Source organism: Streptomyces sp. KL116D (genome assembly GCF_030766975.1).
GTDB classification, from domain to species: Bacteria; Actinomycetota; Actinomycetes; order Streptomycetales; family Streptomycetaceae; genus Streptomyces; species Streptomyces longispororuber_A.
The window spans coordinates 56661-287346 of sequence record NZ_JASERH010000057.1 but is presented as its reverse complement, the minus strand read 5'-3'; the positions used below and the strand labels follow the sequence as shown (position 1 = coordinate 287346).

General features: G+C 71.2%; 188 protein-coding genes and 53 pseudogenes (3 of these 241 cut by a window edge). 135 read left to right on the top strand and 106 right to left on the bottom strand.

The features are described from left to right. A protein-coding gene (locus tag RBJ77_RS23500) for a molybdopterin-dependent oxidoreductase (RefSeq protein ID WP_372346814.1) crosses the window boundary here: on the bottom strand, positions 1-51 show its start. 501 nt of this gene lie to the left of the window's left edge; 51 of the gene's 552 nt are visible here — the first part of the coding sequence; it begins with the start codon at positions 49-51; its stop codon lies off the left edge, out of view. After that, positions 1-325, bottom strand: partial view of a molybdopterin-dependent oxidoreductase gene (locus RBJ77_RS23495; protein WP_372346813.1) — the 5' portion only. 41 nt of this gene lie to the left of the window's left edge; 325 of the gene's 366 nt are visible here — the first part of the coding sequence; it begins with the start codon at positions 323-325; its stop codon lies off the left edge, out of view. Before RBJ77_RS23495 ends, RBJ77_RS23500 begins: the two co-directional genes overlap by 92 nt. Positions 326-847: 522 nt before the next feature. After that, positions 848-1219 carry a hypothetical protein gene (locus tag RBJ77_RS23490; RefSeq protein WP_372346812.1) on the bottom strand — a complete coding sequence of 124 codons (372 nt, stop codon included), beginning with the start codon at positions 1217-1219 and terminating at the stop codon, positions 848-850. A gap of 692 nt (positions 1220-1911) precedes the next feature. Continuing rightward, entirely contained in the window at positions 1912-3231 is a 1320-nt protein-coding gene (locus RBJ77_RS23485; RefSeq protein ID WP_372346811.1) for a DUF4246 domain-containing protein, read from the bottom strand. A 916-nt stretch (positions 3232-4147) separates the two neighbouring features. Here RBJ77_RS23485 and RBJ77_RS23480 point away from each other — a divergent pair. Beyond that, positions 4148-4597 carry a hypothetical protein gene (locus RBJ77_RS23480; protein ID WP_372346810.1) on the top strand — a complete coding sequence of 150 codons (450 nt, stop codon included), beginning with the start codon at positions 4148-4150 and terminating at the stop codon, positions 4595-4597. Between the two features lie 1269 nt (positions 4598-5866). On the opposite strand, the pseudogene RBJ77_RS23475 reads toward RBJ77_RS23480, so the two are convergent. Next, positions 5867-7073 (bottom strand): annotated as a pseudogene (locus RBJ77_RS23475) (globin domain-containing protein). A gap of 298 nt (positions 7074-7371) precedes the next feature. Next, entirely contained in the window at positions 7372-8064 is a 693-nt protein-coding gene (locus RBJ77_RS23470) for an alpha/beta fold hydrolase (protein ID WP_372346809.1), read from the bottom strand. Positions 8065-9262: 1198 nt separating this feature from the next. Between RBJ77_RS23470 and RBJ77_RS23465 the strand changes: the two genes are divergently transcribed. From RBJ77_RS23465 to RBJ77_RS23450, 4 genes are all read left to right on the top strand, one after another. Further along, positions 9263-9730 (top strand): alpha/beta fold hydrolase, encoded by a 468-nt coding sequence (locus RBJ77_RS23465; RefSeq protein ID WP_372346808.1) that lies wholly within the window; start codon positions 9263-9265, stop codon positions 9728-9730. A gap of 115 nt (positions 9731-9845) precedes the next feature. Then, the gene (locus RBJ77_RS23460; RefSeq protein WP_372346390.1) at positions 9846-9995 is read left to right on the top strand and encodes a hypothetical protein; all 150 of its coding nucleotides are present in this window, start codon (positions 9846-9848) and stop codon (positions 9993-9995) included. Between the two features lie 556 nt (positions 9996-10551). Continuing rightward, entirely contained in the window at positions 10552-11616 is a 1065-nt protein-coding gene (locus RBJ77_RS23455) for an N-acetylmuramoyl-L-alanine amidase (RefSeq protein WP_372346807.1), read from the top strand. 462 nt (positions 11617-12078) lie between these two features. Continuing rightward, positions 12079-12276: a hypothetical protein gene (locus tag RBJ77_RS23450; RefSeq protein WP_372346806.1), complete on the top strand. Its 198-nt coding sequence runs from the start codon at positions 12079-12081 to the stop codon at positions 12274-12276. On the opposite strand, the pseudogene RBJ77_RS23445 reads toward RBJ77_RS23450, so the two are convergent. Beyond that, positions 12255-12826, bottom strand: a pseudogene (locus RBJ77_RS23445) (hypothetical protein). The gene RBJ77_RS23450 and the pseudogene RBJ77_RS23445 overlap by 22 nt on opposite strands. A gap of 1203 nt (positions 12827-14029) precedes the next feature. Next, a complete protein-coding gene (locus tag RBJ77_RS23440) occupies positions 14030-14179 on the bottom strand; it encodes a hypothetical protein (RefSeq protein WP_372346805.1) in 150 nt (49 codons plus the stop codon). A gap of 10 nt (positions 14180-14189) precedes the next feature. Between RBJ77_RS23440 and RBJ77_RS23435 the strand changes: the two genes are divergently transcribed. Beyond that, positions 14190-14405, top strand: a complete 216-nt coding sequence (locus tag RBJ77_RS23435) for a hypothetical protein (RefSeq protein ID WP_372346804.1) — start codon at positions 14190-14192, stop codon at positions 14403-14405. 8 nt (positions 14406-14413) lie between these two features. Here the strand turns inward: RBJ77_RS23435 and RBJ77_RS23430 are convergent. From RBJ77_RS23430 to RBJ77_RS23410, 5 genes and pseudogenes are all read right to left on the bottom strand, one after another. Continuing rightward, positions 14414-15367: pseudogene (locus RBJ77_RS23430) on the bottom strand (sigma-70 family RNA polymerase sigma factor). A gap of 434 nt (positions 15368-15801) precedes the next feature. Then, complete coding sequence (locus RBJ77_RS23425) at positions 15802-15948, bottom strand: hypothetical protein (RefSeq protein ID WP_372346803.1); 147 nt, start codon at positions 15946-15948, stop codon at positions 15802-15804. 508 nt (positions 15949-16456) lie between these two features. Further along, a pseudogene (locus tag RBJ77_RS23420) lies at positions 16457-16882 on the bottom strand (FAD-binding protein); the annotation flags it as partial. Between the two features lies 1 nt (position 16883). Further along, positions 16884-17291, bottom strand: coding sequence for an FAD-binding protein (locus RBJ77_RS23415; protein ID WP_372346802.1), 408 nt, complete (start codon positions 17289-17291; stop codon positions 16884-16886). A gap of 149 nt (positions 17292-17440) precedes the next feature. Beyond that, positions 17441-18079, bottom strand: coding sequence for a class I SAM-dependent methyltransferase (locus RBJ77_RS23410; protein ID WP_372346801.1), 639 nt, complete (start codon positions 18077-18079; stop codon positions 17441-17443). 408 nt (positions 18080-18487) lie between these two features. Here RBJ77_RS23410 and RBJ77_RS23405 point away from each other — a divergent pair. From RBJ77_RS23405 to RBJ77_RS23395, 3 pseudogenes are all read left to right on the top strand, one after another. Next, a pseudogene (locus RBJ77_RS23405) lies at positions 18488-19420 on the top strand (2-hydroxyacid dehydrogenase). Between the two features lie 167 nt (positions 19421-19587). Beyond that, positions 19588-21209 (top strand): annotated as a pseudogene (locus RBJ77_RS23400) (cytochrome bc complex cytochrome b subunit). A gap of 93 nt (positions 21210-21302) precedes the next feature. Beyond that, positions 21303-22181 (top strand): annotated as a pseudogene (locus RBJ77_RS23395) (alpha/beta fold hydrolase). A 711-nt stretch (positions 22182-22892) separates the two neighbouring features. Here RBJ77_RS23395 and RBJ77_RS23390 read toward each other — a convergent pair. From RBJ77_RS23390 to tnpA, 3 pseudogenes are all read right to left on the bottom strand, one after another. Beyond that, positions 22893-23524 (bottom strand): annotated as a pseudogene (locus RBJ77_RS23390) (HD domain-containing protein). Between the two features lie 299 nt (positions 23525-23823). Further along, positions 23824-23889: pseudogene (locus RBJ77_RS23385) on the bottom strand (hypothetical protein); the annotation flags it as partial. A gap of 802 nt (positions 23890-24691) precedes the next feature. Continuing rightward, positions 24692-25084: pseudogene (tnpA, locus tag RBJ77_RS23380) on the bottom strand (IS200/IS605 family transposase); the annotation flags it as partial. Between the two features lie 493 nt (positions 25085-25577). On the opposite strand from tnpA, the gene RBJ77_RS23375 reads away from it, so the two are divergent. Together RBJ77_RS23375 and RBJ77_RS23370 are read left to right on the top strand one after the other, a co-directional pair. Beyond that, positions 25578-25946, top strand: a complete 369-nt coding sequence (locus tag RBJ77_RS23375; RefSeq protein ID WP_372346800.1) for a transposase — start codon at positions 25578-25580, stop codon at positions 25944-25946. Between the two features lie 213 nt (positions 25947-26159). Then, positions 26160-26291, top strand: a complete 132-nt coding sequence (locus RBJ77_RS23370) for a zinc ribbon domain-containing protein (protein ID WP_372346891.1) — start codon at positions 26160-26162, stop codon at positions 26289-26291. Between the two features lie 221 nt (positions 26292-26512). Here RBJ77_RS23370 and RBJ77_RS23365 read toward each other — a convergent pair. The 3 genes and pseudogenes from RBJ77_RS23365 to RBJ77_RS23355 all read right to left on the bottom strand — a co-directional run. Continuing rightward, positions 26513-27718: pseudogene (locus RBJ77_RS23365) on the bottom strand (2-oxo acid dehydrogenase subunit E2); the annotation flags it as partial. A gap of 131 nt (positions 27719-27849) precedes the next feature. Then, positions 27850-30587, bottom strand: a pseudogene (aceE, locus tag RBJ77_RS23360) (pyruvate dehydrogenase (acetyl-transferring), homodimeric type). A gap of 561 nt (positions 30588-31148) precedes the next feature. Then, positions 31149-31388 (bottom strand): NAD-dependent epimerase/dehydratase family protein, encoded by a 240-nt coding sequence (locus RBJ77_RS23355; protein WP_372346799.1) that lies wholly within the window; start codon positions 31386-31388, stop codon positions 31149-31151. Between the two features lie 446 nt (positions 31389-31834). Here RBJ77_RS23355 and RBJ77_RS23350 point away from each other — a divergent pair, with 446 nt between their 5' ends. Beyond that, complete coding sequence (locus tag RBJ77_RS23350; RefSeq protein ID WP_372346890.1) at positions 31835-32206, top strand: cupin domain-containing protein; 372 nt, start codon at positions 31835-31837, stop codon at positions 32204-32206. 53 nt (positions 32207-32259) lie between these two features. Here the strand turns inward: RBJ77_RS23350 and RBJ77_RS23345 are convergent, their stop codons facing one another. Then, the gene (locus RBJ77_RS23345; protein WP_372346798.1) at positions 32260-32730 is read right to left on the bottom strand and encodes a carboxymuconolactone decarboxylase family protein; all 471 of its coding nucleotides are present in this window, start codon (positions 32728-32730) and stop codon (positions 32260-32262) included. Between the two features lie 215 nt (positions 32731-32945). On the opposite strand from RBJ77_RS23345, the pseudogene RBJ77_RS23340 reads away from it, so the two are divergent. Further along, a pseudogene (locus tag RBJ77_RS23340) lies at positions 32946-33736 on the top strand (DUF427 domain-containing protein). Between the two features lie 73 nt (positions 33737-33809). On the opposite strand, the gene RBJ77_RS23335 reads toward RBJ77_RS23340, so the two are convergent. Both RBJ77_RS23335 and RBJ77_RS23330 read right to left on the bottom strand, forming a co-directional pair. Beyond that, on the bottom strand, positions 33810-33974 hold the full coding sequence (locus RBJ77_RS23335; protein ID WP_372346797.1) for a hypothetical protein: 165 nt from the start codon (positions 33972-33974) through the stop codon (positions 33810-33812). Positions 33975-34387: 413 nt separating this feature from the next. Next, a pseudogene (locus tag RBJ77_RS23330) lies at positions 34388-35017 on the bottom strand (dihydrofolate reductase family protein). 261 nt (positions 35018-35278) lie between these two features. Between RBJ77_RS23330 and RBJ77_RS23325 the strand changes: the two are divergent. From RBJ77_RS23325 to RBJ77_RS23310, 4 genes and pseudogenes are all read left to right on the top strand, one after another. Then, a pseudogene (locus RBJ77_RS23325) lies at positions 35279-36226 on the top strand (alpha/beta hydrolase). A gap of 36 nt (positions 36227-36262) precedes the next feature. After that, positions 36263-36904, top strand: coding sequence for an alpha/beta fold hydrolase (locus RBJ77_RS23320; protein ID WP_372346796.1), 642 nt, complete (start codon positions 36263-36265; stop codon positions 36902-36904). Between the two features lie 672 nt (positions 36905-37576). Further along, positions 37577-38782 carry an AAA family ATPase gene (locus RBJ77_RS23315; protein WP_372346795.1) on the top strand — a complete coding sequence of 402 codons (1206 nt, stop codon included), beginning with the start codon at positions 37577-37579 and terminating at the stop codon, positions 38780-38782. A gap of 700 nt (positions 38783-39482) precedes the next feature. Further along, on the top strand, positions 39483-39899 hold the full coding sequence (locus tag RBJ77_RS23310) for a hypothetical protein (protein WP_372346794.1): 417 nt from the start codon (positions 39483-39485) through the stop codon (positions 39897-39899). A 987-nt stretch (positions 39900-40886) separates the two neighbouring features. Here the strand turns inward: RBJ77_RS23310 and RBJ77_RS23305 are convergent. The 4 genes and pseudogenes from RBJ77_RS23305 to RBJ77_RS23290 all read right to left on the bottom strand — a co-directional run. Further along, complete coding sequence (locus RBJ77_RS23305) at positions 40887-41495, bottom strand: hypothetical protein (RefSeq protein ID WP_372346907.1); 609 nt, start codon at positions 41493-41495, stop codon at positions 40887-40889. Positions 41496-41702: 207 nt separating this feature from the next. Continuing rightward, complete coding sequence (locus RBJ77_RS23300; RefSeq protein ID WP_372346906.1) at positions 41703-42056, bottom strand: hypothetical protein; 354 nt, start codon at positions 42054-42056, stop codon at positions 41703-41705. Between the two features lie 481 nt (positions 42057-42537). Then, complete coding sequence (locus RBJ77_RS23295) at positions 42538-42897, bottom strand: hypothetical protein (protein ID WP_372346905.1); 360 nt, start codon at positions 42895-42897, stop codon at positions 42538-42540. A gap of 439 nt (positions 42898-43336) precedes the next feature. Next, positions 43337-43663, bottom strand: a pseudogene (locus tag RBJ77_RS23290) (LuxR family transcriptional regulator); the annotation flags it as partial. A gap of 239 nt (positions 43664-43902) precedes the next feature. On the opposite strand from RBJ77_RS23290, the gene RBJ77_RS23285 reads away from it, so the two are divergent. From RBJ77_RS23285 to RBJ77_RS23265, 5 genes and pseudogenes are all read left to right on the top strand, one after another. Then, positions 43903-44079, top strand: a complete 177-nt coding sequence (locus RBJ77_RS23285) for a hypothetical protein (protein ID WP_372346793.1) — start codon at positions 43903-43905, stop codon at positions 44077-44079. 77 nt (positions 44080-44156) lie between these two features. Next, a pseudogene (locus RBJ77_RS23280) lies at positions 44157-44369 on the top strand (hypothetical protein); the annotation flags it as partial. 61 nt (positions 44370-44430) lie between these two features. Then, positions 44431-44937, top strand: a pseudogene (locus tag RBJ77_RS23275) (aldehyde dehydrogenase family protein); the annotation flags it as partial. A gap of 76 nt (positions 44938-45013) precedes the next feature. Then, positions 45014-45367, top strand: a complete 354-nt coding sequence (locus tag RBJ77_RS23270) for an aldehyde dehydrogenase family protein (protein ID WP_372346889.1) — start codon at positions 45014-45016, stop codon at positions 45365-45367. A 185-nt stretch (positions 45368-45552) separates the two neighbouring features. Next, a pseudogene (locus RBJ77_RS23265) lies at positions 45553-46419 on the top strand (helix-turn-helix transcriptional regulator). A gap of 66 nt (positions 46420-46485) precedes the next feature. Here RBJ77_RS23265 and RBJ77_RS23260 read toward each other — a convergent pair. Continuing rightward, a complete protein-coding gene (locus RBJ77_RS23260; protein WP_372346904.1) occupies positions 46486-46998 on the bottom strand; it encodes a hypothetical protein in 513 nt (170 codons plus the stop codon). An 85-nt stretch (positions 46999-47083) separates the two neighbouring features. Beyond that, positions 47084-47389: a hypothetical protein gene (locus tag RBJ77_RS23255; RefSeq protein ID WP_372346903.1), complete on the bottom strand. Its 306-nt coding sequence runs from the start codon at positions 47387-47389 to the stop codon at positions 47084-47086. 916 nt (positions 47390-48305) lie between these two features. Here RBJ77_RS23255 and RBJ77_RS23250 point away from each other — a divergent pair. Beyond that, positions 48306-48905, top strand: coding sequence for a BREX system ATP-binding domain-containing protein (locus RBJ77_RS23250; protein ID WP_372346792.1), 600 nt, complete (start codon positions 48306-48308; stop codon positions 48903-48905). A gap of 396 nt (positions 48906-49301) precedes the next feature. On the opposite strand, the gene RBJ77_RS23245 is transcribed toward RBJ77_RS23250, so the two are convergent. Both RBJ77_RS23245 and RBJ77_RS23240 read right to left on the bottom strand, forming a co-directional pair. Beyond that, positions 49302-49577, bottom strand: a complete 276-nt coding sequence (locus RBJ77_RS23245; RefSeq protein ID WP_372346791.1) for a hypothetical protein — start codon at positions 49575-49577, stop codon at positions 49302-49304. A 205-nt stretch (positions 49578-49782) separates the two neighbouring features. Further along, on the bottom strand, positions 49783-50022 hold the full coding sequence (locus RBJ77_RS23240; protein WP_372346790.1) for a hypothetical protein: 240 nt from the start codon (positions 50020-50022) through the stop codon (positions 49783-49785). 379 nt (positions 50023-50401) lie between these two features. Here RBJ77_RS23240 and RBJ77_RS23235 point away from each other — a divergent pair, with 379 nt between their 5' ends. From RBJ77_RS23235 to RBJ77_RS23195, 9 genes and pseudogenes are all read left to right on the top strand, one after another. Continuing rightward, complete coding sequence (locus tag RBJ77_RS23235; RefSeq protein WP_372346789.1) at positions 50402-50953, top strand: hypothetical protein; 552 nt, start codon at positions 50402-50404, stop codon at positions 50951-50953. Next, a complete protein-coding gene (locus RBJ77_RS23230) occupies positions 50950-51336 on the top strand; it encodes a helix-turn-helix transcriptional regulator (RefSeq protein WP_372346788.1) in 387 nt (128 codons plus the stop codon). The genes RBJ77_RS23235 and RBJ77_RS23230 overlap by 4 nt, the downstream gene beginning before the upstream one ends. A 381-nt stretch (positions 51337-51717) precedes the next feature. Beyond that, positions 51718-52236, top strand: a complete 519-nt coding sequence (locus tag RBJ77_RS23225; RefSeq protein WP_372346787.1) for a hypothetical protein — start codon at positions 51718-51720, stop codon at positions 52234-52236. A gap of 43 nt (positions 52237-52279) precedes the next feature. After that, positions 52280-52705 (top strand): annotated as a pseudogene (locus RBJ77_RS23220) (SDR family NAD(P)-dependent oxidoreductase); the annotation flags it as partial. Between the two features lie 109 nt (positions 52706-52814). Then, positions 52815-53135: an SDR family NAD(P)-dependent oxidoreductase gene (locus RBJ77_RS23215; RefSeq protein ID WP_372346786.1), complete on the top strand. Its 321-nt coding sequence runs from the start codon at positions 52815-52817 to the stop codon at positions 53133-53135. A gap of 517 nt (positions 53136-53652) precedes the next feature. After that, complete coding sequence (locus RBJ77_RS23210) at positions 53653-54207, top strand: SDR family oxidoreductase (protein WP_372346785.1); 555 nt, start codon at positions 53653-53655, stop codon at positions 54205-54207. Positions 54208-54214: 7 nt separating this feature from the next. Next, positions 54215-54784, top strand: a complete 570-nt coding sequence (locus tag RBJ77_RS23205) for a hypothetical protein (protein WP_372346784.1) — start codon at positions 54215-54217, stop codon at positions 54782-54784. 116 nt (positions 54785-54900) lie between these two features. Continuing rightward, on the top strand, positions 54901-55746 hold the full coding sequence (locus RBJ77_RS23200) for a Dyp-type peroxidase (RefSeq protein ID WP_372346783.1): 846 nt from the start codon (positions 54901-54903) through the stop codon (positions 55744-55746). Between the two features lie 115 nt (positions 55747-55861). After that, positions 55862-57283, top strand: a pseudogene (locus tag RBJ77_RS23195) (sugar porter family MFS transporter). Between the two features lie 96 nt (positions 57284-57379). Here RBJ77_RS23195 and ilvC read toward each other — a convergent pair. Continuing rightward, positions 57380-58376: pseudogene (gene ilvC / locus RBJ77_RS23190) on the bottom strand (ketol-acid reductoisomerase). 317 nt (positions 58377-58693) lie between these two features. Here ilvC and RBJ77_RS23185 point away from each other — a divergent pair. Both RBJ77_RS23185 and RBJ77_RS23180 read left to right on the top strand, forming a co-directional pair. Further along, positions 58694-59490, top strand: a pseudogene (locus RBJ77_RS23185) (ferritin-like protein). 123 nt (positions 59491-59613) lie between these two features. Beyond that, complete coding sequence (locus RBJ77_RS23180) at positions 59614-59925, top strand: hypothetical protein (RefSeq protein ID WP_372346782.1); 312 nt, start codon at positions 59614-59616, stop codon at positions 59923-59925. 3 nt (positions 59926-59928) lie between these two features. Here RBJ77_RS23180 and RBJ77_RS23175 read toward each other — a convergent pair whose 3' ends face one another. Both RBJ77_RS23175 and RBJ77_RS23170 read right to left on the bottom strand, forming a co-directional pair. Then, positions 59929-60522 (bottom strand): low temperature requirement protein A, encoded by a 594-nt coding sequence (locus tag RBJ77_RS23175; RefSeq protein WP_372346781.1) that lies wholly within the window; start codon positions 60520-60522, stop codon positions 59929-59931. 236 nt (positions 60523-60758) lie between these two features. Further along, on the bottom strand, positions 60759-60956 hold the full coding sequence (locus RBJ77_RS23170) for a low temperature requirement protein A (protein ID WP_372346780.1): 198 nt from the start codon (positions 60954-60956) through the stop codon (positions 60759-60761). A gap of 270 nt (positions 60957-61226) precedes the next feature. On the opposite strand from RBJ77_RS23170, the gene RBJ77_RS23165 reads away from it, so the two are divergent. Beyond that, positions 61227-61607, top strand: a complete 381-nt coding sequence (locus RBJ77_RS23165) for a hypothetical protein (protein ID WP_372346779.1) — start codon at positions 61227-61229, stop codon at positions 61605-61607. Positions 61608-61713: 106 nt separating this feature from the next. On the opposite strand, the gene RBJ77_RS23160 is transcribed toward RBJ77_RS23165, so the two are convergent. Then, positions 61714-61941 carry a hypothetical protein gene (locus tag RBJ77_RS23160; RefSeq protein WP_372346778.1) on the bottom strand — a complete coding sequence of 76 codons (228 nt, stop codon included), beginning with the start codon at positions 61939-61941 and terminating at the stop codon, positions 61714-61716. After that, positions 61898-62242 (bottom strand): esterase/lipase family protein, encoded by a 345-nt coding sequence (locus tag RBJ77_RS23155; protein WP_372346777.1) that lies wholly within the window; start codon positions 62240-62242, stop codon positions 61898-61900. The genes RBJ77_RS23160 and RBJ77_RS23155 overlap by 44 nt, the downstream gene beginning before the upstream one ends. A gap of 693 nt (positions 62243-62935) precedes the next feature. On the opposite strand from RBJ77_RS23155, the pseudogene RBJ77_RS23150 reads away from it, so the two are divergent. The 6 genes and pseudogenes from RBJ77_RS23150 to RBJ77_RS23125 all read left to right on the top strand — a co-directional run bounded on the left by RBJ77_RS23150 (position 62936) and on the right by RBJ77_RS23125 (position 68731). Then, positions 62936-64282, top strand: a pseudogene (locus tag RBJ77_RS23150) (ricin-type beta-trefoil lectin domain protein). Positions 64283-64432: 150 nt separating this feature from the next. Then, positions 64433-66551: pseudogene (locus tag RBJ77_RS23145) on the top strand (RICIN domain-containing protein). Between the two features lie 55 nt (positions 66552-66606). Then, the gene (locus tag RBJ77_RS23140) at positions 66607-67089 is read left to right on the top strand and encodes a hypothetical protein (RefSeq protein WP_372346776.1); all 483 of its coding nucleotides are present in this window, start codon (positions 66607-66609) and stop codon (positions 67087-67089) included. Positions 67090-67381: 292 nt separating this feature from the next. Next, a complete protein-coding gene (locus RBJ77_RS23135) occupies positions 67382-67711 on the top strand; it encodes an RICIN domain-containing protein (RefSeq protein WP_372346775.1) in 330 nt (109 codons plus the stop codon). 268 nt (positions 67712-67979) lie between these two features. Beyond that, the gene (locus RBJ77_RS23130) at positions 67980-68570 is read left to right on the top strand and encodes a hypothetical protein (protein WP_372346774.1); all 591 of its coding nucleotides are present in this window, start codon (positions 67980-67982) and stop codon (positions 68568-68570) included. Next, a complete protein-coding gene (locus RBJ77_RS23125; protein WP_372346773.1) occupies positions 68567-68731 on the top strand; it encodes a hypothetical protein in 165 nt (54 codons plus the stop codon). The genes RBJ77_RS23130 and RBJ77_RS23125 overlap by 4 nt, the downstream gene beginning before the upstream one ends. Before the next feature lie 884 nt (positions 68732-69615). Here RBJ77_RS23125 and RBJ77_RS23120 read toward each other — a convergent pair. Next, a complete protein-coding gene (locus RBJ77_RS23120; RefSeq protein ID WP_372346772.1) occupies positions 69616-69768 on the bottom strand; it encodes a hypothetical protein in 153 nt (50 codons plus the stop codon). An 89-nt stretch (positions 69769-69857) separates the two neighbouring features. Here RBJ77_RS23120 and RBJ77_RS23115 point away from each other — a divergent pair, with 89 nt between their 5' ends. Together RBJ77_RS23115 and RBJ77_RS23110 are read left to right on the top strand one after the other, a co-directional pair. Further along, the gene (locus tag RBJ77_RS23115; RefSeq protein WP_372346771.1) at positions 69858-70169 is read left to right on the top strand and encodes a helix-turn-helix domain-containing protein; all 312 of its coding nucleotides are present in this window, start codon (positions 69858-69860) and stop codon (positions 70167-70169) included. Next, entirely contained in the window at positions 70166-70501 is a 336-nt protein-coding gene (locus RBJ77_RS23110; protein ID WP_372346770.1) for a helix-turn-helix domain-containing protein, read from the top strand. Before RBJ77_RS23115 ends, RBJ77_RS23110 begins: the two co-directional genes overlap by 4 nt. Positions 70502-70970: 469 nt before the next feature. Here RBJ77_RS23110 and RBJ77_RS23105 read toward each other — a convergent pair whose 3' ends face one another. Then, on the bottom strand, positions 70971-72101 hold the full coding sequence (locus tag RBJ77_RS23105; RefSeq protein WP_372346769.1) for a polysaccharide deacetylase family protein: 1131 nt from the start codon (positions 72099-72101) through the stop codon (positions 70971-70973). A 281-nt stretch (positions 72102-72382) separates the two neighbouring features. Between RBJ77_RS23105 and RBJ77_RS23100 the strand changes: the two are divergent. The 3 genes and pseudogenes from RBJ77_RS23100 to RBJ77_RS23090 all read left to right on the top strand — a co-directional run bounded on the left by RBJ77_RS23100 (position 72383) and on the right by RBJ77_RS23090 (position 75261). Continuing rightward, positions 72383-72887, top strand: a pseudogene (locus tag RBJ77_RS23100) (SigE family RNA polymerase sigma factor). Positions 72888-73830: 943 nt separating this feature from the next. Further along, positions 73831-74574: a hypothetical protein gene (locus tag RBJ77_RS23095; protein ID WP_372346768.1), complete on the top strand. Its 744-nt coding sequence runs from the start codon at positions 73831-73833 to the stop codon at positions 74572-74574. 522 nt (positions 74575-75096) lie between these two features. Next, positions 75097-75261, top strand: a complete 165-nt coding sequence (locus RBJ77_RS23090; protein ID WP_372346767.1) for a hypothetical protein — start codon at positions 75097-75099, stop codon at positions 75259-75261. Between the two features lie 767 nt (positions 75262-76028). Here RBJ77_RS23090 and RBJ77_RS23085 read toward each other — a convergent pair. From RBJ77_RS23085 to RBJ77_RS23070, 4 genes and pseudogenes are all read right to left on the bottom strand, one after another. Next, positions 76029-76163 carry a hypothetical protein gene (locus RBJ77_RS23085; protein WP_372343682.1) on the bottom strand — a complete coding sequence of 45 codons (135 nt, stop codon included), beginning with the start codon at positions 76161-76163 and terminating at the stop codon, positions 76029-76031. 168 nt (positions 76164-76331) lie between these two features. Then, on the bottom strand, positions 76332-76640 hold the full coding sequence (locus RBJ77_RS23080; RefSeq protein ID WP_372346902.1) for a hypothetical protein: 309 nt from the start codon (positions 76638-76640) through the stop codon (positions 76332-76334). A 142-nt stretch (positions 76641-76782) separates the two neighbouring features. Beyond that, positions 76783-77055: pseudogene (locus RBJ77_RS23075) on the bottom strand (serine hydrolase); the annotation flags it as partial. A gap of 533 nt (positions 77056-77588) precedes the next feature. After that, positions 77589-77973 (bottom strand): annotated as a pseudogene (locus RBJ77_RS23070) (DUF4440 domain-containing protein). A 326-nt stretch (positions 77974-78299) separates the two neighbouring features. Between RBJ77_RS23070 and RBJ77_RS23065 the strand changes: the two are divergent. The 3 genes and pseudogenes from RBJ77_RS23065 to RBJ77_RS23055 all read left to right on the top strand — a co-directional run bounded on the left by RBJ77_RS23065 (position 78300) and on the right by RBJ77_RS23055 (position 79295). Beyond that, positions 78300-78470 (top strand): hypothetical protein, encoded by a 171-nt coding sequence (locus tag RBJ77_RS23065; protein WP_372346766.1) that lies wholly within the window; start codon positions 78300-78302, stop codon positions 78468-78470. Between the two features lie 184 nt (positions 78471-78654). Continuing rightward, positions 78655-78780 (top strand): annotated as a pseudogene (locus tag RBJ77_RS23060) (hypothetical protein); the annotation flags it as partial. 254 nt (positions 78781-79034) lie between these two features. Next, the gene (locus RBJ77_RS23055; protein ID WP_372346888.1) at positions 79035-79295 is read left to right on the top strand and encodes a 3-oxoacyl-[acyl-carrier-protein] synthase III C-terminal domain-containing protein; all 261 of its coding nucleotides are present in this window, start codon (positions 79035-79037) and stop codon (positions 79293-79295) included. 10 nt (positions 79296-79305) lie between these two features. On the opposite strand, the gene RBJ77_RS23050 is transcribed toward RBJ77_RS23055, so the two are convergent. Both RBJ77_RS23050 and RBJ77_RS23045 read right to left on the bottom strand, forming a co-directional pair. Continuing rightward, a complete protein-coding gene (locus tag RBJ77_RS23050; RefSeq protein WP_372346765.1) occupies positions 79306-79533 on the bottom strand; it encodes a hypothetical protein in 228 nt (75 codons plus the stop codon). Between the two features lie 288 nt (positions 79534-79821). Then, positions 79822-80004, bottom strand: a complete 183-nt coding sequence (locus RBJ77_RS23045; RefSeq protein WP_372346764.1) for a hypothetical protein — start codon at positions 80002-80004, stop codon at positions 79822-79824. 125 nt (positions 80005-80129) lie between these two features. On the opposite strand from RBJ77_RS23045, the gene RBJ77_RS23040 reads away from it, so the two are divergent. The 7 genes from RBJ77_RS23040 (at position 80130) to RBJ77_RS23010 (ending at position 86643) form a co-directional block, all read left to right on the top strand. Then, positions 80130-80657, top strand: coding sequence for a cytochrome P450 (locus RBJ77_RS23040; RefSeq protein ID WP_372346887.1), 528 nt, complete (start codon positions 80130-80132; stop codon positions 80655-80657). Beyond that, a complete protein-coding gene (locus RBJ77_RS23035) occupies positions 80654-80800 on the top strand; it encodes a hypothetical protein (RefSeq protein ID WP_372346763.1) in 147 nt (48 codons plus the stop codon). Before RBJ77_RS23040 ends, RBJ77_RS23035 begins: the two co-directional genes overlap by 4 nt. Positions 80801-81143: 343 nt before the next feature. Then, on the top strand, positions 81144-81449 hold the full coding sequence (locus RBJ77_RS23030; RefSeq protein ID WP_372346762.1) for a hypothetical protein: 306 nt from the start codon (positions 81144-81146) through the stop codon (positions 81447-81449). Next, a complete protein-coding gene (locus RBJ77_RS23025) occupies positions 81446-82060 on the top strand; it encodes a hypothetical protein (protein WP_372346761.1) in 615 nt (204 codons plus the stop codon). Before RBJ77_RS23030 ends, RBJ77_RS23025 begins: the two co-directional genes overlap by 4 nt. Before the next feature lie 1730 nt (positions 82061-83790). After that, on the top strand, positions 83791-84312 hold the full coding sequence (locus RBJ77_RS23020; protein ID WP_372346760.1) for a terpene synthase family protein: 522 nt from the start codon (positions 83791-83793) through the stop codon (positions 84310-84312). Between the two features lie 44 nt (positions 84313-84356). Further along, complete coding sequence (locus tag RBJ77_RS23015) at positions 84357-85706, top strand: cytochrome P450 (RefSeq protein ID WP_372346759.1); 1350 nt, start codon at positions 84357-84359, stop codon at positions 85704-85706. Between the two features lie 49 nt (positions 85707-85755). Continuing rightward, the gene (locus RBJ77_RS23010; protein WP_372346758.1) at positions 85756-86643 is read left to right on the top strand and encodes an alpha/beta fold hydrolase; all 888 of its coding nucleotides are present in this window, start codon (positions 85756-85758) and stop codon (positions 86641-86643) included. A 138-nt stretch (positions 86644-86781) separates the two neighbouring features. Here RBJ77_RS23010 and RBJ77_RS23005 read toward each other — a convergent pair whose 3' ends face one another. After that, the gene (locus RBJ77_RS23005; RefSeq protein WP_372346757.1) at positions 86782-87417 is read right to left on the bottom strand and encodes a hypothetical protein; all 636 of its coding nucleotides are present in this window, start codon (positions 87415-87417) and stop codon (positions 86782-86784) included. Positions 87418-87648: 231 nt separating this feature from the next. Here RBJ77_RS23005 and RBJ77_RS23000 point away from each other — a divergent pair, with 231 nt between their 5' ends. Further along, entirely contained in the window at positions 87649-89082 is a 1434-nt protein-coding gene (locus RBJ77_RS23000; RefSeq protein WP_372346756.1) for a helix-turn-helix domain-containing protein, read from the top strand. Positions 89083-89143: 61 nt separating this feature from the next. On the opposite strand, the gene RBJ77_RS22995 is transcribed toward RBJ77_RS23000, so the two are convergent. The 7 genes from RBJ77_RS22995 to RBJ77_RS22965 all read right to left on the bottom strand — a co-directional run bounded on the left by RBJ77_RS22995 (position 89144) and on the right by RBJ77_RS22965 (position 94984). Continuing rightward, on the bottom strand, positions 89144-89893 hold the full coding sequence (locus RBJ77_RS22995) for an HAD family hydrolase (RefSeq protein ID WP_372346755.1): 750 nt from the start codon (positions 89891-89893) through the stop codon (positions 89144-89146). 64 nt (positions 89894-89957) lie between these two features. Then, positions 89958-91136 carry an acyl-CoA dehydrogenase family protein gene (locus tag RBJ77_RS22990; RefSeq protein ID WP_372346754.1) on the bottom strand — a complete coding sequence of 393 codons (1179 nt, stop codon included), beginning with the start codon at positions 91134-91136 and terminating at the stop codon, positions 89958-89960. Positions 91137-91274: 138 nt separating this feature from the next. Next, positions 91275-92099 carry a helix-turn-helix domain-containing protein gene (locus tag RBJ77_RS22985; protein ID WP_372346753.1) on the bottom strand — a complete coding sequence of 275 codons (825 nt, stop codon included), beginning with the start codon at positions 92097-92099 and terminating at the stop codon, positions 91275-91277. After that, positions 92096-92845 (bottom strand): peptidoglycan-binding protein, encoded by a 750-nt coding sequence (locus RBJ77_RS22980; RefSeq protein ID WP_372346752.1) that lies wholly within the window; start codon positions 92843-92845, stop codon positions 92096-92098. The genes RBJ77_RS22985 and RBJ77_RS22980 overlap by 4 nt, the downstream gene beginning before the upstream one ends. A gap of 390 nt (positions 92846-93235) precedes the next feature. Next, positions 93236-93802: a peptidoglycan-binding protein gene (locus RBJ77_RS22975; RefSeq protein ID WP_372346751.1), complete on the bottom strand. Its 567-nt coding sequence runs from the start codon at positions 93800-93802 to the stop codon at positions 93236-93238. Positions 93803-94086: 284 nt separating this feature from the next. Beyond that, positions 94087-94428 (bottom strand): winged helix-turn-helix transcriptional regulator, encoded by a 342-nt coding sequence (locus tag RBJ77_RS22970; RefSeq protein WP_372346886.1) that lies wholly within the window; start codon positions 94426-94428, stop codon positions 94087-94089. Positions 94429-94609: 181 nt separating this feature from the next. Next, positions 94610-94984 (bottom strand): FKBP-type peptidyl-prolyl cis-trans isomerase, encoded by a 375-nt coding sequence (locus RBJ77_RS22965; RefSeq protein WP_372346750.1) that lies wholly within the window; start codon positions 94982-94984, stop codon positions 94610-94612. Between the two features lie 330 nt (positions 94985-95314). On the opposite strand from RBJ77_RS22965, the gene RBJ77_RS22960 reads away from it, so the two are divergent. The 3 genes from RBJ77_RS22960 to RBJ77_RS22950 all read left to right on the top strand — a co-directional run bounded on the left by RBJ77_RS22960 (position 95315) and on the right by RBJ77_RS22950 (position 98100). Continuing rightward, positions 95315-96436 carry a hypothetical protein gene (locus RBJ77_RS22960; protein ID WP_372346749.1) on the top strand — a complete coding sequence of 374 codons (1122 nt, stop codon included), beginning with the start codon at positions 95315-95317 and terminating at the stop codon, positions 96434-96436. Positions 96437-96524: 88 nt separating this feature from the next. Then, entirely contained in the window at positions 96525-97715 is a 1191-nt protein-coding gene (locus tag RBJ77_RS22955; protein WP_372346748.1) for a HEAT repeat domain-containing protein, read from the top strand. 190 nt (positions 97716-97905) lie between these two features. Continuing rightward, positions 97906-98100: a hypothetical protein gene (locus tag RBJ77_RS22950; protein ID WP_372346747.1), complete on the top strand. Its 195-nt coding sequence runs from the start codon at positions 97906-97908 to the stop codon at positions 98098-98100. A gap of 34 nt (positions 98101-98134) precedes the next feature. Here the strand turns inward: RBJ77_RS22950 and RBJ77_RS22945 are convergent, their stop codons facing one another. Continuing rightward, positions 98135-98551 (bottom strand): DUF1622 domain-containing protein, encoded by a 417-nt coding sequence (locus RBJ77_RS22945; protein ID WP_372346746.1) that lies wholly within the window; start codon positions 98549-98551, stop codon positions 98135-98137. An 84-nt stretch (positions 98552-98635) separates the two neighbouring features. Next, positions 98636-99430 carry an alpha/beta fold hydrolase gene (locus RBJ77_RS22940; protein ID WP_372346745.1) on the bottom strand — a complete coding sequence of 265 codons (795 nt, stop codon included), beginning with the start codon at positions 99428-99430 and terminating at the stop codon, positions 98636-98638. 107 nt (positions 99431-99537) lie between these two features. On the opposite strand from RBJ77_RS22940, the gene RBJ77_RS22935 reads away from it, so the two are divergent. The 3 genes from RBJ77_RS22935 to RBJ77_RS22925 all read left to right on the top strand — a co-directional run bounded on the left by RBJ77_RS22935 (position 99538) and on the right by RBJ77_RS22925 (position 102231). Beyond that, complete coding sequence (locus RBJ77_RS22935) at positions 99538-99756, top strand: hypothetical protein (protein ID WP_372346744.1); 219 nt, start codon at positions 99538-99540, stop codon at positions 99754-99756. Positions 99757-99951: 195 nt separating this feature from the next. After that, on the top strand, positions 99952-100920 hold the full coding sequence (gene sigJ / locus RBJ77_RS22930; RefSeq protein WP_372346743.1) for an RNA polymerase sigma factor SigJ: 969 nt from the start codon (positions 99952-99954) through the stop codon (positions 100918-100920). A 114-nt stretch (positions 100921-101034) separates the two neighbouring features. Further along, positions 101035-102231 (top strand): NAD(P)/FAD-dependent oxidoreductase, encoded by a 1197-nt coding sequence (locus tag RBJ77_RS22925; RefSeq protein WP_372346742.1) that lies wholly within the window; start codon positions 101035-101037, stop codon positions 102229-102231. A 97-nt stretch (positions 102232-102328) separates the two neighbouring features. Here RBJ77_RS22925 and RBJ77_RS22920 read toward each other — a convergent pair whose 3' ends face one another. Next, complete coding sequence (locus RBJ77_RS22920; protein ID WP_372346741.1) at positions 102329-102466, bottom strand: hypothetical protein; 138 nt, start codon at positions 102464-102466, stop codon at positions 102329-102331. Between the two features lie 295 nt (positions 102467-102761). On the opposite strand from RBJ77_RS22920, the gene RBJ77_RS22915 reads away from it, so the two are divergent. The 6 genes from RBJ77_RS22915 to RBJ77_RS22890 all read left to right on the top strand — a co-directional run bounded on the left by RBJ77_RS22915 (position 102762) and on the right by RBJ77_RS22890 (position 108512). Then, the gene (locus RBJ77_RS22915; protein WP_372346740.1) at positions 102762-103808 is read left to right on the top strand and encodes an alpha/beta fold hydrolase; all 1047 of its coding nucleotides are present in this window, start codon (positions 102762-102764) and stop codon (positions 103806-103808) included. Between the two features lie 183 nt (positions 103809-103991). After that, complete coding sequence (locus RBJ77_RS22910; RefSeq protein ID WP_372346739.1) at positions 103992-104876, top strand: Bax inhibitor-1/YccA family protein; 885 nt, start codon at positions 103992-103994, stop codon at positions 104874-104876. 59 nt (positions 104877-104935) lie between these two features. Next, positions 104936-105922: an RNA polymerase sigma factor gene (locus RBJ77_RS22905; protein WP_372346738.1), complete on the top strand. Its 987-nt coding sequence runs from the start codon at positions 104936-104938 to the stop codon at positions 105920-105922. An 88-nt stretch (positions 105923-106010) separates the two neighbouring features. Then, positions 106011-106646, top strand: coding sequence for an HAD-IA family hydrolase (locus RBJ77_RS22900; RefSeq protein WP_372346737.1), 636 nt, complete (start codon positions 106011-106013; stop codon positions 106644-106646). A 161-nt stretch (positions 106647-106807) separates the two neighbouring features. Continuing rightward, complete coding sequence (locus RBJ77_RS22895; RefSeq protein ID WP_372346736.1) at positions 106808-107752, top strand: alpha/beta hydrolase; 945 nt, start codon at positions 106808-106810, stop codon at positions 107750-107752. Between the two features lie 118 nt (positions 107753-107870). After that, positions 107871-108512, top strand: a complete 642-nt coding sequence (locus tag RBJ77_RS22890) for a hypothetical protein (RefSeq protein ID WP_372346735.1) — start codon at positions 107871-107873, stop codon at positions 108510-108512. A gap of 39 nt (positions 108513-108551) precedes the next feature. Here RBJ77_RS22890 and RBJ77_RS22885 read toward each other — a convergent pair whose 3' ends face one another. Beyond that, the gene (locus tag RBJ77_RS22885) at positions 108552-109490 is read right to left on the bottom strand and encodes an alpha/beta fold hydrolase (RefSeq protein ID WP_372346734.1); all 939 of its coding nucleotides are present in this window, start codon (positions 109488-109490) and stop codon (positions 108552-108554) included. Between the two features lie 119 nt (positions 109491-109609). Further along, entirely contained in the window at positions 109610-110620 is a 1011-nt protein-coding gene (locus tag RBJ77_RS22880) for a hypothetical protein (RefSeq protein WP_372346733.1), read from the bottom strand. A gap of 428 nt (positions 110621-111048) precedes the next feature. On the opposite strand from RBJ77_RS22880, the gene RBJ77_RS22875 reads away from it, so the two are divergent. Continuing rightward, complete coding sequence (locus tag RBJ77_RS22875; RefSeq protein WP_372346732.1) at positions 111049-117366, top strand: hypothetical protein; 6318 nt, start codon at positions 111049-111051, stop codon at positions 117364-117366. Positions 117367-117385: 19 nt separating this feature from the next. Here the strand turns inward: RBJ77_RS22875 and RBJ77_RS22870 are convergent, their stop codons facing one another. From RBJ77_RS22870 to RBJ77_RS22855, 4 genes are all read right to left on the bottom strand, one after another. After that, complete coding sequence (locus tag RBJ77_RS22870) at positions 117386-120769, bottom strand: hypothetical protein (RefSeq protein ID WP_372346731.1); 3384 nt, start codon at positions 120767-120769, stop codon at positions 117386-117388. An 81-nt stretch (positions 120770-120850) separates the two neighbouring features. Next, positions 120851-124918: a type VII secretion protein EccCa gene (eccCa, locus tag RBJ77_RS22865; RefSeq protein WP_372346730.1), complete on the bottom strand. Its 4068-nt coding sequence runs from the start codon at positions 124916-124918 to the stop codon at positions 120851-120853. Continuing rightward, positions 124918-125412 carry a WXG100 family type VII secretion target gene (locus RBJ77_RS22860; protein WP_372346729.1) on the bottom strand — a complete coding sequence of 165 codons (495 nt, stop codon included), beginning with the start codon at positions 125410-125412 and terminating at the stop codon, positions 124918-124920. The genes eccCa and RBJ77_RS22860 overlap by 1 nt, the downstream gene beginning before the upstream one ends. Next, positions 125405-125935 carry a WXG100 family type VII secretion target gene (locus tag RBJ77_RS22855; RefSeq protein ID WP_372346728.1) on the bottom strand — a complete coding sequence of 177 codons (531 nt, stop codon included), beginning with the start codon at positions 125933-125935 and terminating at the stop codon, positions 125405-125407. The genes RBJ77_RS22860 and RBJ77_RS22855 overlap by 8 nt, the downstream gene beginning before the upstream one ends. Positions 125936-126092: 157 nt before the next feature. Between RBJ77_RS22855 and RBJ77_RS22850 the strand changes: the two genes are divergently transcribed. Continuing rightward, positions 126093-126770, top strand: a complete 678-nt coding sequence (locus RBJ77_RS22850; RefSeq protein ID WP_372346727.1) for a hypothetical protein — start codon at positions 126093-126095, stop codon at positions 126768-126770. Positions 126771-126820: 50 nt separating this feature from the next. On the opposite strand, the gene RBJ77_RS22845 is transcribed toward RBJ77_RS22850, so the two are convergent. The 4 genes from RBJ77_RS22845 to RBJ77_RS22830 all read right to left on the bottom strand — a co-directional run bounded on the left by RBJ77_RS22845 (position 126821) and on the right by RBJ77_RS22830 (position 132326). Continuing rightward, positions 126821-129637: a right-handed parallel beta-helix repeat-containing protein gene (locus tag RBJ77_RS22845; RefSeq protein WP_372346726.1), complete on the bottom strand. Its 2817-nt coding sequence runs from the start codon at positions 129635-129637 to the stop codon at positions 126821-126823. Beyond that, positions 129634-130992, bottom strand: coding sequence for an EsaB/YukD family protein (locus RBJ77_RS22840; protein ID WP_372346725.1), 1359 nt, complete (start codon positions 130990-130992; stop codon positions 129634-129636). The genes RBJ77_RS22845 and RBJ77_RS22840 overlap by 4 nt, the downstream gene beginning before the upstream one ends. Positions 130993-131055: 63 nt before the next feature. Continuing rightward, complete coding sequence (locus RBJ77_RS22835) at positions 131056-131388, bottom strand: YbaB/EbfC family nucleoid-associated protein (protein ID WP_372346724.1); 333 nt, start codon at positions 131386-131388, stop codon at positions 131056-131058. Next, a complete protein-coding gene (locus RBJ77_RS22830) occupies positions 131388-132326 on the bottom strand; it encodes a ricin-type beta-trefoil lectin domain protein (protein ID WP_372346723.1) in 939 nt (312 codons plus the stop codon). Before RBJ77_RS22830 ends, RBJ77_RS22835 begins: the two co-directional genes overlap by 1 nt. Positions 132327-132516: 190 nt before the next feature. On the opposite strand from RBJ77_RS22830, the gene RBJ77_RS22825 reads away from it, so the two are divergent. Continuing rightward, the gene (locus RBJ77_RS22825) at positions 132517-132849 is read left to right on the top strand and encodes a WXG100 family type VII secretion target (RefSeq protein WP_372346722.1); all 333 of its coding nucleotides are present in this window, start codon (positions 132517-132519) and stop codon (positions 132847-132849) included. A gap of 28 nt (positions 132850-132877) precedes the next feature. After that, a complete protein-coding gene (locus tag RBJ77_RS22820) occupies positions 132878-133204 on the top strand; it encodes a WXG100 family type VII secretion target (RefSeq protein WP_372346721.1) in 327 nt (108 codons plus the stop codon). Positions 133205-133303: 99 nt separating this feature from the next. On the opposite strand, the gene RBJ77_RS22815 is transcribed toward RBJ77_RS22820, so the two are convergent. After that, positions 133304-133780, bottom strand: a complete 477-nt coding sequence (locus tag RBJ77_RS22815; protein WP_372346720.1) for an SsgA family sporulation/cell division regulator — start codon at positions 133778-133780, stop codon at positions 133304-133306. A 191-nt stretch (positions 133781-133971) separates the two neighbouring features. Here RBJ77_RS22815 and RBJ77_RS22810 point away from each other — a divergent pair, with 191 nt between their 5' ends. The 4 genes from RBJ77_RS22810 to RBJ77_RS22795 all read left to right on the top strand — a co-directional run bounded on the left by RBJ77_RS22810 (position 133972) and on the right by RBJ77_RS22795 (position 139182). Next, entirely contained in the window at positions 133972-134889 is a 918-nt protein-coding gene (locus RBJ77_RS22810; protein WP_372346719.1) for a TIGR03619 family F420-dependent LLM class oxidoreductase, read from the top strand. Positions 134890-135160: 271 nt separating this feature from the next. Next, positions 135161-136657: an MDR family MFS transporter gene (locus tag RBJ77_RS22805; RefSeq protein WP_372346718.1), complete on the top strand. Its 1497-nt coding sequence runs from the start codon at positions 135161-135163 to the stop codon at positions 136655-136657. 101 nt (positions 136658-136758) lie between these two features. After that, the gene (locus tag RBJ77_RS22800; RefSeq protein WP_372346717.1) at positions 136759-138174 is read left to right on the top strand and encodes an FAD-binding oxidoreductase; all 1416 of its coding nucleotides are present in this window, start codon (positions 136759-136761) and stop codon (positions 138172-138174) included. A gap of 111 nt (positions 138175-138285) precedes the next feature. After that, positions 138286-139182 carry a Bax inhibitor-1/YccA family protein gene (locus RBJ77_RS22795; RefSeq protein ID WP_372346716.1) on the top strand — a complete coding sequence of 299 codons (897 nt, stop codon included), beginning with the start codon at positions 138286-138288 and terminating at the stop codon, positions 139180-139182. A gap of 28 nt (positions 139183-139210) precedes the next feature. Here the strand turns inward: RBJ77_RS22795 and RBJ77_RS22790 are convergent, their stop codons facing one another. Next, the gene (locus RBJ77_RS22790) at positions 139211-139777 is read right to left on the bottom strand and encodes a TetR/AcrR family transcriptional regulator (RefSeq protein WP_372346715.1); all 567 of its coding nucleotides are present in this window, start codon (positions 139775-139777) and stop codon (positions 139211-139213) included. A gap of 145 nt (positions 139778-139922) precedes the next feature. On the opposite strand from RBJ77_RS22790, the gene RBJ77_RS22785 reads away from it, so the two are divergent. Then, the gene (locus RBJ77_RS22785; RefSeq protein ID WP_372346714.1) at positions 139923-140309 is read left to right on the top strand and encodes a hypothetical protein; all 387 of its coding nucleotides are present in this window, start codon (positions 139923-139925) and stop codon (positions 140307-140309) included. A gap of 143 nt (positions 140310-140452) precedes the next feature. Here the strand turns inward: RBJ77_RS22785 and RBJ77_RS22780 are convergent, their stop codons facing one another. The 4 genes from RBJ77_RS22780 to RBJ77_RS22765 form a co-directional block, all read right to left on the bottom strand. Beyond that, entirely contained in the window at positions 140453-141343 is an 891-nt protein-coding gene (locus RBJ77_RS22780) for a helix-turn-helix domain-containing protein (RefSeq protein WP_372346713.1), read from the bottom strand. Between the two features lie 107 nt (positions 141344-141450). Continuing rightward, positions 141451-142311: an alpha/beta fold hydrolase gene (locus RBJ77_RS22775; protein WP_372346712.1), complete on the bottom strand. Its 861-nt coding sequence runs from the start codon at positions 142309-142311 to the stop codon at positions 141451-141453. A gap of 130 nt (positions 142312-142441) precedes the next feature. Continuing rightward, positions 142442-143197, bottom strand: coding sequence for a creatininase family protein (locus RBJ77_RS22770; protein WP_372346711.1), 756 nt, complete (start codon positions 143195-143197; stop codon positions 142442-142444). A 69-nt stretch (positions 143198-143266) separates the two neighbouring features. Next, positions 143267-144340, bottom strand: a complete 1074-nt coding sequence (locus RBJ77_RS22765; RefSeq protein WP_372346710.1) for an alpha/beta fold hydrolase — start codon at positions 144338-144340, stop codon at positions 143267-143269. A 377-nt stretch (positions 144341-144717) separates the two neighbouring features. Here RBJ77_RS22765 and RBJ77_RS22760 point away from each other — a divergent pair, with 377 nt between their 5' ends. From RBJ77_RS22760 to RBJ77_RS22730, 7 genes are all read left to right on the top strand, one after another. Beyond that, positions 144718-146193 carry a catalase gene (locus tag RBJ77_RS22760; protein WP_372346709.1) on the top strand — a complete coding sequence of 492 codons (1476 nt, stop codon included), beginning with the start codon at positions 144718-144720 and terminating at the stop codon, positions 146191-146193. Positions 146194-146203: 10 nt separating this feature from the next. After that, positions 146204-146593 (top strand): ankyrin repeat domain-containing protein, encoded by a 390-nt coding sequence (locus tag RBJ77_RS22755; protein WP_372346708.1) that lies wholly within the window; start codon positions 146204-146206, stop codon positions 146591-146593. A 16-nt stretch (positions 146594-146609) separates the two neighbouring features. Then, a complete protein-coding gene (locus tag RBJ77_RS22750; protein ID WP_372346707.1) occupies positions 146610-147389 on the top strand; it encodes an SDR family NAD(P)-dependent oxidoreductase in 780 nt (259 codons plus the stop codon). A 151-nt stretch (positions 147390-147540) separates the two neighbouring features. Next, positions 147541-147969, top strand: coding sequence for an organic hydroperoxide resistance protein (locus RBJ77_RS22745; protein ID WP_372346706.1), 429 nt, complete (start codon positions 147541-147543; stop codon positions 147967-147969). 126 nt (positions 147970-148095) lie between these two features. Then, positions 148096-148293, top strand: coding sequence for a hypothetical protein (locus tag RBJ77_RS22740; RefSeq protein WP_372346705.1), 198 nt, complete (start codon positions 148096-148098; stop codon positions 148291-148293). A 130-nt stretch (positions 148294-148423) separates the two neighbouring features. Further along, positions 148424-148870, top strand: coding sequence for a VOC family protein (locus RBJ77_RS22735; RefSeq protein WP_372346704.1), 447 nt, complete (start codon positions 148424-148426; stop codon positions 148868-148870). A gap of 73 nt (positions 148871-148943) precedes the next feature. Beyond that, positions 148944-150380: an NAD(P)/FAD-dependent oxidoreductase gene (locus RBJ77_RS22730; protein ID WP_372346703.1), complete on the top strand. Its 1437-nt coding sequence runs from the start codon at positions 148944-148946 to the stop codon at positions 150378-150380. A 59-nt stretch (positions 150381-150439) separates the two neighbouring features. On the opposite strand, the gene RBJ77_RS22725 is transcribed toward RBJ77_RS22730, so the two are convergent. Together RBJ77_RS22725 and abc-f are read right to left on the bottom strand one after the other, a co-directional pair. Continuing rightward, on the bottom strand, positions 150440-151006 hold the full coding sequence (locus tag RBJ77_RS22725; RefSeq protein ID WP_372346702.1) for a hypothetical protein: 567 nt from the start codon (positions 151004-151006) through the stop codon (positions 150440-150442). 240 nt (positions 151007-151246) lie between these two features. Then, positions 151247-152881, bottom strand: coding sequence for a ribosomal protection-like ABC-F family protein (abc-f, locus tag RBJ77_RS22720; RefSeq protein ID WP_372346701.1), 1635 nt, complete (start codon positions 152879-152881; stop codon positions 151247-151249). Positions 152882-153336: 455 nt separating this feature from the next. On the opposite strand from abc-f, the gene RBJ77_RS22715 reads away from it, so the two are divergent. From RBJ77_RS22715 to RBJ77_RS22700, 4 genes are all read left to right on the top strand, one after another. Then, positions 153337-154062 carry a molybdopterin-dependent oxidoreductase gene (locus RBJ77_RS22715; RefSeq protein ID WP_372346700.1) on the top strand — a complete coding sequence of 242 codons (726 nt, stop codon included), beginning with the start codon at positions 153337-153339 and terminating at the stop codon, positions 154060-154062. After that, positions 154010-154708: a cytochrome b/b6 domain-containing protein gene (locus RBJ77_RS22710; protein ID WP_372346699.1), complete on the top strand. Its 699-nt coding sequence runs from the start codon at positions 154010-154012 to the stop codon at positions 154706-154708. Before RBJ77_RS22715 ends, RBJ77_RS22710 begins: the two co-directional genes overlap by 53 nt. Before the next feature lie 272 nt (positions 154709-154980). Beyond that, the gene (locus RBJ77_RS22705; protein WP_372346698.1) at positions 154981-156621 is read left to right on the top strand and encodes a tannase/feruloyl esterase family alpha/beta hydrolase; all 1641 of its coding nucleotides are present in this window, start codon (positions 154981-154983) and stop codon (positions 156619-156621) included. 43 nt (positions 156622-156664) lie between these two features. Beyond that, complete coding sequence (locus tag RBJ77_RS22700; protein ID WP_372346697.1) at positions 156665-157258, top strand: DUF308 domain-containing protein; 594 nt, start codon at positions 156665-156667, stop codon at positions 157256-157258. Positions 157259-157340: 82 nt separating this feature from the next. Here the strand turns inward: RBJ77_RS22700 and RBJ77_RS22695 are convergent, their stop codons facing one another. Continuing rightward, positions 157341-158603 (bottom strand): cytochrome P450, encoded by a 1263-nt coding sequence (locus RBJ77_RS22695; protein ID WP_372346696.1) that lies wholly within the window; start codon positions 158601-158603, stop codon positions 157341-157343. A 417-nt stretch (positions 158604-159020) separates the two neighbouring features. On the opposite strand from RBJ77_RS22695, the gene RBJ77_RS22690 reads away from it, so the two are divergent. Beyond that, complete coding sequence (locus RBJ77_RS22690; RefSeq protein WP_372346695.1) at positions 159021-160298, top strand: PAS domain-containing protein; 1278 nt, start codon at positions 159021-159023, stop codon at positions 160296-160298. A 110-nt stretch (positions 160299-160408) separates the two neighbouring features. Here RBJ77_RS22690 and RBJ77_RS22685 read toward each other — a convergent pair. Further along, positions 160409-160570: pseudogene (locus tag RBJ77_RS22685) on the bottom strand (Bax inhibitor-1/YccA family protein); the annotation flags it as partial. Between the two features lie 240 nt (positions 160571-160810). Here RBJ77_RS22685 and RBJ77_RS22680 point away from each other — a divergent pair. The 6 genes from RBJ77_RS22680 (at position 160811) to RBJ77_RS22655 (ending at position 169600) form a co-directional block, all read left to right on the top strand. Beyond that, positions 160811-163072, top strand: a complete 2262-nt coding sequence (locus RBJ77_RS22680) for a tetratricopeptide repeat protein (RefSeq protein ID WP_372346694.1) — start codon at positions 160811-160813, stop codon at positions 163070-163072. A gap of 263 nt (positions 163073-163335) precedes the next feature. Beyond that, on the top strand, positions 163336-164154 hold the full coding sequence (locus RBJ77_RS22675; RefSeq protein ID WP_372346693.1) for an oxidoreductase: 819 nt from the start codon (positions 163336-163338) through the stop codon (positions 164152-164154). A 151-nt stretch (positions 164155-164305) separates the two neighbouring features. Continuing rightward, on the top strand, positions 164306-164971 hold the full coding sequence (locus tag RBJ77_RS22670) for a TetR family transcriptional regulator (RefSeq protein WP_372346692.1): 666 nt from the start codon (positions 164306-164308) through the stop codon (positions 164969-164971). A gap of 294 nt (positions 164972-165265) precedes the next feature. Beyond that, a complete protein-coding gene (poxB, locus tag RBJ77_RS22665; protein WP_372346691.1) occupies positions 165266-166999 on the top strand; it encodes a ubiquinone-dependent pyruvate dehydrogenase in 1734 nt (577 codons plus the stop codon). Positions 167000-167238: 239 nt separating this feature from the next. Further along, complete coding sequence (locus RBJ77_RS22660; protein ID WP_372346885.1) at positions 167239-169074, top strand: MFS transporter; 1836 nt, start codon at positions 167239-167241, stop codon at positions 169072-169074. 160 nt (positions 169075-169234) lie between these two features. Then, positions 169235-169600 (top strand): response regulator transcription factor, encoded by a 366-nt coding sequence (locus RBJ77_RS22655; protein WP_372346690.1) that lies wholly within the window; start codon positions 169235-169237, stop codon positions 169598-169600. A gap of 36 nt (positions 169601-169636) precedes the next feature. On the opposite strand, the gene RBJ77_RS22650 is transcribed toward RBJ77_RS22655, so the two are convergent. Then, positions 169637-170296, bottom strand: a complete 660-nt coding sequence (locus RBJ77_RS22650; RefSeq protein WP_372346689.1) for a response regulator — start codon at positions 170294-170296, stop codon at positions 169637-169639. 167 nt (positions 170297-170463) lie between these two features. Continuing rightward, positions 170464-171024: an isochorismatase family cysteine hydrolase gene (locus RBJ77_RS22645; RefSeq protein ID WP_372346688.1), complete on the bottom strand. Its 561-nt coding sequence runs from the start codon at positions 171022-171024 to the stop codon at positions 170464-170466. A 333-nt stretch (positions 171025-171357) separates the two neighbouring features. On the opposite strand from RBJ77_RS22645, the gene RBJ77_RS22640 reads away from it, so the two are divergent. From RBJ77_RS22640 to RBJ77_RS22630, 3 genes are all read left to right on the top strand, one after another. Next, on the top strand, positions 171358-171972 hold the full coding sequence (locus RBJ77_RS22640; RefSeq protein ID WP_372346687.1) for a hypothetical protein: 615 nt from the start codon (positions 171358-171360) through the stop codon (positions 171970-171972). A gap of 58 nt (positions 171973-172030) precedes the next feature. After that, entirely contained in the window at positions 172031-172435 is a 405-nt protein-coding gene (locus RBJ77_RS22635) for an SsgA family sporulation/cell division regulator (protein WP_372346686.1), read from the top strand. 139 nt (positions 172436-172574) lie between these two features. After that, complete coding sequence (locus RBJ77_RS22630) at positions 172575-172817, top strand: WhiB family transcriptional regulator (protein ID WP_372346685.1); 243 nt, start codon at positions 172575-172577, stop codon at positions 172815-172817. A gap of 355 nt (positions 172818-173172) precedes the next feature. On the opposite strand, the pseudogene RBJ77_RS22625 reads toward RBJ77_RS22630, so the two are convergent. The 4 genes and pseudogenes from RBJ77_RS22625 to RBJ77_RS22610 form a co-directional block, all read right to left on the bottom strand. Further along, positions 173173-173828: pseudogene (locus tag RBJ77_RS22625) on the bottom strand (class I SAM-dependent methyltransferase). Positions 173829-173896: 68 nt separating this feature from the next. Then, a complete protein-coding gene (locus RBJ77_RS22620) occupies positions 173897-174133 on the bottom strand; it encodes a hypothetical protein (protein ID WP_372346684.1) in 237 nt (78 codons plus the stop codon). Positions 174134-174780: 647 nt separating this feature from the next. Beyond that, on the bottom strand, positions 174781-174969 hold the full coding sequence (locus RBJ77_RS22615; protein ID WP_372346683.1) for a hypothetical protein: 189 nt from the start codon (positions 174967-174969) through the stop codon (positions 174781-174783). Positions 174970-174979: 10 nt separating this feature from the next. Continuing rightward, the gene (locus tag RBJ77_RS22610; protein WP_372346682.1) at positions 174980-175186 is read right to left on the bottom strand and encodes a hypothetical protein; all 207 of its coding nucleotides are present in this window, start codon (positions 175184-175186) and stop codon (positions 174980-174982) included. A 366-nt stretch (positions 175187-175552) separates the two neighbouring features. On the opposite strand from RBJ77_RS22610, the pseudogene RBJ77_RS22605 reads away from it, so the two are divergent. Both RBJ77_RS22605 and RBJ77_RS22600 read left to right on the top strand, forming a co-directional pair. Beyond that, positions 175553-176313: pseudogene (locus tag RBJ77_RS22605) on the top strand (DUF6879 family protein). 9 nt (positions 176314-176322) lie between these two features. Then, entirely contained in the window at positions 176323-177174 is an 852-nt protein-coding gene (locus RBJ77_RS22600; RefSeq protein WP_372346681.1) for a helix-turn-helix domain-containing protein, read from the top strand. A gap of 180 nt (positions 177175-177354) precedes the next feature. Here the strand turns inward: RBJ77_RS22600 and RBJ77_RS22595 are convergent, their stop codons facing one another. Both RBJ77_RS22595 and RBJ77_RS22590 read right to left on the bottom strand, forming a co-directional pair. Next, positions 177355-177525, bottom strand: a complete 171-nt coding sequence (locus tag RBJ77_RS22595; RefSeq protein WP_372346901.1) for a hypothetical protein — start codon at positions 177523-177525, stop codon at positions 177355-177357. Positions 177526-178291: 766 nt separating this feature from the next. Continuing rightward, positions 178292-178726: pseudogene (locus tag RBJ77_RS22590) on the bottom strand (Rrf2 family transcriptional regulator). A 130-nt stretch (positions 178727-178856) separates the two neighbouring features. On the opposite strand from RBJ77_RS22590, the pseudogene RBJ77_RS22585 reads away from it, so the two are divergent. Next, positions 178857-179574: pseudogene (locus RBJ77_RS22585) on the top strand (SDR family NAD(P)-dependent oxidoreductase). 179 nt (positions 179575-179753) lie between these two features. Here the strand turns inward: RBJ77_RS22585 and RBJ77_RS22580 are convergent. Continuing rightward, positions 179754-179972 (bottom strand): hypothetical protein, encoded by a 219-nt coding sequence (locus RBJ77_RS22580; protein WP_372346680.1) that lies wholly within the window; start codon positions 179970-179972, stop codon positions 179754-179756. Between the two features lie 697 nt (positions 179973-180669). Here RBJ77_RS22580 and RBJ77_RS22575 point away from each other — a divergent pair. Both RBJ77_RS22575 and RBJ77_RS22570 read left to right on the top strand, forming a co-directional pair. After that, positions 180670-181420 (top strand): annotated as a pseudogene (locus tag RBJ77_RS22575) (DUF6879 family protein). Positions 181421-181437: 17 nt separating this feature from the next. After that, positions 181438-182288: pseudogene (locus RBJ77_RS22570) on the top strand (helix-turn-helix domain-containing protein). Positions 182289-182838: 550 nt separating this feature from the next. On the opposite strand, the gene RBJ77_RS22565 reads toward RBJ77_RS22570, so the two are convergent. The 3 genes and pseudogenes from RBJ77_RS22565 to RBJ77_RS22555 all read right to left on the bottom strand — a co-directional run bounded on the left by RBJ77_RS22565 (position 182839) and on the right by RBJ77_RS22555 (position 185418). After that, entirely contained in the window at positions 182839-183414 is a 576-nt protein-coding gene (locus tag RBJ77_RS22565; RefSeq protein WP_372346679.1) for a hypothetical protein, read from the bottom strand. Positions 183415-183771: 357 nt separating this feature from the next. Then, on the bottom strand, positions 183772-184149 hold the full coding sequence (locus tag RBJ77_RS22560) for a hypothetical protein (protein WP_372346678.1): 378 nt from the start codon (positions 184147-184149) through the stop codon (positions 183772-183774). A 455-nt stretch (positions 184150-184604) separates the two neighbouring features. After that, positions 184605-185418 (bottom strand): annotated as a pseudogene (locus tag RBJ77_RS22555) (GNAT family N-acetyltransferase). Positions 185419-185687: 269 nt separating this feature from the next. Between RBJ77_RS22555 and RBJ77_RS22550 the strand changes: the two are divergent. The 3 genes and pseudogenes from RBJ77_RS22550 to RBJ77_RS22540 form a co-directional block, all read left to right on the top strand. Continuing rightward, positions 185688-185828, top strand: a pseudogene (locus tag RBJ77_RS22550) (helix-turn-helix domain-containing protein); the annotation flags it as partial. A gap of 94 nt (positions 185829-185922) precedes the next feature. Continuing rightward, entirely contained in the window at positions 185923-186843 is a 921-nt protein-coding gene (locus RBJ77_RS22545; RefSeq protein WP_372346900.1) for a hypothetical protein, read from the top strand. A 208-nt stretch (positions 186844-187051) separates the two neighbouring features. Further along, positions 187052-187867 (top strand): hypothetical protein, encoded by an 816-nt coding sequence (locus RBJ77_RS22540; protein WP_372346677.1) that lies wholly within the window; start codon positions 187052-187054, stop codon positions 187865-187867. Between the two features lie 1075 nt (positions 187868-188942). On the opposite strand, the gene RBJ77_RS22535 is transcribed toward RBJ77_RS22540, so the two are convergent. Beyond that, on the bottom strand, positions 188943-189077 hold the full coding sequence (locus RBJ77_RS22535) for a hypothetical protein (protein ID WP_372346676.1): 135 nt from the start codon (positions 189075-189077) through the stop codon (positions 188943-188945). 370 nt (positions 189078-189447) lie between these two features. Here RBJ77_RS22535 and RBJ77_RS22530 point away from each other — a divergent pair, with 370 nt between their 5' ends. The 4 genes from RBJ77_RS22530 (at position 189448) to RBJ77_RS22515 (ending at position 192177) form a co-directional block, all read left to right on the top strand. Next, positions 189448-189828, top strand: a complete 381-nt coding sequence (locus RBJ77_RS22530; RefSeq protein ID WP_372346675.1) for an ATP-binding protein — start codon at positions 189448-189450, stop codon at positions 189826-189828. A 177-nt stretch (positions 189829-190005) separates the two neighbouring features. Next, complete coding sequence (locus tag RBJ77_RS22525) at positions 190006-190230, top strand: hypothetical protein (RefSeq protein ID WP_372346674.1); 225 nt, start codon at positions 190006-190008, stop codon at positions 190228-190230. Between the two features lie 226 nt (positions 190231-190456). Then, complete coding sequence (locus RBJ77_RS22520) at positions 190457-191356, top strand: hypothetical protein (protein WP_372346673.1); 900 nt, start codon at positions 190457-190459, stop codon at positions 191354-191356. A gap of 455 nt (positions 191357-191811) precedes the next feature. Then, complete coding sequence (locus RBJ77_RS22515; RefSeq protein ID WP_372346672.1) at positions 191812-192177, top strand: LuxR C-terminal-related transcriptional regulator; 366 nt, start codon at positions 191812-191814, stop codon at positions 192175-192177. 18 nt (positions 192178-192195) lie between these two features. Here RBJ77_RS22515 and RBJ77_RS22510 read toward each other — a convergent pair whose 3' ends face one another. Then, a complete protein-coding gene (locus tag RBJ77_RS22510; RefSeq protein WP_372346671.1) occupies positions 192196-192984 on the bottom strand; it encodes a LuxR C-terminal-related transcriptional regulator in 789 nt (262 codons plus the stop codon). Between the two features lie 823 nt (positions 192985-193807). Next, positions 193808-194824, bottom strand: coding sequence for a hypothetical protein (locus RBJ77_RS22505; protein ID WP_372346670.1), 1017 nt, complete (start codon positions 194822-194824; stop codon positions 193808-193810). 357 nt (positions 194825-195181) lie between these two features. Between RBJ77_RS22505 and RBJ77_RS22500 the strand changes: the two genes are divergently transcribed. Next, positions 195182-196570: a CHASE3 domain-containing protein gene (locus RBJ77_RS22500; RefSeq protein WP_372346669.1), complete on the top strand. Its 1389-nt coding sequence runs from the start codon at positions 195182-195184 to the stop codon at positions 196568-196570. A 59-nt stretch (positions 196571-196629) separates the two neighbouring features. On the opposite strand, the pseudogene RBJ77_RS22495 reads toward RBJ77_RS22500, so the two are convergent. The 4 genes and pseudogenes from RBJ77_RS22495 to RBJ77_RS22480 all read right to left on the bottom strand — a co-directional run bounded on the left by RBJ77_RS22495 (position 196630) and on the right by RBJ77_RS22480 (position 198328). Continuing rightward, positions 196630-196996, bottom strand: a pseudogene (locus RBJ77_RS22495) (winged helix-turn-helix transcriptional regulator). Between the two features lie 123 nt (positions 196997-197119). Further along, positions 197120-197263 (bottom strand): hypothetical protein, encoded by a 144-nt coding sequence (locus tag RBJ77_RS22490; protein ID WP_372346668.1) that lies wholly within the window; start codon positions 197261-197263, stop codon positions 197120-197122. Next, positions 197247-197774, bottom strand: coding sequence for a GPP34 family phosphoprotein (locus RBJ77_RS22485; protein WP_372346667.1), 528 nt, complete (start codon positions 197772-197774; stop codon positions 197247-197249). The genes RBJ77_RS22490 and RBJ77_RS22485 overlap by 17 nt, the downstream gene beginning before the upstream one ends. Before the next feature lie 127 nt (positions 197775-197901). Then, positions 197902-198328, bottom strand: a pseudogene (locus RBJ77_RS22480) (hypothetical protein). Between the two features lie 144 nt (positions 198329-198472). Between RBJ77_RS22480 and RBJ77_RS22475 the strand changes: the two are divergent. The 3 genes and pseudogenes from RBJ77_RS22475 (at position 198473) to RBJ77_RS22465 (ending at position 200840) form a co-directional block, all read left to right on the top strand. After that, positions 198473-199021 carry an ABATE domain-containing protein gene (locus RBJ77_RS22475; RefSeq protein ID WP_372346666.1) on the top strand — a complete coding sequence of 183 codons (549 nt, stop codon included), beginning with the start codon at positions 198473-198475 and terminating at the stop codon, positions 199019-199021. A 496-nt stretch (positions 199022-199517) separates the two neighbouring features. Then, positions 199518-200451 (top strand): annotated as a pseudogene (locus tag RBJ77_RS22470) (SDR family NAD(P)-dependent oxidoreductase). Positions 200452-200498: 47 nt separating this feature from the next. Beyond that, on the top strand, positions 200499-200840 hold the full coding sequence (locus tag RBJ77_RS22465; protein WP_372346665.1) for an alpha/beta hydrolase: 342 nt from the start codon (positions 200499-200501) through the stop codon (positions 200838-200840). 463 nt (positions 200841-201303) lie between these two features. On the opposite strand, the pseudogene RBJ77_RS22460 reads toward RBJ77_RS22465, so the two are convergent. Continuing rightward, positions 201304-202330, bottom strand: a pseudogene (locus tag RBJ77_RS22460) (YdcF family protein). Positions 202331-202379: 49 nt separating this feature from the next. Further along, positions 202380-203239: pseudogene (locus tag RBJ77_RS22455) on the bottom strand (SDR family oxidoreductase). A 14-nt stretch (positions 203240-203253) separates the two neighbouring features. Between RBJ77_RS22455 and RBJ77_RS22450 the strand changes: the two are divergent. The 3 genes and pseudogenes from RBJ77_RS22450 to RBJ77_RS22440 all read left to right on the top strand — a co-directional run. Then, positions 203254-203451 (top strand): annotated as a pseudogene (locus RBJ77_RS22450) (hypothetical protein); the annotation flags it as partial. 262 nt (positions 203452-203713) lie between these two features. Beyond that, positions 203714-204781, top strand: a complete 1068-nt coding sequence (locus RBJ77_RS22445; protein ID WP_372346899.1) for a hypothetical protein — start codon at positions 203714-203716, stop codon at positions 204779-204781. Positions 204782-205427: 646 nt separating this feature from the next. Next, a pseudogene (locus tag RBJ77_RS22440) lies at positions 205428-205762 on the top strand (SDR family oxidoreductase). Positions 205763-205965: 203 nt separating this feature from the next. On the opposite strand, the pseudogene RBJ77_RS22435 reads toward RBJ77_RS22440, so the two are convergent. Continuing rightward, a pseudogene (locus RBJ77_RS22435) lies at positions 205966-206362 on the bottom strand (MarR family winged helix-turn-helix transcriptional regulator). Between the two features lie 470 nt (positions 206363-206832). Between RBJ77_RS22435 and RBJ77_RS22430 the strand changes: the two are divergent. Next, positions 206833-207297 (top strand): MBL fold metallo-hydrolase, encoded by a 465-nt coding sequence (locus tag RBJ77_RS22430; protein WP_372346884.1) that lies wholly within the window; start codon positions 206833-206835, stop codon positions 207295-207297. 354 nt (positions 207298-207651) lie between these two features. Here the strand turns inward: RBJ77_RS22430 and RBJ77_RS22425 are convergent, their stop codons facing one another. Further along, positions 207652-208584: a class I SAM-dependent methyltransferase gene (locus RBJ77_RS22425; protein ID WP_372346664.1), complete on the bottom strand. Its 933-nt coding sequence runs from the start codon at positions 208582-208584 to the stop codon at positions 207652-207654. On the opposite strand from RBJ77_RS22425, the gene RBJ77_RS22420 reads away from it, so the two are divergent. Beyond that, positions 208516-209130 (top strand): LysR substrate-binding domain-containing protein, encoded by a 615-nt coding sequence (locus tag RBJ77_RS22420; RefSeq protein ID WP_372346663.1) that lies wholly within the window; start codon positions 208516-208518, stop codon positions 209128-209130. The two genes, RBJ77_RS22425 and RBJ77_RS22420, sit on opposite strands and share 69 nt — an antisense overlap. Here the strand turns inward: RBJ77_RS22420 and RBJ77_RS22415 are convergent. Then, on the bottom strand, positions 209101-210714 hold the full coding sequence (locus tag RBJ77_RS22415) for an MFS transporter (RefSeq protein WP_372346662.1): 1614 nt from the start codon (positions 210712-210714) through the stop codon (positions 209101-209103). The two genes, RBJ77_RS22420 and RBJ77_RS22415, sit on opposite strands and share 30 nt — an antisense overlap. A gap of 109 nt (positions 210715-210823) precedes the next feature. Between RBJ77_RS22415 and RBJ77_RS22410 the strand changes: the two genes are divergently transcribed. Beyond that, positions 210824-211102: an Rrf2 family transcriptional regulator gene (locus RBJ77_RS22410; RefSeq protein WP_372346661.1), complete on the top strand. Its 279-nt coding sequence runs from the start codon at positions 210824-210826 to the stop codon at positions 211100-211102. Between the two features lie 297 nt (positions 211103-211399). On the opposite strand, the pseudogene RBJ77_RS22405 reads toward RBJ77_RS22410, so the two are convergent. Beyond that, positions 211400-212046 (bottom strand): annotated as a pseudogene (locus RBJ77_RS22405) (TetR/AcrR family transcriptional regulator). Positions 212047-212398: 352 nt separating this feature from the next. Between RBJ77_RS22405 and RBJ77_RS22400 the strand changes: the two are divergent. The 3 genes and pseudogenes from RBJ77_RS22400 to RBJ77_RS22390 all read left to right on the top strand — a co-directional run bounded on the left by RBJ77_RS22400 (position 212399) and on the right by RBJ77_RS22390 (position 213134). Next, on the top strand, positions 212399-212776 hold the full coding sequence (locus tag RBJ77_RS22400) for a hypothetical protein (protein ID WP_372346660.1): 378 nt from the start codon (positions 212399-212401) through the stop codon (positions 212774-212776). Between the two features lie 18 nt (positions 212777-212794). After that, positions 212795-212860: pseudogene (locus RBJ77_RS22395) on the top strand (hypothetical protein); the annotation flags it as partial. 94 nt (positions 212861-212954) lie between these two features. Next, the gene (locus tag RBJ77_RS22390; protein ID WP_372346898.1) at positions 212955-213134 is read left to right on the top strand and encodes a hypothetical protein; all 180 of its coding nucleotides are present in this window, start codon (positions 212955-212957) and stop codon (positions 213132-213134) included. 2206 nt (positions 213135-215340) lie between these two features. Here RBJ77_RS22390 and RBJ77_RS22385 read toward each other — a convergent pair. Further along, positions 215341-216126 (bottom strand): annotated as a pseudogene (locus RBJ77_RS22385) (transposase). A 119-nt stretch (positions 216127-216245) separates the two neighbouring features. Next, positions 216246-216827 (bottom strand): hypothetical protein, encoded by a 582-nt coding sequence (locus tag RBJ77_RS22380; RefSeq protein ID WP_372346659.1) that lies wholly within the window; start codon positions 216825-216827, stop codon positions 216246-216248. A gap of 472 nt (positions 216828-217299) precedes the next feature. On the opposite strand from RBJ77_RS22380, the gene RBJ77_RS22375 reads away from it, so the two are divergent. Next, positions 217300-217860, top strand: coding sequence for a hypothetical protein (locus RBJ77_RS22375; RefSeq protein WP_372346658.1), 561 nt, complete (start codon positions 217300-217302; stop codon positions 217858-217860). 122 nt (positions 217861-217982) lie between these two features. Further along, positions 217983-218668: pseudogene (locus RBJ77_RS22370) on the top strand (transposase family protein). Between the two features lie 153 nt (positions 218669-218821). Here the strand turns inward: RBJ77_RS22370 and RBJ77_RS22365 are convergent. The 3 genes from RBJ77_RS22365 to RBJ77_RS22355 are packed head-to-tail and all read right to left on the bottom strand — an operon-like array spanning position 218822 to position 222894. Next, the gene (locus RBJ77_RS22365; protein ID WP_372346657.1) at positions 218822-219475 is read right to left on the bottom strand and encodes a GNAT family N-acetyltransferase; all 654 of its coding nucleotides are present in this window, start codon (positions 219473-219475) and stop codon (positions 218822-218824) included. Then, positions 219472-220857, bottom strand: coding sequence for a ThiF family adenylyltransferase (locus RBJ77_RS22360; RefSeq protein WP_372346656.1), 1386 nt, complete (start codon positions 220855-220857; stop codon positions 219472-219474). Before RBJ77_RS22360 ends, RBJ77_RS22365 begins: the two co-directional genes overlap by 4 nt. Before the next feature lie 27 nt (positions 220858-220884). Beyond that, a complete protein-coding gene (locus RBJ77_RS22355; RefSeq protein ID WP_372346655.1) occupies positions 220885-222894 on the bottom strand; it encodes a regulator in 2010 nt (669 codons plus the stop codon). Between the two features lie 401 nt (positions 222895-223295). On the opposite strand from RBJ77_RS22355, the gene RBJ77_RS22350 reads away from it, so the two are divergent. The 6 genes and pseudogenes from RBJ77_RS22350 (at position 223296) to RBJ77_RS22325 (ending at position 226855) form a co-directional block, all read left to right on the top strand. Beyond that, the gene (locus tag RBJ77_RS22350; protein ID WP_372346654.1) at positions 223296-223439 is read left to right on the top strand and encodes a hypothetical protein; all 144 of its coding nucleotides are present in this window, start codon (positions 223296-223298) and stop codon (positions 223437-223439) included. A gap of 107 nt (positions 223440-223546) precedes the next feature. Then, positions 223547-223792 carry a hypothetical protein gene (locus RBJ77_RS22345; protein WP_372346653.1) on the top strand — a complete coding sequence of 82 codons (246 nt, stop codon included), beginning with the start codon at positions 223547-223549 and terminating at the stop codon, positions 223790-223792. Beyond that, complete coding sequence (locus RBJ77_RS22340) at positions 223789-224361, top strand: RNA polymerase sigma factor (RefSeq protein ID WP_372346652.1); 573 nt, start codon at positions 223789-223791, stop codon at positions 224359-224361. Before RBJ77_RS22345 ends, RBJ77_RS22340 begins: the two co-directional genes overlap by 4 nt. Then, positions 224358-225434 carry a hypothetical protein gene (locus tag RBJ77_RS22335; protein ID WP_372346651.1) on the top strand — a complete coding sequence of 359 codons (1077 nt, stop codon included), beginning with the start codon at positions 224358-224360 and terminating at the stop codon, positions 225432-225434. The genes RBJ77_RS22340 and RBJ77_RS22335 overlap by 4 nt, the downstream gene beginning before the upstream one ends. A 511-nt stretch (positions 225435-225945) precedes the next feature. Then, a pseudogene (locus tag RBJ77_RS22330) lies at positions 225946-226320 on the top strand (tetratricopeptide repeat protein); the annotation flags it as partial. A 92-nt stretch (positions 226321-226412) separates the two neighbouring features. Continuing rightward, a pseudogene (locus RBJ77_RS22325) lies at positions 226413-226855 on the top strand (NUDIX domain-containing protein). Positions 226856-227326: 471 nt separating this feature from the next. On the opposite strand, the gene RBJ77_RS22320 reads toward RBJ77_RS22325, so the two are convergent. Next, complete coding sequence (locus RBJ77_RS22320; protein WP_372346650.1) at positions 227327-227680, bottom strand: hypothetical protein; 354 nt, start codon at positions 227678-227680, stop codon at positions 227327-227329. A gap of 421 nt (positions 227681-228101) precedes the next feature. Between RBJ77_RS22320 and RBJ77_RS22315 the strand changes: the two genes are divergently transcribed. Both RBJ77_RS22315 and RBJ77_RS22310 read left to right on the top strand, forming a co-directional pair. Next, positions 228102-228464, top strand: a complete 363-nt coding sequence (locus RBJ77_RS22315; protein ID WP_372346649.1) for a hypothetical protein — start codon at positions 228102-228104, stop codon at positions 228462-228464. A gap of 71 nt (positions 228465-228535) precedes the next feature. Beyond that, a complete protein-coding gene (locus tag RBJ77_RS22310) occupies positions 228536-228712 on the top strand; it encodes a hypothetical protein (RefSeq protein ID WP_372346648.1) in 177 nt (58 codons plus the stop codon). A gap of 252 nt (positions 228713-228964) precedes the next feature. Here RBJ77_RS22310 and RBJ77_RS22305 read toward each other — a convergent pair whose 3' ends face one another. After that, on the bottom strand, positions 228965-229168 hold the full coding sequence (locus tag RBJ77_RS22305) for a cold-shock protein (RefSeq protein ID WP_372346647.1): 204 nt from the start codon (positions 229166-229168) through the stop codon (positions 228965-228967). A 1242-nt stretch (positions 229169-230410) separates the two neighbouring features. Between RBJ77_RS22305 and RBJ77_RS22300 the strand changes: the two are divergent. Beyond that, positions 230411-230686 (top strand): annotated as a pseudogene (locus RBJ77_RS22300) (MerR family transcriptional regulator); it runs 16 nt beyond the window's last position.

The following is a 230686-nucleotide window of genomic DNA, read 5'->3' as shown; positions in this document are numbered from 1 at the left end:
CACGATCAGCCGCACCGCTCCGTGATCGGGCGGCAGGGGTTCGCCGTTCATCTCGTACGCGAGGATCACGTCGTCGAGCGCCTTCGCGACGGGCAGCGGGCGTCGCACCCTGCCCCAGGTTCATCCCGTCCGCGGTGACGTAGTCGGCGTCGAGACCGCGCGGCAGCACGTCCACCGCGTCGCGCCGCAGCCCCGCCAGACGCAGCACGTCGGCCAGACGCGCGCCGCGCCACCGGGCCGACCCGATGGCACCGCGTCCAGGCCGTACCGGAGACGCTCTGCCCCTGCTGGCTGGTGAAGTAGCTGCGCCCGTTGCTCCGCGCACTCGACGACGCAGGACCGGGTCACGGCAGGCAGCCGCTTGAGATCGCCGAGGAGAATTCCGCCCACCTCAAGCTTCCGTTCCCACACCTTCAACGCCCAGTCCGCAGCGCTGACTTGAGGGCTGGAGGTGCGATTCCGATCGAAGATAGTGCGAGACGGGGGTGTGGTGCCCGGTCTCCGCGAGGGCCGCGAAGTTCGTCTCCGCGTTCGTGCCCCGCGCCGTGAACCACGCCTCGGGCAGCGGCTTCACGATCCCGGCCGCGGCCGTGGCCGCCGACGCACTCCCGCGCGGCCGCCACCGGCAGCCCGGTCGCCAGCCCAGCGGCGGCGAGCAGCCGCATCACGTCCCGCCGAGCCACCCCATCGGCACGGGCCCGCCCACTCAACCACTGCCGCAGCCGCCGCCGATCGTAGGCCGCCTCGTCAACCACCGCTTCACGTACGTCCGTAGAGATCGTCACGCGGCGAGTGTAGGAAGCCCCACCCTGAGGCCCAGGCCAACTCCGGTACCGCAATGCGGTGTTCACAACATGGGGTGCGGCGCGGGACGTAGCTCGGTTGCCGAGACGAACGTCAGGAACCGTCCGAGTGATACGCGAAGGGCTCCGTCGGGGCAGCGCAAGCACTCGAAGAGGTAGATGCCGCCCATGTCGCCGAGCATCAGTCCCGGTGCGCACTGGATCCGTGAGCGCTCCTCGTAGGGCAGGTCCCAGATGGTGCCCGTGGCGGGGGTGTCCTCGACGGGGAGCCAGGTGCGCCAGCTCTCGCCGTCGAACTCGGCGGAGTTGATGGTGGCGCAGGTGGTCCATGCGCCGGGCGCAGCTCGGAGCACGTGGGCCAGATACGGGTCCTGGGTCCAGGTCGGGTAGCCGCCGACCTTGATGCCCTCCGACACAGAGAGAGGTGCGACCAGTAGGACCAGCCGGTCTCCTCCTCCAGCTCGTCGAACCTGTCCTCCAGCGCTTCCGCGACGTCGTCGAGGGCAGGTCCCAGTTCGGATAGTCGGTGACCCGTTCCGATGCAGGACGCAGGGGAGTTCGGGAGGTAGTCGTCGTGGGTGAGTCGGTCGGGCGGGGCGGGGCCGCCGCCTCGACGTCGATCAGGGAACTGTCCCGCCAGAAGACCTCGGGGCGCGGCACGTAGCCGTGCTCGTGGTCGAACGGACACCACAACACCTGCAGCACGATCCGTTCCGGCAGACGGCAGCTCGGCACGTCGGCGGCGAAGAGCTGGAGGACCGGGACCAGGGGGATCGGCTCTGGTCCCGACGGGAGAGCGCCGTGCGCGGGTGGTCGTCGTCGCAGTGCGGCCACGGCTGCGGACTCGGCCACAGCAGCGGTCCACCGAGTGAGCTCTCCGTATGCCGGGGTCACCGGCGCGCGGATGCAGTCGGACGGCGTCCCGACGGTGAACGCTCACCTCGGGAACAGCGCCTCGACGTCGAGAGGCGTGACGGAGTGGTGCGAGCCATGTGGAGTGCTCCTCGTGGAGGCGGGTGGTAGGGGCGCGGTACGTCTGAAGCTCCGTCACGTCCCTTCCGAGCTTCAGGCGTACGCCACCTCAGTCAGTTCAGTGAGTTCAGTCAGTTCAGCGAGTTCGGTCGAGTGCTCGCAGAGCGAGAACTCCCGCTCGTAGAGCTGCTCGTTGTGCTCGGCGACGAAGAACTTGCGTTCCCGCATGAGCTCCTCGCGGTAGCTCTCGGCCTGGTCGAGCGTCATGGTCGAGCGTGTCGGCCCAGGGCTGCTGCGGGGGCACGTCGGAGGTCGAGACGATCGTCTCCGACGGGTCGACCAGGAAGAACGCGAGGATCTTGCGGTGTCCCGGGCGTGCGGGGTCCGCGAGACGGAACGGGCTGACGCGGTGCTGGAGGACGTTCGGGAACGCCAGGCAGCGGCCGGCGGGCGTCGAGGCGGATCCCAGCGTCTGGTTCAGGGCGTCCTCGTTCTCCAGGCCGTAGACCTCACGCATGCCGTCGTCGTCGTTCTGCTCTGTACTCCGGGTCGTCGAGCGCGGTACAGGGAAGCTCAGCCGGCTCTCGGTGATGTTCTCGCTGTCCCAGTAGTAGATGCCGGTCGAGACGATCCGCTCGTTCAGCATGCCCTCGACGTGCCAGGAACCGCCCGGGTACTCGGGCCGTTCCGGGGTGAGGTGGATCGTGGCGAGTTTGGCGATGACCTGGGGACGGCGGCCGCGCAGATCGATGCGGGCGGAGTCATCGGGCAGCTCGGGCGCGATGAAGGCGGGGGCGTCCGGAACGACGGGGTGGCGGTTCTCCCGCCAGGCGTCGTAGGCCGTCGCCCACGCCTGGACGGCCTCCTCGTGGGCCGCGTCGTCACCGTCGGGCGTCTTGCGCGGGTAGGCCCTGGCTCCGAGTCGTACCAGCCGTAGGGATCGGTCTCGATCCGCAGGGGCCGCGGGTGGCGCAGATCGGTGAGGACGTTCTCCCAGAGGGGAAGCATGCGCGCGAACAGCTCGGGCAGGACGGCGTTCAGGGCGCGGTGCCGCTCGGGTGGACGTTGTTGACGTACGAGCGGAAGGCGACGTCGCCGTCGGCACTGACGTCGACGTCCGTGGAAGCCACTGGAACTTCTCCGAGAACTCGTACTTCGAGTAGCGGTCCGTCGGATTCCGCCAGGCCCGCTCGGGCGCCGTGCTCACCCCGTTCACGAGGCAGAAGAGGGATGGGTGCACCAGGTCCAGCACCTGGCCGTCCGACCCGGGGTGCCAGTCCTTCTCCGCGTCGGGCACCTCTTCCAGCACCCGGACGGCCTCTCGCAGCCGGGAGCGCAACTCCTCGTCGACCACCGTGTCCGACTGCCACACCCCGTCCACGGCGGACACCTCGATGCCGGTCCGGCCGTCCCGCAGCGCGGCGTAGTGCGCGAGTTCGGCGAGGACGTAACGCACCTGGCCTCAGTAAGACCCTGGTCGATCGCTTCCTCGCGTCCACCGGGCGACGATGCCGGCGTCGTCCTTCTTGTCGAACCAGTCGGGCTTCGCACGGATGTGGGCGCTGCACTGCGTCATCTCGCAGTTCCCGCAGCGTCCGGGGCGTCGCGAGCGATATGGAGCGGGAGGCGTGAAGAGGGCAGCGGGAAAGCAGACAGGCCGGTCAACTCGCGTGGTCCCCACAGTCGGGCGTGTGATCGACCGGAAGACTACTGGAGCACGACACGCCGTCCGTACCGGCCGTGCAGAGGCACAGGAACACCGGGCGCAGCAGCAGCGCGCGTGCCGTCGGCCGTGTGCGGGCCCGACGAAAACGGCGGGCCGTCCGGCCGCCCACCGGGCAGGATGCGCCCTGTGCACCATGTCCACCACGTCCTGTGCGGTCTCGCCGGCAACACCGCCCTGCCGGCCGAGTTCGTCGACCGGCTGATCGCCGTCGCGGACGAAGACGTCGCCGCGAACCTCGCCCGCCGCCCCGACCTCAGCCACGCGCAGGCGGTCGCGCTGGCGGCACGCAGCGAGGAAAGCGCGGTGCAACTCGCCCACTTGGGCCGACTGACGGCCGCCGACATCGACCCCGCGACACAGCCGGACGCCGCCCTCGCCCTGCTCGACGAAGGCGCGGGCGACCCGGAGTGGGCGAGGCTCCTCGTCACCGATCAGAGCGTCGAGCGCCGGGAGAAACTGGCAGCCTGCCCCGGACTCCCGGTCGACGTCGTCGACACGCTCGGCGCGGATCCTGACGTACGGGTCGTCGCCGAGCTCGCGCTGTGGACCACCCCGGACCGGGCCGCGGGCCTCGCCCGGCACCCCACGCCGAGGTCCGCCGCGCGCTCGCCGCCAACGAGGCGACGCCTCCGGCGCCGTACTGGCGATGCTGATCACGGGCGACGGACTGCCGCCCGCACAGCGGTGCCTGGTCTGCGACCGCGAGGAGACACCGTTCGTCCACGACCGGAACTGCCCGCGGCTCGACTGCGACTTGCTACCGGGCGCCTCCTGCGACGGCTCCCACGAGTCCACCCTGCACGACCTCCGGCAGGCCGCACTGCGCAACCCGGCCACGCCCACCGCAGCCGTCGTCGGCTTCGCCGATGACCCCTCCGCCCTGCTGCGCTGGGCGCTCGCCGCGCGCACCGACCTGCCCTCACCGGTGTACGCGCGACTCGCCGTGGATCCCACGCCCGGCGTCCGGGCCGACCTCGCCGAGAACCGCCGTCGACGACACCCTGATCCGCGTCTGGCCGGCGACCGTGACTCCGAGGTACGGCGGGACGCTCGCGCACCACCCACACGTACCGCTCGAGCGTCCTCACCGACCTGACCCGCACCACCAGGACCGGTCCCACTCTGCTGCCGCGGATCGCCACCGCATCCTCCACCGAGGTCGAGGAGTTGGCGCGGTCACCGCATCCCGCCCTGCGGATGCTCCTGGCCCAACGGCGCGACCTGCCGCCCGGGATCCGCGACGCGCTCGCCGCCGACCCGGACGCGAAGGTGGTCACGTCCGTCGCCGCGCACCCGCCTGGCCGAAGCGCAGTTGCGGGCGATGGTCGACCGGCACGGGGTCCGTGTCGTCGCCGGGGTGGCGGCCAACCCGGACGCGCCTCCCGCACTGCTGGAGGATCTCGCCCGTCACGATCCCCGGTACGGAAGGCGCTCCGGGCGGTCGCCCGGCATCCCGACGCCACGAGCACGGCGCTGCGTGAGTGCCTGTCCGACGAACAGGCGCGCCCCTGGCCGCCGGCCACCCGGCCCTGGCGCCGCAGCTCATCGAGGAGTTGCTGACGGACGCCGACCGGCAGGTGGTGGAAGCCGCGGCCGCGAACCCGTCACTGCCGCGTGCCGTTATGGCGGGCCTGTCGTCCCGGCGGTAGCCCCGGCCGTGGTCATTCTGTCGCCCGAGCCAGCCACGACCGGCTCGCCCTGCTCATGCGGGCCGCGAGCGGACGAGGCCGATCATGGCGTGGTAGAGCGCCGGGCGCGGCGGAGCCTCCGGCAGCGGGGTGACGGGCGTGTCCGGAGGTGGCGTAGGCACGCAGCATCTGTGCCACGAGGCGACGCGAGGCGGTCGCGGCGGTGGGATGCTGGTGCCGGCCGCTCCGACGACGCCCGCGTTGGCCAGCAGCAGGACGGTCAGGTCGCGGTCGCTGAAGTCCTCGCGCAGGCAACCGGCCTGCTAGGGCGCGGAGATGAGACAGCGCGCCGCGGGCGCCGCGGCGCGTCGGGTCTCCACGGCTCCGGCAGGGGAACGTCATCGTCAGGACCTCGACGAAGGTCGGGTCCGCGGCCTGCAGGGCGCAGACGCACCGGACGTAGTCGGCGAAACCCTGCCAGGGGTCCGGATCGTCGAACAGGCCGTCACCAGGCGGTGATGGGCCTCCACGCGGTCCGTGAACACGGCGTCGATGAGACGTTCCCTGGTGCCGAAGCGACGGAACAGGGTCGCGTTGCCGAGCGCCTGCCTCGCGGGCGACGGCGGTCATGGAGACGCCGAGTCCCTCGCGGGAGACGAGACGGCGGCGGGCCGCCGCCACGATGCGTTCGCGATTGCGCTCGGCGTCGGTCCGCAGCGGCGAGCACACCTTCTCGCTCACTTGCTGAGCCAGAGGTCGGGGCCAGACACACCTCGTAGTGGATGGACCTGGGGCTCAGCCGTGGGCGAGCAGGTCGCCGCGGACGGCCTTCATGAAGGCCAGCGGCCCGCACAGGAACGCCGTGGTGTCGGGCGAGGGAGAGAGGCGGGCGACGTCGGCCCAGCCCTCGTTGACGTGGTCCGCGGCGGCGTCGGGGTGGTCGGTGTCCTGCGTACCAGACGTGCAGCGAGGCACGGGGAGCCGGCCGACCAGCTCGACGAGTTCCAGGCGGTGGGCGTGATCGGCGGGAGCGGTCCGCGTGGACGACGGTCACCGGCCGGTGGGGCGAGGTGGTGGCCAGGTGGTCCAGCATGGCCAGCATGGGGGTGAGGCCGATGCCCGCCGAGGCGAGCGGCAGCGGGCCGTCGCCCTCGGGGAGCAGGAGGTCGCCGAAGGGGAGGGAGACCTGGAGGGTGTCACCGGCCCTGGCGTGGGCGTGCAGCCGGGAGGACACCTCGCCCTCGGGCACCTGGCCGTCGGCGGAGTACTCCCGCTTGACGGTGATGCGCCAGGTCTTGAGGCCGGGGGCCGAGGCGAGGCTGTACTGCCGTATCTGGTGCGCTCCGTCGGGCAGTTCGACCCGTACGCTGACGTACTGGCCGGGACGAACGGCCCGGTCGGCGACCCGTCGGCGCGGCGCAGGACGAGGACACCGTGTCAGGGGTCTCGTCGTGAGCGTTCGGCGACCTCCATCGTCCGCCAGACGTCACCGTCACTCGACCTGGGCCTGCGCGTACAGCCTGGCCTCCATGGCGATGAGGAGCGTTGGCCATCAGCCAGTAGACCTCGTCCCAGGCGGAGGCCACCGCCGGGGTCACCGCGTCGCCGAGGACCTCGGCGACCGCGCCGAGGAGGTGGCGGGCGACCAGCGTGTACTGGTCGGAGGTGATGCCGAGGGAGGCGTGCTTGTTCGCGATGCGGCGAGCACCGCGTCGGGGCGCTCGTCGGGGTGCTCCACGAGCGCGGTCGCGAAGGCGGCGACGGCGCCGGCGAGCGCCTCCTTCTGCGCGCCGCTGGCCTGGTTCGCCCGGTTGAACAAGTCGCGGAGCAGCTCAGGGCCGTTCCTCGAACATGCGGCGGTAGAACAGCTCGGTGATGGTGCGAGGTTGGCTCCACGGCGGGGAGGGTGGTGCGGACGATCTGTGCGGACCGTTCGGACAGCATGCCGACTCCAAACTGGTAACTGAGATGCGTATTTGGCGGTGCGAGTCACCGCCGGTGCATCATCCGTGCTCGCAGTGATTGACCGGACAGCGGCTCACGTTGTGACAACCACGACGCACCTTGTGACGGCTACGACGGCGGCTGCGACGGCGGTTGCGAGGATGGCTGCGACGACGGCTAAGAGGACGGCTAGGAGGACGGCTGCTGACGGCGGGACGCCGTGCTCCTGGAGGAAACCCAGCACCGCGGCGCTGAACAGGGCGGGCCGCTCGACGTCGTCCGAGGTGCCCGGTGTCCTTCAGGACCGACAACGCGGCGGCGGGCATCGACTCGACCGAGGAGGCGGGCCCAGCGGGGACCGCAGATGAAGTCGTCCTCCGGCCAGGACCAGGGTGGAACGGTGACGCGGGACAACTCCGCCCGCACGTCGAACGGAGCGCCCTCGCGGTGCCGCAGGACATCCGCAGCGTCCGGCGGGCGGGGCCGAACTCCCTTCTCGACCCCAGTAGTCGAAGACGTAGGCCGGCATGATCTGCCGCAGGACGGCGGTGGCGCCGTCGTCGTCGAGAGGGCCGAGTGGGGTGGTGAGGGCGGCGGTGTAACCGGCCACCTCAGGATGGGCCTCGACGTTCCGCGCCACGAACCGCTCCATGGCGGCGACCGCCGCCGACCAGAACTGCGCCGTCCGCCACGGGGGAGGTGTCGTACAGGACGAGGAGGCGAGGCGGTCCGGGTGGTCGAGCGCGTACTGCTGGGCGACGAAACCGCCGTGGGAGTGCCCGAGCGAAAGATGCACGCGCGGCTGTCCGAGGTGGTCGACGACGTGGTGCAGGAGCCGGGCGTACGTGGCCACGGTGTAGTCACGGGCGTCCGGCAGCCGCCCGGAACGGCCCGTGCCGACCGGCTCGACGTAGACCATGGTCAGGCGCTTCTCCAGCTCGGGCGTCCGGAGGTACTCCCAGCCGATTCCCGGTCCGCCCGAGTGCGCCACGCACACGGGGCCCGAACCGGCGACGTGGTACCGCTGTTCGACGCGGGCGGTGCCGTGGGGGACGGTGAGCGCATGGTGCCGGGAGACGGCGGTGCTGACGGATGAGGATGAGGTGCTTCACGCCGTCCGATGATCCGTGCGCGACGGCCCGGCTTCAAGCTGAATGTGCCACCGTTGATGACACTGTTACCGATCAGAATCACTTCTCGGAGCAGACAGTGTGTCAATGGCGTACGGACGTGGGGTAGGGTGAATTCAGTGTTTCCGACGCCGAGGCGTACTCCACCTGGAAGGCGTCGGACACATCGGTCGCACCCGCTCCACCGAACCGGGCGGGTGCTGTGGTCCCCGGACGCTCGATCCCCCGCGAACCGGCGTCCGGGGCCACGACTCGTCCTTTGCTGCGGCCCGTCGGTCAGTGACCGCCGGCACGGTAGAGGCCCCGGCCGGTGCGCTGGACCCGGGAAGCGCCGACGAGACGGTCGAGCGTGCTGCGGATGGCGTTGATGCTTCCGCTGTCGTGCGGCGCGGCCCAGTGCGGTCGCCACGTCGCGGGCGCGTACGTCGGTGTCACCGGACTGCGCGAGGTAGGCGAGGATCTGTTCGGTCAACTGGCCGTACGTGCGGTCCGTGTCCGTGTCGGTGTTTCTCTTCGCGCGGGAGGCGTTCTTCGAGCGGGAAGTCCGCTTGCCGGCCTTCGTGACGCGCCTGGTCGGCCGCGGGGCGGCGGGTTCCGCGGCGGGCGCCGGGTCCGCTGCGTCTACCGCGTCCTGCGCGCCCAGCTGAATCCGCCGGGCCCGACATCACGCTTTCCAGGGCGTGCACGGCCCGGCGTACGGTGTCGAGATGGGCGGCGACGGCGGCGAGTTCCTCTCCAGCGCCCGTTTCTGCAGCTCCAGCGCGGTCGAGATCCCCCTGAGACCTTCAGCGGTGCTCCCGATGGTGCGGGCCGAGCGGGCCGAGCGTGCAGTGCGCGATGCCGAAACCATGTCTCCCTCTCATCCCACTCGCACGTGCCGCGGGCAAAGGACGTGTCCACCGATTGTTGCCACTGTCATGGCAAAGCGCAACGGTTGCGTGCGTCCCGGCGAGTCCACCGCCACCCGCTCCGGGGACGGGCCGACGAAACACGATGTGACAAGATGTGTTCCCTCTTTCGCCCGCGAGGCGCAGTCGCCTCTTGAAGAAGGAATCGCTCATGCCTGCCATCCTCATCCACGGCGTTCCTGACAGCCATCACGTATGGGACGGCGTGCGACAGCACCTGACCAGGACCGACGTGGAAGCCTGGGACCTGCCCGGCTTCGGCGCCCCGCGTCCGAACGGTTTCGGCTCCTCCAAGGAGGAGTACGTCGACTGGCTGATCCGACGACTGGAACGGGTGCGGCGAGCCGGTGGACCTGGTCGGCCACGACTGGGGCTGCATCCTCACCCTCCGCGTCGCCTCCTGCGCCCCGACCTGGTCCGCACCTGGGCCGGCGGCAACGGGCCGGTCGACTCCGCATACGTGTGGCACCCGTTGGCCAAGATCTGGCAGGACCAGGTCGAGGGCGACCGCTTCATGCGCGAACTGCGTCCCGAGCCGTTCGCCCAGGACCTGGCGGCCGGCTTCGACGTGCCCATCCGGCTGGCCAAGAGATGGCGAGCCGCGTGGACGAGCCGATGAAGGACTCCGATCCTCAAGCTGTGCCGCTCCGCGGTCACCATGGGAGCGGAGTGGGAACCGGGACTGAAGGCGTGCCGGCGCCCTGCCTGGTCTTCTGGGGAGCGCTTGACCCCGCGTGCAGATCGAGTTCGGACGCAAGCTCGGTGCTTCCCTGCACGCCTCCTCGGTGGTCGAGATGGACTGCAACCACTGGCCGGTGCTCCAGCGTCCCGCGGAGGTCGCCGAGTTGCTGGAAGGCCACTGGAGCGCGCACGCCGCCGACTGACGACCACAGGGACGGTCCCGCATCCGGTGACGGTGACGGTGATCGAGGACCGTCGAGGGACCGTCGAGGGACCGTCGAGGACCGGGGATCGGCACACGTCCGATCCCCCGGCCCCGCGCGCGTCCCTCACCCTTGATCGAACACTGGCCGAAATACCACTGTGTTGACCGAGTGACCCGTCTGATACGTTCAACACGAAACAGTGTGCACTGCCGGGGCCTCGTCGCTCCGGAGACCGCACAACTCCTCCGGCGCAGGCCCTCATGGGCGCATCACCGCCCTGCCGCGCCTCGTGACGAAGACATCATTCGGCTCGTTCAACAGTGGGACTGACATGACAGACAGATCGCCTACTCAGGCATCTCGCCGCAAACACGCCTGCGCCGCAGGCCGGTCGCGCTCGCGGCGCGGCGGCCCTGGTGGTGGCGGGCGCGATAGCCGTCCCGGCGGTGGCCCGCGACGCAGGACGATCCGGCCCAAGAGACAACGCTGCAACAGGAGTTCGCGCAGGCGGCCGACTGAGTACCAGGTCCCTCGGAACGTCACCCTGCTGGCCGTGGCCTACCAGCAGTCGGCCTGGGAGACGCACCAGGGCGGACACAGCACCTCCGGTGGATACGGCCCCATGCACCTGACCGACGTCACCGCCGACATGATGGCCGGCGGGGCGGCGGGCGCGGCCGGCCGGTCCGACGTGAAGAAGCTGGCGGCGGACGACGCGCTGCACACTGCCGCGACCGCGGCCGAACTGACGGGCCGGACGCCCGTGCGCTGCGCGACGACCCCGCGGCGAACATCCGTGGCGGAGCGGCGCTGCTCGCCTCGTACGAGAAGCAGCGCTCCACGGCAGGCTGTCCGACGATCCGGACGACTGGTACGCGGCCGTCGCCCGCTACGCCCAGGCACGCGACCAGCGGGCGCCGCCGCCTACGCGAACCGTGTGTTCACCACGATGAAGAAGGGCACCGCCCGCAGGACGTCCGACGGACAGCGGTCCGGCCGGCCGCCGACCCCGCCCTCGCGCCGGCCGCCGCACAGCGCGGCGAGCCGAAGCTGCCCGCCGCCGCGGCCACGGCCACCGAGTGCCCGCCGACCCTGGCGTGCACGTTCGTTCCCTGCCCACCCGTCGAACGGCCAGGCCGCCGACCGGCCCGCCAACGGCACCGTCATCGACCAGATCGTCCTGCACGACACGGAGGGCTCCTGCGCGTCCGCCATCGCCAACGCCCAGCTCGCGGGCACCGCTTCGGCGCACTACGTGATCCGCTCCGCGGACGGCGCGGTCACACAGATGGTCCCCACGCAGAACCTCGCGTACCACGCGGGCAACTACGTCACCAATATGCACTCGGTCGGCATCGAGCACGAGGGCTTCGCCGCCCAGGGCGCCACCTGGTACACCGAGACCCAGTACCGGGCGACGGCCGACCTGGTGAAGTACCTGGCCGCGCGCTTCGACGTACCGCTCGACCGCCAGCACGTCGTCGGGCACGACAACGTCGTGGGGCCCAACTCCTCGCTCGCGTCCGGGAGTGCACTGGGACCCGGGACCGTTCTGGGACTGGGACCACTTCATGGACCTGCTCGGCGCGCCCGTCGACGGCAGGCACGGCGTCGGTGACATCGGGACCGCCGTGACCATCGCGCCCGGGTTCGCCCACAGCCGGAACACCGTGCGGATCTGCCGAGGACGACCCGAGCGGGGCCACCGAGTGCGCCGACGTGCGGCGGGCGTCGAACTTCGTGTACCTGCGCACCGCGCCCCGGCCGTCCGCGCCGCTCTTCGGCGACCAGGCCCTGCACCCGACGAGCCCGGGACCACCCGGGTCGACGACTGGGCAGCACCGCGCAGGCCGGACAGCGGTTCGTCGTCGCGGACAAGAAGGGCGACTGGACCGCGATCTGGTTCAGCGGCAGCAAGGTGTGGTTCCACAACCCGCACGGTGCGCACACCGTTCCTGCGCCCGACGCGACCGTCGTCGGCCCCGTGGGCGTCAGAACCGGTGAAGGTCTACGGCACCAGCTGCCCGACCCGCCGAGATCCCGGCGGGCCTGTCACCGTCGACGCAGGCGCCCCTGATGCATGTACACCGTGCCGGCGGGCCAGGCCTACGTCACGACGGCGCCGCCCCGGCTGACCACCGACTACTTCCCGTCGGCCGCCACCAAGGTCGTCTTCGGCGGCAAGAGGATGTACACCATCCAGTACGGCCACCGTACGTCCCTGGTCTACGAAACGGACGTGCGGGCGAAGGTGGCTCAGGGCTTGACGGCGCGGTAGAGCCCGCGGCCGGCTCCGCGTGGACGCAAGCGAGGCGCCGACCAGACGGTCGAGGGTGCTGCGGACGGCGTTGATGCTGCCGCTGTCGGTGTCGCGTCCCAGAGCGGACGCGACGTCGCGGGCACGGACTCTCGGCGCCGCCGCGCCTCGCGAAGTACGCCAGGATCTGCTCCGTCAGCTTGCCGTACGTCTTGCCGTCGTCGGCGCCGTCGTCGCTCCGGTCCGCCTTGGCCGGGCGCTCCTTGGCCGCAGCCGAGGGTGCCGCAGTCGTGGGTGCCGCGGCTGCGGCCGACCGCTTGACCGGGGACGGCTTGACCGGGGACGGCGCTGTCACCGGGGCGGGGGAGGCGGAAGCGGCGGGGGCCGGGCCGGATCCGGGCATGAGGGCCTGAAGCGCGTCGAGCGCCAGCTGCACGGAACCGAGGTGGGCGGTGACCGCGGCCAGATTCCCTCTCCAGCGCCTGCTTCTGGATCTCCAGCCGGGCCAGGTCCTCCTGAGACTCTCGGCCGTGCTCTCGATGTTCCGGGCCGTCGGGGTCACGGAGACCATGGGTTCCTCTCGTCCTCAACCCCTTGTCCTGGCGGGACCGCTCGATGTCCTGGCCCGCCACTCCCGGCGCGGCACCGGGGGATGCTGCCGAACATCATATGCAGCGGTCCCACCGGTGCGGGAACAGAGTGGGCGGGCCACGGAGAGCACACCGTTTCTCGCGGGTCGTCAGCGACAGCCCGTGTGTGAGGGGCGAGCCCCGTGTCGCTCCCTTCGCACACCGGTGTCCCGGTGCCACCGGGCCCGGCCACGGACCGCGGCAGCCGTCGGATCTTCTCGGACACCGCGCGGATCCGGGCGTCCACCTCGTCGATCGCCTCTCGAAGCACACTCAGCCGCCCCTCGAGGACGGCGGCCTCCGCGGCGAGCGAGACGGTGACGGCAGCGGTGTCGCGCAGCGATGTCGGTGCGGGCGTGAGTGTCGGCGTCGGCGTCGGTGTGGGCGTCAGTGTCGGTCGGACGGTCGGCGCTGCGTGTCGTCCTCGTGCGCCTCCCCTGAAATGTGTCCCTGCCATGCTCCTCCTTCGTCGCGGCGGCGCCCGGGTCAGAGACCACCGCGCACCGCCGATACCGCGATTGACCGGGTAGCGGCGGCAGCTGTGACAACTCTCGTACGGCTGCTGCGTCGCGGCAGTTCGCGGCAGGGTAACGTTCCGTGCGGAAGGGGAGTCGGTATCGAGCACATCGGTGACACCGTGCCGCTCGCGGAACTGCTCGACGAGCGGCGGCACCTGGTGGAGGTCGCGCGCTGGATGCTGGGCAGCCGGGTCACGGCCGAGCGCGTCACCGACGAGGCGTACCGGGAGTGGTACGGGCTGTCCGACGGCGAGCGGTCACGCATACGGACACCGCGCACCTGGCTGACCCACGTCGTGGGCGGCCTCTCGCTGGCCCGGCTGGCCCCGCTCGGTCCGGACGGTGAGGACCCTGAGGACCGCGGGGCCGCTGACCCGGAGGGTTCCGCGCGCCGCCGGGGACCGTACGGCGACGGACTGGCGGGCGAGGTCAGCGACGTGCTGCTGCGGGCGGTGAACACGTTGTCACCGGCCCAGCGCGCCGCGTTCGTACTCGACGGTGTCCTCGGAGCGCCGGCGACCACGACACCAGGCGGCGCGGTGCGATCCCTGCCGCCCGCGGCCGCCCCGGCCGACCCGGCGGACACGGCCCTGCTGCGGTCTGCGCGCCCGGAGCGGCCGGTCCGCGTCACCGCGTCGGCAGGAGGAGGCCGCGCGGGCCGTACGGCAGGCGTGTGCCGACGGGGACCACGAGGGGCTCGTGGCGCTGCTGGCCGACGACGTCACCGCGTACTTCGACGGCGGCGGCAAGGTCCGTACGCAGACCGGGCCCCGTCACCGGCGCCGCTGTGGCCCGGAGCCTGCTCACCCTGCTCTCCGCCCAGCCGCGCACCACCGTGGACACCTGGCCGGTCAACGGACGCGCCGGCCTGGTCGCCCGCCACGACGAGCGGGTGGCGGCAGTGATCACCCTCGACCTGGTCCAGAACCGCGTCGCCCAGATCTGGGCCGTCCTCAGCGACAAGCTGCGCTCATGGAACAGGCCGGTCACCCAACGCATGTGACGACATGATCAGACGGTGCTGAAGACCACCTCACGCAAGCCCGCACCCGCACCCGAATCCGCACCCGCACCCGCACCTGAGCCCTCGCGGGAGCGGAGGAGCGCGGCCATCTTGTTCGGGCTGAAGACCCACATCACCTGATGGATGCCCCGGCGCGTGGCCGCGACGGTCATGAACGTGGCGGGCCGGCCGTCGCGGTAGAGGACCACTCCGGCGCGGCCGTTGGCCTCGACCGTCTCGACCTCGACCGTCGGCCAGAACCGCGGAAAGGCGGTCGACAGGTTCGCCACACGGGTTCGGCCGATGACCGGAACGCGGGCCGCCCCGCGCCTGCCGTTGCCGTCGGAGAGGCTGACCGCGCGTCCGAGGTGAGCAGCGACTCCAACGAGGCGATGTCCCCGTGCCGGGCGGCGGTGACGAACGCGTCGAGCAGCCTCCGGTGCTCGACGGCGTCGACGCTGTCCCGCTGGTCCTCGGTGAGGTGCTTGCGGGCCCGGCTCACGATCTTGCGCACGTTGACGGGGCTCGAGCCCCAGGATCCGCGCGATGTCCGGATAGGAGTAGTCGAAGGCCTCCCGCAGGACGTAGGCGGCGCGCTCGGTCGGCGGGAGCTTCTCCAGCACCAGGAGCAGGGCGAGTTCCAGCGCTTCCGCCCGTTCGGCACCGGCCTGCGGGTCGTTGCTGGTGTCGATGGGTTCGGGCAGCCACGGACCGATGTCAGGTCTCGCGGCGGACCCGGGCCGACTGGGCCACGTTGAGTGGCCAGTCGGGTGGTGGCGCTCGACAGGAAGGCGGCGGGGCTGACGACGACGGTCTGTCGTCGTGTGCTGCCACCGCAGCCACACCTCCTGGACGACGTCCTCGGCCTCCGCCGCACTGCCCAGCACGCGATAGGCGATGCCGAAGAGACGCGGCCGGAGCTGCACGAAGACGGACACGGCCTCGTGCAGGTCGCCTTCCATGGGGGTCGCCTCTGGATGCATGTCCTTCGGCCTCCGTTTCCTGTTGCCGGGTTCTTGGCGGAGGCGATGCGCGGGCGGGACTGCCCGGGCTCCGGTGCGTGGTCCCGCGGGCACCTCCGTTCAAGAGGCCGCGCACCCGGATGCTTCGTTACAGGTTGTGGGAGAGGCAGTGGGACAGGTTGTGGGTCACACCTTGTGTCATCGTCTACTCGACGGCTTTCCTTCGGTGGAGACCTCGGCCATGAGCGCGGCGATCTCTTCGGGGACGGGGGAATGCTCTCGTGGCTGACACCGGTCGTCGGCGACCAGACGAGGTTGACCCGGAACGCGAGGGTCCGTCTCGGGGAAGTCGCTGCGGTTGTGGCAGCCGCTGCGGGTCTCCCGGCGCCCCAGTGCCGCTTCGAGCGTGGCGCGCGCGGCCAGGGCGGCCGACTTCAGGTCGAAGGCGTGGGCGGGTCCTGGAAGCCGGCGATGTCGGGGTGGACCCCGACGTTCTCCATGCGCTTCTCGATGAGGTCCAGCTCCGCCAGACACCGGCGCGCAGCCCCTGTTCGTCCCGGACGACGCGCGTGCTCCGTCATCGTGTTGCGGATGGCGCGCGCTGCAGGGCGCGGACGTTCTCGGGCCCGTCCGCCGCGAGCAGCTCGTCGACCTCGGCGCGGGCCCTGGCCACGGCGGAGGCGCTGCGCGGCTGTGCCGTGAGCGACGCTCGAGTAGGCGGCGGCGGCCTGACCGGTGATGCGACCGTAGACCAGGAGCTCGATGAGGCTGTGCCGCCGAGGCGGTTGGCGCCGTGCAGTCCGCTGGAGGCCTCGCCGATCGCGTACAGCCGCGCACGTCGGTGCTGTGGTCCTCAGGACGCACCCGGCCCGCCCATCGAGTAGTGGGCCGTGGGCGCGGCACCTCGATGGGATCACGCGTGATGTCGAGCATCTGCAGTTCGAGGAGGGTCTGGCAGACCGAGCCGCTGCATGATCGTCTGGCGGGGAGGTGCGAGCGTCGAGCCAGACACCGCCGCTTTGGGCGATGCCGCGGCCTTCGCTCGATCTCGGTGTACGAGGCCAGCGCCACGCGGTCGCGCGTCGACAGTTCCATGCGCTCGGGGTCGTAGCGGGTCATGTACCGCTCGCCGAGCGCGTTGCGCAGGATGCCGCCCTCGCCGCGGGCGCTGCGCTGACCAGCGTGCCCGCCGCGTTCTCCGGCTCGATGATGCCGGAGGGTGGAGACTGCACCAGTTCCGGGTCGCGCAGCCGGGCGCCGGCCTCGACCGCCAGCCGGAAGAGTCGCCAGGGTGTTCTCGTCGCGGCGCGACGACGTGCGCCGCCAGATGCGCAGGTGTGACCGCCGGCCGCGAGATGACGGCGTCCGCGTGGATGAGTGGCGGGTGCCGTTGTCGAGGTCGAAGCCGTACGCGCCGAACACCGCGCCGTCGTGGGTCAGCAGCCGCGTGATGTACACGCTGTCGAGCAAGGGGATGTCCAGCTGGCTCGCCCGCCGGACGAGCGTGCGCTGGATCTCAGGCCCGTGTAGTCGCCGGCGAAGGCGGTCCGCCGGAACTTGTGGGCGCCGAAGAAGCGCTGGGAGATGCGGCCGTCCTCCTCGCGGGCGAAGGCCATCCCGTACCGCTCAGGTCGTCGATCCCCAGGGCCGCGCCCTGGGTGACGATCTCGGCGGTGCGCGGATCGCCGAGCAGGTAGCTCTCTTGAGCGTGTCGGCGGCGTGCTGCTGCCAGCTGTCCTCGGATCCATCGTGGCCAGCGCCGCGTTGATCCCGCCGGCGGCCAGTGAGTGTGGGTGTCCTCCCTGGCACGTTTGCCGACGGCGATGACGTCGACGCCGGCCTCGGCCAGCTCGATCGACGCCCGCAGGCCGGCTCCGCCGGTGCCGATCACCAGCACCGTGGTGGACAGCCGCTTCTCGGTCATGGCCACGATCACTCCCGTCGCTCTGTGTGGGTAACGGACAAGTGACCAGGGCGGGCGCCGGTTTGTGACACGGGTGTCAGCGCGGTGCACACCGTGGGAGTGCGGGTCTCACACCTTCCGACCGACAGCTCACCGACGGCCCCGGAGCGTCACGGCCAGCAGCTCCGAGTCGTCGCGGCCCGGCAGCGGGACGAATCCGTGCAGGGGCCAGTTCGCCGACGAGCTGGGCGCGCGTCGCGGGCCACATCCAGAACGTCTCGGTGTGCTCCCGCAGCACGTCGTCCGCGGTCCTGACCCAGTAGTCGGCGCGGGTGCGGATGCGGTAGCCGGCGGCCGACATCGTCATGCACTCCGCCGTAGACGTGCGCACCGACCCGCTTGTCCGCCAGCAGGCGCACGACCGTGCGGACCGGAAGCCGGGCCGGCGGCAGCTGCAGGAACAGCGAACCGTCAGGGGTGAGGGCCCTGCCGATCGCGGACCACAACCTCTCGCGTACGGCGGGTGGCAGGCAGCCGATCATGTTGTGACAGACGGCCGCGTCCGCGACCGCGTCCAGCGCCGTCTCGTCCAGGGGGTGCGGGTGCACGGTCACCCGGTCCCGCTGCTCGGCGGGCAGGGTGGCGAGCCGGGTCAGCAGGGACGTGCGCATCGCCCTGGCCGGCTCCACCGCGTGCACGTCGGCCCAGGAATCGGCCAGCGCCAGCATCGTCACCCGCCCGGTACCGGCCCCGATGTCCAGCACGCCGCTGCGGGCCCCGGCGATCTCACGGCCGTACAGGCGGCGCACCCGCGCCTCGTCCTCGTCGGCCTGCGGATGTCGTAGAACTCGGCGGTCACCGCGTAGCGAGTCGGATTCCTGCCGGATGTTCGGCGTTCTGGTCGCTGACAGTGTGCATGTCCCACGTGACAACGTCTGGGCATAGTGTGTGACACGGGGGCGGCAGTCGCGCACCGCTGTCACAGATCGCGGACGGTGCGCGGTCAGTTCTCGGACCCGTTTCCTGGAATCGTCTCCGGACCCGTCCTCGGCCCCTGCCTTTGGACCCGTCTCGGACCGACCGCGTGACCGGACCGGTTCCCCTTCCCGCCGGCGCCGCCGCCGCGCCGGGTCAGTGGCCCCACGGCCGATCACCGACCCACCGGCCGGCCGAGCGCGCCGGCCCCGAAACCGATCGTGAGAGCGGAGTACGTCGTCATGACCGCGCGTTCCCCACAGGTATGGCTGCCCGCACAGTTCGGCCGTCTCGCCGAGCTGCCCCCGGAGCGCTCGACTACGCCCGCTGGGACGGCCGTTCGGCCTTCCCGACGGACCCGGCGGAGTGGAGTTCTACGTGCCGCCCTGACCAGGATCATCGACGTCATCGCCGAACCGCTCGCCCGGATGACACGGCTGCGGGCGGTGCAGGCACTCAGCTCCGGCACCGACGAACTGCGGGCGGCACTCGACCGGCTGCCCCGTGAGGTGACCTTGTGCAACGCGCGCGAGTCCCGCCGCCGGCACGGCGGAGCTGGCCCTGACACTGATCCTCGCCAGCCTGCGGGCATACCGGAGTCGCTGCGCGCCCAGGACCGGGAGGACTGGGACACCCGGACCCACTCGACCCTGTACGAGCGGTCCGTGCTCATCGTCGGCCACGGCGCCGTCGGCTCCGCGCTGGAGGAACTCCTGGCGCCCTTCGGCTGCGTCGTCACCCGCGTCGGGCGCGAGGACAGGGCCGCGCGCCAGGGCCGGTGCACTCCGTCGCGCACCTGCCCCGGTTCGTTGCGGACGCCGACGTGATCGTAGCTGTGCACTCCGCTGACCCCGGCGACCCGGCACCTCTTCGACGCCGGACTCCTGTCCCTGCGTCAAGGACGGCGCCCTGCTCGTCAACGTGACGGGCGCGGTCGTCGGCACCGACGCGCTGCTGAAGGAGGTGCACGGCGGCCGCCTGCGGGCCGCCCTCGACGTCACCGACCCCGAGCCGCTCCCGCCCGGGCATCCGCTCTGGACCACGCCGGGCGTACTGATCACCCCGCACGTCGGCGCCTTCACCCCGATCTGTGGCCCCGTCTCGAAGCGCTCGTGCGACGGCAGTTGGCCCGGTTCGCCGCAGGTGAGGAGCTGGAGAACGTGGTCACACGCTGACGTCGGGCCGCACGACGGTGTCACACTTTGCCGCCTCATCGGTCTCTGACTGGGACAGCTGGTTCATGAATGCACCTGAACAGTGCAGTCAGTACAGACGGTGCAGGCAGCGCGGTTCTGGACGAATCGGCTCCCTGGGTGCGACGCGGAAAGCGAATGGTGACGAGATGGGACAGCGAGCAGCCGGCCGGCCGAGCCGGAGCAGCGCGGCGGGGACAGAGCTCGCCACGTGGGTGGACGGCCGGACGGGCCTGCGGGCTGACCCGCTCCGCGCGCCGCCTCGTCTTCCCCGACCACTGGTCGTTCCTGCTCGGCGAGATCGCCGTCTACAACCTCGTCGTCCTGCTGGTCACGGGTGTCTACCTCGAGCCTCTACTTCCACCGTCCGCCGACCTCGTGGTCTACGACGGCCGGTACGTGCCGCTGCGGGGGCGGTTGGTGTCCCAGGCCTTCGACTCGACCCTGCACTCTCCTTCGACGTCCGCGGCGGCCTGCTCGTCCGCCAGGCCCACCACTGGGCGGCCCTGGTCTTCGTCGCCGCGGTCTTCGCGCACCTGCTGCGGGTGTTCTTCACCGGCGCGTTCCGCAAGCCGCGCGAGCTGAACTGGGTGCTGGGGTTCCTGCTGCCTCGTCCTGGCCATGTTCGCGGGCCTGACCGGCTACGACCTGCCCGGCGACCTGCTGTCGGGAACTGGCCTCCAGGTGGTCAACGGCACGCTCCTGTCGATCCCGGTCGTCGGGACCTACCTGTCGTTCTTCCTCTTCGGCGGCGAGTTCCCGGCGAGGACCTGATCGCCCGCTTCGGCGCCCTGCACACACTGGTCATCCCCGCCCTGATCGTCGCCGTGCTGGTCGGCCGGCTGGCTCTGGCCGTACGGCACCGGCACACGCAGTACCCGGGCCGGGCCGGACCGAGAACAACGTCGTCGGCCTGCCGTTCGCAGTGCTGCGTGCCGTCAAGTCCGCCGGCTACTTCTGCTTCGTGTCCGGCGTGATCTTCTTCATGGCCGCCGTGGCCCAGATCAACCCCGTATGGGACTACGGGCCCTTCCGCCCCGACCAGGTCTCCGCCGGATCCCAGCCGGACTGGTACATGGGCGTCGCGGACGGCCTGCTGCGCGTCATGCCCGGCTGGGAGATCGAGCCTGTGGGGCCACACCCTGGCCCTGGACAACCTCCTGCCCCTGCTGGCCGGAACGCTGCTCTTCCTGGCGATGGGTGCTCTGCCCTTCCTCGAAGCCTGGGTCACGGACGACGACCGTGAGCCACCACCTCCTGGACCGCCCCGCAACCGCCCGGTGCGCACCGCGCTGCTGGGGTGGCCTGGCTCAGCTGTCTACGCGGTGGCGCTCGTCGGCGCCGCCAACGACGTGATCGCCACCCAACTGCACGTCAACGTCAACTCCGTGACCTGGACCGTGCGCATCGGCCTGTTCGTCGCCCCGGTCCTGGCTTCGTGATCACCAAGCGCCTCGCCCTCGCCCTCCAGCGCAGCGACCGCGACAAAGTGCTGCACGGGCGCGAGACCGGCGTCATCAAGCGCCTGCCGCACGGCGAGTACGTCGAGGTCCACGAGCCCCTCGACCAGGCGCGGTTGCACACCCTCACCGCCCACGAGCAGTACCGGCCCCTGGCGGACGGGCCCGACCGGGACCCCGACGGTCCCGCGCCCGCCCGCACCCGCCGCCTGCGCGTCGCGCTCAGCCGCGCCCTGTACGGCCCGGGCACCCGGATCCCCAAGCCCTCGCCGACCGAGCGCAAGGAACTCACCGGCCGGCACCGCCCCTGACCCGCCCGGCGCCGGCCGAGTGGCCGTCCGCCGACACCCCACCCGCTCCCCGCCCGGGAGACGCGGGCCGACCGCCCGAGAGCTGCAACCGACATGGACCGTGCCGCTCGTACCGCGCGCACTGCCCGTACCTCGCGCACCAACCGGACCCGTGCGCGACTCACCGCCCTCGCCACCGCCACAGCATCTTCATGCCGGCCTGCTCGTCTCACCGCGGCCGGTCCGGCCGCCGCCGACAAGGGAGTTGCCGACAAGGGAGCCGCCACCCAGGCGCCAAGCCCACCGTCGTCCTGGTCCACGGCGCGTTCGCCGACTCCACGAGCTGGAACGACGTCATCCGCAAGCTGCGGCACGACCGCTACCCGGTGGTCACCGTCGCCAACCCGCTGCGCTCCCTGACCGGCGACGCCACCTACCTCAAGGAGGTCCTGGCCGGCATCGACGACCCATCGTCCTGGCCGGACACTCGTACGGCGGCTCGGTGATCAGCAACGCCGCCACCGGCAACGAGAACGTCAAGGCGCTGGTCTACCTCGCGGCCTTCCTCCCGGACAAGGGCGAGAGACGCCGTCGACCTGTCGGGCAAGTTCCCCGGCAGCACCCTCGGCGACGCGCTGCGCCGGTGCCGACCACGAACGCCGACGGCTCCCAGGTCAACGACCTCTACATCCAGAGCGACGGTTCCACCACCAGCTCGCGGCGGACGTGCGCAACGAGACGGACCTGATGGCCGTCACCCAGCGCCGTCACCGACGCCGCCCTCGCCGAGGGCGCGGCCGAGCCGGCCTGGAAGACCATCCTCCTGGGTCCTGGTCGCCACGCAGGACCGCAACATCCCGGCCGCCGCCCAGGAGTTCATGGCGAAGCGGGCCCACGCCCACACCTCGAAGGTGAGTCCTCGCACGCGGTGAGCGTCTCCAAGCCCGGAAGGTCACCGAGGTCATCGAGGACGCGGCCCGCGCGGTGCGCTGACACCGCCGCGAGACGGCTCTCGTGCGGACGGCGCGCTCTGCCGCGCGCCCGTCCGCACGGCGCTTCGCGATGTCGCACCCGGCCGGTGCGGCCGGTCGGATGTCCGCGATCCGCTCCACCCACGGCCGGCCCGGCGGACCACCTCCCGCACCGGCCCCGGACGTGCAAGGACCAGCCCATGCGCCACGAACCGCGGATCACACCGATAGGCCCGGCCGACCTCGCCCGCACCGTGGCGCTGCACCACCGCTGCTCACCGCAGACCCTGTGGAGCCGCTACCACCGGGCGATGCCCGACCCCGCCACCTACCTGCCCACCCTGCTGACCCGCCCCGGCTCGGTCCACCTGGCCGTGCAGGACGTGACCGGACGCCACGTCGCCGTAGGACACCTGATGCCGGATCACCGGGCCGCGGAGGCCGCGCTGCTGGTCGAGGACTCTGGCAGGCCGCGGACTCGGCACCCGCCTCCTGCGACGTCTCGCGCGGCACGCGCTCAGCGACGGCCGGGAGACCCTCTACGGTCTCTTCCTGGCCGGCGACGAACGGATCGACGCGATGCTCCGCCACGCGGACGTGCCCGTGCACCGCACGGAGGAAGGCGACACCGTCACCGCCTGGGCAGGGGCCCGCGACCTCGCCGCCCTCCGCACGGAACGGACGAACCGGCCACGGCTGCGGTTCCGTGGCCGGTGTCCGCGCGACGACGCCCCTACTCCGGCCAAGGGCTGTTCCGATGATCTCGACGAAGTCCGCACGGCGGAACGAGGCGTCGAAGTGGCCAGCACGTCATCGTTCATGGTCCCGAACGTGGTGTCGGGGCGGTCGGCCATGCCTCGTCAGAACGCCTTCAGGATGCGGTTCTTGAAGTCGGGACGCGGGTGCGCGGCGACGACGTCGGCCCGCTGCTGCTCGGTGATCTCCGCGAGGTCGAGGCCCAGGACGTCGGTCTCGACACCGAGGCTCACCACCGCGACTCGGGCGCCAGGTGGTGCGGCACTTCCGGGGTGGTGTGCAGGGCGATGGCGAGCCACGCGGTGCGGGCCTCGGCCTCGGTGCGGCCGTGGTCGAGCAGGAAGGTGCGGGCGGCCTCGGCGCCGTCGATCTCGAAGCGACGGTCCTTGGTGGCGTGCGCGGCAGTCAGGCCGAGGTCGTGGAAGAGCCCGCCGACGTAGGCGAGCTCGGGGTCGACATCGAGGCCGCGTGCGGCCGCCCTGAGGATCCCCACAGGTAGACGCGGCGCGAGTGGTGGAAGAGCGTCTCGTCGGCGCGGCGCGGACGAGGTCGGTGGCCTCTCGGACCAACCGGGTGCCGGGAAGGGTGATTCGCGATGATCTCCGGCACGGTGGCCTCCTCGATCGGATGCGGAGCGGACTGGTTCCCAGCCTTCCTCCCGGTCGCGGTCCGGCACCGCCCGTTCTGCCGTGCATCCCACAGATCCGGACCAGGTCGCGTCCGGCGGTGGCGTGCGCGCGGTCAGCGGGCGCCGGCCGCGGCGTCGTCCTCGTCGGAGCGCCGGGTGGTCGCGAACCGGGCCCGGTACCCGCTCGGCGAGACGCCCAGCCGGGCCACGAACGTGCGGCGCATCGACTCGAGCTCCCGAAACCGGCGGCCCGCGCCGTCTCGGCCACCCCGCAGCCGGAGTCGAGCAGCGCCTTCGCATGGTCGATCCGGATCCCCTCGACGAACTTCGCCGGGGTCGTGCCCATCTCCGCGTGGAAGAGCCGCGCCAGATGGCGTGGGCTGACACCGATCAGGGCGGCCAGCGAGCCGGCGGTGTGCGGCAGCGCGAGCTGCGCCGCCACCAGGTCGACCGCCGAGCGCAGCAGCGGGCGGACGGGGAGGACGTACCTCCAAAGGCGCCGAGAACTGCGACCGGCCGCCGGGGCGCTGCATGAACACCACGAGGTTGCGGGCGACGTTCCGTGCCAGCTCGACGCCGTGGTCGTCCTCCACCAGCGCCAGGGCCAGATCGATGCCGGCCGAGACGCCCGCCGAGCGGTGATGACGCCGTCGTCCCCGGCGCAGAGAGCGGCAGGCTGCACCTGGACGTCGCGATAGCTGCGGGCCAGCAGCTCGGCGTGCCGCCAGTGGGTGGTGGCGCGCCGTCCGTCCACAGCACTCCGGCACCGGCCAGGACGAGACGAACCCGTACAGATCGACACCAGCCGGCGCGTTCGGGAGTGCAGGAGGCGGACCGCCTCGGTCAGATCGCCGGGACGTTTGCCTGGCGACCAGCTCGTCCCCACCGGAGACGACCACCGTGTCCGCCTCGGCCACATCCGCCGTCGGCCCGTCGACCGGCAGCCGCAGGCCCACCGAGGTGACGACCGGCCCACCGGACGGCGAGTATAGCTGAGCGCGTAGCGCGCGCCGAACCGTCCCTCTTCTTCGGAGGGAATCCCCGCGCTTCAGGCGGGAGGGAATCCGCGATCCTGAGCCAGGCGGAGCGAAGCGCCGCCGCATCGCTCGTAGTGCTCGCCCAGCGCCCGTGCTCAGCCGGGCCGCTGACTGGTACTCGATGTAGTCCTTGATCACTGTCAGTGGAGCACCGCCGCATGACCCGGCGAAGTAGGACCCGGACCAGAACCGGCCGTGCATGATCGCCCGGTTGACGCGGCCGGTGAACTCCTGCCGTAGGCGGCGCGAGGAGACGCCTATGAGGGAGCTGACCAGGTTCGACAGGGCGACCTTCGGCGGGTAGTGGATCAGCAGGTGCACGTGATCCTCTTCGCCGTTGAACTCGATCAGGTCGGCTTCGAAGTCCTCGGCACGCCTTCCGCATGATCTCTTCGCAGCGGGTCAGCATGGCGTCGTTGAAGACGCCCGTCCGATACTTGCGACGAACACCAAGTGTGCGTGCAGGTTAGCAAACGACTGTGACGCCGCGCCGTACGTGGGGATCTGGTTCCCAGCGTGGTGGCATACCCAATGTTATGATCTTGCTGTCTCGAACCGCGGAAGGGTGAACCAGTGATCCGCGCCTACAAGTTCCTCGCCTGGGCCCACCGTCGGCCAGCAGGGCGCCCTCGCGGCGATGCTGCGCGATCGCTGCACCCTCTACAACGCAGCCTTGCAGGAACGCCGCGACGCCTGCCGGCACGCCTCGAAGACCAGCATCAGAGTACGGGCAGCAGTCCGGAGCGGCTCAAGACATCCGCTTCGGCCGAACCACGCAAGGTGGTCGTTCTCCAGCCAGCAGGCGACCTTGCGCCGCTTGCTGATAAAGCGTTCGCCGCGTTCTTCCGGCGCATCAAGGCCGGGGAGACGCCGGGCTATCCCCGTTTCCGCTCGAACAAGCGGTTCGACACGGTGGACTTCCCCAAGGACGGCGACGGCTGCCGCTGGGACTCCACCCCGCACGACCCCGTCACCCGCGTGCGCCTCGGCGTCGGACATGTCAGCGTGCACCAGCACCGTCCCGTGGCCGGGCACGGTCAAGACGATCAGCGTCAAGCGGGAAGGACGGCGCTGGTACGTCGTCCTCACCGCCAACCAGGCCCGGCCCGAACCGCTTCCCGCGACCGGCGCCGTGATCGGCATCGACATGGGCATAGCCAACTTCCTGACCGACTCCAAGGGCGGAGCCGTGCCCAACCCCCGGCACGGCCGGAAGGCCGCCGCGAAGCTCGAAGCCGCACAACAGGCCCTGTCCCGGTGCAAGCGCGGCAGCAAGCGCCGCCGCAAGGCCGTAGAGACCGTGGCCCGGCTGTCACGGCAAGGTCCGGCGTCAGCGCCTGGACCACGCACACAAGACCGCGAATGAGTACGTACGCGACAACGACTTCATCGCGCACGAAGACCTCAAGATCCGCAACATGAGCAAGGCGCCGGCACCGAAGCCTGACGCCGACCGGCCCGGTGCGTTCCTCCCCAACGGGGCGAGCGCAAGGCCGGACTCAACCGTTCGATAACTGATGCCGGTTGGGTGTTCCTCGCGATCCTCGCGGCCAAGGCGGAAGGCGCCGGGCGAGTGGTGATGGCGGTGGAACCCCGCAACACCTCCCGGCGGTGCCCCGCATGCGGGCACACCGCCAAGGAGAACCGACCCACACAGGAGAAGTTCCACTGCCAAACGTGCGTGGCCACCAGGCGCACGCTGACACGGTAGGGCGCCCTGAACGTTCTACGGGCCGGGCTGGTCCGTCGCGACGCCAAACCGGCGAAGCGAGAAGCCACTCCGTTTACGCGGAGGAGTCACGACTCTGCCTTTCCCGTGCCGCGCGCGCGGTTCCCTCGGTGTGTGCGGCACGGTCGGGCCGCGTTCCCTGCGTCGGTGTCAATCTCCCACAGGCTCGGACGCGAGGCCGCCGTCCTCCTGGGCCCGGCCTCTCACGCCACGGTGTCGGCGTACAGGTCGTCCTCGAACGCCGCCGCCTCCACGATCGCCTTGACCGAGGTCAGATAACGGGCCGCGTCCGCGCCGTCCACCAGCCGGTGGTCGTGCGACAGCGACAGGTGCACCAGGTCCCGGACGGCGATGACCTCGTCGTCACCGTCGCGTACGACCGCGGGCCGCCGGACCGTCGCGCCCACGCCGAGGATCGCGGCCTCTTCGGCGGCACGATGACGGTGTCGAACAGCGCGCCGCGCGAACCGGTGTTGGAGATCGTGAAGGTCGCCCCCGTCACGTCGTCGGGCGTGAGGTGCCTGGTGCGGGCCCGGTCGGCCAGGTCGTGCACGGCCCGCGCGAGCTCGGCGACGGTCAGGTCACCGGCCGACTTGACGACCGGGGTCAGTCAGACCGTCCTCCGTGTCCACCGCGATGCCGATGTTCTCGGTGTCGAAGTAGGTGATGGTCCCGGCGGCCTCGTCGATCCTGGCGTTGATGACCGGATGCGCCCGCAGCGCCTGGGCGGCGGCCTTGATGAAGAACGGCAGCGGAGACAGCTTGATCCCCTCCCGGGCGAGAAGCCGTCCTTCGCCCGGGCGCGCAGCCGCATGAGCCGCGTGACGTCGGCCTCCACGGAGCTGGTCAGCTGCGCCTGCTCCTGCAACGCCTGCTTCAGGTTGTTCCCGATGGCTCTACGGATCCGGGTCATCGGCACGGTCCGCCCGCGCAGCGAGGAGGTCGCGGTGGCGGGGGCCGCGGGTGGGGCGGGAACTGCGGCTGCGGGGAGGGGGTTGGGGCCGGAGTCGGTATCGGGGCTGAGGCCGGGGCCTGGGCTGGGGCGGGATCGGGGCTCGGAGCCGGAGCCGGGAGGCGGTCGCCGCTGGGGAGCTGACGGTGCGGGCGGAGCCGGAGCCGCAGCGGGGGCAGGCGCAGGGGCTGGCGCGGGAGCCGGAGCCGGGGCAGGCGTCGGCGTCAGGGGCCGTCCGGGCCTCGTCCGGTGTGCCGATGACGCCGAGAGCCGCCCCGACCTCGACGGTCTCGTCCTCCGCCGCGGTGATCTCCAGCAGCACACCACCCGCCGGCGCGGAATCTCGGTGTCGACCTTGTCGGTGGAGACCTCCAGCAGGTTCGTCGGCCTCGACGCGCTCGCCGACCTCCTTCAGCCAACGGGTCACGGTGCCTTCGGTGACGGACTCGCCGAGTGCGGCAGGGTCACGGAAACCGTCGCGGTGTCGTCAACTCCTCAACACCGGCGGGCGCGACGCGACGGCCCGCCGGATCTGTCGTTCGTGGTCTGTGTCGTACGGGGCCGGTCGCACCCGGCGCCCGGCGTTCTTCAGCGGCCGAGGCCGTACCGCTCGCGGGCCTGGTCGACGGTCGCCGGGGAGACCTGCCCGGCCCGGGCCAGCCGGGCCAGGGCGGTCACGACGATCGACTCGGCGTCCACCGGAAGTAGCGGCGGACGTCCTCGCGCGTGTCGGACAGCCCGAAGCCGTCGGTGCCCAGGGAGTAGTAGTCCTGCTCGATCCACTGGCTGATCTGGTCCGGCACCTGCCGCATCCAGTCGCTGACCGCCAGCACGGGGCCGGGCGCGCCCGCGAGCGCCCGGGTGACGAACGGCGTGCGCTCCTCGCCGCGCATCGTGGCGTCGTCGGCGTCCATCGCGTCGCGGCGCAGCTCCGTCCAGGACGTCACCGACCACACGTCGGCCCGCACGCCCAGTCGGCGGCGAGGAGTTCCTGCGCGCGCAGCGCCCAGTGGACGGCCGTACCGGAGGACAGCAGCTGCAACCGCGGTCCCGCGGCGCCGGGTTCGGCCGGCCGGGAACCGGTAGATGCCCCGGACGATGCCCTCCTCGATGCCCGGCACCGCGGGCATGGCCGGCTGGTGCTTCGGCTCGTTGTACACGGTCAGGTAGTAGAAGACGTTCTCGAACGCTCGCCGTACATGCGGCGCAGGCCGTCCGGACGATCACGGCGATCTCGTAGGCGAACGCCGGTCGTGGCTGACCGCCGCCGGGTTGGTGGCCGCCAGCAGGTGCGAATGGCCGTCACCGTGCTGCAGGCCCTCGCCCGTCATGGTGGTGCGCCCGGCGGTGCCGCCGACCACGAAGCCGCGGCCCATCTGGTCGCCCAGCGCCCAGAACTGGTCGCCGGTGCGCTGGAATCCGAACATCGCGTAGAAGATGTGGAAGCGGGATCATCGGCTCGCCGTGCGTGGCGTACGAGGTCGCCGCGGCGGTGAACTCGGCCACGGAGCCGGCCTCGGTGATGCCCTCGATGAGGAGCTGCCCGGAGGCGCTCTCCCGGTAGTGGAGGAGCTGGTCCGCGTCGACCGGATCGTAGAGCTGCCCTGCGGCGAGTAGATGCCGGCCGTCGGGAACATCGACTCCATGCCGAAGGTGCGGGCCTCGTCGGGGACGATCGGCACCCAGCGCGCGCCGGTCCGCTCGTCCCGCATCAAGTCCTTGACCAGCCGGACCAGCGCCATCGTGGTGGCCATCTCCTGGTGGCCCGACCCCTTCTCCAGGGCCTCGAAGGGCTGCGCGGGCGGCTCGGGCAGCGGTGCGGCCGTCACCCGGCGCAGCGGGAGTGGGCCGCCCAGCGCGGCCCGTCGCTCGTGCAGGTACCGCACCTCGGGCGAGTCCGCCCCGATGCCAGAACGGACCTGGTCCCCGGCCAGCGCGCTGTCGGGGATGGGCAGTTCCAGGTGTCGCGCAGTTCACGGAACTGCGCCATCAGTGAGCTCTTCATCTGCGGTTGGCGCCAGCGCGACTCGAACGCCGAACCCAGCGTGTGGCCCTTGACCGTCTGGGCGAGGATCACCGTCGGCGCACCCCGGAAGCTCCACCGCGGCCCGGTAGGCGGCGTACACCTTCAACGGCCCGTGTGCCCGCCGCGGGAGCTCTCGAACAGCTCCACCAGCTGCGAAACGTCGCTCAGGGACGCGGCGAGACGCGGACAGGCTGCTCCCGGCGAAGAACTTCTCCCGGATGTACGCGGCGTCCCGCGCGGCCAGCGTCTGCATCTGCGCGTCGGGCACCTCGCCCAGGCGCCGGACCAGGTCGCCCGTGGCGTCCTGCGCGAGCAGCGGGTCCCACGCCTCGCCCCAGAGCGTGCTTTGACCACGTTCCAGCCCGCGCCCCGGAACCGTGCCTCCAGCCCCTGGACGATCTTCGAGTTGAGCGACCGGTCCGTCGAGGCGCTGCAGGTTGCAGTTGACGACGAACGTGAGGTTGTCCAGGCCTCGCGGGAGGCGAGCGCCAGCGCCGCCATCGACTCCGGCTCGTCCATCTCGCCGTCGCCCAGAACGCCCACACCCGTGAGGCGGAGGTGTCCTTGATGCCGCGCGCGAGCAGATAGCGGTTGAAGCGGGCCTGGCAGACGGCGCCGAGCGGACCGAGACCCATGGAGACCGTCGGGAACTCACAGCCACGGCAGCCGCCGGGGTGCGGGTAGGACGGCAGGCCGTGCCCGCCCGCCTCCCGCCGGAAGCCCTCCAACTGCTCGGCGCTCAGGCGTCTTCGAGGAACACCCGCGCGTAGATGCCCGGCGAGGCGTGCCCCTGAGGAAGAGCTGGTCGCCGGAGCCGCGTCGCCGTCTTGCCGCGGAAGAAGTGGTTGAACCCGATCTCGTCACAGCGCGCGCCGCCGACGCGTAGGTGGAGATGCTTGGCCGCCGAGCCCCAGGCGCGCAAACCCCGGGCGACCATCGCGGCGGCGTTCCACCGGTTGAGCGCGGTGATCCTGGACTCCATCTCCGGTCACCGTCGAACGCTGGGCTGCGCGGCCGCCGACGGTGTTGATGTAGTCCGACGACGGCAGCGGGGGCAGCGCCCCGTTTACGCGTCGGCGGACGCGTGCACGCGCCGCATCAGATACGCGGCGCGTTCCGGCCCGGCGGCACACGTTGCGCACGACGCGGCGTCGAGGGAGGCCTGCCATTCGGCGGTCTCCTCCCGGTCACGGTCGGGTAGCTGGTCGAGCTCACTGGTCGCGGGTGTCTCAGTGGGCCGGGACGCGGATCTGCGTTCATGGCAGCCTTTCCTGTCACGGAGCGGGGCGAGTGCCGACAGCCGGCGACACGGTGGGGCGGCGGCCGGAATGACGTGCGAAGGCGGTGGTGTCGCCCGCCGGTTCAGCGGTTCTTGAGCCACTCGGTATTGAAGGTGTGGTGGCCCAGCTGGGCGTGCAGGCCCGGGCAGCAGGGTCCGCTCGCCGAGCACCGACGCCGAAGAAGCCTCCGCGTCGGGGACCACAGGCCCGGACCGGCCGAGCACGGCCAGCAGTTCGCCGGTGCCTCGTCGAGCCGGAGCTCCTCGGGTCCCGCTGGTCTCCAGCACCCCGAAGCGGGGCAGCCCCACCGCGGCGCGGGCGACCGCCGCGGCGACGTCGTCCGTGGCGACCGGGCGTACCAGCAGGGGCGGCACGTGCACGCCGTCGGGCCGGAGTGCCTCCGTCGCGGCCGTCTCGACGGACTCGTGGAACGGAGTGGCGCGCACCAGGGTGTAGGGCACGGTGGCGTGCCGCGCCAGGTCCTCCTGCGCAGCCTTCGCCGCGAAGTACTCGAGCGGACGCGGTCGGCGCCGACCACGGACAGCGCCACGTAGTGCTCGCGGCCGAGCGCGGCGGCGCCGCTAGAGATGGCCCGTCGAGGCGGTGAAGAACCGCGTACTGGCCGTCTGTTCGCGGGACGGGGCGTCGGTCAGGTCCACGATCACCTCGGCGCCGGCCACGGCCCGTGCCAGGCCCTGCCCGGTGCTCACGTCGACCGCGTCGGCGCGGGAGACCGGCACGACCTCCACGCCGTGGTCGCGGAGCCTGGCGACCGTACGGGCACCGATCAGGCCGGTGGCACCTACTACGACGACTCTCATCCGGATCTCTTTCGTCGGGGGCCGATGACCCTGCCGGGGCCGATGGCCCTGCCTGGGCCGATTGCCCTGCCGGGTGCCGGACGTTCCGCCGGGTGTCCGTGACCCTGCCGGGTGTCCGAGGGACGACGGTGGCGGGCGGGCGTCCGCGTACCACCGTGCTCACCACACCTAGACCGTCCGGAGCAGGTTCTTGTGACACCGTGTCGGTCGCGGCCGGCCGTCGTCGCGTGTCACAGATTCCCGGGGCACCCGGTCAGGAGGTTCGAGCGGTCGCCATGGCCGCGACGATCACGTGGCGGCGCGGACGACGTACCGCGCGGACACGGTGCAACCACGGAAGGTGCGACCCAGTGTCGGAGAACTCAGAGCACACCCAGCACGGCCACCACGGGCACGGGCACGGCACGGGCGGCGAGGACGGCCCCAGCTGGACCCGGGCGGCGAAGATGCTCCAGGACGCCTCACCGATCACCGTTCCCGAGGGTGCCTCGGCGATGACCATCCACGTCGGGTGGGAGCCCGGCGACCCCGGCACGCCGCCGCACCGCCACTCAGGACCGGCGTTCGGCTACGTCATCAAGGGCGCCGTCCGCTTCGAACTGGAAGGGGAGCCGGAGCGCGTCGTCGAGGCCGGCGGCACCTTCTGGGAGCCCGGCGGCGACGCCATCCACTACCAGGACGGCAACGCGCTGGACGACGAGCGGACCGAGTTCGTCGTCACGATGATGTGCGCGCCCGGCAAGCCCATGCTGGAGCTCGTCGACGAGGCGGAGCTGAAGGAGCGCGCCCACCTGCGCGCACCGCGGCCGGCCGCCTGACGCGCGGCGCGGGGCCCTGGACGCAGGGCCCCGCTCGTCGGGGCGAGGTCGGCTCAGCCGAACATGCCGGGCTTGTAGCCGCCGGCCGGCTGCTGGTTGATGACGTTGATGCGGTTGTAGGCGTTGATGACCGCGATCAGCGAGATCAGCGCCGCGAGCTGGTCCTCGTCGTAGTGCTTGGCGGCGTTCGCCCAGGCCTCGTCCGAGACACCGGTCGAGCCGTCCGCGATGCGCGTGCCCTGCTCGGTCAGCTCCAGGGCCGCGCGCTCGGGCTCGGTGAAGACCGTCGCCTCGCGCCACACGGCCACCAGGTTCAGCCGCTGCTGCTCCTCGCCCGCGGCGGTGGCGTCCTTGGTGTGCATGTCGGTGCAGAAGCCGCAGCCGTTGATCTGGCTGGCACGGATCTTCACCAGCTCCTGGGTGGCGACCGGCAGGGCCGAGTGCATCGCCGCTCCGGCCGAGTTCAGGTGCTTCATGACCTTGCCGGCCAGGGCGTTGCCGAAGTAATTGATACGAGCTTCCACGGGGGATCTCCTCAAGTGCGGAACGATTACGTTTCACTGACCGGGCACCCGTCGGTTCTGTGACACGACGCACGAGCAGGTCCCGGACTCGGCGCGAGTCCCGGGAGACACCGTGTGAATATTCTGGCCCCGACCACCACATCCGGACGGCCGCACACGTCCGGATAGCCTCAGAGCACACCGTCAGCGAGCACAGCGAATACAAGGTGATCACCATGGCAACCGAAAGTGTTCTGCATCCCAGCCTCATCGTCCCGATCGGGCACGTCGAACCGGTCCCGCGACGCATCCGGGGGACGATCGCCGGCCGGGTCGTCTTCGACACCCGCCGCGCCCTGTACGTGTGGGAGTGGCAGGCCTACCCCCAATTCAGCATCCCCGTCGAGGACTTGGTCGACGGCGAGCTGCACGACGACAAACACATGGAGCAGCTCGGGGCCGGCCCGGCGCACCGGCACACCCTTCAGGTCGGACCGGAGGTCCGCGAAGGGGCGGCGTGGGTCTGGGGCGAGGGCGCCCCGGGTGCGCTGCGTGACACCGTGCGTTTCGAGTGGGAGGCCCTGGACTCCTGGCTGGAGGAGGACGAGCCGGTCTTCGTGCACCCCCGCAGCCCCTACTCCCGCGTCGACGCGCTGCGTTCGAACAGCCGGGTCCGGGTCGAGCTGGACGGAGTCGATAGCTCGCGGAGGCCGACAACTGCGTCAAGCTCTTCGAGACCGGCCTGCCCACCCGCTACTACCTCGACCCCGCGACCATCGACTGGACCCGCCTGCGCCACTCGGACACGGTCACCCGCTGCCCGTACAAGGGGACGACGAGCAGCTACTGGTCCTTCGACAGCGACACCGCCTCCCACGAGGACATCGCCTGGACCTACGACTTCCCGACCACCCACGTGCACCGCATCGCGGGCCTGACCGCGTTCTACAACGAGCACGTCGACCTGTACGTCGACGGCTTCAAGCTGCCCAAACCCGGGGATGCCGACGGCACTTCAGCCGACTAGTGCCGTGACCGCACGGGTGCACCGGGGTGGTGGTCGCGGCGGAACGACCCGGCAGAGGCGTCGGCCACCGCCGCTACCGCGGTGCCCAGGCCACGTGCTTCGGCGGGCCGGCCGGGCGGACGTCGACCAGGTCGAAGCCGTCCTCGTGGCGCACGAGATGCTGGACCCGGCCGAGGCCGGAGTCACGGACGAATCCGACCCACCCGAGCGTGGTCGCGTGGCTGAGAAGCCATCCCACGACGTCCATCGTCACCCGAAGTCGTCCTCGTGGATCCACGTCCGGACGGTCAGGCCCATGCTTCGCCGCCGTCCAGTGTTCGGCCGGTCCGTGGCACGGACCGGCAGGAGACATCGCGCCGTCGAACGAACGGCTCGCCGAGCCACCGTCGAAGAAGGGCTGCCAGGGACCACCCCATGACTCCCAGTCGGTCGACTTCAACTCGGCCGGCATGTCCGCCTGTCCCATGAGCCACCTCAGTCTCCACAAGCACCGGCTCGGGCAGGTCCGGCGGCAGGTCCACCGCCAGGAACAGGTCGTAGTGGTCGCTCACCTCAGGGACCCTAGCCGCCGGCACCGGCGAGGCATCCGCCGAGGCGGACGCCCTCTCGTAGCCGTCGCGGGCTCAACCCGGCAGTGCCCCGGCCCTCGCGTCACTTGCGCCAGAACAGGTGGTGCGTCACGCCGCTCGGGCTGGGCACGACCTCCAGGTGGAACCGGTCGAGCAGGTGCCCGTCGGGGATTCCCAGAGCCGCAGCCCGGACCCGAGCTTCACCGGCGCGACCACCACGTGCATCGTGTCGACGAGGCCGGCGCGTCGAGGAACTGCCGGACGGCGCTGACCGCCGCCGAGCCGGACGTCCTTGCCCTGCGCCGCTTCCCGCGCCTGCGCGAGGACCGTCGCCGGGTCGCCGTCGACGAAGTGGAACGTGGTGTCGGAGAGCGTGAACGACGGACGCGGGTGGTGGGTCAGACGAACACCGGCGTGTGAACGGCGGCTCGTCCCCCCACCAGCCCTGCCACTCGTGGTCCTGCCAGGGCCCGCGCTGGGGCCCGAACTTGTTGCGGCCCATGATCTCGGCACCGATGTTGTGAGAAGTCCCGCGTGAAGTAGCAGTCGTCGAGGCCCCGGCCGCCTCCGCCGTCCGTGCGCTGGGCCAGCTCGCCGTCGCGCCGGCCCAGGACATCAGCGGCGCCGGGTCGACGGCGTGGCCGAACGGACTCTGCAGGCTCTGGTCCTCACCGGCACCGATGCCGTCGCTGGAGAGATCGTGAGCGTTCATGACTTTCAGCAGCTTTGATCGACGGGTTCCCTCGCCTGTTCCTGTCGTGTCGTCGTGCGGCGAGGCGCCGCACATCATGACGTCGAACGGGATGCCGCCGGATCACGACAGCAGCCACGCAACTCCTCTTCCGGGACCGGTCGAGACGGTCCGTCCCATCGTTCCTTTCGCCCGACGCGTCACGCAGTGACGGACATCCCGGTCTCAAGAGGGAAGGACCTACCGAACCAACCGCCCGAAAAGGACCGAGCCGCGAGCGACATCGTTCTCGAGCTCCGCCGCGCAGGACTTCGCCGACGCCACCGCCAAGCCGCCGCCGCTGCTACGAGCTGGGCGTCGAGGGCGCCCGCAAGCTGCTGGACGACGTCCAGTCGGGACCCGTCGAGAAGCCCGACGTGGACGAGAAGTGGATCACCGTCCCCGCGGAGGTCGGCGACGTCCGGGTGCGCATCATCAAGCCGTCGGCAGCACGGGCGTCCTGCCCGTGATCCTGTACGTGCACGGCGGCGGCTGGATCCTCGGGAACGCCGGCACCCACGACCGCCTCGTGCGCGAATCTCGCCGTGGGCGCGAAGGCCGCCCTGGCCTTCGTCGAGTACGACCGCTCCGGAGGCGAAGTACCCGGTCGCCATCGAGCAGGCGTACGCCACCGCCCGCTGGATCACCGCCCGGGGCGGCGACGAGGGACCCTCGACGGCTCTCTGCCTGGTCGTCGCCGGTGACTCCAGTCGGCGGCAACATGAGCGCCGCCCTCACCCACATGGCCAAGCAGCGCGGCGACGTGACCTTCCTGCACCAGTCGCTGTACTACCCCGTCACCGACGCGGGCCAGGACACCGAGAGCTACCGCACCTTCGCCCACGGCCCGCACCTGACCGCGAAGGCCATGGAGTGGTTCTGGAACGCCTACACCACCGACCCGGCCGAGCGGAACCAGGTCACCGCGTCCCCGCTGCGCGCGACCCTGGAGGAACTGGCGGGACTGCCGCCGGCCTTCGTCGCCGTCGACGAGAACGACGTGCTGCGCGACGAGGGCGAGGCCTACGCGCGCAAGCTGATCCAGGCCGGTGTGCCGACCATGAGCGTCCGCTACAACGCCACGCTGCACGACTTCATGATGCTCAACCCGGTCCGCGGGACCCAGGCCTCCACCACGGCGATCGAGCAGGCCGTCCACGTGCTGCGTGCAAGGCCCTCGGCACCGACTGAAGGCCCGCGGCACCGACTGAACGAAAGGCCACTCCCATGAGTGAACAGAAACCGACCGTCGTCCTCGTCCACGGAGCCTTCGCGGACTCCTCCAGCTGGAACGGCGTCATCGAGAAGCTCCAGTCCCACGGCCACCCTCGTGGTGTCCGCGAGCAACCCGCTGCGCGGCCTGAGCAGGACAGCGACTACGTCCGACAGCTCGTGGAGTCCCTGCCAGGACCCGTGGTCCTCGTCGGACACTCCTACGGCGGTTCGGTGATCAGCAACGCCGCGCGCGGACTCGACCGCAGCGGCAGCTCGTCTTCGTCGCCGCCTTCCTGCCCGACGAAGGGGAGAGCGCGGTCGACCTGTCCGGGAAGTTCCCGGGCAGCACCCCCGGGAGACGCTCCGCCCCGTGCTCGATCACCCTCGCCGACGGCGGCCGGGCGCGACCTCTACATAGAGGAGGGCAAGTTCCACCAGCAGTTCGCCGCCGACGTCCCCGAGACGGCGGCGGCGGTCATGGCACGACCACCGCAGCGGCCGCAGTGCGCCGACGCCGCGCTGGCCGAGGGCGCCTCGGCCCCGGCCTGGCGGGACGTTCTCCTGTCCTGGGTCACTCGTGGCGACGGAGGACCGCAACATCCCGGCGCAGGTGCAGATCTTCATCGGCCGAACGCGCGAAGGCCACGGTCGTGACCGTCGACGCCTCCCACGCGGTCGCCGTCTCCCGCGCGCGCGACGTCGCCCGCCTGGTCGACGAGGCGGTACGGGCCACCGCTTGAGCCGCTGTGGCGCCGCGGCGCGGTGCGCGTCACCGCGCCGCCTCGCGGCCCGGCCCCGCTGCGGGCGCCGGGCCGCCGACTTCGGGAGCGCACCAAAAGACGCATCAGAGAGCGTCACCAGGCGCATCAACGAGTTCGGGAGCGCGTCGCGAGCACGGAAGAGCAGGCCGCTCGCGGGGTGGCCGACATAGAGTGCCTACCCGTACCGGGAGGCCCACCTCGGTGCCGCCCGGCTGCGCTGTAGGCCGCTCTTCATCGCGCAGTCGGCGCTGACCCACCGGCAGAAGAGGGACACCGAGACTGGTACCTCGACGAGCAGAAGAGAAGTACGTCGCGGGGATGGTGACGCAGCACATCGCCGACAGCATCATAGCGCGAGGCCGACACGGCCCGGCACCGGCGCTTCCTGCGGTGGCTGCGCCGGATGCTGATCGCCATGGCCGCCCTGACCGTGCTGACCTTCGTGGGCACCGTGTTCCTGGTGATCGCGCGCCCCTGACCGGGAGCCGTGAGGAGCGAGCGATTTCGAGCCACCCGCAGGCACGGTGACCACCAGAGGTATCGTGGCCTGCGGAGGCGGCCAGTGGTGAGGGACGGGGCACGGACCGGGCTCATCGGGCGACGCGCCGAGCGCCCGTCCTCGACGGCGCCTGCTCGCGCAGGCCAGGAGGACGGTCACAGCGGCGTCGTCGTGGTGCGCGGCGAGGCAGGCATCGGGAAGACCGAACTGCTCAACCACCTCGTCGGCCGGGCCGACGGCTTCCGCGTCGTGCGGGCGGCCGGCGTCCAGTCCGAAATGGAACTGTCCTACGCCGGACTGCACCAGCTCTGCGCCCCGCTGCTGTCTCACCTCGACGATCTCCCCGGGCCCCAACGCACCGCCCTGCGAACGGCGTTCGGCATGCGGGCCGGGGACGCGCCCGACCGGTTCCTGGTCGGACTCGCCACGCTCAGCCTGCTCGCCGCCGCCGCCGACGAGCCCCTGCTGTGCGTGGTCGACGACGCGCAGTGGCTGGACCGCGTGTCCTCCCAGACCCTGGAGTTCGTCGCACGCCGCCTGCCCAGCTCGCCGAATCGGTGCTGCTGGTCCTCGGCCGTCCGCGAGTCCGGCCCCCGCGAGACCCTGGCCACCCTGCCCGAACTCTTCGTCCACGGCCTCGACGAACAGGACTCGGCACTCCTCCTCGACTCGGTCGTCACCGGCCCGCTCGACCCGCTGGCACGGGACCGGATCGTCGCCGAGACGCGCGGCAACCCGCTCGCCCTGCTCGAACTGCCGCGCGGCCTGACCGCGATGGAGATGGCGGGCGGCTTCGACGGCCCGGCCGCCCGCCCGCTGGCCGGCCAGATCGAGGCGGGCTATCTGCGCCGCATCCAGGCACTCCCGGCCGAGGCACAACGCCTGCTGCTCGTCGCCGCCCTCGAACCGGTCGGCGACGTCGCGCTACTGCGGCGGGCCGCCGAACGCCTCGGCATTCGGTGGACAGCGCCGTCACGCAGGCCGAGGCATCGGGCCTCTCTGACGCTCGGCACTTCTGTCCGCTTCCGGCACCTGGTCCGCTCGGCGGCGCACTACGCCGCCGACGTCGAGGACGCCGCCGCGTGCACCGGGCGTTGGCGAATCGATCGACGCGGACCTCTGACCCTGGACGCCGGGTGTGGCACTCTGGCGAGCGCGGCGACGGAGCTTCCGACGAGCCGTCGCCGCGAACTCGAAGGATCCGCCGGCCGCGCCCACCGCCGCGGGGGCCTCGCGGCCGCGGCGGCCTTCCTGCACCGGCCAGCGAGCTGACCCCGACGCGGGCCGGCGCGGAGCCAGGACCCTGGCCGCCGCCCAGGCCAAGTACCAGGCGGGCGCCTACGACACCGCGCGCGGACCTGGTCGACGTGGCGGACCTGAACCCGCTCGGCAGAGCGTGGGATCGGCCGGGCGAACCTGCTGCGCGGCCAGATCACGGCTCGCGGCCCGCAGTGCTACGGCGCCGGACTGCCCTCGCTGCTCGAAGCGGCCCGGCGAAGCTCCAGCCGTACGACTCCGAACTGGCCCGCCGGACCTACCGGGACGCCATCTACGCGGCACTGACCGCGGGCCGGCTGGCCTACGGGCGGGGTCCGCGACGCCGCCGAGGCCGTGCTGAGCGATGCCGGCGACCACGCCGACCGCGAGGACCTCCACACTGCTCACCGGCCTGCGTCGCGGATGGTCACCGAGTGGGTACGCCGTGGAGCGCTCCGCTCGTCCTCGACGCCGTGCGGGCGCTTCCGGACGGACCGCCGCACGCCACTGCCGAGACGCCCTGGCTGGCTGCGCTCGTGTGCCGCACGGCCCACAACGTGCGTGGGACTTCGCGCCACCGCGCCTGGTCCGGCTCTCCGCGCCTGGTCGACCTGGCCCGGGAGGACGGAGCGCTCGCCGTGCTGCCCTCCGCCCTCCCGCTGCGGTTGTCGAACCGCGTTCGCAGGGTGATCTGCGGGCCGGCGACTCCCTCCTGGTGGAGGCCGAGGCGATCGGCGAGGCCACCGGCAGCAGCTTCTTCGCCCGCCACGGAGCACTCGTCGTGGAGCCCTTCAAGGGACGGGAGGCGTCGCGAGCAGGCGATCGCGGCCGTCTACTGCACGACGATCTGCTCCAGGCCGAGGCAAGGTCACTCACCGCCGCGTGGGCGGAGGCGGTCCTGATGCAGCGGCCTCGGCCGCTACGAGGAGGCCTTCGGCGCCGCCGAGCGCGGCTGCGAGAACAGGAACTCGGTCTGTCCCTGCAGTCCAGGGTGGAACTCGTCGAGGCGGCCGTCCGTCTCGGCCGGACCGCGCGCGCGACCGAGTCGGTGCGCACCTATCGAGGAGATCGTGCCGGAGTCAGCGGCACGCCCTGCAGGCGCTGGGCACCTCGGCCGCCGTCCGAGCCCTGAGTGGCCGAGGGCGCGGCCGCCGAGACCCTGCACCACCAGGAGGCGATCGATAGCAGCTCGACCTGGCCCGGACCCGCATGGATCAGTGCCAGGGCCCGGCTCCGCTACGGCGAATAAGCGCTGCGCCGTGAGCGGCGCCGCGGATGCGCGAACCCGGCTGGGCGAGGCGTACCCAGGAGATGCTCGGCGACGCGGGAGCTCGAGGCGCCTCGCGGAACGCGCGCGACGGGAACTGCGGGCCGCCGGGGCGAAGGTGCGCGCGCGGACCGCGGCGACGTCGGTCACGTTCACCGCGAAGGAGGCCGGGTCACTCGCGCGGCTGGCTCCGGGACGGGTTCACGAGCGCGGAGATCGCCGCGCTGTCTTGTCCTCAGCCCGCACACGGCGCGAATGGCATCTGCGCAAGGTGTTCGCGAAGCTGGGGATCTCCTCCGCAAGTGAGATCGGCTCCGTGGGACTTGACGCCCCGGCGACCGCGTCTCACGACCCGGCCGCGCTCGGCTCACGCCGACAGCGGTCCGGCGGGAGACGTCCTCGGGCTCCGCCGGCAGCGCGGGCACGGTGACGATCTGATCAGATCGTGCGTCGAGCAGCCGGTGCACGGGACGGCGCCCGGCCGCCGCCGGCAACCGGCCCCCGCTGGGCGTCCAGTTCACCGGTCAGCCCCACGCTGCGATGACGATGCGGCCCTGCCGCCGCCGAACCGCACGGCCACGTCCACGCGGTCGAGCCGCCAGCGCCGCCGGTCCGCCAGCGCCCGCGCGGCGTGGACGTGCGCGATCCGAGCGCGGCCAGGAGCAGCTCTCCGGCGTGGGTCCCGCGTCGGCGCCCGCGGGCTCCGGCTCGTCGGCGGTCAGCACGTGGGTGCCGATCGCGACGGAACAGAGTGAGACCGCTCGCCCTCGGCGACACGGAAAGCGAGGCGCGCGTGATCACGGGTCTTCTCCTCTCGGCCGGGATGCGGGACCGCGACGGAACGTGTCCCCGTCACACAAGACCGTGGTGACACCGGACGTGTGACAGCCGACTCCGCGCGTGTGACGGCCGGCCCCGTGGTGAGCGCCGCGTCCGCCCTGCTCGGCGGCCGCCGGTCACAGCACGGTGTCCAGGGACCGCCGGGAGGTGATGCGAGCTTCGCGTACACCTTCCGCAGGTGCCACTCACGGTGTGCGGGCTCAGGAACAACTGGGCGCCGATCTCGAGTTGGTGTCCCCGTCCCGGGCCAGCCGCGCGATCTGGTGCCTCCTGGGTGGTGAGGGCCTGCCGCCGCGTCGCCGTCGCGCCGGACCACCGTGTCACCGTCGCCCGCAGCTCGCGGACCGTGCGGTCGGCGAAGGCCTCCGCGCCGAACCGGGTGAACAGGGCGTGCGCCGCGTGCAGTTGCTCCCGGGCCTCGCCGCTGCCGGCCTCCCGCCGCAGCCACTCCCCGTACAGCAGGTGCGCCCGGGCCAGCTCCATCGCGACCGTGGTGCGCCCGAGCCGGTCGATCGCCTCGCGGTACCGTTCCTCGGCCTCGGCGCCCTGGCCGAGCAGCGCCCGGGAGCGTGCCTGGACGCCCAGCGCCCAGTCCGTGCCGGCCGCGTCGGTGATCCGCACGAGCCGGTCGAGGGCGGTGCAGGGCCTCGTCGGGGCGGCCGCTGCGCGCGCTCGGCCTCCACCAGCTCGATCGGTCCCCAGCTGGCCGCGACCAGGTCCTGCGGATGCGCGCTCGCCGCACGGGCCGCGTCGGACGCCTCCTCGAACCGGCCGAGTCCGTTGAGGAGCACGGCCTCGGCCCGTCGCGCTATGGCCACGCCGATGCCCTCACCGCGTCGCACGGCGTTCTCCAGGCCCGTCTTGATCAGCGGCAGCCTCGCCCGCGCGTCCCTGCCAGGCGACGAGTGACATGGTGCCGAACGGTGCGAAGCTGCCGCCGACCGCTTCCTGGACGCGGGTGATCTCCGCGACGAGGAGGGCGGCCTCGGCCAGTTCCCCGGCGCAGGTGTGGACGACCACGCGTGAGTTGAGGGCGAGCGGCAGTTCGGCCAGCGCGCCGACCGTGCGGGCGGTCCGTACGTGGCGTGCCGCCAGCTCCGTCCAGCTCTCGTCGTCCCGCATCTCGGCCGCCAGCGCCGAGACGAGCCACGACCAGCGCAGGATCTGCTCCGGGTCGGACACTCGCGGAACAGGCGCAGCACGGTGTGCGCGGCAGGCACCGCGGTGCGGTAGTCGTCGGTGAACCGTGTCGCCAGGGCGTCCAGGAGCACGTCGGCGGTGCGCGTCGTCCCGGTGGGGGCCGATGGGGTCGACGGGGCGCGGCGCGCGGCTGTTGCCACCTCGCGCGCGTCCGCGCCGGAGGCGAGGCGGCCGGCGAACATGGCCGCCGACAGGGCGTCCAGGAAGGTCTCGTGGGCCAGGGCGGTGTCGATCGGCAGCAGACTGCGTGCGGTGCCGAGCAGCAGGGCACCGCTTCGTCCATGCGTCCCGAGGCGAAGGCGATCTGGGCCTGGACGAGGTCGGCGCGGGCGCGGTGGTCCTCGTCGAGGGATCACGCTGCGGGCCAGCGCGAGCGAGTTCGCGGGCCGCGGTGGGCGCACCGCGCGGATCTTCGCCTGGGCCGCGGCGAGGGCCCGGGTCGCCTTGCGCGGCGGGTGGGACGTCAGGACGGCCGCGTGGGCGAGGAAGGCGGCCGCCGCGGCGGTGGCGCGCGCGCCGCCGCCCGCTCCGCCGACGCCTCCAGTTCGGCGGCGATCGCCTCGTCCGGACGTACCGTCGCCCGCGCCAGGTGCCAGGCGCGCCGGTCCGGGTCGACGGCGCGGTCGGTCACCTCCGCCAACACCCGGTGGGCCTCCCGGAGTTCCGCGAGGCCGGCCGAGCGATAGACGGCGGAGCGCAGCAGCGGGTGCCGGAACCGGACGAGTGCGCCGACGACGAGCAGCCCGTCCGCCACCGCCGGGTCGATCGCGTCCGGGCCGATGCCCAGCTGCTCGGCGGCGCGCTTGAGCGAGGGCCACGTCACCGATCGGCTCGGCGGCGGCGACGAGCAGCAGGCGTCGGGTCGAGGCGGGCAGGGCCTGCACCCGCCCGAGGTAGCTGCGCTCGATGCGGCCCGACACCGGGCCGGGACCGCTGCGGCGGAGTCCGTCCGTCGTTCCCATGTCGGGTCGGTCGTGCGGCAGTTCCAGCAGGGCGAGCGGGTTGCCGCGGGCCTCGGCGAGGATGCGGTCGCGGACCTGGGCGTCCATCGGGCCGCCGACCGACACGCTCAGCAGACCGCGGGCGTCGGTGTCGTGGAGGCCGTCGACCGTCAGCTCGGGCAGGCCCGCCAGCTCGTCGCGGCCCCGTCGCTCACGGGTGGCGAACACCGGGCCAGGGGTTCGGCGAGCATCCGCCGCGCCACGAGACGCCAGGGTCTGCGCGGAGACCCGGTCGAGCCACTGCGTGTCGTCCACGAGGCAGAACAACGGCTGCTCGGCGGCCACGTCGGTGAGCAGTCCGAGCACGGCGATGCCGACGAGGAACCGGTCGGGAGGCGGGCCGTCGCTCATCCCGAACGCGGTCGCCAGGGCTTCGCGCTGCGGCGGCGGAAGACGGTCGAGGCGATCGAGGAACGGGGCGCACAGCTGGTGCAGTCCCGCGAACGGCAGCTCCATCTCCGACTCGGCACCCGCCCCGCGTGCGACGCGGTGCCGGGAGACACGGGCCTCCAGATGGTCCAGCAGGGCGGACTTCCCGATCCCCGCGTCGCCCCGCAGGACCAGCGCGGCGCTCCGTCCGGCCTCCACGTCCGCCGCCAGGGCATCGAGAACCTGCCGCTCACGGCGTCGGCCGCGCAGCTGTCTCGGACCGTCCCCGTTGCTCACCTTGCCCCCTGCACGAAAGGGAGCATAACAACGCTCCGGCGGCCGGGACCGCCGTGGTCGGCCGCCGGAGCGACCAGGGAGCGCCACGGATCAGGGGAGTGACGTGGATCATGGGTCGAGAAGGCATGGATGCCGTGCGGCGACGGGTGTTCCCTGGCGGCATGAACGAAGAACACACGGTTCCTTCCGGCCTCCTCGACGAACACACCGTTTCCTCTCCGGCCCCGTCCCACTGGATCGACGGCCGTGCCGTCCGCGGTACCGGACCGCTGATCGACGTCGTGAATCCCGCCGACGCGTCGGTCGTCGCCACGCTCCACGAGGGCACGGCCGAGTGAGGTGGACCTGGCGGTGTCCGCCGCGCTCACCGCGTTCGAGGTGGGCGTCGACGCCGGTGGAGCAGCGGGCGGCCGTCATGCGGCGGTTGGCCGAGGGCCTGGAGAAGCACCACGAGGAACTGGCGGCCACCATCACCCTGGAGATGGGCGCGCCGATCAGCTTCTCCCGGCAGGCGCAGGTCGGCTTCCCGGTCGCCTCGATCCTGGCCGCGGTCGAGGCGGCGAGCAGTTCGAGTGGACGTCCGTGGTGGCGAACTCGCTCGTCGTCCGCGAACCCATCGGCGTGGTGGGCGCGATCACCCTCGTGGAACTTCCCGCTCCAGCAACTCGTGACGCAAGGTCGTCCCCGCGCTGCTCGCGGGCAACACCGTCGTCCTCAAGCCGTCGGAGCTCTCCCCGCTCAGCGCGCGGACGTTCGCCGGCATCGCCACCGAAGCCGGTCTGCCCGACGGTGTGTTCAACGTGGTGCAGGGCACGGGACCGGTCGTCGGCGAGGCACTCGCCCGGCATCCGAAGGTCGACATGATCTCCTTCACCGGATCCACCCGGGCCGGCCGTGCCGTGTCCGTCGCCGCGTCCGGCACCGTCAAGCGGGTCGCTCGAACTGGGCGGCAAGGCCGCCCATCATCATCCTTCCGAGGCCGACCTCGACGCCGCCGTCACCCGCGGCCTGGCTGCTTCGCCTGGGCCAACGCCGGTCAGGCCTGCGGCGCCTACGTACGGATGCTCGTACCCGAAGCGCTCCAGGAGACCGTGGTCGGGAAGCTGCGGGCCGCGGCCGCGGAGTACGTCGTCGGCGACCCCGCCGACGAGGCCACGCGGATCGGCCCGCTCGCCTCGGAGACCCAGCGCCGGCGCGTCGACGACTACATCCGCCGCGGCATCGCCGACGGCGCCACGCTCGTGGTCGGCGGCCCCGGCCGGCCGGCGGGCTCTGGACACCGGCGCCTACGTCAGGCCCACGATCTTCGCCGACGTCGACCCGGCGTCGGTCATCGCCCAGGAGGAGATCTTCGGCCCCGTCCTCGTGGTCATCCCCTACGCCGACGACGACCACGCCGTGGCCATCGCCAACGGCACCGTCTACGGGCCCAACGGCGCGGTGACCGGCGACGAGGAGCACGCCATGGCGATCGCCCGGCGCCTGCGCGTCGGCCAGGTCGACGTCAACGGCGGGCCGCACAACTTCCAGGCGCCCTTCGGCGGCTACAAGCAGTCCGGCAACGGCCGGGAGATGGGCCGCGCCGGTCTTGAGGAGTTCCTGGAGACCAAGGCGATCACCCGGTGAGCCGGCCAGGTACCGTCCCACGGCGCGGACAACCCGCACAAAGCGCACGGAGCGCACGGAGGGGACGACGCGGCCCACGACCGTAGAACACACCGTGTCACGGGAATGCGCCGTCCTGATCACACCGTTCACCTGGGCGACAGATGAGTCAGGACGGCGCACGTGTGCCGGCGGAGAGGACAGCGATGGCGGACCGAGCAGCACTGGCAGCATTCCTCCGCCCGTCGCGAGGCCCTCCAGCCGGAGGACGTCGGCCTTCTCCCGCGGCCGCCGCAGGCGCTACCGGCGGCTGCGCCGCGAGGAGGTCGCGGCGCTGTCCGACCTGTCGGCGGACTACTACGGCCGCCTGGAGCAGCCGCGGGGCCCCCACCCGTCCGGGCAGATGCTCGCCGCGCTGGCCCGCGGTCTGCGCCTGTCACGGGAGTGAACGGACCACCTCTTCCGGCTCGGCGGCCACGCCGTGCCGGGCCGTGAGCAGCTCGGGGACCACGTCGACCCGGGGATGATGCGCATCCTGGACCGGCTGGAGGACACCCCCGCCGTGGTGATGAACCGCCTCGGGGAGACGCTGCGGCAGACTCCGCCCGGCCGTGGCGCTGCTGGGCGACACCACGGCGTACAGCGGACTGGCGCGCAGCGCCCCCTACCGCTGGTTCACCGACCCCGCGGCGCGCCTGATCCGTCCGGAGAGCGAGCACGCGGAGCACAGCCGTCTCCTGGTGGCCGGCCTCCACGACGCCTACACCCGCGACGGCGCGGGCTCGCGGGCCGCCGACCTCGTGGACGCGCTCGTCGAGGAGAGCCCCGAGTTCGCCGGCATCTGGCGGAGCCGCCCCGTCCTGGGCCCGTGTGCGCCCCAAGCGGTTCCTCCACCCCGGCTCGGGACGCTGGACCTGCACTGCCAGACCCTGGTCGACCCCGACCGGTCCCAACGGCTCGTCGTCTTCACCGCCACCCCGGGAACCGAGAGCGACACCAACCTACGGCTGCTGTCCCTGCTGCCCGATCCCGTGTCACAGAACCGGGCCCTGCACGGTCGTGCTAGCGTATGAGCCAGTCCTTCCGCCCCGGTCACCGGCCCGGCTGCGGCGGCCCCGCGTCGGCCGAGACGTCCCGCATCAGCTCGGCGATGTGGGTGGTGGGCGGCACGGGCTCGCGCCGCACCCCGGCGGGCCGGGGACCACACCAGAGTGACCGTCAGATCGGGGTCGACGTCGGGGTGGTCGGAGCGGTGGTGGCTGCCCCGTCTCCGGCGCTCCCGCGCGCACTCCAGCGTCGCGCGGGCGGCGAGCAGCGTGGACCGGAGGTCGTAGGCGTACGCGAGGTCCTGAAGCCGCCGATGTCGATGTGCACCCCGACGCGCGCCGAGCGGGCCTCGACTCGGCGAGCGCGGCGAGTCCGGCGGTGAGCCCGGTCTCGTCGCGCACGACGCCCGCGTGCTCCGTCATCAGGTGCCGCACCGACCGCAGCAGGGCGCGGACGTTCTCCTCGCCGTCGGCGGCCAGCAGACGGGACACGTCCGTCTCCGCGGCCCGCACCGCCGCGGGCGAGCGCTGCTGGACGGCGAGCCCGGCCGAGTACTCCGCCGCGGCCCGGCCCGCGATCCGGCCGTACACGAGAGTTCGGCCCACGCGTTCTCCTCCAGCCGGTGCGCGCCGTGCAGTCCGCCGGCCGCCTCCCCTGATCACGTAGAGCCCGTGGACGTCGGTGCCGTGGTCATCGGGCCGCACTCCGGACGCCGCCCAGGGAGTACTGGGCGGTCGGCGCGCGACCTCGACCGGATCGCGGGTGACGCCGAGCGTCTGCACGTCGAGCAGGGTCCGGTGGACGTGCGGCAGCCGGGTCAGGACGGTCTCTGCGCGGGAGGTGGGACAGGTCGAGCCACACCCCGCCGGCCCGGGTGCCGCGGCCCTCCTTGATCTCGGTGTGGACGGCCGCCGCGACCCTGTCCCCGCCGCAGCGCTCCATGCGCTCGGAGTCGTAGCGCGCCATGAACCGTTCACCGAGGTTGTTGAGCAGCACGGCGTTCCCTCGTCGCGGACCGCGTCGTCGACGAGCAGCCCGGCCGCGTGCTCGGGTCCGACCAGTCCGAGGGGATGGAACTGCACGAGTTCGGGGTCGCGCAGCCGGGCGCCCGCCTCGGTGGCCAGGCGGAAGGCGTCGCCGCCGCTCTCGTCGCGGCGGGACGACGCGCGCCGCCAGATGCGCGTGCCCGCCGGCCGCCAGGATCACGGCGTCGGCGTGCACGCGGTAGCGCGAGCCGTCGGCGAGGCCGAATCCATAGGCACCGAACACCGTTCCGTCGTCGACCAGGAGCCGGGTGACGTACACGCCGGTGAGGACGGGGATGCCGAGCTCGGCGCGCGGGCCCGCAGCGCCCGGTGCACCCCCGGCCCGGTCCGTTCGCCGCGCCCCGCGTCCTGGAAGCCCCGGTCCGCGTGGCGGGCGACGATCTGGGCGGTGCGCGGGTCGGCCAACAGGCAGGCCCTCCCGCAGCGTTTCGGCGGCGTGCCGCTGCCACCCGTCGTCGCCTCCGGCCGATGGCCATGCGCGGGGCCCACGGAACCCGTGACGGCAGAGTGCGCCGTCGTCCGTGCGCTCTGGACACGGCGATGACCGCGACACCGGCCTCCTGCGACCTCGATGGCCGCGCGGAGACCTGATGCACCGGCTCCCACGACGAGAACGGATGTGGCGAGCTGGTGTCCGAGCGAAGACACGGGGGACCTCTGCGGCGGCGGACTGACGAGATCATCGGCACTGGTCGACCGGACAGCAGGCGGTTTTGTGACAGCTCCCGGCGACTTTCCGACGTGGAGACCGTCACATCTCGACAAACACACAGGGTGTGTGCCCTTACGGATATCGTTACAAGCGCCTGTTCCGACCATGTTGTGGGACCCTTTCGTCCCCAGATGTCCCTGAGGAGCCGCCCCGCATGATCGCCAGCCCGCTTCCCGACCTGGTCGGCCGGCAGCGCGAGTGCGCGGCACTCGACGCACTGCTGGCCGGTCTGAGCGAAGGCGGGTCCAGCACCCTGGTGGTCCGCGGCGAGGCCGGCATGGGCAAGTCGGTGCTCCTGGAGTACGCGGCCGCACAGGCGTCACGGGTGAAGGTGACCTGGGCGCACGGCATCGAGGCGGACATGGAGCTGCCCTACGCCAGCCTGCACCAGGTCTGCACACCGTTCCTCGGCGAACTGGAACTGGACGAACTGCCCGAACCCCAACGCGACGCCCTCCGCGTGGCGTTCGGCATCGCCGCCGGAGACCCGCCCGACCGCTTCCTCGTCGGACTCGCCGTACTGACCCTGCTCACCCGCGCCTCCGAGACCCGGCCGGTGCTCGTCCTGGTCGACGACGCCCAGTGGCTGGACCAAGCGTCCCTGCAGACCCTGGAGTTCGTGGCCCGCCGACTGCTCGCCGAGCCGGTCGCCATGGCGTTCGCCGTACGGGACCCCGAGGGCGGCACCGCCCTCAACGGACTGCCGACCCTCCGGCTGGAAGGCCTGACACCACCGCGGCGGGACAGCTCCTGAGTCAGTGGTCGGCGGCCGCCTGGAGAGCTGCGTCCGCGACGCGGTTCGTCACGGAGATGGATTCGGCAACCCGCTCGCCCTGCTCGAGTTCTCCCGCGGCCGCAGCGCCGCCGAACCGGCCTACGGACTCGACTCGTCGGCCAGGCCCGGCGACTACGGGGGCCGGTCGCCGGCGCGCGTCGAACGCGACTTCGCCGGCCGGATCGGCTCCCTCTCCGGCGGCGACCCGCACCCTGCTGCTGATCGCCGCGGCCGAACCGGTCGGCGACGCGCGCCTGCTGGTGCGCGCGGCCGCCCGGCTCGACATCGTGCCCTACGCGGCACCGGCCAAGGCGGCCGGCCTGATCGAGTTCGGGAGTCCGTCAGGTTCCGGCACCCGCTGGTCCGTTCCGCCGTCTACCAGGGAGCCACGCCCGAGGAACGCCGGGCGGTGCACCGGCGCTGGCCGACGTCACGGACCCGGTCCTCGACCCCGACCGGCGCGCCTGGCACGCCGCCCAGGCCACCGACGGGCCGGACGAGGACGTCGCCACCGGCCTCGAACAGGCCGCCGACCGCGCCCGGCAGCGCGGCGGCATCGCCGCCGAGGCGGTGCTGCTGGAGCGCGCGGCCGAGGTGACGCCGGACGCGTGGGCGCGCGGCCGCCGGGCCCTCGCGGCCGCCGAGGCTCACTTCTCGGCCGCGGCGCCCTGACCGCGCCACCGAACTCGCCACGGTGGCCGAACTGTGCCCCCTGAGCACGCTGGACCGGGCCCGCTCTCGCGCGCCTGCGGGCCCGGATCCTCTTCGCCCGCAGCCGCGGCGACGAGGCGGCGCCCCTGCTCCTGGAGGCCGCGGCGCAGTTCACCGCCGCCGGGTCGCCGCTGGCGCGCGAGACCTACCTGGAAGCCATCAGCGCGACCATCTTCGCCGGTCTCGTCCACGGCCCGACCGGAGCCCGCGCGGCGGCGATCGCGGCCCGCGACTCGGGGGCGCCGCCCTCCGGTTCGGAGGCCGCCGACCGCTCCTCGACGGCGTCGCCGCGCTCCTCGCGGACGGGAACGAGGCCGCCCCGGCCTTGCGGGACGCCCTCGACCTGCTCGTGAACGAGGAACTCGGCACCAGGGAAGCCTGTCATGCGCTGGCTGCTGCTCCTGCCGGTCGCGCTGGAGGCGTTCATCCACTACGCCTGGGACCTGCACGCCTGGGACGCGCTGTCGAGCCGCGCCGTGCGCCTGGCCGCGACGTCGGAGCGCTCGGCGCCCTGCCCCGGCCCTCATCTACGCGGGCGGCGTGCACATCCACTACGGGAACTTCGCCGAGGCCGACCGGATGATCGACGAGGCCGACGCGCTCTCCGCCGCGAGCGGGCCACGCCCCCACAAGTACGCGACCCTGGTCCTGGCCGCGTGGCGGGTGCGAGGCGGAGGTCGCCACCGGCATCATCGACGAGGCCAGGCAGCGGGCCGAACAGACCGGCGAGGTCTCCCTGTTGGGCGCCACCGGTACATCCAGGGGTGCCGTTCAACGGCCTGGGGCGCTACGAGGAGGCGCTGGCGGCCTGCCCGTGCGGGCATCGAGCACGACGATTCAACTTCACCGGCCTGTCGCTGGTGGAACACGTCGAGCGCCGCCACCCGGTGCGGCGAACTCGACCAGGCCCGGGCTCGCTGGCCCGGCTGATCGAGCTCACCCGGGCCGCCGAATCCGGCTGGGCCCGCGGCGCCGCCGCCCGCGGCCAGGCGCTCCTCGCCGACGGCGACACGGCCGACCGGCTCTACCGGACCGCGATCGAGGAGCTCGAGCGCGGCGGCGTGGCCGTGGAGGTGGCCCGCACCCACCTGCTGTACGGCGAGTGGCCGCGCCGCAGCCAGCGCCGCTCGTCGGCCCGCAAACACCTGCGTACGGCGCACGAGATGTTCGACGGCATGCGCGCGCACGCCTCGCCGAGCGGGCCCGCCGCGAACTCCTCGCCACCGGCGAGCACGTCAGGGAGCGGGAGGACCGGCCGACCAGCGCCCTCACCCCCAGGAGTTCCAGGTCAGCCGCGCTGGCCGCCGACGGCATGACGAACGCGAAGATCGGCGCGGAGCTGTTCATCAGCCCGCACACCGTGGAGTGGCACCTGCGCAAGGTGTACATGAAGCTCGGCATCAACTCGCGTCGTGCGCCGCCCGGTGCCCTGGGACGCCCCGGCCGACGACCTCCCGACGAGGACACGATGCGAGCGCCTGACGCGGGCGCGGGCCAGGGACCCCGTGGTCCCCCATGGACTCCGTGGTCCCCCACGGACTCTGCGGCCCCACATGGACCCCGTAGCCCACGTGGCCGCCGTGGGAGCCGTGCCGCCGTGGACTCCGCTGCCCGTGGGCACCATGGACTCCGTGGCCCGTGGGCGTCGTGGACTCCATGGCCAGGCCCGTGGCCAGGGCCTTGGCCACGGGATCCCTGACGGGGCCCAGGGTGTTTCCACGGGCGGGGCCCAGCCCACGGACTCCGCCACGAGGTCCTACGACTCCACCACGGGCAGCAAGGGCGCGGGGGAAGGGGTCACGCGGCCAGGGTGGAAGCACGCCCTTGACGGGCGTCCTTCCACGAGCAGGAGCTCCTCATGCCCGCCACCCGCCCCCAGCCCACGACCCGCCCGCAGACCACGACCGGTCCGCGAACCACGAACGGTCCGCAGATCACCACCGAAGCCGCGAACGCCCGGCGGCCGGGTCGGCGACATGGACGCCGCCCTCGACGCCTTCCTGGCCGAGCGGACCCGGCTCTTCCGCATCGCCTACCGCATCTCGGCGATCGCCACCGGAGCAGAGGACGGGTCCAGGAGGTGTGGCAGCGCTGGCAGCTCACCCAGCGTGCGGAGATCGACAACCCGACCGCGTTCCTGGTGACGGCCACGACCCGGCTGGCCATCAACGTCGTGCGCTCCGCGCGCCACCGCCACGAGGTCCCGGTCGAGCCGCAGTTGGCCGACTTCGGCGACCGCGCCGCCCCGGACCCCGTGCTGAGCGTCGAGCGGACCGTGGCGGTCGAGGGCGCCCTGGCCCTGCTCATGGTCACGCCTGACGCCGGACCGGCTGGCCGCCTACGTCCTGCGCAAGGGGTTCGGCTACGCCTACGCGAACTCGCCGCGCTGCTGCGGATCAGCGCCCCGAACGCCCGCGTGGTGGTCCACCGGGCGCAGGCCCGCCTGGAGTCCGCCCGCGAGCACCCGGTCCCTCGCCGAGCCGCACCGCCGCCTCGCCGCCGCGTTCAGGACGGCGGCCCACACCGGCGACCTGAGGCCTGTTGCGGGTGCTCGCCCCCGAAGGACAGATGCGCCGCGGGCCCGTCGCAGGCCGCGTGACGAGCCGTTGACCTTGTCACACTGTTCAACGTTTGACGATCGCGTGAGAACACACCATATTGAGTGTGCGTGCATAGAAGAACGCATCGAAGAACGCTTCGAAGAACGCACCGACAATGTGAGGACCGTGCGATGTCCGCAGACTCTTCCGACCAGACTTCGCGGCCACGCGCCGTCGCGACCGGAGCCGGATCCGGCATCGGCCGGGCCACGGCCGTCGCTCTTCGCCAAGGCCGGAGCGCATGTGCTCGGGGTGGGCCGGCGCGAGGAACCGCTGAAGGAGACCGCCGCGCTGCACCGCGGCATCGACGTCCTGGCGATCGACGTCCGCGGCGACGGAGCGCCCGCCGAGGTGATCGCCACCGCCGTGCAACGGTGGGGCCGCATCGACCACCTGGTCAACAACGCCGGTGCCACAGCGGTGATGAACCTGGCCGAGACCGACGGACCGACGATCACCGGCCTGCTCGCCCTGAACGTCGTCGCGCCGAGCCTCCTCGCCCACGCGGCCCTGCCGCACCTGCAGCGAGACCTCCGGCACGATCATCAACCTCTCCAGCACCTACGGGCACCGGCCCATGGCGGGAGGCGCGCACTACTCGGCCAGCAAGGCCGCCATCGAGCAGATGACGCGCAGCTGGGCGCTGGAACTGGCGGGGGAGGGCATTCGCGTCAACGCCGTCGCCCCCGGCCCCACCCGCACCGACGTCATGCTGCACGCCGGACTCACGCCCGAGGCCGCCAACGACATGTACGCCTACGAGCGCGACCGCATCCCCACCCACCACATCGCGAGCGCCGACGAGGTCGCTCACTGGGTGCTCCGGATGGCCGACCCCGCGGGACGTCACGCGACCGGCCAGGTGATCACTGTCGACGGCGGCCTGGAACTCATCTGACACGCCCGCCCGTCGAGGCCGTTGCCTCGGCCGACGCCTCGGCCGGACCCGCGCCATGACCACAAGGTGTCACACATCAGGTGCCGGCCCGGTCAAACCCCTCAGCCGACCCGAGCGGACGCACCGACACGGTGCGTGAACGCCCGCGAGGCCGGTCGGACGAGGAGGTTGTGGGTCATGAAGGTCGTGGTGTTCGACGACGGCGGACTCATGGGCGTCGAGACGGCCCTGTGGGTCAGGGACCACGGGCACGAGGTGGGCCTGGTCTCGGCGCCCACCGGGCTCGACCCGCTCACCCCGGAACAGGTGGCCGACGCCCTGCACGACTGCGCGGTGGTGATCGACCTCGCCCATCAACCGCCCCCGGCCACCGGCACGTTCCCCCGGCCACCGGCACGTTCCCGACGGGCAACGACCCGCTCCCCATGGGCAACGGCCGGCCCGGGGACGAGGCGGCTCACCTCGACGCGTGGCTCGCCTCCACCGGCAGACTCCTGCGCGCCGCGACCGCCGCCGGGTGCGACACCACGTGTGCCTCTCCGCCGTCGGCGCGGACCGGGTGCGCGGCGACGGCGCCTTCCGGGCACTGCGGGCGCGGGAAGCCATGATCGAGCGCTCGGGCACCCCCTACTCGATCCTCCGCAGCACGCAGTTCTTCGAGGCCGCCGAGGCGATCGCGGACACGGCCACCGAGGACGGGGTCGTCCAGGTGCCGCCGCTGAGAGTGCAGCCGGTGTCCCTGACGGACGTGGCGATGTACCTCGCCCACATCGCCGTGTCCCGGCCGCTCGGCGGCGTCCGTGAGATCGCCGGTCCCGAACAGTTCGGCCTCGACCGGTTCGTGCGCATCGCCCTCGCGACGGACGCCGCCTACCGGCCCGTGCGCACGCACGCCCACAGCCCCTTCTTCGGCGCCCGCCCGCACTCCCGCGGACCTCCTGCCGGGTGCCGGCGCCTTCGTCGCGCAGACCAGCTACCGGGAATGGCTCGCCGGCCGCTCCCGCACCCGAGGTCAGTTCCTGACCCCGAACCACCACCCCTACCCCTACGCCTACGCCTACGCCAGAAGTGAGCCCAGGATGACGATGACGACACTGCCCGTCGAACTGCTCGGCGGGATCCGCGAACTCGCCGCCGTACCGCTGCCATCGGACACGCCCCACCCAGGCGGGCCGCCCCTGCGCCGATACGCGGTGGAACTGCACGTACCGGACGAGCGGCACCAGGAACTGGAGGCCGAACTCCAGGCGGCAGCCACGGCCGACGGCCCGCACCTGCGCGGGAGCGAGGGACGATGGCGCGTCCTGGACGGCTGGAGCAAGGTCGCGGCGGGCCGTCGCCACGAGATCTGCATCTACCGGCTGGAGGTCGAGGAGGTCGGTCTTGCCGACCAGCCGATCCTCGCCCGCACCGCGGAAAGGGTCATGGCCAACTCCCGCGCCCTGGCGGACCTTCTGGCGGAGTTGCACGCGCGCGGGGTGCTGGACGCGAGGAGCGCCTGCGAGCCGTCGAGGCGGCCGCCGCACCGCGCCCCTGACGCGCGAGGAAGCACGCGCCCTGTCCCGAACCGACTGACCTGCCTACTCGCTGCTCGCTACTCCCGAAAGGATGCCCCATGCCCGAAAGGGTCGAGGAACCCGTGCCCCTAGACGATCCTGCGGTCCCCACTGACCAGCGCGGCGATCTTCCTCGTCGTCACGATCGACGAGGGCGGCGAGCACACCGTTCGCGAACTCCTCCCGACATCGGCTCCCTGGAGCGTGCCGTGGGGTTCCGCGCCCACCCCGACGGCCTGCTGAGCTGTGTGACCGGCATCGGGTCCCACGCCTGGGACCGCCTGTCTCGCCGGAGAACGCCCGGCCCGTCTCCACCCCTCTTCAAGGAACCGCGCGGCGCACGCCACCGAGCCGTCGCCACCCCCGGCGACCTGCTGTTCCACATCCGCGCCGCACGCCAGGACCTGTGCTTCGCGCTCGCCACCGAGATCATGAGCCGGCTGCGCGGAGCGGTCACGGTGCGGGACGAGGTGCACGGCTTCCAGTTCTTCGACGAACGCGACCTCCTCGGCTTCGTCGACGGTACGGAGAACCCCACGGGTGCCCGGGCGCAGGCCGCCGTGGTCGTGGGCGAGGAGGATCCCGGTTTCGCGGGCGGCAGTTACGTGGTGGTGCAGAAGTACCTCCACGACCTCGACGCCTGGGAAGCCCTGCCGGTCGAGGCGCAGGAGCGGGTGGTCGGCCGGCGGAAACTCTCCGACGTGGAGCTGGCGGACGACGTGAAACCGCCGGACTCGCACGTCGCGCTCACCACGGTGACGGACGCGGACGGCGCCGAGCGGGAGATCCTCCGCGACAACATGCCGTTCGGGGCCGTGGGCACCGAGGAGTTCGGTACGTACTTCATCGGCTACGCGCGCACTCCCGAGGTCACCGAGACGATGCTGGCGCGCATGTTCCTGGGCACGGACGCGGCGACGCACGACCGGATCCTGGACTTCTCCACCGCGGTCACGGGCTCCTGTTCTTCACGCCGGCCGCGGACTTCCTGGAGGACTCCACCCGACCTGCCCGACTTGCCGGACAGCCAGAGCCAGAGCCAGAGCCAGAGCTAGTCAACGGACGACGCAACAGTGTCACACCAGTCCGGGCCCCACCGGTCTTCAAGGCGAGACATCGCGCCAGTAGACCAGTGGCAACCAGTGGCAACCAGTGGCACAAGGAGTTCACGTGACCAGCACCGCCGAGACACCCCCGTCAGAAGCCCGGGCGGCCCGCCCCGCCCCTCTCGCCCACGTCGTCTCCATCGCGGCAGCGGCGGCGATGGGCGGCTTCCTCTTCGGCTACGACAGTTCCGTCATCAACGGCGCCGTCGAGGCCGTCCGGGACCGCGCTACGACGTCGGTTCGGCGGTGCTGGCCCAGGTCATCGCCATCGCGCTGATCGGCTGTGCGATCGGCGCGGCGACCGCTAGGCCGGATCGCCGACCGTATCGGCCGGATCCGCTGCATGCAGATCGCGGCGGTCCTGTTCACGGTCAGTGCCATCGGCTCGGCGCTGCCGTTCGCGCTGTGGGACCTGGCGATGTGGCGGGTCGTCGGCGGGATCGCCATCGGCATGGCGTCCGTGATCGGCCCGGCCTACATCGCCGAGGTCTCGCCGCCCGCGTACCGGGGCCGTCTTGGCTCCTTCCAGCAGGCCGCGATCGTCATCGGCATCGCGATCTCGCAGCTCGTCAACTGGGGCCTGCTGAACGCCGCGGGCGGCGACCAGCGCGGCAAGCTGATGGGTGTCGAGGCCTGGCAGGTCATGCTCGGCGTCATGGTCATCCCGGCCGTGCTCTACGGCCTGCTGTCCTTCGCGATCCCCGAGTCGCCGCGCTACCTGATCTCCGTCGGCCACCACGACGAGGCCCGCCGCATCCTCCACGAGGTCGAGGGCGACGGGATCGACCTCGACGCCCGCGTCACCGAGATCGAGACGGCCATGCGGGGCGAGCAGAGATCGACCTTCGCTGACCTGCTCGGCGGCAGCTTCTTCTTCAAGCCGATCGTCTGGGTGGGTATCGGCCTGTCGGTCTTCCAGCAGTTCGTCGGCATCAACGTCGCGTTCTACTACTCCTCGACGCTGTGGCAGTCCGTCGGCGTCGACCCGACCGACTCGTTCTTCTACTCGTTCACGACGTCGATCATCAACATCATCGGCACGGTCGTCGCGATGCTCTTCGTCGACCGGGTCGGCCGCAGGCCGCTGGCCCTCATCGGTTCGGTCGGCATGGCCGCAGCCCTGGCGCTGGAGGCATGGGCGTTCTCCGCCCGCTCGGCCGGCGGCGAACTCCCCTCCGGTCAGGGGTGGGTCGCTCTGATCGCCGCCCACGCCTTCGTCCTGTTCTTCGCCCTCTCCTGGGGCGTCATCGTCTGGGTCATGCTCGGCGAGATGTTCCCCAGCCGGATCCGCGCCGCCGCCCTCGGCGTCGCCGCGTCCGCACAGTGGATCGCCAACTGGGCCATCACGGCGAGCTTCCCTTCACTGGCCGACTGGAACCTCTCCGGCACGTACGTGATCTACGCGCTCTTCGCCGCCCTCTCCGTCCCCTTCGTGCTCAAGTTCGTCAAGGAGACGAAGGGCAAGGCGCTCGAAGACATGGGCTGATCCCGGCCGCGTACCACCGCCCGGAACGGGCCGCCGCGGCCGGGCAGGCGCAGCACCGCCCCCGTCCGCGGCGGTCGAGCCCGCCCCGCCCGCGGCCTACGCCTCCTCGTCGACCCAGCTCATGAGCTTGCGCAGCTCGCTGCCCGTGGTCTCCAGGAGCAGTTCGGAATCCTGCTTCTTGTACTCCTGGTACCGCTTCAGACCGCCGTGGTACTCGGCCATCCACTCACGTGCGAAGGTGCCGTCCTGGATCTCGGCGAGCACCTTCCGCATCTCCGCCCGGGTGGCGTCGGTGATGATCCGCGGCCCGGTGACGTAGTCGCCCCACTCGGCCGTCTCCGAGATGGACCAGCGCATCTTCCCCAGGCCGCCCTCGTACATGAGGTCCACGATCAGCTTCAGCTCGTGCAGGCACTCGAAGTACGCGATCTCCGGCTGGTACCCGGCCTCGGTCAGCGTCTCGAAACCGGCCTTCACCAGCGCGGTGACACCGCCCGCGAGGACGGCCTGCTCGCCGAAGAGATCCGTCTCGGTCTCCTCGGTGAACGTCGTCCTGATGACACCGGCGCGGGTGCCGCCGATGCCCTTCGCGTACGACAGCGCCAGCTCGAAGGCCGTGCCGGTCGCATCCTGCTCCACGGCCACGAGACACGGAACGCCGCGCCCCTCCTCGTACTGACGGCGCACCAGATGGCCCGGCCCCTTGGGCGCGACCATGCAGACGTCCACACCGGCCGGCGGCTTGACGAAGCCGAACCGGATGTTGAACCCGTGGCCGAAGAACAACGCGTCGCCGTCCTTCAGGTGCGGGGCGATGTGCTGCTCGTAGATCTCGCCCTGGACCGGGTCCGGCGCGAGGACCATGATGAGGTCGGCTTCGGCGGCGGCCTCGGCCGCCGTCACCACCCGCAGCCCTGCTCCTCGGCCACGGCCCTGGACGCGGAACCTCGTGCAGGCCGATGCGCACGTCGACGCCGGAATCCCGCAGGGACAGCGCGTGCGCGTGCCCCTGGCTGCCGTAGCCGACGACCGCGACCCTGCGGTTCTGGACGAGGGAGAGATCGGCGTCGGAGTCGTAGAACAGCTCAGCCATGAGACACACCTTCCGGAGAAGCAGGAACGAACGTACTGACGCGAACGAGTCAGGCCCGGAACGGCAGTTGGCCACCCGTCACCAGCATCGCGGCGCCCGGATGCCGCGGCACGCCGCCGCCCGACATCGACACCATTGACACTATCTCACGCTCACCACGCGCCTCATCAGTGTGAAATCCGCCAGACAGTGTCACAGATGCCCCGGCTCCCCGGTCAGTGGATTGACCTCAGAGGGCGTGCCCGCTCCGCCGTGACGACGGCGTTCCGCCGGTGGCACCCGCCCCCTGAGCGCACCCCCTACACCGACCAGCCGAAATGAGCTTCGCCGCCATGCCCCACGACCAGTCCACCACGCCCGCCGCCGCCGCGACGACCGGCATCACGACCCTGGAAGACCTGCGCAGGCACCTGCAGTGGGCGATCGAGATCGAGCACTCCACACTGCCGCCGTACCTGACGGCGCTCTACTCCCTCGACCCCGAACGCAACGCGGACGCCGCCCAGTTGATCAGCGGAGTCTTCGTCGAGGAGATGATCCACCTCGCCCTGGTCGCGAACCTGCTGAACGCGGTCGGCGGCCGACCCCGCCTGGACGTACCGCACATGATGCCGCCGCACCCGCGCACCATGCCGCACGCCGACCCCTCCATCGAGCTGTCGCTCCTGCCGTTCGGCAAGGAGGCCCTCGGCATGTTCCTCCGCCTCGAACAGCCCGCGCGCCCCGGAGACCCGGCGGAGGGCGACGACTACGAGACGATCGGGCAGTTCTACGACGCGGTCGAGAAGGGCCTGCGGGACCTGTGCGCCGAACTGGGCGAGGACCAGGTCTTCACCGGTGACCCCGCCCGCCAGGTCGCCGGCGGCCCGTTCGCCCACACGGCGGGCCACCTCGCCCCGTCACCGACCCGGCCACCGCACTCGCCGCGCTGGAGGAGATCGTCGAACAGGGCGAGGGCGCGGCACGCGCGCCGACGTCTGGGACGGCGACAAGGACCTGTTCCACCCCGAGACCAAGGCCGTCTCCCATTACTACCGGTTCCAGGAACTCGCCGTGGGCCGCCGCTTCCAGCCCGGCGACACACCGGAATCCGGCCCCACCGGTGACCCCGTGACCGTGGACCCGGCCGGCATCCGTCCCGTCCGCCCCGACCAGCGGCTTGCGGACCACCCCGAGGGCCACGCGATCCGCACCGCGCAGGAGGCGTTCAACCAGAGCGTACTGCAAGATGCTCCAGATGCTGGAACAGGCCTTCAACGGCAACCCGGCGATGCTCGGCATGTCCGTGGGCACGATGTACGCGGCCAAGGGCCAGGCGCAGGGCCTGATGGCGATGCGGGACGACGACGGCCTGGCGGCCGGCCCCACCTTCGAGTACATCGCCCCGAGGACCGGGTCTAGCGCACACCGCCGACGGCGACCGAGGGCGCTCGGCCGACACGGCGGAGCGCCCTCACCCGTCGACACGTCCGTGCCGCCCGAGGACGACGGAACCCGGCGACGAGCAGCGAGGCGACAACGCCCGTACCCAGCACGGCGAACGGTGTGAACGTCAGGCAGAGGACGGCCAGAGCCGCGGCGGGCGGAAGGACGTCGGCCGCCGTGGACAACTGGGCGGCCCGCCGGTGCAGCAGCCAGCCACACAGGTGACGAAGAGGGCGACGGGCACCGTGTACACCGCCGCGGCCTGGACGTCGGTGAGCGCACGAGCGCCAGGGCCGTGGGTGACGTGGGTGACGTGGGCGACGTTCACCGCGAGCGCCGCGCCGACGGCGGCCGCGGCGGCGAACACGACGTAGTGCCCGTAGCCCACAGCATCGCCGTCCGCTGCGTGCACGCAGACGGACGCGGCGCATCCTGACGCGAAGTACATCCACCACAACGCGAAGACGGTCGGCAGTCCGCCCAGCGCGACGGGCAGGACGGAGCCGAAGTCCTTGTGGGTGTCCAGTGCGGCACCGACGGCGAGACCGGCGGCCATGACGGACTCGCCGAGCACGATCAGCGTGAACAGGCCGTAGCGCTCGGCTATGTGCTGCGGATGCCAGGTGGTGCCCTCGGCCCGCTCAGCCCAGACCGGCACCGCGAGCTCCAGCACGGCGAGCACGGCGAACGTGACCGTCCCACCGCCGACCGGCCCGGCCACCGACCCGCCCACCGGCAGCGCCAGCCGAGCCGAGCCACCCGACCTGCAGCACCAGAGTGCCCTACGGCGTACGCAGCGCGGACCGCCGCCGCTCACGATCCGTACAAGCGGCGCGCAACCACTGACTGACCATGGCCAGCCGCATCACCACGTACACGCGATGAAGGTGAAGTCCCCGTGCTCCAGCGCCTCGGCGGCCCCCGCGGCCATGACCAGGGCGATGATCTGAATCAGCGTCAGCGAGACGGTACGGGACGTCGTCGGTGTCGTAGGCCGAGGCGAACCAGGTGAAGTTCATCCCGACGCCCGCAGATCGCGAAGAACACGAGCGCGTAGCCGAGCAGCCCGTGCCCCGCCCGGCCCGACGCGATCTCGTGCTCGAACGCCGACGACGCCTGCGCGACAGCGGCGACGAAGCAAAGGTCGAAGAACAACTCCAGCGCGCTGGCGGCCCGGTGCTCCTCACCGGCGTGCCGAGGCGCGCATCGGCCGGTACCAGGCGGAGAACGCGTTCGTGGACTGACTCATGACGTCCTGATCTGGAGGGCGGGGAGGGTGGGGAGGGCCGTCGGTTGACGAGCACCGTCCGATGCGGACGAGTGTGCGCGGCGGCCGGGAGCCGTTGTGGCCGTCTCCTACGACCGGCTCGGCGCGGATTTGTGACAGCGCTCCAGCGGGCGAGGGCGTGCGGTGACACTGTTCTCATGCAGATACCTGTCGAGGCCGTAGCCGCCACCGCGCTGATCGAGGTCGTGAGGATCACCGGCCTCCCTGCCGAACGAGGCGCCGCATACCCCGGCGCGACCGCCCACTGGACCGGCGACGAGACGGCCGACGCCCTGGCCCTGATGGGCACGCTGCCCGGCAGCGTGCAGCACCGCTGCGGTTTCTCGCCCGGCTGGGGTATCCGCGCGTACGGGGACTCGCTCGACCAGGCCCTCTTCGAGGCGGCGTTCTGCTTCACCTGCCATGAGGTCCGGATGCGAGGGAGCGGCCGTTCCGTCGTCGCTGACGACGCAGTTCTTCGACGTGGACTCCGCGCCGGCGCAGGCTCTCCTCGCGCTCTTCCGCTCCACGGCGCCTGAGCCGCCACGCCGCCTGCCGGGCAGCAGCGCGACACGCCAGAGTGGGCCCGGCCGTCGAGGCGGCCGGGCCCACCCTGGGAGTTCAGCGGTTCAGCGGTTCCGGCGGTCAGGACGCGACGAACCGCGCGATCTGACCGAGGACGACGGTGTCCGTCAGATACCCGATGTGGGTCTGGCAGAGCACGTTGTTGTTGGTCGCCCCGTCGAGTCCCAGGGTGCTGGTGTACGGGATGATGATGCCGTCGCACGCCGAGTACCAGGTGGCGTACTTGGTGGAGCCGGGCGTCTCGTCACCGGACGAGATCTGCGAGATGAACGAGGAGCCCGGGTACATCTGCTGGCAGGTCGTGTAGATCAGACAGGCGCCGGCGTACGTGGTGCCGTGGTTGGCGCCCGCGATCGAGGCGAGGTGGCTGACGCTGAGTGTTTCCGCCCAGCACCTTCAGGTAGTACTGGCTGACCAGCCCGCCCATCGAGTGGTTGACGATGGCGACCTTGCTCGCGCCGGTCCGTGCCTTCACGGTGTTGACGTAGGAGGCGAGGCCCTGGGCGTTGGTGATGTTGTTGCCGTACGAGTTGTACTCGTAGGCGAAGAGGTTGGAGCTGGACCAGCCGTTGGCGCGGAAGACGCTCATGGCGGTGACCCAGTTGGAGGCGCTGCCGGTGTAGCCGTGGACGAAGACGACCGGCGTGCTGGTGGACAGTGGCTGCGCGGCGGCGGCCGGGCGGTGGTCCGCGTGGAGGTGGCCTGCGCGACGGCGGCCGATGCGGGTCGGCGCCCGCCGTCGTCGTGGTGGAGGAGAAGAAGGCGAACGCGGCGGCGGTGGCCGCGAGTACGCCGAGCAGCCGGCGCGGGTGATGCGGGCGGTGCGAGGGACGGGTGGAGCCCATGGAGCCCTCCTGACGGGGGTGTGCGGGTACCTGGTCCGGATCAGGGTGGGGGCAACGGGCCGAGTGCCATCGGCGAAATCACCGGTGCGCGTAAGTCGTACTGCGACGGCACCCCTCTTAACACGCCTTGAATTAAGTACTGTTGGATCCCCGGGAGGCCCACCGGGCGCTTTGCTGTGTTCAAGTCCTCGTGGCCGTAACCGCGTTGACGGCCATCTTGGTTTCATCTCTTGACGACTTTGGTGCAGACCTTTAGGTTCCCGTTCGCCACAGCTTCATGAATGCACCCGGTGTTCATACCCATGAACATCTGCACCCCCATCAACGGCCTCCCATGAAGGGCTGCGAACCCCCATGTCCCCGATGTCCCCACGCTCCCCATCACCCCAGTCCCCCGCACCCGCTCACGCCTCCACCCGCAGCACCGCCCTGCGCACCTGCTCGCCACCGCCCTGCTCGCGGGATCGACGACCGCGCTCGCCGCGTCCCCCGCCGCCGCGGCCACCGGCACCATCACCGGACTCGGCGGCAGAGTGTCTCGACGTCGCCGCCGCCAGCTCCGCCAGCGGCACGGCCGTCCAGCTCTACGACGTGCAACGGACCGCCGCCCAGCAGTGGACCGTCGGCACCGACGGAACCGTCCGCGCCCTCGGCAAGTGCCGCCTGACGTCACCGGCAATTCGACCGCCAACGGCGCCAGACTCCAGCTGTGGGACTGCGCCGGCAGCGCCAACCAGAAGTGGACCGTCACCGCCGCCCGCGACCTCGTGGGCCAGCAGTCCGGCAGGAGTGCGCCGACGTCACCGGCAACACCTCGAGCGGACGGCACCCGGTCCAGATCTGGACCTGCACCGGCGCGCCAACCAGAAGTGGACCGCGCCCAGCGGCGGCGGCACCACGCGCGGCCGCGCCGATGGCCGTCGCCCCGTACCTCTACAACGGCTGGGGCAGCGGCCCGCCCAACCCGGTCACCGTCATAGAACGCCACCGGCGTCAAGTGGTTCACCCTCGCCTTCGTCCTCAGCAACGGCACCTGCAGCCCCAGTGGGACGGCGGCCGCCCGCTCACCGGCGGCGTCGACCAGCAGACCGTCAACACCGTGCGGGCGAACGGCGGCGACGTCATCCCCTCCTTCGGCGGCTACAGCGGCAACAAGCTGGAGAGCTCCTGCTCCAGCGCCTCCGCGCTCGCCGGCGCGTACCAGAAGGTCATCGACGCCTACGGGCTCAAGGCCATCGACATCGACCTGGAAGCCGGCGCCTACAGCAACGGGACCGTGCAGCAGCGCACGGTCGACGCGCTCAAGACGGTCAAGGCCAACAACCCGGGCATCAAGGTGTACGTCACCATCGGCACCGGCCGGTCGGGACCGGACACGAGCCTGATCAACCGGGCCGCCAACTCCGGTCTCACGGTCGACAGTTGGACCATCATGCCGTTCGACTTCGGCGGTGCGGGACAGAACTATGGGGACGCTGACGACCCGGGCGGCCGAGGACTCAAGAACGCCCTCGAGAACGCGTACGGCTACGGCGACGACCAGGCGTACCGGGACATGGGCATCTCGTCCATGAACGGGATCACCGACGACAACGCAGACCGTCACCGCCGACTTCCAGACGATCCTCGGCTGCGCGCAGCGGCACCACCTCGCGCGCCTGACGTTCTGGTCGGCCAGCCGCGACCGGCCCTGCTCCGGCGCCTGCCCGAACGACGACACCTGCTCGGGTGTGTCGCAGAGCGCCTGGCAGTTCACCGGCATCCTCGCCAAGTACACCGGCTGACGGCCCACCCCACAGGAGACCTCCGTGTTCACATCTGTGTTCACATCCCTGCGCAGACCCGATTCCGGTCCGCGCTCGGACACCGGATACCCAGAGCCCTCACCGCGATCGCGCTCGTGGCGACGACCGCGGCGGGCGTCGAGTTCGCCGATGCAGACACCGGCGAGCGCGCGGCCCAGCGCCGCGGCGCGCGCGCTCCCGACCGGCTCCACCACCGTGATCAGCAAGGGCAGCGGCAAGTGCGTCGACGCCCGCGCGGCGGCGAGCGCCGACGGCACCGCCGTCCAGCGGTACGGCTGCAACGGCAGCAGCGCCCAGAACTGGCGGCTGGTGGCCACCAGCGGGACGGCTACTACCGCGTGAACAGCGCCCTGGACGGCAGTAAGGCGTGGGACGTCACCGACGTGTCGACCGCCGACTCGGCCGCCGTCCAGCTGTGGTCGTACTCCAGCGGCGCCAACCAGCAGTGGCTGCCCGTCGCCGAGGCCGACGGCGCGTACCACTTCGTGAACCGCAACAGCGGCAAGTGCCTGGACGTGCCCGCCGCCTCCACCGCGGACGGCGTGCAGCTCGCGCGAGTACACCTGCAACGGCACCGCAGCGCAGTCGCTTCACGTTCGGCGGCGGCACGACGAGACCCGCACCCGGCACCCCGACTTGGGTCCCAACGTCGCCGTCTTCGACCCGTCGATGTCGTCGTCAGCATCCAGTCCAAGCTGAACTCGGTCTTCGCCCAGCAGGAGACCAACCAGTTCGGCGCGGCCCGCCGAGCCCTGCTGTTCAAGCGGGTACGTACAGCGCCAACGCCAACGTCGGCTTCTACACCCAGGTCGCGGGCCTCGGTCTCTCCCCGGACGACGTGACGATCAACGGCTCCGTGCGCGCGGAGGCCGACTGGTTCCAGGGCAACGCCACGCAGAACTTCTGGCGCTCGGCGGAGAACATGTCGGTCAGCCCGACCGGCGGCACCGACCGTTGGGCCGTCTCGCAGGCCGCCCCGTACCGGCGCATGCACGTGCGCGGCGGCCTCGCGCGCTCGACGGCTGGCGGCTGGTCGCGGCGGCTCATCTCGACGCGCAGGTCGACGGCCAGATCCGCTCACGCTCCAGCAGCAGTTCCTCACCCGCAACTCCCAGATGGGCGGCTGGTCGGGCTCCAGCTGGAACATGGTCTTCGTCGGCGACCAGGGCGCACCGCCCAGTCCTTCCACGTACACGAACGTCGCGAGCACCCCGACGATCCGCGAGAGGCCGTTCCTCTACGTCGACAGGGGCCGGCGCCGCAAGGTGTTCGTGCCCGCCCTGCGCGCCAACGCCACCGGCACGACGTGGGCGGCGAGACCCCGGCGGCATGCGTCGCTCCCGCTCGACCAGTTCTTCATCGTCAGAAGCCCGGCGCCACCGCCGCCGACATGAACGCGGCCCTGGCCTCCGGCAGAACCTCCTGGTCACCGGCGTCTACCACCTCAGCCAGACGCTCGGCATCACCCGACCCCGACACGGTCGTCCTCGGCATGGGCCTCGCCACCCTCGTACCGGACGGCGGGATCACCGCGATCAGCACCGCGGACGTCGACGGCGTCCAACTGGCCGGCCTCCTCATCGACGCGGGCACCGCAGCTCCAGACCCTCGTACGGATCGGCCCGAACGGCGCGTCCGCGAACCACGCGGCCGACCCGATCCAGCTCTCGGACTTCTTCGTCCGCATCGGCGGCGCCACCGTCGGCAAGGCGACCAGGTCGGTCGTGCGTGAACAGCGCGAACACCATCGTCGACCACACCTGGATCTGGCGCGCCGACCACGGCAACGCAGCGGCACCGTCGGCTGGACCACCAACACCGCCGACACCGGCCTCGTCGTCAACGGCGCGAACGTCACGCGTACGGCGCTTCGTCGAGCACTTCCAGAAGGCCCCAGGTCATCTGGAGCGGCGGCGGCGGCCGCACGTACTTCTTCCAGAACGAGATGCCCTACGACCCGCCTAACCAGGCCGCCTGGATGAACGGCGGCGGCAGGGATGCCGCCTACAAGGTCGCCGACTCCGTCACCGGCCACGAAGCGTGGGGACTCGGCAGCTGCTGCTACTTCAGCACCAACTCCAGCGTGGTCGCTCGACCGCGCCTTCGAGGTGCCGAACACCTCCGGCGTCAGGTTCCACGACATGGTCACCGTCTCCCTGGGCGGCACCGGCACCATCAGCCACGTCATCAACAACACGGGAGGCCGTCAACGCACTCCAGCGTCGCCTACCTCACCACCTACCCGTGAGACGACCGGAAGGACGGACACCCCATGTATCGACGCATAGGACGCACGCCTCCTGGTGCTCGCGGCCCTGCTCGGCCTGGCCTGCGCCACCGGCCGCCGCCGCCCACCCGAGCAGCACGGCGGCAGCGGCGGCGGCCCCTTCAAGGTGCTCGGCCTCTACAGCGGCACCTGGGACGCGGCCCACATCGACTTCGAGAAGGAGGCCAGCGACTGGCTGCCCAAGCAGGCGGCCGCGAACGGCTTCACCTACACCGCCAGCGGCGACTGGAACCTCCTCGCCAACGGCGGCGTCAACGCCTACCAGGTCGTCCTCTTCCTCGACGACCTCCCGCAGACCGCCGCCCAACGCACCGGATTCGGCAGTACATGCGCGGCGGCGGCGCCTGGATGGGCTTCCACGTCTCCGCGTTCACGACGGACGCGGCGAGCTGGTCCTGGTACCACAACACCTTCCTGGGCAGCGAGCAGCTTCAAGTCCAACACCTGGGGCCGACATCGGCGACCCTCAGGTCGAGGACCGCACCCACCGTCACGGTGAACCTGCCCGCCACGTTCGCGTCGTCGGTCAGCGAGTGGTACAGCTGGTCCAACGACCTGCGCCAGAACCCCGACATCAAGATCCTCGCGTCACGTGGACCAGCAGCTTCTGGGCACCGACCCCAACCAGTCCTGGTACAGCGGCTGTCACCCCATCCTGTGGACCAACACGAAGTACAAGATGCTGTACGCGAACTTCGGCCACAACGCGATGAACTACGGCACGCCAACACCCGCACGTCCTCGACGTTCGCCAGCGCGCAGCAGAACCGCTTCCTGCTGGACGGCCTCAAATGGCTCGGCGGCGCGGACAGCACCACGCCCCACAGGACGACACCCTCGACGAGACGTCCTGGTACGCGCTGAAGAACGCAGGCAACGGCACCTGCGTCGACGCCCGAGCGGCCGCCACCACGAACGGCACCGCGATCCAGCGGTACACCTGCAACACCACCCAGGCCCAGCGGTTCCGCCTGACCGCGACGGACAGCGGATACCGCCGCATCGCCGTACGCCCGAACCCCCAACAGGTCATCGACGTCACTGACGTATCGACCGCCGACAACGCACCCCTCAGCTCTGGTCCTACGGAGGCGGCCAGAACCAGCAGTGGCTCCCGGTGAAGGGACGACGACCGGCCGCTACCGCTTCACGCGCCCGCCACGGCGGCAAGTGCCTGACGGCGGCCGCGACGGCCACGGCAGCACACAACTCACCCAGCGGACGTGTGATGGCTCGGCTGCGCAGAGCTTCGCGGTGACTGCCGGCTGAGTCGCGATGGGAGTGACCGGCATCTTGTGCGGGCGCCCGATCGGGGCGCCCGCCTTCCTCACGGCGTCCGACGCACCGGCAGGGGCGGTGCGTGGGGATCTGCAGTGGCAGTATGGACAGATGGGTGCATACGACGGCTACACCGGGCGGATCGAAGTCGACGATCACACGATCACGATCCTCCGGCAGGGGATGGCGGCCAAGCTGTCCGGTCAGCGCGTCCCGGCTCGCACGCTGCCCTTGGCGGCCGTCTCGGACGTGGCCTTCAAGGACGCGTCACGCCTGGTCAACAGGGCATCTCAGATTGCCTTCGGTGGCGAGCCCCTGCCGGCGCTGACGGCGACCACGGCGGCGTCCGACCCGAACACCGTCCTGTTCCGGCACAAGCAGCGCAGGGAGCGTTCCGGAGCTGGCCGCGTTCCTGCAGAAGGTGGTCGCCATGAACCGCAGCCAGGGCCTGGACAGCGCCCAGTGTACGCGGCCGCGGACGACCCGCAAACCCACCACGTCGGCAAGCTCGACGCCTACGCGCAGCGCCTCGGGAGAAGAGCGCCACGCTGCAGGCGCAGAACGCGGAGCGGCAGGAGGCAGGGCGGCGAGGACCGGGGCGAGAAGCTGGCCGCGAAGCTCGACCCGAGCGGCGAGCGCCCCGACATCGTGGCGGCCGCCGCGCGCATGAGCAACCACGGCTGGGTGGCGGGCGCGAGTTGAAGAAGCTCGCCGAGCACCTGCACGACGGCGAGGAGGTCCGGCTCATCGCCCAGGGCACGTACGCGGACCGGCAGGGCATCCTCGTCCTCACGGACCTGCGGCTGCTGTTCCTGTTCCACGGTCTGGTCAGTCAGGCCAAGGAGGACTTCCGCTGCGCCTGATCAGCTCGGTGCAGACCAAGAGCGGCATGGTCACGGGCGAGCTGCGGGTGTTCGTGTCCGGGAACAACTTGCGGTGATCAGGGCATCATCAAGAACGACACCTCGCCCCGCTGGCAGACGCCGTCCGTGAGGCATCGCCGCCGCGAGCACGCCCCCTCCGCCCCGGCTGCGACCGCTGCCGCCCCCGGACCCCGGACGTCTTCGCGCAGATCGAGAAGCTGGCCGACCTCCCGCAGGGCGGGCATCCTGGCGACGAGGAGTTCGCGGAGAAGAGCAGGGAACTGCTCGGACGCCTGTGGCCCGCCGAGCCTCACCCACCCTCAGCGCGATCGTCGACAAGGCGGGCGAGGTGGACTCCGCCGGCTGGTTCCTGGCGCTGTAGGCAGCGCCAGGAACCTGGCAGCTGGTCGCGGCAACGAGTGCTGCCCGGTGGTTTCCGATCACTGGATAGCCCGCAGTTCATCGGAGCGCCCGCACGGCGAGGCCGGCAGGCTCGTGCTCAAAGATCGGTGATCGGCCGTACGTAGGTCAAGGACGAGACGGAACTGCTGATTCACCTCTCGGATTGCGCTGACCAGCGCAGAAGGGTCTTCCGGTGAGCGCGGAACCCCGCTTGTCCCAGAGACACGGGTGCGGTTTTCCTGACCGGGCTCGGTCGAGCAGGTGTGAAGTCGGGACACGACTGCGGGAACACGGCCTGTGTGTGGCGTCTGACCTGTGTGAACCGGCCTTTGCGGCTGGTTGGGCGGCCGACTGCGCACAGGGACGTGGTTGCGGATAGTCGCCTTGGGGGGTTCGTCAGAGCGGCCCGGATGCTGCAACATCACTTCACCGTCAGGTGGCGGCAACCACCCGGCGGCGAACGTGCGGTTGCCCGCAGTCCATCAGAACGACAGAGAGTTGAACGTGACCAGTTCCGCTTGCACCGCATGCCCGTCGCGCCCGTTAACCGGCACCGAGGCCAGCATCCTCATCGTGGTCGTCATCGTCGCCGCCGTCCTGGCCGGCGCCGGTCTCCCCCTCGCCAGCATCACCATCCTGCTCATCGAAGCCGGCGCGGTCGGCGCAACTGCTGCTCCGCCTGCGCCGCGCAGCCGGTGCACCCGCCGGCCGCTGACCCACTCCCATGGGGCGCAGCGAGAATCCGATGGCCCAGTGCGGCAAGACGCTGCAGGCCCTCGCGACCTGGCTGCGTGCCGGTCGCGAGGCCGCAGGACTCACGTACGCCGAGCTGGCCGCACGTACCGAGTACAGCCCGGACACACTGTCGCGTGCCGTGTCCGGCCGGAGCGTGCCACGCAATCTGAAGGTCGTGCTCGCCTACGCCGAGGCATGCGGCCTCAGCGGCAAGGAGGCCGAAGGACTGTGGAAGAAGGCGCGGAAGGAAGAGGCGCAGGCGCGCAGTACCCTGACCGGCCACGACGCTCCGGCAGCGTGAACATCCGCGTCGTCAAGGACTTCGCCGAGTTGCACTACGCGATCGTGCACCTCTACCACGACGACGGGAGCCCGCCGCTGCGCAGCCTCGACGCCCGGGTCGACGGTCTGGGGCGCCTGCCGCACAGCACCGTTGCCCGGATCCTGAACGGACGCACCACACCCAGCCGTGAGATGGTCCGCAGCCTTGCCCAGGCCCTCGGCGCGCGCCCGACGGACCTCATCCACTGGGAGAAGGCATGGGACCGGGCCGACGCCGACCAGCGCAGCATCCAGTTGCGTCGGGAGACGGAGAAGAGTCTGCGCCAACGCCTCACACGCACAGCCCCGTGACGCCACGCGATCTGCAGCAGCTGATGGGAGATCTGGAAGCCTCGGCGCGCCGCGAACCCGGGCTCAAGCTGCTGGTCCACATCCCCGACTCCGACGCGCGGATGGAACCCACCGTCCGCATGACCCGCGAGCTTCTCGTCGACCAGGCACAGCGCCGCGGCGAACTGTCCTGCCCTGACTGCGGACGCCCGTCGCTGGGCTACGACGACGCACAAGGCTGGACGGCGAGGCGGTGCGAACAGTGTGCTCCGCCGCCTGCGACGAACGGCGGCACCGTGGCCGAGCCCACCGCACCTCCGGAGCTGCCTCGCCGAACGGACAGCGCTCGCCTCGGGCCAGCCCCACGGTCCTGGCACCCTCACCGTCAAGCCTGCCGCCCCGCCCGCGGCCCCGCAAGCCGAGGCCGCCGGCCCTGCCGTCAGGCCCGGATGTCCCGACCCTGCATCTGCGATTGCCGGCATCCATCAGGTCACCGCAGCAGCCGGACACGACCGCGGTCGGCGCAACTCCGGCTGCGCCAGGCGCTGTTACGCCGACCGGCCCGACCGACTGGTTCGCGCCGCGGGTTGCGCCGGCGCCACGCTTTCGTGTGCGGGAGCCGAGTTGGCCGGCCGCGGACCAGGGCGGGCCGACGCTCCCGCTCATGGGGACGATCCTGCGCACGATCAGAGCTCACGACGAGCGCTCCCGCCCCACTCCGCCCGCACCAGCTCCAGCCCCTCCCCCTATCCCTACTCCTACTCCTACTCCTCCGGACGGTGGCTTCTTCGGCTTGACGACGGGGAGACGCCGGTGCGCGACGTCTCCCGAGGCGCCCCGCAGGACGCAGTGGTTCAGCGCACCGGGAATCCGAAGGAGTAGCCCTGCTGCTTGAGCTGAGCAGCCGGCGCAGGGCCTCGAGCGGTCTGGGTGCGGTCGCCGCCCGCGTCGTGGAAGAGGAGCGTCGGCCCGTTGGGCAGTTCTTCCTGGACGGTGGCGACGATGGCGTCGGTGCCCGGCTGCTCGAAGTCCTTGGTGTCCACGTTCCAGCCGAGCGGCCGCATGCCCCGGGAGGCGGCGAGGTCACGGCTGTAGGGGGTGAGCGGCTCCGCCGAGGGGCCCGGTAGTACATCGGCCGTACGCCCCCGGACGCCTTGGTGATCATGCGTTCGGCGTCGCATGATCTGCCGCGACTGGTAGGACTCGGGCTTCTTGTCCATGGTCGTGTCGTGCGACACGGTGTGTCGCACAACCGGTGCCCGGCCGCGACGACCTTCTTCACGAGGTCGGGGTGGGCCTGAGCCTGCGTGCCCACCATGCAGAACGTGGCCTTCACTCCCGTACTCCGCAGCACGTCCAGGACTTGGGGCGTCCATACGGGGTCGGGGCCGTCGTCGATGGTGATGTTGACGCCGCGTTCACCCGCATCGGAAGCGTGCGCGATGCTCGCCGCGACCCGCTTGACGCCGCGCTGGAGACGGGGGCCTTCTCCCGAGGCGACGACTCGTTCGCGGCACCGGCCTGCGCAGTCCACACCGAGGCGCCCGTGGCGCAGTGTCACGCCGAGCGCCGCCCCGATCAACTTGCCGTACCAGCCGCGCTGCTCGCCGTGCCGTGCCATGTCCGTCCCCTTTTGCGCAGTCCTCGTCGACCTGGTCACCGTGCGACCATCCGTCAGGACGAGAGCTCCGGCTCAGAAGATCCATCCGTTACTGATCACGGACAATTCCGGGAAAGATCGCGGACAAACCGCGGCGCCACCGGCAGCCAGAGATTCGGACCACCAGCGGCGGTTCGTTCGGCCGGCGGCTCGGCTCGCAGAAAGTTCCTCCCACGAGGCAACCTGATGCATTGCCCAGCCAGTTGGCCAAGTATGAGGCAGAAGAGAACGGCGGTTGAGGAATGGGCGGGAGGCGCACGGACGACTTCGAGGCGTTCGTCGACGCCCGCGGCCCCAGGCTGCTGCGGGTCGCCTGGCTGCTGACGGGAGACGCCCATCTCGCCGAGGACCTGCTGCAGACGGTGCTCGCGCGCGTGTGGCCCAAGTGGCACAAGATCGCCGACGGGGAGCCGGAGGCGTACATCCGCAGGCCCTCGTCCACACGCATGCCTCCTGGTGGCGGCGGCGCTGGCGGGGCGAGGTCCCGCACGGCGAACTCCCGGATCGAGCCGCCTCGTTCGGCGCGTGTACGAGGGCGCTGGAACAGGAGGAGGCCCTCGCGGCCGCCGTGCGGTCGTTGCCGGTGCGGCAGCGGTCGGTGGTCGTGCTGCGCTACTTCGAGGACCTCAGTGTCGAGGAGACGGCCAAGGTGCTCGGCTGCGCGCCGGGCACGGTCAAAAGCCAGGCGTCAAGGCGCTGCGCGCGCTGCGGGCGGTGATTGCCGCAGCCAGTGAGGACGTCCGATGAGTGACGCCGCCGGCGACCACGCGGCAGCCACGATCAAGCCGACCAAGAGCGTGCGCTGCGGGAGTTCCTGGGCGCGAGGTGCCGCGGCTGCCCGCATCGGAGGACCGGATGCGGGGCGTACGCGGACGGATCCGGCGCCGTCGCCGCCGCCGTGCGGCCGCCGTGGCAGGAACCACGGCGCTCGTGGGCATCGCCGCCGCCGGCTCCTGCTGCCCGGCGACCCGCCCACCGGCCGTCGTTCGCACCGCCCGCGGCCGCGCCCGCACCGTCTTCCGCACGCCGAACTGGACGGCCTGGCCCTGCGCCTGCCGCCCGGCTGGCACGGGACCGCCACGCGCAAGGACCGCATGTGGGGCAAGGCGGGCCCGGTGGCGTACCTGACCTCACAAGACCTGCCGCAGCCGTTCGCGACCTGCCCGGCGGACGTGAGCGGCCTGCGCCGAACCGGCCGACCGGCGGCGGCAGCGTGCTGGCGGCCGTGTCCCTCGACCGCAGTGTCGCGCTCCACAAGAAGATCCGTACGCCCGCCGGGTTCGACACCAGGATGCTCGGCCCCTGCTGCCGCTCGCTCGGCGCCAAAGCGGGAGCTCTACGGCCTGTTCGCAGTAGGCGGGGCGACGGACGCCCACCCGGCGACGGCGTGGTCTCGCTCTGCACGTACGGCCCGCCACGGCAGAGCGGCCCCACTGGAGAACGCCCTGCGCCAAGCCCTCGCCACGGCCCGCATCACACCGAGCGAGAAGAACGGCTGACGACGCGAGTACCCGTACCCGGGTACGAACGGCAGCCACAGCGCGCACTAGAACGAACAGAACGCGTCACACGTACGACGCGCCCTACACGCGCGACCCGCCCTACACGACGACACGCGCGCCCAAGCACCGCACCCTCCACCCCTGCGACCGACAGCACCGCACTCACGACTCACGGAAGGCACACACCCATGCCGCCGCGCCCCTACCTGGCGGTGCTCGCTCGCCGCCGGCCTGCTCCTGACCGGCTGCTCGGACAGCACTCACCACGCGCGCGCCACCCTCGCGACCAGGCCCAGCACGCCCCGCCCCCAGCCCTGTACGGGCCGAACAAGCAGCAGCCCCAACGGACATACCGGGCCTGGGCCCAGAACCCTTTCTCCCGCATACCTGCCGCGACCCGCCAGGCCATCGTCGTCACGGGAGACGGCGCCGACGCCACCACCGGCACGGCGCAGCGCTACGTCCGCGACGCAACCACCGGCTGGCAACGGCTCGGCACCCCCTGGCCCACCCGCAACGCCCTCAAGGGCTGGACCGCCCACCACGTCCAGGCGACCTGCGCACCCTCCGGCGTCTTCGGTCTCACGGACGCGGGCGGCCACGAACCGAACCCCGGAACGGAGCTCGCCGTACGACACGGGCCCGGCCTTCGTCGCGCACGGCACCAACGCCGAGGGCGAGCCGCTGGGCGACGCCTTCGACTACGTCGTCGCCATCAACTACAACCGCAAGCCCGGCACCACCCCCCTGGACTGGACCCGCCCGCTGGGCATGAACCGCGGCGGCGGCATCTGGTTCCACGTGGACCACGGCGGCCCCACCCAGGGCTGCGTCACTCTCCCAAGCCGCGGATGCGCGAACTGCTGCGCTGGCTGGACAAGGAGAGCCGACCGGTGGTCGTGATGGGGGACAAGACGACCCTCGGACGCTGAGCCTCGACGCGCCCTTCTGCTCTGCCGAGCCGATCCCAGTTCACGAGCCCCGCCGCCGCTTCACCGAAGAGCGCATCATGGCGTACATGTTGAACTACAACCTCGCCGTCCCCGATGTGGATGACGCCGGTGTCCTGGCCGCGTTGGTGGCCGAGGGCGATGGTCTCGACGTCCTGAGTCACGGCAGTTGACGACTGGTCGCTTACCCACACCCGCGACGGGCTGGACGGTCGCCCACCAGGTGGCTCACTCTCGCGTGGTCGGACGCCAATGTACTCAGCGCCCTGCGCACTCCGGATGCGTTCACCGTCGAGCTTGAGCGGGCGGAAGCCGAGGCGGCGGACACGCCGACATGGCCGCAGCGGCGGGCGCGGCGGCCCACACCTCGGTCGGTGCTCCTGGAGGAGTGGCGGACCGGTCGGGCGGAACTCGCGGCGGCGCTGCGCGACACGCCCTGGGACCACGCCTTCCCCTGGTACATGTCGAAGGTGACCCCGGCCCTGATGGTGCTCCCTTCGTCTGATGGAGACCTGGGCACACGGGCAGGACGTCTTCGACGCGGTGGGCGTGACGCACCCGCCGACCGATCGGCTGCGGCACGTGGCGCTGCTGGGAGTGCTGGGACGCGCGCTGTCCTTCGCCGCCGTCGGACCGCCTGAGCCGGCAGCCGCTTCCGCGTCGAGCTGACAGCACCTGACGGACAGACCTGGGTGTAGGGCCCCGAGACGGCCGCCCAACGAGTACAGGGCAGCGCCATGGACTTCTGCCTGTGCGTCACCCGGCGTCGCCCTTGCTCGGGACCGATCTGACGGCGACCGGCGATGACGCGCAGAAGTGGCTGGAGTTGGCGCGCGTCTTCCTCTGAGGTCTGCTGCTGAAGCCGCGTTGGAAGGAACGGGAAGGAACGGTCGGATCGCCTTGGGTGTCGGATCGGAGGGATGTCGTGATTCCAGGGATCGTGTATCAAGTCGCCCTGATTGTCTGTGGTGTCGGGGCCATGGGCTAGGGGTGTGGCGATAGCGCTGATGAACTGGCGTGGTTACCGCAGGAAGGTGACCCGGAGGGTCGAGATTCTGTCGTCGATCAACATGCCGCACGGGACCGAGTACAGGTTTCGCGCGGTTGATGAGAAGGGGCGATTTCGCTACCTCATCGCGGTGGTGAATGGCCTGCGGGCCGCCCGGAGAAGTTCGGCGACCGAACCTTCAGAGTCGGGCAGTTCGTCACCCTTGACTACGACCCGGAGGACCCGCTCTACCTCTACCCTCCGGGTCGGTATCCGCGCATACATTCGTGGGGGATACCGCTCGGCGCGCTGCTCATGGGCGCGACCACCACTGCGCTCGGCATCGTGTCGTTCAGCCAATGACAATGAGCTTGAACTCGGTTTCTCGTAGCAGCTGTTGGCAGGACGTGGGCGTCGCGGAAGTAGCTCAGTGACCAGTAACCAGCAACTACAGCAGCCCCGGAAGGGATCGCAGGTTCTGGAGCAGCCCCTTCGTGGGGACGGTCCCGTTGCAGAACACGAGGTTGCAGTACGGATTGGTGATCGCGTCACTGAGCAGGACGCCGGGATCCAGGTAGTTCATGGGATTCACGTCCAGATCGATGGGGTCGCCGGGATAGCCCGGGGTCGGGGACGTGCGTGTCCTCGACGGCGGCCATCAAGGCCCGGAAGAACGTCCATTGCATCTCGTCGGGTGCCGATCCGAGCAGAACCGGTGGGTCCAGGGACGGGCTGCCGAAGTATCCGGTGGTCACCACCGTCGATGTGCAGGCTGGGGATCATGATCGCGAGCTGGCCGCCGGTGCCGTTCATCTCGTAGGTGATCGGCCGGCGCCGAGGGAACGGCGTGGCGTTGCAGTGTCTGGGCGGCGGGGATGTCCGCTCCGGTGCACGGCTTGCCGCGGTTGGTCCAGAACAGCAGTCCGTAACAGCCGTTGGTGGGGGTCGGTTCGCTGACCGCGGCGACGTACGAGGCGGATACGATCTGCGATCCGTTCCAGCGGCCGTTGTTGCTCATCAGCAGGGCGAGCCGGGCGAGTTGGCGGTGTGTGAGGAACAAGTGGGCGTAGCCGTAGCGTTTCCTGACCGGTCGCGCAGCCAGAAGTAGCTGCCGGGCTTGATACCGATCGGTCGAACAAGTGCTGCTGCTGCGCGAAGGCCACGAGGTCCTGGTCGACGGCGCGCCGCACGACGTAGGCCAGGAGGGCGGGGCCGAGTTGGCTGTACTGGAACGTGGTGCCCGGCTCGTGCACGAACGGCTGGGAGAGCGCCTCCTGCGCGAGATGGGGATCCGTTCCCGTCGTCGCGGCTTCGGACAGGATGGCTTGCCGCAGGCCGCTGGTCTGTGTCAGGAGCTGGCGTACGGTGATCGCGCGGTGCGCGGCGTCACCCCACCCGCGGCCGTGGGGAAGGTAGCGGTCGATGGGATCGTCGAGGTGCAGTTTCCCCTGGTCGACGGCGATGCCCGTCAGCATCGAGACGACCGACTTCGTCACGCTCCAGAGGTTGTTGTGCAGCGACCCGCCGACGGTGTCGAGCGGACCCGTCGCCACGAGGCAGTTGTTGCGGAAGACCTGAACGGATCATGGCGCAGCCGCACGCTCAGCATGGTCAGCGGCGGCCTTCAACTGTGCGGCGTCGAGGTTCTCTTGCGTCGGGTCGGCGGTGGGAAGGAGTCCGACGAGTCCGAGGCCGACGGGGTCCCGCACACTTTCGGTGCGGCGGTGGCCGAGGCCGAGCCGGCGGGCACCACGGCGGCGCCGGCCAGCATCGCGCACGTCAGGGCGATTCGTCCCAACAGTCGTCGCATCCGAACCGCACCCTCACTCATGTCTGCAGGCGGCAACCCCGCTCAGTCGCGGAGCTCGCGGAGCGGCCGAGCGTAAAGCTGTCACGTGAGCATGCATGCAAGGTGGTGGCTGGTGTGGGTTCCGTGCACGGGATATACGGGATGTGGATGTGGCGTCACGGGCGCGCGCCCCTGCTGGGTTGTCCGCTACCAGTGCCCTCACATGCTGTCGGGCGGGATGGGGGTGGCCTGGTGGTGGTACATCCGCCACGTCGCGTCCGCACCTGCTTGCGCCAGAGCGAACTCCGCCGTGCCCGGTCCCCGTCCAGCGTGGTCTCGAAGGTGAGGTGCACCAGTCCGGGCGCCAGCACCACACCCACGAAGTCCGAGGCTCGTAGCGCGACCGCTCTCCGCCGCACCGTCCAGCTCCGGGCAGCGCGGCCAGCATCTCGTCGTACGTCCACCGCCGCCCCGTACGCGCCGACCTCGACGAACTCCGGGTCGAGCAGCTCCCGGGCGAGCGAACGAGACATGCGCACACGGGGTCCATCAGCCGCAGCTCGCCCGCGATCACTTCGCGTACCTCATCCGTCTCCTGGCTCATCCAGGCGATCTTCGCGCAGGTGGCCACGCCCCTCGCAACCGAGTTCCCGCGAACGGCTCGGCTCCCGACCCTCGGCTCCCGATCCGATGCCGGAACGAGCCCGATCGGGCAGGATCGAGCCCGTGGTGACTGCAGACCGGTGGTGCCTGCGGATCGCCGGCCTGCACATCCACTCGCGGGTGAAACCGATATTTCTGCATAACCACCTCCGTTCATGATCGTTCTCCTCTCCGGTGCTTGGCGTCGGCAAACGGCTCGACCGCACGGCGGAGAGGCAGTGAAGTGACGTCGGAACAGGGCGTGCTCCGGCAGGAGTGGTCCGCGCCATGGGCGCTTGTCTGCCGGAGACGGTGGTGACCAACGGCGACCTCGCCGAGAAGCTCGGTGTCTCGCCGGAATGGATCGAGCAGCGCACGGGCATCCGTGAACGCCGGCATGTCTCCGGGGCTGCTCGACAGGGAGCCGCGTGGCCGTCGAGGCCGGCCGTCGGGCGCTGAGCGGATCGCCCGGGGCGGTGCAGAGCGCCGATCCTGGCGGCGAGCAGTACCGATCACCTCGTACCGGCGACAGCGCGTGTGGTGGCGCGAGCGCCTGGGCATCGGCACGGTGGCTGCCCTGGACGTCACTGCCGCCTGCAGCGGCTTCGTCTAGCGCACTTGCTGTCGTCTTGAACGGTTGGCTGTGCAGCGGCGCAGTGGCGAACCGCGTGCTCGTCACCGGCGCGAGGACACCGCCAGCGGCTTCACCGACGCGGCGGATCCGGACACCGCTCCGATCTTCGGTGACGGCGCGGGTGCCGTGGTCCTCGAGGCGGGCCGCCCGACGGCTCGCGCTCGGGAGCGTTCGACCTCGGCAGCGACGGCACCGGCCGGGAGTACCTCCACGTCCCCGCCGGGTGCACGGCAGATCCTCGCACGGGCAGGTGCCACTGTCGCAACAGGCCTACATGCGGATGGAAGGCCGCGAACACGGTGGCCGGCACGCGGTGCGCCGCATGAGCGCCTCGTGCCGCACCGCGTGCGAACTCGCCGGCTGGGACACCGATTCGGTGACCGCGGTCGATCGCTCACCAGGCGAACGCCCGCATCCTCACCGCGCTCGCCCAGCGGCTGGACATGCCGCGCGAGAAGTTCCCTTCCAACATCGCGGAGGTCGGCCACGCACGTCGCCGCCTCCGTCCCCTGCTCCTGGCGCACACCGCGGAGCGCCGGCGGTTCCAGGCGGGTGACCGGCTGATCCTCACGTCACTTCGGAGCCGGCCTCACCTGGGCGTCCACCACATCTTCACTCTGGCCCGAACTCTGAGGCGACCCGACACATGAGCGAACGACTTCACTCACGCTGCTCGCGCAGACATGCGAGCTCGCCCCCGATACGAGTCTCGCCGCAGGACACACTGAGCGAACTGACCTGGACTCCCTCGCGTTGGTCGAACTGTCGGAGCGCCTGCTGACCGACTTCGGCGTCGACATGAGCGATGACGAACTGCGCGGCCTCGACCGCATCGAGACGATCGTGGGCGTGCTCGGTGAGCGCCGGGCGTCGGCGGGCAGCCGACATGAGAATCAGAAATCCCGATCGGGTCCGCGCGAGCCTGCGACTCCCGGGGCACCGATGCTCCGCCCGGGAGACGCCAGCTGCGCCGGACGCCCTCGGGAGCCGGGGCGCTGCGGGCCGGCCAGGCTCCCGGAGCATGGCCGGTCGTCGGCCACCCGCCGGATCTGTTCCGCCGCCCGTTGGCGTTCATGGACTCACTGCCGCCCACGGGGACATCGTGCGGGTACGGATCGGCTTACGCGACGCGTACGTGCTGTGCCACCCCGAACTGGTACGGCGGGTCTCACCGACTCACGGGCCTTCGACCGCGAGGGACCGCTCTACGAAAAGGTCAGGGCCGCTCTCGGCAACGGCCTCGCCTCGTGTCCGCGCGCCGACCACCGAGGGCAGCGCCGGGTGCTCCAGCCCGCCTTCCACCACAAGCGCCTCGAACGGTGCTGCCCAGGTGATGAGCGCCGAGGTGGAGACGCTCACGGACCGGTGGCGCAGCGGACAAGTCGTCGACGCGGTCGACGAGATGTTCCGGCTGACCACCGCGGTCGCGGTACGGACACTGTTCTCCTCCGACTTCCCGCACCCGTCGCGGAAGAACTGCGCGACTGCCTCGACGTCTTCCTGCGCGGCGTGTACACGCGGGTGCTGATGCCCGCCGTGGACGCCGTGCCCTCACCCGGCGACGCCGCTACCGACGATGCTCCTGGTGCGCTGGCGCGCACTGGTCTCCGGAATCATCGCCGAGTACCGGGCGGCCGGAGTCGATCAGGACGACGTCCTGTCCTCTGCTCCTGGCGGCACGCGACGACAACGGCCGGCCGCTCTCCGACCACGAACTGTGCGACCAGGTCGCCCTCCTGGTGCTCGCCGGGGCGGAGACCACGTCCTCGGCCCTGGCCTGGTGCGTGCAGCTGCTCGGGTCCCACCCGGACGTTCTCGGCCGGCTGCAGACCGAGGCCGACACGGTGCTGGGCGGTTCCATCGCCACCTGGGACGACCTGCCGGATCTGACCTTCACACACCGTGTGGTCCAGGAGGTGCTGCGCCTGTATCCGCCGGCCTGGGCCATCACGCGCACCACCGTCGAACCCGTGGAGCTGGCCGGGAGCAGCTCGCCCTGGGCAGCACGGTGATCTGCAGCCCGTACGTCATTCACCGGCGCGACGACTTCTTCCCGGACGCGGCCGCGTTCGATCCCGACCGCTGGCAGAACGGACATCCGCACCGAGAGGCGTACCTGCTCCTTCGGCCTGGGAGCGAACAAGTGCATCGGTGAGGCCTTCGGTCTGGCGGAGGCCACGCTGGCGCTGGCTTCCTGGTGTCCCGCTGGCACCTGCGCCCCCTTCCCACACGGTCGTCCAAGGCCGCGCCGCTGCGGTGTCCTGGCCCCCGGCTCCCTGCCGGTGCTCGTGGACGCCAGGCTGCCCACCCTAGGTCGTGACCGCCAGGTCCACCGCCACCGCGCTTCCGTTCACCACCGCGTTTCCGTCCACCTCTCACCGCCCCGCGAACCCCTCGCCAAGACTCCCCGGAGTACCGCCGTGACCAGCCCCCGGCTGTGACGCGGGCATCCGCCCGAGCATCCCGCAGACCGCGATCGACCGCACCGTCTACTCAGCATGGCCCGCCGTGTCGGCGGCAACGCCATGCACATCGGCGTGGTGCTGACCTTTCCCGGACCGGCGCCGTCCCTGAGTGAGCTCGCCGCGCACGTGGCCGAGCGGTTGCCCCTGGTCGAACTGACCTATCGAGCGGCCGGTACGACCCGGCACCGCCTGGGAGCCGGACCGGGCCTTCTGACCTCGGCCGGCACTCTGCACCGGATCGACGTGGACACGACGGCGGTCACGGCGACCGACGCGATGGTCACGGCGATGCACACCCCGCAGCTCGATCCCGAACGGCCGTTGTGGGACTGTGGTTGATCAGTACCCCCGACGGATGGGGACTGGGCTACCGCTCCCATCACGCCTTCCAGGACGGGCTGGCCGGAATGCGGTCCCTGCGCGCCCTCTTCGGCCCGCCCACCACCATGGTGAGGCAGTGCCTCACGCCGCCGCCCGCCCGGTCCGGCTCCGACCTCGGTCTCGGCGCCGACATGCTGCCGCTGCTGCGCCGGTGGGCCGGTGGTCGCCGTTGGACGGCCCTTGGACGGGCGACGCGTCGCCCACACCGTCGACACCGGACTCGACCGGCTGCGGGCCATCAGCCGCTCCACCGGCGCGTCCTCAACCAGATCTGCCTCGCCGCGCTCGCCTCCGTACTGCGCGACTGGCACCCGGAGGACTGGACAGGACCTGACCGGAGCCTGCGGACGGGCATGGGTGTCAGCCTTCGCCACCCGGGCGCACCCCTCCTCGGGAACTGGGCAGGCGTCACCTACCTCGACCTCCCGCGCGGTGACGCGACTCCGCTGGACCGGCTGGAGAAGCTGCGCGGCCAGCTCACGCCCGCGCGCCTGAGGCAGGTACGCCACCGGCAGCGCTGCCCTACCAACGGCTGCCCTACTGGTGCGCCCAACTGGGCGTGCACCTGACCCTCAACCCCCGGCACGCGCCGCCAGTGCGTGTCCGACGTGCCCTTCCCGGTGCCGCTCACCTTCACGTCGCCGCCGAGGGCGTCTACCCGCTGATGGTCTGGCCGCCGCGGCAGCCTGTTCGCGGCGTGGTCCAGCTAGTCGCGACCGGATGTGCGTCGCCTTCCACACGTACGACACGCTGGCCGGCCACGACACCCTGACCGCCCTGTGGACCCGCGCCGTCGACGACCTCGAGCAAGCTCAGCGGAGCCGTGCCCCACGAGGCGGCGGCACACGGGAGCGGACGCGTCGATGACCACGGCATATCGCGCCCGCGCGCCGCAGGACGCGGCTGGTGCAGCGGCATGGGACTACTCTGTGCCGGGAGGCGAACGGCACCGATCCCCGGTGCCGCCTTCGCCGAGGACACCGAGTTCACCTCTGCCCCTTCGGAGGCAGGAGGCCCGCGCCCGGATCCGCGTCGGCACCGGCCTGGACATCGGCCTGGACCTGACGACGACGAGGCCTTCAGCGCCATGGTGGTCGCGTGCTGGCCCACCTCTTACCCTCCCCGGCCGGGCCGCCTGCCTCAAGGACGCCATGCTCCAGCAGGTCCGAAGGTGCCGGCGGCGCAGCCGCTACCGGCTTCTTCCCCGCGGTGCCGGAGTTCGCCGCCGACACCGACTGCACCGCGGTCGCCCTGTCCGCTCTCCACCGCCACCACGCGCTCGACGGACCGGCAGCGTGCGACCAGGCCCGCGAACTCCTCAGCGGCGCGGCCGCACCTGCCACCGAACCCCACCTCCACCCAGGTGCCGTGATGGTCTACTGGGACGACGGAGCCGAGCCCACGCCGCGGCCCGGGCCGCAAGCAGAGACTGCCGTGGTCAGCGCGAACGTCCTCCACACCGTGTATCTGACCGGCCTTCACAGGACCATCGGGCCAGGACCTCGCGGCAGCCACCCGGGGCCACGTGAGGACCACCTCCGCTCCGGCTCGCCACGAGATAGCGGGACGCGCTACGTACCCCTCCCCAGCAGCCTTCGCACGCTGCCTCCCGCGCCTGCACCGCGGCACCCGCGGCCTCCGCGAGGCTCGTCCGGCGGCTGCGTCAGGCGTGCCGCGAACTCGGGTCGCGGACGACCCGCTCGACCTGCACTGCTGACGATCGCCGCGACCAATCTGGAGCTACCGAGGACGCACGAACGCCGCGAACGCCTCGCAGCCCTGCAACGTGCTGACGGAGCCTGGCCGGCCCGCCCCTACCTCCGCATGGGCCGTCCCCGTGTCACTTCGGCTCCGCCCACCTCACCACGGTTTCGCACTGCGTGCCTGCAGCCCTGCGCCAACGAGGACATCGCGCTGATGAACGACCAAGCCCTCGCCCCGTACCTGGAACACCTTCCCGACCCCACGCGCCGGGCGCTCGCCGTGCCACCTCCTCGACTCGGACCCTGCGGCACTGCCGCTGCACCACAGGTCCGGGAGGGCGGCACGCGCCAGCGGTCGCTTCTTCTACGCGGCCGCACCTTCGCCTCCTTCTGCTGCGCTGCCCGGCGACGCGCGCGCGCGAGAGCTCGCGCCGTCGGCAAGTTCGCGATCTTCTCACTTCGGCGTCGACGACGGTCCAGCGCACGAACTGGAGCGCCTCTGCACCGCCACCTCGACGAGGCAACTGGTGGCCGCCGGCGAACTCGGGGCACTCCATGCCGCCTTGCTCGACGACCTGTCCCGGCAAGGAGTACCGGTGCTCCCCGTCGCCCAGGGAATCGCCGGCCTCTGCGCGGCCACCGCGACCGAGGGGGAGCACGACGCGGCGACCATGTCACCGGGCTCGTTCCACGCCCTGCGCATGACGACCGTCGCCGCCGCCGTCTACATCGACTGCTGGCGCGGCCTGCGCGACCTGTCGATGACCGACGGCCAGGACCTCGTCGACGCGGCCGTGGAAGCGATCTACCTCGGCAACGATCTGGTGTCCCTGGACAAGGAACGACACCCGCACGCCGAAGGCGCCTACACCACCTCCAACTACGTCCTGTACCGCGCCGCCCGTTCCGGCTGCACGCTGGACGAGGCCGTCGACGAGGCCGTGATCCGCTACCGGAAGCTGGCGGACACCCTGGCCCACGCGCCCACGGGCCCGCTCGTGACGGTCCTGCGGGCGATCGTCGGCGGAGACCTGCGTGCCTACCGCGACCTCGCCGCCACGCGATTCCCCGGCGCTGAGCGCATGCTCGACCGCTTGACCGCCCCTGTGCCGTGCTGACGGGCGCAGCTCACCCCCTGCCCCGACACGACTGGAAGACCACGATGACCAGAACCACCGCACAGGCCCCGGGGGCCCTGCCCCTCCTCGGCCACGCCCTGCCCCTGCTGCGCGACCCACTCACCTTCCTGAACCGCCTGCCCGCGCTCGACGACGTCGTACAGATCCAGGTCGGGCCCCAGCGCGCCTATGTGGTGTGCACCGCCGACCTGACCCGCGAAGTCCTCGTCGACGACCGGACCTTCGACAAGGGCGGCCTCCTGTTCGACCGCGCCCGTGAGTCCGTCGGCGACGGACTGGGCACCTGCCCCCACAGCAGGCACCGACGCCAGCGCCGCCTGGTGCAACCCGCCTTCCACGTCAGCCGCATGCCCGGCTACGCCGAGATGATGACCGCCCGCATCACGGCCTTCGCCGACGGCCTCCACAGCGGCCAGGTCATCGACGTGGTGCCCGAACTCACCGCGCTCACGACCCGCATCACAGCCGAGGCGATCTTCACCGACGCGCTGCCCACCGAGGCCATGGGCCACCTGGTAGAAGACCTCTTCACCATCTTCGAAGGCATCTACCGCCGCAGCGTGGTGCCCGCCGTGCTCAACCGCGTCCCCACCCCGGCCAACCGCCGCTACGACCGCGCCCGCACCCGCCTGCGCCGAACCCTCGACCAGGCCATCCAGCACCGCCGGACCGCCCCGTCCCCGCGGGCGGACATCCTCTCGATGCTCCTGGACGTGCGCGGCACCACGGCCGACGGCAGCGCCGACCGCCTCACGGACGAGGAGATCAGCGACCAGATCATCACCATCTTCGCCGCGGGCGCCGACACCACCGCAGGTCTCCTCGCCTGGGCCCTGCACCTGATCGCACAACACCCCAAGACCGCCTACGAACTCCACACAGAAGTCGACACCGTCCTGGCCGGCCGACCGGCAGCCTACGAGCACCTGCCCGCCCTGGAACACACCAGCCGCATCCTGACCGAGACCCTCCGGCTCCGCCCGTCCGGCTGGCTGCTCACCCGCACCACGAGCCGTGACGCGAGCCTTGCCGGGCACGTGATCCCCCGCGGAAGCACCGTCATCGTCAGCCCGTACCTGGTTCACCATCTGCCCGAACACCACCCCGAACCGGACAGTTTCGACCCGAACCGCTGGGCACCCACGGGCACCGGCACCCTCAGCCCGCGCAACGCCTCCCTCCCCTTCAGCGCGGGCGCCCGCAAGTGCATCGGCGACACCTTCGCCCTGACCGAAGCAACCCTGGCTCTCGCAACCCTCACCGCGACATGGCGGTTCGAGCCCGTGCCCGGCACGACGGTCCGCCCGGCCTGTGGCCTGACACTCTCCCTCAAGGGCCTCCGCATGCGGGTACAACCGCGAAGCCCTGCCTAGGAAACGCCTCCACGTCCACGTCCGCGTCCGCGACCGAGGAAGCCGGCGCATGACCTCGCACGTAATGGAGGACGTGCCCGGCCGGATCCTACGATCGGCGCACCGAGCCAAGGGAGTGGAGATGTTCTTCGAGACCGGTGACGGAACCCGCCTGGCGTACGAGGACCACGGTCAGGGCCGGCCCATCGTGTTCACCGCCAGCTGGACCCTGAGCGGGGAGATGTGGGAGTACCAGCTGCCCGCCCTCGTCGAGCACGGGTACCGCTGCATCACGGTGGACCGCCGCGGCCACGGCCGCTCCGACCGGCCGTCGGGCGGGTACGACCTGGACACCGGCGCCGATGACCTCGCCGCTCTCCTGGACCATCTCGACGTGCGGGACGCCGTCCTGGTGGGCCATTCCGCCGGCGGTGCGGAGATCTCCCGCTACCTCGCCCGGCACGGCGAACACCGCGTAGCCGGCGCCGTCTTCGTCTCGACCGTCCTGCCGTTCCTCAAGGCGACGGCCGACAATCCCGACGGCGCCCCGGAGGCGGCCCTGCACGCGACCCTCCGGGCGTTCCGCACCGACCGGCCCCAGTGGTTCGCCCGGCAGGCACAGGTGTGGTTCGCCACCCACCTCAACGACGTGTCCGCCGCGACGATCGACCACACCGTCGCTCAGTGCCTGGCCACCTCACCGTGGGCGGGCGCCGCCCTGTTCGAGTCGATGTTCCACCAGGACCATCGCGAGGACCTGCGCAAGATCTCGGTGCCCGCTCTGGTCGTCCACGGTACGGTCGACTCCTCCGCGCCCGTCGCGTTGACCGGCCGCCGCACGGCCGACCTGATACCCGGCGCGACGTACAAGGAGTACCCCACCGCCAGCCACGGCCTGTTCATGACGCACAAGGAGCAGCTCAACGCCGACCTGTTGGAGTTCGTCGGCAGTTGCTGAGGCAGTGGGCCGTGAGGCCGTGGGGCGCCGTGGGGCCGTGGGGCGCCGTGGCGCCGTGGGGCCGTGGGGCGCCGTGGGGCCGTCCTCCCGACCCCCGTGGCGGGAGGACGGCCCAGCCTCATCGCGGTGACCGCCCGCTCAGTACAGCTTGTTGACGGCCGTGATCGTGGTCTTCTTGAAGGCGGCCACGGGCGCGTCGTCGAAGTCGCCCATCTGTCCCCACTGCACGACGGTGACGGTCTTGTTGTCCCGCCCGACCGACAGCAGAGCGATGTCGGTGGCGCCCCAGGACGTCTCGGTGTGCAGGCCGCGGACGCTAGCGCCCTCCTCGACCGCCAGCTTGCCGTAGTCCCGGCCCTCGGCCTCGACGTCGGGCGAGGACTGCTCGATGCGGTCGGCGCAGGTGCGGATCAGGTCGTCGTAGTGCTTGGCCAGGGCCTTGGCGTGGGCGGCCGTGTCCGTCACGACGGTCAACTGCACGGCGCCGGTGTCCAGGTCGGTCCGGAACTCCCGGTGCCGGTAGTCGTAGTCGAGCACGCCCTCCGTGCTCACGCAGGTCCCGAGCGCCTCCGGGAACCCTTCGGTGACCGGCCCGGCGGTCCACGACGACGTCGGGTGCGGCGGGAGCTGCGACGCCGACAGGAATGTGGGCGTGGCGGCCTTCGACGCCGCGCCGGCGGCCGACGCCGTGAGGACCGTGCCCGCCGCGAGGGCGGCGACGGCGAGTGCGGTGCAGGCGCCCGTCCGGATGCGCAGGGTGGGCAAGTTGGACATGGGTGTTCCCCCAGGGGATGAGTATGTGGACGTGGATGCCGCGGCGAGGCCGGCTGGTCGGTCCGGCCCGCTCGGTGCGGCACCAAGAGCATCAGCGGTCACAGGGGCCGGGCGCAACAACCCACGCCCGATCAGCCGGGGTGGAACCATCCCAGCCCGTCTGACGTGCAGGTATATGGGTGCCTGGGATACCGTCCCGGGCCGGTTGGGTCGTACGAGGGCGGGGGACCGGTGTCGGTACAGGACGGCAGCGTCGGCCATGGCGATGGCGATGGCGACGGCATCGACGCGGTGGCGGAGCTCGCGGCGCTGCTGCGGGAGTTGAAGGAGCGCACGGACCGCAGCTACGGCTCGCTGGCCCGCCGCCTGGGCATGAACACCTCGACGCTGCACCGCTACTGCGCGGGCGACGCGGTACCCCTCGACTTCGCCCCCGTGGAACGCTTCGCGGCGCTGTGCGGGGCGACCTCTGAGCAACGCCTGGAACTGCACCGCCGTTGGCTCCTGGCAGTGGAGGCACGCCGTCGGCCTCGTACGGCGGCAACACCGATTGCGCCCGACGCGGCGGAGCCAGCGGTGGAGGACGCCGAACCGAACGCGGCGCCGAAGACCGACGACGCCCCGATCGCCACCCCGGACACGGCGCCGAAGACCACCGGCCCCGACAGTCCGGTCGTCGACACGCCCCCTGCGCCGCCCGCCGAACCCTCGCCCCCATCCCCTCCCTCGCGTCACCCCTGGTACCGCCGCAGACGTCTCGTACTCGGACTGGCCTCCGCCTGCGCCGTACTCGCGACGCTCGGCGCCTTCTCCGCGCTGCCGGACGCGCGGCGGGCATCAGCCGACGCCCCTGACCGGGTCGCTGGTACGGCCGAGACCGGCACCACGGCGGGCGCCGGGACGTCGGAGCGCCGAGGCGATTCACCCGGCCCCAACGGCACCCCCACCCCCGAGCAGCCTTCCGGCTCCGCCACCCCGAAGAAGAAGCCGGACACCTCCCGCCCGCCCGGCGCGACATCCGCCCCGCCCCGCAGCGAACAGCCCGCCGGGCTGCCGCTCACCTGGTCCGCCAACTCCCAGGCCTGGGAGCTCGGTTGCGCCCACGACTACGTCATCGCCAAGCCCCCGAGCCAGGTCCCGCCTCCTCCCGCCCCGCAGGACGCGGCGCCCTGGGCGGCGACGCAGAGCGCGGTGCACGGCGGTGAGACGCTCGTGCAACTGACCGTGCAGGGGCGCAGCGACACGGCTGTCGTCCTGGAGGCGCTGCGCGTGCGCGTGGTCGGCCGGACGGCGCCGGTCCAGGGCACCGCCTACGCCATGGACATGGGCTGCGGCGGCGCGATCACGCCCCGGTACTTCGCCGTGGACCTGGACAAGGACCGCCCCATCGCGCGCGCAGTAGCCGGGAACGACTCCGGCACACCGATCCCGGCCGTGCGCATGCCCTACCGCGTCTCGGCGAAGGACCCCGAGGTACTGCTGATCACGGCCGGAACCAGCTCGTGCGACTGCCGCTGGTACCTGGAGCTGGACTGGTCCTCCCAGGGCCGCAAGGGCACCGTGCGCATCGACGACGACGGCCGCCCGTTCCGCACCAGCGCCATCAAGGGCCTGCCCCGGTACGTGTACGACACCCTCTCGCGCCGGTGGGGGACCTACAGCTAGGGACGGACGCGGGGGGTCAGGTTGGGGCGAGGCCGGTCAGTGGTTCACCTTGGACGGGCCGTCAGAAGGTGTCCGTGCCGTGAGCACACGGAGGGACAACGTCGCCGATCATGCCGGCGCACGTCCAGAGCCCGCCACCATCGTCACCCAGGGCACCGGACAAGTGCACCGCCGGCCATCCCCGGGCCAGTGCCGGGCGCACGTCCGCGTCCAGGCTGTCGCCAACAACGAGGCACACACTCTGGTCGCGGGTGAGCGCGTCGCTCACTGTCTGGAAGAAGCGCGGATGCGGCTTGGCGTGTCCGACCTCCGAGGAGACGAACACCCTCGCGAAGTGCGCTTCCAGGCCGCTGAGCTTCAGCTTGAGTCGTTGCAGGCGAGAGGCCCCGTTCGTGATCAACCAGACCTCGTGGTCGTGAGCCGTCCGCTCCACGAACCCCGCGGCCCCTGGGAAGGGCCGCACCAACGCCTGTCGATGTCGCACGAACTGCCGCGCGGCATCCTCGCGATCTGCCTCCACGCCCGCGGCCCGCAACACCTTGCCCCAGACCTCCCCGCGGTACCACTGCCCCCACGCAGCCGCCTGAGGCACCGACGCGAGGGCCAGATCCGCCCACAGCGCCTCCCAAGAGCTGATCCCCAGGTCCCTCAGTCGCTCGAAATGCGGACCCGAGCGCCAATGGGACCGGGCGATGTCGAACACGCTCTGCACGATCTCCGGCGGACGCGGCACTCCGACCGCATGCAGTGTGGCCTCTACAGCCGCCCGGGCGGCGCTCAGGTCCGGGAGCAGTGTGTCGTCCAGGTCCACGAGGACGACGAACCTACGTGTCTCCACGCAACCTCCCGGTGATGCCGCGCCGGCGCGGCGATGGTCAGTTCAGGTCGAGGAAGCTCCACCGGCCGTCCGGCTCGGCCCCGCTCAGCCACTTGCCGCAGTTCTGGAGCACGACCGGGCTCGACGTGATGTGCTGCGCGCCCGTGCCGAGGTCGCGCAGGAAGCGGTCGATGGGGCCGCGGCGGATGGCCGCCGACCCGGCCCAGCGGTGGACGGTGCGGCCCACCTCGGTCACGGTCGAGGTCGTGTGGTTCAGGGCGAGTCGGATGAGGGTGTTCTGTTCCGGGGTCGGCAACTCTCCTTCGTCCAGGGTTCGTTCGACGTCCTGCCACACGGCGTTGACCCATGCCCGGGCCGCCCGGAGCTTGGCCTCCGCCGTCGCGTACTCGGCGTGGAACTGGGAGGTGTCGACCGCGGCGCCCCGCGAACCGGTCCGCGCCGCCGCGACACGCTTCAGCTCGTCCAGGAGTCGACGGCCGACGCCGAGGGCCCAGCCGGTGTGTCCGATCGCTGACATGTTGACCAGGCCGAGGCGGTAGACGGCGCCGCCGTTGACCGGGGCGTCCGTCGTCGCCACGTAGGTGTACTCGTGCGGTACGTACACGTCGGTGCAGTGGTAGTCGATGCTGTGGGTCGCGCGCAGCCCGAGCACGTCCCAGTTGCCGTCCAGGGTCACCTGTGACTTCGGCATCGCGAGGACCCGCAACTCCCCGGTGTCCTCGACCTGGATCGCGCTGTGGACGTGGGTGGCGTGCGCCATGCCGGAGGCGAACTGCCACTGGCCGCTGACCCGGTAGCCGCCCGCCACGGGGACGGCCCGGCCGGGGCGTGTGCCGTGTCCGGAGAGCAGTGCGTACGTGCCGTCGGGGACGTCGGGGAACAGTTCGGCCGCCGCGTCCTCGGCAAGGTAGGCCGCGGTGGTCCCGGTCATGAGCTGCAACGCGAACATGGTCCACCCGGCCGCCGCGTCGTGGTAGCTCGCCCGCTCGGCCGTCTCGATCAGCTGCCGCGGCGCGAACTCGAATCCGCCCAGGCTCAGCGGGAGCTCGGCCCGCACTATTCCCGTGTCCAACAGAGCCCGCGCCGTGTCCTCCGGTAACCTCCCCAACTCCTCGGCGGCATCGGCCTGTTCATCGAGCATCCCGCCGAGCGCATCGATCCGCTCCAGCACGCCCGCCAGTTCCGCACTGACGTGCAGTCGGTCCTTGTCCCCCATGCGATTCCTCTCCTCGTGGCCCGTTCCTCGATCGTCCCACGCAGCCGTCCGGCGGCCCGGCCGGCAAGCTCCAACACCGCAGAACCGTAAGCCTGTTGAAGTTGGCGAGCCCCGGCCGACCAGTAGGGCCCGCCTCCTCTACGGTTCACCCACTCGGGCCTCGACACATTCGGGTGCGGCGTCGGGGGAGGCGGGCCGGAAGCAGGCCCGGACGGTGTCGCCGGGGCCGGCCGCGGCCATGCCGGTGTAGACGTAGGTTCTCGTGTCGTCCTGGGTGGTGATGCGGGCGATGTGGGTCGGACCGCCGGCCGTGACCTCTACTCGGTCCCCGATCCGGGTTCCCCAGACCCTGACCCAGCCGGCACCGCACTTCTTGCTGTGCCGCACCTCGACGTGCGCGCCGGTGGTGGTGCGGTGCGTGATGAGGGTGGTGGGGGTGATACCGCAGATCAGGCGCAGTGGATCCTTGCCCTCGCAAGCGGCACCGTGGCACTGCGGGCCGATGGAGTAGGGGGCGGCGGACGACAGGGGTTCGCCGCCTGCCGTGTCCCTGCCCGACAGCAAGAAGAGTGTCAGGGCCACGCTGCCGACGATCACGGTGTACACCGCAGCGAGCGCCATCATGAGCCGGCGCCTCCGGCGGCGGCAGGAGTAGCCCGTGTCCGGCGAAGGTTGCGCCGGATGCGGCCGGGGTTCTTCGACGGCGGGGGCCTGCACGGAGGTGCGCCCGCTCGACTCGGCCTCGGCGATCTCCCACAAGGCCGCCAGCCGTCCTTCAGGCTCGTCCGCGACCCGGCACAGCTCTCGAACGGCCTGCCGGGGAGGGAAGACCTTGCCGTTGAGATAGCGCTCCCACGAGGACCTGCTGTATGTCGTCCGCTCCGCCAGCGCTGTCAGGCTCAGTCCGGTACGGGACCTGACCTCCCGCAGCGCTGAGACCAGGCGCGCATGTTCTGCGCTCACGTGGGGTCGGCCTCCCGCAGGGCCTGCCAGGTGTGCGGGCCGATGACACCGTCCACGACGAGGCCCGCCCGGGTCTGCAGGCGGATGACGGCGCGCTGCGTCTTCGGGCCGAAGACTCCGTCGATGTCGCCGGGTGAGGTGCCCACCCGGCGCAACAGGCATTGGGCTTCCGCCACTTCGGGTCCGACATGTGTGTACGCGAGGATGGTGTTCATGGTGCGGCTCAGCCCGGCGTGCCAGAGGCCGTCGTCGCTCCTCTGCGGCCGACAGGTGTAGACGACCGGTACGAGGGATTCCGACACGGTTGCCGGGGTCGCCACCACGTTCTCCGTGCGCGCACGGGTGAGTTGTGCGCGGGCGTCGGCCAGCCGCACGGCCAGCAGGAGCGACAGGGAGACGGAAAGCACCAGGGCAACTGCTCCCGACATGACCAGGACGCGGGGGTACGTTCCGTACGACCGTCGACTTGTGGCCGTCGGGTCCGTCGGATCCGTCGGCGTCGAAGTGTCACTGCCGTGCGGGCCGGGGGTGATCGTGATGGTGCGCTGCTGCTCCGCCCAGTGCTCGGCGGCGGTTTCGTGCAGCGCCAACAGCCTGACCGGATCGACTCCGCAGATGCGGGCCATGGCCTCGACGGCCTCCTGGGGAGGCAGCGTTCGGCCGTTGAGATAGCGCTGCCACGATCGCGCGCTGTAGCCGGTCTTCGTGGCCAGCTGCAGGGTGCTGAGCCCACTGCGGTCTTTCATGACGCGTAGTCGCACGATCAACCGGTGGACCTGGGGGTGCGACTCCGTGGGCAGTGACTTCCAACGCGACATGTCTCTCCCGTCGAGCGAGGACCTGCGCCTACGGTAGCCACGTGGCGGTCGGCGTCCACGCCGGGTCGGAGAGTGCGACGGCCTCAAGTGCATTCGTTGGGAGGCCAGTTGGAGATGTCGGAGCGTCGGTGAGCAGAACTTTCGGGACCGTGCGCAGAATGCGGGCGCGGTGGACGGGCGGGTCAGACACCGCCGGTCACGGTGTGGGCGGGCACAGCCATGGGTTCACGCGGGCCGGGCGGGGGCGAGTCGCGGGCTGGCGCCGTGAGCCTCGCCCCCGCTGACGGCAGGGCAGTTGTCCGGGCGAGAGCCGGGGAGTCAGACGATGGTGCAGGTGCGGGCGTCGTAGTTGGCCATCCGGTCGTTCCCGTCGGCGTCGGCGAAGTGGTAGACGCCATTGACTCGGGAGATGGCGATGTCCCGGTATCGGCCGTCGTACTTGTCGACGGTTCCGTCGCCGTCCGTGTCCCTGAGCCGGGTGCCCGCCTCGGCCCAAGTGGCCTTGCCCACCACGCCGTCAGCGGCAGCAGGGCCCATGTGCGTGCTCTGCCACGCATAGGTGGCCAGCGTGGTGTTGTGTCCGAAGTAGCCGTCGATCTGGTCCCTGTGGCCGGTGGAGGAATCCGCCCAGAAGACGATCTTCTGCCACAGACAGGTGACGTTGGAGTTCCGGTTGTATCCCCCGAACTCCGCGACGATGCCCTCGTCGTTCCAGTCGTCCTTGAAGGCGGTGCCGCCTCCGTTCATGAACTGGTTGCCGTTGTAGGAGTTGGAGGCCGAGGCAGGGGTCGCCATGGTGGCACTGATGCCCAGGGCGAGGACGACGGCGGTCAGAGGAGTCGCGGCCCGGCGCAGAGTGCGGCGGAATCCATGGGAGGAGGGCATGTGTCTCCGAGTTCCCTTCCGGTTGACGTGCGGTGTGCGGTCCGGCCACAGGGCCGGCTCCGCGACGAGCCTGCGCGCTCGCCGGGTGGCCGGGCCAGAACCGGCGCCCAAGTGGCGGCACAGTGGGACGTCCCATGCGTTGACCTGCTGTGATGCCGCCCGCGAAGTCGTTGAGGTGAGATGCGCGTGCGGGGGTCGATCGGCTCGCCGGGTCCCACGGCCGGCGCCCATGGCGTGGCCGATGAGCCACGGAGCCGCGACCGGGCGGTGGCCTGGAGCAGCGCTCAGCTGCTCCGCGGCGGCTGCTCCGCCGGCTGCAGTCGCTGGGTGATCCGGTGGAACAAGTCCGTCAGCGGCTCGCCGAGATCGTGACCGAACTCGGTGAGCCCGTACGTGACTTGGGGTGGCGTCGTCGGCGCGACCTCCCGCCGGACCAGTCCGTCCTGGACCAGCGCGCGCAGGGTCTGCGTGAGCATCTTCTCGCTGATGCCCCGGATGCTGTCGCGCAACTCGTAGAACCGAAGGTCGTTGCTCCGCAACGAGATCAGCACCCATGTGCCCCACCGGCTGGTCACGTGGTCGACCGCAATGTCGCGGCGTTCCGCTGAGACGCAACTCTGGTTCAACGTCCGGGTGCCCTCGTGCTGCGTCGGCCGCACGGGGGCACCCCGCGGCTGCACGGCTTGCGGTCAGCGCGTACCTGACGACGTGGTCCGGCCGTCGTACCGATCGGTGCCGCCCCCGGCCCGCCCGGCCTCATCGCAGAGTTCCGCGCCAGCCATCGGCCGATAGCCGCGAGCCGTCGCGTCAGCCGACCGACAGCAGGTCGACCACGAAGATCAGGGTCTCGCCCGGCTTGATCGCCGGAGACGGCGAGCGGTCGCCGTAGGCGAGGTGCGGCGGGATGACCAGCTTCCGGCGGCCGCCGACCTTCATGCCCCGTACGCCCATCTCCCAGCCCTTGATGACCTGCCTGCCGCCCACGGTGAAGTCGAGGGCCTGGCCGCGGTTCCACGAGGCGTCGAACTCCTCGCCGGTGGAGTGCGCCACCCCGACGTAGTTGACCGACACCGTGGAGCCCTTGACGGCCTCGTCCCCGTCCCCGACCACCACGTCCTCGATGTGCAGGTAGGGGGACGGCCGGCCCTGGGGGGTGTCGATCGTCGGTCGCTCAAGGGCCATGGCCCGCTCCTCGCTCTCGTCACCGGCCGATCTGGCGTCGGCCGGCTTGTCTGAGCGATCACTCTCCCACGCCGAGCTGCCGCATTCCGCCCTGCCTCGTCGGCCGCACGGGGCGGCGGGGCAGGCACCGCTCTCGTCCAGACCGGGCGGCATGTCGGTTTCTGCATGTTAACTGTCGTTGTAGACAACGATCTTGGGACATAGCGTTCTCGTCGCGGCCCGTCGATCCTGCCGGGCCGCCGAATCCCCGACCGAGGGACATCCCCCCATGTACCTGCTCCCCCCACGGAACAGAGACCTGTACACGAACATGCAACGGAGAAAACGAAGATGGCTACGCGCAGAGGGTTTATCGGCGGCGCTACGGGTGTCGGCGCGGCGACACTGATCGGCTACTCGGCCTCCCCGAGTGCCGCCGCGGACGCCGACGTCGCGGCGGTGACCCAGCGACAGGCCCGCGACTCCATGCTCGCCGTCAACGCCGGCATGCGGTCCAACTACGCCACCCTCAAAGCCGAGTTGATCAAGCACCTCGCCCCGGTGGTCGTCGTGCAGAACGACGCCAAGGGCGGCCGGTTCACCCTGGTGACCAAGAGCGGGCAGGAGTCCGCGAACCCCGTGTCGGAGACGTTCGAACTGGCGAAGTCCATCGCCCACGTCCCGCTCGGCATCTTCTCCGTGATCGCCTCCTACCTGGCCGACAAGATCCCGAACGTGCCGAACGCGGCCCGCATCGACCCGCACGACCTGGTCCTCGTGGCGTTCAACGACGACAGGTCGACCGCCTGGACCGACCCGCTGAAGGCCTACGCCACCACGCTGACCACGGCCCGCAGGAACCTCCCCGCCGCCGGGCTCCCGGCCGCGCTCACCACGTCCTGCACCAACATCCTCACCGCGGCCCTGAAGTTCATCGACACCGCCGTGTCCACCAAGACGTTCGACATGGCCTCCTTCGAGGCCTTCTCCGGCGGCGTCTACCCGGACATCCGCACCAACATGGAGCACGCCTCCCAGGCCCAGATCAGCGGCGTACAGGGGATCATGAAGACCTGGCGCGCCAAGGTCGGCGAGACCGCGTGGGCCGACCTGTACTGCGTGGTCCTGTCGCAGTGGACCACCAGCGTGCTCAACCAGAACACGATCATCATCAAGGACTGCATGAACGCGGCGAAGGTCGCCACCCACCTGATCGACCTGCCGGGCCTGGAGACGCCCGCCGACCCGATCTTCACCGCGCTCGACAACCTCGCGCGGATCGTCCAGGACAACATCGCCGCGGAGATGGTGTTCCCGAAGGACACGGTGGTCGCCGACGCCCTGAAGGGCCAGCAGGACCTCCTCTCCGACGAGATCCTCAACCAGCTCGGCACCACGAACACGGTCACCGCGCTGTCCGCCCCCAGCTACAACTCCCTGACTGCGGAAGGCGTGTGCCCCGTCCCGCACTAGGTGAGCCGCACGTCGCGGAGGCCACGCCCGACCAGTCGGGCGTGGCCTCCGCCAGGTCGTTGTCAGTGGGTGCTGGCATGGTGCGTGCATGACGGACAGTGAGAGCGCGCGCCTGACGCGGATCCTGAGCGGGTTGCCGGCGGCGGCCCGCGACTTGTTGACGGCTACGGACTGGCGGTCTCTGCGGCACGCCTACGGCTCGGGCGAGGACATACCCGTCTCCCTGTGCTCCCTCGTGGACGAGGATCCCGAGGTGCGGTCCGCGGCGTTGGCGGCGTTGGACATGGGCGTGCTGCACCAGGGCACGCTGTACACCGTCACCGCGCCCGCGGCCCTGTTCGTCGCCGCGATCCTCGACCATCCCGTCGGATCCGCCGAGCACGAGGGGCACTTCCCGTGGGACGACGGTCCGGCGCGCAGTCTGCGGGCCGCCCTGCTCGTCTGGCTGGGGCAGGTGGCCGATTCGGCCGGCTACGGGGAGGATCCGGCGCGCGACCGGACCGACTGGCAGTGGGAGCCCTGGCACGACGCGACGCGACGCGAGCACGACCCGGACATGGCCGCCGCACTGCACGCGTGCCGGGAGATACGCCCCACCCTGTACGAAGCCGTCGAGCCGTTCCTCATCTCCTCCGATCCACACGTCCGCGAGGCCGCGCTCGGCGCCGCAGTGCCACTCCTGTTCGCTCCGGAACTCGCCGACCGGGCGCCGCGGGCCGCCGCGCTGGTGCGGTCGCGGCTGCTCGCCGAGACGGGGCGACGGGACCGGGCGAGTGTGGCGCGGGCCCTCTGCGCTTGGGGGGATGACACCTCCGACCTGCTCACCGACCCTGACCCGGCCGTGCGGGTCTGCGCCGCGCTCGGTCCCACCCACACCGACCGGCCACGTGCTCTCGCCGTCCTCCTCGACGCCCTCCGGGACCCGCGGACGACGGACGGCTGGTTCCCCCGGCCGCTGCCCGGGCTCGACGGGTGGTTCCGGTTCACCGTGCTGCGCTCCGCGCTCAACCTGGCCGAAACGTACGAGGAGGTGGCCTCCGTGGCGCTCACCATCGTGACGGCGGGCGACGCCTCGATCGTCGACTTCGAACGCGGCCCGATCCTGCTCAGAGCCTTTGAAGACGGCTACGACCCGGCCCGCCTCACCCCCGCGCAACGCGCCCTGCTGCGGGCTTTCCTGGATACCGACGAGGCGACGGGCGGCATCGCCCGGAACATGTTGTGGTTCCGGGCTGCCGGGCTGCCGGAGAACCGGGAGGGCGTCGCCGCGCTGCTCTGACCTTGCCGGTCATCGCCCGCTCATCACCATTTTGAACGGTGGCGAGTCGGCGGGTTCGGTGTGTGCACTCACACCCGAGCTCACACCCTCGTTCATAGATAACCGTCTTGACAGGTTACGTGGAGAGAGGGAGGCTTAGGTGAGCGGTCCGGGAGACACGCGGACGCGATCCACGAAGTGGAGGACGGTCATGAACAAGGAAGCAGCCATCGACACCGCCGCGGCGGCGCGGCACGCGCGCTTCGGAAAGCTTCCCGAGCGCATTCGTCTCGAAGACACGACCCAAGGCGTTGACACCGGACTGGAAGCCAAGGTCGGCTCCCGGTACAACCCCGAGGGGCAGTGGCAGTACTACTCCTGCCTGGCCCTCGACCTCGGCCTGTGACGACGGGAGGACGGCGTCGTCCACAGACACGTGCTCATGGCAGCAGTCCTTTGGTGTCGTGCGCCGGAGCGGTCTCGCCTCGTTCGATCTCGGCCTTCTCCTGGGCGATCTCCCGTCCGAGGAAGTAGTTCAGCGCGGTCCGGATGGCCGCGATGGCCGCCATCTGGCCGATCTCGGCGAAACTCGGCGCGACCGTCGTGCGCAGCACGTCCCCCGCGAGCTGGAACTCCAGCCCCAGGACCAGGAACCGCCCCAGGCCCAGCCTGATCCGGTTGAAGTCCGCTGCCCGGTCGCGACTGCGCCCGGGCACACCCGCCCGGACGACCTGTGCGAACGCCCACACGGCACCGGTGAAGATGATCAGCGCACCCGCGGACTCGACCAGCCTGACCAGCAGACCGATCACATCGTGCAGGGTCGACTCGGGCAGAGCCTCCGCCAAGGGGGTCATTGGGGGAGGCTCTTCCTCGAACACCCAAGAGGCAAGGGCGAGTTCCCGCCCTCTGCTCGCCCCTGCTCGCCGTCGCGGGCCCGGCTATGCCGAGGCGAGGAAGTCCCGGACCGCTGCGGCGAAGCCGGCGGGATCGTTGGCGTACAGGAAGTGGTCCGTCGCCAGTTCGACGAGACGGGTGCCGGGCCGCCGGGCGGTCATCTGCGCCGCCTGCTCCGCCGGCAGCACCCCGCCTTCGGTCCCGCGGATCAGCAGTGCCGGACACGTGGATCCGGTCCAGTCGGCCCAGTGGTCGCCGTGGACCCGGTCCTCGGACTCGTAGATGTCCTTGGGGTGGAAGTGCAGGCCCCACGTGCCGTCCGGCCGTTCGCGAACGGCGGATGCGAGGAAGGGGGCGAACGGGCCGAGCTGCGCCACGAACTCCTCCCGGCTGGGGCAGGCGCCCTCCGGGAAGTTCAGGACGAACGCCAGCGGATTGCTGCCGTCCAGGCCCAGTTCGGCGCAGCCCTCGCCGTTGACCAGGGCGGTCACGCGCTCGGGGTGGCGGGCGGCGAACTGGTAGGCGTTGATCGCGCCGAGCGAGTGGCCGAGGAGGGCGGCGCGGTCGAGCCCGAGGTGGTCCATGAGGGCTTCCACGTCGGCGACGTAGCCCTCGCGGCTGTAGTCGGCCGCCCGGTCGGAGTCGCCGTGGCCTCGCTGGTCGGGGGCTATGACCCGCCAGTCCGGGGCGAGGCGGGCGGCGAGATCGGCGTAGGACATGCCCTCGGACATGTGCCCGTGCAGGGCGATCAGAGGGCGGCCAGGCCCGCCGAAGTCCACGTAGGACAGGGTGCGGCCGTCGATGGTGAGCGAGGAGCGCTTGGCGCTGTCGGTGTTCATGGATTCATCGTAGACATCATCTATACGGTTGTACAAGACGAGCGTATAAGACGGTCGTATAAATCTTGTAGAGTCGATGCGTGTACGGGGCGACAGGAGGGGGTGCCGTGGCCGGCCGGGGGTGTATGTGTGTGTGCGTCGCGGCGCACCGGGACGAGCCGGGGCTCTGCAAGGGCAAGGTGCGCGTGTTCGTGGTGATGGCCGTGCACGGGTCGAAGCTCGACGAACCCTTCGACGACGAGGACGTGTCGATCCCCATGTGCCGACCGTGCGGCGAGATCGCCGAGCGGCATCCACGCGCGCGGTCGGTCATCGAACTGCCCTGAGGCCCTGAGGCCCTGAAGCCCTGGCGCCCTGGGGAGTCCGAGCCGAACTCGGCTGCCACGAAGCCCCGCAGGTGACTGCTGGGGCTTCGCGTGGGTGGGCCGGTCGTCGGGTCGGCCGCGGCGGCGGCGCGCGGCGGCGAGCTTCGCGAGGAGGTCCCCGAGCGGGGCTTCTCGGCCACCCATTAGGATCCCGGCATGGCCCTGACCTTGAGTGACGTCGACCGGTTCGAGGCGGCGAGGTCCCGTCTCGAGGCCATCGCCTACCGCATGCTCGGCTCGGTGAGCGAGGCGGAGGACGCCGTGCAGGAGACCTATCTGCGCTGGCAGGCCGCCGACGTCGGACGCATCGAGGTGCCCGAGGCCTGGCTGACCAAGGTGCTCACCAACTTCTGCCTCAACCAGCTCACTTCGGCACGGGTGCGCCGAGAGACCTACGTCGGTCAGTGGTTGCCCGAACCGCTGCTCGAAGGCGACCCGATGCTGGGCCCCGCGGAGACGGCCGAGCAGCGGGAGTCCGTGTCGTACGCCGTGCTGGTGCTCCTGGAGCGGCTCTCGCCCAACGAGCGTGCGGTGTACGTGCTGCGCGAGGCGTTCGCGTACTCCCACCGGGAGATCGCCGAGATCCTCGACCTCAGCGAGGCGGCCAGCCAGCAGACGTTCCATCGCGCGAAGAAGCACGTGGCGCAGGGCAGGGCGCAGGCGGCTTCCGGCGGGGCGCGGGCCGGGATCGACGAGGCGGCCGCGCGGCGCGTCGTCGAGGAGTTCCTCGCGGCCGCGACCAGCGGCGAGACCGAGCCGCTGATCAAGCTGCTCACCTCGGACGCCATCGCGGTCGGCGACGGCGGCGGGAAGGTGCCGGCCCGGGCCAGTGCCTTCGAGGGGGCTCTGGCGGTGGCGAAGTTCCTGCGGGGGATGTTCAAGCCGGGCCAGGCCAAGCGCGATCTGGTCGGCGGCTCGCCCGACCTCTACGCCACCACCGCCAACGGCGGCCCCGCGCTCGTCGCGGTGGTCGACGGCCGGGTCTTCGGCATCATGTGCCTGGAGCGGACGCCGGAGGGCATCGTCGCGGTCCGCAGCCAGGTCAACCCGGACAAGCTGGAGCGCGCGACCGCGCGCTGGGCTGCGGGCGATTTCGGTACTCCTGTCGTGTCCGGAGCCCTCTGAACTGTAATGTGACGCAGGTCACACTCCTCTCCTGTCAGGAATCGGCGGGCTGCCCGGTTCAAGGGGCGTGACCGGGCCAGAAGGCGCCGGACCCGCGCAGACAGGAGCAGGACAATGCAGAACCGCATCATCGTCATCGGCGCCGGCTACTCCGGAGCGATCGCGGCGGGCCGGCTCGCCAAGCGGCTGCGCCGCGAGGACGTCGCCATCACCCTCGTCAACGCCGAACCCGACTTCGTCGAGCGGGTCCGGTTGCACCAGCTGGCCGTGGGCCAGGAGCTGACGCCGCGCCCGCTGAGCGAGATGTTCGCGGGCACGGGGGTCGAGCTGAAGCTCGCGACGGTCACGGCGATCGACGTGGACCGCAAGACCGTCGCCGTGCAGGGCGCCGACGGCCCGGCGGAACTGCCGTACGACACCCTCGTCCACGCCCTCGGCAGCACCGGGAACGCGGGCGGCGTCCCGGGCGTCGCCGAGCACGCCCACCAGATCGCGAGCCGCCCCGGCGCGCTCCGGCTGCGCGAGCGCCTGGGCCGGCTGGCCGAGGGCGAGACGGTCCTCGTCGTGGGAGGCGGCCTGACCGGCCTGGAGTTCGCCACGGAGGTGGCCGAGACCCGCCCGGACCTCGACGTCGTCCTCGCCGCACGCGGCGAACTGGGCGACTGGCTCTCCCCGAAGGGCCGCGCGCACCTGCGCAAGGTCCTCGACGGGCTCGGCGTCACCGTGCACGAGCACATGGCGGTGACCGGCGTCGAGGCGGACCGGGTCACGACCGCGGACGGCCGGACCGTCCCGGCTGCCGTCACCGTCTGGACCACCGGCTTCGCGGCCCACCCGCTGAACCGGGCCACCAGCCTCGAACTCGCGGACACCGGCCGGGTCGTGGTCGACGAGACGATGCGCTCGGTCTCCCACCCGGACGTGTACGCGATCGGCGACGCCGGTCACGCCCTGGGCGCAGGCGACAAGCCGCTGCGCATGTCCTGCGCCTCGGGCACGCCCATGGCCTGGCAGGCCGCCGACTCCATCGCGGCCCGGCTGACCGGTGGCAAGCTGCCGACCGCCCACCTGAAGTACTTCAACCAGTGCATCTCGCTCGGCCGCAAGGAGGGACTGATCCAGTTCGTCACCGCCGACGACCGCGCCGTGGACCGCGCGCTGACGGGCCGCTTCGCCGCCCGCTACAAGGAGTTGGTCTGCAAGGGCGCGGCCTGGGGCGTCGCCCACCCGACGATGGGCGTGCCGGTCCGACGGCGCCGGGCGGCGGCCGACCGGGCGGCAGCGCAGGAGACGACGCGGGTGGCGGCCTGAAGCGGCAGGCCAGGGCCCGGTCGTCGGCCACCGGGGCAGCGCTCGTGGGGCTGCCCCGGCCGCGTGGGCAACGGGGCGAGCCGTCGTCCGGACGTCGTCAGCCCCGCCTGCGTCGCACCCAGCCGGCACCGAGGACGACGACGGCGATCACCGACAACAGGATCGCGCCCAGCACGAGTGTCGCCCCGGCGGAAACCGCGAGCATCACCCACCATGAGCCGTCGTCGGATTCCACGGCACCCCTCCCGCACCCCATCCCATCCACTCATCCACTGATCATCCCCGTGCCGAACAGGACGTTGACGAGGGGGAGTTGGTTCTCAGTGCGGGAGCGGTCGCCCGGGAGCGGTAGTCGGGGAGCGGTAGCCGGGGGAGCAGGAGTAGGGGCAGGAGCCGGAAGTCGCTGGTGTCGAGGCGCCCTTCCTTGACACACGTGTGCAACTGGCGGAAGGTAATCACCAGTCTGAAAGGTGATTACCCGTGATGTGTGTTTCTTTGTGCACGCATCCCCGTGGGGCGAGAGGAGCGTTGTGATCAGCAGACGTAGGGTGACGCAGGCCATCACGATGGCGGCGGGCGCGGCGGGGCTCTCCGTGGCGGGCCAGGCCTCGGCCCGGGCGCAGGGTGCGACGCCGGTGTCCTCGGGCGGTGGGTCCGCGACGTGGGAGCGGCGGGGGCTGGGGCCCGTGCGCCACGTGCGTACCGACGTCCTGGACATCGCGTACCACGACGTCGGGCCGGCGCACGGCGTGCCGGTGATCCTCCTGCACGGCTGGCCCTTCAGCCCGGCTGGTTCCTACGCCGAGGTGGCACCGGCCCTCGCCGCGCGCGGATACCGCTGCTACATCCCCTATCTGCGCGGCCACGGGGAGACGTCCTTCCTCCGCGACGACATCTTCCGATCCGGTGAACAGGCCGCCCTGGGTGCCGATGTGATCGCCTTCATGGACGCGCTGCACATCCGCAGGGCGCTCTACGCCGGATACGACTGGGGTGGCCGGGCCGCCGACGTGGCCGCGGCGCTCTGGCCGGACCGCTGCTCGGGCCTGGTGTCCGTGAACGGCTACCTGATCCAGAACCTGGCGGTCGCCGACGAGCCGCTGACGCCCTCGGTCGAGTCCGGTTACTGGTACTTCTTCTACTTCCTCACCGAGCGGGGCCGGAAGGGGCTGACCCGCGACAGGGAGGACCTGGCCCGTGTCGTGTGGCAGCGCAACTCGCCCGAATGGCGTTTCACCGAGGCGGAGTTCGCGCAGGCCGCGCAGTTGTGGACCAACCCCGACTACGTGGACGTCGTGATCCACAGCTACCGCCACCGGATGGGCGCCGCGCCCGGCGCCCCGCGCTACGCGGAACTGGAGCGGCGGCTCCTCGGCCAGCCGAAGATCCCGGTCCCCAGCGTCACGCTGGACGGCAAGGCCGACGGCGTCACACCCTGGACCGATGGCAGCGGCTACGCGGCGCACTTCGCCGGACCCTGGGTGCACCACGTGGTTCCGGGGGCCGGTCACAACCTTCCGCAGGAGCGCCCCGAGGCGTTCGTCTCCGCGGTCCTGGAGGTCGACAAGCTGAGCTGAACCCCGCCGGGTGTGGGCCGGTGAGCGAGGGCAGGGCCGCCGAGGTGTTTCACCTCGGCGGCCCTGCCGCTGTTCGTGGCTCTTGGCCTGACTCCTCTTCATAACCAATTTGATTGGTGACGCTCTTGCCGTGGTGCGCGTCACCTGTCAGAGTGGTTACTCACCGAACAGGGAGGCAGCGTCATGCGCAGCAGCAATCCGATCTTCACCCGACGTGGGTTCGGCCGGAGCGGCCGTCCGGCCGGGCCCGCGGCCGAGCGGCTCCAGCCGGTGGGCGCCGCCGGTGTCGGTGCCGCCGCCCCCGATCCGTCCGGCGTCCCGCTGACCAACCCCTACGCCCGGTCCGCCGATGCGCCGCTCGTGCCCGACGCTCGGCGCGCGGGCGCGACGATGACGATCGACGACGTCGTGGTCCGCACCGCCGCGACGCTCGGCACGGTGGTGCTGACGGCCGCGCTCTCGTGGGTCCTGCTGCCCGTCGACGCCGTCGGCGTCGGACGCGCCTTCGGGATCGGCACCGGCGCCGCCCTCGTCGCGTTCGTGCTGTCCATGGTCCAGACGTTCCGGCGCACGCCCGCCCCGGCGCTGATCCTGGGCTACGCGGCCTTCGAAGGCGTCTTCCTCGGGGTCATCTCCAGCGCCACGTCCACCTACATCGCACCGGGTGTCGTCGTCCAGGCCGTCCTGGGCACGATGGCCGTGTTCGCCGGTGTGCTGATCGCCTACAAGCGGCGCTGGATACGTGTCACCCGGCGCTTCCAGGGCTTCGTGCTCGGCGCGGCCACCGGATTCCTCCTGCTGATGGCGGTCGACCTGCTGTTCTCCGCGTTCGGCGCGGGTGACGGCCTCGGCTTCGACAGCGGTGCCACCGGCGTGCTGTTCGGCATCGCCGGCATCGTGCTCGGCGCGTGCTTCCTGGCTCTCGACTTCCAGCAGGTCGAGGACGGCATCGCCTACGGCGCCCCGCGGGAGGACTCGTGGTTCGCGGCCTTCGGCCTCACCGTCACCCTGGTGTGGATCTACCTCGAAGCGCTCCGGCTGCTGTCGATCCTGCGAGGCGACGACTGACGGCCGACGGGAACCGACAGGGACGGTACGTCCGAGTGCCGGAGCGGAGAGGGCAGGTCGTGAGCACCGTGCTGACGGAAGCCGAACGTGCTGAGGACGCGGCGCTGACCCGGGCGGCGCAGAGAGGCGAAGTGGCCGCTCTCGCCCGGCTGTTGGAGCGCCACCGGCCCGGCATGCGGGCCGTCGCGGTGAGCGTGCTGGGGCCGGGCCCCGATGCGGACGACGTGATGCAGGAGGCGGCCCTGGTGGCGCTGCGCCGCATCGGTGACGTACGCGATCCGGCGGCCGTGGGTCCGTGGCTGCGGATGGTGGTGCGCAACGCCGGGCGCGCCGTCCTGCGCGAGGCGCGGCGGACCGAGCCGGTCGCCGAGGTCCCCGTGCCGCCCATGGCGCCCGGGTCGGTGACACCGGAGCAGGTGCTCGACCGGCACGCCCTGCGGGACTGGATCTGGGAGGCCGTCGAAGGACTGTCCCCGGCGCTGCGACTGCCGTTCGTCCTGCGCTACTTCTCCCTGCGCCTCACCTCCTACCAGCAGATCGCCCGGGCCTGCGCGATACCGGTCGGAACCGTCCGCAGCCGGCTCAGCCAGGCGCGGGCGCAACTCGCCCGCACGCTGCGGGCCACCGCCGACGACGCCCACGAGGAGACCCGCGTACGGACCGGAGCCTCCTGGGCGGAGGCGCGGGAGACGCTGGCCGCCGCGGAGCGGGGCGAGTTCGCGAGCGTGGTCGCCGACCGCTATGCGCGCGACGTCGTCCTGCGCGCCGGGGGCGAGGTGCTCGGCGGCAGGACGCTGCTGCTCGCCGGCATGGACGGCGACCTGGCCGCCGGAGTGCGGCAGCGCCCGGTCCACGTGATCGCCGGGCGCTCCCTGGTCGTGTGGGAGATGGACCTCGTCAACCCGTCCGACGCGCCCGACCACTGCCCGCCCGGTGTCGCCTGGATCATGACCCTCGACCAGGGCCGGGTCGACAGCCTGACCCTGTGTCACACGCCGCGGCCTCGCTCCGGTGATGCCGAGGCCTCGGACGAACCCCACGTCTGACCCCCACCACCCGTACGCACATGTGTCCTCACCCGTTCACACATGGGCCGGAGCATGCCCCGAGCGCAACACACCTTAGAGTTGCGCCATGACCAACCGCAAAGGCCTCGTCCTCGACTTCGGCGGCGTGCTGACCACACCGCTCGTCCCCGCCGCGCTCGCCTTCGAGAAACGGGAGGGACTGCCCGAGGGCGCCCTGATCAACGCGCTCTATCTGGATGAGGAGATGAGCCGGCGGACCGCGGAACTGGAGCGGGGCGCGATCACCCAGACCCGGTGGAACGCCGAGGCCGCGGAGCGGCTCGGGGTGTCCGCCGACAACCTGATGGGCCGCATCTTCGCGGACCTGCGCCCGGAGCCGTCGGTAATCGCCGCGGCGGCCGCAGCCCGGCGGGCCGGGGTCAAGGTCGGCATCCTCTCGAACTCGGTCGGCACCGGGCCCTGGGACCTCTACGCCGGTCACGAACTGGAGCGCCGCTACGACGCCGTCGTGATCTCCGAGCAGCACGGTCTGCGCAAGCCGCAGCCGCAGATCTTCGAGCTCGTCCTCCGCATGCTCGAACTCCCCGCCGAACAGTGCGTGTTCGTCGACGACAGCGAGCAGTACCTGGCGCCCGCCGCGGAGCTGGGCCTGCTCACCGTGCACGCGAAGGAGCCCCGCCGGACCATCGCGGAGATGGAGGCGGCGCTCGGCATCCCCCTGACGACGGAGACGGCCGGCTGACCGGACGGCAGAGGCGGCCTGCCCTGAGCACGTGTGCGGGTGAGGGGGGAAGGTTCTTTCCCAGGCAGAAACCTGTCTCTTTTCCCTCCTGGGATCCGGAGCGATCGTAGAGGTGTTCCCGGCCAACGGGCCGACTCCACGGATTCCTTGAGGAGACCTTCATGTCCCAGTCCAGCGTCACCTTCGACAGCGTCACTTTCGACAGCGCCGGCATCCGGATCGCCGCGCACCTGTACCTCCCCGACACCCCGGCCGCCGGCCCCCGCCCGGCGCTGGTGGTCGGTCACCCCGGCACCAGCGTGAAGGAGCAGACCTCCGGCATCTACGCGCGCCGGATGGCGGAGCGCGGCTACGTCACGCTCGCCTTCGACGCGGCCCACCAGGGCGAGTCCGGCGGGCTGCCGCGCGGTCTGGAGGACCCCGCCCAGCGGGTGGAGGACTTCAAGGCCGCCGTCTCCTACCTGGCCACCCGCGACGACGTGGTGGACCCCGAGCGCATCGCCCTCCTCGGCATCTGCGCCTCCGGCGGCTACTCGCTGTCCGCCGGAGGCGCGGACCGGCGGGTCAAGGCCGTCGCCACCGTCAGCGGGGTGGACGTCGCCCGCCAGTTCCGTCTCGGCGCCGACGGCACCCAGGACCCGGCCGTCTTCCGCACCCTGCTCGACGCCGCCGCCCAGGCCCGCACCGCCGCGGCCCGCGGCGAGGACGCCGGAGTCATGACCATGTTCCCCGAGACCGCCGAACAGGCCGGGGAACTCGGCGGCCGGCACGGCGTCGAGGGCTTCGAGTACTACTGCACGCCGCGCGGCGAGCACGAGCGCTCGGCCAAGTTCCTCGCCTGGGAGAGCATCGACAAGCTCGCCTTCTTCGACGCGTTCCACGCCGTCCCGCTGATCGGCCCCCGCCCTCTGCTGCAGGTGGTCGGCTCCCGCGCCGTCACCTCCTGGATGGCCGTCGACGTCCACCAGCGGGCCACCGGCCCCAAGGAGCTCCACTGGATCGAGGGCGCCAGCCACGTCGACCTCTACGACCGCAAGGAGTACGTCGACCTCGCCGTCGACAAGCTCGCCGACTTCTACGCCACACACCTCGGCACCGCCCGTTGACCCTGACGTAGGGTGTGAGGTGCCCCGGGGCGGAGCAGGGGAGAGCGACACGTCGGCAGAAGCGCGGCACACGTGTCTCCGTGCGGACAGGTGAACCGTGACCCTTCGGAGGAGCCCCGTGTACGTTCTGGTCCCCGACGACCCCGTGTTCTTCGCGAAGTTCCAGAGCCTGGAGGAACCGATCCTCCGCCGGCTCTACCTCCTGCACGGCACGGGGCCGGAGACCGACGACGAGCGGACCGTCGCCGCCGCCTACGACAGCTGGGTGCAGATCCTGCTCAGACTGCCGCTGTGGTCCCGGTGGCAGACCGGGGACACGGCCACCGGAGCGGCCCCCGGCGCAGGGACAGGACACCTGCTGCACGGGCCGCGCGGCGACCTGCTGACCAGCCTGTACCCGATCGAGGTCACCGGTGCCGAGCTGGCGCAACTCAACGCCTGCCTCGGCCTGTTCGGCCGGCGCGAGGGCACGGCACGGGACGCGGCGGCGGGCGGCACGGACGCCGGGGCCGCCGCCGCACCGCCGGACCACGAGGAGACCACCGACTCCTTCCGGCGGATCATGGCGGTGCTGTCCCTTCCACCACCACCGCTGCTCCTGGGCCTCCTGCTCCCGCCCCGGGGCGGGGCCGGCGCCACGACCGTCACGCTGCGGGCCGAGCAGGAGACGGCGTACCGCGCGTACTGCGAGGCGATCGTGACGATCCTCAGCGCGGGCGACACCTTCGCCTACCGCAGCCACCGGGCCATGTACCTCTGACGTTCCCGGCCGCCACCTGCGCGCCCACCGCGCCCACGGCTAGGCTCCGGCCCCCGTCTCGGAGACGAAGCGGGACACGGCCCGGTCGAACAGCTCCGGTTCCTCGAGGTGCCCGAAGTGCCCGCTGCGCTCCAGGACCAACAGCCGTGAGTCCGGGATGAGTTCGTGCAGTTCCTTGCTCCAGCGCACCCCGCAGATCACGTCGTGCCGTCCGCCGACCACCAGCGCCGGGACCTCCAGCCCCTTGAGCGCCACGCGGTCGTCGACGACGTCGGGGCGGAGGTGCTCGTCCAGACCGGAGACGAACACCGCGCGCACGGCGTCACGGAAGGGCGCCCAGAGTTCCTCGTCGTCCCAGTAGTCGGCGATGTACGCGGGCAGGACGCCGCGCGCCACCGCGGTGGTCTCCTCGTCGCTGGAGATGCGGGACATGGCGTGGAAGGCGGCGAGTACGTCGGGCAGGCCGGGGTGACCGGCGTGGTCGGCGGCGAACTTCTCCACCATGCGGCCGGCCTCCGCGCCGTGCTCGGGGCCGGTGACGGGCGCGCCCGCGTACAGCACGACACCGGCGAGACGCCCGGCCCGGTGGACGGCGTGGTGGGCGGCGACGAAAGCGCCGTGCGAGTGGCCCAACAGGTACACCTTGGGCACGCCCAGCCGGTTGATCAGGTGCTCCAGGAAACGGCTGTACCGCTCGCGGGTGTAGCCGTGCGGGTGCGAGGGCAGCCGGCTCTCGGCGCCGGTCCCGATCGGTTCCACGTAGACCATGGTCAGGTGCTGTTCGAGCAGCGGCATGCGCAGGTAGTCCCAGAGGATGCCGGGCCCGCCGGGGTGGACCAGGCACACCGGGCCGGTGCCGTGGACGTGGTAGCGCTGGGTGATGCCGCCCACGGTGAGGGCGTGCGTGCCGGGGGAGAGCGGTCCCGTCGGGGCGTCCGAACTCCCGGACGGGCGGGGGGTGTTCGCGGTGGTGCTCATGGTGGCTCCGTTCGCAGCAGAGGCGGAGGACGGTGATGACATCGACACGATGCTGCGAGCACGCCGAAGTTCGGTTCTGCCGCTGTGATCCGCGCCACGCCTGCCGGTGCGCCTGCCTGTCACGGGCCCGTGTGCTGTCCGCCCGGTGACAGGAGGTCGACCGTGGACCGCAGATGTTGGAGCGGTGCGGCACAGTCCTGGAGGAGCGCCTCCAGGTGACGGAGCTCCCCGTCGCGCGGGAGCAGGGCCGTGTGCTCGTACGCCGTCGTCACGACGTGGTCCGCCAGCGCGGCGGCCCGTGCGATCCGGTCCGGCAGGGGACCGCGGGCGGCGAGCGGGATCAGCCGCCCGATGCCGGGGCCGTTGTACAGGTCCGCGGTGAACCCGAGCCGCTCGTGGTGCAGCAGCGTCGCCAGGCCGGCGGCCATGGTGTTCGGCTGCGGAGCCGGGGCCGGGGCCGTCGTGCGGGACGAGTACGCCGGGTGCGTGGCCAGCGCCGACAGCTCGCGCGTCAGTCGCCGGGCCGCGCCCAGGGCGATGCCCGCGACCGCCGTCCAGACGAAGGGGGTGTGGTCGCGGTGGAGTGCTCGGCCGCCGGAGTACGTGGCGCGTCCGGCCGGTACGTAGAAGCCGTCCAGCCGGACGGGCGCGTCCTGCGCGAGCGGGGTGGCGGCGCGGTCGCGGAGTGCGGCGCCGGCCGGTGCGGGCAGGGCCGCGGACGGGACGACGTAGAGGTCGAGGAGGCGGTCGCCCGTTCCGATCCCGGCGTCGGGCGGCTGTCGCGGCGAGGACGCCGGGAGGACCAGCCACGGCCCGCTGCCTGCCGTCCGCGGTGCCTGCCAGCTGCCGGAGAGCGAGAATCCGCCCGGCACCGGCCGGACGGCCGGAGCGCTTCCCGCGCGGGTCGTCGGCACGGCGTGCGGGAGCGTCGCGGCCCAGTTCCACCGGGCGGTGAACGACGACCAGGCTTCCCCGGGGGCCGCGTGTCCGCGGAGTTCGTGTTCCGCGAAGACCCGGGCCAGGTCGGAGCCGGGCCCGTCCGGTGGCGGCGCACCCAGCGGATCGTCCCGGCCGCTGGCCACGGGCCGCCCGGCCGGCGCCGGAAGGTTCCCTTGTCGGTCCTCGTGCATCGGCCTTTTCCGGTGGGGGGTCTCGCCGACAGCGCGGCCGTGCGACGGCTTGCGTAGATGCGTACGGCGGTGGACCCGCCGGGGTGGTACGGGGGAACTCGCACCCCGGCGGGCGACTTGGGGAGCCGGGCGGGCGCCCGGTCGGACGGCCACCGCCGTGGCTATGTGGCGATGACACACTCGCGCAGCAGGAAACCTCTCAAGGGGGTGAACTGGCTGCCTGATGGAGGCATCAACGAACACGTGTCTCACATTACGCCACATGGCGTCAGGCCGTCCACACCCAGAGGAGGGCGGTCGCAGGTATGTGTGAACACGTAGGATCGGTGGACACCTGTGTCGAGACCGCTGTCCATCCCTTCTCTTCCCATCACATCCCATCCCTTCCCGTTCGGACACGGCAGGAGACAGGAGAGCGGAGGTCGGACATGAGCGTCGCCGGAAACGGTGCCGGGCCGGAGTGCTTCCCCCTGGCCGAGGACCTGAAGCGCCTCATGGGCAGCGAGGCCCACGCGTCGGACGTGCGGGCCGTGGTGGAGCGGGCGGCCCGGATGCTGCGCGAGGTCTATCCGCAGGTGCTGGCGAGCGCCCTCGACGGGACGGCCGTCGGAGCGGGCGGGCTGGAAGCCCTCCGCCACGACGCCGACCGCCCGGTCGTCCAACTCCCCGACGGCGGCGACCGCCTGGCCGTCCGGCCGCCAGGCGATGGCGACCCGGTAGTCCGTCTTCCCGACGATGCCGACCGCCTGGCCGTCCAACTCCCCGACGGCGGCGACCGCCTGGCCGTCCATCTTCCCGACAGTGGCGGCCCGGTCTCCGACCCCGCGCCCGTCGCGGGACCCGCGGAGCGCCCCACGGTTCTCTCCGGGGGCCTGTCCGCGGAATCTCTGCCGGGCCATCTCGACCAGGCGGCCCGCCTCTTCGGCAAGATGCGGGCCGATCTGGCCGGGAAGTTCCTGGCCGAGGCTCACACCCTGCTGTGGCAGCGCAACGTCGAGCTGCCGCCGCTGCCCGGCGGCTCCGGCCGCGCCGACCCGGCGGTCCTGGAGACCGTGCGGGACGCCGTGGCCTGGACGCTGTACTCGGCGACGAAGGACAAGGCGGACCGGCTCGTCACGGCAGCCCGGTCCGTCCTCGACATCGCGGCGCCCGGTCCGACGGGCATCGGCGGCGCCCCCCGCGCCGGTGCCGGGTCCACCAGTACCCCCGGCACGGGTGCCGCCTCCGCCTCGGGCACTGTAGGCACCGCGCCCGCCGCGCCTCGGCCCACGGCACCGGACGGCTCCGGTCGCGGCGCGATGCGCACGATCCTCCGGCGGGGCACCGACGGCCGGGGCGTGGCCGGGTGGCTGCGCAACGAGGGCGCCCCGCAACGTGAGACGGAGCTCAGTGCCAAGTACGGGATACGCATCGGCCCGACGCCCGGGGACGCGGCGCCACAGCACTTCAGCCACTCGACGCTCGCCCGGATCGACCAGGTGCTGGCCAAACTGCCGCCCGAGCACGTCCGGGACAACCCGCACCTGCTGGCGATCGAGTTCCCCGGCCCCGAACACAGCGGCGCGGCCAGCGAGTACGACGACACCACCCGGTCCGTGCACATCGCGCTGCCGCTCCACCTGCCGTCCTGGATCGTCACCGAGCTCAACAGGAAGAGCGGCTGGCAGCGTTGGGTGATGGACCAGGCGGCGCGTGCGGACTACCAGGGCGACGGCCTCCTGGACGACCTCTCGCTCGGCCGGCTCACCGACGCGCGGCACGTGATGGGCGGCGTCTCGGACACGCTCGCACAGAACAATTTCATGAAGTGGTCGCTCACGCACGAGATCGGCCATTCCGTCGACGAACAGGTCAACTGGCAGGCCGAGCGCAGCGACGAGCCCCGCTTCGGCGGCTGGCGGCACCACGGGAGGAACACCGTTCCCGTGGCCCTGGCCGTCCTCGGCAAGGCCGGGATCGGCGACACGCACTACGGCACGCAGAGCACGGACGGCCGACGGACCCTGCTGGAAGTCGTGGTGGACGCGCTCGACCCGGAGGCGGCCCGCAGTGATCCGGGCCGGTTGACCCATCTGCGGGACGAATTCCCCGGCCTGCCGGAGGAGTTGAAGCGCGGGCTCGACGAGATCGGCCGCTTCGCACGGATGGCCGTCGCCCAGCCCTGGACGTTCAACGACGGCGGCGGGGACGTGCTCCGCGTCGGCCCGCGCGCCTACCACGTCGACCACTACGGCGACTGGGTCAGCTACCTGCACGCCGAGCGCGAGAACCACGCCCTGTCCAACTACCAGTTCTCCAGCCCCAAGGAGTGGTTCGCCGAGACCTACGCGGCGTACTACGGGGCGAGTGACGCCGCCCGCGCCCGGCTCAACCCGGAGGTGCGCTCCTTCTTCGCCGACGAACTGCCCACGCTCGTCAGGCCGTTGACGGACCCGGGAGCGGGGCCGTCCGGCCACCACCACGACGACGTACCGCCGGTGTCCGGACCGGCGGCGGGCTCGCCGGCGCGGCACGCGGCACCGCCGCAGACGGCGGGGGAGCCGTCCACGCCACCGTCCACGCCTCCGTCCACGCCAACGGCCCCGAGCCGGTCCGAGGGGCAGCCCGCCGGGCACGCCGGACCGGCAACGGCCGGAGCCGCCGCGGACCCGCATCTCGCCGGATGGGCCCGCACCCACAACTGGACCCTCGACCACGCACGTCGGCTCCACGACGACGCCGCCCGCCTGATCGCCCCGATCGACGGCCACCGCCCCGCCGCGGCACAGGCGGCGGGCGGCGAACACCACATGCGGGCCACGCGGGTGGCCACCGCCGTCGCCGCGGCCCGCGCCGACGTCGACGCGGGCGGCAGCCGCGGCAAGAGGCCCGAGCACGCACCGGCCGACGCCGCCGACCACGCGGCCCGCGACGGACGGGACACCCTGATCGTCTCGCGACTGGAGGACGTCTCCCGGGCGTTCACCGAGGGCGGGGTGGGGCGGCGCTTCGACGACGCCGTCCGCGCGGCCCAGGACGTCATGCCGGACCTGCGCCGCGACGACCTCCTCTTCCTGCACGAACACCACGCCCCGGCCCAGCGGCAGGAGGCAGGCGGCCTCACCGTCCCCGGCCTGACCGAAACGCTCCGGGCCGGCCTCGACCTCGCGCGCCCCGCGGGCCCGCACCGCGACGCGGCGACCGCCGCCGGACGCCTGGGCCCCGACCTCTTCGGCGTACGCACCACCCCACAACCACCCGAATTCCTCCGGGACTTCGACTTCTCGCAGCTCGACAGCGCGCACCGCGAGCCCTTCTTCGCCGCCGTGGACCTGGCGCGGAACGGCACGCCGACGGCGAGCGAACTGGCGCGGCTGCCGCGCAACGCCGACAGCGTGGTCCACTCCCTCGCCACCTGGGTCCCGGCGGACTCACGGCCGGGCTTCAAGAGGCTGGCGATACCGAAGCTGCTCCACTCGATCTGGCTCGGCGGCCCGCTGCGCGACGAAGGCGCGATGGGCGAATTCCGCGCCCACATGGCGGAGGGGAAGAACCTCAACCCCGACGTCACGTTCGTCCTGTGGACGGACGTGACGCGCGCCGAGGCCGACGCGGCCCGCAACCTCCCCGCCGGCCCCGGCCAGGGGCGCCTGTTCGACGTGCGGGACATGCTGGAGTGGGCCCGGCGCGACGACATCCGGCTGGTCAACGTCGACGAGGTGTTCTCCTCGGCGTCCCCCATGCGCCTGCCCGCCCTCTACGCGACCGAAGCCGCCCGGCACACCGGCGGCGGATACGCCGCCGCGAGCGACATCCTGCGCGTCGAGGCGCTGTACCGCTTCGGCGGCGTGTACTCCGACGGCGACAACCAGGTGCACCAGGGTCTCGTGACGGCCATCGGCAGCACGCTCAAGAAGGCCGGCGGGTTCGCGATCGGCCGGTACATGGGACGGTCGACGAACGCCGCGCTGATCGGGGCCGCCCGCCACCCGGCCCTCGCCGGCTACAGCGACGTGATCCTGACCAACTACACACGGAGCCCGTACCAGAACGTGCACGCCAGCGCCCTCTACATGAGCGGCGGCGACCACATCGACGTGGCGGACGACGTGCGGTCGCTGGGCACCGTCCTGGGCGCGGGCGACAGCGACATCCGCAGGCGGGTGCTGAACCGCACCGGCCCGAGCCCCGCCGTGTTCGCGCCGCTCCGGCACGCCCAGCACATGGCGCGGGACGTGCACCCGGACGTCCCCTGGGACGTCTTCGCGATCAACTCCGGGAAGTCGTGGCTGGAGGGGGAGAAGGAGAAGGGGAAGGGGCCTTCCGGAGGGGCACCCGGAGCTGCTTCCCGCCCGGCGCTGACGCCCGGGGAGTCGGCGGACGTGGCCCGGTCCGTCGCCGCGTCCCTCCTGTACGACCTGCACGACCAGCCGGGAAACCTGAACCTGGCCCACTACGACTCCGTGGTCGCCCGCACCTCGGACCCGGACACCGTGTGGACGGCGATCCTCAAGGTGCTGGCCGAGATCCCCGGCGTACGCGACAAGGTGACCTCGGTGACCCTGTCCCGGCAGGACAGCCCGTCGGGCCCCGTACGCGCAGTGGAACTCCCCACCGCGGCGCGGGAGTTGCTGGATCTGGGCGGAAGTCTGGACCATGAGGCGGGCCAGGGCGTCAGCGCGGCGCGGCTCCTCGATCCCGCCACCGTCGGGCACCCCTGGGCCGGGCACGCCCTGCTGGACGGTGTCGCGCGGGCCACGGCGACCCTGGACGGCCTCGACGAGGCCCGGCGGCACGACCTCTTCCGGGAGGCCGGCCGGATCATGGCCAACCGCCACCGCGAACCACCGATCATCCGCGCCGACGTCACCCCCGGATCTCCCGAGGCGCACTACCTCGCCCTGCACGACGACATGGCGACGCTGATCGCCGAACGTCTGCACACCGACCCGGGCGCCGGCCTGCCGGACCACCAGCGCCCGGCCCGGCTCCTGTCCGAACAGCTCCGGGAGACGTTCCAGACCCATGCGACGGGAGGCGCGGCGGGCGGCGGCATCCGCGACCTCTTCACCCGGAAGAAGACGCCCTCGGACGCGCCCGCCGCCACCACGGCCACGCAACCGGAGGCGCACGCCACCCCGCTCCCGTCCAGGGACGTCCGCGACTGGCCCGCCCAGGTCGAGGTCACGTGGCGCGCGGGGCAGAACGGCGGCGTGTACGTCGTGGACGCCGGACCGGCCGGCCGCGCCGTCGTGAAGTTCCACGAGGACGCCGCGCCCAGCCGGTACGCGGACGGCTTCATCCGTACGGTGACCGGGGTGCACGTCCCCGAGTCCCAGGTGTACTCCCGGGGCTCGGACGCCGCGCGCAGACTCGTGACGACGATCGCGCAGCACGTACCGGACTGGGGCGAGCACGCCGACGGCCTCGCGGACCGGTACCGGCACGTCACCGTGTCCGAGTTCGCCGAGGGCGTCCCCATCGACATGCTCGGCGTCCATCAGCGCCGCGAACTGCTCGACAACCCGGAAGCGCTGCGCCAGTTGGGCTCGCTGATGCTGGTGACCGACGTCCTCGTCGGCACCACGGACCGGCTCGGCATCGGCCTGACCGGACACTTCGTCAACTGGGGCAACGTTCTCTACGACGACCGGAGCCGGCGGATCGTGACGATCGACAACGACACCACGCTGCTGCGGCCGGGGTTCGACGCGGTGGCCCACGCCGAGGCGGTGGAACATCGCTGGGCCGACGGTTTCGAACGGCTCGCGGACTTCCTCTACAGCCATCGTCCCGGGCTCTCCACCGGGATGCCCGACGGCGAGTTCCGCGACAGCGTGGGGCACGCGATCGAACAGGGCGCACTGGACGCCCGCGGCCGGATCGGCGGCCTCTTCGCGGAACACGGACCGGGTCTCCTGCGGGACCAGACCGCTGTGTTCCCGCAGCGGTCGGCCCCCGACGCCGTCGCCATCGGCGCGCTCGCCGACTGGGCCGGGTACCGGTGGGGGGCGGGTTCGGCCGAGATGAGCGGACCGGCGGCGCTCGACCACCTGCGCGCGGCGGTCACGTCGGGCTCCGCCGGACCATCGGGTACGTCGGGTACGTCGGGTACGTCGAGCTCCAACGCTCCGTCGGGCATGGCCGGGACGTCGCCGCTCGTCATGCGCGTGGACGTGCAGAGCCCGGACACGGGGAACGCCCTGCGGCAGGTGCTGCACGGTCGGCTGGACCAACTGGAGCCGGGCAGCGCCGAGTTCGAGCGCGTCCAGCGGGTCCTCGACTCGTGGGAGCCCGGCCCAGACACCGGGGAATCTGGTGCTGTCCGGGACACCCGGGTGTCGCCGCCGCACACTGCGCCGTCCCACGGAGCGCGCGGGCAGCATCCGTGGCGGCCGCCGGTCCCCGCGCCGGGAACGCGCCTGAGCGTGGACGTGGTGCGTCATCCCCAGTGGTTCGCGATGGAGAAGCTGACCGGCCTCGACCCGGAGGACATGTCGCGGATCGTTGACCTCGACCTGACGGACGGGTCGCGGCTCTCCACCGACGTACGGGATGCCGTCCGCCAGGCCGCCGTCAGCATCCGGGAACACATCCGCGACACCCCCGGGGTGGGGCTGGCCAACGCCGACCTCCTCATCACCACACCCCCCGGCGGCCACGTCGTGTGGGGGCAGGTGGCCCAGGCACTGGCGGACGACCTGTCCCACCGGATCAAGCTGGTGTTGGGCGGCGAGACGGGGCCCGTCATCGAGGTCTGCCCCTGACCGGGTGGGTGGCCGGCCCCTAGCCGGGCGGGCAGATCTTCACCAGCAGGCGGCCGTCCGTGTCCCGCACGACCGGAACGCTCTGACCGAGCGTCCCGGCCACGTGCTGCGTCACCTCCAGCACCTTGGTCAGCTGAGCCCCGTCCGTGGGGGCGGTGAAGCGGATCTCGTGCCCGAGGGGCCCTGTGGGAATACCGAGTTGGGTTCTGACCGCCTGCACGGCCGTCTCCGCCAGAGCCCCGGCCAGCTCCGGGGTGAGGTCGATGTCCAGGGCGCCTTCGGGGAGCAGGTCCGCCAGCACGACCTGGTGAGGCGCGGACGCCCCGCCGTCCGCGGCGACGTGCGCCGTCCCGCTCTCCGCCCCGGTGGGGGCGGCGACCTGCGAACTCCCGTGAACCTCCGTCGGCGGGGCGGCATGGGCGAACAGGCTCTGGCCCAGCTCGGGTGACCGGACGATCGGGGCCTGGTGCGGCAGGCTCTCGACCCAGCCCTGGGGACCGTCCGTCACGAGCCTGCCGTCACCGTTCACGTGCAGGGCGCCGTCCGGTGCGAGGACCGGCGCACCGGTGTGATCGGCGATGCGCTGCGCGAGCGACGGGCCTCCGTGGGGGCCGGGCGCGGCGGCGCCGGGCGTCGGCAGGACCACGAGGTCGCCCGGCCTCCACCCGGTGTGCGCGGGAAGCCAGTTCGGCAGGTCGGCGAGCGGTACCTGATGCGCCCCCAGGTGCAGTGCGTCGCCCGCGGGGCCCGGCTCGGCGAACAGGAGCAGGGGCCCCTCGCCCTTCCCGGCGACACCCGGAAGAGCCGACGCCGCGGTGGCCTGCCCGGTGAGCGGACCGTGCCGGACGACCTGAGCGGTCACCAGGTCCAGGGCGCGGGTGTAGCCGGTGCCGATGGGACCGCTCTGCGGACGGGGGACGAGTGGCGCCGCGCCCGCCGGGTCCGCGTTCGGCTGTACCTGGTGCCACCGCACGCTCAGGATCGCCGCGGCCTGCGTCGTAGCCCGGGCGAGGGTGTCCGGGGGCAGTGCCGCGTCACCGATGGTGGCCCGCGCCGCGTCGATGTCGAGCCGGTCCGGCTGTGGGGTGGTGGCGGGCCTGGTGGTGGACGGTGCCGCGTCGCCCTTCGGGGGCGCGGCGGCTGCCGACGGGGTCAGGTCTGCGTCGGGCCGGTGGCCAGTTCCTCCGCCGGGCTCGGGCCCGATCTCTCCACCGGCCCCGCGCCCGTTCCCGCCACCGGGCTCGGGCACGGTCGTCGCCCCTGAGGAACGGCCGGGCGCGGAGCCGGAGTTGGTGTCGCCCTCGCCGCGGGACGCGGTGACGGCGGCCGGGGCGGCCGCTCCGCTCCGCGGGCTCTCGTGCGGCGAGGGCCGCGGTTCCTCGTGGATCACCTGCGTGACCGTGCCGGACCCCTGGTTCACCGTCGTCCCGTATCCGGAGCCGGAGCCGGAGCCGGAGCCGCCCGGCCTGGAGCCGCCCCCACCGTCACCGGACGCGTGCGCCCCGATGTCGTCCAAGGTCGCCGGGCGCCGATAGCCCACATCCGTACGAAGAGGCACCCCCCTGCCCGGCGATGGACCCGCGCCGATGGGCGGGACGTTGACGGTGACGGGCTGGTTGTCGGAGGGGCTGATGCGAGGGCGGGGCGGGGCGCCGAGGGTGTTGCCGGTACCGGGGAATGAGTCGGGTGTGGCGGCTTTGCTCGTGGTGGGCGGGATGTTGACGGTGGTGGGTTGTTGGTCGGAGGGGTTGGTGCGGGCTCCCGGTGGGGCGTCGAGGGTGTTGCCGGTGCCGGGGAAGAGGGTGTCGGGTTTGTTGGTGAGGGTGGAGAGGTCGGCGGGGTGGTCGTAGCCGGGGCCGGTGCGGCGTGGGGGGTTCGGGGGTGCGGGGGTGGCGGGCTTGCCGCCCGTCGGTGGGATGTTGACGGTGGTGGGTTGCTGGTCCGAGGGGTTGGTGCGGGCGCCGGGCGGGGTGTCGAGGGTGTTGCCCTTGCCGGGGAAGGGGTTGCCGGGCTCGGTGGTCTTGCTCCCGGTGGGCGGGATGTTGACCGTGGTGGCCTGCTGGTCCGAGGGGTTGGTGCGGACCCCCGGGGCGGCGTCCAGGGTGTTGCCGGTGCCGGTGCCGGTGCCGGTGCCGGTGCCGGGGAAGGGAGTGTCGGGTGTGGGGACCTTGCTGCCCACGGGTGGGATGTTGACGGTGGTGGGCTGGTTGTCGGACGGGTTGGTGCGGGCGCCGGGTGGGGCGTCGAGGGTGTTGCCCTTGCCGGGGAAGGACTTGTTCGGCTGACCGTCGGGGGTGGTGGCCCCGGGGGCGGCGGCCCCGGGCGTCGTCGGTGTCGGGCCGGTGGTGGCCGAGGTGTGCGTCGGTGCGGGGTGTGCGGGCTGTGCGGGCTGTGCGGGGGTGGCCGTTGACGGAGGGGCGGTCGGTGGTGCCTCGGTCGGACGGGCGGACACGGGTGGCCGTGGGGCGGCGCCGGGTGTCGCGGGTGCAGAGGCCGAGGGCCCCGTCTCGGTGGGCGTGGCCGACGCCGCGGTCGGCGCGTGCGCCGGATCGAGCTGCGTGGGGCCGCCCTGGATCTTGGCTCCGGTGGATGACCGGGTCGGCCCGTACGGCGGGAGCGCCAGTGCCTTGGAGAGGAAGTCCGGCAGCGGCACCTTCGTCTCGGTGACGGGCAGGACCACGGACTGTTTCGGGGTGTTCGTGGGCGCGGCCGAGCCGGTCGGCGTCAGCTTCGGCACGGGCGACGATTCGGCGGCTGAGACCGACCGTTTCGGATGGGGTGTCCAGTGGTCGCCGACGGCCGACTCCTGCGCGCCGAGCACGATGCTGATCGCCTCGTCCTGCCAGTCCACGCCGTGGAACTTCTCACCCGCGGCCGCGTCGGCCATCAGCTGCGTGACGACGTCGAGCCCGAGGTTCACGGCCGCGCCGACCACGGCGTTCGACACGAACGTCCCCACCGCCCCCGTCTTCGCCAGGGCGGCCGCGAGTCTGGCGAACCAGGGCACCATGTTCGCCAGAATGTTGCGGACCGCGGTGAGCAACGCCCCGATCAGGGGCCCGAGTTCGAGCAGCAACCCGCCCAGGGCAAGGCCGAAGATGTTGGCCAGCGCCGCGACCAGCCGCTGTTTGTTGATCTCGTGGATCGTCTTCTGCAGCTCCTCGGCGTACACGTGCAGCGACTCGCCGATCTTCCACGCCGCGTCCGCCGACGTACTGAGGGACGAGAACACCCCCCGGTCCCCGTCGTGCCAGGCCGACCGGGCCGCCGTCCCCGCCGCGCCCGTCCACCCCACGGCGTTGATGGCGCCGTCCATGGCCCGGGCCCGCTCGTACAGGGCGTCGCCGATGGCGATCCAGTCGTTGCCCAACCTCACGACGGGAGCCACGTCGAACTGGACCATGGTGGAGGACCTTTCAGGATCGGTGCGCGGCCGGGCACGTCGGCCCGGCCGCGACGGCGACGAGGAGGGGGCGGGGCGCGGTCAGGGGGCCGGCTCGGGGTCCGCCGGGTCGTGGACGGTCTGCACGACGACGGCGCCGCTCCTGCGGGAGACGAGCGTGCCGCGGCCCGGCGGCCGCCGGACGGCCCGCTGGTCCCCGAGCAGCACGCCCTCACGGGGATCGCCGGACAGGATCAGCCCGCCGGTCCCCAGCTCCCGCAGCCGTCCGACGAACGGATCGGACATCGCCGAGCGCGTCGCTCCGCCGGTCCGCCGGGCGAGCACCAGGTGGAAGCCGATGTCCGCCGCCTGGGCGAGACAGTCGGCCAGGGGCGCGAGCGGGTTGCGGCTGCCGAGGCCCGCCCCGGCCACCAGGTCGTAGTCGTCGACGACGAGATACAGCTCGGGCCCCGACCACCAGGCGCGCTCCCGCAGTTCACGGGCGCTGATGCCCGCGGGCGGCATCCGTTCCCGCAGCTTCTCGGCGAGCTGCTCCAGATAGAACGCCGCGGCCTGCGACTCCCCGGCCTGCGCCCCGAGATACTCCTCGGGCACCGCTTCGAGGAGCCCCCTGCGGTAGTCGAGCACGATGAAGCGGACGTCCCACGAGGAGCGGCGCCGTACCGTCCCGCGCATCCACGTGCGCAGGAACTCCGTCTTTCCGGAACCGGAGTCGCCGAGCACGAGGAAGTGCGGCCCGTCCGTCTCCAGGTTCAGCACGGCGGGCTCCAGATCGGACTCGCGCAGTCCCACGAGTACGTCGGCGGTGGCGAGTCCGGTGCCGTCCGGGTGGGTCTGCGCCACGGCGTGCTCCAGGTCGGCCGGCGTGACGAGTTCGCCGAGGACCCGCAGCGGTTCCGCCTCCCGGCCCTGCCAGCCCGTCCACAGATCGTCGACGAGCTTCTGCTGGGCCTTGGCGAGGCCCTCGGTCGACGCGACACCGTCGGTGCGGGGCAGCGCCGCGTGGAAGGTCATCCCGGGGGCGATGATCCCGCGGCCCGGCAGGACGGCCTTGAGAGCGCGGGCGGCCGGCCGGGAGATCTCCGACTCGCCGGGTTCGTTCAGCCGCAGTTCGAGGCGGCCGGTGATGTTGTCGCGCAGGTTCGCGCGGATCTCGTTCCAGCGGTTGGCGCTGAGGATCAGGTGGATGCCCACGCCGAGACCGCGGGTGGCGATCTCCACGAGCGTCTCGTCGGCCTCCTCCACGGCAGCGCGCAGCGCGCCCCAGTTGTCGACGACCAGGACGATGTCCGCGCCGTTGACCCCGTCGGGCAGCGCGCCCTCGGCCCGCATCCGGCGGAAGTCGTCCGCCGTGTCGGCCTTGAGCTCCCGGAACAGCCGCTCGCGTTCCTCCACGTGCCCGCGCACCACCGACAGGGCCCGTCGCACCTGCGCCTCGTCGTGCCGGGACGCGACCCCGGAGACGTGCGGGGCGCCCTCGACACCGGCCAGGCTGCCGCCGCCGAAGTCGACGCAGACGAACTGGAGTTCCTCCGGGGTGTGCACCAGCATCGCGCTCAGCACGGCGGTGCGCAGCAGGGTGCTCTTGCCGGACTGCGGCGCCCCCACCACGGCGACGTGCCCGTGGGCGCCGGCCAGGTCCAGGTGCAGGACCCGCTGCTCCTGCTGGGCGGGCAGGTCGACGACGCCGACCGGGATGCTCAGCCCGCCGCCCTCCGGCCACACCTCGGAGCGCAGGCCGCGCTCGTCGTCGACGGCGACGGGACCGAGGACCGAGTCCAGTTCCAGGGCCGGTGGCAGCGGTGGCAGCCACACCTGGTGCACCGGGTTGCCGTAGGACATCATCCGCTCCACGGCGACCTGCATCTCCGAGCGCCGGCCCGCCTCCGGCGGCGCCACGGGGACGGGCGCCTCGACGGCCTCGTCCTGCCCGGACCGGGCGTCCTGGGCCGTACGGAAGGCGAAGGGGCGCGGGGACACCTCCACCGGCGGTGCCGAGGGCGCCTCGGACACGTCGTGGTGGGTGCCCGACACATGGGCGACGCGGAACCGTTCGTACACGGACTCGTCGACCTTGAGATAGGCGGAGCCGGGGATCGACGGCAGCCGGTAGGCGTCGGTCGTGCCGATCACCGCACGGCTCTCCGCGGCACTGAACGTGCGCAGGCAGATCCGGTACGACAGGTGCGACTCCAGGCCGCGGAGCCGTCCCTCGTCCAGGCGCTGGGTGGCGAGCAGCAGATGCATGCCGAGGCTGCGCCCCACCCGGCCGATCTGGACGAACAGCTCGATGAAGTCCGGCCGCTGGGCCAGGAGTTCACCGAACTCGTCCACCATGATCATGAGGTAGGGCATGGGCTCCAGCGGGCGTCCTTCGGTGTCCGTGGCGCCCTGGGCCTGGAGGATCTGGTACTCGCGGACCGAGTCCACGTTGCCGGCGTCGCGCAGCATCTGCTGGCGGCGCGTCTGTTCGCCCTGGAGCGCGGCACGGACGCGGTCCACCAGGGCCAGATCGTCCGAGAGGTTGGTGATGAGACCGGCCACATGGGGCAGCTCGGTGACCCCGGCGAAGGTGGCGCCGCCCTTGAAGTCGACCAGGACGAAACTCAGTTGCTCGGGGGAGTGGGTCAGCGTCAGCCCCGTCACCAGGGTGCGCAGGAGTTCGCTCTTGCCCGAGCCCGTCGCGCCGACCACCAGGCCGTGGGGGCCCACGCCGCCCAGCGCGGACTCCTTGAGGTCGAGCGTGAGCTGCTCGCCCTCACCCGTGACGCCGATCGGGAGGCGCAGCAGCGCTTCGTCGTCCGGCGCCCGCCACAGCGCGGGCGGGTCAACCTCCTCCAGGCGCTGCAACCCGAGCATGCCGGGCAGGGAGACCGTGCGGGACAGCACCTGTTCGCGCTCCCCGGCCAGCCGCAGCGGCGCCAGGGCCCGCGCCGTCTGCTCGCCCAGGGCGGGCGGGCAGGCGTCCGCCGTCGCGTCCGTCACGGCACTGGTCAGCGCCGGTACGCGGCTCTCCAGGGCGAGTGAGCCGTCCGCGCCGATCCGGGCCCGGACGTCGACCCGTCCGGGCTCCTCGCTCTCCTTGGTCACCGTGCACACGACGTGCAGGCCCGTGGCCGGGCCCGCCTCCGTGAGCAGGTCGGTGACGAGCGGCAGGTTCGCCCAGGGCGCGTCGGGCCGGAAGCCGTCCAGGACGACGACCAGATGCCGCTCCGCCGGCACGTCACGGCGCAGGATGCCGGCCGTGTTCTCGGCCCGCTCGGCCCTGGCCCGGTCGAGCCGGGCGGCCAGCACGTCCTCGATGCCCTCGATGTGCGCGGCGACCACCGGGCCGGCGCCCCGGGCGTCCGCGTGCCGCGCGTGCGGCAGCCACTTCACCCAGGACCACGGGGCGTCCTTGGCGGTCAGCGCGACGATCTCCACGTCGTCCGGCGCGTGCAGCACGCCGAGTTGCAGCAGGAGGGCGCCGACGAGCGGTCCGGTGCGTTCCGCGGGCCCGTGCACGCTGAGCACCCCGGTCGCCGCGAGGTCGACCCACGCGGGTTCGTGTCCCACTCGGTCGTGGTCGTGCAGCAGCCGGTCCGCGGCGCGCTGCGACTGTGCCTCGAACTCCGCGGTCGGATCGCCCCGCTTGCCGGACGCCAGCCGCATCGCCGGCACGCCCTGGCCCTGGCCGAGCCGGAGCCGGAGGAAGTCCTCGTCGGCCGGCCGGCGCTCCCACACCCGGCGCCGCCCGGTGGCCAGCGCCCACAGCCGGCGCGGCGAGGGATGCAGGAAGGCGCTCACCGCCCGCTGGGCCGCGGCGGAGGTACGGGCCTGGGCGCGGATGTCGGACAAGTACTCGACGTAGCGGTCGCGTTGGCGCAGCCGGGCGATCCGTGTCGACCTCCTGGACTGCGACCGCACCAGGGCGGTCACGGCGACCGACGTGATCACGAAGCCGACGCCGAGGACGATCATCCAGGGACGGCCGAAGGTGACCATGTACGCGGCCATGCTCACGCTGCTGAGCAGTGGCAGCAGCATGTAGAGCCAGCTGGACGCCTGCGCCTCCTGCGGCTTCTGGGGCGGCGCGGGCAGGGCGATCTGCTGTTCGGGCACCGAGGGCGGGAAGGTCCGCGCCGGACGGTGGAAGGCGATGTTGCTCATCAGTTGAAGAAGTCCTCCACGACGGCGGAATCTTGGGGGTCGAGGCCCTCCGGCACGTCCGGCGGCGCCGAGGTGGGGGTCGACGGGGCGTCGCCCGAGAGCGCCTGGGCGGCCTGGTGCTGGAGGTCCTTGGTGCCGCCCGGGAGGTTGTCGGCGAAGTCCCTGAACACCTTCTCCAGGCTGGCCTCGGTCTGGCTGAACGCGGCGGCCACCACGTGCACCGTGCCCGCCATGACGTTGAGGACGCCGTCCTCCGGGTGCTTCTTGCTGCCGAAGAGCTCACGCATCACGCCGTTCCAGCGGTCCATGAACCTCTTCGCCTCCTGCGCGGTGTCGCCCGCCCAGCTCAGCTCCAGGTGGAACGCGGCGTCGGCGACGGCCTCGATGTGATCGACCATCTGGTCCGCGAGCGCCAGCAGCGCCTTGCTGATCTCCTCGACCAGCCGGGGATCGATCGACAGGACCGACGTGTCGTAGTCCGGGCTCTCAGGCATCCGAAGCCCCCTGCCCGGTCATGCGGTCCCGGAGCGCCGCCTCGGGCCGCGGGGCCGTCTCGGGCCGCGGGTCCGTCTCGCCGGTCCGCAGTGAAGCCTCGGGCCGCGGATCCGTCTCGCCGTTGCGGAGCGTCCCCTCGTGCGGCGCCGGGTGACCGCCCTGCGCGTGCTGCTGCGGTGGGTGCGTACCGTGCGAGGAGCCGCTGCCGCCACCGCTGTTGTGGAAGTTCGCCTTCTCGGCGTCCACGTAGGTGTCGTAGGAGACCTGCATGCGCCGGGTCATCTCCTCCAGGAGCGCGTGCAGGTCGGCCGAGGCGCGGTCGAACCACTTCATGACCGGTTCGCTGCTGGACTCCGACGGGCTGCGCCACACGCCGGGCAGCCTGGCGAACTGGCTGCGGATCTGCTCCAGGTCACCCTGGATGTCCCGGGAGACCGCCCTGACCTTCCTTGTGGCGTCACCGAGCGCACCCAGCGCCACCTCGAACTCTCCCCGGCTCATCTTGTGCGAACCGTCAGCCATGCCTGCCCACCCCGTTCCGTGCCGGTGCTGAAAGGACTACCGCCGGGAACCGGCGAGATACGACACATGTGTGAGTGTACGGACGAGACACATGCGAACATGACATGAAGGGTGTCACGGCGCGACAGGTGTGAAGTCCGGCCCGGACACCGCCCGCATGGACAGGAGCGAGACCGTGGCCGACCTCAAGGGTTCCAAGTACGACCCCCATCCGCTCACCGGCGACAGCACGGGCGACGGCGGGGGAGGTGACAGCACACCGGATCCCGACGCCGGCAAGGACCTGAGCTATCTCATGCCGTCCGTCACGGTCGCCTGGGACGCGCCGCCGTCCTTCAACCTGCCGCCCAAGTCCGACACGCCCGAGGGCGCGCCCTCCTCCGAAGTGGTGGACACCGGGCCCCTGTTCGTGGACGCGGGCAGCGTGCGCGCGGCCGAGGAGACCGTCCTCGGACTGCTCCGCGCCTCGGCCTTCGACTACCAGCTCCTGCGCATCGCCACCATGGCCCTGCGCACGGACGACTTCTTCGGCCCGCCGCAGCCCAAACAGCCCCTCGCCTCGATGAACGCGAACGCGTCCGCCAACAGCAGCGGGGCCGCCCCCATGCCGGACGGGCAGACCGACCCGGAGGGCACCGAGGCGGTCGCCGAGATGGGCCGGAAGTTCGGCGAGACCATCAAGCCCGCGATGGAGAAGGCGCTCTGGCAGATGGCCAACTCCCTGACGCTGACCGGCCAGTACCTCGCCGTCGTCAACCGGGCCGGCCAGATGTACGCCCAGGTCGACCGCAAGGCCACCTTCCCCGACCCGCCGGCCCACCCGGCCACCGAGTGACGCGTACGGCCCGTGCGGCCCGGCCCCGGCCGCGCGGGCCGTGCGCCGCCTCATGAGCGCAACGCCTCCTCCGGCAGGTCCTGGGGCAGTACGAGAGTGAGGTCCTCGGCCCCGGGGGAGGCCAGGTCCGCCACCCGCTGCGCGTGCAGTTCCGTCATCCGCTGGAACACCTGCCGGGCCGTGCGGCCGTTGCCGAACCGCTCGGTGCGCTCCATCGCGTCGAAGAGCGAGGTCAGCCCGGCGACGGTGTCCTCGCGCAGCCGGTACTCGTGCAGCTGCGCCTGGTGCTCGACGATGCGCACCAGGTCGTCGGACGCGTAGTCGTCGAAGCTCAGGGTCCGCGTGAACCGGGACGCCAGGCCCGGGTTGGAGCCGAGGAACCGGTCCATGTCGTCCGGATAGCCCGCGACGATGACGACGACGTCGTCCCGGTGGTCCTCCATCAGCTTGACCAGCGTCGCCACCGCCTCCTGGCCGAAGTCGGACACCTGGCCGTGCGGCACCAGCGCGTAGGCCTCGTCGATGAACAGGACGCCGCCCAGGGCCCGCCGGAAGACGGCCGTCGTCCGCGGCGCGGTGTGGCCGACGTACTCGCCCACGAGCGCCGCGCGGTCGGCCTCGACGAGACGGCCGTGGGACAGCATGCCGAGAGCGGCCAGGATGCGGCCGTAGAGGCGGGCCACGGTCGTCTTGCCCGTGCCCGGATTCCCGGCGAACACGAGGTGCCGGCTGAGCGGCGGCGGCTGCAACCCCGCCTCCTGGCGCTGCTTGACCATCCGCATCACCTTGGCCAGCGAGGCGACCTCCTGCTTGACCCGGTCCAGGCCCACCAGCCGGTCGAGTTCGGCCAGCAGCCCGGCCAGCGTCTCCGCCGCGCCCGGACCCTTTTCGTCCGCCGCGCCCGCCGCGCCCTCCTCGTCCGCCTCGGGCTGACTCCCGCCCGGCGGCGCCGCCCGGCCGCCGTGGACCGCGGGCTCCCGCTCGGGGGCGGGACCTGCGCCGGCCGGCAGCGTCGAGACGGACACGTTCTCGGTGCGGCAGTCCTCGAAGACCGGCTCGCCGTCGGCGTGCGCGGACAGGTCCTCCTGCGTGTCGTGCACCCGCAGGCCCCGGAACACGGGCGTGGCCTTCGCCCCCACGTAGAGGGCGGGATACCGGGTGTCGGCGATCGTGCACCGCTCGAACACCCCGGCCGCCCCGTCATGGGCGTAGACACCGTTCTTGGCCGTGCCGCTGACCCGCGTGGCGAACACCCGGGGCCGCGCCCCGCTCCACACCACAAGCCCGCTGCCCCGGACGTCGCCGACGGCCGTGGCATCGACCCAGCCCTCGCTGTCCCGCTCGAAGAAGACCCCCGAGGTCCCGCAGTCCTCGACGACGCAGTCCGTCAGCGTCGCGCCGGTGCCCGCGCCGACCTCCACCCCCGTGGTCCGCACCGCACGGATCTCGCACGCGTCGAGCAACGGGCGGTGCCGGGTCCGCAGCCGGACGCCGGTCGCGCACGCGGAGACCGCGCAGCGGCGCAGCACCGCGTCACCGTCCTCGACGTCCACCCCGGACAGAGCGGCCCGCTCGACCCGGCTGTCCAGCGCCGTCAGATGGCCGCCGTGCTCCACCCGGACACCGTGCTGCTCGCTGTCCAGCACGGCACAGGACCGCAGCTCCGCCCGGCCACCGCCCTGCAGGTGCACCGCGCTGTAGGCGGTGGCGGACAGTTCGCAGTCGGTGAGCTCGGTGAGCGAACTCCCGCTCCCGTACAGGGCGTTGGCGCCGGTCCGGGTGAACACGCAGCCGGTCGCACGGACTTGGGCGTCGCCCCCGACGGCCAGTGCCGTGCCCGGCAGGTCGACGGCCCTGACCCGGTCGAGGACGAGGGCGGCGTCGTCCATGACGTGCAGCGCCGCTCCACCCGTCTGCGTGAGATGACAGTCGGTCAGGCGTGCCTCTGACTCCCCGGCCAGGTAGACGCCTTCGCGGCCGGTGCGCAGGATCTCGCACCGTTCGAGGCGGATGCGGTCGTCCACCCGGTCGGCAGCGGCACCGGCGGCACCGGCGGCACCTGCCGCACCGGCCTCGTCGGCCGCCCCGTCCGCCCTGTCACGCCCGTCACGTCCGTCACGCCCGGCCGCCGGGGCGCAGCCGTCGGCGCGCAGCCCGTGGCCGCCCGCGCCGTGCAGACGGCAGCCGGACAGCAGCAGCCGGACCGGGCCGCCGACCCGGACCGCGTCCTCGGCGCACTCGCCCAGGAAGCAGTCCTCGGCTGTGACCGCGGCCGTCCCCGTCAGCACCAGCGCACAGGCCGCCGGCCGGTCGACCCGGGTGCCGCGCAGGTCCGCCCGGGCCCCGTCGTCGACGTGCACGCCGTGCCGGCCGACCGGCCCCAGCGTGCAGCCGGTGACGGCGGCCACGGCGGTGCCGGTGACCCGGACGCCGTCGCCGGGCACGTCCCGTACGACACAGTCGCGCAGGGCGGCCCGGGCGTCGTGCCCCACCTCGACCGAACCGGCCGTCACGGTGCACGCCTCGACCCGCGCGTCACCCCCGCGGATCAGCAGCGCGGGTCCGCCGCCACCGCCCGCTAGGTCGAGGTGGCGCAGCACCGGCGCCCCGCCGCTGACGGTCACCGCGGCGCCGCGGGCGGGCGCGATCCGCACCGTGCCAGGACCCTTCGCGGCCGTCAGCGTCACCGTACGGTCGAGCACCAACGACTCGCGGTAGACGCCGGGTTGGAGGGAGACCACGGCCCCGTCGGCGGCGGCGCGCACGGCTGCCGCGATCGTGCGGTGCGTCCCCCATCCCCGCTCGGCGACCCGTACGACGCCGTGCTTCATGACCGGCTGCGCGGTGCGGCCGGTGCCGCCGTTCACAGCCCCGCCCCGAGGCTCAGCAGGTCACCGAAGACGCCGAAGACCCCCAGGGCGAGCGGGACGCTGACGACCGACAGGAACAGTCCGAGCGAGCTCATCCAGACCGGCCGCTCGCCGACCCGGTCGGGGCTGCCGAACACCCGGGCAAGGCCAAGGCCCAGGGCCGCCAGGGCGGCCAGGACCAGCGCGGCGGGACCGGCCCAGGACGGGGCGCCGAAGGACGCCGGGGCGAGCGCCAGGCACGAGGCAAGCCCGGTCACCCCCGCGACCAGCTGGGGCAGGACGGCGCCGAGGGCGTTGAGCAGTCCGGCCCGCAGCAGCAGCGCCAGACTCACGCAGGCGCACAGCGCCACCGGCCACGCGTCGTCCGCGGCGGCGAGCAACACCAGGGCCGGCGTCAGCACGAGGGCGCACAGGACGGCGACGCCGGTCAGCAACCGCCGTGCCTGCCAGGCCAGTTCGGTCACGTCCGGGCCGCGTCCGGCCGGTTCGCGGTCGGCCGCGCCCGGTGCTCCGCCCGCCAGGGCGACGAGGTGTCCGGTGGCGGTGGGGGCCACGGCGAGCAGACCGAGCAGGAGCACGGCGACGACGCCCGCGCTTAGGGTCAGGTCGGCGCCCGCCAGGCCGAGGCCGACCGCCGTGGGCAGGAAGAGAGCGGACGCGGTGAGGACGGCCAGGGTCAGCAGGTGCGGCACCGCGAGGCGGGCGACGGCCGATCCGAGCACGAGGCCCATGCCGGCCGCCACGAGCGCCGTGGAGAGGTGTTCCCGCGCGAGGGGCACCGACAGCGCGGCCGTCGCGTAGAGCGGCACCGCCGACAGTGCCATGGCCAGGCGGACGCCGACCGGCAGGCTCCACGCGCGCCGGGTGGCGTGCGCGGCCAGCAGGGCAGGACCGGAGCCGGCCAGCAACGCGCCGATGCCGCCCACCGGCTGCGCCGGCCGCTGCGCGACCAGCAGCGCGAATCCGGCGACCAGCGCCGCCACCGCGCCCAGCAGCAGGGCGTGGGCCCGCGCCCCTGCGTCCCAGGACAGGCCGGAGCGGTTGACCTCGTCGACCTGTTCCTCCAGGTCACTGACCTCGGCCTCGTCGAACTCGCCGGCGGCGGCGTCCTGAAGATAGAGGGTCGCGCCGTCCACGACCCCGGACTCCGCGAGCGTCGCCTCCGGCGGGAAGGGCCGGGCCCCCGGCAGTGCGAGGGACCAGACGGGCGGGAACGTGTCGTCGGTCGTCTCCTGACCGCACGCGCGCAACAACATCGGTGTGTACTCGGCGATCGTCGCGTACACCGGTACCGACAGGTCGACTCTGCGCCGTGCCCCCACGATCGTGACGTGACAGCGGTCGTCTTCCACAGGCCATTCCTTCTGCTCGGCTCGTTGCGGACCGTGGGCTCGGCCGTGGGCCGGAGCCGTCCCTCACAGGTGTTCCGTCAGCCCGGCGAACCGGGCCTGCAGGGCGGCGGCCGCCGCCCCGTGCGCGTGGCGCACCGCGGTCAGGACGCTGTCCGCGAGGGCCTCGGTGTGGTCGGGGTCGGCGGCCACAGGGGAGATCTCCAGATGCTCCAGACGGCCCGTCGCGCTCACCGTCGCAGTGACCAGGCCGCCACCGGCGACACCGATGAACTCCTGCTCACCAGGCACCTGTTGAGCGGCGAGGAAACCCTGCGTCAGTTGCCGGGCCTGCTCCAGGAGCGCGTCGAGGTCGGGCTGCCCGTGCTCGTCGGGTGCGTGTTCACCGGCGGCGGCCATCAGCCCATGCCCCACTTCTGGTTCGGGGTGCCCGCGCAGCTGTACAGCTGGAGACGGGTGCCGTCGGCGGTCTTCTTGTCGCGGACGTCCACGCACTTGCCCACGGGGGTGTTCACGAGGTCGTCGGACTTGTTCAGGGAGAACTTCTGCGCCGAGCTCCCCGTGCACGTGGCCAGCACGATGGGGGTGCCGTTGGCCGTCGAACCCCCGGCGAGCTGCATGCACTTGCCCAGCGACCGGACCGTGCCGTCGGAGTAGAACGTCCACTTCTGCCAGCTGTCGTTGGAGCAGTCCCAGATCTGCAGCGGGGTCCCGTCGCCGCTGCCGCCGTCCAGGACGTCGATGCACCGGCTCGACGCGAAGCTCACGATCCGGCCGGACACCCCCGGCTGGGCCTGCGCCTTGGCCTTCGGACGGGCCGTCGTGGCCGGTGCGTCCCCGCCCTGCCCCGATCCGGAAACGCTGCCGCCCGTGCCGCTGCCGCCCGCACCGGAGCCTGAACCCGCACCGGAGCCGCCCGTGCCGGCGGCGGGCGCGTGGTGGCCGGACCCGCCCTGCGGCGCGGCGCCCTCCGCCGGGAGCGGAGCCGTACCGCCGCCGGACGTCACCGACTTCGACCCGTGCCCCGCCTTCGGCGACCCGCTCGTCCCCGGGTGGACGGCGTCGCCCTGTGTCCCGGGGGCCTGGGTGCCGGCGTGCGCCGACGCTGCCGCACGATCGGCGGCGGTCCGGTCGGCGGATCCGTCGCCCATCGTGGACATCATGCCGATGCCGACCGCGCCCGCCGCGACGAGCACGACCACGCCCACCACGACGAACAGCCGCGAGAACACATGGGGCCGGTCACGTTCCCCCACCCGGCGGGCGCTCGCGGCGAAACTGCCCGCGAAACCGGGCAGCCCGGGCCCGCGTACCTTCTTGGACTCTGGATCCCCCATGCCGATTCCTTTCACGACGGACACATCCGACGGCACTCACATGTTGAAACACGTGTGTGCAATCCTAGCCGCACTCGGATACCTGACTTCACCTCACCGGGTGCACACGTCAGGTATCTTTGCCGGCGGACGGTGCCGTGCAACACTCCAGGTGTGCTGATCGGCACACCTCGACGGAAGGTGTCCCACTGTGTCGGTAACCAGAGACGGGGTTGTCTACGAGCTGCTGCCGTCGGATCTCACCGACGCGGCCAGCTCCTGTGCCACCACGGCGCAGTCCGTCGCCGAGCGGCTGGACGCGCTCAGGAAGTACGTGGTGAGCATGGAGGACTTCTGGCGGGGCCCCGCGGCGACCCAGTTCGGGGCGCTGATGGCCGACTACGACGCGAACGCGGCCAAGCTCCACCAGGCGCTCACCGCGATCTCCGAAGGCCTGAGCGGTACGCACGGCAACTACGTCGACGCGGAGACGGCCGCGTCGCACAACGTCTCCAGGATCCAGCTCCCGCCGCCCCGGTGGTAGCGGGTGCGCAACGAGCGGGAGAACAGACATGCCTGACTTCGAATCGGCGTCGCTGCGCGTGCACGGCAACCTCCAGGACGCCGGACACGTCATCAACGAGACGGTGCGGCTCCTCGACGAGGAACTGGAGAACCTGCGCACGAAACTGCAGCCGCTGATCCAGACCTGGGCCGCGCAGTCGGCGGACGAGTACCAGCTCCACATGCACCACTGGGACCAGGCCGCCGTCGCGTTGTACGGCGACGAGTCGCAGGGCGGCGTGCTCGGCACGATCGCCGCGATGATGCACGTCAACTGGACCAACTACGCGGACGCGGAAGCGGCGAACCTCAAGACGTGGACCTCCGCCAACTGAGCCGGCCCCGGTGACCGGTCCGGCCCCGTGACCGGCACGACCCCGTGACCGGCACGACCCCGTGACCAGTTCGGCCTGGTGACCAGTCCGACCCGGTGATCAGTCGGACTGCGCCGCGGGGTCCTGGAGCAGGTCCGCCGTGGCGCGGTCCCAGTCGATCGCGGAGAGCTCCTGACCGGCGGGAACCAGCTCGTAGGTGTGCTCCAGCCACTGCGCCAGCGGCGGCACGGGCAGCTCGAACAGGGCCGCCATGTCGCCGGAGGCCAACTGCAGCCGGGCGGTCGTCGCCTCGCCGGCCGAGGGCGCCGGCCAGATCCGGACGTCGCCGAGACCGCTCTCCGAGTACAACCCCTGCCGCAGCAGATCGCGGCCGATCCGCCACAGGACGCGGGGGCCGCCCTCGACGAGCAGCTCCACGTGGACGAGCAGGGAAGAGGCGGGATCGAACCGGAACTCCGCCCTGATGGTCTGCCGGGCCGAGACGCCCAGCACCCGCTCGATGTCCAGAACCAGCTCGGGGCCGCTGTCGCGCGGCACCGTCCTGGGAGCCTGGACACCGGGATGGTTGCCGCTCATGACGCGAGGACCCTTCTGTGGGCGGAAGCTGACCCGGTCCACTCTCGTCCGCGCGGGATCCGCGTACATAAGTAAGTTGACCGTCGCTCTGCACCGAGTTCGCCGCCGGACGCCCGCGACGATGTCCGGCAAACGGACCCCTGTCCCCTTTTGCGCACCCCACGAGCCTTCACCGAACCGAGGAGACACCTGTGCGACTTGGCCTGGCCCTGCCGACCTTCGGCCCCGACGCCCACCCGGAAGGCATCCTGAGCGTCAGCCGTTCCGCCGAGGACCTGGGATACGACTCGCTGTGGACGGGCGACCGCGTCCTGGCGCCGCGTACCCCGACAGCGCCGTACCCGAGTGCCGACGGCGTGATGCCGCGCTCGTACGAGAACCACATGGACCCGCTGGTCGCCCTGACGTTCGCCGCGTCCCACACCACCTGGGTCGAGCTGGGCACCAGCACCCTGAACGGGCTGTGGCTGCCGCCGCTGATGCTGGCCCGCTCACTGACCACCCTGGACCTGCTCAGCCGGGGGCGGCTGGTGGTGGGCCTCGGCCTGGGCTGGATGCCGGACGAGTACGCCGCGGTCTCGGTGCCCTGGAAGGGCCGCGGCGCACGGCTGGACGAGACGCTGGACGTCCTGGACGGGTACTGGGCCGGCGACGTGTTCGCGCACGAGGGGCCGTTGTTCTCCGTCCCGGAGACCGTGGTGGGGCTCGTGCCGGGCCGGCCGTCGGGGCCGCCCGTGCTGCTCGCCGCGTTCACCCCCGCCGGCCTGCGCCGGATCGGGCGCAGGCTGGACGGCTGGCTGCCCGTGGCGATGCCGCTGCCCCAGCTGATGGGCCTGTGGGACGTCATCCGCAAGGAGGCCGTGGCGGCGGAGCGCGATCCGGCCGCGCTGCGCATGGCGCTGCGCGTCAACCCGGAGCTGACCGACACGAAGACCGACGCCGACCGGATGCCGCGGGCGGGCACCCTCGGCCAGTACGTCGACTACGCGCGGGCCTGTGCCGAGGCGGGGGTGCACGAGCTGTTCGTGGACTTCGGGCAGACCCCCGCCACCCTGGCCGAGCGGATCGATCTCGCGGGCCGCTTCATCGAGGGGGTCCGACGCGGCTGACGCGCCGCGCCCCCACTCACATCCACCGACGCCCCCGGACACCTGTCACAGGTGCCCGGGGGCGTCCGTGCGTATGTGTGTCGATGGGTCCGGGCGCTCCATGGACGCCTCTCCGGAAGAGATCCAATCCAGCAAGTGCTACAGTGATGAGACAGATAACAGAGTTAGTGCCAGATCAATGGGTCACAAGGCACTGCTTCCGGAAAGGGAAGTCCTGATGTCGAAGTCACAGCGGTCCGCGGCACCCGCCGCAGGTGGGGTGGCCGCAGCCATGAGCGCACTGATCCTCGCGGTCCTCCTGGCCGCCCTGGACCAGACGATCGTCTCCACCGCACTGCCCCGGATAGCGCAGGACCTGAACGGGTTCGACGACATCGCCTGGGTCAGCGCCGCATACCTGCTCGCCTCCACCGCGGTCACACCTCTGTGGGGCAAGCTCGGCGACATGTTCGGCCGCAAGCGGCTCTACCTGACGGCCACCTCGATCTTCCTGATCGCCTCGGTCGCCTGCGGCCTGGCGCAGAACCTGCCCGAACTGATCGGCGCCCGGGTGCTCCAGGGCGTGGGCGGCGGCGGCATGATCGTGCTCACCTTCGCCCTCGTCGGCGACATCGTCGCCCCGGGCGAACGCGGCCGCTACCAGGGCATGTTCGGTTCGGTCTACGGCGTCGCCAGCATCGTCGGCCCCCTGCTGGGCGGCGTCTTCACCGACCAGCTGTCCTGGCGGTGGGCCTTCCTGATCAACCTGCCCGTGGGCATCGTCGCCCTGGCCGTCGCCGCCCGCGCGCTGCCCGCCGCCACCCGCGGCGCCAAGGCCCGCATCGACTACCTCGGCGCCACCCTCCTGGCCGCGATCGCCACCGGTCTCGTCCTGATCACCTCCTTCGGCGAGCGCTGGGGCTGGGGTTCGCCCGCCATCGTCGGCCTGATCGTCGCCACCCTCGCGCTGGCAGCCCTGCTGCTCCCGGTCGAGCGGCGCGCCGCCGCCCCGGTCCTGCCGCCGGCCATGCTCGGCTCGCGGACCGTGGTCTTCTCCTCGCTGATCGGGTTCTTCGCCAACGCCGCGATGTTCGCCGTCCTCGTCTACCTGCCGACCTACCTGCAGATCGTCCACGGCGTCTCGGCCACCCTGTCCGGCATCCACATGCTCCCGCTCGTCGCCGGCCTGGTCATCAGCCAGTCCCTGGCCGGACGCTGGGCCGCGCACGTCGAGCGGCTGCGGACGATCCTGCTCGCCGGCCTGGCCGCCAACCTCGCCGGACTGCTCCTGCTGGGCACCATCGGCGCGGCCACCGACACCTGGGCGCTGAGCGGCTACTTCCTGATCACCGGCGTCGGCATCGGCATGGTCCCCATGGTCGTGCTGACCACCGTCCAGAACAGCGTGCCCGCCGCCGACCTGGGCGCCGCCAGCGCCGTGGTCACCTTCTCCCGCTCCATCGGCGCGGCCTTCGGCGTCGCCGTCTTCGGCACCCTGCTCAACACCGGCTTCGCCGACCGCGCCCACGCCCTGCCCACCGCCGGCGGCTTCGACGCCGCCCGCCCCGACACCATCGGCCACCTGCCCGCGGCCCTGCGCGACACCGCACTGGACGCCTTCGCCCACGCCACGGCGACCGGATACCTCTGGATCGCCCCCACCCTCGCCGTCGGCGTCGTCCTGGCCCTCTTCCTCCGGCCGTCCCACAAGGCCGACGACGAGCTGAGCGGCACCGCCGACTCCACCTCCACCGCGACCGAGGAAGCCGTCCCGGCCGCCGGCGCCTGACACCCGGACGGATCACATGCCGACAGGTGTGAACGGCGGACCACGTTCGACACGTTGCAGATATGTCAGGAATCGACATGTGCAACAGAGGAGTGACGAGGATGAGCGCATACGTGTCCGCCGGTACCGGCGGAGACCTCCGGGCCGAGGACGTGACGGCACTGCGGCACGCGGTGGCGGGACCCGTCCTGGAGCCGACGGACCCGGAGTACGCGGCGGAATGCGCCACGTACAACCTGCTCTGCGGCCTCCGGCCGAAGCTCGTGGTCGGCGCGACCGGTGAGCAGGACGTGGTGGCGGCGGTCCGGTTCGCCGCGCGGCACGGACTGCCGGTCGCCGTGAAGTCCGCCGCCCACCAGATGGTCTCCGCGGCCGAGGACGGGCTGCTGATCACGCTGCGGCGGATGCGGGGCATCCACGTCGACGCGCAGGCCCGCACCGTACGGGTCGAGGCGGGGGTGCGCTGGACCGACGTGCTGCCCCGCGCGGCCGAGTCCGGCCTCGCCCCGGTGGTGGGCTCGGCGCCGGACGTCGGCGTCGTCGGGTACACGCTGGGCGGCGGCCAGAGCCCGCTGCTGGGCCGCACGCACGGCTACGCCGCCGACCACGTCCGACGGCTGAACCTGGTCACCGCGGACGGTGTGTCGCGCCGGGTGACCCCGCAGGACGAACCGGACCTGTACTGGGCGCTGTTGGGCGGCAAGGGCAACTTCGGCGTCGTCACCGAGATCGAGTTCGACGTCTTCCCCGTCGAGCGCTTCTACGGCGGCGGCATCTACTACGCGGGCGAGCACCTGGAGCAGGTGCTGGACGCCTGGCGTGCCTGGCTGCCGACGGCCGGCGAGGAGATGACCTCCTCCGTCGCCGTCCAGCGGCTGCCCGACCTCCCCGTGCTGCCCGAGCCGCTGCGCGGCGCCTTCGTCGTCCACCTGCGGATCGGCTACCTCGGCACGGCGGCCGACGGCGCGCGGCTGATCGCTCCGCTGCGGTCGGCCGCACCCGCGCTGCTCGACCAGGTGGGCGAGAAGCCCTTCACCGCGATCGGAGAGATCCACAACGACCCGGTGGACCCGATGCCGTACGCCGACCGCAGCCTCTGCCTGGAGGAGTTCTCCGAGAAGACGGCGCGGACGTTCGTGGAGCTGACGGGCGCCGAGTCCGGGTGCACGCTGGCGAGCGTCGAGATACGGGCCCTGGGCGGCGCGCTCGACCGGGAACCCGCGTTCCCCAACGCAGTGTCCAGCAGGGGACTTCCGTACGTCGTCTTCGGCTTCGCGGTCGGCGCACCCGAGCACGCCGACCGGTTCCGGGCCGAACTGGCGCACGTCGTGGACGGGTTGGCCCCCTGGGCGGCCGGCCGGAGCATGGTCAACTTCCTGTCGCCGGACGAGGCGACCGACACCGAGGGCGTCCGCGCGGTCTACGGAAAGCAGCGGTACGAGCGGCTCGCCGCGGTGAAGCGGCGCCACGATCCGGCCAACGTCTTCCGCTTCAACCACAACATCACGCCCGCCTGAGCCGGCTGTGCGCAATCCGGGCCCGACCGTCAAGTGACTGATGCGCGTGGTTTGTCCGGCCGGTCAGCCTGGGAGCGGCTCACACCTTCGACACGGAGAAGAGGATCCGGCGTGACACCGGTCGAGCAGCAGCGTTCCCTGACCAGCAGCAACCCCGTACTCTGCCGGCCCCAGTTCAGGCGGCACGGCGGGCCGAAGACGGCGCGGACGGCGGCCAAGGAGCCACGGACGGGGATAGCCGTCGCACCGGGCCGGGCCACCGCCGGCCCAGAGGCGTTCGGCGCGCACGATCCGGTGCCGCTGCCCTTCCCCGTGGCCGACCTGATGACGATGGACGGCGTGGTCGCCCGGGCCGCCGCGGGGCTCGCCACGAGCACCGTCGCGGCCGTGCTCTCCTGGACGCTGCTCGGGTACGTCCCGATCGGCACGGCCGCGGCCTACGGCACGGCCGCCGGGGCCGGACTCGCCGCCGCGGCACTCGTGGTGCGCCAGCGCCGCAGGGACCCGCGGTCGCCCTACTCGACCCTGGCGTTCGCCGCGGTCCAGGGCGTGTTCCTCGCGGTGCTCTCGGCCACCGTCTCCCGCCATCTGTCACCGGGCGTCCTCGTGCAGCCGGTGCTGGGGACGATGGCCGCCGGCGCCGGGGTGCTCATGGCCCGCGCGCTCCACTGGGTGCGGGCCGGCCGCCGTCTTGGCCCGCTCGTCGGCGCCGGACTGCTCGGCCTCTGTCTCCTGGCCCTCGCCGACCTGGTCCTGATTCCCCTCCTGGGCACGGAGGGCCTGGGCCTGCGGCCGGTGGGCCTCGGCGTCTTCACGGGCGTCGTCGGTGTCGTCCTCGCGGTGTCCTTCCTGGCCCTGCACCTCAGGCAGGTCGAGGACGGCATCACCTGCGGCGCGCCCCACGAGCTGTCCTGGACGGCCGCGTTCGGGCTCACCCTGACCCTGAGCTGGCTGTACGTGGAGACCGTCCGGCTGTTCACCCTCTACCCGGGCGACGAGCTCTACTGACCGTTCGCCGTACACCGGCCGCCCGCGCTCACGCGGGGGTGGCCGGTGAATCGCGTGCCGGGCACAGTCCGCGCAGGAGGACGTCGAAGAGGCGCCCCGCGCGGGCGTGTTCGTCCTCGTCCGCGCCCACCCGCCACAGCGGACCGAGCAGCAGGAGTACGTCGTCGGGCGTCGTGCCGGGCTGGATGGTGCCCGCCCGCTCGTTGGCCGTCACCAGCGCCGCGAGGGCGTCGAGCAGCGCCGGACAGACCTCCCGGCACGTCGGTGCGGTCGCGCCGGTGGTCGCCCGTATCGCGTCCGCGATCTCCGGCGCGCGTCTGCCCAGGCGGAGCAGGCGCTCCAGCCAGGCACCCAGCGCCGCCGCCGGACCGAGGCTCCTCAAGAGCGCGGGCACGGCCCCGGCCAGCTCCTCCACCTCGTCCCCGTACACCTGGAACACCAGGGACTCACGGGTGGGGAAGTGACGGTAGAGCGTCCCCTGGCCGACCCCGGCCCGGCGCGCGATCGACTTCAACGAGGCGTCGCCCTCAGCGGCGAGCGCCTCGGCGGCCGCTTCGAGGATGCGCAGCCGGTTGGATCGTGCGTCCGCTCTCATCGCTGCTCCGGTTCTCCACGACGGCCCCGCCGGTACCGACCAGGGCCACACTCACACGTGTGTGCAAACATGCCTGCGAGACATGTATTTTGAGTTGAAACCTACACCGTTCAGCAGCAGCCCGAGCAGAAGGCCGTCGATTCCCATGTCCCATGAGACCACCGCTCCCCACGCCGTCACGGACCAGTACCCGGAGGCCGTGGAGCGGCTCACCGCGCTGACCGCCGCCCTGGCCGTCGACCTCGACCGGGGCGGGTGGACCCCGGGGCCGCTGGAGCGGACGCTCACGGCCCGCCTGCTGCTGGCCTGCGCCGGCGACGGACACCTCACCCCGGTCCGCGTGCGCGACACCCTGAGCGACGGCAGCGTCGCCCTGACCTACGTCAACGAGGGGCGGCTCGCCCGGCTGTTGGCCCTGCTGCTCGAGGTGACCGACCGCCCCGTGCCTGACGCGGCTGTCGCGGAGGCCGACGCCGCGCGTCTGCTGGCGAGGGTGGCGCGCGACGGGTCCCAGGACGCGGACGGTCGCTGATCACGGACTCTGATCACCTCGGCGCATGTTTCTTCTGTGGGTCCGCTCGGCCCGCACACATGTGAACGACCGGCCCCTGCGAAAGGGGCCGGTCGTTCACGGGCATCGGGCTTGCGGCGTAAGGGAGTTCGCCGACCGGAGCGTCACAAGGTGCGGGTGCCGGTGCCCGTCGGTTCCGGGTCCGCCGCCTGGTCCGCGGTCCAGGCGGTGAGGATGCGCAGGGCGTCGTGGGAGGGGCTGCCGGGCTCCGCGGTCAGCACCATCAGGCGCTGGCCGGAGTCGTCGGCTCCCGACCAGGTGTCGCAGTCCAGGGTGAGGTCGCCGACCAGGGGATGCCGGTAGTGCTTGGTGCCGTACGTCGCGCTGTTGACGCGGTGCTCGGCCCACCAGGTGCTGAAGTCGGCGTCCTTGAGGGTCAGATCGCCGACCAGCCGGGCCAGTTCGGGATCGTCCGGGTCGGCCCCGGCCTCCATGCGCACCGCGGCGACCGCGTCGCGGGCGTCGTGCGCCCACTCCCGGTGCAGGGCGCGGATCGCGGGGTCGGTGAACAGCAGCCGCAGGTAGTTGCGGCGGTCCGCCGGGATCGCGGCGAAGTCGGTGTACAGCGCGACGGCGGAGCGGTTCCAGGCGAGGACGTCCAGGCGCCGGCCGAGGACGAGCGCGGGCGTCTCGGTGAGCTGCGTCAGCAGCCGGAGCATGGCGGGCCGCACCTGCTGGGCGGGGCGCCGCGCGCGGTGTCGTGGCCGGGAGTCCGTCCGGCCGGCCACCTCGTACAGATAGCTCTGCTGGTCCTCGTCCAGGCGCAGGGCGCGGGAGAGGGTGTCGAGCACGGCGGCGGAGGCGCGGACCCGGCCCTGTTCGAGCCGGGTGTAGTAGTCCACGCTGATCGCGGCGAGCAGCGCGACCTCCTCACGGCGCAGCCCGGTGACCCGGCGGTCGGGCGTCGTCGGCAGGCCGCAGTCGCGCGGGTCGAGCGCCGCCCGGCGGGCCTTGAGGAACGTTCCGAGCGTACGGGCGTCGGAGGATGGCTTCATCGCGTCGGTTCTTCCGTGTTCCGCACACGCGTGACGTGTGCCGGGTGGGGTCCGCGGCGCTGTCCCGAGGGCGGCGGGACCGTCGGTCCCGCCGCCCTCCGGGCAGGTCAGCGGACGGTGGCGTGGGCGGCGCGCTCGATCACGTCGGCGACCAGGCGGGGGTGGGACACCGCCACCGAGTGGGACGCGGCGACCTCGGTGGTGTGCGCGTGGGCGCGCTCCGCCATGAAGCGCTGCACGGCGACGGGGATGTTGAGGTCCTGCGTGGTGACGACGGCCCAGCTCGGCTTGGCCTTCCAGGCCGCCGTGGTCGCCTTCTCCTCCAGGGCGGCCTGGGCGACGGGCCGCTGCGCGGCGGCCATGAGGGCGGCCTGCTTCGCGGACACGTCCGCGGCGAACTGGTGGCGGAACTTGTCCTGTTGGATGTAGAGGTCGGTGGCCGTGGAGCCGTCGGTCTGCTGGTAGGTGACCGGGTCGAGGGCGTCGGGGAGCGTGGAGCCCGGGTACTTGTTGGTGAGTTCCAGGGCGCTCTCGCCGGGCGCGGGCAGGAACGCGGCGACGTAGACCAGGGCCTTGACGTCGGGATCGCCCGTCGCGGCCTCGCTGATGACGTTGCCGCCGTAGGAGTGGCCGACGAGGATCTTCGGGCCCTTGACGTGGTCGAGGACCGTGCGCAGGGCGGCCGCGTCGGAGGCCGGGCCGCGCAGCGGGTTGGCGGCGGCGACGACCGGGTAGCCGCGCTTGCGCAGATCGGCGACGACGCCGTTCCAGCTGGAGCCGTCGGCGAAGGCGCCGTGCTCCAGGACGACGGTCGGCTTGGGGTGCCGGTCGTCGTCGGCGGCCTTGGCGGCGCCCGGGGCGCCGCTCGCGGTGCCGCTCAGGGCGAACGCGCCGAGCGCGAGCCCCGCCGTGGCCGCCGCCACCGCGCCGGTGGTCAGCCGCTTGCGGCCACCCTTGATGCTCACCATGACAAATCCCTTTCGGACAATGCGGTACGTGTGGCGTCCCGGTCCATCGTCGCGCCACCGTTCCAACTGGTTATTCAGCATGTCAATGTAATGCGTCACCTGTCAAGATGGTGACGTTTTGGTCGTGGTGCTACGCCCAGGGGTCGCGCACGATGATGTCCGCCAGCGCCGCCGCGCAGCCGGCGAGCATCCGCTCGCCCTTCTCCGCGCTCGCCACCCGGGCGTCGCCCGCGACCCCGGACTTCGTGATCCGGTCGAAGGGCACGGCCAGGTACACCGGGTCGGAGGACTCGGCCGGCAGGGTGATCCGAGGCCCGTGCGCCTCGGCCAGGTGCTCGCCGCGGATCAGGCCGGGATGGGCCGCCATCATCATCGACGTCTCGCCCTCGCACGCGTGCATCAGACCGTCCTGGGTCTCCAGGGTGTCCCGCACCACCTGCCGCCCGGCGCCGAAGTAGCTGGCGAACGCGATCGGCGTCGCCAGCTCCGCGGTCAGCTCGGTCGTGAGGGCGTTGAGGGCGGTCATGTTCCCGCCGTGTCCGTTGACGATCAGGATGCGGGAGAAGCCCACCCGGATCACGGACCGGCAGATGTCCCGGAGCAGCGCGTGCAGCGTCGGCAGGCTGAGCGTGAGGGTGCCGCCGAACGCCATGTGGTGCTCCGACAGACCCGTCGCGATGGAGGGCGTGACCACCACACCCGTCTGCTCGGCGGCCAGCACCGCGGCCCGGTGGCACACCTCGGCGGCGAGGAAGTCGTCGACACCGGTGGGCAGATGGGGCCCGTGCTGCTCGGTGGCCCCGATGGGGATCACCACCACCGCGTCCCGGGCCGCCAGGGCGCACAGCTCGGCGGCGGTCAGACGGTTCCACTGGACTTCGCTCATCGGGGGGCTCCTCCTGGACGGGTTCGGCACGGTGCGCGGCACCGGGCCGGTGGGGGGGTGCGGTCGGCCTCAGAGGTGGTCGGCGTCGACCACGGCCTGGGCGAAGGCGGTGGGCGCCTCCTGCGGCAGGTTGTGCCCGATGTTCGTGATCAGGCGGTGCAGGTACGGGCCGGTGAAGTGCTGGCGGTAACCGGAACCGTCGCCGGGCGCGGCGGTGAAGGGGTCGAGCGCGGCGTCGAGGGTGACCGTGGGCACGCGGATGGCGGGCTGCGGCGCCGCGAGCTGCTTCTCGTAGCGGTCGTAGCGGGGCTCGCCCTTGATGAGGCCGATGCGCCAGCGGTAGTTGAAGAGCACGATGGCCGCGTAGTCGGGGTTCTTGAAGGCCTCGGCGGTGCGGTTGAAGACCTCGTCGGAGAAGTCCCAGTTCGGGGAGACCAGCGTCCACACGTAGCGGCACAGGTCGATGCGCTTCGTCTCGTCCTCCATGGCCTTCTTGCCGCGCTCGGAGGCGAAGTACCACTGGTACCACCAGTTGTGCTCGGCGGCCGGCGGGAGGGGATTCATCTGCGCCTGGACGTCCGTGATCAGGTAACCGCTGGTGGAGACCATCGACCTGACCCGCTCGGGCCACAGGGCGGCGATGATGTCCGCGGTGCGCGAGCCCCAGTCGAAGCCGGCGAGGGTCGCCTTCGGGATCTTCAGGGCGTCCATGAACGCGATGATGTCGAGCGCGATGGCGGACTGCTCGGCCGTGCGCGGGGTGCGGTGCGACAGGAAGCGGGTGCTGCCGTGGCCGCGCAGGTAGGGAACCAGGACGCGGTAGCCCTGGTCGGCGAGGAGCGGGGCGACGTCGACGAAGCTGTGGATGTCGTACGGCCAGCCGTGCAGCAGCAGGACGACCGGGCCGTGGGCGGGGCCGAGCTCGGCGTAACCGATGTCCAGGACGCCTGCCTTGACCTGCTTGATCTTCTTGAAGCCGGTGTGGGTGCCGGGGGTGATGGTGGGCACGGTGGGAGCGACGGAAGCGGCCGGTCCGTGCGACGGGGTCGCGGCGGACGCGCTGCCGTGCAGTCCGGCCAGCGAGACCGCTGCCGCGCCGGTGCCGAGGCCGACGGCCTTGCCGAAGGTGCGCCTGTCGATCATGTCAACCCTCTCGTGTGTCTGCGGTGAGCGGCGGGCCGCCGTCCTCACGTCCTCCGGGAACGGGGCCGGGACGGAGCCTGCGGCACATACTCTGACCCGTGACGAATCCGGGTACATCAGTCATCTGACGGTTCGTGGGTGTCTCGAACACGCAAGCGTGCGCTGAGCCATGTGACTGAACGATACGTGTGCGTGTGGCCGATCGCTCACCTACGGCCCCCATTTCCCCGTGGGTGTGAGCCGGAGACATGACAGTCATTGGACTGATGTGGGTGGTCCGCGTGACTGCGAAGGTGTTCCCCAGGTCCTGGCACACGTCGCCGGCCGGGACCACCGCGCCGTGAACACAGGCGAGGACACCCACCGAGGAGCGAGCCATGCCCCAGGACAACCAGAAGCCGTTGACGACGGCGGCCGGTGCACCGGTCCCCGACAACCAGAACTCCCTGACCGCGGGCGCGCGCGGTCCGATGCTCCTGCAGGACGTGTGGTTCCTGGAGAAGCTCGCCCACTTCGACCGCGAGGTCATTCCGGAGCGCCGGATGCACGCCAAGGGGTCGGGCGCGTTCGGCACGTTCACGGTGACGCACGACATCACGCGGTACACGAGCGCGAAGATCTTCTCCGAGGTGGGGAAGGAGACCGGCCTGTTCGCCCGGTTCTCGACCGTCGCCGGTGAGCGCGGAGCGGCCGACGCCGAGCGGGACATCCGCGGTTTCGCCCTCAAGTTCTATACGGACGAGGGAAATTGGGATCTGGTCGGGAACAACACCCCGGTGTTCTTCTTCCGTGACCCGCTGAAGTTCCCCGACCTCAACCACGCGGTGAAGCGCGACCCGCGCACCAACCTGCGTGACGCGGAGAACAACTGGGACTTCTGGACCAGCCTTCCCGAGGCCCTGCACCAGGTCACGATCGTCATGTCGGACCGCGGCATCCCCGCCTCGTACCGGCACATGCACGGCTTCGGCTCGCACACCTACAGCCTGGTCAACGCCGCGGGCGAGCGGTTCTGGGTGAAGTTCCACCACCGTACCCAGCAGGGCATCGAGAACCTCACCGACGCCGAGGCGGAAGCCCTGATCGGCACGGACCGCGAATCGCACCAGCGCGACCTCTTCGAGGCGATCGAGCAGGGCGACTTCCCGAAGTGGAAGCTGTTCATCCAGGTCATGCCGGAGGCCGACGCGGAGCACTACCGCTTCCACCCCTTCGACCTCACCAAGGTCTGGTCGAAGAAGGACTACCCGCTGATCGAGGTCGGCGAGTGGGAGCTGAACCGCAACCCCGACAACTACTTCGCGGACGTCGAACAGGCCGCCTTCACCCCCGCCAACGTGGTGCCGGGCATCGGCTTCTCGCCCGACAGGATGCTGCAGGGCCGGCTCTTCTCCTACGGCGACGCCCAGCGCTACCGCCTCGGCGTGAACCACCACCAGATCCCGGTCAACGCCGCCGCGAACCCGGTGAACTCCTACCACCGCGACGGGGCGATGCGCGTCGACGGGAACCAGGGCGCCACACCGGGCATCGAGCCCAACTCCTACGGCCGCTGGCAGGAACAGCCCGCCCACCGCGAGCCGGCCCAGGCCGTCGGCGCCGTCGCCGACCGGTTCGACTTCCGCGCGGACGACGACAACTACTTCGAGCAGCCCGGCGACCTCTTCCGGCTGATGAGCCCCGAACAGCAGCAGGTCCTCTTCGAGAACACGGCCCGCGCCATCCAGGGCGCGTCCCGGCAGACCGTCGAGCGGCACATCACCCACTGCGCCCAGGCCGACCCCGCCTACGGCGCCGGCGTTCGCAAGGCCGTCGAGGCGCTCGCGGCCGGTCCCCTGAGCAGCCGCACATGAGCAGCCACACATGACCAGCGGCAACGGCCTGACGTCCGAACAGACCGAGCGCGTCCTGGCCATCGCCCTGGACCTGTCCAGGGCGGGGGACACACAGGAACTGGTGGAGTTCGTGGCACACGGCCTGCCGGTGGACGCCGCCGACCGGGCGGGCAACACCCTCCTGATGCTCGCCGCCTACCACGGCAGGACCGGCACCGTACGGGCCCTGCTCGGGCTCGGCGCCGACCCGGACCTGCGCAACGCCCGCGACCAGACGCCCCTGGCAGGCGCCCTGTTCAAGGGGGCCGACGACGTGGTGGCGGTCCTGCGCCGCGCCGGGGCGGACCTGGACGTCGGCACACCGTCCGCGCGGGCCGCCGCGGCCCTGTTCGGCCGCACGCACCTCCTCACTGACTAGAACTTCGGAAGGTTTCATGGATCTCCAACTCAAGGGTCTACGAGCAGTCGTCACCGGAGGCAGCCGAGGCATCGGCTTCGCCGTCGGACGGGCGCTCGCGCAGGAAGGGGCGGCCGTCGCCCTCGTCTCCAGATCCGCCTCCGGCGCCGAGGAGCGGGCGGCAGCCCTGCGCGCGGAGACCGGCGCCGACGTCATCGGCGTCGCGGCCGACACCGGGAACGACGCGTCGGTGACGGACCTGGCCGGAACCGTGCGGGAACGGCTCGGCGGTGTGGACATCCTGGTGAACAATGCCGCCGCCACCAATCCCGGATTCATCTCCGAGGACGATCTGGAATCCGAGATCAACGTGAAGGTCCGCGGATATCTCCGATGCGTCCGCGCGTTCGCCCCGGCGATGTCGGAGCGGGGCTGGGGCAGGGTCGTCAACATCGGCGGACTGGCCGCACGCCAGAGCGGATCGGTGGTCGGTTCGATCCGCAACGCGGCGGTGACCTCGCTGTCGAAGAACCTGGCGGACGAACTCGGCCCGAGCGGCGTCAACGTGGTCGCCGTCCATCCCGGAGCCACCCGGACGGAGACCTTCACCGACATCCTCGGCCGCCGGGCCGAGGCCGTGGGACGCAGCCGGGCGGAGCTGGAGGAGCAGATGGCCGCGACGGTCTCCATCGGCAGGATCGTGGAGCCCCACGAGGTCGCGGCGGTCGTCGCCTTCCTGGCAAGCCCGCTCAGCGTGGCCGTCAACGGTGACCCGGTCATCGTCGGCGGCGGGCTGAAGGGGCCGATCTTCTACTGAGTTCCGCGGAGCACGGACCGCGGAAACCGCAGTAACCAGCTTGACAGGTGACGCACACGTCGCCATGCTTTCATCACTACCCCAACGAGTGACGCAATAGGTGTCCCGGGGGTGCCAGACCATCATTTCGACCCAATGGGGAGCATCAGCCATGGCAGTCAGCTACACCGCCGTCGTCGACGTCGACGGAGAAGGTCGCAACGGCGGGCACGTCCGCTCCTCCGACGGCCTGCTGGAGATGGGCCTCGCCCTCCCCAAGGAGCTCGGCGGCGCCGGCACCGCGACCAACCCCGAGCAACTCCTCGCGGCCGGCTGGGCCGCCTGTTTCCTCGGTGCCCTCCGGCGCGCGGCCACCTCCCGCAAGATACGGCTGACCAGCACCACCATCACCGCCGAGATCACCCTCACGCACGGCGACGACGGCGAGTTCTCGCTCTCCGCGGTCCTCAACCCCGTCCTCGGGGGTGTCGACCGGGCCACGGCCCAGGAACTCGCCGAGGCCGCCCACCAGATCTGCCCGTACTCCAAGGCGCTGCGCGGCAACATCCCGGTCACCATCAACGCCGACGCCGCCGCCTGACCCACCCCCTGACCGCGGGCCCCGTGCGTCCCCCTTGCACGCCCCCCCCGCACGGGGCCCGCACCCCTTTCCCCCGCACCCTCTCCCGCACCACCCGTTCCGCAGACCGAAGAGCGAGGGCAGGACATGGCTTCTCACCCGCACGCACATGTACGGGCCGTCAGGTCCCGCCGCCCCGCTCCGATAGACGTCTCCACCCGGCCGTCGCCCCGGGACGCGGCCCGGCCCGAGGAACGCCCCTGGCCGACGACCGCCCAGATGTGGAACTGGGCGGAGAGCGCGGTGCTGTTCGGATACGGCCCGTCGGCCTCGAACTTCCTCTGATCCCGGCCGAGTTCACCCGCATCCGGCCGACCGTCATCCGGCCGACCCGCACCCATCACCCCGCATCAACCACCCGCGCCCGGACCCGCATCCGGACCCGCCCCGGAACCGCAGAGAGCGAGACCACCTCATGGACATGAAGCTCGAAGTCGTCATCCTGCCCGTCTCCGACGTGGACCGCGCCAAGGGCTTCTACGTGGAGGACCTCGGCTGGCGCCTGGACGCCGACTTCCCGATCGACGACGGCTACCGGATCGTGCAGGTCACCCCGCCGGGATCCGAGTGCTCGGTCATCTTCGGCAAGGGCCTCACCCAGCAGGAGCCGGGCACGCTCCACGGCCTGCAGCTGACCGTCGCCGACATCATCGGGGCCCAGGAGGAGCTGACCTCCCGCGGCGTCGAGGTCGTCGGCCCGTTCCGCGACGCGACCGGCGCCTTCCACCACGCCGGCGACACCCACCGCGTCCTGGGCGTGCACCCCGAGCGCGCCAGCTACGGCACCTTCGCCGCCTTCAAGGACCTCGACGGCAACGAGTGGTTCCTCCAGGAAGTCACCGAGCGGGCCCCCGGCCGCTGACCGTCCCCGAACCCCGAACCCGAGCCCCTCGAACCCCGAACCCGACCACTCCGCCCGCGCACCGAAGGACACCATGGCCACCGACCCCACCCGCACCTATGACGTCATCGTGATCGGCGCAGGCCCGGTCGGCGAGAACGTCGCGGACCGCACCACCGCAGCCGGCCTGCACACCGTCGTCGTGGAGAGCGAACTCGTCGGCGGCGAATGCTCGTACTGGGCCTGCGAACCCAGCAAGGCCCTGCTGCGACCCGCCCTGCTGAGGGCCGACGCCGCGCACGTCCCGGGCCTCGCCCCCGCGGTGAAGGGGCCGCTCGACGTCGAGGCCGTCCTGGCGCACCGCGACCGCATGTCCGCCGACTGGCAGGACGACGGCCAGGTCGCCTGGCTCGCGTCGGCCGGCATCGAGCTGCTGCGCGGCCACGGACGGCTGGCCGGGGAACGCGAGGTGACGGTCGAGACCCCCACGGGCGACACGATCCGGCTGCGCGCCCGGCACGCCGTCGCCGTGTGCACCGGCAGCCGGGCGGTGCTCCCCCCGCTGCCGGGCATCGAGGAGGTGCGGCCCTGGACCAGCCGGGAAGCGACCAGCGCACAGCGGGCGCCGGAGCGTCTGCTGATCGTCGGGGCCGGCGTGGTCGGCGTCGAGATGGCCACCGCCTGGCAGGCCCTGGGCAGCCGGGTCACGCTGCTCGCCCGCGGGGACCGGTTGCTGCCCAGGATGGAGCCGTTCGCGGGGGAGCTGGTCACCGAGCGCCTGCGGGAGGCGGGGGCGGACGTCCGCTTCGGGACCTCGGTCGACGGTGTGCGCCGGGTGGGCGGCGACGTGCGGGCCACGCTGTCGGACGGCGGGCAGCTCGGCGCCGACGAGATCCTCTTCGCCACGGGCCGGGCCCCGCGCTCGCAGGACATCGGGCTCGACCACGTCGGGCTGACGCCGGGGGACTGGATCACCACCGACGACACCCTCACCGTCCCAGCGGTGCCGGGGGACTGGCTGTATGCCGTCGGGGACGTCAACCAGCGGGCGCTCTTCACCCATCAGGGCAAGTACCAGGCACGTGTCGCCGGTGCCGTGATCGCCGCCCGCGCCGCGGGAGCGCCGCCGCACACCGGCCGCTGGGCCCCGCACAGCGCGACGGCCGACACCGAGGCCGTGCCGGCGGTCGTGTTCACCGATCCCGAAGTCGCCACCGTGGGACTGACCGTCGAGGCCGCCGAACGCGCGGGCCGCGACGTCGAAGTGATCGACCACGAGCTCGGGCAACTGGCGGGCGCCGTGCAGTACCGGCCCGACTACCGGGGCCGGGCCCGGATCCTGATCGACCGGGACCGGCAGGTCGTCGTCGGTGCCACCTTCGCCGGTCCGGGAGTCGCCGAGCTGCTGTACTCCGCCACCGTCGCGATCACCGGCGAAGTGCCCGTCGATCGCCTGTGGCACGCCGTGCCCGCCTTCCCCACGCTGAGCGAGGTGTGGCTGCGCCTGCTGGAGACGAGGCGGGACCTGTGACCACCGCGCGTTCCCACGTGTGGTGAACCGGGCCCGCTTCGCGGCACGTCATCGGTGTGTCAGTCGGAGCCGCCGGCCCCGTCCTGCTTCACCAGGGTGTACATGACGGAGCGCTGCTGCTTGTGCCGCCGGATGCGTCCCTTGGCGACGAGCGACTCCAGCGTGTTGCGCACCACCTGCGGCGTGGGGTTGCGGTCCGGATACTTCGTCAGCAGCTCGTCCCGCAGCTCCTTCGCCAGGCGCGGCTCGTCGTACGCGCCGAGCAGCTTCGTGAGCAGGTCGCCGAGCAGGACCGGACGCGGCTTCCCCTCCGCGCCCCCCTTCGCCCGGGTGCCCGCCGACGAGCTCTTCGCCGGCGCCGTACGCCGTGAACCCGCCCCGGCCGCCGCGCGCTTCGGCTTCGCCGCGCCACGCTCGTCCTGCAGCTGCTCGGGCAGCCGGGACGCGTCGGTGAAACCCTCGTACCGCTCGGCGAGGCTGATGATGTCTCCCAGGAGGGCCTCCTCCTGCTTCAGCATCGAGAGCCGCTCCTGCAGCTCCTGCTGCAGGCGGCGGTTCTCCTCCAGGTCCGACGCGGCTTGCTCGACGTACCGCGATCGGAGCGCGGCGGCTGACTGGCTGGTCACAACCGTTCACTCCCTCGATATGGATCGTGTTCGCGCATGGTACCCACGTCGAGGCCCCCGCGCAGATAAGTGTCGGGTGCCCGACGGCCCGTCCGGCATGTTCGCTCTTCACGATAGGCGCAGATGTGCGTTTGTACGAGGGGGAATATGTCCACGGGACGCCGCGAGAAACCCGCGACACACGTACGGCGACTCCTCTGGCATGTGTCGCTGCACGCAGCGCGGGCCGGCGCCCGCGGATCACACGGCCGGTGCCGCCGCCTCCGTGAGCTTTCCGCCGGCCAGGCGCAGCCACCGGTCCACACCGATCTCGCGGAGGAACCGCTCGTCGTGGCTGACCACCATGAAGGCGCCCTGGTAGGAATTGAGCGCGCTCTCCAGCTGGGCCGCGCTGACCAGGTCGAGGTTGTTGGTGGGCTCGTCGAGCAGCAGCAGCTGCGGGGCCGGTTCGGCGCACAGCACGCAGGCCAGGGTGGCGCGCAGCCGTTCACCGCCGGAGAGCACCCTGACCGGGAGGTGCGCCCGCGCGCCCCGGAAGAGGAAGCGGGCGAGCAGGTTCATCCGCTCCGAGGCGGGCCGCTCGGGGGCGAACGCGGCGAAGTTCTCCGCGACGGTGCGGTCGAGGTCCAGCAGGTCGAGTCGCTGTGAGAGATAGGCGATCCGGCCGGCGCCCCGCTTGATCTCCCCGCCGTCGGGGGCGAGTTCACCGGTGATCAGACGCATGAGTGTGGTCTTCCCCGCGCCGTTGGGCCCGATCAGCGCGATGCGCTCGGGGCCCCGTACGGACAGGTCGACCCCGTCCGCGGCGAACACGTCCCGGTCGCCGAGGCGCACCTGCAGGGCCTCGCCGAGGAAGAGGTTGCGCCCGGCGGGCACCTGGGTGTCGGGCAGTTCGAGCGTGAGCCGCTGCTCGTCGCGCAGGGCACGTCCGGCCTCGTCGAGCCGGGCCTTGGCCTCGCTGACCCGGGAGGCGTGCATCGTGCCGGACTTGCCCGCGGCCTCCTGCGCGCCGCGCTTCATGTTGCCGGCGAAGATCTTGGGCAGACCGGCGTTCTTGAGGTTCTTGGCGGCGTTGCTCGCCCGGCGCTCGGCGCGCTCCCGGGCCTGCTGCAACTCCCGCTTCTCGCGCTTGAGTTCCTGCTCCGCGTTGCGGACGTTCTTCTCGGCGACCTCCTGCTCGGCCCGCACGGCCTCCTCGTACTCGCTGAAGTTGCCGCCGTACAGGCGCAGTTCGTCACTGCCGAGCTCGGCGATGCGTTCCATCCGGTCGAGCAGCGCGCGGTCGTGGCTGACCAGCAGCAGGCAGCCGGAGAAGTCGGAGAGCACGTCGTAGAGCCGGTGCCGGGCCTCCAGGTCGAGGTTGTTGGTGGGCTCGTCGAGCAGCAGGACGTCGGGGCGCCTGAGCAGCTGGGCGGCGAGGCCGAGGGAGACGACCTGGCCCCCGCTGAGCGTGCCGAGGCTGCGGTCCAGGGTGAGGTCGGCCAGGCCCAGGCGGTCGAGCTGGGCGCGGGTGCGCTCCTCGATGTCCCAGTCGTCGCCGATGGTGGTGAAGTGCTCCTCGGCGACGTCGCCGGACTCCACGGCGTCGATGGCGCGGATCACCGCGTCGACGCCGAGCACCTCGGCGACCGTGAGATCGCCGGTCAGCGGGAGGCTCTGCGGGAGGTAGCCGAGGGTGCCGCCGACGGACACCGAGCCGGTGGTGGGCCTGAGTTCGCCGGCGATCAGCTTGAGCAGCGTGCTCTTGCCGGAGCCGTTCGGTGCGACGAGACCCGTGCGGCCGGGTGCCACGTTGAAGGACAGGTCGTGGAAGACCGGGGTGTCGTCGGGCCAGGCGAAGGAGACGTTCGAGCAGACGACAGAGGCGTTGGACATGGAGATGACCTCGACAGGTGCGCGGGCAGCAGACAGAGCTCTGCCCTGGGAAGACATGGGAAAAGGGGTACGACAGGACGAGCCATGTCAGCGGCGCTGCTGAGCGCCTGCCGATGGCCGCCAAAACCGGGTCTCACCCGGAGATGTCGTCTTCACCCACCACGTCTGTGACTCCTCGATGAACGGTCGATGTCCTCCACAGCGTAACAGCCGGGAGAGACGTGCCCCGGTCCGGCATGGAACACGTCGGGTGGTCCAGCATCACACGTATGACTCTTCCGGCATATGTTTGATGTGTGCGCCGCCGCGCCCCGCGGCGGCGCCGTTGACAGCCACTCGAACGTCATGCCACCATCATAACCTCTTTAACAGGTGACGTTGATACGTGCGGTGTGCTGACCGTGCGGCGTGTCGTGCACGCACCGGACCGTCACCCCTCCGAAGGAGCACTGACCATGGCAGAGAAGCCGGAACGGGAAGCCGCCGAGGGCGCACCGGTGGGGCGGCGCGCGATGCTGGGCGTGCTCGCCGCCGGGGCCGCGGGACTCGCGGCGGCGCCGTACCTCCAGCGCGGCTGGGAAGGGTTCCTCGGCGCCGCCTCCCAGCTCGACCCCACCGGCGCGACCGGCCTGCTGCCCAACCCGGGCGGCTTCCGGTACTACAGCGTCGTCGGCTCGGTACCGCACAAGGACGAGACGAACTACCGGCTGCGGATCACCGGCCTCGTGGACAAGCCCAGGAGCTACACCCTCGACCAGCTGCGCGCGATGCCGCAGACCCGGGTCGTGCACGACGTCGTCTGCACCGACGGCTGGCGGGTGGAGAAGACACCCTTCGACGGGGTGAAACTGGCGGACATCCTGGACGACGCCGGGGTGCGCGACCCGGGCGCGGCGATCCGCTTCACCTGCTTCGACGGCGCCTACAGCGAGAGCCTCACCCTGGAACAGGCCCGCCGCTCCGACGTCCTGATCGCGCTGAACATGCAGGACAAGCCCATCACCCACGCACACGGCGGCCCGGTCCGCCTCTACGTGGCCCCCATGTACTTCTACAAGTCGGCCAAGTGGCTGTCCGGCATCTCGGTCACCGACAAGGTCGTCCCCGGCTACTGGGAGGAGCGCGGTTATGCGGTCGACGGCTGGCTCGACGGCGCCGACCGGCACGGCGATGCGGCCTGAACCGGCCGACAGGGTCCGCCGGTTCAGCACCGCCGAGCGCTGGATCCACCGGACCACCGGATACCTGATGCTGGTGTGCCTGGTCACCGCCGCCTGTCTCTACCTCGGACCGCTGGCCCAACTCGTCGGCCGGCGGCACCTGATGGTCACGCTCCACGAGTGGTCCGGCATCCTGCTGCCCCTGCCCTTCCTGCTGGGACTCGGCTCCCGCGCCTTCCGCCAGGACCTGCGCCGGATCAACCGCTTCGCCGCGTACGACCGGCAGTGGCTGCGCGCCGTCCGCAGACGGCAGACCTCCTACGCGGCACGACCGGCCGGCAAGTTCAACGCGGGACAGAAGCTCTACGCGGGCTGGATCGCCGGCGCCGTGCTGATGATGATGTTCACCGGCCTGCTGATGTGGTTCATGGGGCTGCTGCCCTTCATCTCCCGCACCAGCGCGATCTTCGTCCACGACCTCCTGGCCTGGGCGATCACCGTCGTCGTCCTCGGACACATGCGCAAGGCCCGCCAGGACCCGGAGGCCCTGCTCGGCATGCGTACCGGGTATGTGAGCAGGTCCTGGGCGCGGCGGCACCACGCGAAGTGGCTGGGCGAGGAGCGCGCGAAGACACCGGCGGGCACGGACGACCGTCGAATGACCTAGGTGTCGCGTCCCCCCAAGTCCCGTGCGGGGGCCGTCAACTGACTGTTGTTCCGCCGGGGGTTCACGGACAGGCTGGGTGTCGGGCAGCGACACCGGGCCCGTCCGGACGCCGGGTTCCCTCCGGGTTCCCACCAGGTTTCCCGTCAGGACCCCCCGCCCCCTACCGTCACCACTTAAAACGGTGATACGGTCCTCGTATGTTCTCGGCATGCCGTCCGGCGTGCACATGTATCGGCGCCACCGGCGCACACCTACCTCTTGGATGGACACTGATGAAGAAGGCTCTGACGGCACTCGCGGCAGGTGTGCCGCTGGTCGCGGCGGCGGTGTACCTGCCGACCGCATCGGCGGACGAGGCCGGGAACACCGCCACCGCCACGGCCGCCACCGCCACGGCCGCCGCCTGCGCGGCGCCGTCCGTGAAGGCTCCGGCGGGCACCGCCGTGGAGTCGGTGACCGCGGTCCGCCAGGCCGGCGGCACCGTCCACGGCACCGGACTCCTCGGCGGCGAGGTCTCGGACGTCCCGGCCTTCTGCCAGGTGACGGTCACGCTCACCCATCCGGGAGAGAACGACCACGCCAAGGTCCAGACGTGGCTGCCCCTGGAGAAGTGGAACGGCCGTTTCCAGGCGATCGGCGGCAGCGCCTACAGCGCCGGCGACAACGGTGTCGGCCTGGGCACCGCGGTCAAGAACGGTTACGCGGTGACCACCACGGACGCCGGCGTCGGCGACGTCCTGGACACCAGCTGGGTCCTCAACAGCAAGAACCAGGTCAACAGTTCGGCGCTGAAGAACTTCGCCTCCCGCTCCCAGCACGAGGCGGCGGCCGTCGGCAAGGCGGTCGTGAACGGCGTCTACGGCAAGCGCGCCGCCTACTCGTACTTCACCGGCTGCTCCACCGGCGGACGCCAGGGCTACATGGAGGCCCAGGCGTACCCCGACGACTACGACGGCATCCTCGCGGACGCGCCCGCCGTCAACTGGGACGAGTTCGAGGTCGCCACCCTGTGGCCGCAGGTGGTCATGAACAACGAGAAGACCTATCCGACCGACTGCGAGCTGAACGCGTTCACCGACGCCGCCGTCAAGGCCTGCGACAAGCTCGACGGGGTGCGCGACGGTCTGGTCAACGACTCCTCGCGCTGCGACTTCGACCCGCGCCGGCTGATCGGCACCAAGGTCGACTGCGACGGCGAGCAACGCACCATCACGGCGGCCGACGCGGCCGTGGTCCGCAAGATCTGGGACGGCCCCCGCACCACCGCGGGCCAGAAGCTGTGGGCAGGCGTCCCGGTCGGCGCCGACCTGAAGGGCCTCGCGCACTCCGCGCCGGACCCCGCCGACGGCGTCGTCAAGGGTCAGCCCTTCCCGGTCCCCGCCCTCTGGGTCCAGCTCTTCCTGAAGAAGGACCCGACCTTCGACCTCACGAAGATCACCTACAGCGAGTTCACCCAGCTGTTCCGGCAGTCCCAGGCCGAGTACGACAAGGTCATCGGCACCGACGACCCGGACCTGTCGGACTTCCGCGCCTCCGGCGGCAAGCTGCTGACCTGGCAGGGCGACACCGACGAGTACATCCCAGCCCAGGGCACCGTGCGCTACCACCAGCAGGTCGAGCGTGAACTCGGCGGTGCCAAGCGGGTCGACGACTTCTACCGGCTCTTCCTCGCCCCGAACACCAGCCACTGCGGCCTCAACGGCCAGGACGGCTCCACCGACGGCCTCGCCGCGCTGACCGCCTGGGTCGAGCACGGCAAGGCGCCCAAGACCCTGCCCGCCACCCTGGTCAACACCGCCGGCGAGAAGGTCGACCGTGACCTGTGCGCCTACCCCGCGGTGTCCCGCTACAAGGGCCAGGGCGACCCGTCCCTCGCCACCAGCTTCCGCTGCGTCGCCCCCACCCGGCACTGACCGGGCCGACGACAACCCCTGACCTGAGAAAGGCCGAACCGACATGAGCACCCAGACGGCGACCCCGACGACCGGCCAGGCGGCCGCGGACGAACGTTCCTCCCTGGTGAAGCTGTACCTGAGCCGCGGCGTCCTCGCCGTGGCATGGGCCCTGGCGTTCGCCGCGGTCCACGAGGACGTCGACGCGCCGGCCGTCACGCTGCTGGTCGTCTACCCGCTGATCGACGCGGTGTCCTCGCTGCTCGACTACCGCGCCACCCCCGACGGCGCCGAGCGCCGCGTCACCGCGTTCAACGGTGTGCTCAGCACGCTGGCCGCCGTCGCGCTCGGCATCGCTGGCGCCGGTGGCGTGGCACCGGTGCTCCACGTGTTCGGCGTCTGGGCCGTGGTCTCCGGTGCCGCCCAGGTGATCGTCGGATGGCGGCGGCGCGGACCCGAGTACGGCAAGCAGTGGCCGACCCTGATCTCGGGCGGCCTGTCCTTCCTCGTCGGCATCACCTACAACATCCAGGCCGCGGGCGACCACCCCTCGCTCGACGTCCTGTCGGTGTACGCCACCGGCGGCGGCGTGTGGTTCATCCTCCAGGCCCTGCTGCTGGGCTGGAAGTCGCGCCAGCTGCGGACGCGGACCGTCTGACGGGCGTACCCGCACAGACGAACGCTCCCGCCCGCGCCTTCGAGGCGCGGGCCGGAGCGTTCTCGTCGTTCGTGGGCGCAGGTCAGGCGACGCGGTAGCGCACCGGCAGGGACAGCACCCCGCGGATGATGCCGGAGCCGATCCACTCCAACGAGCCCACGGGCACGGCGAGTTCGAGTTCGGGGACACGGGCGAGCAGCGTGCGCAGGGCGACGGTGGCCTCCAGGCGGGCGAGCGGGGCGCCCAGGCAGTAATGGATGCCGTGCCCGAAGGCCAGGTGACGGGCGCCCTGCCTGGCCACGTCGAGCACGGCCGGGTCGCCGCCGCCGGCCTGCGGGGCGTCACGGCCGGCCGCACCGAGCGCGACGACGACCATGCCGCCGCGCGGAATCGCCACCCCGCCCAGTTCGATGTCCTCGGCCGCGTAGCGGTTGGTGGAGCGTTCGACGGAGGTGTCGTGCCGCAGGAACTCCTCCACCGCGCCCGGCATCAGTTCGGGCCGCTCGCGCAACAGCCGTAGCTGATCGGGGTGTTGGAGCAGGGACAGCACGGCGTTGCCCAGCAGGTTCACGCTGCTCTCGTGGCCGGCGACGACCAACATCAGCGCCGTGCCCACGAGTTCCTCCTCGGTGAGCCGGCCGTCCTCCTCGTCGCGTACGGCGACCAGCGCCGACAGCAGGTCGTCCCGGGGGACGCGGCGCTTGTCCGCGACCAGGCCGGCCAGCAGCGCGTGCAGCCCGGCCAGCGCCGTGCGGTGTTCCGGCGAGGCCACCTGGAGCGCCTGGGACGACCAGCGGCGGAAGTCCAGGTGGTGCTCCTCGGGAATGCCGAGGAGCTCGGCGATGACCGTGGCCGGCAGCGGGGCGTTGAACGCCTCCACGAGGTCGGTCTCGCCCGCGGGCGGCAGCGCGTCGATCAGACCGTGGGCGATCTGCTCGATGCGCGGGGCCAGTTCGGCGGTGCGGCGCGGGGTGAAGGCCGCGGAGGCCAGCCGGCGCAGCCGGGTGTGCTCGGGCGGGTCGGCCTCCATCATCTGGGCGCCGAGCCCGACCGAGGGCCGGTTCAGTACGTAGCCCGCGGCGGCCAGCGCGTCGGCGGCGGGCGTGGCGTCCTTGAGCAGCGCGGGATGGGCCAGCGCCTCCCGGGCCAGGTCGTGTCCGACCACCACCCAGCCCCGCAGGCCGAGGTGGAACTCGGCCGGATGGATGGGGCCGAGCCCGCGCAACCGGGCGTAGCGGGCCGGGGCGTCGGCCTTGAAGGCGGCATCGATGACCACCCGGCCGTCCCGGTACGGGGAGTCCTGGTCCGGTGCGTCCTGGTCCGGTGCGTCCTGGTGGGGGCTCACGAAATATCCCAAACCTCTCGTCAGACTCGGCGGTCGTCCTGACAACGTGCCGGATCAGCCGAAGGTTCACCCGCCCCGCCCGCGCACGGACGTGCCCCTGCGGCAGTTGAGCCCCGATTCGCTGAGACGCCATTTCAGTTGGTGAGTCTGGGGTGACAAGTGAGGGTCGCGGCGGCAGCGGACGGGGGCGGTACACCGCAGACCGGCGGGCTGAGGCCTGCCCGTGTCCATCGGTACTGCCCCCACCCGCCCACGACTTGAGCGGTCACGCGTCCATCGGCCTCCACCACGCGGATATGGCGCGGCGGCCTGCGAAAGAGCAGAATCTGGACGTGTCGCATACGGCCGCTGCCGTCCGGTTCGGGTGGCTAGGCTTTGGAACGACCGTCTTCAGCCGATGCCGGGAGGTGAGTGCCGGTGAAGGTGCTGCGGGCCACGATCGAGAGTCCGTTGTTCAAGGTGACCACGGCGCCGTATCTGGTGCTCGACACGGACTTCTACATCCGCGGCGTCAACCCGGCCTACCTGCGTGCCACCGGCCGCTCGCGCGAGGAGCTGGTCGGCGCGTTCATCTTCGACGCGTTCCCCGACAACCCCGACGATCCAGGGGCGAGCGGCGTGCGCAACCTCACGGCGTCGCTGGAGCGGGTGCTACGCCACGGCACATCCGACGACATGGGGATCCAGCGTTACGACATCCCCGATCTCCACGCCCCCGAAATCTTCCGCGTCAAGGCCTGGAGCCCTGTCAACTCCCCGTTGACCGATGCGGACGGCCGCATCGTGGGCGCCCTGCATCACGTCGAGGACATCACCGCGGTGTACCAGTCGTTGCGCCACGCCGGTGGCAGCGGGGCGTGGGACGGGGCGCGGCAGCCAACCGCCTCGCTGCGCCGCGCGATGCTGGCCCTCGCCTTCCACCAGCGCGCCGCCCGGGCGCCCGGGCGGGCGGTACCGGGTGACTTGCCCGGCGCGGGCGTGGGTGACGACGGCGTGTCGGCAGCCGCTCTGGCCCGGCGGGACGCCCTGTGGCACAGCATCGTCCACGCCGTCGGCCAGGGCCGCTCCGGTGGCGGCTGCGCCGCCGCGGTGGGCGACTGCGCGGTACGAGAGCTGGCCGGCGCCGACGCCGCCGTGATCACCCTGCACAGCAGTGGATCACAGAACGTGCAGCTCGCCGTCACGTCCGCGTGGGGGCAGCAGGCCGAGGAACTCCAGTGGATCACCGGCAGCGGCCCGTCGCTGACCGCGTTCGCCACCGGCCGGCCCGTTCTGGTGCCCCGGCTGGACCAACCCGCCTCCGCCTGGCCGCTGTTCACGGAGGCCGCGTGCCGCATCGGCGTCGGTGCCGCCTTCGCCTACCCCTTGTGCACCGCCACCGCGCCCCTGGGCACTCTCACCCTCTACCACCGCGGCGACGGGCCCGTGAAGCCGCCCGACGACGCGGAGGCATTCGCACAGATCGCGACGACTGTGCTGCTTGCCGACCTGGAAGGCGAGATCGGCGAGGAGATCAGGGCCACCGCAGATCAGGACGACATCAACACCGCCGTCGGCATCCTCGCCGTCGCCCAGCAGATCAGCACGCACGACGCCCTCGCCTGGCTGCGCACCACGGCCCGGGCCAAGGCGATGACCCTCGCCGACTGCGCCCGCGAAGTCCTCGTCCGACGCCCGCCCGAGGCGCCCTTCTGAGAGAGCGACCGCGAAGCCGGACGGGACGCCTGTCCTCAGCGAGCCGGCCGGGTGGGCGTCCCGCCTGCCGGGTCACCGCTCGCCATGGACTTCAATCAGGTCGAGGGCCCGACCACGCCCGGGGAGAGGTACGTCGACACCGTGCTGGAGAGCACGCCGAGGAACACGCCCTCGAACGCCGCGTAGCCGAGGATCAGGGCCGGGGTCGGCGTCCGCCTGAACACCTGCGCCGCCGACAGGCCGAAGGCGATGAGGGCCGCGCCCATGGCGACGTCGGGCGCCTGTAGCGGGAACCTGCGGCCTGTCCCACCGTGCTGGCGTCGGATGTACGGGTGGCAAACATGTGAAGTGGCTCGCCAACCTCCGGACCGACGGCAACCACCCCTCGCTGAATCACCACTCTAACTGGTGACTTGACGGGGTGAGTGTTACGGGAAAGGGGCACGGCTGCGGACCCCCGATCGCCCCTTGCTTTAATGGTCGTTCCAGAACGGGTGCGCCGGGGGGCGGGTGTGGACAGGGCGGAATTCGGCCGGCTGCTGCGGGCGGCACGGCAGCGCTCCTTGCTGACCCTGGAGAGCCTCGCGGAGACGTCCGGCGTGAGCGTCCGCGCGATCAGCGACATGGAGCGCGGACAGAGTCTGCCGCGGCAGGCGACGCTCAGCGAGCTGATGGACGCCCTGGACCTGGACGAGGACGAGCGGCGCCGGTTCGTCGAGGCGTCCGCCCGCCGTGCCGGACGCAGCGCCGGACGGGTGCCGCGGCAACTGCCGCCCGGCCTGGCGGCGTTCCGCGGCCGTGCGGACGCGCTGGCGACGGCGTACGGGCTCACCGCACAGGCCGCCCGCGCGGAAGGCGGACACGTCGTCGTCGCCGTGATCGGCGGGATGGCGGGCGTGGGCAAGACGACCCTCGCCGTGCACTGGGCGCACCAGGTCGCGGACCGGTTCCCGGACGGGCAGCTGTACGTGAACCTGCGCGGTTTCGAGGACGCGACCCGGCCCATGGACCCGGCCGAGGCCCTGGGCGGGTTCCTCGCCGCCCTGGGGGTGTCGGACCTCGACATGCCGCGCGGCACCGAGGAGCGCAGCGCCCTCTTCCGGGAGCGGACGGCGTCCCGGCGGCTGATCGTCGTGCTGGACAACGCGCGCGACGAGGAGCAGGTCAGACCACTGCTGCCGGCCTCGACCGGATGCCTGACCGTGGTCACGTCGCGCAGCCAGCTCTCCGGCCTGGTCGCGGTGGAGGGCGCGACGCCGGTGGGCCTTGACGTGTGGACGCGCGAGGAGGCGCTGTCCGCGCTCGCCGCGAGGATCGGCGAGGAGCGCTGCCGCGCGGAACCCGAGGCGGCCGCGGCACTGGTGGAACGGTGCGGACACCTCGCCCTGGCGGTCGCGATCGTCGCGGCCCAGGTCAGCGCGACACCGCAGCTCCCGCTCCGGACGGTCGTACGGGAACTGCGCGGGACCGGACCGCTGCTCGACGCCCTGTCGGCCGGCGCCCGGCGCAGCGACGTCCGGGCCGTGTTCTCGTGGTCGTACCGGGCCCTGCCGCCGGAGACAGCCGCCTTCTTCCGGCACCTGGCCCTGCACCCCGGCCCGTCGGTGTCGGCGGAGGCGGCCGCCTCGCTCGCCGGTGTCGGCATGCGGGAGGCCCGCCGGATGCTGCGGCAGCTGAGCGCCGTCAACCTGCTGTCGCGGGACGCGGAGGGCCGCCACGTGCTGCACGACCTCGTCCGGGCCTACGGCGTCGAGCTCGTCGAGCAGGAGAAGGACGACGGCCTCGCCGCCCGGATCCGGCTGCTGGACTACCTGCGTCACAACGCCGACGTCGCCAACCGCTTCCTGGGGCCCGCCTCCACGGCGGAGGCCGTGCCTCCGGCCGAGGGCGTGGTGAGCGTCGCGCTCGGCACCCGGGAGGAGGCGCTGGACTGGTTCCGCCAGGAGGAGACGTCCGTCTCGTCGGCGCTGCGGTCCATGAACGATCCGCGGCTGCTGCGCATCGGCATGACCCTCACGCAGGACTGGGTGGGCTACTACTCCGTCATGGGGCGCTGGAGCGAGGAGATCGCGACCAAGCGCATCGGCCTGGACGCCGCGCAGCGACTGGACGAGCCGGCCGCCGTCGTCCGCAACGCCGCGGCCCTCGCCCGCGCGCTGGCCGAGACGGGGCGGACCGACGAGGCCGACCGGTACGTCGAGCTGATGCTCGGTCAGCTGGACCGGATCGGCCCGGTGGAGCGGGCCTTCGCCGAACGGGCCGTCGGCTGGGTCCGCGGCCGTCAGAAGCGCCACGAAGAGGCCCTGCACCATGCCCGCAGGGCGCTGGAGATCTACCGGACGCTGGGCGACGACCGGTCCACGGCCCGCGAGATGAACGCGGTGGCCTGGTACCTGGCGCTGCTCGGCCGGTACGAGGAGACCATCGCCCTGTGCGAGGAGGCGGTCCCCCTGCTGCAGCGGGACGGCAACCTCCGTATCGAGGCGGCCGCCTGGGACACCATGGGCTACGCCCGCCAGCACCTCGGCCGGCTCGACGGCGCGATCGCGGACTACCGGGAATCGCTGCGGGTCTACGGAGAGGCCTTCGACGGCTACAACCAGGCCGAGGTGCTCGACCACCTCGCGACCGCGCAGCGGGAGAAGGGCGATCACGCGGGGGCGCGGGCGAGTTGGCTGCGTGCGGCCGACCTGCTGAGCGCGATCCACAGCCCGCGCGCGGAGCGGATGCGCGCCAACGCGGAGGCGTCGCGCGGTCACGGGGACGTTCTCTAGCGGTTCTGTCTTCCAGCAGTTCTGTACCGCTCCCTCACACGTATCCCTGACGCATTCCTGGTGCGCGGCCTGACGTGTGCCTGATGCATGCCTGATGCATGCCTGATGCATGCCTGACGTGTGCCCGCTCGATGACATGTGACCCTCACCTCACCACACCCTTCGCATTGGACAAGAGGCCACTGGACCTTTAATGTCGAGGGCATAAGGTTCCACTGGCCTCTTAAGTGGGGGCGGGGGACGAACCGAATCGAGGAGTCGTCATGAACAAGACCTGGCTGATCACCGGAAGCTCCCGCGGCCTCGGCCGCGCCGTCGCCGAGGCCGTGCTGGAGGCGGGCCACAACCTCGTCGCCACCGCCCGCCGCACCGAGGCGCTGCACGACCTCGCCGAGCAGTACGGCGACCGGGTCCGGCTGGTGACCCTGGACGTGACCGACGCCGAGGCGGCGCGGCGCGCCGTGCAGGCCGCCGTAGATGCTTTCGGCCGCCTGGACGTGGTCGTCAACAACGCCGGCTACGCCGACATGGCCGCCATCGAGGACATGACCGAGCAGGCCTTCCGCGACCAGATCGACGCCAACCTCTTCGGTGTCGTCAACGTGTCCCGGGCCGCCCTTCCGGTCCTGCGCGAGCAGGGCTCGGGGCACATCATCCAGGTCTCCTCCGTCGGCGGACGCGTCGGCGTCCCGGGCCTGGGCGCCTACCAGGCGGCCAAGTGGGCCGTCGGCGGCTTCTCCGAGGTCCTCGCCAAGGAAGTCGCCCCCCTCGGCATCAAGGTCACCGTCGTCGAGCCGGGCGGCATGCGCACCGAGTGGGCCGGTTCCTCCATGGCCACCCCGCCGGTCAGCGCCCCCTACGAGGCGGTGGTCGGGGGCGCCGTCGAGGGCATCCGCGGCGCGCACGGACAGCAGCCCGGCGACCCGGCCCGCATCTCCCAGGTCCTGCTCGACATCGCCGAGAACGACCGGCCGCCCCTGCGCCTCCTCCTGGGCAAGGACGCCGTCGCCGCCGCCGACGCCATGGCCGAACGGCTCGCCGCGCAGGACGCCGAATGGCGGGCCGTCAGCGAATCCGTATGACACCCGCCGTGGGGCACCCGCCGTGCGGCGCCCCGACCGCGCCGTGCCGCCGCCCGCAGCGGCGGCGGCGGGGCTCGGTGACGACGGGGCTTAGGGTGATCGCAGGCGGCGCCGGACCCGGGCCGCGGGACAGTTCCCTGGGGAAACGACGATGACGGACGAGCGGCCGGCCGCCTTCCAGCGTGCGCGCAGCGCCGAGCAGCGCGAGCTGCGCAAGCAAGCCATTCTCGACGCGGCGACAGAGCTCCTGGGCGAGATGACGGTCGGCGAGATCAGCCTGCGGGAGCTCAGCCGCCGGGTCGGGCTGTCGAAGACCAACGTCGTGCGCTACTTCGAGACCCGGGAAGCGGTCTTCTTCGAACTGCTCAACCGGTCCCTGGCGCAGTGGATCGAGGACCTGTCCGCGGACCTGGCCGCCGCCGGGCCCGCCGCTCCCGACGCGGTCACCGACACCGTGGCCCGGTCCCTGGCCGGACGGCCCCTGCTGTGCGGCCTGTTCAGCGCGCTCGGCCCCGAGCTGGAGCGGAACATCTCTGCCGAGGCCGTCCGTGAGTTCAAGCTCGTCCACGTCCGGCTCCTGGACGAGCTGGCCGGTCTGGTGCGGAGCCACATCGCCGCGCTGACCCCGGACGCGGCCCGCGAGCTCGTCTCCCTGACCGTCGTGTACACCGCCGGGCTCTGGCCCTTCGCCCACCCGTCGGACGCCGTCGCCGAGGCCCAGCGCACCCCCGAACTCGCGGACACGAAGGTCGACTTCGCCACCCGGCTCGGCCGCACCCTGCACATCGGCGTCATCGGACTGCTGCGCCTTCCGTAACCCCGCGGCCGGTCCGCCGGTCCGCCGGACTGTCTGTTCCTTCCCCGGCGGCGCAGGACGTTGCGTCTGCAAAGAGACGCCGAAGTTGCCGGACACGGACAGTCGTCCGACTCACACACGCAGAACACCCGGATTCCGGGCACGCAGTCATTCGACGGATGTGTGCGCGGCGGCGGCCGGACGAAACTGGTCGGGCGCTCCTCGACCGAGGCGAGTCCCTGTGCTCGGGCCGCCTCCGCCCGAGCGGTTCCCCCTCCGCCCGCGCAGCGCCCACGACCGACGAAAGGCCTCCGTATGTCCACCTTCGCCGAACACGTCATCGCCTCGCTCAAGGCATCCGGCGTGCGCCGTCTGTACGGCCTGCCGGGTGACTCGCTCAACGGCCTGACGGACGCCATCCGCCGGGAAGAGGACGTCGACTGGGTCCATGTGCGGCACGAGGAGAGCGCCGCCCTCGCGGCGGCGGCCGAGGCCGGACTGACCGGAGACCTCACCGTCTGCGTCGGCAGCTGCGGCCCGGGCAACCTGCACCTGATCAACGGCCTCTTCGACGCCCAGCGCAGCCGCGTGCCGGTGCTCGCCGTCGCCGCCCAGATCCCGGGGAGCGAGATCGGCTCCGGCTACTTCCAGGAGACCCGCCCGCAGGAGCTGTTCGCCGACTGCAGCGTCTACGCCGAGGTCGTCACCAGCCCCGAGCACGGCCCCCGCATCCTGGAGACGGCGATGCGCGCGGCCGTCGAACGCAGGGGAGTGGCGGTCGTCGTCGTCCCCGGCGAGATCTTCCTCGGCAAGACCCCCCGCGACCTGGCCCCCACGGTGGTGCGCCCGGCCCGCACCGTCGTCCGCCCCGACGACGAGGCCCTGCGCAAGGCCGCCGCGCTGCTGAACGACGCGCGGCGGGTGACGATCCTGGCGGGCGCCGGCGCGGCCGGGGCCCACGACGACCTGGTCCGGCTCGCCGAGACCCTCAAGGCACCCGTCGTGCACGCCCTGCGCGGCAAGGAGTACGTCGAGTACGACAACCCGTACGACGTCGGCATGACCGGCCTGCTCGGCTTCGCCTCCGGCTACAAGGCGATCGAGGAGGCCGACACCCTGCTGATGCTGGGCACCGACTTCCCCTACCGGCAGTTCTATCCGCAGGACGCGAAGGTCATCCAGCTCGACGTCCGCGGCGAGCAGATCGGCCGCCGCACCCACGTCGACCTGCCGCTGGTCGGCAGCGTCCGCGACACCCTGCCCGCGCTGCTGCCGCTGCTGTCCGTCAAGAGCGGGCGCGGGCACCTCGACGACGCCCTCGCCCACTACGCCCGTACCCGCAAGTCACTGGACTCGCTCGCCGTCAACGACCGCGAACGCACCCCGATCCACCCGCAGTTCGTGGCGAGCACCATCGACCGCCTCGCCGCGGACGACGCCGTCTTCACCGTGGACGTCGGCTCCCCGGTGGTGTGGGCGGCCCGCTATCTGACGTTCAACGGACAGCGGCGGCTGATCGGTTCGTTCAACCACGGCACGATGGCCAACGCCCTGCCGCACGCCGTCGGCGCGCAGGCCGCCTACCCGGGGCGCCAGGTCGTCTCGCTGTCCGGTGACGGCGGGCTCACCATGCTGCTCGGCGAACTGTTCACGCTGCGGCAGAACCGGCTGCCAGCCAAGATCGTGGTCTTCAACAACGGCTCCCTGAACTTCGTCGAGCTGGAGATGAAGGCCGCCGGCATCGTCAACTACGCGACGGAGCTGGACAATCCGCGGCTCGCCGAGGTCGCCGCCGCGGTCGGCCTGTGGTCGCGCCGGGTCGAGCGGCCCGGTGACCTGGAGGACGCGCTCAAGGGCGCCTTCACTCACGAAGGGCCCGCCCTCGTCGAGGTCATGACGGCACGTCAGGAACTGTCCGTGCCGCCCGCGGTCACGGTGGAGCAGGCCAAGGGCTTCACCCTCTACGCCATCCGCACCGTCCTGTCCGGCCGCGGCGAGGAACTCCTCGACCTGGTCACGACCAACGTGTCCCGCCGCCTCCTGCGCTGACCGCGCGGCACGGCCGACCGACGACACCCCAGTACACCCCAGTACACCCCAGTACACCCCAGTACACCCAAGTGCACCCAAGTACACCCAAGTGCACCCCAAGACACCCGCGCGACAACGTAGTTGCCTCAGGCAATGACGGCGCTGTCACCACGTAAGGAACCACTCCCATGACAACCACCCCGAACACAGGTGTGCGGGCGCACGCCCCTCACGAAGGAGGTGCCGCCCACCCGCCGATGACCCACGCGCAGATCATGCGCGCCCTGTCGGGACTGCTGCTCGGCCTGTTCTGCGCCATCCTCTCCTCGACCGTCGTCACCAACGCACTGCCCCGGATCATCGGCGACCTCGGCGGCGGACAGAGCGCCTACACCTGGGTCGTCACCGCGTCCCTGCTGGCGGTGACCGCCTCGACTCCGCTGTGGGGCAAGCTCGCCGACCAGTTCAGCAAGAAGATCCTGGTCCAGTCGTCGCTGGTCGTCTTCGTCCTCGGCTCCCTGCAGGCCGGTCTCGCCCAGAACCCCGCCACCCTGATCGGCGCCCGGGTCGTCCAGGGCCTCGGCGGCGGCGGTCTGTCCGCCCTCGCCCAGGTCGTGCTGGCCGCGATGATCTCCCCGCGCGAGCGCGGCCGCTACTCGGGATACCTGGGTGCCACCTTCGCCGTCGCCACCGTCGGCGGCCCGCTGCTCGGCGGCGTGATCACCGACACCTCGTGGCTCGGCTGGCGCTGGTGCCTGTTCGTCGGCATCCCGTTCGCCGTCGTCGCGCTGGTCGTGCTCCAGCGGACCCTGGACCTGCCCGTGATCAGGCGTCAGGTCAAGGTCGACTGGGCCGGCTCCTTCTTCGTCACCGCGGCCGTCTGCGTCCTGCTGGTCTGGGTCACCTTCGCCGACGACAAGTACGCCTGGCTGTCCTGGCAGACGTACACCCTGCTGGGCGCGTCGATCCTGCTGACGCTGGTCTTCCTGTTCGTCGAGACGAAGGCGAGCGAGCCGGTCATCCCGCTGCGGCTGTTCCGCAACCCCACCATCGCCCTCGCCTCCGTCGCCTCCCTGTTCGTCGGCATCGCCCTGTTCGCGGGCACCGTCTTCTTCAGCCAGTACTTCCAGCTGGCCCGCGGCGCGTCGCCGACCATGTCGGGCGTCATGACGATCCCGTTCATCGCGGGCCTGTTCGTCTCCTCCACCGTCTCCGGACGGATCATCACCCGCACCGGGAAGTGGAAGGGCTGGCTGCTGGCGGGCGGTGTCCTGCTCTCGGCCGGTCTGGCCCTCCTCGGCATGCTCCGCTACGACACGTCGTACCTGTACATAGCGTTCTGCATGGCCCTGATGGGTCTCGGAGTCGGCATGACGCTCCAGAACCTCGTGCTGTGCACCCAGAACCAGGTCTCCCCGGGCGACCTCGGCGCCGCGTCCTCCACGGTGACCTTCTTCCGCTCCCTCGGCGGCGCGGTGGGCGTTTCCGTGCTCGGCTCGGTCCTCACCACCCGGATCGGCCACTACGCCCGCGAGACCATCACCCAACTCGACGCGCAGGACAGGGCGACGGCCGCGACGGCCTCCGGCAGCGGCCGGCTGCCGGACCTGGCCGTGCTGCCCGCCCCCGTCCGGACCTGGCTGGAGGGCGCCTACGGCCACGGCATCGGCGACGTCTTCCTGTACGTCGCTCCGATCGCCCTGCTCGCCCTGCTCGTCACCCTGTTCATCAAGGAGGTCCCGCTGCGCGCGTCCAGCGGTCTGGCGCAGGCGGCGGAGGCGGGCCGGACCGCCCCCGACGTCCCCGCCGACGTCCCCGCCGACGTCCCCGCGGGCATCGCCGTCCACGGCCGCATCCGCGTCACCGGGAGCGATCTCGTCCCGGCCGGCGAGGTCACCCTGACCACCGTGGACGGCAGTGAGCTGGGCCGGTCGGCCGCCAGGCCTGAGGGCTCGTACACGCTGGACGCCCCCGGCGCCGGACAGTACGTCCTGATCGCCTCCGCCGACGGTTACCGGCCGCAGACGTCCACGATCGTGGTGGCCGAGGAGCCCGTCGCGCACGACATCCTGCTGACGGTGCCGACGGGCTGACCGCCGCGCGGGGCCCCGTGCCGAGCCGCCGGCCCGGCACGGGCCCCGCCCTCGTCGCAGCAGGTGGGCGCGGCACACGGGCTGACCTTGCGTGGGGGATACACAAACCGTAGGGCTCCCCCTATGGCCCGCCCGCCGGGCCGTTGGGCATGCTGAGAGCATGTGCATCAACATCGTCGTCGTCGACGACGACCCCGGGTTCCGCCGCGTCGCCACGATGCTGCTGACGGCGCGGGGCCTGACTGTCGTGGCGGAGTCCCGGGACGGCGCGTCCGCCCTCGCCGCGGTGCGCGACCACCGCCCCGACGGGCTGCTGCTCGATCTCCACCTGCCGGACACGGACGGACTGACCGTGGCCCGTCAGCTCACCGAGGAGCAGAACCCGCCGCGGATCGTGCTGACGTCCACCGACAAGTCGCTCTGGTCGCACGAGGAGTTGGAGCGGGCCGGAATCGAGTCCTTCGTCGCCAAGGACAGACTCTTCGACGCGGATCTGCGGAGCCTGTTCAGCCCCACCGCCTCCTGACGCAGGCCCGCCGCACACGGGCCTGCGTCACCCGCGTCACTGCTTCAGATAGCGCAGCACGGCCAGCACCCGCCGGTGCTGGCCCGTGGCGGTCTGGCTGAGTCCCAGCTTGAGGAAGATGCCGGTCACGTGCCGCTCCACGGCGGCGACGCTCACGAACAGCTTCTCGGAGATGCCCTTGTTGGAGTGGCCCTCGGCCATCAGCGCCAGGACCTCCCGCTCCTTGGGCGTCAGCGCCGCCAGCGGGTCCTCCGGACGCTTGCGGCCCAGCAGCGCCGCGATCACGTCCGGGTCGAGGGCCGAGTCACGGGCCACGACCCGCTCGACGGCGTCGATGAGGATCTGCGGGCTGGCCACTTTCTCCTTCAGGAGATAGCCGACGCCACCCGGGTCGTCCCCGACCAGATCGAGCGCGTACGACGCGTCGAGGTACTGGGACAGGACGATGACGGCGGTCTCCGGCCGTGCGGCCCGTATCTTCCGCCCGGCGCGCAGCCCGTCGTCCGCCAGGTCCGGCGGCATCCGGATGTCGGTGATCACCACGTCGGGCCGGTGCTCCTGGGCGGCGGCGACCAGGTCCACCGCGTCGTCGACCGCCGCGACCACGTCGATGCCGGCCCGGCGCAGAATGGCAGCGATTCCTTCGCGCACGATCGGCTGGTCCTCGCCGAGCACCGCCCGCAGTGGTTGGCTCATGGCGGCATCCTAGCCTGCGGTGGTGCCACAAACATATGACGGGACGTGTGATCGGACGCGCTCCCGCATGTGGCGCGGACGCCCGGCTGACCTGGGGGAGGGGCAGGCCTGCGCCCCGGCCGCCGCGCGGGCGACCGGGGCGCGCGGAGGGGCGCCGCGAGCGGGTGTCAGCTCGCGTGCGCGAGCGCGGCCAGGACGTCCTTGACGGTGCCCGTCTCCGCGATGCGCGGGTAGATCCTGGCGACGGTGTGCTCGTGGGCGGTGGCGTCGGTGTCGGTCACGGCGTCGGTCGCGACCGTGACGTGGTAGCCCTGTTCGTGGGCGTCACGGGCGGTGGACTCCACACCGCTGCTGGTGGCGATGCCGGTGACGACGATCTGGGTGACCCCCTGGCCGCGCAGCCACTCGTCCAGGCCCGTGTTGGTGAAGGCGCTGCGGGCGTGCTTCGTCACGAGGTGGTCGCCCTCGGCCGCGCCCAACTGGGGCGCCAACTCGGTCCATTGCGGGGGCGGCGCGGGGAAGCTCGCCCCGAGATCGTTGCGTCCGGGAGGCCCGCCGGCGACGTTCACGAGGACGACGGGCAGGCCGCGGCGGCGGAACTCCGCGAGCAACTCGGCGTTCCGGGCGAGGACTTGGTCGACCGGGTGGGCGAGGGGCAGCTCGACGATGCCCTGCTGGAGGTCGACGACGACCAGCGCGGTCCTGGGATCAATGGCGGTGACAGGCATGGTTCTCCTTGCCGGGGGAGTCGGGGGCACTCGGGGGTGCCTGGGACGGCACGCCCTTCGGCCCATGCCGTCCCTCGCTCGTGTTTCGACCGTAACACGTGTGTGTAAGCGGGAACGGGTGTGTCGTAGAGGACGGCGTCGCACGTGCGCGGTGCGGAAATCGGCGGCCACGGCGTGGGGTAGACCCTACAACCGGGTGAGGGAGCCCCCAGCAAGGGCGAGGGAACACACGACAGACCCTGATGTGCGCCGCTCACAGAATGAGGCACATGGAACCGGGGATCCCCTCCGGCCCACGATCCCACACATGTGGTCGACGAACGGAAACAGGACATGGCGCAGCTGGACATCCCGCGGGACGAGGCCCGACGCCCCGTGCGCCGCTTCGGCGCCCGGGTGGTCGCAGGCCCGGGCGGTGCCCTCACGCGGCGCACCATGCTCGCCGGATCACTCTCGTCCGCCCTGGTGGGATGCGTGTTGATCACCGTGCCCGTTCCGACGCCGGAAGAAGCGGGAACGCTCTTCGGGGTGCACATGGCCGTGCAGGGAGTACTCCAACTGCTCGCGGTGCGCGACTCGATGGCGTCGGCGACGGTCCGCCGGCTGCTGGCCGCCGGAGGGCTCGCGGCGCTCGCGCTGGGCGTCGCCCTCTGGCACGGCTGGGCGGACACGGCGTTCCTGCTCGGCGTGTGGACGGGCTGCGGCTGGCTGCTGCGGGGACTCACCATGGCCGTCTCGGTCACCTCGTCCTCGGTGAGCCACGTCTTCGTCTACGACGACCTGTTGAACGCGGTCATCGTCTCGGCCGGACTGTTCATGACGGCCTTCCCCTTCGAGTCCCTGGCGCAACTGGCCGACGTCGGCGGCCTCGTCCTCGTGGCCACCGCGGTGGTGGAGGCGTTCGCCGCCGCCCGCCGCCATCCCGGCACGCTCCGGGCCATCGACTGACGCGCACGAACCCCTCTCCGTCCCGCGGCCGACCGGCCGGTCCCTCTAGGAGGCCACCATGAAGAAGTGCCAGCTCTCCCTGCAGATCGCGCACTGGGTGTTCGACGACCTCGCCCTGCCGCGCACCTGCGAGGTGTCGTACGACAGCACCGATCCGCTCGCCGTCGCCCTGGTCTTCGAGACCGGCGGGCGGCAGCCGGTGCGCTGGGTCCTGTCCCGTGACCTGATGGCCGAGGGACTGGCCGACCACGTGGGCGAGGGCGACGTCCGGCTGTGGCCGGTCCACGACGACGACGGCGACCTCACCTCGCTCTGCGTCCGCCTGGGCAGCGGCCACACCGCGCTGATCGAGTTCGACGCCGAGCCGGTCGCGAACTGGCTGGCCAGGACCTACGAGATGGTGCCGCGCGGCACCGAACTGGACGGCGTGGACTGGGACGAGCTCGTCCAGCGGGTCGAGTGAAGCGACAGCACAAGACAGTGAGCGGACCACAGCGGACCACAGCGGACCACAACGGAACACAGCGGATGACAGTGGCAGACAGAGGAAGAGAGAAGAACACCATGCGGAAGAACCTGCGCCCCCTGCTGAGCGACTGGCAGTGGCAGCAGCGCGCGGCCTGCCCAGCACCACCTTCTTCTCCCCGACGGGGGAGAGCGGCCGGGCCCGTCGCGAGCGGGAGGAGCGCGCCCGGCGCATCTGCGCGCGCTGCGAGGTCGTCGACATCTGCGCGGACACCGCCCTGGCCCGCGGGGAGACCTACGGCGTCTGGGGAGGCATGACCCGCGACGAACGCCGCGACGGTGCGCGGCAGCGGGCCGGCTCCACGGGCGAGGCGGCGTGACACCCGGTGTGCGGCGGGACCATGCTCAAGTCCATGGGCGTGCACATCACACATCACATGTGTCGTGGCCGATGACCGACCCGGCGCATCGATTCATCCCGGTACGGAGCGTGCTTCTGGCGGGTGGCCGGCCCGGGGAGACGCACCGGCCACCCTGCACAGACACCCAGGGCGACTGCACATGCCGGAGTCAACTCGCTGTGCCCAGCACCGGGGAGGGCCCGTGCGTAAGTATCTGCGGCACTCCCTTCGCGCCCCGTGTGACCGGAATGCACGGGGGATTTGCGGCTACGCACCTTGGCCCGCTCCGGACTCCACAGAGGGAAGGTCTTGGGGCGGGCCGGATGCAGGAGGGTCAGTCGGCGGCAGCCCTGACCAGCAGGGTCCCGATGTACCCGGCGAGGGGTGCGTCGATCACCCGGGCCTCGGCGCTGGTGAAACCGGCGCGGGTCAGGTGCCGTTCCCACACCGCGGGCTGGTAGCTGTAGCGGTAGGTGAACATCGCCTTCCCGGCGAAGCCTCCCTTGTACATGCCCTGCGGGCCGTACGCGCCGGGGATCGCCGGGGGCTGGCTGAAGACGAACACCCCGCCGGGCGTCAGGCGCTCACGTACCAGCGGGAAGAGCCGCGACGGTCGGTGAACCAGGCCGCGCCGAAAATCGAGTACTACCGCGTCGTACCTACGGGTGTCGTGGCGCAGGAAGTCGAGTACCTCGCCGCACACGAACTCGGCTCCCGTGTACGGCCCACCGCTCGCCGGTCTTCTTGACCATGACCGGGAGAGGTCGATGCCGCGGGCCGCGATGCCGCGCCCGGCGAGCGTGGCCAGGCGCGGCCGGTGCCGCACCTCCGATCTCCAGGACGCGGGCCGGCTCCCCGAGCAGTTCGCCGGGGCCGTGCCCGGCGTACTGCGTCCAGTGGAACACCGGCTCCATGTCGCCCTTGAAGGCGGATTCCGCGTAGGCGTCCCAGTAGTTCGGTCTCGGCGGCGATGCCGTGTTCTGCGGGCACTGCGGTCCTTTGCGGTGAGAGAGACGCCCGCGCTCGGGGGAAACTGGGGCGGGCGTTCGCTAAGCTGATCAGTGACTGTCAGGCACTCTGAGGTCGTCGCACGGCGAGCAGTTGGTGCCGTCCGAGGCCCATACAGGTCCGCGCTCGCTGAAGCCCTGGCCCCGGATCACGTCCACGGTGCGCTGCACCAGGCCGTCGGTGCGGCGCCGCACGAGCGGTGCGTGGTGCTTGTATGCCCCGCCGTTGCAGACGCGGCAGATCGCGAAGAACACCGGGCTGTCCAGGATGATCTGGTGCACCCCCATGTTCGCGATCTTGCCGATGCCGATGTCCGATGCCGATGCCGATGCCGATGCCGATGCCGATGCCGATGCCGAGGTGGAGGTCGCCGTTCCATCGCGGTGATCAGGTACATCACCGCGTTGCCCAGGATCTCCTCCGCCCACAGCCGGGTCAGCAGGTTGTCGCGCATCAGCAGCGCGACCTCACGGTCCCACAGATCGCCCTCGCTGCCGGGGGCATCGAACACGCTGCAGGTGCACTCCTTCACGAACGGGCGGACCGCGTTGAGCAGTTCGCGCGGGTCCCGGCTCGCGGTGGCGAACGGTCGTTCGGCCAAGACAGTCACGGTGATTCCCTTCCGGTTGGGATCATGGCCCCGCTCCGCCCGTCCGATCCGGGCGGCACGGCCGAGCGGGCGTTCAGGGAGCGGCAGCGGGCCCCTGCCGGGAGGCGACGCCGTCCCCCACTGCCGCTCGGTCTCGGGGTGCCGTCCACGTAGCGCGGGAAGCCGAGCGAGCCGGCCGGATGGTCGTCCAGCGGGATGAGCCCCAGGGCGAACTGGCAGACGGGGCAGAGGTAGATCGATGTGCCCGCCGGACGCCGACGTGCTCCAGGGCGACCGCCACCGGCTCGCTGGTGGTCCGGCGGCACTCGCGGCAGATCTGCGTGCTCATCGCGCCCGCCGTCCCGAGCAGCGCGGCGCGCAGGCCCAGAGTTCGACGTACTCGCTGGTGTACGGATCGGGGACCAGGCCCAAGGACCGGTCCCGGTACAGCCGCGCGCCGCACAGCGCGCAGGCCCAACCGCGCAGCTGGTCGCCGGTCAGGCGCGCCGGATCGGGAAAGACGGTGGTCTTCATGCGCCGCTCCCTACGCGATCAGGCTGCGTTCGATGAGCCCCGCCCGCAGTTGTTCGGCGTCGTCGGCCGGCCGGATCCGGTCCGGGTCGGCATCCCACTCCCGGCCGCCGGTCCGGGCTGCCTCAGCTGGACGTACGGCCGACGCTGCCCATCGCCGGCCCGTCTTGCCCGTCTCGGTGTCGACGACCAGGGCGCCGGCGCTCCACGCAGTGCTCACGTTCACGGCCCCCTCGCCGGATCACGTCTGCCAGTCGTATGGCCACCTCAGGACGGATGCGTCCCAACTCCACAAGATCCAGATGCGGAAAGGTGTCGTCGACCCCGAGGGACGGGATCACGATGTCCGCCTCGCTCAGAGCTGTTCGCAACTGCTCCACCGCTCTGCAGGGCGCGGACCGGTGCATCGGGTGTGGCCATGACCGGGACGCTAGAGATCAACCACCGCGCTCGTCCCCGGAGTTGCTCGGAGTTTCTTGACAGGATCCGGAAGGTGCTCGAAGTTTCTTCTAGAGGTGTCCAAGCCCCATGGCCCGGATCCCGCGCCGGCGCCAAGCTGTGATCAAACCCGACGAAGGGGGAGATCATGGCGCGACGACTGCGCTGCAACGGCACAGGAAGCGGCGGCACCGGATGCCCGACCGTCCACGAGGACCTCGACACAGGAGATGTGATCTTCCACGGACCGCCTCTCACCGACCCCGGCGACATCGGCCAGCTGGAGCACCTGTCCGCCGGCGAAGTCGCCGTGGTCATCCCCCGGCACGTCGTCGTCGACTTCGCACCCAAGGAGCTGGAGCGCGTGCCCCGCATCATCGGCCTGGACGAATTCGAGGATCTGTTCCGGACCTTCGAGCATTCGGCCTGGCGTCTTGAGAGCAGGCGGCGCTACGCGAGCGACGACGCCACGGAGACCTTCCGCGAGTTCCTCGCCACCGGGTCGGCGACCTGGGATCCCGACGATCCGTACTGCGCGCTCATCCGCCCGCAGATCGAGCAGGGCAAGACCATCGGCCGGGTCCGGGTCCTTGACGATCCCCCGACGGTCGGGCAGCTCTACCTGCTCGACAACGCCCGGCGCAACAGCGAGTTGGGCGAGAACATCAAGAGCCTGACGCGGGCCGATGCCGAACGGCTCCGGCTGCCGCGCGAGGACTTCTGGATCTTCGACTCGCGTCTCGTGGCACGGCTCAACTCACGGCGTCGGACGACCTGACCGACGTGGAACTGATCACCGAGCCCGCCCAGGTGGTGCGGTACTCGATGGCCCGGGATGCGGCGTGGAACCACGCCGTCCCGTACGAGTACGCCGCGGCGAAGTACGCCGGAGGCGACCAGTCTGAATAGGTGCACTAGGTGAGTACGGATTTCCAGCAAGCCCGAACGGCCCTCGGGGTACGCCTTCGAGAACTGAGACTGCACTGCCCCGAGGGCCGACTCACCGGAGAACAGCTCGCCGGGCGCACCGGCTGGAACAAGTCCAAGGTCTCCAAGCTGGAGAACGGCAAGCAGACCGCCACACCCGAGGACCTCACCGCATGGGCGCGGGCCACCGGCCACGAGAGTGCCATCGAGGGACTGCACGCGCAGCTCGCCGGCTTCGAGTCGCTCACCCGCTCATGGCGGCGCCAGCTCGCACAGGGGCACCGCCCGGTACAGGAGACCTTGCTCGCGGAGCACGAGCGCACCTCCGCCTTCCGGATGTGGGAGAACTCCGCGATCGTCGGCGTGCTCCAGACCCCGGAGTACGCCCGCGCCATGTTCACCCGGTACACCGAACTGTGGGACGCACGCCCGGACATCGAAGAGGCGGTGCGGGCACGCATCGAACTCCAGAAGTGGCTCTACTCCGGGACGAAGCAGTACCACGTCGTCCTGTGGGAGGCGGCGCTGTACGCACCGATCTGCACGCCGCAGGCGCTCGCGCTCCAGCTGGACCGGCTCGCGGGGATCGTCGGCCTGGACACGATGCGGCTCGGGATCGTCCCGCTCACGTCCTCACTCAAGATCCCGCCGGGGAACGGCTTCTGGCTCTACGACGACCGCCTCGTGGTGGTCGAGGACTGGCACGCCGAACTGTGGCTCGACACCCCGGACGCCGTGGCGTCCTACGAGAAGGTGTGGGACACCCTCACCGAGTCGGCGGTCTACGGGGCCGACGCGCACCGGATCATCCTGCGGGCCCGGCATGCACTGGATCCTCGGTAGCGTCCCGCGGCGGCATGCGCCCGGCGGACTGCGGACCAGTCTGGAAGGCAGGGCCCACTGCTTGCCGATGGCGCTCCGAGAGGCAGTACGCCTACTGCAAGTGGTTCGCGGCCCCGTTCCGCCGGGCGCCCTGCGACCGTAGGGCCCGGAGCATGGTCACCGTCAGGCCCGCTCCAGCCGTCACTCGAACGGGTGGCGATCCCGTGACGGCACGCGCGCGGCCAGCTCGCTCGCGAGGCACCGTGCAGCGTCCGCCCACTCGTCATCGCCCTCGCCGAACCAGCCCAGGACATCGATCGCATCCTGCGCCTCTTCCAGCGTGAGGTCCGGCAACCGCTCATCCATGGACACCCCGTGCTCGAGATCATGTGGGCAGTACGGTAGGGAAGCTCAATGGGGAACGGATGTCCCTGTGGATGAATCGAAGCCCTCCTCCTCACCCCTCAGAACGCGGACGGCTGCGGCACGAGCATCCCGGGCACATCCACTGTGGGCCTCCTCCTCCCGGGGACATCTTCAGCCAGTTGCGCGTGATGTGCGCTCAATCTGTCCTGGGCCACGGCCAGTTCAGTCACCACCACCAGGGCCAGGGCGCGCAGACGGGCCACTTCGGCCGCCGGGCCCTCGGCAAGTCCCAACTCGGCGATCCGGCGGGCCGTTGCGTTCGTCTGCTGCGTTCCACGGCCGCCTGTTCGCGCAGGTCCGAATTATGGCCGCGCGCCAGCAGCTGGTCGATGACCAGTCGGTCGAAAGCGCCCGAAGCGGCCGACACAACAAGCATCCACAACTCCCTCGCCGTGGTGTAGCCGTCGCCGACGCGGCGGTTCGTGAGTGCTCGCTGCGGACGTCCGGCTCAACATCGGCGATCAGCGAACCGCGCGTCAAAGCCTCTTTCCAAGCCCCAGATCCGCGATCGCCGGGAGGCAGTTCCCGCCGGCCGAGGCCGGCAGCATCATCGCCCGTCAGTAGTGCACAGACCCGGTACGTCCCCGGCGCACGATCTGCTGCAGTTTCGGCCCTTCCTGATCGGTGAGTCTGCGTATCCGCACAGGCTCAGCCACCACACCTCCAGCGGTCGGAACCGACGTCACCGCCCATCCAGCCGCCCCACACAGCACTAGCGAGGTGCCGCGAGCACGTCCCGAGTACGTTCTCGAGCGTGACGCGGGCCAGCTCGTGTCTCAGGGTCTCCTCGATACCCTCGTAGACGCCCTGCATCGCGGGCTGGATGCCGTAACCCACCACGCATTCCTGGTCCGGGGTGGTGCGGTGCATTGCGAACAGCGGGCCGGGTTCCACTGCCTCGTACACGTCGAGCAGGGTCATCGACCCCAGCTCGCGCGCCAGCGACCAGCCCGCGCCCACACCCCGCCGGGACTTCACGAGCCCGGCCCTGCGCAAGTCGCCAAGCAGCCGCCTGATCACCACCGGGCTGGTGTTCGCGCTGGTCGCGATCTGCTCGGAGGTGGCGACCTCATGCGCCCTGGCGCTGGTAGAGACCGATCCAGGCCAGCGCGTGGGCGGCAATGGTCAACCTGCTGTTGGCGCTCATGAACTCCTCTCTCTCGGCCGCAACGCTTCATGTTACGACAGGATCCAGTCGTAACAAAGAAGGTTGCAACAGACTGTCGTAACAATTAGCGTTGCGACTGCCGGAACGGTCAATCAACGAGGTGAGAAGAATGAGCAAGGCACTCACGGGCAAGGTCGCCCTGGTCACCGGAGGGTCGCGCGGACTGGGAGCCGCGACCGTACGACTGCTGGCCGAACAGGGCGCCGACGTCGCCTTCACCTACGTCAGCTCCGAGAAGCAGGCGCAGGCTGTCGTCGACGAGGTGTGCGGCAAGGGAGCGAAGGCCGTCGCCTTCAAGTCCGACCAGGCGGACACGAGTCAGGCGCCGGCGCTGATCGACGACGTGGTGGCGCACTTCGGCGGCTCTGACATCCTCGTCAACAACGCGGCGATCTCCGCGGCTGGCACAGTGGACGACCCGGACGCCGACACCGCCGCACTGGACCGGATGCACGCCACCAACTACCTCGGCGTGATCGCGATCATCCGCCGCATCCCGAGCGCTGCGCGCGGGCGGCCGCATCATCACGGTGAGTTCCGGACTGGGCTCCCGGGTCGGTACTCCGGGAGCTGCCGACTACGCGGCGACCAAGGCAGGGATCTCGAGGTACACCCTGGGGGTCGCAAGGGACCTCGGGCCCCGGGACATCACGGCCAACGTCGTGGAGGCCGGACTGATGGACGGCGGCATGGAGACGAACCCCGAGACCTCAAGACCCTGGTCAGCACGCTGTCCCTGCAACGCCTGTCACCCTCGAAGAAATCGCCGCGGCGATCGCCTTCTTGGCGAGCTCCTTCCGCGTCGTACGTCACGGGCGCGGTGCTGACGCCCACGGCGGCTACAACGCCTGAACCGGAACCCCTGCCGCGCGCCCCGAAGGAAATCCCGTCCTCGGGGCGCGCACCGCCAACGGCCCGCGCGTGCGTGGACGCGCCTCAAGAGCCCGGGTCGTGATCGTGTTACGAGCTCTCAGGGAGCGGCAGCGGGCTTGCCGGGGAGGCGATGTCATCCCCGCTGTCGCTCGGTCTCGGGACGCCGTCCATGGAGAGCAGGGAAGCCGAGCGAGTCCGCGGGGTGCTCGTCCAGCGGGACGAGTCCGAGCGCGAACTGGCAGACGGCGCACAGGTAGACGATATGCCCGGGGCCGGACGCCACGTGTTCCAGGGCGACCGCCACCGGCTCGCTGGTGGACCGGTGGCACTCGCGGCAGGTCTGCGTGCTCATCGCGTCCACCGCCCCGGGCAGCGCGGCGCGCAGGCCCAGAGTTCGACGTACTCGCTGGTGTACGGATCGGGGACCAGGCTCAGCGGCCGGTCGCGGCGTACAGCCGCGCGCCGCACAGCGCGCAGGCCCAGCCACGCAGTTGGTCGCCGGTCAGGCGCTTCGGGTCGGGAAAGACGGTGGCTTTCATGCGCTGCTCCGTTAGGCGATCAGACTGCGTTCGATAGGACCTGCTTTCAGCTCTTCCGCTTCGTCGGCCGGACGGATGCGGTGCGGATCGGCATCCCACTCCCGGCCGCCGGTCCGGGCTGCCTCAGCTGGACGTACGCCGGGCCGACGCTGCCCATCACCTCGGCCCGTCTTGCTCCGTCTCGGTGTCGACGACCAGGGCGCCGGCGCTCCACTCAGTGCTCACGTTCACGGCCCCCTCGCCGATCACGTCTGCCAGCCGTATGGCCACATCCGCGCGGACGCTCCCGAGCACCACGAGTCCGAGTTGAGGTGACGCCCGGTCAACTCCAAGGGAGGGGGGCAACGATGCCTGCTCTGCGCTGAGCGCGGGCGCGAGGAGACTCCAACGACATGTCGGGATCGATCGGTGTCCTGCGGCTTGGTGCGTGTGGCCATGACCAGAGAGCCTGTGGTGCAGGGTCCGGGGCGCAGCCATCCTGGTTTGATCAACGCCCCTTGAAAGGACACGATCATGAGGCGACTGCGCTTCACGGGCACCGACAGCAAGAACGGCGGATGCCCGGCACTGCATGAGGACCTGGACTCGCGCGAGACCGTCGTCCAGGGCAGGCCGCTCACCGACCCCGACGACACGGCCGCAGCTTCAGCACTTCGGTGCCGGGGATACCGCCGTCGTCGTCCCGCGCCAACTGCTCGTCAACTGGGCACCGAAGGAGATGCACCGCTTGCCAGAGATGATCACGCCGGAGGAGTTCGGCCGCCTCTTCGAGACGTTCGAGCACACGGCCTGGCATCTGGAGACGCGGCGCGGCTACGCCTCGGACCGCGAGGACCTGATTTCGACCGTTTCCTGAGACGGGTCAGGTAGACCTGGGACCTGGACAGCGCCTGGAACCAGAACATCAAACGCCAGACCGAGGCGGGCAAACGCGTCGGCCGAGTGCGCGTCGTCGACCAACCGCCCACCGACGGGCAGCGCTTCCTCCTCGGCTACGCCACGTGCAACGCCGCCTCGGGTGAGGACGTCGGGTGTCTGTGGCGCAGCGACGCACAGCGGATCAACTTGATCGAAGAGGACTTCTGATCTTCGACTCCCGGCTCGTCGCCGTCCTGCACTTCGACGACGACGACCGCCTGACCGGCGTCGAGACCATCACAGAGCCCGCCGAAGTGGTGCGGTACTCATGGCGCGTGACACCGCGGTGCATCACGCCGTCCCGTACGAGTACTTCGCGGCACAGGTGGCCGCGACCGAGTGACCCAGCGAGAGTGACCGGTGAGCACGGACTATCAGAAGGCTCGCAGCGCTCGGCGTGCGGCTGCGGGAACTGAGGATCGGGCGTCCTGACGGAAGGCTCACCGGTCCACAGCTGGCCGGCCTGCTCGGCTGGCCGCACTCCAAGATCTACAAGCTGGAGGGCGGCAAGCAGACCGCCACGCGCGCACGACCTGCGCGCGCTTTTGGACGCCATCGGGTGGCCCGACGCGTTCGGTGAACTCGCCGCGCGTCTGGCCGGGTTCGAGACCCAGATCCAGTCATGGCGGCGCCAGCTGGCGAACGGGCACCGGCCCGTGCAGGAACGCTGGAACGCCGAAGTCGACCGGGCCCGCGTCATCCACGCCTGGGAAGAGGCCGTGGTACCCGGCATGCTCCAGAACGCCGACTACGCCCGGCACGTCTTCGCCCGGTACGCGCAGACCTGCACGGGTCCACCCGCGACATCGAGGAAGCCGTGCGGGCCCGCGCGCAGCGCCAAGAATGGCTGTTCCAGGCGGGCCACCGCTTCCGCGTCATCCTCTGGGAAGCGGCCCTGCGCTCCCTGATCTGCCCGCCCGCGGTACTCGCCACGCAGCTGGACCGGCTCGCCGGGGTCATCGGCCTGGACACGGTGGAGCTCGGCATCGTGCCCTTCTCCGCCTCCGTCAAGATCGCCCCGGCGAACGGCTTCTGGGTCCTGGACGACCGCCTCGTCATCGCGGAGGACTGGCACGCCGAACTCTGGCTGACGACGCCGACAGTGTCGCTCTGTACACGAAGGTCGGAACACCCCGCGGGAGTCCGCCGTGTACGGCGCCGACGCACACAACGTGATCAACGCCGCGCGGTGCGCGCTCAGTTCGAGGTGACGTCCTCGCGTGACTTGGCTGCTGCCCGCTTCGCATGCCCGACAAAGATCCATGCCAGGGCGGCGAAGAACGCCGTCATGACGATGTCACCCACGGACTCACAGTGTCAGCTGCCTTGATCGCGTGCTGATGCCCGCAAGAGCAAGCCCGCCGAACAGCATCGCAAGCAGTGCCCAGAGCACCCTCATGGGTCCTCCAGCATCGAGTCGCAGGCTCACCGTAGAAAGCAGGCCGGCCCACCCGGCAGGTCACTTCGCCCACATGGGGCCCTCTGCGCGGGAGCACAGCGCGCGCCAGGGGCGCTTGCCGGACACCGTCACTCCTGTGACGGCACCCATGCCGACAGTTCTGGAGGCGAAGCGCCGCGCTTCGTTCGCGCACTCTCGTCGTCGCCTTCGGCGCATCAGACCGGGGCCGTCCGTCATCGAGATCGAAGGCGCCGTTGTCTGCTGCAGTCGCACGCAGTGGTTATCGCGGCTGCTTCTGACAGGGACGACTGGTGGTTCCTGTGGAACGGCGTCACCTGGTTCGGACGGAGCCACATCGTGCCTCAGTCTTCTGGATCCACCCTTGGTCCGAGGGCTTCAGCCGCCACAATGAGCTCTTTGTAACCGGGTTCGTCCTCAAGGCGGTATCGGCGCACCATGAAGCAGAGATTGCGGAGAACGATTGGGTGCTCGCACTGGTTTGCTGCAACCCGGAACGCCTCTACTGGAACTTGCTGGTATTCGTAGCCGAAGCGATTGAGAGTGGCCAGTAGATTTAACTGAACGACGACGAGGCGGTCGAACCTGTACCTTCCGCCCTCTTCACGTTTGAGCCCGTCGAGGAATCTGAAGACCACGTCATAGGCTTCCCTGTCTCGCGCAAGGCGGGACTCGAACTCACTGAGCGATATCAGGCGTCCGTCGTCGTACATTGCGTCAGCCAGATCTGTGAGGTGGTCACGCAAGAAGTGGCCGGCCGCGACCCCGCCGTCGTAAGGAAGTCCGCTGAACAGGTCCGCTTTGGTCCACAGCGCGTCAATGCCCAGCTTCATTGCCTCGAGGAGGCGCCGATCCTGCCTCGTCGCTACCACACTGTCCACGTAGAAGGCCTGGCGTTCGATGAGGCGTGAGGATGCCACCAAGCACAGAATGCGGTAGGAGAACGACCTTATGTAATAACCGAATGCTCGCCCTGGCTCATACGGAGCCATCCATGCCCTTCGTGTTGGAAGAGGTTCCACAACCTGCTCCTCATCTGGCCACCGGTCTCAAGCGAGTAATCCCTTGTACAGAGCGATCCGATTCCGAAGTTCCTTCTGCTGCTCATAGGCATACTCACTGTCCAGCTTGCGTTGCTGGAACTTCTTGTCGAACCCGTACTGATTGGCGGCCCCAGGAGCGCCACACCAGCGCCACTGCAGCAGCAACAACGGCAGATGCCAACGGTAAGGGCATGCCAAGCCAGACAGGTGTCATGGACTAAGCGAAGCCGGGCCTCAGAGAGCTGTAAAGCACCCCTCGCGTGGGGGCTCACGCTTGAGGATCAGCGTCAGCTCGATCGCATCGCCCTTGTAGCCCTCGCTCAGCACGACGGGCCTGTCCTCGCCGAGTGGTTGGTACATGACGCTCGTGCCGGTCGCGGCGACCGCGAAGGGCTCCGCTTTCACCCGCAGGGCGATGCTGCCGGCCGGGTCGGGGGCTCGGTGTGCGGCGGGACCAGGAATGACCGGAACACCGCTTCCCAGTTTTCGTTGAATGCGCAAGTGTGTGGGTGTACGCAACACATGTGTCACGGTCGACGACCGGCCCGGCACATTCGTGCATCCGCACATCCGTATATCGACACATCGAGACATCGACAGGGAGAACGACATGCGCACACCGTGGAAGCGCGGACTCGTGGCCGTGGCGGCGGCGACGTCGGGAGCGGCCGTAGTTCGCCGGCGTCGGCCTGGCCCAGCCCGCCGCGGCCGCCGAGTTCGGAGGGATCACCTTCTACACGAACCACGACTTCACCGGCACGGAAGTGCGCGCGACCCCGCGGACTACGAGTGCCACACCCTGCCGCAGGCCATGTACTCGGTGCAGAACTACTCGCTCACCCAGTACATGGACGTCTACTACAAGGCCGACTGCGCCCCGGGGTGCCCGACTCCCCTACACCGACGCCGTCCTGCGGCTGGACGGCCTGCAGCAGAGCGGCACCGAGGTCGCTACCGGGTTCCGCAGCTACCGGGTGCTCGCCACGACCCCGTAGCCGCGTACCGGCCCCCGCCCCCGGCCGTGCCGAGTCGTCAGGGACCCGGCATCGGCCGTCCCGCCGTCGGCGTCAGTCCCTCAGCGCGTCAGTCCTGAGCGCGTAGAAACGCATCGGCGAGTTCGGCACGAAGCCGATCCGCGGGTACACCGGAGCCCCGGCGGCGGTCGCGTGCAGCGTCGCCCGGGTCAGCCCGGTGGCGCGGGCGCCCTCGTGCAGTGCCTTGCGGGTGACCGCCTCGCCGTAACCGCGGCGTTCCCAGGCCGGATCCGTGGCGACGAGCGCGACGAACAGGCGCCCTCGGCCTCCACCGCGCCGGCACGGTCACCGGCACGCCGTCCCGCAGCCCCAGGTAGGCGTGCACCCGGTCGCGCCACAGCGCGGAGCCGGCCAGGCCGTCGCGGCCGTCCTCGACGAGGGAACCCGTAGGCACGCGCGTTGATGTCGGCGAAGGCCAGCAGGTGTGCGTCGGTCGTCACCCGTACGAAGTCCAGCTCGGGTGTGGGCCGGTTCGGGAACGGGCAGGAAGTCCCCGGCCATCCCGGTGCCGGGGAAGGCGTGTTCGAGACCTGCCTGTCCGGCCGCCGCGTCGAGCCCGGCCCGGGCGTCGTCCCGGACGAGGTCGTCGAAGACCCACAGGAAGCCCGGGTGCTCCTTCGACCGCATGATCCCGGCCGCCTCGTCGAGCCTCTGTCGCAGGAGGTCGGACCCCACGCCGACCTCGGTCAGCGTGAGGCAGTTCCAGAAGGCGAAGCGGCAGTCCGCCCAGCGGACGGCGATGCCGGGCAGATCGCGGACGTCCGCGTCCGTCCCGGTCGAGCACCATGGCACGCCAGGCCACGGAGAGCTGTTCCATCGATTCGATCGAGTCCGCCAGATCGTGCACCAGAACCCCTCAGGTCGTCGGTGTGCGGGAGCAGCCCGCTCTGTGTGAACGACGCCGGACGTGTGAGGGTTCACCGAGGTGTGCGCGGTGCGCCCCGCACAAGCCTTGCGACCCGCGCACCCCGCGCACCCCGTGCATCCCGCGCACCCCGTTCGACATGTGAGACACCTCTGCGAATGTTCAATCCAGAACTGCTACGTTGACGGCCTTCCCGGGCCATCGGCACGGATCGGCACGGGCGCCGTCGTGCGGCCCGGCTCGGAGTGGGGATGGACAAGGGGACGTTCGGCCGGCTGCTGCGCCGGGCACGGCAGCGTTCGCTGCTGACGATCGAGGGCCTCGCCGAGGCGTCCGGGGTGAGCCAACGCGCCATCAGTGACATGGAGCGGGGCCACAGCCTGCCGCGTCAGTCGACGCTCGCCGAGCTGATGGACGCGCTCGGCCTGGAGGAGGACGAGCGGAGCAGCCTGGTGCGGGAGGCCCTCCCGACGGGCGCCACAGGCCGTGGTGCCCCGCCAACTGCCGCCCGACCTGGCCCAGTTCCGCGGCCGCGACGCGGCCCTCGCCACGGTCCACGACCTCACCGACCGCGTCACCGGCCAGGGCGGACACGTCGTCATCTCCGCGATCGGCGGCATGGCAGGTGTGGGCAAGACGACGCTCGCGGTGCGCTGGGCGCACCAGGTGGCGGACCGCTTCCCGGACGGCCAGTTGTATGTGAACCTGCGCGGGTTCGAGGCGTCGGAACACCCCCTGGACCCCGGTGAGGCGCGTCGGCGGCTTCCTGCGGGCGCTCGGGGTGCCGAGCGGCGACATCCCCTCCGGCGTCGACCGGCGCGGCGCGCTGTTCCGGGAGCTGACCGCGGACCGGCGGCTGATCGCCGTCCTGGACAACGCCAAGGACCCGGAGCAGGTCGGGCCGCTGCTGCCGACGTCCCCGGGATGCCTGACCATCGTCACCTCCGCAACCAGCTGTCCGGCCTGGTGGCCGTCGAGGGCGCCGCGGCGATCAACCTGGACGTGTGGGGACAGGACGAGGCGCTCGCGGCGCTCGTCGCCAGGATCGGCGAAGAGCGCTGCCGCGAGGAACCCGAGGCCGCCGCCGAACTGGTCGCCCTGTGCGGGTTCCTGCCGCTCGCGGTCGCCGTGGTCGGCGCGCAGCTCAGCAGCGAACCGCGGATGCCGCTGCGCCTCGCGGTGCGCGAACTGCGGCGGACCCGGCCCCGCCTCGACGCCCTGGCCACCGACGACCTGCGCGTGGACGTGCGCACCGTCTTCTCCTGGTCCTATCGGGCGCTCACCGCCGGGACGGCCCGCTTCTTCCGGTACGTGTCCCTGCATCCGGGCCCGGCCGTGTCCGCCGAGGCCGCCGCCACGCTCGCCGGGTGCAGCCGGCACCGGCCCGGCGCCACCTGCGCGAACTGACCGCGGCCAGCCTGCTCTCCCGTGACGCCGACGGCCGCTACGTACTGCACGACCTGGTGCGCGCCTACGGCGGCGAACTGGCCGACCAGGAGGACGACGACCGCCTCGGCGCGCAGGCCCGCCTGCTGGACTACCTGCGCCACAACGCGCACACACACGGCCAACCGCCACGTGTCGCAATCTGGACCCCGAACCGGAGGAGCAGCCGTTGGACGGTGTCGTGCACGTGGTGCTCGCCGACCGCGACGAGGCGCTGCACTGGTTCCGCCAGGAGGAGTCGGCCGTGGGACCCGCCGTGCGGTCCCTGGACGATCCACGGCTGCTGCGCCTGCGCGGCAACTGCGCGCGGGAATGGATCGGTTACAACGAAGTGGTGGGCCGCTGGTCCGAGGAGATCGGGACGGCGCGCGTCGGGCTCGAAGCCGGTCTCGCGCTCGACGACCCGGTGGCCACCGTGCGCAGCCGCTCGAACCTGACACGTGCGCTGCTGGAGACGGGCACACCGAGGAGGTCGAGGCGTCGATCGACGCGATGCTCGCGGATCTGCACCGGCTGCCGCCCGAGGTGCGGGCCCGTATCGAGTGCGAGATCGGGTTCTTCCGCATCCGGCAGGGCCGCTTCACCGAGGCCCTGCTCCATCCGCGGCGGGCCCTGGAGATCTACCGCGGGATCGGCCGGTCGGACGGGGTCGCGAGCACGCTCAGCAACGTGGGCTGGGTCCTGGCCCACCTGGGAGTACGAGGCGGCCATCGCCACCTGCGAGGAGGCATTGCCGCTGCTGCGGCAGGTGGGGGACCGCCGGTTCGAGGCGGGCGCCTGGGACGCGATCGGCCGCGCCCAGCAGGGACTCGGTCGGCTCGACGCCGCGATCACCGGCTACCGCACGGCGTTGCGGCTCTTCGAGGAACTCCTCGACGACTACAACCGGGCCGGAGTCCTCGACCACCTCGCGTCCGCCCAGCTGGAGCAGGGGCAGGAGGCGGAGGCCCGGGCGAGAACTGGGTCCGTGCCGCCGAGCTGTTGACCGCCCTGAGCGCGTGCGCGACGCCGCGCAGATGTGGGCCAAGGCGGAGTCCCTGCCGCCGAGGGCGGACTGACCCTCCCGGAACACGTCAGTCAGTTCACCGGTGAGTACGTCAGTGAGTACGGTCAGTGAGTACGTCAGTGAGTACGTCAGTCCAGCGCCTTCACGCGACACAGCGGCCTCCAGGAAGGACCGGTCCGCCCCCGCGCTGCCCATGACGCGCAGTCCCTGGACGAACGTGGTGAGGAAGCGGGCCAGCTCCACCGGGCTGTGGGCGGCGCGCAGTTCGCCGCGCCGCTGAGCCCGTTCCAGCGCGTGGGCGAGCACCGATTCCATCGCGGCCATGGCCGATCTCACCCGCTCGACCGTGGCGGGGTGGCCGGTACGCTCGGTCGCCGCGCCGACCAGCGAGGCAGCTCTGCTCGGGAGCGGCGAGGTCGGCCGAGGCCAGGGCGAGCAGCAGGTCGCGCACGGTGACGCGGATGTCCGCGGTGAGTCGAAATGCTCCGTGAGACGGTCCACGAGGTCGTCGCAGCAGCGGGCGAGCACCTGCGCGTAGAGACCTTCCTCGGGATCCGAACGCCGCGTACAGACTGCCGCTTCCGATGCTCAGCCGCTCGGTCAGCCGGGGCACTGAGGTGGCGTTGTAGCCAGTGCTGCCGGAAGAGGTGTGTGACCTGCTCCACCGCCAGCGCGGTGTCGAGATCCACGAGGGCGCGCCATGGGTATGACCCTTTCCTCTGGTCCTCTGCGCATCGCGCGACGCGTGCGGCGGTCGGCTACTGCACGGTCGCGAGATCGCGCCGACGGCGCGCATGAGTACAACGACTGCAAGAATCCCGGCCGTCGGGAGAAGGGACCGAGGTGTGCCGTCCGCGCCCTGGACAGTGACCGAATACTTATCTGCGAGAGCCCGTCTCGTCGGCGTTCTGCGATTAGCCTCGACGCACCGACGAAACGTTCCGAGGACGGACATGCAGCTGCATCTGAGGTATCTGCCGGAGCCGGACAGCGCGTCCCGGCTGGCGGCCGACGTCGTCGCGACCGCCTCCGACATCAGCGGCGCGGACCTGGACTACAGCCCGGCCAGCATCGAACTGATGGAGGAGATCGTCGACGGATTCCGCAGCGACGGAGCCACCGGCGTCCCGAGATGGCCGAATCCCTGGTCGCCTTCGGCTGCTACGTCGGCGAGATCCTGGTCCGGCACCGTGGCGGTACCTGGCGGCACTCCCCGGCCCCACGCACCAGGCCGTAAAATCCCCTCGTCGTGGAACTGCCCGACGGACGCCGCTGCCGGCCGGTCGACTGGTCTTCCACCGGCTGGAGGACGGACCGGCCGTCAGCATCCTCGCCCTCTACGCGGCGGCCGACGGCGGCACTACCGGAGCAGAGCGCCCGCCCGGCCGCGGCCGCCCCTGACGGCCTCCGAGCCGACCGTCGGCAGCCCTGCGTGAATGTTAAAGTTCCGCCGGTCCTTCGCCGGCGTGCGACCTCCACACACGGAGGCCGGGACACGTGTGACCGGCAGGCACATCTGCACGTGGGGCGGACCCGGCGGGCCGGCGGGAGAGGACGACATGGGTGCGCACCTGCGGTCCGACGACGGCGTGCTGATCGGCCGTGAGCACGAACAGGAGCAGGTGCAGGACCTGCTCGCGGCGCTGCCCCACAAGGGCAGACTGCTGCACCTGAGCGGCGCACCCGGGATCGGGAAGAGCGCCGTCCTGCGCTTCGCCGCACACGAGGCGACCCGGCAGGACATCTGCGTCCTGTCGACGACCTGGGCCCCCGCCGAACGCCAGGTGCCGCACGCCGCGCTGCACCGTCTGCTGCACCCCCTGCTGCCCCACTCCGGCGACCTGCCACCCCGCGAACGCGGCACGCTCGACGCCGCCTTCGGCGCGGACCCCGCCGCACCCGCCCCGCGGGATCTCGCGCGGCCGCGCTGCGCCTGCTGACGTCCACCGTGGGGACCGCCCTCCTCCGTGTCGACGACCTGGACCGCCTCGACGACGCCAGCCGCGACACCTTCCGCGCGATGACCCGCCTGTGCGGCGAGACCCAGCTGGGCATGATCGTCGCCGAGCGCGCCGCCCCCACGGACTGGCTGCCGCCGCACGCGCACACCACCGTCCTTGGGCCCCTTTCCGCCCCTGCAGGCCCGCGAACTCGTGCGGCGCCGCGGCCCGTCGGCCGCCCTCGTGGAGGCGGAGCTGGTCCTCGCCGTCGCCGGGGGCAACCCCCTCGCGCTCACCGAACTGTCCCTGAGCGGCGGCGGCCTGGGAGAGGCGGCGGGGCTCGGCCTGCTCCCGGCGACTCCCGGCTGGCCGAGGCGTACGCCGACGACCTCGACGCGCTGACCGAGACGGGACACCGGGTGCTGTGCACCGCCGCGCTGAGCACCTCCCCGGCCGTCGAGGAGATCCTGGCCGCGAGCACGCGCCTGCTGGGCAGTGCCCGCGACGCGCGCGCGGGCCTGGCCGAGGCCGTCGCGCACGGCCTCGTCACCACGGACGACCACCACCTGAGCTTCCCCAACCACTGCTCCGCGCCGCCGCGTTGCGGCGGGAACCCGCGGCACGGCGCATGGCCGCCCACGCGGCGCTCCGGCAGAGCGTCACGGACCCGGCGGGCGCCGCCTGGCACGCCGCCCACTGCGCGACCGGCGCCGACGAGGACATCGCCGTACGCCTGGAGTCACTGGCCGACCTGGAGTCACTGGCCGACGGGTCAGGGCCCGGCACCGGTCCGCTGGCCGCCCTGGCCGCGCTGGAGTGCGCCGCCCGGCTGTCCCCGGACCCCGAGCGGCGGGCGACCCGGCTGCTGCGCGCCGCCGAACTGGCCTGCCACCACGGCCTGGCCGACCTCGGCCGCCAGTACGCGCGCGGCATCGACCCGGCCGAACTCGGCGATCTCGGCCGCGCCATGCTCCTGTGGCTGCACGACCTCGTGCCGGGCAACGTGCCGGTGGGCCGCGAGCGGATCGGCCAGCTGTGCGCGGCGGCCCGGGCCGTGGCCGGCACCCACCCCGACCTCGCCCAGAAGCTGCTGCACACCGCCGCGGGCCGCTGCTGGTGGCAGCAGACCGACGCCACCGCACGCCAGTCGGTCGTGCGCACCCTCACGGACCTGCGGACCCCGCCCTGGCGCAGCCGCGAACTCGTCACCCTCGCGCTGACCGACCCCCTCTCCATCAGCCACGTCCCCCTGCGGGTCACGGAGCCGGCCGGCCCCGACGAGTACCTCTTCCTCGGTCAGGTCGCCCATCTCACCGGTGACTTCGAACGCGCCGCGGAGCTCCTCGGCGACGCGGAGCGGCCGCGCGCGCCGAAGGCCGCCGAGGACGGCTGCCGCACATCCTCGAAGCCAGGGCCCTGGGCGAGATCTGGCTCGGTTCCCCGTGGGACACCGCGCACGCCCTGGCGACCGAGGCCCGGACGATCGGTGCCGGGCTCGGACACGGCAACTACGCCGCCAGGGCAGTAGGTGCGCAGGGCGTCATCGAGGCCCTCCAGGGCCGGCACGACAAGGCCCTGGAACGCGCCGTGTGGCGATCGAGAGGCCTCCCGCCACCTCGGCCAGGGCCAGCACCTCAACCTCGCCACCCTCACCCGCGTCCTGACCGCCTCCGGCACCGGACGCTACGCCGAGAGCCTACACACAGCTGCGCTCGTCGTTCACCGAACTGCTGACCCCGTACTCCTTCCAGCAGCTCTGGGGCCTGCCCTTCCTCGTCGAAGCCGCCCTGCCCGCGGGGGAGACGGACGACGTCAAGGCGGTCGTCGAGCAGGTCGCGCACACCACCCGATCCGGGCGGGCACCCTTCCTGCGCAGAACCCTCGCGTACGCCGAGGCCGCGCTCGCCCCCGACGACGAGGCCGAGGCCCGCCACCAGGGCGGCCCTCGACGGCGACGCCGGACGGTGGCCCCTGCTGCACGCCATGACCCAGCTGAGTTACGGGGCCTGGCTGCGGCGCCGACGCCGCGTGGTGGAGTCCCGAACCGCTCGGCACCGCCGAGACCCTCTTCCGTGCACTGGGCGCCACGTCCCGCGCGGAACGCGCGGCATCGGAGCTGCGGGCGGCCGGCGGCACGGACACCGCACCGGCGCAGGACACCGCGGCCCGCCTGCTCTCCCCCCAGCAGCTGACCATCGCCCGCCTCGCCGCCCGGGGACTGACGAACCGGGCCATCGGGAGCAGCTCCACCTGTCGGCCCGCACCGTGGCCTCGCACCTCTACCAGATCTTTCCCAAGCTCGACGTCACCTCACGGGCGCAGCTCGCCACCCGGAAGGACCTGCGGTGACCCGCGGCCCCGGCCGGATCAGCCGGCGGAGCCGTCGCCGAGCACACCGGCCAGCTGGGCCCGCGACGTCACGCCGAGCCGGGGAAAGATCCGGTACAGGTACGCGCCGATCGTGCGGGGCGACAGGCCCAGCTCGGCGCCGATCTGACGGTTGACAGCCCACGCCCGGCGAGCCGGGCGATCCGCAGTTCCTGCGAGCTGAGCAGGTCCGCCGCCGCGGCCGGCCGGACGCGTCCGGTGCGAGCGCGTCGGCCCGTTCCCCGAGGCCCGCAACTCCGCGGTGATACGGGTGACCCGGGCCTCGGCACCCATCATCGTGAACGTGGCCGCCGCCTGGCGCAGCGTGACGCGGGAGTCGGTGAACTCGTACCGGCGGCGCAGCCGGCGCCCGTGGGCGAGCCGCAAGGCGGCCTCCAGGAAGGGGCCGGTGGGACAGGTCCATGGCGAAGGCACCCGCGTACCGTGCCTCCGCGTCCTCGTCGTCGGCCAGGACGGCCTGGGCCACGGCGAGCTCCACCACCACGTGCGGCGCGGGCTCGGGGCCCAACTCCCGCTCCAGCAGACGGAGTCGGGCCCTGGCGGGGCTGCCGCCTGTACGGCGGCGGCCGCCTCCGCGAACGGGACCAGGGCGAACAGGACAGTGCAGCGTTCGGGGGCGGACAGCAGGCGGGCGAGCGTGGCGTAACCGGCGGTGACGTCACCGCTCTCCACCTGCGCCCACCCGGTTCCGACGGCGACGATCTCGTCGATCGCGGACACCGAGGAGCGGGCGGCGTCCAGGTCCCGTGCTTCGGCCGGCGGCGGCACCGTACCGGTCCGCAGGCCCTGGGTGAGGCTTACGAGCAGGTGCGCCGCCGTGGTCTCGCTGCGCAGCCCCCGCTCGGTGCCGAGTGCCGCGCAGCGCCGGAACGCCGCCTCCGCCTGCCCCCAGTCACCCGTGACCAGATGTGCCAGACCCTGCCGGAGCAGGGCCGCGGGCAGCCTGGTCGGGCAGCCGGTGGAAGTGGCAGCGGCGCTCGGCCTGCCGGTGCAGCTCCAGCGCCAGCAGGGGGTCAGCCGGCCCGCAGGGCCGCCTCGCCCAACCGCTCGAGATCGCGGACGGCAACGTTGTCAGCCCGTCCGGCGGCGGCCGCAGCCGCGAGATGAGCGTCCCCGCCCTGCGGACCGGCGCGGCCGTGGCCATGGCGTGCAGCAGCCGCGGATCGTGCGCGACCTGTGCCGGAAGGGCGCCGAGACGGGCGAGCAGCGCCGCGCGCGCTCCGGGTCGCCGGCGACGAGGGGCGCGGTCAACTGGGCCAGTTCAGGGCGTTCTCCACCTCGGACGCCCCTCGACGGGCGCGGCCACGCGGCCGGGTCCGCCGCGCTCTCACCGCGCCCGGTGAGGGTCTGCGCGTACAGCAGACCGAGCGGTCCCAGGGGGTGCTCAGGGCGCGGCGCGCGAGCTCCCGGGCGGTACGCCGCCGGTCGGTGTCCTGAGCGAGCTGCGCGCTCCGCAGCAGGCAACGCCCCCGGTCCTCCGGCCTGCGGTACAGAACGGCCGCCCGCCGCAACAGCCGCAACGCGACGGCCGGTTCGTTCTGCCGCACCGCGAGCCGGTGCACGTCCTCCAGAGCGCCGCGCGAGATCCGCGTCAGGACCCTCGACGGCTTGGGACAGGTGCCACAACTGCCGCGCCGACCCCTGCTTGAGCGTGTCGGCCAGCGCCGCGTGCGCGGCGCGGCAGCGGCAACTCGGGCCGGTACCGTGCACCACCGCCCCGGCCAGAGCGGGATGGCTGAAGCGCATGCGCATGCCGTCGAAGGTGACCAGGCCCTGGCGCTCCGCGGGATTCCACGGCGGCGAAGTCCAGGACGCGCGCGCTCAGACGCGACGCCGCCGAGAGCAACAGGGAGATGTCCGCCGTCGGATGGAGCGCCGCGACCAGCAGCAGATCCCCGGTCTCGCGGGGCAGGTGCCGGACATCAGCCATGGCGGACGACAGACGGCCGGACGAGGCGGGCAGGTGCGGAAAGAAGTCCTCGGTCCCTACGGGAAGTTCCAGGAGCGCGAGGGGATTGCCGGCCGCCGTCGCCATGAGGTCGCGCACGGTGTGCGGATCGGTTCCCGGACGGCGCATCGCCAGCAGTGCCGCGGACTCGGCCAGGGTCAGCGGACGCACTGGCACCTCCGGGAGACCTGTCAACGACGCCGAGCGCGCCCCATGGGTGAGCGCGGTCATCAGCACACCCACCGGGTGACCGGCGGTTCTACGGGCGACGAACGCGAGCACCTCGGCGCTGGCTTCGTCCAGAGCGTCCCAGTCGTCGACGGCGATCAGCACAGGCCGATCGGCGCCCGCCGACTCCAGAACCCGGAACACCGTGAAGGCAGCCGCGCCTCGGTCCTCACGGGCGGGAGCACCATCCACCAGCAACGTCTCCAGAGCCCGACGGTCCCGGCCGGACAGTGCGGTAGCCGGGCATCGCTCAGAAGCGGCCACAGGATCTCCAGCAGGCCCGACATACCGGGCCGCACGCCGCTCCGGCTGCCCGCGCAGCGCGGCACCCTCCCGCATCCCGGCGGCCGCCGCCTCCTCGACACCGGCCGCCAGCAGTACCGACCTGCCCGACCCGGCGCCGCGCACGACACGTGTCGCACCGTGTGTCACGGCCTCCCGTACGAACACCCGCAGTTCCCGCAGCTCGGCCTCGCGGCCGACGAGCCCGTCCTGTGCGGCCGGTCCGCAGGGCCTCGGCGGGGGCCTGCGGACGTGTGCGGACGCCCTGCTCCGCGGCGGCGAGGACGGAGACCTCGACCTGCGTGTTCATGGATGACCTCCGTTCCTGGAGCGCCGGCCAGCATGCCCTTCCCCATCCCAGCGGACGCGGGCGCGCGGGAACAGGCAGTTCGCATGCAGCTTGCCGCGCCTGCCGACTGCGTCCGTTCTGCCTGTGCTCCCGAACCGGCCCGGATACATTGTCCCGGCAGGGGCGGACTCGGACATCACATGTAGGCGGGCATCAAGGTGCGTGGGTATCGGGGGCGGCAGCTGGGGCTGACCCGCCTGACCATCGTGGCGAGCAGTCTCTTCGCTCTGCTGATAGGTGTGGCGTTCACCGTCCTGCTGTGGGCGATCGCCGACGCGAACAGTTCCGTCTCGGCGCGCCGCGCGTCCCGGACGGCGCTGGTGAAGTCCGGGAGCATGGAGCAGATCGTCCTCGATCTCGAGACGGGCCAGCGCGGCTTCGTGATCACCGGGAAGAAGGACTTCCTGGAGCCGTGGACGGCGGCCCGCAAGGCCTTCCCGGCGGAGGCCCGACGGTTCACGGCGTCGGTGACGTCGCCGGAACAGCGGCGGATCGCCGCGGAGATCACCAAGGGCGTGCGGTCCTATCTGAACGACTACTCGGTCCCGCTCGTCGACGCGGTCCGCCGCGGGGACCGCGCGGCGTCCGGCGCGGCCGTGGCGGTGGAGGGCAAACGGCGGGTCGACGACCTGCGGGCGCAGTTCGACCAGTACATGGAGGCCGAGCGGGTCCAGCTGGCGGAGCGTACCGACGCCGCCGGCGCCAACAGCCGCCAGGCGGTGATCACGGCGGCCGTGGGTCTCGCGGCGTCGATCGGTCTGGTGGCCGTGGTCACGGTGCTCCAGCACCGGGCCGTGGTCGCGGCCGGTGCGCGGCGCGGCGGCGGCCGCCCAGCGGCTCGCGGGCGGCGACCTCGGCGTAGGATACCCCCGAGCAACGTGGCTGAAGTCGGCGCGCTCGGCGAGTCCTTCAACTCCATGGCGGTGTCCTTGCAGGACAGTCGCCGCCGCATCATGGAAAGCGTCGAGGCCGTGCACCGGCGCACGGCCAGGGACCTCCACGACGGGGCGCAGCAGCGCCTGGTCAGCCTGATGATCGGCCTCCGCCTGGCGCGCGAGATGCTGCCCGCAACGGAGACGTCGGTGACCGAGCTCCTCGACCAGTCGATCACCAACGCGCAGACGGCGATCGACGAGTTGAGGGAGCTCGCCTCCGGCATCTACCCGCTCGCGCTGACGGTGCGCGGCCTGGTGACGGCGGTGGAGGACCTGGCGTCCCGGTGCCCGGTGCCGGTCGTCGTCCACAGCACGTACGACCGCCGCATCTCGTCCGCCGTCGAGTCGAACGCGTACTTCATCGTGGCCGAGGCCGTGACGAACGCGGTGAAACACGCCGAGGCCTCCCGGATCGACATCTACCTCGACCTCACCGAGGTGTTGCGGATACGTGTGGTGGACGACGGCATCGGCGGCGTGGACACGGCGACACCGGGCAGCGGTCTCACCGGACTGACCGACCGGGTCGCGGCGTTCGACGGCAAATTGTCGATCGAGTCGCCGCCCGGCGCCGGCACGGCGGTCCTGGTCCAGATCCCGATGGGGGACTGACCTGGGCGGCCGTGCAACCGCCCGGCTCCCGCGCTCCGAGGTCTGTCCCGCCGTTCCGGTCAGCAACCGGCGTGCGGCTCCTGCTTCTCCGGCAGGTGGGTCTCGGCCCAGGTCCCGAGCTCGGCGAGGGCCGGTTCCAGGGCGCTTCCCGCCCGCGTCAACCGGTACGACACCCGCAGCGGGGGCCCCGCGTCGACGCGTCGCGCTCGACGAGGCCGGCGGAGCCCAGTTCGGTGAGCCGGTCGGAGAGCATCCGCTCACTGATCCCCGGCACCGCCCGGCGCAGATCCACGAAGTAGGCGGGCCCGCCGGTCAGCACGGCCAGGATCGGGCCGGTCCAGCGCTGCCGAGCAGCTGGAACACCCGGGTGATGGCGGAGCTGACCTGCCTGCAACCGGCGTCGTCGTGCTGCTGATCGACCGTCATACGGTGAGGATACTTTCCTGTGCTGTACGGACGATCACGGGGAGAAACATGTGTCCCGCTCCACCGTGCCGGCGGGACCGGGCCGCACACCGCGCGGTCCGGTCCAGGAGCCTCCGTCGGTGTTCAGAACCCGCGCCACACGTTGTCGAAGGCGGCGTTCTCGACCGAGCGCCGCTGACGTACGGCCTCCAGCTCCATCACGGCGTTCCCCACGGCGGCCAGGACCGTCACGGTCGCGTCGTCGTCGAGGTCATGGCCTGCATCCACGTCCTGCCCACGTCCTGCCCGTCTCCCCGCCCTCGTCGTCGCCCCCGTCGTCCGCCCGGTCGCGCAGGCCGACGGCGGCGGCGAGGGCCGCGAGCACGGGTTCGCCCGAGGCGTGGCGTTCCTCGGCCCGGCGGACGGCGGGGGAGTCCACGAGTTCCACCCGCTCCTGCCTCGACAGGAGTCGGCTGCCGCGGGTGCGGTTCACCAGCCCGGCCCGCTCCAACTCGTCCGTGTAGGCCGCGGACAGCTCGCGTCCGCGGCGCCACAGCCAGTCCTCGACCGACTCGTACGGTTCCTGCCGGACGACGGTGGCGGCGGCCTCGTCCAGCAGCCGGTCGCCGGCCGCCGATCCGGTACCGGGCACCAGACGTTCGCCGTCCAGGCCGATGACCTGCGCCTCAGCGAGGTCGAGCACCTCGGCTCCGGCGAGCGCGAGCGACAGATCGCCCTGTCCCACTTCGCGGTCGGAGGCCGACAAGGCGATGATCGCCAGATCCTGTGCGGTGCTCATACGTGTCTCCATGTCGATCGGCCGAGTCCGGGGCGGTTGTCCCGACGCTCACCCGGGCCGTCGTTCCGGGTGTGTTCAGGGTGCCACGCGGAGGCACGTGACGTCGGCCAAGAGGGTGCCGGGACCGTCAGGCGGCAGCCTTCAGCGGGCCGGAGAAGGACTTGCGCAGGGACGAAGGAGCGACGAGGGGGAGCAGGAGGCGAGCATCTTCCCCTTGAAGTCGCTGGGAAAGCGCGCGTGAGTTCGACGTCGACGCGCGTGCCGTCGCCTTCGGGCGTGAGGTCGAAGACCCAGCCGCCGCCCGCCCCGAAGAGCTTCGAGTCCAGGGTGGTGACGGTGACCTTGGAATCGGTCCACGTGTACCGGGCCCGTTCCCAGGCGGCGCTCGTCCCCTCGGTCACCTCGGCCGAGTTCTCGCCGAGCTCATGGACCGTGAAGTGGTCGGCGTCGATGGTCGGCCAGGCCTCCGCGCGGCCGGGGCCGAAGTCGGTGAGCGTGGCCAGGGCCTGCGCGGGAGACAGGGAGGAGATGAGGTGGAAGCGGACGACGGCCATGGGAGCCCCTTGCATCAGAAAAGTAACCGGCTGGAACGGTTACTAAGATTCCACGTCCCGCGTCACCCGTCAAGACGGTTCAAGTCCACAAATGGGCCGGTGGCGGGGGTTGCGTTCTCGTGAGTCACTTGTCAGTATGGTTACGTGAATCATGCATTCCCCTGCGGGACGCTCCCGCTCGACTTCGTCGGCACGCTGCGCGCGCGCCGCAACGAAGAACCGACAGAGAAGCTCGCCACCCCCGAGCTGCTCGACGACTGGTTCGTCGAGTCCAAGATGCTCGACCTGGCGCCCGGCGCGAGCGAGGTCGACCTCGCCATCGCCATCGACCTGCGCGAATCCATCTACGATCCGGTCGCCGCCCGTCTGGACGGCAAGCCGCTGCCCACCGACGCGGTCGCCGAACTGAACCTGCAGGCGTCCGGCATGCCGGTGACGCTGCGACTCGGCCCCGACGGCGCGACCCGCACCGGCACGGTCTCCCAGGGCCTCGCGGCGCTGGCACGCGAGGCCGTCGAGATCCTCGGCGGCGACGACGGAGCGCTGCTGCGCGAGTGCTCCCGCCCCGAGTGCACCCAGGTCTACCTCGACCGCTCGCGCGGCCACCGCCGCGAGTGGTGCGCCATGAAGACCTGCGGGAACCGGGTCAAGGCCGCCGCGTACCGAGCGCGCCAGCACGCCGCCCAGGACTGACCCCGGGCCGGCCCGCCCCGGCCATCGAGCGCCTCGTGGCGGGCGCTGGACGTGATGCCCCCGGTCGACGACCCGGCCGTGGGGCGGGGCGCCGCATACGGAGCCGCGCGTACGTGCGCGGCCACGGCGACAAGTGCTGTCCCCCTGCCCGGGCCCCCGTGAGCCGTGAGCCCCGGCGGCCTCCCCGCGTCACCGACAGCACTCCGATCCGGAACAACACCGGACGGACGCGTGAGCCAATCCGCAGAAGCAGAGACACATGCAGGCGGATCCCTATGGCGCGACTCCGATCACGAAGCGCTCACCAGGCAGGATGGCGAAGGGCTGCGAACGAGCACGCAGTCACACGTATGTCAGATACCTAACCCGCCTGAGACACCTGCACTCGATGTAAGGTGACTCGTAAGGTGTCCGGCCGGAGCAGGCCCGAAGAGGTATGTGCGATGTATGCGGCCCGGCCGGACGGAACCACCCCTTCTTCAGAACAGGCACAGCCATGACGCTGACCACCACTCCGTTCGGCAAGCACGCCACAGCGGCGGAGGTACTCGACGGAGTCGATCTGAGCGGACGCCGGTTCGTCGTCACCGGTGGCTCCTCCGGCCTGGGCGTCGAGACGGTCCGGGCGCTGGCCGGTGCCGGCGCCCAGGTGACCATCGCGACGCGTGACCCCGCTGCCGCCAAGCCGCTGCTGACGAAGTTCCCCGACACCCGGGCCGTCGCCCTCGACCTCGCCGACCTGGCCTCGGTCCACGCGCTTCTGCCAGGCATGGAGCGGTCCCTGGACGGCCTCGTCGCCAACGCAGGCGTGATGATGCTCCCGACCCGGCAGACCACCGCCCAGGGCTGGGAGGCGCAGCTCGCCACCAACTACCTCGGTCACTTCGCCCTGGCCGTCGGCCTGCGCGCCGCGCTGGCGGAGGCCGACAGGCCGCGCGTGGTCGTGCTCAGCTCCGGCGCGCAGCTCCGGGCCGGATTCGACTTCGACGACCCGCAGTTCGATCGCCGCCCCTACGACCCGTTCGTCGCCTACGCCCAGTCGAAGACCGCCGACGTGCTGCTCGCCGTCGGGATCAGCCGCCGGTGGGCCGAGCTCGGCATCACCGCCAACGCCTGCGCGCCGGGCTGGATCCACACCAACCTGACCCGGCACATCGACCCGGCGACCATGCGGGCTCTCGGCGCCATGGACGAGGACGGCAACCTGCTCACCCCGGACTACTACAAGACCCCGGCCCAGGGTGCGGCCACCACGGTGCTGCTGGCCGCTTCGCCCCTCCTCGAAGGGCTGACCGGGCGCTACTTCGAGGACAACCAGGAGTCGCCGGTCGTCGAGGGCGGCGCCGAGGTGATGGCCGGTGTCGCCAGGTGGTCGGTCGACCCGCCGCCGCGGACCGGCTGTGGATCTCGCGCTCCCCGAGGTGCGCTGACCCCGGCACCCGCACAACCATCGACCACGCACAAGAAGAGGAATGAGATGAAGGACAACCGGCGACACCCCGAGTTCCTCCTGGTGCACGGCGCCCGGCACGGCTCGTGGGCCTGGCGCGAGCTCCAGGACGTGCTGGCCGGCCGCGGCTGGACCAGCCACACGGTCGACCTGCCGAGCGTGGTCGCCGAGGGCGCCGTAGGGAAGTTGCCCGGTCTGCTCGACGACGCCCGGGTGGTCCGCGAGAAGATCGACGCCGTCCAGGCCCCGTTGATCGTGGTCGGACACTCCTACGGCGGCGCTCCGGTCACCGAGGCCACCACGGCGGCCGCCAACGTCTCCACCTCGTGTACGTGTCGGCTTTCGCGCTGGACGAGGGGGAGAGCCTGATGACGTGCTTCGGCGGCGAACAGCCGGACCTCGCCGCGGTGGAGGGGACCATCCCGGTCAGGGACGACCCGAAGCAGACGCTCCACAACGACGTGCCCCAGGGCGCCCGGGACGCCGCTCTGGCCCGACTGCTGCCGCAGAGCGCGCTCTCCTTCGCCGAACCGGTGAGCCGGGCCGGCTGGAAGACGCTGCCCAGCAGCTACGTGCTCTGCGACGACGACCGCAGTCTCCTCCGTCCTACCAGGAGCCGTTCGCCCTGCGGGCCGGCACCACGTACCACCCGCCCAGTGGTCACACCCCGCTGCTCTCCATGCCGGACAAGCTCGCCGACATCCTTGAGGAGATCGCCTCCGGCGTCACGGCCGAGGCTGCGCTGAGTACGTCGCCGCAGGTGAATGCCGCCGGACGCTGAGCAGGGCGTGCGTGGCGCGTGCGTGTGGCGTGTGGCGTGTGGTGCGTGAGCTCAGATGTGGTCCGTGGGCGGCCAGCCCCACCACCAGAGGAACAGGCCGCCCAGCAGGACGACGAGGAGGATGGCCGCGTTGAGGCGGCGGTAGTGCACGACGAGGGCGATGAACTCACGGATGACGGCGCTCGGCCAGAAGTACGACGCCGTCGGCGCTCCCACGACGTGGCCCCGCACACCCACCCGTCTCGCGGTGATGGCGGCGCGGAACGCGTGGTAGTTGCTCGTGACGATCACACAGCGCGCTGCGGGTTTCTTCGTGTGCATCAGGGCCTGGCTGAACGTCAGGTTCTCCTCCGTGGTCGTGGAGCGGTCCTCGCGTTCGATGAGGTCGGCAGGAAAGCCGCGCTCGACGAGGTAGGAAGCCATCGCGTGGGACTCCGGCAGTTCCTCGTCGGGTCCCTGCCCGCCGGAGACGATGAGCACGGGCCGCCGCCCGCGACGCGACAGCCGCGCGTGTTCCTTGCGTCCCTTCTCCAGGCGGCTGGCCAGGAGCGGAGGCACGGTACTGCCGCCGATCGGCCCGGAGCCGAGGACGACGACGAAGTCGCCTCTGCGCCAGAAGACCAGCCGCTGGTAGAGAGCGGCGTAGAAGAGGAAACACACGAACAGGAAGGCGACATAGCCGGCCAGGACGACGGCGGTCCCCGCGACGACGGCCAGGGTCCGCGAGTGCAGGACCAGCGCCGCGACCAGCAGGGCGAGCAGCACGGTCAGCGCGAGCCCGACCCCCAAGGACACCAGGTTCGCGAGGTTCCTGCCCTCCTTGCGGACCATGGTGACGCCGTTGAGCGAGCAGAAACCCCGCCAGGACGACAACAGCGACAGCAGCCGTCACCAGGAGGCCGAACGCGATGTCACCGCTCAAACCAGGCTTGATGGATCCGAGTTGGAGCAGAGCGGCCACCACGGCGAAGACGACGGTCAGCCCCAGAAAGACCGCGTTGCTGAGCCTGCGGTGCTCCCGTACCACCCCCACACAGAACCCGACGAGGCACAGTGCGGACGGCAGGTAGAGCAACATGCCGCACATGCTAGGGGGTTCGGCATGCGGCCCTCTCGCCCGATCTGGGCTATGCCGCCCAGCTGTCCTCCAACAGGGACTGGAAGGTGGTGGCCTGACGGCCGGTCAGTTCTGCCAGGGTCGGGTCGACGGCGGTGAACTCTCCGTTTCGTGCTGCCGCGAAGACGCTCACCAGCAGGTCGGCGACGGGGGCGGGAGCGCCGTGCTCCAGAGTCTGCTCGCGGAAGGCATCGTCGGAGACGACGGTGCGGGTGAAGGGGCGCCCGTGACCTGGGCGGCGATCTCGGCGACGGTGTCGAAGTCGAGGGCCGCCGGGCCGGTGAGTGGCGGGGTGGGTCCTTCGAAACGCCCCTGGTCGGTGAGGACGGCCGCGGCGGCCAGGGCGAGGTCGTCGTGTCCGGTCCAGGCGACGGGTCCGTCGGCGGGCAGGGCGATGTCGCCGGTGCGGCGGGCGGAATCCAAGAAGTGCAGGGCGCTGGCCGCGTAGAAGCCGTTGCGCAACGAGGTCCAGGCAGGCCGCTGGCGCGCAGCAGGTCCTCGGTCCGGGCGTGGTCCCGGCAGGGCGTGGAACAGGGAGTCGTGGGCGGCGCCCATCTGGCTGGTGTGAGACGATGCGGCCGACTCCTGCCTTGACGGCGGCGTCGATCGCGGCGCGGTGGCCGGCGACGCATTCCTCGCCCGCACGGTCGAGAGAGACGAGCAGCACCTGCTCGGCGCCGTCGAAGGCGTGCGCGAGGGAGGCGGGGTCGTCGAGTCGCCCTGCCGGACGCGGATGCCGCGGTCGGCGAGGTCCTGGGCCTTGCGGGGGTCGCGGACGCTGACGCCGATGCGCTCGGCGGGGAGGCGTTCCAGGAGGTGTTCGACGGTGCGACGGCCGAGCTTTCCGGTGGCTCCGGTCACGATGATCACAGGGTTCTCCCCACATGGTTTCCAGTGGAATCACTTCAACGATAACACTGGAACTATCATCGGAATCAGAATCCCGATATCATCGATACATGCCGAGCCGTGACACCACTGACAACAGCCCTCGTCGGCGCATCATCGAGGCGGCCGTCGAGCTGCTGGAGAGCGGCGGTCCCGAGCGCGGTGAGCACCCGCGCGGTCGCCGCCGCGGCGGAATGCAGCCGCCGGCCATCCACCGCCACTTCGGCGACAAGGACGGCCTGCTGGAGGCGGTCGCCGAGCACGGCTACACGCAGTTCCTCGAGGACAAGAGGGCCCAGCTCGACCTCACGCCGGCGGACCCGGTGCAGGAGCTGCGCCACGGCTGGGACATGGTGGTGGAGTTCGGTGTCTCGCATCGCGAACTGTTCGCCGTGATGAACAGATCCACCAGCTCAGGAACAGACGCGGCACACCGCGCGGGCCTGGAGATCCTCCATGGCCGAGTACGCCGCCTGGCGGCTGCGGGATGCATGCGCGTGGATGAAGAGCTGGCCGCCCAGATTATCCAGGCCACCGGCCAGGAGCAGTCACCACCTGGCACTCGACGCAGATCGCCGCGACCCGATGCTGCTGACCGTCATGCGCGAGGCCATGATCACCGCTGTCACCCGGGCCGAGCCGACGGTCCCCGCCGAGGAGTCCGGCCCCGCGCCGGCGGCCCGCGCGCTGCGTGCGGCCCTGCCCGACAAAGCCGACGTCCTCAGTGACGCCGAGCAGGCCCTGCTCCACAGAGTGGCTCACCCGCCTCGCGGCGGACGCCGGAGACGCCACGGGCCTGATACTCCGTCAGCACCCCTGATGCAGACGGAAGATCGCGAGGAGATCGTCCGCGGAGTCGTGGTCGCCGAGAGAAGGACACTGACTGCAGCGATCGGGCGCACGGGACTGTCTGTCGCGGACGTGTGTGACGGTGATGGCGCCGCACTAGATCTCACGGGCCGAACTGCGCCCGGGCGCGCCGCGAGTCAATTCCGGCCCTCGGGCGTGGGCGAGGACCGCCAGCGCGGTGTCGGCAACGCTCCGCACGGTCTCCGGGTTCAGTCCGGCCTTGCCGACCGCCTCGATGCCGCGGACGACGGTCAGCAGCAGTGCCGCCAGCCGCTCCGGATCGGCGGAGCTGTCGATGTCGCCATGGCGCGGGCGGCGCTGATCTCCGTCCGCAGCAGGTTCATCAGCGCGGCCATGGTCTCGGCCGGCCGCCCGGCGAGCGGTCGGATCGAGCTGGGAAGCCGGTTCGGCCGCGCCCTTGGCCAGCAGACACCCGCGGCGCTCGGTGTCGGAGGCGGTGTGTTCTCCTGCCATGAGGTGCACGTATCCCGACAGCCGGGCCAGGGCCTCCGAGTCCGGCCGCCCGCCAGCCGCTCTTCGGCCACCTCGGCGACGGCGGTGCACCAGTCGTCGAGCACGCGGTGGAACAGCTTGCGCTTGTCGCCGAGCGCGCCGTACAGGCTGCCCTTGCGAGCCGGTGACCTGGGCGATGTCGTCCATCGGGTTCCTGCGTAGCCGGTCGCCCCGAACTGTTCCCGCGCCTGCTCCAGGACTCGGCGTTCGTCGAATGCGCGTGGTCTCGCGCGTGGCCTCACCGTACCCATTCTTGACTCGATCGTCCATTACTGCCTACGTTGTGGACGATCGGTCCCACTCAACTGAAGGGGTCCGCCATGCTAGGCGATGCTGCAGGACAAGGTTGCCGTGATCGCCGGAGGACCAGCGGGATCGGCGCCATCGCCCACCGCTTCAGTCCAGGGAGGGCGCGCGGGTCTTCGTGACCGGCCGGGACGTCGACCGCCTCGAAGCCGCAGTGAAGGAGTTGGGTCCTGCGGCCACGGGCGTACAGCGCCGGCACAGTCACCGGCCCTGACCGGCCTGGACGCGCTCTACACGCGAGTCCACGAAGAGGCCGGACGCATCGACGTGTTGGTGGCCAACGCGGGAGTCGTCGCGGACGCCGCGCTCGGCGCCCACGCCGAGGCGAACGTGGACCTGACGCTCGCCGTCAGCATCAAGGCCCACTGTTCGCCGTTCAAAAGGCGCTCCCGCTCCTGTCGGAGAACGCGTCCATCCTGGTCATCGGCTCGAGCAACAGCGTGCGGCCCAACGAACAACTCGAGGTCTACGGCGCCTCGAAGGCGGCGCTGGTAGCGGCCTCGTGCGCAACTGGGCCCGGCAGTCGCGCGAGCGCCGGTTCCGGGTCAACGTGCTCAGCCCGGGACCCACACGGACCCCCGGACTGCTGGGCGTCGCAGGCGCGGAGGCCGACCGTTTCGCCGAGGCCACCGTGCCGCTGGGGCGACTGGCCGACGCCGAGAAATCGCCGAGGCCGCCCTGTTCCTGGCCTCGGACGCCTCGTCGTTCGTCACCGGAGCCGAACTCTTCGCGGACGGCGGCTACGCGAGCCTGAACGACGGCCGGAAAGTTCCATCTGCCGGTCGACGTCGTCGCCGGGGTGACGGCGGGGCGGGCGATCGTGGGGTGTGCGTGTGAGGTCGCCTCGCGTCGGTGCAACTGGCTCCGGCGGCGCGCGCTGCGTGCGGCCTGCCCGACAAAGCCGACGTCCTCCCGGCAGGCGAGCGGCTGTGCGAGGCTCGAGGCCGGGAGCGTGGCGCCTCTTTCGATTGCGTCGGCGACGATCTCCGCGACGGTCCCGGACGAGACCGTCCCGAAAGGCAGGAAGAGGGATCAGGCGGTCAGGATGCTTTCTGAGGCTGGTTGGCGGTCTTCTCCAGCAGGCTCTGCAGGGTGTGCTGCTGGGCGGGGGTGAGCGCGGCCAGCGGCGAGTCCTGGGCGAGCAGGTCAGGAGCTGCTCACGCGGCGTGGTGCCTTCTGCGGTGAGCACGAGGTGCTTGGCGCGCGCCGGTCGGTCGGGTGGGCGTGGCGTTCGACCAGGCCCTGTTTCTCGAGCTTGTCGATGACGAACGTGGCGTTGGAGGGTTCGCAGCTCATGCGCTCGGCGAGCTCGCGCATCGTCATCGCGGTCATCTCCCGCAGCGCGGTCGCCTGAGCCGCGGTCAGGCCCAGAGTGCCGGCCCGCCGGCGTACGTGATCGGAGATCTGCTGGGCCAGCCCGTCCACCAGGCCGCACAGTTCTCGCTCGGCGACGGCCTGCGCCTGCGAGGGAGGTGGGGAGGGGTCATGCTCCCCACTCTAGCAAGTTCATCAAGTCTGAATAATGAAAGCTTGAATGATTCAAGCTTGATGCTTATGGTTGCCGAGTCGCCGCCCCGCGCGTACAGCGACGATCTGGCACAGCACGCATACGACGGACGAGGAGACGCCACCATGCCGAACTCGCTGGCCGACCAAGACGAGCGACTGCGACGCCCAGCGGAACTCTCGCTCGACATGGCTGAGGTGCCACGAAGGTCTCCTTCGTACCGGACGGGCCGTACAAGGCCGGCCGAGCGCCTGGCTGCCCGACAGCACCGACGACTTCTGGGCGGCTCACCCGCAATATCTGGACGACACCGGGCGCTTGGTGGCCAGCCTCGGCGGCCTCCTGGTGGAGCACGGCGACCGCGCGCTGCTGATCGACACCGGGTTCGGACCCCTAAGCGCTGCCGGCCGACCCGGGGACACCGAACGGCTCCATATACGGCGGCGGGCTCCTGAACGGCCTGGCGGAACTCGGCCGAAGCCCGGAACAGATCGAAGCGGTCGCCTTCAGCCACCTGCACCCCGACCACCTCGGCTGGGCCGTACACCCGGTCCCCGGCACCGGTGCGCGCGCCTTCGCGCACGCCGACCACCTGGTGGCAGAACCGGAATGGGCCCGGTACGCGCAGCCGGAGACCGACGGCACGCCCGACGAGGCCATCGCCGCGCTCGCGCCCCACGTCCGCACGATGACCGACGGGCAGTACATCTTCCCCGGCGTGCAGGTCCGATCACCGCCGGCCACACCGAGGGACACGCGGAGTTCGTCATCACCGGAGGCGGACGACGCCTCATCGCCTTCGGCGACTCATGCATTCACCGGTCCAGGCCGACCACCCCGAGTGGTCCTGCGTCTACGACCATGACCCGGCCCGGTCCGCCGGTCACCGCCACCGCCTGGTCGCCGAGTTGGAAGAACCCGACACGATCGGATTCGGCATCCACTTCGCCGACGTGGTCTTCGGACACGTCCGCCGCGACGGCAAGGCCCCGCCTGGCGCCCCCTGGAGACCACGGACGCCGGGCACGACCAGCCACGGTGACGACCGAATCCCTCGGCCCAGGGCGTGTGGCGAACCCCGAGGACCGATCTCGGCTGTTCGACCAGGCCGGGAGCCGGAAGCGACGGGCCTAACGACGTCGGCAGACGAACTCGCCGATGCGTCGGCGTGCGGGACGTAGACGAGGTGATGTCGAAACCGGCCCGGTCCAGCATGCCTTCAAGACCCATGCGTAGGTGGAGAACTCCTCCCGCACGTGCGCCTCGAAATCCGCCCTCGTGAAGCCCTGGCCCGCAGGCTGCCCCGCCGTGTCGATCCATCGCTCCAGATGCTCTGCGGCGTCGGCGGGCTCTGAAACTGAAGATGACGTCCCACAGGTAGAAGATGCCGCCCGGCCGCAGCATGTCGGCCGCGTTGAGGAGCGCCTGCTGCTTCAGAAATCGGCAGTTGGTGCAGGGCCGACTTGGTGGTCACCACGTCCGCGGGTCCCGCGCGATGGGCGTAGTCCAGGAAGCCGGCCCGGTGCCAGTGCGCGCCGGCGCCGGCGCCGGCCCGTTCCGCCCTGGCCCGGGCGAAGGCCAGCATCTCCTGTGAGACGTCGACGCCGTGGGCCTCGGCCCCGCGCCGTGCGGCCTGGACCACCAACGAGCCGGTGCCGCAGGCCAGATCGACCAGGCGGACGCCCGCCTCGACGCCGAGACGGTCGAGCAGTGCGTCGTCGGCAACCGGGTCGGTTCCCTGATTGCGGTCGTAGGCGGCCACCGCAGCCGGACTGCCCAGGTCGATGCCGACCGGCTCGTACTCGCGGAAGAACCACCAGTACCGGCTCTTCCTCCATCTCGCCTCCACGCTGAGCTTCACGCGAACCGCGGCCGATTGCCACGTCAGTCCGGCACGTTGTCCCGGACCGTGCAGCGACTGGAGTCCTTTGCCGGACACCGGCTTCTGGACCGTGGCCCGCACGGCGTCGCGCTGACCGAGCACGGCCACCGCTTCCGCCGCTACGTGACGGAGGCTCTTCAGCTGTGGGACCGATACAGCGACAACGGCTTCGAGGGGGACCAACTCAGCGGCCGACTGAGGGTGTTCGCCTCGGTCACGGCCTGCCAGAGCCTGCTGCCCGACCTGCTGGCACCGCTCCGAAGCGCCCATCCCCGGGTGCAGATCTCGGTGCGGACCGGCGACGCCGCAGCGGCCCTCGCGCTCCTCGACGACGGCGAGGCCGACCTCGCCGTCGCGGCCATGCCCTCCCGGGTTCCGGCCACTCGCTCGCGCGCACCGTCACCCGTACTGCGTCCTGGTCCGAGCCGGCCCACGGGGATCAGACGCACAACTCCCGGACCCCGACGAGTCGTTCGTACTCCCCAGACGGGCCTGGTCCGGGACATCGCCAACCGATGGTTCCGCCGCCACGGCATCACACCCCGCATCGCCGCAGAGGCCGACGGGCATGAAGCACTGCTCACCTTGGTCGCTCTCGACTACGGCACCGGATCATCCCTGACCTCGTCCTCCAGCACGGCAGCATCCGGCACCGGCTCCACGTCACCACGGCCCCGACCAGCCTCCGGTGAACTCACCATCGGCGCCTCGCATCCGGCGCACCGATCTTCACCGCCCTTGGTCGCGGTGGCCTGGGCAGCCACAGTGCCCGGTCAGCCACCGAGGTCAGAAGTGCCCGGTCAGCCACCGAGGTGAGAGCACTAGACGGCCGGCCAGGGTCGCTGCCCAGCCGAGGACGGTGCGCCCGGTCAGGCAAGCCACAACGCAACACTCGCTACGCGCTCCTCGTACGCGAGGGGAACAAGGTCCCTGGACAACACGCTTGGAACGCCTGCTGGTTGTGGTGCTGCGCCTCAGCCTGCTGCGGCTTCGTCCGGCGCGTCTGCCCGGGGTCCGTGCGGCGTGCGGCCGGCGATCACAGCGACCGCGGCGAGGAGCAGCAGGTCCAGGGGCAGCGTCCACGCCATGGCCCGCGCGTGGCCGTCCGTCGTCGCTGAGGGTGAGGAAGAGGGTTCCCAGCAGTGCCACCCCGGCGGAGGCGGCGTGAACTGCTGGGCCGCGGTGACGAGGCCGGAGGCCACACCCGCCCGGGCAGGCGGGATGTCGGAGAGGGAGTACCCTGATCAGTGTCGGCAGTACGAGGCCGTTGCCGAACCCGGTCAGGCACACCGCGACCACGAGGGCCGGCACGGTCGGCAGCCCGCTGACGAGCAGGCCGGTCATGGCGGTCACCGGCCCGAGCCCGGTGACGAGGGATACCCGGTGCGGATCGAACGCTCCCTGGTCCCGTGCGACCCAACTGCGCATCAGCAGCGAGCTGGTCACGAACGTGATCCCGGAGGGTACGACACAGCCCTGCGTGCAACGGCGAAAGGTGCTCGCCCTGTTGCAGCAGGATGGTGAGGCGCGAACATGAAGCTCGCGAAGAACAGCATGAGAGGCGATCGAGGCCAGGGCGCCGCGCCGCAGCGACGGCACCGTGAGCAGAGCGGGATCGAGGATGGGATCGCCGCCCCGGTCGGCAAGCCGGCGCTCGGCTCGCACCACAACCGGATCAGACCGATCCCGGCGAGTGGCAGCCACAGCCACGATGGGCCAGCCCCACTCCCGTCCGAGGACGAACGGAACCAGTACCAGGGCCAGTGCGAGCCCGATTCCCGCGGCGGCTGCGCCGTCCAGGCGGGGCGCGTCCGCCCGGCGGATGCGGGCATCACGACACAAGCGGCGGCGAAGGTGAGCGCGGCGATGGGCAGGTTGATCAGGAAGATCGCCCGCCACCCCAGCCCGGCGAGGTCGGCGCTCGACGGACCAGCCGCCGAGGATCTGCCCCGCGATCGACCCCGTCCCCGTCGCGGCCCCGTACCAGCCCATCGCCCAGCCGCGCCGTCCGGCGGGCAGCGCGGTGCTGATCGTGGCGAGCACCTGCGGGATCATCACCGCCGCGGCGAAACCCTGCAGTACGCGGGCGATCACGAGCCAGGCCGCGGTCGGTGCGAGCCCGCACAGCCCCGACGTGGCAGCGAACAGGATCAGGCCGGTCAGGTAGACGCGGCGATGCCCGTACAGGTCACCGAGCCTGCCACCGGCGATCAGCCCGCTGGCGTAGGCGAAGGCGTACCCGCCGACCACGAGCTCCAGCTCGCGTCCGTGGCGGACAGGGAATCCTGGACGGCGGGGGCGGCGACGTTCACGACGAAGAAGTCGCAACTGGCCCATGAACGCGGCCACCAGCACCACGGCGAGGAGCAGCCTGGGCCGCACAGATATCGTGGATGTCATGTATCCACGATATCCTTGTCGGGTATCGTGCGGTACATGCAGGTGTCACAGGGTGTCGAGTGGGCGATGCACATCTGCACGCTGCTCTCGAAGCGCCGGACGGCACGCCGTGCCGCGGCGCACGCTCGCCGAGGCGTACGCGCTGCCCGAGCCCTACCTCGCCAAGTACCTGAAGCGCCTCGTCGCTGCGGGCGTACTCACCTCGACGAGCGGACCCCGCGGCGGCTACCGGCTCGCGAAGCCCGCCGATCAGACCACCGGCCTGGCCGTGGTCGAGGCCGTCGAGGGAACCGGCCCCACCTTCACCTGCCGTGAACTGCGCCGCCACTGGCACCGTCGCCGCGACGCGCGAGGAGTGCCGCGAGAAATGCGCGGTGCACTACGATGATGGACGCCGCCGACGAGGCCTGGCGGGCACGCCTGGCCGAAACCACCATCGCCGACATCCGGCGGCACCGTCCTGACACCCTGAGGGCCCGCGTCGCTGAAACCCTCGGGTGGTAAACGCCGTTGATGCGCCGGCGGGTCGCCCGGGCCCGCCAACCCGTAGCTCCCGGTCGGGTCGGTGCCCTTGTTGAGTCTCGACCGGCGGGGACGTCGCAGGGCGCGGGATCAGGCGGCGATAGCCCTGGGGCGAGTGACGGGGGTGGGCGCGGACCGACCGGCCGGCAGGCCGGCGAGGCCGCTATCGCGAGGCGCTGGCTGGTCTACTGGCCGGAACGCCCGCTCTGCGTCCGTCGCACGCCCGGTTCGGCGGCCAGCACTCCAGTGCCATGTCGGCGATGCCCTGGAGTTCGTCGCGGCCGAGGCCGCTTGCGAGCCTGGACGGCGATCCCGAAGGTCACCGTCGTGACGTATCGGGCGAGTCGTCGGGGGTCGGCGTCGTGCGGCAGATCGCCTTCGTCGACGGCCCGCTGGAAACGCTCCTCCAGGCGTAGAGCCGCGCTGTTCCGCCAGGCGACCAGCATGTCGTGCGCGGGCCGTCCCGCTTCGCTCGACGCCAACGCGACCTGCACGCCCAGGCATCCCACCGGGCCGCTCTGGACGCGTCGTGGTCCGCACCGCTCCACGGAGCATCGCCTCGACCACGCCTCGCGCGGTCGGCTCCTCCAAGGCGCGAGTCCCATAGCCGGCCGGGCCCTCGGTGTAGCGGTCCAGAGCTTTGCGGAACAGCTCCTTCTTGTCGCCGAAGGCTGCGTACAGGCTTGGCTTCGTGATGCCCATGGCCTTGGTCAGGTCGGTGAGGCTGACGCCCTCGTAGCCCCGCTCCCAGAACAGCCGCATGGCGCGCTCAAGCGCCTCGTCGACGTCGAACTCCCGAGGCCGACCCATGACGACGATGCTCCGCGAGACCAGCCATGTGTGCAGCGTACCTCCCTGAGCAGCGATCGGCGCCGATTTCTGTACCGATTGATATAGAAAGTCAACTCCGCCATCTCCCGCCCGCGGCGCGATTCCGGTGTCACCGACTCCTCTCCACGACTTCTACTCCGATCGGAATAGAAGTCGTGGAGTCGAGGTTCCCCTCTCTGGGACAGCTACCGCGACAGACCGCGGGAGCCCCGCACGCCATCAGCAGCAGCACCCAACACCGCCCGATCCAGGGCGAAGAAGGGCATCATGTCTGACATCGACCTGCGCGACGCCGAAGTGCTCAACGCCCGCAAGTCCGACGGCATCGCGGTTGTCACCGGCGCGCCAGCCGCGGCATCGGCGCGGCCGTCGCCGGCCGTCTCGGCGCCGACGGCTGCACCGTCGCAGTTCACTACCGCCAGGACTCGGCCGCCGCGGCGGACGTCGTCGGAAGATCACCGCGGCCGGCGGCACGGCGTTCTCCTTCGCCGCCGACCTGGCCGAACCCGACACCGGCACCGCCTTCTGGGCTTCCTACGACGCAGCCGCGGGCGAACTGCGCGACGCGCGCGTGCAGGTCCCGGTGAACAACGCCGCGATCATCGTGAACGGCGTCATCGAGGAGACCACCGCCGAGGACTTCGTCCGCCAGCAGCAGATCAACACCACCGCGCCGCTCCTGATCATCAAGCCGCCCCGCCCCGCCTGAGCCGACGGCGCACGCGTCGTGAACGTCTCCTCCGGCGCCACCCGCCTCCCCATCCCCGGCATCATCGGATACACCATGACCAAGGGAGCCCTCGAAGCCCTCACGCTCCCGCTCGCCCAACACCTCGGCCCACGCGGCATCACTCGTCAACGCCGTCCGCGGCACCACCGACACCGACATGAACGCCGACTGGCTGCGCGGCAACTCCGAAGCCATCACCAACCTCGTCGCGCAGCGCGCCCTCCGCCGCGCATGGGCGACCCACCGACGTCGCCGACGTCGTCGCCCTCTCGCCTCCCACGACGCCCGGTGGATCACGGGCCAGATCATCGACGCCACTGGAGGCGAGCGCCTGTAGGCGGTACCTCTCCAGGGGACACCGGCGACATCCGCGCGTCGCGACAGCCGGCACTTGACTGAGAGCTCCGGCGCTGGCCAGGCTCTCGTTCGGATCGGCTCGACTACGACTGTGCTGAGCCCATTTGGATGGGCGAGGCCGGTGCGCGAGCCCTGAGCGAGCACCGGCCGGCGCCGGTCCGGGGAATGTACGTGCGTGGGTGGTGACAGGTTCGCCACGAACAGGCGGTTCGCCGCGAACAGGCGCCGAACTCGCCCGACGCGCCCGCCTAGTGCCAGCCGCAAGTACGTCTTGTCGTGGCCCACAGCGCCGCGACAGCGCAGCTGGTGTCCTGCCGGGAAGTGAGAGGCGAAGCTGTTCGCACTCTGCAACAGAGCCTGGCGTACCGGCGACCTGGCCGCAAGCAGGCTGCCTTCCTACCCTGAGGGGCTATGGAGGGCTGGAAGTTTTGGTGGGGATCGCCGCGTTCTTCCTGGGCGGTCTTGCGACACAGCTGAATGGGTGGCTTGCCCACCGGCGTCAGCGCGGAAAGACAAGGCCGACGAGGCCCATGACGCACTCAGACAGCGCGGCGTGAAGAGTTCGAGCTGCAACACCTCATCGAGCTCAACCAACTGTTCGCCGACGCCATGGAGGCACTGCTCGACTATTCGCCTCGGCCGTCCGCTGGTACATACACCTGCGGGATACGAACAGCCTCAACGACGACGCCGAAGAACGCCGGGACCAGGCCAGCGAGGCCTCGCAGGCCGCACTCACCAAGGCCGCACTTCAATGCGGCTTCGTACTCGCTGATGACGTCAGGAGTCTGGCGGATGAGATGACCAACCACATCGCCTCAGCCAACAGCCTGCTCCACGAGGATGGGTCCCCAACGTTCTAGAACTGACCACCGCTGCGGGAGAGTTGCACGAAGGGTCGGCGCGAGAGTCGCAGCATCTACGCAGGCCGACACCTCTCTGCATGACTACAACCACACGGTCGCCCACGCCCACTGGCAAGCCCTTGGTCGCCCAGCAGGCAACTACCCGACGTACGGCAGCATCCCGATCCACATACCCACCGAAGTCGCCTGCCACAACGGCCACCTGAACGCAGCACGCGAACTGACGGCACCACCTGGCTCGGCGCCGCCCCTACGCCGGTGTCCTGTGCAAGTGAAGTTTGATCGTTGTCATCGAACTGCGGGTGGCGCAGATCCCTTGCCGTGTCGGGGCACCACCTGGCGCGCAGCGGGTCCGCGGCGAGGCGAGTTCGGTGCGGACGTCCCCAGAACGCGCCGGCCACCGTGACGAAGGTGGGCGGAACAGGCCACCGGCCGCCTCGAGTTCGTGCTGTCCCTGGCCCTGCCCGGGCATGCGACGTGCACATTCGCGGCCAGGGAGGGGGAGCGGGCCGCCGGTCGGCCTGTGGCTCCCTGACGGCTCCACCGCGATCGTCCGAGCGGACGGCCACACCCAACAGCGTGGCCCGACGCGGTTGTGGGACACCGTGGAGCGGGCGGCCCTGCCGAGCTCCTCGAACAGCCCGAGCGGACCCGCTTCCGTGTCGAGGTCGTCCCGGACGGCAGATCGTCTCTGTTCGACGGCGGCCCGCACTGGCACCTCGACCGGTCTTGAGTATCTCGACCCACGTCCCGCGGGTGTTGAAGGTCGTCTGCGTGGGGCAGCAGGTCTGCTCTACTGGAAGGGCGTGGCTACCTAGGCCGGCGTGAGTACGCCAACCGATGTGCGGGTCGATCAACGGGTCTTGGATGAGGGCATGGTCTTCAGCTCCTTGCGCCGCCCGTCGGGGCGACCCGGTCCGCACGGTCAACCGCACTGGCTGCACCCGGGCCGGTGGTTCCCGCCCGACGGGACGCAGTCGCCTCACGGCGGCGTTGTCCGCGCTGTGCTCTTCATGCCCGCGGCACTCGTGGTGTTCGTCTTGTCGCTGCTGATCCCAATGCCGCGCACTGCCTGGAGTACGGGCAGTGCACCCCAGGCCTTCCGGGCTACCTGCTCGCCTGGAGTCTGGGGACTCTCCGCCGGGGCTCTCCTGGTTGCTCTCGTTGCTCCGTGGCCGCGGATGCGGTGGTTCGCCCTCGCCGTACAGCTGACCGCTGAGGGCACCGCGCTGACTCGCAGATCCTCGTCGCTCCCTGAACCTCTGATAGGGCTGGCCCGACGCGGGCCGGGTGAGCGCCAGCGGCGCCTTATTGATCGTTTCAGAATGAGGTTCGGAGTCGTTGCAGGCAGATGATGCTGCAGGCGAGCCGTAGGAGGCCGAGGTGCAGGTCGGCGCGTACCTCGTAGCGGATGATGCGTAGGCGCTTGAACTGGAGCTGCGAGCCAGGCAGAAGGTCCGCTCGACCGCAGCGGGTCTTGCGCAAGCCGGAACCGTGGTAGCGACGCCGCGACGGGCAATGAGTGGCTTGATTCCATCAAGCTTCCGCACAGCAGAGCGGCGGTACTTGTCGAAGCCAGTAGCCCCGGTCGGCGCGAACAGTCTGTAGCGGTCGCGTCTGCGGGCGTCTCACGCAGGCCCCGGATCGGCGATCGCGTCCAAAAGAAGGAGCTGTGCGACGTCGTGGCGGTGGCCGCCGGTCAGCGTTACGGCCAGCGGGCTGCCGTAGCCGGTCGTGACGATCAGGCGGCGCTTTGCCGCCAGGCCGGCTCCCGATCGACCGGCGAAGAGGGCCGGTGTGATCCCCTTTGAGCGCCCGGACGTGAGAGCCGTCGATCGCCGAGTCCTCCATGCGGCGAGACCCGCCTTCCGCAGTTCGGCGAGAAGCACTTCGTGCAGGCGGGGCCGAGACGCCATCCTCAGTCCAGTCGGAGCCGGCGCCAGGCAGTCACTCCTGAACAGCCAACGACCTGGATGGGGACACCGTGCCAGGCCACGCCCTTGCGAGCACGTAGATGATGCCGGCGAGCTGCGACGCGGTCCGGCACGGCAGTCGTCCGGGGTGGCGATGGCGTCGGGCAGGCCGAGTGGGGAGAAGCGCAGCTATGCGCTCTCAGAGATCGTCGGACACAAGGTCGGCAGGCATGTCTGGAGAGTCTGCCCGACGCCCTATCAGGCATTGGCAGCGAATCCGGTGTTGATGCGAATGGCGGGAGCTGCGCGAGTTTAGCGCCAGCCTCCGTGGCGTGGTTCCACGGGCTCGCCGAACAGTGGGCCGAACTCCTGACCGTCCTCGTCGATCACGACGTAGTCCGCTTCCGTCTTCGACGCAGCTGCGTGCAACCGGATGACGAGGTCAGTGACAGGCGCGATACGCAGCGACAGGGCTGCGGCCAGCTGGGCAGCTTCGTTGTCGATGTCCGGGTTGTACTTGTCGCGGGACAGTTCAAGGCGTCGAGCGGAGACCTGCATGACCTCGACATCGCCACCGCCCGAGAACGTGAGGCAGTCGTGCCATTCCAGTCCGATGATGATTTCCAGGGCTTCCCCCAGGTCATCGGCGAGCAGACCGCCTTCCCCTTCGGAACTCGCGTACACAACCGGTCGGCGGCCGTTCTGCTCGACGCAGAGGAAGTAGGCCCCACCGGCGGACTCCCCGGCGATCACCTCCATCGGCGCACCCGAGGCAAGCCTCAAGCCCTCGCCATAGTGTTTCCGATGGATATCGAAGCCGAACGACGACCTCAGCAGAAGGTCGATCTCCTGGGTGTTCTGGATCAGGTCGAGCAGGTGATCACTTGAGGTCATGGCACGGACGATAGCGACTGTTACTGACGTGTCGGCACCGCGGTGAACAGCGTGATGCTGTCCATCCGCGGCCTGCCTGCATCCGGGCCATCACTGCTCATTCTGAAACCACCAGTTAGCAGTTGTGGTGCTCACTGCGGCATCGGCAGGCGTGAAGGCGAGTGACCTGCGCACGCTGCAGCGGGCCGTCTCGAGCGGCAGCATCTGCGCACGCGGTGTCACGGCGTCGCCCTGGTAGTCGCCCGATACGCCTGCACACTCAAGGGTGTCAGGCGCAAATCTTCCTCAAGTGGACACCCCGGCTGCCTGGTCGATCTAGCCTCGATGGTCCACAGCCATGGAGAATCGAGGTTTCCCCATGCCAGTCGGTCCTGAGGTCACCGTTCTTTCACGTGCGGTCGGTGGCGTGATCCGAGGCGCCTCGGATCACGCCACCCGCTCACCAGGCTGGCCAAATCTGCATGAATCCCTGATGGAGCTCCACGAGATCCTCAACGACTGGTGCGAAGCCGCCTCTCAAACCAACCAGGCCTTGCGGCACATCGGCAAAAACCTGGAGTCTCGGCGAGAAATTCGACACAAGGCCAGCGTCGGAAACGGAGGGGGCGGCTCTTACGTCGTATCCGTCATCAGGATCAAGCGCAGCTATGTAGATAGTGCGCGGCGGGAAATCGACTCGCTCATGCAGCCCTCGGCGCCCCTGATGCAGCGCTGGAGTCCCGACAAGCGTCGTCAGGCAGGGCGGCGCTCACTCCGGAACCTCATGACCATCTACTGCGGCGACTTGCTCCTGAGCTTCGAGTTGGCAGTGGAAGCGCGGACCGAATGGATCGGGCGGTATCGCGAATTCATCGAGGATGCCCTCGCAGGAAATGAAGTGTGCCGAGACCGTCTGCGCGCTCTGCGGACGGAGACCATGTACACCACCCACGAACTACAAGTCGTCAGGGACCGGCTGAAGGAATTCATCAAGGAGCAGTACCCGATGGGAGCGGCACAGGGCGAGGCACCCCTGGGCTCCGGCTCTTCGTGAAGAGCATTGAGTTCTTTCCAAACTGAGGGTTCTGTGGGCGAGTTGGGCTGTTGTGCAACGTGAAGAAGCTCCTGGTAGACGGGGTCACGACCAAGATCGCCCGTACTGCCAGGAGCTTCGTGGTGCTTGTCTATCCTTCGTCGATCGATCTGTCCAGCCGCACCCTGCGGTACCTGACGCAGCGGCTCCGCGCCCGTTGGCGGGAGATCGGGTCGCGGTGGCGGCGTCTCCCGGCGGGCCGTCAGGCCCTGCTCGCCCTGGCGCATCCCATACGCGAGGCCGTCGACGTCCTGGCCGCCCTGGCGCCGGACCTGGCCGAGGCGATGGAGACGATCCGGGCAAAGGCGTTCGTCATCCTCGACGGCACCCTGCTTCCGATCGACAGCATCGCCGCTGACACCCCGTACTACTCCGGGAAACACAAACGCCATGGCATGAACGTCCAGGTCCTCACCGACCCGTTCGGACGTCTGCTCTGGGTCTCGCCCGCGCTGGCCGGATCGGCCCACGACCTGACCGTCGCGAGGACGCACGGGGTCATCGACGCACTCGCCGACGCCGAGGTGAAGCGCCGGGCCGACAAGGCGTACCAGGGCGCCGGCCGCTTCATCAGGGTGCCGTTCCGGGGCCGCCGTCTCAAAAGATGGAAGCGCCGCCACAACACCACCCATGCCATGATCCGCTGCGTCGGCGAGCAGGCCATGGCGACCCTCAAGGGTTGGCGTCTCCTCCGCAAGGTCCGCTGCAGCACCAACCGCATCACCGACGAGTGAAAGCCGTCCTCGTCCTTCACCACGCATCCACGTGAGGTTGGAAAGACCTCACTATCTTTCTGCGGCCAACCACGATGACGTGCAGATCCAGAGCCTCTGCGCCAATCGACAGCCTCGCGATCCTGCTACCGGCGCTCCGGTTCCACGGCGGCCCTCCCTGCACGACCGAAGGCCGCCGACGGAACGATTCATCTGCGGGTTGTCACGTACGCGGACTGTGCCGGTGCGTCCGAGGGGCCGGCAGGGGAAGGGAGGACGGCACCGCGGAGGATGGCCTGCTCGGCGGGGGTGGCTCGGCTGATCCATGCGGGCGCCAGCGCCGCGTAGGTGGTGACGTCGTGCCAACGGCCCTGGGTGTGGAACAGCTCCCGCAGCGTGGCCTCGGGGTGCAGCCCGGCCGCGAGCATCACGGCGCGCATTCGGGTGTGATCCGCGCGGTGCCCGGCCCAGATGCGATGCAGCCCCAGGTGCCCGAATCCGTAGGCCATCAGGAGGCGCCCCGCTTCGTGGCCGTGGCCCCGTACGGGCGCGTCGGGGAGCAGGACCAGGCTGGTGAGCATGGCGTTGCGGCCGTACTCCTCGACGAGCAGGCCCATGGTGCCGACCATGACGTCCTGGCCGTGCGGGCAGATGGCCAGGGTGTGCTTGCGCCGAGGGTGGCTGTAGGGCTGGGCGAGATGTTGTGCGAACGCGTCCTGGGCCTGACGGGCGTCCATCCGGTCGATTCCGAGGTAGCGGGTGAGGACGGGGTGGGTGTGGATGCGTTCGAACGGCGCCAGGTCGGTGGCCCGCAGCTCGCGCAACCAGAGGTGCTCACCGTGAAGTTCGGGCAGGTGGTTCACCGGGCCGCTCCCGTGAGGACGCGCTCGGCATCGATGGGGCCGACGAGCTCTTCGAGGTCCGCGTAGTAGCGGCCCGAGGGCACGGGCGCGCCCAGCAGGATGCGGCGCGCGGCGTCGGTCAGCAGGGCACCGCCCAGCATCACCCCGCTGGCCAGCTGCGGCCAGCTCGACAGGGTGTGCCCGATCAGGCCGAGAGCATCCTTCATGGCGGGACTGAGCCGGCTCTCGTCGCAGATGCGCAGCAGGTAGGCCAGGGCGTCCGCCGGGGCGAGCCGGCGTACCTCCTCGGCGGTCAGGTCGCCGCCGCGGCCGTGGAACAGAGGCCGGTCCGGCTCGAGGTCGAAGCGCTCGACGTCCAGCAGCCCCCGGTCATTGGTGTCCATCAGGACCGGGACACCGTGCCGTCGTGCATGCTCACGCGTGGCGGTCTTCACCCAGGGGGTGTCACACTCCTCGATCACCAGGTCGAGCGGACGGTCCGCAGCTCCGAAGAAGGCGTCGACGGTGTCCTCGGTGAGCCCGTCGTTCCACAGCTCGATGTCGAGGTAGGGGTCGATCTCGTACATCTGCCGTGCGCACAGCACCGTCTTGGGCAGGCCCAGGTCGTGTACGCCGGCCCGCAACCGGTTGAGGTTGCTGAGACCGAGCGTGTCGAAGTCGGCCAGGCGGAACGATCCTGCGACGCCCTCCATGGCACAGGTGAGGGCGGCGCTATTGCCCACGGACAGGCCGACGATCCCGATGCGCCGCGCGAGCAGACGCTGCTGTTCAGCGACGGCGATCTTGCCCCGATTGCGGTCCGTGCGTACGCGCCGGAACTCCTCGCGAGGCAGCACATGCACGAGACGCCCGGACCACGGGTACCACGCCCAGATTCCGTAGTGGCTGAGCTCGGCTCCATCGGTGAACTCCGCCACGGCACGCTCCAGGCGGCGCCCCGCGAGGGCTTCGTGAGGGGACAGACAACGCACCAGTTCGGCGAGCTGCTCGTCGATACGGTCATGCCGCTCGCGTACGGACCCAGAGGCGAGCAGGGCGTCGAGGAGAGCGCGGTCTTCTTCCTCGGTGGCTCGCAGCAGCGTGGGGCGGGAGACCTCCTGCCCCCGCGGCATCGGCATGCGGTCCCGCAGAGCTCCCGGACCTTCGGGCATCGAATCGATCATGACGCCGGAAGTTACCAGCGTCCGATCGTTGAATCCCTCTGCGTAAGGAGCCGCATGCGGTCGAATTCGTGCGCGGGCTTTCACCACCGCACGCCCCCCTGCGCCGACGAGCTTGCGAAGACGACTTTGGCCAGGCGGCACAAGGCTTTTCACCGTGCGCACCAGCAGCGAGAAAGTCACACCGGGCGCAGCAAACGGGCGATCGCCCAGAAAAGTCATCTCCTACGCTCGCGCCGCGCCCGCGCTCTACAGGGGCGACGCACCACCGGCCGCCCAGGCGAGCATCTCGCCGGGGTCCGCATGGGCGGCCTCGCTGCGATACGACTCGTAGGTCACGGCCCCCACGAGCTGACGCGCCATGTCCTCGCCGGCCTCACGCAGCGGCGCCACGTCCGGGGCGCCGCGCTGCGGGTGACCCACCGCGTCCCACAGCCGCTGGCCCGCGCCGGATGCGAGCGCGGCGGAATGACCGTCCCCGTTGGCGGAGAACGCCGCAGCCAGCATGTCGAGCCCCAGCGCGATGCCGAAGGTGTCGCCGATCTGCTGCTTCGCGTGCAGCATCGAACGGGCGTACTCCAGGGACAGTTCACTGTCCCCCTCGCGCAGAGCGATCACACACATCTGGTAGTCGGCGTAACTGCGGATCCAGTGCTCGCCCATGGCGACACACTCCGAACGCACGACCTTTGCCGATTCCAGGCTCTCCTTCAACTCCCCGAGCCCGGTGAGAGCGAACAGACGCAGCATCCGGCACATCATCACGGCCTGGGGCGCTGGCTCGTCCGCGTCCGTGGCGTGTGCGCTCGCGTTCCGCAGAGCGTGCTCCAGGAGGTCCAGGCCCGGCTGGGGGTTGCCTTGCAAAAGGTCGCTCATGGCCTGCAGATAGGCGGCCCGGAGCAGCGCGGTCGCGTCCTCGGTGGCATGGGCGGCCGCCAGGCACTCGCGCGCCAGGTGCGTCCCCGTGGCGTGATTCCCCTGCAGGAGATGGGTCAAGCCGAGGGCCCAGACGGCTCGTTGCCGCACCGGCCCCTGGCTGTCGCCGGCCTTCAGCGTGCGGGAAAGATAGAGCTGCGCGGTGTGCGCATGTCCGCAGCACGTCCAGTAGAAGCCCGTCAAGGTGGCCAGCTCGAGCGCCGTATCGGGGTCATGGGCGATCAAGTGGTCCAGGGCCGCACACAGATCGGGATGCGCCTCCTTGATGGTGCGATACCACCCGGTCTGCTCGGCACTGGTCCACGTGGCATCCGCCTGCCGCGCCTGGGTCAGGAAGTACGAGGCGTGCCTGTTCGCCATCGCGTCCAACTCACCGAGCTCGGCGAGCCAAAGTCGCCCGAATTCCCGCACCGTGTCGAGCAGCAGAAGGCGCCCGAGACGGAGGCTCACGACGGACTTGTCCACCAGACCGGCCAGGGCTTGGCTCACGTCGAAGGCGGAGAGCGGCCCACCGGAACACAGGGCCACCGCCACGGCCTCGTCGAAGTGCCCATGGACGATGGACAACCGGGCCCACAACAGGCGCTCCGTGGGCGTGCACAGTTCATGACTCCAGCCCAGCGCGGTCCGCAGCACGTCGTGCCGACGGGGCCCCAGGGGACGTATCGCGTCCTCGTCCCGGCTCAGATCGTGCCGTGGGCGCCGCAGAAGATCCTCGATGCTGCAGTTCCGCAGCGCCCCCGCAGCCAGTTCCAGCGCCAGCGGAAGCCCGTCGAGGTATTCACACAGCTCGGTGACCTGATTCAGATCCCCAGGTTCAGGCGCGTGCCCGGATTCCGTGGCACGCCGCAGGAACAGCTCGGCGGCATCCGTGGCGCACGGCAGCGGCTGGAGCACCGCGACGAACTCCTCGTCCAGACGGAACCGCTCGCGGCTGGTGGCCACGATCCTCAGCCGCGGACACTTCTCGAGCAGCACCTGCACCAGGTTCCGGCAGGCGTTCAGCAGATGCTCGCAGGAATCAAGCACCAGCAGGAGCTCGCGATCGCCGATCCAGTTGCAGATCACATCCACCGGCATCCTCGGCGTGTGATCGGACAGATTGCACGCATCGGCCACCAGCGCGGCGAGCAACCCCTCATCGCGCAGCTGCCACAGGTCCGCCCAGCAGACATCCGCCGGAGCACCCACGAGACCGAGATCCACCACCTGCCGCACAAGCCGCGACTTGCCGACGCCTCCGACACCGGTGACGGTGACCAGCCGGCGCACCTTCAACGCGCTCTGCAGCCCGGCCAGTTCCCGCTCGCGCCCTACGAACACGGCCCCATCCTCCCCAACCAACGAACAGGCTTTCGCCCCGGCGGCGACGGCGACTCCTCCACACGGACGGGCCGCACAGGCACACGCGTCGCGCGCCGTGCAGCAAGGCATCGGAGCCCGTACCGCGCCGAGAACAAAAGCGTGCACGCATCCTGGCAGCCCCGGCCAGATCACGGAACACGAATGGAAAAGCACGCCCAACCGACACCGACGCCACCGGCAACACCAGCACCACCGCCGCCTACACGCCGGCCACCATCGAAGCCCCAACAGCCAAGACCGAGACCAACGCCCTCGGCCAGGAGACGACCACCGAGTACGCCCCGGCACGCGCCACCGCCACCGGAGAGATCGACGCGAACGGCAACCGCACCGACGCCGTCCTCGACGGACTCGGCCGCGTGTTGAAGGTATGGAACCCGGGCTGGTCCAAGACCGACCACGCCGGCCAGCCGTCCACCGAGATCAACTACACCATCTCCCGGACCGCCGCGAACGCGGTCTGCGTGCGCGCCCTGCCCATCGAACGCCCGGCGGACGAGTAACGGACACAAGAAATGTCCTCTCCTGAGTTCACGATCAAGGCCAGTACCGCCCCTCAGCTCGTGACCGGCCCCGAGGCCGTACCGATCTGAGGAAGGGCAATGCCCCGATGGATGAGGTCTGGATCGCCGTCTTCTCGCTCGTAACTGCCAAGGCGTGGATGCTGCTGGGGCTCTGGCTGCGCCTGCGCTGGCGGGTACGCCGCGAGCGGCAACGGCAGCAGTACCTGCTCCAGGTCGTCGCAACGGTGACCGCGCACGGGCAGGTGGAATTGAATGAACGGGACGGTGACGGGCACCACCTGAGCGTGAGGGCCGTCCGAGGGGCGGCTGTGGGGGAGGACCGGGAAGGGTGAACACACACGATCCTGCGGAGGGCGCCGACCGGCCGGCCATCGCATCGTCGGACCCCACCGCCCAGCGCGCCCGCGCCCGACAGCACATGGACGCGGAGTTCTCCGCCTTCTACCGGGCCACGGTCCGCTCCCTGGTGGGCTTTTTGGTCAACCAGGGTGCCGACGTGCACGTTGCCGCGGACATCGCCCAGGAAGTTCTGACCGATGCATACCGGCACTGGGACAGCATCCGCCACCACAAGGCATGGGTCTACAAGGCCGCTTCGCGAGCACTGGTTCGCAGGTTCGCTTCCGTCGAAGAGCCCGTCGCGGACATTCCGGAACCCACATCCCTCCTGCCGCGCCCCGATCGCATCGGGGAATGGGAGGCCGAGCATGACGCGCTGTTGTTGGTGCGCTGCCTTCCGCCGAGACAGCGTCAGGTGCTGGCCTGGAGGCTGGTCGGGTTCACCCCCACAGACATCGCCGACCACCTCGGGCTCACAGCCGAGACCGTACGTGCCAACCTGAAGCGGGCCAAGCGCAACGTCACGGCGCTCTACCGCACGGTACAGGGGGAGGAGCAGTGACCGAACGCCACGCAGCCGACGATGAACAGGTCCACCGCCGCCTGCAGGCACCTCTGGAGAAGGCTTTGGACGGCCTTCTTGATGTCGAAGCCGGCCTGAGCGAGGTCCTTCTGTCCTCCCGTCATGAGGCTGCCGTCGACGCTCTCGAAACTGTTGTCGACACTGAGGCCGGACTTGTTGCCATCCTTCCTGCCGAGGCCGATCCGCCCCCGCGCCCCGACTTGGCAGCAGCCGAGCAGCCCCTTCACGATCTCAGCGCTGCGCAGCGCCTGGCCCTGCGCAGTAATCCCACTGTCCGTGCAGCCAGCGAGGCCCTCGCCCGCGACATCGAGCGCGGTCACGCTCTGGTCCGTAGCCTCGACCACGCCCTCGTCCGCGCCCATATCCTCGTCCGCAACCTAGACCGCGCACGCGACCGCGACCTGGACCGCGCCCACGACGTTGTCCGCGACCCCGAGCGCGCCCGCGATCGTGCCATCGCCCGCGACAGTGCTCGTGACCTCGCCATCGCCATCGAACGTGTCTACGGCTTCAACCGCACCCTCGTTGGAGACCTCGTCCAGGACCTTGACTTCGACCTTGACCGCGACCTCGATCTCGACTACGACCTCGACCGGGATCTCGCCGACGCCTGCGACCTTGCCCTCGCTCTCGCCCGCGACCTCGAACCTGGCCTAGACCGCGACTTCGACAGCGCCCGCGCTCTCGCCCGCGGCTTCTGCATCTACCTCGACCGCACCCTCGGCCGCGAGGGTGACCTTGTCGCTGCCGTCATCGGAGCCCGTACCAACTGGCTGGGCCGGGCTATCGGCCAGGCTCTCGGCCGCCCCGCCCCAGCATGGGGCCATAACGCAGCGGCCGTCTTGAACGACTTCACTGCTGACGACCTGACCGGCGTCGACCTGACCGGCGTCGACCTCGGCGGGATCCGCTGGTCGGAGTCCGGCACGCGGTGGCCGTCGACCGTGAATGTCGACGCCGTGAAGGCCCGTTCCGACGAGACCCGGCCGGGCAGTGGCACCTGGGTCGTCCGCTCCGGCAGCACATCTGCCCACGAATTTGTTGGCCTATGACGCTCCATGCCCAAGACGAGCGACCGCCGGGGCAGGGCATCGTCCTGCGGCGGCCGTCTCTTCGGCTGGGGCCCGGATCGACTCCACGCATCCCGGCGCCAGTGGCCCAACGGGACTGCTCGGGGGCACAGTCATGCCGACGTCTGTGACACCACCGTCTGTACGAAGGCGGGGCTTCATTCCCTGTCAGCGAAGCCAGTTTGGGGGCACGCTCACTCCACCCGGCGGAGGTCCGCTCGGCAGCATCAGTCCGGGCGGCGCTTCACCGTTGGCGTTGCTGAAACCGTGCCTACCAGCCACAGGCGCAACCCCCGCCGCGCGGTGCGGCACTGGAGTAATGGTGATCCCACACTTGGGTAGGACCGCGGCGGAGTGCTGCCGGTTGCACGGGCGGACAAGACCCGGCACTTCAAGGTGGGCGGTCATGCCTGTCCTGTGGAGGACCTGCACGAGACCGACAGCATGGAGGGGGCCGCCCGAACAAGGCGGGCCCTCTCGATGTGCTCCCCGCGGCCTGGGCCACGTCGACGGCCAGACCGAAGCGTTACTGCACATCACTCACGCCCGCGCCTACGCCGCGGTCGGCGCGAAGCCCGCAGCGGCCCGCGCCCTGCTTGCCGCCGAAGACGCCCTGCTGCGCGATGACGGCCCCCAGCGCGTCCATGCCCTCACCTACGCCGACCTCGGCGACAGCCTCGCTGCCCAGGCCCGCGCCGACGAGGCCGTAGCCGCCTGGTCCCAGGCCCTGACCCTGATGGAGGGCATGACCTCCGACCGCACCCGCAAGGCCATCACCTCGCTCCGCTCCACCCTCTCCATCTACCAGCGCCGCAAAGTGCCCGGAGCCGCCGAACTCGCCCGCCGCGCAGGCGAAGCGCTGGCCTAAGCTGCCACCATCCGGCCGACGAAGGGACACAAGCCGTGGGTCAGAGGACAACCGATGACCAGCCCAAAGCCCTGCCGCCCGCCCTCGAATCCATGACCCTGCTGGTCGCCGCCGTCATCGTCCACGACAAGGCCACCAACCGCGTCGTCCTCCTCCAACGCGGCCAGAACGCCAAATTCGCCCAGGGCATGTGGGACCTCCCCGTCGGCAAGAGCGAACCCGGCGAACCCATCACCGAGACGGCAGTGCGGGAGTTGTACGAGGAGACCGGCCTGACCGTGAAGCCGGATTCCCTCAAGGTCGCCCACATCATCCACGGCGCCTGGGGCGTCGAAGCCCCCAACGGCTTCCTCACCGTCGTCTTCGCCGCTAACGAATGACGGGCGAACCCGAAAACCGCGAACCTCGCAAGCACGCCCAGGTCCGCTGGGTCGATGTCGACGCCATCCCCGCGGAGTTCGTGGACACCACCGCCAGTGCCCTCCACCGCTACCTCGCAGGCGGTCCGGAAGTCTCCCTCGACGGCTGGCATTAGGAACGCCGATGCCTCTCCGCGTGGCTGGCGCCACGCGTCCTGCAACACGGTCTGGCGGCACGACAGTCTGGACACAGGCTGGTTTCGAGCCGTCGATGTCGTCCTCGACAAGCGACTGCGGCGGGCCCGCTCACTCGCCCCCAGTCCGCAAGACACCCACTCAAGACCGTCGCACCCCATCGCCACCCATCGTCAAAAGGCCAGTTCAGCGCCCCACAGGAAGGATCCCCGCAGGTCACCGACCCGCCCCATTACTAGGAAGATCCAGAAGACATCCCTGAGCCTGTCAGACAGGTCGAGTCCCAGCGAAGGTCCTGCTCTCAGAGCCTTGCGGCAGCGGTGGTGATGGCTCCGTAGGAGATGTGAGCCCGTGCGTCCCACCATGCGGTGGGGCTCTATGGGCGCCTGAGGCGTTTTGGTGGGTCTGGTGGGCTCTGTATGAAGTCGATCAGTGCCCAGTCGATCGCGTGGCTACGGCTCCACAGGCCAGGCCCTGACCGCCCCTGGCTGGTTGTCGCTCCACTCGATGTCCTCGCCCTCGTGCGTATCGGCGGGGTGGCAGGCGTCCAGTTCGCATTGGATCCACGTGCCGAGCTGGCCTGTGTCGATGTACTCCTCGGTGTGCACCAGGTAGAGCGCGGTGCACGTGTCGGACCACGGTTTGGGCGGCGGCAGGAAGATGCCGAGGACGGCGAGAACGTCGGTGAGGGCGTAGTGCACCTTCTCTTGGGCGGGCACGTGCACTTCCATCGTTTTGCGGAGCTCCTGGTATTCCGCGTCGCTGACAATGCGCATGGAGGCGGGCAGCTGCGGCAGAATCGACATGGGTGTCCTTTGGGCAGGTGGGGCCGTAGAAGAGCTGAAGCGCTGACGAGTTGAGGCGCGGAGGTAGGTATCCCCAACCTACTGCCTGTCTACTGATCGCCCGGAAGGCAGGAGTCGAGAAGGGTGTGCAGTCGAGCTCGCCTGTTCTGACGTACCGTCGGCCAGAAGACCGCAAGGACGAGGAAGAACTGCTGACCATAACGTCGTCGAGCGCCTCTACGCAGATCTCGTCGGCGATCTCCCAGGCCAGGTCATCGTCATTGAGAACCCCGCCCCGCCGTCGAGCATCACGGACCACGCTGCTGTGTTCCCGTTCAGTGTCGACGGGTCGGGACGCCAGGGATTCTTCCTTCCGTAAAATGGCAGGACCGGTCCGTGGACCCGCTACGGTGAAGGCAACGGCAGGAAGGGGTGAGCGCACATGACGGCGCAGACGCATGGCCCGCTGGACAGGGACGAGATGCCTCGCCCCGAGCGCACCCCCGCCGGAGTCCGTATGGCCCTTGCGCGGATCGCTCCGCACCGGCTGTCCGAGATGGAGCGCCACAAGGAAGAAGCCCTTGCCGCCGGCCTGCGCTCGGGCAACATCCAGCACCTGTCGTCGTGGCTGGACTGGTGGATGGCAGAGGTCGAGATCGAGCGGCGGACCGATCTGCGGATGCGCCGGGACAAGGCGCTGGCCGCGGTGCACGAGTCGGCCGGAACCGATGATCCGGCGTACATCAACGCCATGGCCGAGCTGCGCCAGATCCAGGACACCGTTCGGCGGGACCTGGCTGCGTGAGCTGGCATTGGCAGTATGACCCCGGCCAAGAGCACGTGAACGGTGGCGCTCCCGAGGCCTTTGTGGCACAGGTGGAGAAAGCTGCGGACGAGCTTGTGCGGGCGGCGGCTGCTCTGTATCTGGAGGGCTCCGGGTACCAGGAGATGGGCCCAGGACTGACGCAGCACCACGTGGAGAACGGCTTCTTCACCTATCTCGTCGTGCCCCGCCATGAATGCCTGTACCTGACGCAGACCACCTACTTCTGACCCGGCTGCAGCCCAGCAGACACCTTCTGCCTGAGACACCTCGACAGGTCGGAGAACGCCGTCGAGGGCGGTCCCCGCCGGCAGGTCGGCCGCGGCGGAAGAAGCCTCAGGGAATGCGGTCACGGCCGACCTCGGCTCCGACTACGGCGCCCACGAGTACGTGATGAACATGGGCTTCGCCGTGTAGGGCAGGCACGGCCACGTGCTGACACCCGCCTCGACAGGTCGAGGCGGGTGTCGTGGTGGCGCAGCTCAGGCAGGGGTGTTGTTCTCCGCCTGCGGGCCCTTCTGGCCCTGGGTGATGTCGAAGTTGACCTTCTGGCCTTCCTGCAGCTCACGGAAGCCGGAGGCGTTGATGTTGGAGTAGTGGGCGAAGACGTCCGGGCCGCCACCCTCCTGCTCGATGAAGCCGAAGCCCTTTTCCGCGTTGAACCACTTGACGGTTCCGGTGGCCATGGTGCCCTCCAAGGGGACTCGAAGTCCTCCCGCACCGCGCGGGAGGCGGAGGTGGTCGTCCTGGCCCTCAGAGACTGCGAACAGCAAGGCGCCCGTGAACGTGAGGTTCACGGGCGGTACTTCGGAACCACTGCTGCCGTGGACGCTACACGGCCCACTGCCAGCGAAGCCACGGACACGAGCCTCGCCTTTCCTTTGGCCCTGCTGCTGTCCACCTGCGACACCCGCCAGAGGAACAGAGCAGCTGATGGTAGATCCTCGGGCGTGCACCTGGTCCATCGCGACGCCGCCGACATCCTGCTCGCGATCGACCGCCTGCGGGATCGTCTGGCATTACCAATGCCGCCGCACCCGCACCGGGCCCGGGCACATCTTTGGGGCAAGCGGGTGTGGCACGGCTGGCTGCGAACGCAAGCTGACGCTGCTGGCCGAGGGCGGTGGCGATCTGGACGGCAGGGTCCCTGTGATCGTCACCGTCATCTGAGGAGGGCTCCGTGGCTCAGGCTGTCGTCCTTCAGGGCGGCGGGGGCCTCGGAGCCGTCGTGCTGACTGTCATCGTGTCGTTCATGAGCTCACACCCCGACCGGGTCGGTTGTGCCGCTGGGCCGAGCTTGGGCGCGACGGGCCGTCTTCAACCCGGGCAGCACTCTTTCGGGTGTGCACGAAGGAAGAAGTCCCAGGTCTACGCATGGAGAAAATCTGTCGTGGCGGGAGTAGACATTGGCGTGGGTTGGGGTTAGTGTTTCGGCTGTAGCCAAGAAGTCCGAGAGGGCGCGGCAGGGACGAACTGCCGTGCAAGCAAGGTCAAGCAGGAACGGAACGGCAGTGGAGCGGCGGGGTCGAAAGTGGTGGGCCCCGCCACTGGCCGCCGGGCCGGGCGGCCCCAGGGGTCGCATGCAGTACCCGCGTTACCCAGCAGTGCAACCGAGTCACCCGATGAAGTAAGGAGCAGACGCCATCAGGATCGCCCGGGCGAGGAAGAACACCGCCCGGGTACCGCAGGCCCCTGGATTGGAAGGTGGTCCCCGGTCACGCAACGCGATCCCGCAGTCCCGCCTCCCAGGCGGGCCAGCGGAACAAGAAGCGCCGGCGCAGTAAACCGGTAGATGGTGTTGAAAGCTCGGCCCGGGTGCGTACGGCACCCGGGCCCTCGATGCGGTCCCCGAAAGAAGAGGTCTATGCCCCCTCTGCAGTACCCGCCCCGTCGACAAGTTCGACGATGACAACTATCCCGCCTACACCATGGGCCGGGCCGCCGAGATGCTCGGCACCACTCCCGCCTTCCTCCGCACTCTGGGCGAGCACCGCCTGATCACCCGCTGCGCTCCGAAGGCGGCCACCGCCGCTACTCCCGCTACCAGCTGCGCATCGCGGGCCGCGCTCGCGAACTCGTCGCGACAACGGCACCCCCATCGAGGCCGCCTGCCGCATCATCATCCTCGAAGACCAGCTCGAGGAAGCCCAGCGCATCAACGAAGAACTCCGCGGCCCAGCCCGCGCCCTCAGCCTGATCTCGCT

Excerpts from the sequence above, each read along its gene's own strand:
- eccCa (WP_372346730.1), bottom strand. The coding sequence starts at position 124,918 with ATGAGCAACATCGCCTTCCACCGTCCGGCGCGGACCTTCCCGCCCTCG.
- RBJ77_RS23355 (WP_372346799.1), bottom strand. The coding sequence starts at position 31,388 with ATGAGAGTCGTCGTAGTAGGTGCCACCGGCCTGATCGGTGCCCGTACG.
- RBJ77_RS22820 (WP_372346721.1), top strand. The coding sequence starts at position 132,878 with ATGCCTGACTTCGAATCGGCGTCGCTGCGCGTGCACGGCAACCTCCAG.
- RBJ77_RS23215 (WP_372346786.1), top strand. The coding sequence starts at position 52,815 with ATGGCGGGAGGCGCGCACTACTCGGCCAGCAAGGCCGCCATCGAGCAG.
- RBJ77_RS22990 (WP_372346754.1), bottom strand. The coding sequence starts at position 91,136 with ATGGGGGACAAGGACCGACTGCACGTCAGTGCGGAACTGGCGGGCGTG.
- RBJ77_RS22815 (WP_372346720.1), bottom strand. The coding sequence starts at position 133,780 with ATGAGCGGCAACCATCCCGGTGTCCAGGCTCCCAGGACGGTGCCGCGC.
- RBJ77_RS22705 (WP_372346698.1), top strand. The coding sequence starts at position 154,981 with ATGAAGAAGGCTCTGACGGCACTCGCGGCAGGTGTGCCGCTGGTCGCG.
- RBJ77_RS22615 (WP_372346683.1), bottom strand. The coding sequence starts at position 174,969 with ATGAAGACCACCGTCTTTCCCGATCCGGCGCGCCTGACCGGCGACCAG.
- RBJ77_RS23415 (WP_372346802.1), bottom strand. The coding sequence starts at position 17,291 with ATGACCGAGAAGCGGCTGTCCACCACGGTGCTGGTGATCGGCACCGGC.
- RBJ77_RS22520 (WP_372346673.1), top strand. The coding sequence starts at position 190,457 with ATGGCCGCCCACGCGGCGCTCCGGCAGAGCGTCACGGACCCGGCGGGC.
- RBJ77_RS22320 (WP_372346650.1), bottom strand. The coding sequence starts at position 227,680 with ATGTCGATTCTGCCGCAGCTGCCCGCCTCCATGCGCATTGTCAGCGAC.
- RBJ77_RS23350 (WP_372346890.1), top strand. The coding sequence starts at position 31,835 with ATGCTCCAGGACGCCTCACCGATCACCGTTCCCGAGGGTGCCTCGGCG.
- RBJ77_RS22620 (WP_372346684.1), bottom strand. The coding sequence starts at position 174,133 with ATGGGGGTGCACCAGATCATCCTGGACAGCCCGGTGTTCTTCGCGATC.
- RBJ77_RS23085 (WP_372343682.1), bottom strand. The coding sequence starts at position 76,163 with ATGAACTACCTGGATCCCGGCGTCCTGCTCAGTGACGCGATCACCAAT.
- RBJ77_RS22745 (WP_372346706.1), top strand. The coding sequence starts at position 147,541 with ATGGCAGTCAGCTACACCGCCGTCGTCGACGTCGACGGAGAAGGTCGC.
- RBJ77_RS23205 (WP_372346784.1), top strand. The coding sequence starts at position 54,215 with ATGACGATGACGACACTGCCCGTCGAACTGCTCGGCGGGATCCGCGAA.
- RBJ77_RS22900 (WP_372346737.1), top strand. The coding sequence starts at position 106,011 with ATGACCAACCGCAAAGGCCTCGTCCTCGACTTCGGCGGCGTGCTGACC.
- RBJ77_RS23480 (WP_372346810.1), top strand. The coding sequence starts at position 4,148 with ATGCTGATCACGGGCGACGGACTGCCGCCCGCACAGCGGTGCCTGGTC.
- RBJ77_RS22755 (WP_372346708.1), top strand. The coding sequence starts at position 146,204 with ATGACCAGCGGCAACGGCCTGACGTCCGAACAGACCGAGCGCGTCCTG.
- RBJ77_RS22785 (WP_372346714.1), top strand. The coding sequence starts at position 139,923 with ATGTCCCATGAGACCACCGCTCCCCACGCCGTCACGGACCAGTACCCG.
- RBJ77_RS23120 (WP_372346772.1), bottom strand. The coding sequence starts at position 69,768 with ATGGTGATGCTGGCGAGGGGGAGACCGGCGCCGGCCAGGACGGCGGCG.
- RBJ77_RS23165 (WP_372346779.1), top strand. The coding sequence starts at position 61,227 with ATGCAGATACCTGTCGAGGCCGTAGCCGCCACCGCGCTGATCGAGGTC.
- RBJ77_RS22780 (WP_372346713.1), bottom strand. The coding sequence starts at position 141,343 with ATGAAGCCATCCTCCGACGCCCGTACGCTCGGAACGTTCCTCAAGGCC.
- RBJ77_RS22645 (WP_372346688.1), bottom strand. The coding sequence starts at position 171,024 with ATGCCTGTCACCGCCATTGATCCCAGGACCGCGCTGGTCGTCGTCGAC.
- poxB (WP_372346691.1), top strand. The coding sequence starts at position 165,266 with ATGTCCACCTTCGCCGAACACGTCATCGCCTCGCTCAAGGCATCCGGC.
- RBJ77_RS22345 (WP_372346653.1), top strand. The coding sequence starts at position 223,547 with ATGGATGAGGTCTGGATCGCCGTCTTCTCGCTCGTAACTGCCAAGGCG.
- RBJ77_RS22730 (WP_372346703.1), top strand. The coding sequence starts at position 148,944 with ATGGCCACCGACCCCACCCGCACCTATGACGTCATCGTGATCGGCGCA.
- RBJ77_RS22860 (WP_372346729.1), bottom strand. The coding sequence starts at position 125,412 with ATGCCTGAGAGCCCGGACTACGACACGTCGGTCCTGTCGATCGATCCC.
- RBJ77_RS22980 (WP_372346752.1), bottom strand. The coding sequence starts at position 92,845 with ATGAAAGACCGCAGTGGGCTCAGCACCCTGCAGCTGGCCACGAAGACC.
- RBJ77_RS22830 (WP_372346723.1), bottom strand. The coding sequence starts at position 132,326 with ATGGGGGATCCAGAGTCCAAGAAGGTACGCGGGCCCGGGCTGCCCGGT.
- RBJ77_RS22715 (WP_372346700.1), top strand. The coding sequence starts at position 153,337 with ATGGCAGAGAAGCCGGAACGGGAAGCCGCCGAGGGCGCACCGGTGGGG.
- RBJ77_RS22660 (WP_372346885.1), top strand. The coding sequence starts at position 167,239 with ATGACCCACGCGCAGATCATGCGCGCCCTGTCGGGACTGCTGCTCGGC.
- RBJ77_RS23160 (WP_372346778.1), bottom strand. The coding sequence starts at position 61,941 with ATGTACCCGGGCTCCTCGTTCATCTCGCAGATCTCGTCCGGTGACGAG.
- RBJ77_RS23230 (WP_372346788.1), top strand. The coding sequence starts at position 50,950 with ATGACGAACGCGAAGATCGGCGCGGAGCTGTTCATCAGCCCGCACACC.
- RBJ77_RS22635 (WP_372346686.1), top strand. The coding sequence starts at position 172,031 with ATGAAGAAGTGCCAGCTCTCCCTGCAGATCGCGCACTGGGTGTTCGAC.
- RBJ77_RS23240 (WP_372346790.1), bottom strand. The coding sequence starts at position 50,022 with ATGACAGGCTTCCCTGGTGCCGAGTTCCTCGTTCACGAGCAGGTCGAG.
- RBJ77_RS22895 (WP_372346736.1), top strand. The coding sequence starts at position 106,808 with ATGTCCCAGTCCAGCGTCACCTTCGACAGCGTCACTTTCGACAGCGCC.
- RBJ77_RS22850 (WP_372346727.1), top strand. The coding sequence starts at position 126,093 with ATGGACAGGAGCGAGACCGTGGCCGACCTCAAGGGTTCCAAGTACGAC.
- RBJ77_RS23180 (WP_372346782.1), top strand. The coding sequence starts at position 59,614 with ATGCTGGAACAGGCCTTCAACGGCAACCCGGCGATGCTCGGCATGTCC.
- RBJ77_RS23285 (WP_372346793.1), top strand. The coding sequence starts at position 43,903 with ATGAACGAAGAACACACGGTTCCTTCCGGCCTCCTCGACGAACACACC.
- RBJ77_RS23155 (WP_372346777.1), bottom strand. The coding sequence starts at position 62,242 with ATGAGCGTCTTCCGCGCCAACGGCTGGTCCAGCTCCAACCTCTTCGCC.
- RBJ77_RS23065 (WP_372346766.1), top strand. The coding sequence starts at position 78,300 with ATGGGCGCTTGTCTGCCGGAGACGGTGGTGACCAACGGCGACCTCGCC.
- RBJ77_RS22805 (WP_372346718.1), top strand. The coding sequence starts at position 135,161 with ATGAGCGCACTGATCCTCGCGGTCCTCCTGGCCGCCCTGGACCAGACG.
- RBJ77_RS23465 (WP_372346808.1), top strand. The coding sequence starts at position 9,263 with ATGCCTGCCATCCTCATCCACGGCGTTCCTGACAGCCATCACGTATGG.
- RBJ77_RS23250 (WP_372346792.1), top strand. The coding sequence starts at position 48,306 with ATGATCGCCAGCCCGCTTCCCGACCTGGTCGGCCGGCAGCGCGAGTGC.
- RBJ77_RS22655 (WP_372346690.1), top strand. The coding sequence starts at position 169,235 with ATGTGCATCAACATCGTCGTCGTCGACGACGACCCCGGGTTCCGCCGC.
- RBJ77_RS23010 (WP_372346758.1), top strand. The coding sequence starts at position 85,756 with ATGACCTCGCACGTAATGGAGGACGTGCCCGGCCGGATCCTACGATCG.
- RBJ77_RS22870 (WP_372346731.1), bottom strand. The coding sequence starts at position 120,769 with ATGGTCCAGTTCGACGTGGCTCCCGTCGTGAGGTTGGGCAACGACTGG.
- RBJ77_RS22390 (WP_372346898.1), top strand. The coding sequence starts at position 212,955 with ATGAACGCCGACTGGCTGCGCGGCAACTCCGAAGCCATCACCAACCTC.
- RBJ77_RS23115 (WP_372346771.1), top strand. The coding sequence starts at position 69,858 with ATGGGGCGCAGCGAGAATCCGATGGCCCAGTGCGGCAAGACGCTGCAG.
- RBJ77_RS22925 (WP_372346742.1), top strand. The coding sequence starts at position 101,035 with ATGCAGAACCGCATCATCGTCATCGGCGCCGGCTACTCCGGAGCGATC.
- RBJ77_RS23005 (WP_372346757.1), bottom strand. The coding sequence starts at position 87,417 with ATGTCCAACTTGCCCACCCTGCGCATCCGGACGGGCGCCTGCACCGCA.
- RBJ77_RS22375 (WP_372346658.1), top strand. The coding sequence starts at position 217,300 with ATGGAGCTCCACGAGATCCTCAACGACTGGTGCGAAGCCGCCTCTCAA.
- RBJ77_RS22380 (WP_372346659.1), bottom strand. The coding sequence starts at position 216,827 with ATGACCTCAAGTGATCACCTGCTCGACCTGATCCAGAACACCCAGGAG.
- RBJ77_RS22955 (WP_372346748.1), top strand. The coding sequence starts at position 96,525 with ATGACGGACAGTGAGAGCGCGCGCCTGACGCGGATCCTGAGCGGGTTG.
- RBJ77_RS22740 (WP_372346705.1), top strand. The coding sequence starts at position 148,096 with ATGGCTTCTCACCCGCACGCACATGTACGGGCCGTCAGGTCCCGCCGC.
- RBJ77_RS22710 (WP_372346699.1), top strand. The coding sequence starts at position 154,010 with ATGCGGTCGACGGCTGGCTCGACGGCGCCGACCGGCACGGCGATGCGG.
- RBJ77_RS22770 (WP_372346711.1), bottom strand. The coding sequence starts at position 143,197 with ATGAGCGAAGTCCAGTGGAACCGTCTGACCGCCGCCGAGCTGTGCGCC.
- RBJ77_RS22765 (WP_372346710.1), bottom strand. The coding sequence starts at position 144,340 with ATGATCGACAGGCGCACCTTCGGCAAGGCCGTCGGCCTCGGCACCGGC.
- RBJ77_RS22315 (WP_372346649.1), top strand. The coding sequence starts at position 228,102 with ATGACGGCGCAGACGCATGGCCCGCTGGACAGGGACGAGATGCCTCGC.
- RBJ77_RS22940 (WP_372346745.1), bottom strand. The coding sequence starts at position 99,430 with ATGAACACCGACAGCGCCAAGCGCTCCTCGCTCACCATCGACGGCCGC.
- RBJ77_RS23135 (WP_372346775.1), top strand. The coding sequence starts at position 67,382 with ATGGCTCGGCGGCGCGGACAGCACCACGCCCCACAGGACGACACCCTC.
- RBJ77_RS22910 (WP_372346739.1), top strand. The coding sequence starts at position 103,992 with ATGCGCAGCAGCAATCCGATCTTCACCCGACGTGGGTTCGGCCGGAGC.
- RBJ77_RS22415 (WP_372346662.1), bottom strand. The coding sequence starts at position 210,714 with ATGACATCCACGATATCTGTGCGGCCCAGGCTGCTCCTCGCCGTGGTG.
- RBJ77_RS22670 (WP_372346692.1), top strand. The coding sequence starts at position 164,306 with ATGACGGACGAGCGGCCGGCCGCCTTCCAGCGTGCGCGCAGCGCCGAG.
- RBJ77_RS23370 (WP_372346891.1), top strand. The coding sequence starts at position 26,160 with ATGGCGGTGGAACCCCGCAACACCTCCCGGCGGTGCCCCGCATGCGGG.
- RBJ77_RS22960 (WP_372346749.1), top strand. The coding sequence starts at position 95,315 with ATGGCTACGCGCAGAGGGTTTATCGGCGGCGCTACGGGTGTCGGCGCG.
- sigJ (WP_372346743.1), top strand. The coding sequence starts at position 99,952 with ATGGCCCTGACCTTGAGTGACGTCGACCGGTTCGAGGCGGCGAGGTCC.
- abc-f (WP_372346701.1), bottom strand. The coding sequence starts at position 152,881 with ATGTCCAACGCCTCTGTCGTCTGCTCGAACGTCTCCTTCGCCTGGCCC.
- RBJ77_RS22515 (WP_372346672.1), top strand. The coding sequence starts at position 191,812 with ATGACCCAGCTGAGTTACGGGGCCTGGCTGCGGCGCCGACGCCGCGTG.
- RBJ77_RS22560 (WP_372346678.1), bottom strand. The coding sequence starts at position 184,149 with ATGTCGTTCTCCCTGTCGATGTCTCGATGTGTCGATATACGGATGTGC.
- RBJ77_RS23050 (WP_372346765.1), bottom strand. The coding sequence starts at position 79,533 with ATGTCGGCTGCCCGCCGACGCCCGGCGCTCACCGAGCACGCCCACGAT.
- RBJ77_RS22835 (WP_372346724.1), bottom strand. The coding sequence starts at position 131,388 with ATGGCCGCCGCCGGTGAACACGCACCCGACGAGCACGGGCAGCCCGAC.
- RBJ77_RS22305 (WP_372346647.1), bottom strand. The coding sequence starts at position 229,168 with ATGGCCACCGGAACCGTCAAGTGGTTCAACGCGGAAAAGGGCTTCGGC.
- RBJ77_RS22880 (WP_372346733.1), bottom strand. The coding sequence starts at position 110,620 with ATGCACGAGGACCGACAAGGGAACCTTCCGGCGCCGGCCGGGCGGCCC.
- RBJ77_RS22855 (WP_372346728.1), bottom strand. The coding sequence starts at position 125,935 with ATGGCTGACGGTTCGCACAAGATGAGCCGGGGAGAGTTCGAGGTGGCG.
- RBJ77_RS22800 (WP_372346717.1), top strand. The coding sequence starts at position 136,759 with ATGAGCGCATACGTGTCCGCCGGTACCGGCGGAGACCTCCGGGCCGAG.
- RBJ77_RS22875 (WP_372346732.1), top strand. The coding sequence starts at position 111,049 with ATGAGCGTCGCCGGAAACGGTGCCGGGCCGGAGTGCTTCCCCCTGGCC.
- RBJ77_RS22465 (WP_372346665.1), top strand. The coding sequence starts at position 200,499 with ATGAAGGACAACCGGCGACACCCCGAGTTCCTCCTGGTGCACGGCGCC.
- RBJ77_RS23105 (WP_372346769.1), bottom strand. The coding sequence starts at position 72,101 with ATGGCACGGCACGGCGAGCAGCGCGGCTGGTACGGCAAGTTGATCGGG.
- RBJ77_RS22640 (WP_372346687.1), top strand. The coding sequence starts at position 171,358 with ATGGCGCAGCTGGACATCCCGCGGGACGAGGCCCGACGCCCCGTGCGC.
- RBJ77_RS22975 (WP_372346751.1), bottom strand. The coding sequence starts at position 93,802 with ATGCCCTCCTCCCATGGATTCCGCCGCACTCTGCGCCGGGCCGCGACT.
- RBJ77_RS22485 (WP_372346667.1), bottom strand. The coding sequence starts at position 197,774 with ATGAGCACCGCACAGGATCTGGCGATCATCGCCTTGTCGGCCTCCGAC.
- RBJ77_RS22885 (WP_372346734.1), bottom strand. The coding sequence starts at position 109,490 with ATGAGCACCACCGCGAACACCCCCCGCCCGTCCGGGAGTTCGGACGCC.
- RBJ77_RS23090 (WP_372346767.1), top strand. The coding sequence starts at position 75,097 with ATGGAGACCTGGGCACACGGGCAGGACGTCTTCGACGCGGTGGGCGTG.
- RBJ77_RS23130 (WP_372346774.1), top strand. The coding sequence starts at position 67,980 with ATGGGTGCATACGACGGCTACACCGGGCGGATCGAAGTCGACGATCAC.
- RBJ77_RS22750 (WP_372346707.1), top strand. The coding sequence starts at position 146,610 with ATGGATCTCCAACTCAAGGGTCTACGAGCAGTCGTCACCGGAGGCAGC.
- RBJ77_RS22650 (WP_372346689.1), bottom strand. The coding sequence starts at position 170,296 with ATGAGCCAACCACTGCGGGCGGTGCTCGGCGAGGACCAGCCGATCGTG.
- RBJ77_RS22950 (WP_372346747.1), top strand. The coding sequence starts at position 97,906 with ATGAACAAGGAAGCAGCCATCGACACCGCCGCGGCGGCGCGGCACGCG.
- RBJ77_RS22735 (WP_372346704.1), top strand. The coding sequence starts at position 148,424 with ATGGACATGAAGCTCGAAGTCGTCATCCTGCCCGTCTCCGACGTGGAC.
- RBJ77_RS22425 (WP_372346664.1), bottom strand. The coding sequence starts at position 208,584 with ATGGGCGCTTCGGAGCGGTGCCAGCAGGTCGGGCAGCAGGCTCTGGCA.
- RBJ77_RS22360 (WP_372346656.1), bottom strand. The coding sequence starts at position 220,857 with ATGACTTTTCTGGGCGATCGCCCGTTTGCTGCGCCCGGTGTGACTTTC.
- RBJ77_RS23030 (WP_372346762.1), top strand. The coding sequence starts at position 81,144 with ATGGCCCGCCGTGTCGGCGGCAACGCCATGCACATCGGCGTGGTGCTG.
- RBJ77_RS22530 (WP_372346675.1), top strand. The coding sequence starts at position 189,448 with ATGGGTGCGCACCTGCGGTCCGACGACGGCGTGCTGATCGGCCGTGAG.
- RBJ77_RS23015 (WP_372346759.1), top strand. The coding sequence starts at position 84,357 with ATGACCAGAACCACCGCACAGGCCCCGGGGGCCCTGCCCCTCCTCGGC.
- RBJ77_RS22790 (WP_372346715.1), bottom strand. The coding sequence starts at position 139,777 with ATGAGAGCGGACGCACGATCCAACCGGCTGCGCATCCTCGAAGCGGCC.
- RBJ77_RS22760 (WP_372346709.1), top strand. The coding sequence starts at position 144,718 with ATGCCCCAGGACAACCAGAAGCCGTTGACGACGGCGGCCGGTGCACCG.
- RBJ77_RS23425 (WP_372346803.1), bottom strand. The coding sequence starts at position 15,948 with ATGACGGAGCACGCGCGTCGTCCGGGACGAACAGGGGCTGCGCGCCGG.
- RBJ77_RS22945 (WP_372346746.1), bottom strand. The coding sequence starts at position 98,551 with ATGACCCCCTTGGCGGAGGCTCTGCCCGAGTCGACCCTGCACGATGTG.
- RBJ77_RS22445 (WP_372346899.1), top strand. The coding sequence starts at position 203,714 with ATGGCCGAGTACGCCGCCTGGCGGCTGCGGGATGCATGCGCGTGGATG.
- RBJ77_RS23095 (WP_372346768.1), top strand. The coding sequence starts at position 73,831 with ATGCCGCCGCGCCCCTACCTGGCGGTGCTCGCTCGCCGCCGGCCTGCT.
- RBJ77_RS22700 (WP_372346697.1), top strand. The coding sequence starts at position 156,665 with ATGAGCACCCAGACGGCGACCCCGACGACCGGCCAGGCGGCCGCGGAC.
- RBJ77_RS22775 (WP_372346712.1), bottom strand. The coding sequence starts at position 142,311 with ATGGTGAGCATCAAGGGTGGCCGCAAGCGGCTGACCACCGGCGCGGTG.
- RBJ77_RS22675 (WP_372346693.1), top strand. The coding sequence starts at position 163,336 with ATGAACAAGACCTGGCTGATCACCGGAAGCTCCCGCGGCCTCGGCCGC.
- RBJ77_RS23375 (WP_372346800.1), top strand. The coding sequence starts at position 25,578 with ATGTCAGCGTGCACCAGCACCGTCCCGTGGCCGGGCACGGTCAAGACG.
- RBJ77_RS23320 (WP_372346796.1), top strand. The coding sequence starts at position 36,263 with ATGAGTGAACAGAAACCGACCGTCGTCCTCGTCCACGGAGCCTTCGCG.
- RBJ77_RS22965 (WP_372346750.1), bottom strand. The coding sequence starts at position 94,984 with ATGGCCCTTGAGCGACCGACGATCGACACCCCCCAGGGCCGGCCGTCC.
- RBJ77_RS23450 (WP_372346806.1), top strand. The coding sequence starts at position 12,079 with ATGTACACCGTGCCGGCGGGCCAGGCCTACGTCACGACGGCGCCGCCC.
- RBJ77_RS22580 (WP_372346680.1), bottom strand. The coding sequence starts at position 179,972 with ATGAGCACGCAGACCTGCCGCGAGTGCCACCGGTCCACCAGCGAGCCG.